Origin of the sequence: Streptomyces cinereoruber (assembly GCF_009299385.1) — a bacterium.
In the GTDB taxonomy this organism is placed as follows: domain Bacteria; phylum Actinomycetota; class Actinomycetes; order Streptomycetales; family Streptomycetaceae; genus Streptomyces; species Streptomyces bikiniensis.
Window position 1 is genome coordinate 6,190,174 of record NZ_CP023693.1, and the last position, 226,221, is coordinate 6,416,394.

A 226,221-nucleotide genomic window follows, 5' to 3' on the forward strand; every position below is an offset into this window, starting at 1 on the left:
ACCGCTACGTCATCCCGGGCGGCGTCGACGCCCACACCCACATGGAGCTGCCCTTCGGCGGCACCTTCGCCTCCGACACCTTCGAGACCGGCACCCGCGCCGCCGCCTGGGGCGGCACCACCACCATCGTCGACTTCGCCGTCCAGAGCGTGGGCCACAGCCTGCGCGAAGGACTCGACGCCTGGTACGCCAAGGCCGACGGCGTCTGCGCGGTCGACTACGCCTTCCACATGATCCTCTCCGACGTCAACGAGCACACGCTCAAGGAGATGGACAAGCTGGTCCAGGAGGGGATCTCCTCCTTCAAGCTCTTCATGGCCTACCCCGGCGTCTTCTACAGCGACGACGGCAAGATCCTGCGCGCCATGCAGCGCTCCGCCGAGAACGGCGGGCTGATCATGATGCACGCCGAGAACGGCATCGCCATCGACGTCCTGGTCGAACAGGCCCTCGCCCGGGGCGAGACCGACCCCCGCCACCACGGCGAGGTCCGCAAGGCCCTCCTGGAGGCGGAGGCCACCCACCGCGCGATCCAGCTCGCCCGAGTGGCCGGCGCCCCGCTCTACGTCGTCCACGTGTCGGCCGAGGAGGCGGTGGCGGAGCTGGCCGCCGCCCGGGACAAGGGGCTGCCCGTCTTCGGCGAGACCTGCCCCCAGTACCTCTTCCTGTCCACCGACAACCTCGCGGAGCCGGACTTCGAGGGCGCCAAGTACGTGTGCAGCACGCCCCTGCGGCCCAAGGAGCACCAGGCGGCGCTGTGGCGGGGCCTGCGCACCAACGACCTCCAGGTGGTCTCCACCGACCACTGCCCCTTCTGCTTCACCGGGCAGAAGGACCTCGGCCGGGGCGACTTCTCCAAGATCCCCAACGGCCTCCCCGGGGTGGAGAACCGCATGGACCTCCTCCACCAGGCCGTCGTGGACGGGCACATCTCCCGGCGCCGCTGGATCGAGATCGCCTGCGCCACCCCGGCCCGGATGTTCGGCCTCTACCCGCAGAAGGGCACGCTCGCGCCCGGCGCCGACGCGGACGTCGTCATCTACGACCCGCACGCCACGCAGACCCTGTCGGCCGAGACCCACCACATGAACGTCGACTACTCGGCGTACGAGGGCAGGACCGTCACCGGGCGGGTCGAGACCGTGCTGTCCCGGGGAGAGGTCGTCATCGACCGGCGCACGTACGTCGGCCGCGCCGGGCACGGGGTCTTCACCCCCCGCTCCACCTGTCAATACCTGAACTAGGAGACCGTGCCTTGGACTTCGGACTCGTCCTGCAGACCGACCCGCCCGCCTCGCAGGTCGTCGGCCTGATGCGTCGCGCGGAACGCAACGGCTTCCGCTACGGCTGGACCTTCGACTCCGCCGTGCTCTGGCAGGAACCCTTCGTCATCTACAGCCAGATCCTCGCCAACACCACCAAGCTGCACGTCGGCCCCATGGTCACCAACCCGGGGACGCGGACCTGGGAGGTGACGGCCTCCACCTTCGCCACCCTCAACGACATGTACGGCAACCGGACCGTCTGCGGCATCGGCCGCGGCGACTCCGCCATGCGCGTCGCCGGCCGCAAACCCAACACCCTGGCCCGCCTGGGCGAGGCCATCGACGTCATCCGCGACCTGGCGGAGGGCCGCGAGGCCGAGGTCGACGGCAGCCCGATCCGCATCCCCTGGATCAAGAACGGCAAGCTGCCCGTCTGGATGGCGGCGTACGGACCCAAGGCCCTCGCGCTCGCCGGGCAGAAGGCCGACGGCTTCATCCTCCAGCTCGCCGACCCCTTCCTCACCGAGTGGATGGTCAAGGCGGTGCGGGAGGCGGCCCGGGACGCGGGCCGCGACCCCGACGCCCTCACGATCTGCGTCGCCGCCCCCGCGTACGTCACCGCCGACGACTCCCCGCAGGCGCTCGCCCACGCCCGGGACCAGTGCCGCTGGTTCGGCGGCATGGTCGGCAACCACGTCGCCGACCTGGTCGCCAAGTACGGCGAGCACTCGGGCATGGTCCCCGAGGAGCTGACCGCGTACATCAAGGACCGGCACGGCTACGACTACTCCCACCACGGCCGCGCCGGGAACCCCTCCACCGACTTCGTCCCCGACGAGATCATCGACCGCTTCTGCCTCCTCGGCCCCGCCGAGGCCCACGTCGAGAAGCTCCGCCACCTGAAGGACCTCGGCGTCGACCAGTTCGCCGTCTACGCCATGCACGACGACCGCGAGGGCACCGTCGACGCCTACGGCACCGGAGTCGTCCCGGCCCTCCGCTGACGCCCGGTCGAGCCCCGGTCGAGGAACGGTCGACGGGGTGGCGCGGATGGCCGGAAAGGATTGCGTCGGAGGCGGCGCGGCGAGGATGCTCGTCGCGTGCCGCCCCGCCGGCGGGCGCCGTGCTCCTCGGCCGACCCGCCTGTTTCCGCAGGGGATTCGGTCCGCTCTCCGGAAGGCACTCAAACTGTGATACTCAAACTGTAGTATCGGCGGTGCGGTTGCCACCTGGACGGAGTGAGTGCATGGACGGGCAGGACGAGGTGCTGGACAGCTCGACGGGCTGGGTCGCCACGCACGTGCGGCGGTACCTGGCGAGCGACGGGGCCAGCGGGCACATCTGGTACGGGAAGCCGACGCTCGTGCTGACCACCCGGGGGCGCACGTCCGGGGCGCTGCGGCGGACCGGACTGATCTACGGGGAGGACGGCGGGAACTTCGTCGTCGTCGGGTCCAACGGAGGATCCGACCGGAATCCGCAGTGGTACCTGAACCTGCTCGCCGACCCGCGGGCCCGGATCCAGGTGGCGGCCGACGTGCACGAGGTCGTCGCCCGGGAGGCCGAGGGGGAGGAGCGGGACCGGCTCTGGGACGCGATGGTCGCGATCTTCCCGCAGTACAAGAGCTACCGGAAGAAGACCGAGCGGAGGATCCCCGTCGTGGTGCTGGAGCCGCGGGATTCCTGAGTTCGTGTGCGTGCGGTGACGGGAGGGCTGGGGAGCCCCCGTCGCCGAGTGGGGCGGGCCGACGCGGTGGGGGCCCTGTCTTCGGGGGGCCACCGCGTCGGTTCCCCCTGCTCGATGTCCGTACGTCGTAAGGGGAGTGCTGTGGGGAGATTCAGCCGCCGGGGGTTCCTGACCGCGGCAGCGGCGGGGGCCGCGACCGTGACCGCGACGGGGGGCGCGCAGGCGGAGACGGGCAGGCCGCCCAGGTCCACGCCGTGCGCCCCCGAGACGCGGATCACGACCGTGGGGGCGGACGACGCCCGGTACCACGAGCTGGTCGCCAGGGGGTTCAACGGACGGTTCACCGGAGCGCCCGACCAGGTGCACGTGGTGCACTCGGCCGCGCAGGTCGCCCAGGTGCTGACCGCCGCGGTGCGGGCGGGCAAGCGGGTCGGCGTCCGCAGCGGCGGGCACTGCTTCGAGAACATCGCCGACCACCGTGACGTCAAGGTGCTCATCGACACCTCGCCGATGCGCGCCGTCCACTTCGACCGGGAGCACCGGGCGTTCGCCGTCGAGCCGGCCGCCACGCTCGCCGACGTGTACCGCACCCTGTACTACGACCACGGCGTCACCCTGCCCGCCGGGGTGTGCCCGCAGGTCGGGGCCGGAGGCCACGTCGCCGGCGGCGGGTACGGCCCGCTGACCCGCCGCGACGGCACCGTCGTCGACCACCTGTACGGCGTCGAGGTCGTCGTCGTGGACGCCTCCGGGCAGGCCAAGGTCGTCACCGCCACCCGCGAACCCGACGACCCCCAAAGGGAGTTGTGGTGGGCCCACACCGGGGGCGGCGGCGGCAACTTCGGCATCGTCACCCGCTACCTGTTCCGCTCCCCGGGCGCCACGCGCAGGAGCGAACCCGAGGCGCTCCTGCCGAAGCCGCCCACCCGGCTCCGCACCACCTTCGTCACCTGGGCGTGGGCCGACCTCGACCTGGCCCGCTTCACCCGGATCGTGCGGAACTACAGCCGGTGGTTCGAGGCGCACCACGCCGATCCGCGCTACGGCAGCCTCTACAGCACCCTGCACCTCAACACCCATGCCATCGGCGCCGTCTCGATGGAGATCCGCTTCGACGGCGGCCGGCCCGACGCGGTCGATCTGATCGACCGGTTCGTCGCGGCGGTCAACGAGGGCAGCGGGCTGACGCCGGCGATCGAGTACCAGGACGACCTGTGGCTCCAGGCCACGCTGGGCGCCCGCTTCGACACCGGCGGATACGACCGGCACAAGTCGAAGAGCGCCTACCTGCGGCGCACCTGGACCGCCGAGCGGATCGCGATCGTGCACCGCCACCTGACCGACCCGTCCTTCGAGGGATGGGGGGCGGTCGACCTCTACTCGTACGGCGGCCGGGCGAACGCCGTGCCGCCCGCCGCGACCGCGCTGCCGCAGCGCGACTCGATCCTCAAGGCCTGGTTCTCCGTGACCTGGATGGACCCGGCCACCGACGACCTGCACCTGCGCTGGATCCGCGAGCTGTACCGGGACGTCTTCGGGGACACCGGCGGCGTCCCCGTGCCCAACGCCGACCACGACGGCTGCTACATCAACTACCCGGACACCGACGTCGCCGACCCGGCCTGGAACACCTCCGGCGTGCCCTGGACGACCCTCTACTACAAGGACAACTACCCCAGGCTCCAGCGGGTCAAGGCCGCCTGGGACCCGCGGGACGTCTTCCACCACCCGCTCTCCGTCCGGCTGCCCTGACGCCGCCCCGGGCACCCCACCCGAACACCGCACGACCCATTCCAACACCGCACGGAAGGAAACGCGCTCGTGGAGTCACGCCGAGCCGTCGACACGCACCTCACCCTGGGCGGAGACCTCACCGTCCGCCGCCTGGGCTTCGGCGCGCTGCGGCTGACCGGCCCCCACCACTGGGGACCCCCGGCCAGGCCGGAGAAGGCGATGGAGGTCGCGCGGGAGGCGGTCGCGCTCGGCGTGACCTTCATCGACACCGCCGACGTCTACGGGCTCGGCGCCAACGAGGAACTGCTCGCCGCGGCCCTCCACCCGTACGCCCCCGGCCTCGTCGTCTCCACCAAGGCGGGCGAGGTCCGGCCGGGGCCGCACCAGTGGCGGGCCCTCGGGAAGCCCGACTACCTGCGCCAGCAGGCCGAGTTGAGCCTGCGCCGGCTGCGCCTCGAACGCGTCGAGCTGTTCCAGCTGCACCGGGTCGACCCGCAGGTCCCGCTGGAGGACCAGGTCGGGGCGCTCAAGCAGCTCCAGGACGAGGGGAAGATCCGGCACATCGGGCTCTCCGAGGTGACCGTCGAGCAGATCGAACGGGCCCGCGCCGTCGCCCCCGTCGTCAGCGTCCAGAACAAGTACGGCCTCGGCGACCGCCGTTACGACCCCGAGCTGGCCCACTGCGAGCGGGAGGGCATCGGCTTCATCGCCTGGAAACCGCTCGCCGGGGCCGTCCGCCCGGCCGCCGGCAGCGCCCTGGCCCGGGTCGCCGCGGAGACCGGCGCGACACCGGCCCAGGTGGCGCTCGCCTGGCTGCTGGGCCGTTCGCCGGTGATGATGCCGATCCCCGGCACCTCCTCGGTCGGACACCTGAGGGCCAACATGGCCGCCGAGGGGATCGTGCTCGACGAGAAGCAGACGGCGCTGCTCGACCAGGGGTGACCGCGACGACCGGGAGGGCCCGGCGGCCACGGCCGCCGGGCCCTCCCGGCACGTCCGGTTCAGGAACGCATCTCGTCCGCCACGGCCATCACGTAGGAGCCGTACCCGGAGCGGGAGAGCCGGGCGCCCAGCCGGTGGCACGCCTCCGCGTCGATGAAGCCCATCCGCAGCGCGATCTCCTCCAGGCAGGCGATCCGCACGCCCTGCCGGTCCTCCATCGTCTGCACGTACTGGCCGGCCTGGAGCAGCGACTCCGGCGTGCCGGCGTCGAGCCAGGCGAACCCCCGCCCGAAGGACACGAGCGAGGCGCGCCCGGCGTCCAGGTAGACCCGGTTGACGTCGGTGATCTCCAGTTCGCCACGGGGCGACGGGCGCACCTGCCGGGCGATCTCCACGACGTCGTTGCTGTACAGGTAGAGGCCCGTGATGGCGAGGTTCGACCGGGGCTTCTCCGGCTTCTCGGCCAGCGACACCAGCCGCCCGTCCTCGTCGACCTCGCCGACGCCGTACCGCTCCGGATCGGTCACCGGGTAGCCGAAGAGGACACAGCCGTCGAGGTCCCGCCGGTGCGTGGCGAGCAGGTCGTAGAAGCCGTTCCCGTGGAAGATGTTGTCGCCGAGGACGAGCGCGACGTCGTCGTCCCCGATGTGCTCGGCGCCGATGAGGAACGCCTGCGCCAGCCCCTCCGGGACCGGCTGCTCCGCGTAGCTGAGGGAGAGCCCCAGGTGGCTCCCGTCCCCGAGGAGCCGTCGGATCTGGGGGATGTCGCCGGGCAGCGCGATGATCAGTACGTCGCGGACGTCGGCGAGCATGAGCGCCGAGAGCGGGTAGTAGATCAGCGGCTTGTCATTCACCGGAAGTAATTGTTTCGAAACGGCGAGGGTGATGGGATGCAAACGGCTTCCATGACCGCCTGCGAGGATAATTCCTTTCACGTCTCCTCCTATTCGGGAGTCTTCTCGAAGACCCTAGGGGGCGGCGTCGGGGCAAACAACGAAGGATTTGCCGGAGTCGACCGTCGTACTAGGTCGGGGGTGATTCGGGCGCTTCTGTCCGGCCTCTTCGAACGGTTCTCGAGTCTGCCGCTTCCGCTTCTGTGTAAGGTTCGGTGCGTGTCTGCGGCCCATTGCGAGATCGACCAGGAAGGAAGGTAGGGCGATGGCGAAGGAACTGACCGCCGAGCGACTCTTCGGGATCCTGCGCGAATGTGCGGGAGAAGAGGAATACGTCACCGGATCGGAAAGTGCGCTCGACGTGGAGTTCACCGAGCTGGGGTACGACTCCCTGGCCCTCCTGGAGACCACCGCCCGGGTCTCCCGGGAGTACCGGGTGGAGATCCCGGAGGAGGAGCTGGCGGACGTGCGGACGCCGGCCGCTTTTTTGAAGACCGTCAACCGGCTGCTGGCCGTGGCGTGACCGCCGCGCAGTCCCGCCGTGGCCGAGCCGTCCCGACCTCCGGCAGGCCCCGGCCGCGAGGTGCCGCACCGCGGCCCCTGTCCGGAAGATCCGGTTCCGCGGACCTCCGGGAACGCTCCGGGGGGCCGTCACGTTGAAGGACCTGGCAAGCACTGTCTGAAGCTGACCTCTGGGGGAACCACTGTGAAGCTAGGTGTCTTAGGGCCGTTGTCCGTGCGGGTCGGCGAGGATTCGCACACGCCGAGCGCACCCAAGATGAGAAGTGTTCTGGCGACGCTCCTCGTGCACGCCGACCAGGTCGTGCCCGTCTCGTCGCTGATCCGGGAGCTATGGGACGAGGACCCGCCCGTCAGCTGCCTGACCACCCTGCAGACGTACATCCTCAACCTGCGCAAACTCCTCGCCTCGGCCGCCGGACTGACCTCCCGGCAGGTCGCCTCCGAGATACTCGTGACCCGCTCCGGCGGTTACCTCTTCCGCACCGGCCAGGACGACCTGGACGTGCACCGCTTCCACGAGCTCGTCGCGGACGGACGCCGAGCCCTGTCCTCCGGGGACGACGTGACCGCCCTCGCCACCCTCACCAGCGCGCTCCAGATCTGGCGCGGGCCGGCCCTGGTCGACGTCGCCGCCGGCCGCATCATCGAAGGGCGCCGCCAGCAGTTCGAGGAGTCCCGGCTCGTCGTCCTCGAGTACCTCGTCGACACGCAGCTGCGGCTCGGCATGTACCGCGAGGTCCTCACGGAGCTGGCCGCGCTCACCGCGGACAACCCGTACCACGAGGGGCTGCACGCCCAGTACATGCGCGCCCTGTACCTCAACGGGCGGCGGGCCCAGGCCCTGGAGGTCTTCCAGCGGCTCCGGGTCAACTTGGTGAACCACCTCGGACTGGAGCCCGGCCTCATCGCCCAGGAACTGCACCGGTCCATCCTCAACGCGGAACCGATCGACGCCCAGGGCGGCCTGCGCCGCCCCATCGGCGACATCGTCCGCATGTCCTCCGCGGGCGCCTCGCGCGTCTACTGACACCCCGTGGGGCCCGGGTCCGCGCGGACCCGGGCCCCACGGGGTGTCCGCGGGGTACCCGCTCAGCCCCCGACGGAGGCCAGCACGAACCGCACCGGCGTCGGCAGGCGCAGCGGACCGTCCCCCCGCAGCCGGTCCAGCTCCGTGATCAGGCGCTTCCGCAGCTGCGCGCTCTCGTACGCCGGCAGGTGCCGCCAGAGCAGCCGCATGCCCTGGGTGTGCGACCAGTCCACCCACGTCGTGCCGTCCGCGGCCACCAACTGGACGTGCTCGTCGGTGATCTCGACGTCCTCGAAACCGGCCCGGAGCATCGTGCCGGTCAGCTCGTCCCCGTCCCCGAGCCAGCTGTTGAACCGGCGCTTCAGCGCCTCCGGCTGCCACTCCGCCGGCAGGTTGCGCAGCAGCCGCTCCGGGATCAGCTCGGTGAAGATCGGCGGCAGGAACGGGAAGGTGTCGTCCGTGAAGACGGGACTGGTGAAGGCGATCCGGCCGGCCGGGCGCAGCAGCGCCGCGTACCGCCCCAGCGCCTTCGGCGCGTCCGGCAGGAAGATCACGCTGTAGCTGCCCGTCACCGCGTCGAACGAGGCCGGCGGGAGATCGGGGTGCTCGCCGTCCATGACCCGCACCTCGACGTGGCGGGTGCCCAGCGCGGCCGCCCGCTCGCGGGCCGCCTCCACCATCGCGGGCGCGATGTCGATGCCGAGCACGTGCCCCGAGGGGCCGACCCGGTCGGCGGCCTCGAACAGGACCGCGCCGCGGCCGCAGCCGACGTCGAGGACCCGCTCGCCCGGGCGCGGGGCGATCCGCTCCACGAGCCGCCGCCCCATGGGCGTGAAGAACTCGACGCCCATCTGGTCGTAGGTGGCGGCGGCCTCGTTGAACGCCTCGGTCACCGTTGACTTGTACTTCGTCTCGTCCATGGGTCCTCTCCGGATGAGGTAGCCGACGCGACCACCTTCCCCACCGGTTCTGGAACGGGGGTCGACCCCCGCTCGGTGCCCGCTCGAATTCCGCTTCCCTTTCGGTCGACGAGCCCGGGAGCGGATTGTTGCGGACGTTCCGGGAAGCCAGGATGGGGCCACCGCCCCTTTTCCCGACGAGGAGGTCCGCCGTGACCGATCGCATCGACGTCGTGCGCCGCATGGTGAACGCGTACAACACCGGAGACGTCGGCGACGTGGCCGAATTCATTCACGCCGAGTATCTGAACCCCGGCGCCCTGGAGCACATGCCGACGCTCCGCGGGCCCGAGGCGTTCGGCCTCGCCGTCAAATGGCTCAAACTCACCTTCTCCGAGGAGGCGTTCCTGGAGGAGATCTCCTACGAGGAGAACGGCGACTGGGTCCGCGCCAAACTCGCCCTCTACGGCCGCCAGGTCGGCGAACTCGTCGGAATGCCGGCCACCGGCCGCCGCTTCTCCGGCGAGCAGATCCACCTCGTCCGGATCGTGGACGGCAAGATCCGCGACCACCGCGACTGGCCCGACTACCTCGGCACCTACCGCCAGCTCGGCGAGCCCTGGCCGACCGAGGAGGGCTGGCGGCCCTGACCCCGCCCGGTCTCCCCCGCGCGCCCCGCGCGCCCTCCGTACGCAGGGAAGGAACACGGTGAGCACCACGCCCTCCGCCGGCCCCGCCGGCCAGACCCGGGAGACCCCGGGCCCCGGCGGCACGGACCCGTCCGCGCCGCCGCCGGACCCCACCGACCAGGACCTGGACGTCCTGCTCAAGCAGCTCGGAAACCTGGTCACCCCGATGGCCGTCCGGGTCGCGGCCACCCTCCGGCTCGTCGACCACCTCCGGGACGGCGCCACCACCGTCGGCCCGCTGGCCGCCCGGACCGGAACCCACGCCCCGACCCTCGCCCGCCTCGTCCGCCACCTCGTCGTCACCGGCGTCCTGGAGGAAGACGACGAGGACGGCACGCTGCGGCCCACCCGGCTCGGCCTGCTCCTCGCCGACGACCACCCGGCCCGGCAGCGGGCCTGGCTCGACCTGGACGGGGCGATCGCCCGCGCCGACCTCGCCTTCGCCGGACTCCTCGACGCGGTCCGCACCGGCCGGCCCGCCTACCGGGACCGGTACGGACGCCCGTTCTGGGAGGACCTCTCCGCGGAGCCGGGGCTGGCCGACTCCTTCGACGCCCTGATGTCCTGCGACGAGGACCTCGCCTACGACGCCCCGGCCGCCGCCCTCGACTGGACCGCCACCCGGCACGTCCTCGACGTCGGCGGAGGCGACGGCGCGCTGCTCGCCGCCGTCGCGCGGACCGCTCCGGACGTCCGCGGCACCCTCGTCGAACTGCCGGGACCGGCCGCGCGGGCCCGCCGCCGGTTCGCCGGCACCGGGCTCGACGAACGGATCACCGTCGTCGACGGCAGCTTCTTCGACCCGCTGCCGGCCACCGCCGACACCGTCCTCCTCTCCTTCGTCCTCCTCAACTGGTCGGACGAGGACGCGCTCGCCGTGCTCCGCCGCTGCGCCGAGGCCCTGGAACCGGGCGGCCGGCTCGTCGTCCTGGACCGGGCCGACCGCCCCGACGACGGCGCCGACCGCTTCTTCTCGACCCTGCTCGACCTGCGGATGCTCGTCTTCATGGGCGGCCGGGTCCGCACCCGCGACGAGGTGGTCCGGCTCGCCGCCGACGCCGGGTTCGTCCTCGCCGCCGAGGGCGGCAGCGGCTCCCGCACCCTGCCCTTCGACTTCTCGATCCTCGAATTCGTCCACGCCCCCGCCCCGGCCCCCTCGGTCAAGGAGGAACACCACCATGCCTGAACGCCTCGTCCCCAGCGGCGACGTCGAACTGTGGAGCGACGACTTCGGCGACCCCGCCGACCCCGCGCTGCTGCTGGTCATGGGCGGCAACCTCTCCGCGTACGGCTGGCCCGACGAGTTCGCCCGGAGGCTCGCCGACGGCGGACTGCACGTCATCCGCTACGACCACCGGGACACCGGCCGTTCCACCACCCGCGACTTCGCCGCACACCCCTACGGCTTCGGCGAGCTGGCGGCCGACGCGGTCGCCGTGCTCGACGGCTGGGGAGTGGACCGGGCCCACGTCCTGGGGCTCTCCATGGGCGCCACGATCTGCCAGGTCATGGCCCTCGACCACCACGACCGGCTCCTCAGCCTGGCCCTGATGCTCGGCGGCGGCCTCGACATCGACTTCGACGACAACATCGAACGCGTCCTGCGCGGCGAACCCACCGCCGACGGACTGCCCGGCCCGCAGCCGCCGTTCCTGGAGGCCCTGGAGCTGATGTCCCGGCCCGCCGAGGGCCGGGCCGAGGAGATCGACAAGCGGGTCCGCAAGTGGCGGATCCTCAACGGCGACGCCGTCCCCTTCGACGACGCCGAGTACGCGCTGTGGGAGGAGCGGGCCGTCGACCACGCCGGCGGCGTCCTCACCGAGCCGTACGCGCACTACCAGCTCACCCTGCCGCCGCTCGCCCGGGCCGCCGAACTGTCCCGGGTCACCGTGCCCACCCTGGTCGTCCAGGCCGAGCGCGACCCCATCGCCCCGCCGCCGCACGGCAAGCACCTCGCCGGCCTCATCCCCTCCGCCCGGCTGGCCGAGATCCCCGGGATGGGCCACGCCCTGCCCTCCTCCGTCCACGAGCCGCTGGCCGAGGTCCTCCTCGCGCACGCCCGCGCCGCCCGGTGACCGGGCTGGGGCCGGCGGCGGAACCGGCGGGAGCGGGACACACCGTGTACGGAAGGAACCTGGCCCAGGTCTACGACCTGGTGCACAGGGAACGCGGCAAGGACTACCGCGTCGAGGCCGAAGCGGTGGCCGCCGCCGCCCGCCGGCACCGCCCCGACGCCTCCCGGCTGCTCGACGTCGCCTGCGGCACCGGCGGCCACCTGCGCCACTTCGCCGAGCTGTTCGACCACGTCGAGGGGCTGGAGCTGTCGGAGCCGATGGCCGACGTCGCCCGGGCGGCGCTGCCCGGCACGACGATCCACCCGGGCGACATGCGCGACTTCCGGCTCGGCACCGGGTTCTCGGTGATCACCTGCATGTTCGGCTCCATCGGCTACATGGAGTCGGACACCGAACTGCGCCTCGCACTGGGCACGTTCGCCCGCCACCTGGAGCCCGGCGGGGTGGTCGTCGTCGACCCCTGGTGGTTCGACGAGACCTTCCTCGACGGCCACGTCTCCGCCGACGTGGTCACCGTCGACGGCGTGACCGTCTCCCGCGTCTCGCACTCCGCGCGCCGGGGCCGCGCCTCCCACATGGACGTGCACGTCGTCGTCGCCGAACCCGGCGCCGGAGCCAGCCACTTCGTCGACCGGCACGTCATCTCCCTGTTCAGCCGCGAGGAGTACGAGGCCGCCTTCCGCGCGGCCGGCCTCCGGGTCGAGTACCTGCCCGGACAGCCCTCCGGACGGGGCCTGTTCGTCGGCGTACGGACATGAGAAGCGAACGACACGAGAGGAACGACATGAACGACCACGAGGTCGACGTCCTGGTGGTGGGCGCGGGCCTGGGCGGCCTGTCCACGGCGATGTTCCTCGCCCGGCAGGGCGTCCGGGTGCTGGTGGTGGAACGGAGGCCCGGGCTCTCGCCCTACCCCCGCGCCGCCGGGCAGAACCCGCGGACCATGGAGCTGCTGCGGATCGGCGGCGTCGCCGACGAGGTCGCCCGGGTCGACGACATCCGCGGCGAGCAGGGCGACTTCGTCATCCGGATCGGCCGGACCGTCCGCGGCGAACCCTTCCGCGTGGTGTCGGAGAGCTTCGACGACATGGTCGCCGCCACCGCCCCCTGCACCCCGGCCGGCTGGGCCATGCTCTCCCAGGACAAGCTGGAGCCGATCCTCCTCGACCAGACCGAACGGCACGGCGGCGCCGTCCGCTTCGCCACCCGGCTGACCTCCTTCCGGCAGGACGACGACGGCGTGACGGCCACCCTGGAGGGCCCCGACGGCGACTACGAGCTGCGGGCCCGCCACCTCGTCGCCGCCGACGGCAACCGCAGCGCCGTCCGCGAGTCCCTCGGCATCGGACGGTACGGGCACGGCACCCTCGCCCTCATGGTCGGCGTCATCTTCGAAGCGGACCCGACCGGCCTGCTGGAGACCGGAACCACCGGCTGGTACTACCTCCACCACCCCGAGTTCACCGGCACCTTCGGACCCACCGACCGCCCCGGCCGCTTCACCCTCTTCGTCGAGTACGACCCGGAGAAGGGAGAGGGCCCCGACGACTTCACCCCGGAGCGGTGCACCCGGCTCATCCGGCTCGCCCTGGAGGCGCCCGACCTGGAGCCGGAGATCATCGACATCCAGGGCTGGGAGATGGCCGCCCGGATCGCCGAACGGTGGCGCGACGGACGGGTCTTCCTCGTCGGCGACGCCGCCAAGGTCACCCCGCCCACCGGCGGCATGAGCGGCAACGCGGCCGTCGCCGACGGCTTCGACCTCGCCTGGAAGCTCGGCGCCGTGCTGAACGGCCAGGCGGGCCCCGGCCTCCTCGACACCTACGAGCCGGAACGGCGCACCGCCGCCGAACTCGTCGTCGCCGAGGCGCTCGCCCTCTACGCCGAGCGGATGGCCCCGCACATGGCCGACGTGTGGGACCGGTCGGTGGGCTACGCCGAGACCCTCCTCGGCTTCCGGTACCGCTCCACCGCCGTCCTCGCCGAGGACGACGACCCGGCCCGGGTGGAGGACCCGCTGGAACCGACCGGCCGCCCCGGCTTCCGCGGCCCGCACGTCCCGGTCCTCCGGAACGGCGAACCCGTCTCCACCGTCGAGCTCTTCGGCGACGGCTGGACCCTGATCGCGGGCGAGTCCGGGGACACCTGGGCACCGGCCGCCGAACGGGCCGCGGACGAACTCGGCGCGCCCGTCAGGGTGTTCAGGCTCGGGACCGACCTCGCCGACCCGGAGGACCGGGTGCCCGCGCGGTACGGCATCGGCAAGTCCGGCGCCAGCCTCGTCCGCCCCGACGGCATCGTGGCCTGGCGCACCGACGAGGCCCCCGCCGACGCCACCGCCGTCCTCGGGGACGTCCTGCGGAGCGTCCTCGGCCGGTGACGACGCACACGGCGGCCCGGGGCGGGAGGACACCCGCACCGGACCGTGGGGGAAGGGGCCGGCGGGCCGTCACACCCGCCGGCCCGCCGTTCTCAGCGCGCGCCGGACCTCCCGGCCGGCAGCCGGGACGCGGACGCCGGCACGCCGGCCGTCCGCGCGACCTGACGCACCCGCTCCACGAGCAGCGCCTGCCGCAGCGTCGCCGTCTCCTCACCGGCCGGCCGGGCCCCGCCGAGCGCGGCCCGTACGAACGCGTCCATGGCGTTGAAGACCTGGTCGTCCTCCGGCAGCGCCCGCTCCGTCACCACGTCCTGCTGCTCGACGCGCACCACCGGCCGCAGTTGCTCCGGCGGAGTGAACGCCCGCCGCACGCTCAACCGCCCCCGGTCGCCCCAGAGCGCGTACATCGACCGGTAGGAGTGCTCGAAGCCGAAGTCCAGCTGCGCCGTCACCCCCCGCTCGTCGCAGAGCAGCGCACTGCCCGCCACGTCCACCCCGGTCGCCTCGTCGACCCGCAGGAACGCGCCGAGCACCTCCAGCTCCCCGGTCAGGTGCAGCTGGGCCGCCCGCAGCGGATACACCCCCACGTCCAGCAGCGCCCCGCCGCCCAGCTCCGGGCGGTAGCGGAAGGAGCCGGGCGCCAGCGGAGGCACCGCGAACGTCCCCGTGAACTGGCGGAGCCCGCCCACGGCCCCGTCCAGCATCGCCCGTACCGCGGCGTGCTGCGAATGGTGCAGGAACATGAAGTTCTCGGCCAGCACCAGACCGAGCCGCGACGCCACCGTCAGCAGCTCCAGGGTCTTCTCGTACGCGTCCGACATCGGCTTCTCGACCAGGACGTGCTTCCCCGACCGCAGGGCCCGCATCGCCCACTCGTGGTGCATGCCGGGCGGCAGCGGGATGTAGACGGCGTCCAGGTCCTCGCGCTCGAGCAGCGCCTCGTACCCCCCGACGCCCTCGCAGCCGAAGCGGGCCCCGACCCGCGCGGCCCTGGCCCCGTCCCGGCTGGCCACCGCGACGAGGTCGACCCGGTCGTGCGCGGCGAGAACGGGCATGATCCGGCGGATCGCGATGTTCGCGGTCCCGATCACGCCCATTCTGAGCGCCCGTTGCTGACGGTGCTCTGGCATAGCGATCCTCATCACCTCGCGGGAGTCCAACGGGCTCTCCACCGTAGGGCCGGACGATCAAACGCCACTTGAGGAACGCTGGACCCGCGCACGGCCCGGACCCCCTGGAACCGGCTTCGAGCGTTCTTCTAATCCCGCCCCGTACGTTCCCCGGTAATCGGATGACGGAGGTGGCTCGGTGACAGCGGCGACCAGTGCGCTGGGGCGCGAACTGCAGCTCGTACACGCGGCACAGTGGCTCTACTCGGTGAACGGCGAACCGTTCGTCCCCGGCGACGGGGACCCGTACGCCGGCCTGGTGCGCGGTTTCGCGGAGGACACCGCGCCGCTCCACGCGGCCCTCGCGGAGCGCGGGCCGCTGTGGCGCAGCAGGCTCGGCCCCTGGGTCGCCGGCCCGGCGGCCCTGTCCGGGCGCCGGCCCGACCTGGCGGTCACCCCGGCCGTCCCCCAGGCCGAACCCTGGCTGCCCGCGCCGGAGCGGCAGCGGAGCGCCGCGGCCCGCGCACTCGCCCACCGGGGCGGCCGGGGCGCCGTCCGCGCCGCCGCCCCGGAACTGCGGCGGCTGACCGCCGAGGCGGTCGCCGGCCTCGCCCCCGGACCGGCCGACCTGATCACCGCCGTCGCGGCCCCGCTCGCCGCCACCGGCTACGCCGCCCTGCTCGGCGTGGCCGCGGACCGGCACGCGCGGTTCGCCGCCGCCGTGGCGGACACCGCGCCCGCCGTGGACGCCCTGCTCTGTCCGCAGAGCCTCGCGGCCACCGAGCGGGCCGGCGCCGGGATCCGCGCCCTGCGCGAACTCCTCGCCCCCTCGGAGCACGCCGAGGCCGGACTCGTCCTCGCCGTCGCCGGCACCCGGGCCGCCACCGACCTCCTCGGCGAGACGCTGCGGCACCTCCTCGACCGGCCCGACGCGTGGTCCCGGCTGCGCACCGACCCCGGCCACGCCGCCGAGGCCGTCCGCGCCGCCACGCCCGCGCACGGGCCCTGGCACCTCCACCCGCTGACCGCCCTCGCCCCGCTGGAAGCCGCCGGCGTCCGCGTCGAGGCCGGCGAGCAGGTCACCTTCGTGCCCGGGCCCGGCGGCACGGCGCCCGCCCCCTGGACCGGGCCGCTGGTCCCGGCCGCCCGCGCCGTCGCCGAGGAGGCGCTCCGCCTGCTCGCCGCCCGCTTCCCCCGCATCGGGCCCGACGGCGCGCCGGTCCGCGCGCGCCGGGCCCCCGTCACCCGCCGCCTGGTCCGGCTGCCCGCGCTGCTCGGCGAGGAGGAGACCCGATGAAGGTCCTGTTCACGTCCCTGGCCCACCACACCCACTACTACCCCCTGGTGCCGCTCGCCTGGGCCCTGCGCACCGCCGGCCACGAGGTCCGGATCGCCAGCCAGCCCGAGCTGACCGACGTCATCACCGGCACCGGCCTCACCGCCGTCCCGGTCGAGTGGTCGCTCGGACCGGTCGAGGAGATGGGCCTGCTCGGCACCCTCCACGACGAGGCGTCCGCCCACGTCCAGGGCTTCGACTTCGCCGCCCGCGGCGACCGCCCCTGGACCTGGGAGCAGCTCCTCGCCCTGGAGAACGTCATGGTGCCGACCCTGTACGGCGCCCTCAACAACGACGTGATGGTCGACTCGCTGGTCGCCTTCGCCCGCTCCTGGCAGCCCGACCTCGTCGTCTGGGAGACCTTCACCCTCGCCGGCGCCCTCGCCGCCCGCGCCACCGGGGCCGCCCACTGCCGGCTCGTCTCCGGCCCGGACATCAGCGTCCGCGCCCGCCAGGAGTTCCTGCGCCTCGCCGCCGAGCAGGAGCCCGAGCACCGCGAGGACCCCACCGCCGAGTGGCTGGAGCGGACCCTCGCGCGGATCGGCTCCCCGCACGGCTACACCGAGACCATGGTCACCGGCGAGTGGACGGTGAACACCACCCCGCCCAGCACCCAGCTCGACCTGGGCCTGCCCACCGTCCAGGTCCGGCACGTCGCCTACAACGGCCCCGCCGTCGTCCCCGACTGGCTGCGCGCCGCCCCGGAGCGCCCCCGCGTCTGCGTGACGCTCGGCTCCTCCGCCGCCGACACCGGCGTCGACATGCTCAAGCTCCTCGGCGCCCTCGCCGAACTCGACGCCGAGATCGTCGCCACCGTCGACGAGGAGACCGCGGCGGCGGCGGACCTCCCGGACAACGTCCGGCTCGTCGACTTCGTCCCGCTCAACGACCTGCTGCCCACCTGCGCCGCCGTCGTCCACCACGGCGGGGTCGGCACGAAGGCGACCGCGGAACTCCACGCCGTCCCGCAGCTGATCCTCGCCTTCGGCTGGGACACCGAGGTCATGGGCCGGGGTCTGGAGGAGATCGGCGCGGGCATCTGCCTGCCCAGCGCCGAACTGCTCCCGGAAGCGGTCCGCACCCAGGTCGGCCGCCTCCTCCTGGAGCCGGCGTACGCGGAAGGCGCCCGCCGGCTCCAGGAGGAGCTGCGCGCCGTGCCCAGCCCCAACGAGATCGTCCCCATCATCGAGCGGCTGGTCGCCGAACACCGCGCCGACTCCGGACCGGCGTCCCGCGACACCCACGCCGCCCACCACGCCTGAGGCGGAGATGCCAGAGATGTCGGATACCAAGGCGCAGGTCCTGAACCTGGCACGCACCTTCCACAAGGAACAGGAGGGCGGCGCCTTCGAAGCCGGGGTCACCCCGATCCTGCCCGCCGGCGCGGTCCTCGACGAGGAGGACCGGATCGCGCTCGTCGAGGCGGCGCTGGAGCTGCGCATCGCCGCCGGCGTGCGCACCCGGAAGTTCGAGAGCGCGTTCGCCCGCTACTTCCGGCGCCGCAAGGCCCACATGGTCAACTCCGGCTCGTCGGCGAACCTGCTGGCGGTCGCGGCACTGACCTCGCCCAAACTGAAGGACGTGCGGCTGCGCCCCGGCGACGAGGCCGTCACCGTCGGGGCGGGCTTCCCCACCACCATCAACCCGATCGTCCAGAACGGACTGAAGCCGGTCTTCGTCGACATCGAACTGGGCACGTACAACGCCTCGTTCGAACAGATCGAGGCGGCGATCACCCCGCGCACCCGGCTCATCATGATCGCCCACGCGCTGGGCAACCCGTTCCCCGTCGCCGAGGTCGCCGAACTCGCCGCCCGGCACGGCATCTTCCTCGTCGAGGACAACTGCGACGCGGTCGGCTCCACCTACCAGGGACGGCTCACCGGCACCTTCGGCGACCTGTCGACGGTCAGCTTCTACCCCGCCCACCACATCACCGCCGGCGAAGGCGGCTGCGTCCTCACCTCCAGCCTCGAACTCGCCAGGATCGTCGAGTCGATGCGGGACTGGGGCCGGGACTGCTGGTGCGAACCCGGCACCGACAACACCTGCCTCAAGCGGTTCGACTACCGGCTCGGCACCCTGCCGGCCGGCTACGACCACAAGTACATCTTCTCCCACCTGGGCTACAACCTGAAGGCGACCGACCTCCAAGGGGCCCTGGCGCTCAGCCAGATGCGCCACATCGACGACTTCGGCGCGGCCCGCCGGCGCAACTGGCAGCGGCTCCACGACGGCCTGGCCGACGTGCCCGGACTGCTGCTGCCCCGGGCCACCCCGGGCAGCGACCCGAGCTGGTTCGGCTTCGTCCTCACCGTGCTGCCCGACGCCGGCTTCACCCGCCGCGAACTCGTCGACTTCCTGGAGTCGCGCCGGATCGGCACCCGGCGGCTCTTCGCCGGCAACATCACCCGCCACCCCGCCTACGAGGGCGTGGACCACCGGACCGTCGGCGAGCTGACCAACTGCGACACCGTCACCGAGGACACCTTCTGGGTCGGCGTCCACCCGGCGCTCACCACCGAGATGATCGATTACGTCATCGAGTCCGTCACCGAGTTCTGCACGCGAAGGGGCTGATCACGCCATGACCGAACGTACCGGCAGGACCGCCGTCGTCACCGGCGCCACCAGCGGCATCGGCCTCGCCGTCGCCCGGCACCTGGCCGCCGGCGGCCACCGCGTCTTCCTCTGCGCCCGGGACGCCGACCGCGTCGCGCTCACCGTGAAGGAGCTGCGCGCCGAGGGCCACGAGGCCGACGGCGCCGTCTGCGACGTGCGCGACGCCGCCTCGATCGAGCGGCTGGTCGGGGCGGCCGTGGCGCGCTACGGACCGGTCGGCATCCTGGTCAACAACGCCGGCCGCAGCGGCGGCGGCGAGACGCACGCGCTCACCGACGAGCTGTGGGACGACGTCATGGCCACCAACCTCGACAGCGTCTTCCGGTTCACCCGGGCCGTGCTCACCACCGGCGGGATGCGGGAGGGCGACTGGGGCCGGATCGTCAACATCGCCTCCACCGGCGGCAAGCAGGGCGTCGTCCTCGGCGCCCCCTACTCCGCCTCCAAGCACGGCGTCGTCGGCTTCACCAAGGCGCTCGGCCTGGAGCTGGCCAAGACCGGGATCACCGTCAACGCGGTCTGCCCCGGATACGTCGAGACCCCGATGGCGTCCCGGGTCCGCCAGGGGTACGCCGCCGCCTGGGAGACCACCGAGGACGACGTCCTCACCCGCTTCCGGGCGAAGATCCCGCTCGGCCGCTACACCACCCCCGACGAGGTGGCGGGGATGGTCGGCTACCTGCTGACCGACGCGGCCGCCCCCGTCACCGCGCAGGCGATCAACGTCTGCGGCGGCCTCGGCAACTACTGAGGAGAGTCATGTCCGACGAGAACCCGCAGACGGCCGCCGCCCCCACCGTGCACGAGACCGTCCACGAGATCGAGGTGGACGCCCCGGCCGGGACGGTCTACGAGCTGGTCGCCGACGCCGCCCGCTGGCCCGTCCACTTCCCGCCCAACCTGCACGTCGAGGTCCTGGAGGGCGGCGGGGGGAAGGACGGCGTGGAACGCCTGCGCATCTGGGCGACCGCCAACGGAGCCGTCAAGAACTGGACATCGCGCCGCGAACTCGACAGCTCGGCGCTGACGGTGACGTTCCGTCAGGAGCGCTCGCAGGCGCCGGTGGCGAGCATGGGCGGCGCCTGGCACCTCGAACCACTGGGGGAGCGGCGCACCCGGGTGCGCTTCGTCCACACCTTCACCGCGGTCGGCGACGACCCCGAGAACGTGGCCTGGATCCGCCGCGCCGTCGACACCAACACGGAATCCGAACTCCGGGCGCTGCGCGCCGCCGCCGAGACGGCCTCCGACGACCTCGTCCTCACCTTCGACGACACGGTACGGATCGACGGATCGGCCAAGGACGCCTACGAGTTCGTCCGCGCCGCCGACCGGTGGACCGAACGGCTGCCGCACGTCACCAGGGTCTCGCTCACCGAGGAGGTCCCCGGCGAGCAGGTGCTGGAGATGGACACCCGCACCGCCGACGGCTCCGTCCACACCACCCGGTCCGTGCGGATCTGCTTCCCGGCCGAGCGGATCGTCTACAAGCAGACCCACACCCCCGCCCTCATGGACGCCCACACCGGCGAGTGGATCTTCGAGGAGGACGGCGACGGCTGCGTGGTCACCTCCCGGCACACCGTGCGGATCGCCCCCGGCGCGGTGCGGGACGTCCTCGGCCCGGACGCCGACGTCGCCCGCGCCCGGGAGTTCGTCCGCGAGGCCCTCGGCCGCAACAGCCGGGCCACCCTCGGCCACGCGGCGGCCCACGCCGGCGGGCTGCGCGCCGCCGGGCCCGTCGGCCACGACGTGTACGTCTCCGTGCAGCGGTTCTACGCCGAGCAGATGCGGCACCTCGACGAGGGCCGCGCGGAGGAGTGGGCCGCCACCTTCACCGAGGACGGCGTCTTCGCCCAGAACTCCGGCGCGGAGCCGGTCCGGGGCCGTGCGGCCATCGCCGCCGCCGTGCGCGCCGGCCGGGCGCGGCTCGCCGCGGACCCGCAGCGGCGCAGGCACGTCTTCGGCATGCTCACCGTGGACCCGGCGGCCGACGGAGCGGTCCGCGCCCGCTCGTACGCGCAGGTCCTGGCGACCCCGCCGGGCGGCCCGACCGTACTGCACCTGAGCGCCGTCTGCGAGGACGAGCTGGTCCCCGTCGACGGCGGCTGGGCGGTCAGGCACCGCCGGGTCGACCACGACGGCGTCTGACCCCCGGACGGGAGCGAGGACGGGGACGGGGCCGTGCCGCGGACACGCGGCACGGCCCCGAACCGTTCCCCGGGAGGCGGGGAGGTCAGACCGCCGGGACGAGGCCGTCCAGATACAGCCGCAGGTGCTCCGCCGTGTGCGAGTGCGGGGCCTTCAGGAGCTCGGCGGGCGGGCCGGTGAAGACGATCTCGCCGCCGGTGTTGCCGCCTTCGGGACCGAGGTCGATCACCCAGTCCGCCTGGGCGATGACGGCGAGGTCGTGCTCGATGACGACGACCGTGTTGCCCCGGTCCACGATCCGGTTGAGCAGGCCGAGCAGCATGTCGATGTCCGACAGGTGCAGGCCGGTGGTCGGCTCGTCCAGGATGTAGACGGTGCCCGAGCCGGAGAGCCGGTCGGCGAGCTTGAGCCGCTGGCGCTCGCCGCCGGAGAGGGTCGCGAGCGACTGCCCGAGGCCGAGGTAGCCGATGCCGGTCTCCATCAGGGCGCCGACCCGGGTGCGCAGCGGGCCCGACGGGAAGAACGAGACGGCCTCCTCCGCCGACATCTCCAGCACGTCGGCGATGTTCTTGCCGCGCACGTGGTGGCGGAGGACCGCCTCCTTGAAGCGGCGCCCCCCGCAGCTCTCGCAGTGGGTGGTGACCGGGTCCATGTAGGCGACCTCGGTGATGAGGACGCCGCGGCCCTCGCACTCCTCGCAGGCGCCCTTGGAGTTGAAGCTGAAGAGGCTTGCGTCCTCGCCGCTCGCCTTGGCGAAGAGCTTCCGGATCGGGTCCATCAGCTTGAGGTAGCTGGCCGGGGTGGAGCGGGAGGAGCGCGGGATGGACGACTGGTCGACGAAGACCGCGTTCGGGTACTGCTCGCGGAAGGCGTGGGCGATGAGGGAGCTCTTGCCGGCGCCCGCGACACCGGTGACGGCGGTGAGGACGCCGGCCGGGATCTCGGTGGAGACGTTCTTCAGGTTGTGCACGGTGGCGTCGCGGATCGGCAGGGTCCGGCCGAAGGGGCGCGGGGTCTCCTTGAGGCCGCCGGGACGCCGCAGCCCCTGCCCGGTGAGCGTGTCGGCCTCCCGCAGTTCGGCGTGGCTCCCCTCGAAGACGACCGTGCCGCCGTGCACGCCGGCCTTCGGGCCGATCTCGACGATGTGGTCGGCGACGGCCATCACGTCGGGGTCGTGCTCGACGACGAGGACGGTGTTGCCCTTGTCGCGCAGGGCCCGGATCAGTTCGTTGAGCCGGCTGACGTCGCGCGGGTGCAGCCCGACGCTGGGCTCGTCGAAGATGTAGGTGAGGCCGGTGAGTTCGCTGCCGAGGTGGTTGACGAGCTTGAGCCGCTGGCCCTCGCCGCCGGAGAGGCTGGAGGTGGAGCGGTCGAGGGTGAGGTAGCCCAGGCCGATCGACTCGATCTGCTCCAGCGTCTCGCGGATGGTGGCGACGAGCGGGGTGTCCAGGCGCTCCTGGAGCGCGGCGACGACGCCGATGAGGTCGCTGACCTGCATCTGGGTCCAGTCGGCGATGTTCCGGCCGTCGATCCGGGTGGCCAGGGCCTTCTGGTTGAGGCGGGCGCCCTCGCAGGCGGGGCAGCGGCCCTCGGTGAAGAACTCGGCCGCCGCGTCGCGGGCCGCCTTGCTCATGCCGGCCGAGTCGCGCTTGAGGTGGCGGCGGACGAAGCTGTCGACCAGCCCTTCGTACTTGAGGGCCAGGACGTTGCCGTTGGGGTAGGTGATCTCGACGGTGCCGCCGCTGCCGTGGAGGAGGGTGTGCAGCTCCTCCTCGGTGTAGTCGGCGATCTTCTTGTCGGCGTCGAGGTGCTCGTAGCGGGCGTAGAACTGCCAGCTGGTGCTGCCGACGGTGTGTCCGGGGAGCCGGATGGCGCCCTCCGCGATCGACCGCGAGCGGTCGATCATCAGCTCGGGGTTGGGGCGGCGGGCGCGGCCGAGCCCCTCGCACTCGGGGCACATGCCCTTGGGGTCGTTGAAGGAGTACAGCCAGGTCTGGCCGAGGCCGTCGTTGCCGTGGTTGGCGAAGAGGACGCGCATCACGGTGTAGACGTCGGTGACGGTGCCGACGGTCGAGCGGGCGTTGCCGCCGAGGGGGCGCTGGTCGACGACGACCGGGGTGGTGATCTTCGTGACGGCGTCGACGTGCGGACGTTCGAACTTGGGGAGGTCGTGCCGGATGTTCCAGGGGAAGGTGGCGTTGAGCTGGCGCTGGGCCTCCACGGCGACGGTGTCGAAGACCAGGGAGGACTTACCGGATCCGGAGACGCCGACGAAGACCGTGATCCGGTTCTTGGGGATGACGAGCGAGACGTTCTTGAGGTTGTTCTCCCGGGCACCGACGACCCGGATGCCCTCGTCCGGTGCGGTGGGTGGCGTCTGGTTCACGAATGGTCCTCTCTGCGGCGTGTGGCGTGGCGTCGCGGGACGGACGCCGTGCGGTACGGGCGTTGTGCGGTGCGGTACGGCGTCGGCCCTCCGGACTCAGCGCAGCTGGGCGCGGACGGCCTCCAGCAGGGCGGGGTCTGCGGGGTCGACCGTGGGCGCGAAGCGGCCCACGGGGCGGCCGGCGGCGGAGACGAGGAACTTCTCGAAGTTCCAGCGCACGTCGCCGGTGTGGCCCTCCGGGTCGGCGAGCGGTGTGAGGGCCGTGTAGAGCGGGTGCCGGCCCGCCCCGTTGACCTCGATCTTCTCCGTGTGGGGGAAGGTGATCCCGCGTACGGAGCAGTGGGCGGTGATCTCCTCGGCGGTGCCCGGCTCCTGTGCGCCGAACTGGTTGCAGGGCACGCCGACGACGACGAGGCCGTCCGCCCGGTGCTCGTGCGCGAGCGCCTCCAGGGCGGGGTACTGCCCGGCGGCGAGCGCGCACCCGGAGGCGACGTTGACGACGAGCAGGGGGCTGTCCCGGTGGCGGGCGAGGAGGTCGGGGGTTCCGTCGAGTCCGGTGACGGGGATGTCGAAGAGGGTCATGTCCGCACGCTAGGCCGGGTCGGTCAGGGGCCGGTCGACTCCGCCTCGGGGGGCTCTCGGCGCCCGCTCGACGGAGCGGTCCTCCCGGGCCCCGTCCGGGGCCCGGGAGGCGGGTGGGTGCGGACCCGTCCGGGGGTCGCGGGTCCGCACCCGGTCGGGGTCCGTTACCGGCTCAGGGCGCGGTACTTGCGGACGGCGAGGGGGAAGAACACCAGGAAGATCAGGAGCGGCCAGACGAACGACATGAGCATGGCGTTCTCGGCGATCCAGGAGGTGCCCCCGACGCCCGGGTTGCCGAAGAGTTCACGGGTGGCGTGGGCGGTGGAGGAGAGCGGGTTCCATTCGGCGATCGTGCCGAGCCAGCCCGGCATCATCTCCGGGGAGGCGAAGGTGTTGGCGACGATGCCGAGCGGGAACAGCAGCGTGTAGACGGCGGAGGCCGCCTCCGGGGAGCTGATGACGAGGCCGAGGTAGATGCCGACCCAGAGCAGTGCGAACCGGAGCAGGAGGAGCAGGGCGAAGCCGCCGAGCGCGGGGGCGAAGCCGTCGTGCCAGCCCCAGCCGGCGATGGCGCCGCACCCCATGAGGATGACGAGGACCACGGTGCTGTACAGCATGTTCACGATGGACTGGCCGAGGACGACCGATCCGGCGGACATGGGCATGGAGCGGAAGCGGTCCGTCACGCCCTTGGAGGCGTCGGCGGTGACGCCGGCCATGGTCTCGCCGATGCCGAAGGCCATCGACATGACGAACATGCCGGGCATCAGGTACTCCATGTAGTCCCCGCCGCCCTCGACCTGCATCCCGCTGCCGAAGATCCCGCCGAAGAGCAGGACCATCAGGATCGGGAAGGCGAGTCCGGCGAGGATCTGGGTGGGGTTGCGGGCCCAGTGGGAGAGCCCGCGGAGGGTGAGCGTCCAGGCGTCGGCGAGGACCCAGCCCAGTTTGGCGACGGGGTTGGTCGGCACCTCGGGGGCGATGATCGCGGTCATGAGGGGATGACCTCCTTGTCGCGCTGCTCGGCGGAGACGGCGGATCCGTTGCCCGTCAGGCTGAGGAAGACCTCGTCGAGGGTCGGGCGGCGCAGGGCGATGTCCTCCGCCTCGATGCCGTTCTCCTCGAGGGCGCGGGCGACCGAGGTGAGGGCGGCGACCCGGTTCTCGACGACGGCGCCGACGCGGCGGTTGTCCGTGTCCACGTCGGGGGCGGAGCCGACGAGGGAGCCGATGATCCGGCCGGCGGCGTCGAGCTCGTGGGGCCTGCGGAGCACGACCTCGATGCGGTCGCCGCCCAGCATGTTCTTGAGCTGGTCGGGGGTGCCGGTCTGGACGACCCGGCCGCCGTCGATCAGGGAGATCATGTCGGCGAGCTGGTCGGCCTCTTCGAGGTACTGCGTGGTGAGCAGCACGGTGCGTCCGTCGGCGACGAGCCCGCGGACGGACTCCCAGACGTCGTTGCGTCCCCGGGGGTCGAGTCCGGTGGTGGGCTCGTCGAGGAAGAGGACGCCGGGGGCGAGGATGAGGCTGGCGGCGAGGTCGAGGCGCCGCCGCATGCCTCCGGAGTACTGCTTGGCCGGCTTGTTCCCGGCCTCGGTGAGGCCGAAGCGCTCCAGCAGCTCGTCGGCGCGGAGCTGCGCGTTGCGCTTGCCGATGTGGTAGAGGCGGCCGAACATCACCAGGTTCTGACGGCCGCTCAGGTCCTCGTCGACGGCGGCGTGCTGGCCCAGGAGGCCGATCCGCTGCCGGACCTGGGCGGCCTGGGTGGAGACGTCGTAGCCGGCGACGCGGGCCGTTCCCCCGTCCGCCCTCAGCAGGGTGGACAGGACGCGGACCGCCGTCGTCTTGCCGGCGCCGTTGGGGCCGAGCAGCCCGTAGACCACCCCGCGCGGTACCTCGAGATCGAACCCGGAGAGGGCCTCCTTGTCGCCGTATTTCTTCCTCAGAGCCTCGGTCTGGATCGCCAGGTCGGCGTCAGCCATGCCCACCCCTTCTTTCAGGCGTTTGCCCTTGGGTGCTCAAATTTGGGTACCCCGCGAGCATAGGGGAGGGCGCTCGGGATATTCAAGTTTTAGCAAGGGTGGGCCGGGGCGGCTCCGGCGGGCTCCCAATGGTCGCGGTGGGAGGCGTACCAGGCCACCGTCGAGGCCAGTTCGGCCTCGAACGACCTGCGGGGCGCGTACCCCAGCTCGCGCCGGATCTTGGCGTCGTCCACCGCGTACCGGAAGTCGTGGCCCTTGCGGTCCTCGACCCGCTCCACCAGGTCCCAGCCCCGCCCGCACAGGTCCAGCAGCCGGGCGGTCATCTCACGGTTGCTGAGCGTGGTGCCGCCGCCCACGTTGTAGACCTCCCCGGGCCGGCCCCGGTCCAGCACCAGCAGCACCGCCCGGCAGTGGTCGTCGACGTGCAGCCACTCCCGGAGGTTCGACCCGTCCCCGTACAGCGGCACCGGCAGCCCGTCGAGGAGCCGGGTGACGAAGCGCGGGATCAGCTTCTCCGGGTGCTGCCCGGGACCGTAGTTGTTGGCGCACCGGGTGATCCGCACGTCGAGCCCGTGGGTACGGGCGTACGCGCGGGCGAAGAGGTCCGCGGCCGCCTTCGACGCCGCGTACGGCGAGTTGGGGAGCAGCGGCTCCTCCTCGCTCCAGCGCCCCTCCGCGATCGACCCGTACACCTCGTCCGTGGAGACCTGGACGAAGGTCCGGACGCCGTGCCGCAGCGCGGCGTCCAGCAGCGCCTGGGTGCCGAGCACATTGGTGCGGACGAACGCCTCGGCACCCTCCACCGAGCGGTCCACGTGCGACTCCGCGGCGAAGTGCACCACGGCGTCGTGCCCCGGCACCACCTCGTCCAGCAGGGCCGTGTCGCAGACGTCGCCGCGGACGAAGGCCAGCCGCGGATGCCCGAGGGGCAGGTTGTTCAGGGTGCCCGCGTAGGTGAGCCGGTCCAGCGCGGTCACCCGGTCGCCCTCGTGCCCCGGCCGGGCGCCGTCCAGCAGCGTGCGTGCGAAGTGCGAGCCGATGAAGCCGGCCGCGCCGGTCACCAGGATGTTCACGCCTGTTCCCTCCTTGTCGTACGGCGGGCGGACGGGAGCGCCGGCCCCGTCCGCCCGTCCGCCGCGTGGTCCGTCAGAGCCCGGCGGTCGCCGGACGGTGCCGTGCCGTCAGCTTCTCGAGGGCCGGCACCACCTCGTTCGGGGCCGGCGCCGTCAGCATCGACCGGCGCAGCCGCCCCGCCCCGTCCCGGAACGACGGCTCGTCCAGCACCCGGACCAGCTTGTCGCGGAGCACGTCCACGGTCAGCCCCTCCGAGTGCAGGTGCAGGCCGGCGCCCAGGTCCTCCAGACGCTGCGCCCGGTAGATGGCGTCCCACATCCAGCCGAGCGCCACCTGCGGCACGCCGTAGGCGGCGGCCGTCGCCCAGGTGCCCGCGCCGCCGTGGTGGACGATCGCCGAGCAGGTCGGCAGCAGCGCCAGCATGGCGACGTGGTCCACCACCCTGATGTTGTCCGGAACCTTCGAGACCCCGGCCAGCTCGGTTTCGCTCAGGGTGGCGACCACCTCCACGTCCAGGTCGCCGACCGAGGCCAGCACCTCGTCGAGGTCGATGGCGTTCGGGAACTCCGTGTCCCGGATCGTCAGCCCCAGGGTGAGACAGACCCGGCGCCGCTCCGGCGGCCCGTGCAGCCACTCCGGGACGACGGCCGGACCGGGGCCGTTGTACGGGACGTACCGCATGGGCAGCAGGGGCAGGCCCAGCTCCATCCGCACCCCGGCGGGCATCTGGTCGACGGACCACTGCCCGGTGACGACGTCGGGGTCGAAGGCGGCCCCGTGCCGGTCGAGGGTGTACGCGAGCCACTCCTCCATCGGGTCGTCGCGCAGCTCCGGCGGCAGCTCCGCCTGGCGGCGGCGCAGCTCCAGATGGGTGCGGGCGAACAGGTCGGGGAAGGCCAGCAGCCGGGCGTGCGCCGCCCCCGACGCCTTCGCCGCGACGGCCCCCGCGAAGGTGAACGGCTCCCACAGGACCAGGTCGGGACGCCAGAACCGGGCGAACTCCACCAGCCCGTCGATCATCGACTCGTTGTTGATCTGCGGGTAGAAGGTCGACGTCAGGATCGCGTTGGACGCCCGCAGGTAGTCGGTGCTCAACCGCTCGGGCCGGTTCTCCAGGTAGTCCCGGTCCAGGTGGTGCAGGAGCATGCCGTGCCCGACGGAGCGGATGACGTCGTCCATGCGGTGGTCCTCGCCCACCGGCACGGCGGTCAGCCCGGCCCGGGTGATCGACTCGACCGCACCGGGCTGGCTGGCGACCCGCACCTCGTGGCCGGCGGTGCGCAGCGCCCACGCCAGCGGCACGATCCCGTTGAGATGCGCGTCCTGGGCGAACGCGGTCAGCAGCACGCGCACCGCGCGCCTCCTTCCGTGGTGGGCGACGGGCGGCTCATGCGAGGGGGAAGCGCAGCACGCCGCGCAGGACGGCGGAACGGGAACGGCGCAGCACCTCGGCGCCGATCCGCAGGGCCGGCCGCTGCTCGGCGAGGACGCGGACGGCCGCCTCGGTCTGGATCCGCACCAGGTCGGCGGTGACGGCGTCGGCCGGCCCCCCGGTACGGGTCAGCGAGAGGTCCCCGGGCCGCTCCGGGTCGAAGGCGTCGGGGTCCGGGAAGACCTCCGGGTCGCGGTTGGCCGCGTCGACCAGGACGACGACCCGCCAGCCCTCCTCGACGGTCCGCCCGTCGAGCTCGACGGCCTCGCGGGCGATCCGGCTCTCGAAGCGGAGCGGCGGCGCGAGCCGCAGCGCCTCCCGGACGGCCCCGGCCGCGCGGGACGGGTCACGGGTCAGGCGCTCCCACTCCCCGGGACGGGCCAGCAGGACCTCCACCGCGTTGCAGACGGCGGTCGCGGTGGCCTCGACGCCGACGACGACGGCGAGCACGCCGATCGAGACGGCGTCCTCGGGGGACGCCCCGGGAAGCCCGGCGAGACCGGTGGCCAGGCCGGAGGAGACCAGGGAGCCCAGCTCCTCGGAGAGCGCGGTCTCGGCCTCCAGGAAGGCGCGGGCGGCGGGGAGCTGCTGCGGGCAGTGACCGGCGTCGAAGGCGGTGGCCAGTCCGGCGTGCAGCCCGGCGAGCCGCTCCCGGCCGCCGTCCGGCAGCCCGAGCAGCCCGGCGACCACGGTGAGCGCGGCGGGGACGGCGACGTCCCGGTACAGGTCGAAGCGGGCACCGGCCTCCGCGAGCGCCTCCCGGTAGGCGCGCTCCACGTCGGCGGCCCGGTCGGCCAGCGCGTCCGCGCCGAGGAGCGGGGCGGCGATCGACGCCAGCCGCTCGTAGGCGGCGGGTTCCAGGTTGAGGCGGGCGTCGTCGACGGGGACGACGTGGCAGAGCAGCGGATCGTCCCAGACGTCGACGCCCGGGTGGTGCTGCGGCCCCTCCTCCGCGTGGCGCGCGGAGAAGCGGGGATCGCCGAGGATCCGCGCGCCCAGCGCGTGGCTCGCGGTGACCCACGCGCCCGCCGCGCTCTCGTGCAGGCCCTGCTCGCGGGCGCGCTCGCCGTGGCTGAGCGGGTCGTCGTCGCCGGCGCGGAGGATCAGGGCGAAGGGGTCGCCCTGGGCGCCGAAGATGAACTGGACGCCCCGGATGGTCAGCAGGTGGCGGCCCAGCTCGCTGTTGGTCTGCTCGGTCAGCATGACACCGTCCTCGGAAGGGACCCTCGGGTCCGGTATGGGCAGGTCTGGTACGTGCGGCGCAGGCCCTGGACGTCCTGCGGTCCATGAGCCGTCCCGGTACGGAACGGCGTTCGCGCCGAGACGGCGGGAAGGTCGCTTCCGACGCTAACCACGCCACCTCCAGGGGCACTCGACTCGGGCTACACCCCCGCGGGCCCCTCCGCCCGCCCGGGCCGGAGCCGTCCGGCCGCGGCGCGCACGGCGGCGAGATCGGCCCCGGGCGGCCCGGCCGAGGCCGGCAGCAGCGGGACGGCGGCGGACCGCCCGGAGCGGACGGCCGGGTGGCGGCGGGCCAGCTGGGACAGGCCCTGCCCGGGCCCGGCCTCGACGAGGACCAGGTCCCGGCCGTCGAGGAGGGCGTCGAGGGCGGGCCGGAAGAGGACCGGGTCGAGGGGCTGCCGGGACCAGAACCCGGGCTCCTTCGCCTCGGCGGGGGTCAGGTAGCGGCCGGTGTAGCCGGACATGACGGGGATGGCGGGGTCGCCGACCGGCAGGGTGGCTATGCGGTCGTCGGCGCCCGCCATGGCCGGGGCGAGCACCGGGCTGTGGAAGGCGGTGGAGGCGGCCACCGGCCGCACCACGAAGCCGGCGGCCCGCAGGTCCCCGGTGACGGCGCGCAGCGGTCCGGCGGGTCCGGCGAGGACGGTCTGACGCGTCGCGTTGAGGGCCGCGACCACGACCTCGTCGCCGAGCAGCGGGGCGATCTCCTCCGGGGCGGCGGCGACCGCGATCATGCCGCCGGGCGGGGCGTCCGCGAGCCGGGTGACGCGGTCGTGGACGAGGGCGGCGGCGTCCCGCAGGGTGAAGACCCCGGCGAGGACGGCGGCGGCGACCTCGCCGATGCTGTGGCCGAGCAGGGCGACGGGGCGGACGCCCCAGTCGAGGACGAGCCGGCCGAGGGCGTAGTCGACGGCGAAGAGCAGCGGCTGGGAGCGGGTGACGTGGTCGACGACCGCGCTGTCCGTGCTGCCGAGCCAGTCCTCGCGCAGCCCGGGCGTCCGGCGGCCGAGCGGACCGGGGGCGGCGAGCGCGGCGAGGGCCTCCTCCACGGCGTCGGTGAAGACGGGCTCGACGCCGTGGAGTCCGGCCGCCATGCGGACGTGCTGGGAGCCCTGGCCGGGCAGCAGCAGGGCGACGGGACGGGCGTCCGGGAGGCCGGCGGGTGGCGCCGTGCGGTCGGTCATCGGTCCCTCCGGTCGGGTCGGGTGAGGATCTCGACGACGGCGCAGGACCAGCTGAAGCCGGCTCCGACGCCGAAGAGGAGACAGGTGTCGCCGGGGCCGAGAGAGCCTTCGGAGACGAGGTGGTCGAGTCCGGCGAAGGGGTCGCCCGCGCCCAGGTGCCCGACGGTGCGGCTCCAGGACCAGGTGGTGCGGTCGGGGTCGATGCCGAACTTGGCGAGGTAGGCGACCTGGAGCCGGCGGTGGCCGAGATGGGGCAGGACGAAGCGGTCGACGTCGCCGAGCCCGAGCCCGGCCTCGGCGAGCGCCTGCTTGACCACCGTCTCCTGGCCCGCGGAGACCCGGGCGACGGCCGGGGAGGTGCCGTAACGGGCGAGGAAGTCCCGCTTGTGCGCCTCCAGGTCGACGACCGGCCGGTGGCCGAGCGGAGCGGCCGCGAAGGGGTCGTCGCCGCGGTGCATGCCCTCCAGGTCGGGGGCGGAGACGGTGGCGACGGAGCGGACCCGGGCGAAGCCGGAGCGCCGGGAGACGACGAGGGCGGTGCCGCCGTCGGCGTAGAAGGTGCCCGGATCGCTGCGCCAGCGGTCGAAGCCGGGCGGGCAGAAGCGGTCGCCGGTGGTGAGCAGGGCGCCGGACCGGCCGGGGTCGGCGGCGAGGTAGGCCCAGGCCAGGTCGAGGGCGGCCATGCCGCCGTTGGAGACCTGGCGGACCTCCATCGCCGGGCAGTGGTTCCCGACGGAGTGGTGCTGGACGTACGAGGCGGGGGCCCAGATGTCGAAGCCCTGGTGGTAGAAGCTGGCGTGCAGCACCAGGTCGATGTCGGCGGGGCCGGCGCAGGCCCGGGCGAGCGCGGTGCGCGCGGCCCGGACGGCCATCTCGGGCCCTGCGTCGCCCGCGGAGACGGTGACCGACTCCATCCGGGTGGCGCGGGCGACGGCCGGATCGCAGCGGCCGTCGGCGACGGCGTCGGCCACCCGCTCGGCGGGCGGCAGCCAGACGCCGGTGCCCCGGACGTACAGCTCTCCCGTGTTCACGCGGCGGCTCCGGCGGGGACGGCGGGGCCCGCGGAGCGGACGACCAGGGCGCTGTTGAAACCGTGGTGGCCACGGGCGAGGACCAGGGCGGCGGTGCCGGTGACGGGGCGCGGCCGGTCCCGGACCAGGTCGAGGCCGTACGCGTCGGGCACCCGGTCGACGCCGGGGGTCGGCGGGGCGAGCCCGTCGCGCAGGGCGAGCAGGGCGGTGGCGACGTCGAGCGGTCCGGCGCCGGAGTAGAGGCGGCCGGTGCCCGTCTTGGGCACGGTGACGGGGACGCCGCGGGGGCCGAACACCTCGGTGAGCACGGCGGCCTCGGCGGCGTCCGGTTCGGGCAGCCCGGCGCCGTCGGCGAGGACGAGCGCGATCTCCCCGGGGTCCGTGCCGGCGTCGGCGAGGGCCTGTTCGACGGCGCGCCGCAGGGTCGGCGGACGGCCGGACCCGGGGCGGGGGTCGAAGGTGGAACCGAAGCCGGCGATCTCGCCGTACGGGCGGCGGCCGCGTTCCCGCGCGTGCTCGGCGCTCTCCAGGACGAGCATGGCGCCGCCCTCGCCGGGCAGGTGCCCGTCGGCGCGCCCGTCGAAGGGGCGGTACGCCCCGGGGCTGAGCCGGCCGCCGGCGAGCTGGGCGGCCATGCCGTACGGACAGAGCGAGCAGTCCAGGCCGCCGGCGAGCATGAGCCGGGTGCCGGAGCGGACCTGGCGGCGGGCGTGGGCGACCGCGTCGAGGCCGCCGGCCTGTTCGCCGACGTAGACGCCGGTGGGGCCGCTCAGCCCGTGCCGGATGGAGATCTGGCCGGTGTTGACGGCGTAGAACCAGGCGAAGGACATGTACGCGCTGACCTTCTTGGGGGACTCCCCCCACAGGTGCTGGAGTTCGCGCTGTCCGAAGCCGAAGCCGCCGGAGGCGCCGGCGGTGACGACGCCCCGGTCCAGCGGGGGGATGGCGTCCAGGTCGACGGCCGCGTCGGCGACGGCCCAGTCGGCGGCGGCGAGGGCGAACTGGGTCATGCGGTCGGTCTGCGGGACGAGCCGGCCGGGCAGGTGGTCGGCCGGGTCGAAGCCGGTGACCTCGCCGGCGTGCCGGGTGGGGTAGCGGTCGGGGTCGAAGGCGCGGATGCGGCGGATGCCGGACTCGCCGCGGAGGGTCGCCGCCCAGTAGCGATCGAGTCCCAGGCCGGTGGGGGCGACGACGCCCATGCCGGTGACGACGACGCTCATGCGGTGCTCCCCTCGGGGCGGCGCAGGACCATGGCGCTCTGGAAGCCGCCGAAGCCGCTGCCCACCGTGAGCGCGGTGTCCATGCGGGTCTCCCGGGCGTGCAGCGGCACGTAGTCCAGGTCGAGTTCGGGGTCCTGGTCGTGGAGGTTGGCGGTGGGCGGGATGACGCCGTGGGCGAGGGCGAGCGCGGTGGCGGCGATCTCGATGGAGCCGATGGCGCCCAGGGAGTGTCCGATCATCGACTTGATGGAGCTGACCGGGACGCGGGCGGCGTGGCTGCCGAGGGCGCGCTTGAGGGCGGCGGTCTCGTGCACGTCGTTCTGCTTGGTGGCGGTGCCGTGGGCGTTGACGTAGCCGAGGGCGTCGGCGGGGAGCCGGGCCTCGGCGAGGGCGTCGGTGACGGCGGCGGCCAGTTCCCGTCCGTCGGGGCGGAGCCCGGTCATGTGGTAGGCGTTGCCGTGGGAGGCGTAGCCGGCGATCTCGGCGTGGACGCGGGCGCCCCGTCGGCGGGCGGCGCCCAGCTCCTCCAGGACGAGGACGGCGGCGCCCTCGCCGAGGACGAAGCCGTTGCGGGTCCGGTCGAAGGGGCGGAGCGCGGTCGCCGGGTCGTCGTTGCGGGGCGAGGTGGCGCGGATGGCGTCGAAGCAGGCGACGGTGATCGGGGAGATCGGAGCGTCGGTCGCGCCGGCGATCATCACGTCGGCGGCGCCCTCGCGGATGAGGGCGGCGGCGTGCCCGACCGAGTCGAGGCCGGAGGTGCATCCCGCGGAGACGACGGTGCAGGGGCCTTCGGCGCCGACCGTCCAGGCGAGTTCGGCCGCCATGGAGCTGGGCACGAAGTGGTCGTAGAGGCGGCTGCCGGCGGCGGTGTGGTCGACCAGCCACTCCTGGCCGCCGCCGCTGAGGGCGAGGTACTCCTGCTCCAGCTTCTGGGTGCAGCCGACGGCGCTGCCGAGGCTGACGCCGGTGCGGTGCGCCCGGTCGGGGTCGACGGCGAGACCGCTGTCGGCGACCGCCTCGCGCAGCGCGGCGAGGGCGAACAAGGCGGCGCGGTCGAGCTGTTCGACGTCCTCGCCGACGAGACCGTGCTCGACCGGGTCGAAGTCGCACTCGGCCGCGATCCGGGAGCGGAAGGGGGCCGGGTCGAAGAGGCTGATGGCCCGGGTGGCGGTGCGGCCGGCGGTGACGGTGTCCCAGAACTGCTTGGTCCCGATGCCGCCGGGGGCGATCACACCGATGCCGGTGATGGCGACGCGCCGGGTCATCGGGGCTCCGCGGTGACGCTGCGGCGTTCGACGTAGAGGTTCGAGCTGCTGGTGCTGACCGCCCGCAGGGCCTGGGCGTGCGGGGCGAACCCGGCGTCGGTGACGGCGGCGCGGAAGGCGGCCGGGTCGCTCCAGCGGGCGATGTTGACGTACCGGTCGGGCTCGTCCACGTGGCGGACCAGGGTGTAGCCGAGGAAGCCGGGCCGGTCCTCCAGGAACCGGGCGGTGCGGGCGAAGATCTCCTCGAACATCTCGGGGCTGGTGCGGAGGGTGAAGCTGTTGACGAACGTGGCCGGGCCGCTCGTGGTGGGGCCGGGCTGCTCAGCTGACATGGCGGCGGTCTCCTCATCGTCCGGGAGTCCGGCGGTGACGGTGCCGGGACGGAGCTGCCACCCTCCGCGACGTGGCTCGCGGGGCCCTAGCGGAGGCCTAGAAGACGACTGGACGACGCCCCCGCGTCAACGTCCCGAGCGGCCCACGGGGAGCGGGGTGCCGAGGTCGCGGCGCCATGCCTGGCAGAGTCCGGCGACGGCGGCCAGGCCGTTCCAGCCCGCCAGGTCGGCGGAGCGGTAGTGGACGATGTCGGCGCCGGAGCGGCGGGGCAGGGCGCGGCCCGCGACGATCTCGCCGAGGGCCAGGCACCCGGAGGGGCCGGTGGCCGGGGGCCGCCCGGCGGGGGCGAGGCGGACGCCGCGGACGGCCGTGCGGGCGAGCCGCGGCGGGCGGGTGGTGTCGGTCTGGTCGATGAGGAGGGCGCCGGCGGTGAGCCAGTCTGCGCGGACCGGCGGGTGGCCGCCGGTGGCGACGACGACGTCGGCGTGCCGGGCCCCGGCGCTGGGGTCGTCGGAGGCGAGGACGGTGAGGCCGGTGTACCGGCCGGCGGCGAGCGCGAACTTCCTGGTGCGGGCCCGGTCGCGGCCGACGACGCGGACGACGGCGAGGGAGGGGAGGGCGCGGCGCAGGACGAGGAGGCAGGCCCACGCCTGCTCGCCGGCGCCGAAGAGGCCCAGGGCCTGTGGGCCGGGGGGCGCGAGGTAGCGGGCGGCGAGACCGGAGGGGACGGCGGCGCGCCAGCCGTCGAGGGCGCCGGCGTCGGCGAGGCCGAGGAGCGAGCCGTCGTCGGCGAGGACGAGCTCGACCCGGCCCGCGGCGGGGGCCACGGGCGACGAGGTGTCGATCCGGAGGGTGGAACAGCGGCCGAGGGGGCCGGGGGCGTCGGGGCGGACGGTGACCCGTAATCGGCTGGAGGGGACGTCGACGGGGGTGTCGGCGCAGGGAGCGGGGGAGCAGCCGAGGAGCAGCCGCTGGACGTCGGCGAAGCGTTCCTCCAGGAAGCCCTCGTCGTCGAAGACGTCGTCCACGTCCTGCGGGCTCAGCATGATCGGCACGGTGATGTCCTCCTGGGTCCGGCACCATGGGTGCACAAACTTGAGTACCATCTCGCGTCCGGTTGATCCACAGGCGGGGTCGCCCCCGCGGCCTCAGGAGGCCGGATTCTCTCCGTACATCACGTATGCGCCCGCCTCCAGGCGGTCGATCAGCCCCTGGGCCCACTCGACCTGACTGGCGGCGCTGTGCTCCCACAGCCCGATCAGCTCCCGCACGTGGGCGCGGTCCGGCTGCTCGCTCGCCGTCTCGTCGACCCGGTCGGCCACCCCGCCCTGCTTGGCCGAGAGCGAGGAGATCCGCTCCCTCAGCAGGGCGATCGCCTCCTCACGGCGCAGCGAGGGCAGCAGGACGACCGCCGCCCCCAGCATGTCCGGGCGGTTGTTGCCCTGCCTCAGCGCGTCGCGGAGCAGGCTGAGGAGCTCCTCCTCGCCCGCCGGCGTGATCTCGTAGTCCACCCGGCCCGGCCAGTCGGGGATGTCCGTGAAGGTCAGCAGCCCTTCCTTGGCCAGCTGGCGCAACGCGTGGTAGATCGAGCCGAACTTGATGTGGGCCCACTCGTCCGCGCCCCAGGAGAGCAACTCGGAGCGGACCAGGTAGCCGTGCGCCTTGCCGTGCATCCGCATGACCCCGAGGACCAGCAATCGTGTGGCTGACATGGTCTCCCTGCTGCATGTCCGAAGTGGTTCCGGCGCGGGACCGGAACCGGCACTCCGCTCGTGGCCGGAGTCCGCCGACCGCCTTCCACGGTAGTGCATGACCTGCTGTTCTCCATGAGGCAGGTACCGCTGGGAACCGCGCGAGGGCCCCCGGTCGAGTCCCCCTGCAACGACTCTCGACCGCCGTACGAGGCCGTGGCCCGAGGGTGGTGCGGACGTCGGACACAGACAGGTCTTCGCCGGAACAGGGGTAGGGATGCGGGTACTCTTCACCACCTTCGCCGCCAAGTCGCACATGCACGCGCAGGTCTCGCTGGCCTGGGCCCTGCGGGCCGCGGGACACGACGTCCGGATCGCGAGCCATCCGGACCTCGCCGAGGAGATCACCAAGACCGGGCTCACCGCCGTCGGCGTCGGCGAGGAGCTCCACCTCGACGAGCAGATGCAGGAGACCCAGGAGAACATCGGACAGGACGTCGACCAGCTGGAGAGCCAGGCCCAGGTCGGCCTCGACATGAGCGAGACCCGCCCGGAACGCCTCACCTGGGACTACACCCTGGGCGTGTTCACCGCCATGACCTCCGTCGTCTTCCAGAACTGCTGCTCCGACCGGATGGTCGACGAGCTGGTCGAGCACTGCCGCTCCTGGAAGCCCGACCTCGTCCTCTGGGACACCATGACCTTCGCGGGCGCCATCGCCGCGATCGCCACCGGCACTGCCCACGGCCGCGTCCTGTTCGGCATGGACCTGGCGGGCAACATGCGGCAGACCTTCCTGGAACAGCTCGCCTCCCGGCCCCCGGAGCAGCGCGACGACCCGCTCCGCGAATGGCTCACCTGGAGCCTGGAACGGCACGGCGCCTCCTTCGAGGAGGCCGCGGTCACCGGCGACTTCACCGTCTGCCCGATGCCCCGGTCGATGCGCTTCCCCGTCGACCTGGACTACGTGCCGATGCGGTACGTGCCGTACAACGGCCAGTCCACGGTCCCGCAGTGGCTCCAGGAGCCGCCCGAGCACGGCCGCCGGGTCTGCCTCACCCTCGGCGTCGCCCACCGCGAGGTGCTCGGCAGCGACCGGGCCTCCATCGGGGACCTGCTGGAGGCGGTCGCCGGCCTCGACGACGTCGAGGTCGTCGCCACTCTCAACGAGAACCAGCTCAAGGACCTCGACACGATCCCGGACAACGTCCGGGCCGTCGACTTCGTGCCGCTCGACGCGCTCCTGCCGAGCTGCGACGCGGTCATCCACCACGGCGGCGCCGGCAGCTTCGGCACCGCGATGATCCACGGCGTCCCCCAGCTCATCGTCGTCGACGGCGTCTGGGACACCATCAACAAGGCCCGCCACCTCGAAGCCCACGGCACCGGCCTCTACGTGCCGGGCAAGCTCAGCGCCAAGGGCCTGCGCGAACTCCTCGTCCGGCTCCTGGAGGAACCGGAGTTCAAGCGCAACGCCATGGCCCTCCGGCGCGAGGCGCTCGCCGCCCCGGCTCCGGCGCAGGTCGTTCCCACCCTGGAACGGCTCGCCGTCGAGCACCGCCGCCGGTGACCGGCCCCGCCGCGGACCCGGCGGCGCCCCCGGAACCCCCGACGAGCCCCACTACCCCCCGGACGGTGAACCGAACGATGCAGGTCCGAAGTCTCAAGGTCGAGGGTGCGTACGAGTTCACCCCCCGCCGATTCGCCGACCAGCGCGGCCTCTTCGTCTCCCCCTTCCAGCAGGAGGCGTTCACCGAGGCCCTGGGCCGCCCCGGCTTCCCGGTCGCCCAGACCAACCACAGCGTCTCCCGCCGCGGCACCATCCGCGGCATCCACTTCACGGCGACCCCGCCCGGCACCGCCAAGTACGTGTACTGCGCGAGCGGCCGGGCCGTCGACGTCGTGGTCGACCTGAGGGTCGGCTCGCCCACCTTCGGCCGGTGGGACGCGGTCGAGATGGACCAGGTCCACTTCCGCGCCTCGTACTTCCCGGTCGGCGTCGGACACGCCTTCGTCGCCCTGGAGGACGACACCGTGATGTCGTACATGCTCACCGGCGCCTACGTCGCCGAGCACGAACTCGCCCTCGACGTCTTCGACGAGGACCTGGGCATCGCCCTCCCCACCGGCCTCGACGTCGTCCAGTCGGACCGGGACCGGGAGGCCCTCTCCTTCGCCGAGGCCCGCGACAAGGGCATCCTCCCCGACTACGCGGCCTCCCGGGCGGTGGAGGACCGGCTCTGGTCCTCCGGCTCCGGCGCCCCGCGCTGAGCGCTCCCATGGACACCGACCTCAAGGACGGACCCGCCGGCACGGTCGCGGTGCTCGGCGCCACCGGATCCGTCGGACGCACCGTCTGCGCCGCACTCCTCCGGACCGGGCACCGGGTGCTCGCCGTCGCCCGCCGCCCCGCCCCGCACACCCGCGCCCACGCCTTCGTCCCCCTCGACGTCGCCGCCGCCGGGCCCGGCCGGCTCGCCGCGCTCCTCGACGCGCACGCGGTCACGGCGGTCGTCAACGCCACCGGCGGCTGGGGCACCACCGCCGAGAAGATGCGCAGCGCCCACGTCGACCTGCCGCGCCGGCTCGCCGCCGGCTGCGCCGCGACCGGCCGCCGGCTGCGCGTCGTCCAGATGGGCTCGATCCACGAGTACGGCCCCGTCGAGGACGGCGTCCTCATCGGCGAGGACCACGTCCCCGGCCCCCTCACCCCGTACGGCGCCACCAAGCGCGCCGGCTCCGAGCACCTGCTCGCCGAGTCGCGCGCCGGCCGGATCGACGCGCTCGTCCTGCGGGCCGTCAACGTCTGCGGACCGCACACCACCACCGCGAGCTTCCTCGGCGTCGTCGCGCAGCGGCTGCGCGCCCTCGCCCCGGGCGGGACGCTCACCCTCGACGTCGCCGCCGCCCGCCGCGACTTCGTCGACGTGCGGGACCTGGCCGGTGCGGCGGTCGCGGCGCTGACCGCGCCCGGCCGGAGCCGGGTGGTCAACATCGGACGCGGGGAGGCGGTGCCCATGGCCGACCTCGTCGACGTCCTCGTCAAGGTGTCGGGGATCGACCCCGCCGCCGTGCGGCTGCGCCCGGCGAAGGTCACCAGCAAGGGCGGAAGCTGGACCTGCGCCGACATCCGCCTGGCCGCCGACCTCCTCGGCTGGCGGCCGCTGATCCCCCTCGACGCGTCACTGCGGGCGATGTGGGAGGCGGCCGGGGCCGCCGAACCGCCGGGAGGCACCGGATGAACCGGACGCACGCGTGGAGAACCCGACGGAACGGCCCGAGGAGGCCCCGGTGAACGCCCCCCTTCCCGCCCCGCACCCCGGCGCACGGGGCTCGCGGGCGGACATCGCACGGCGGATCGACGACTCCGCCCGGCTGCGCTCCACCGGGCCCCTCGGCGACCTCTCCGACTTCCCCGACTGGTTCGCCGAGCACGCCCGGAGGGCCTACACCAAGGTCGAACGGGTCGGGCTCGACGAGCTGGACGGCTGGGTCACCGACCCGGCCACCGGCGACCTCCGGCACCACACCGGCCGCTTCTTCACCGTGCACGGAGTGGAGGTGGAGCACCCGGGCGCGCCGGTGCCCCGGTGGACGCAGCCGATCATCCTCCAGCCCGAGATCGGCATCCTCGGCCTGCTTGTGAGCAGGATCGACGGGGTGCTGCACGCCCTCGTGCAGGCCAAGGTCGAACCCGGCAACGCCAACGGGCTCCAGGTCTCCCCGACCGTGCAGGCCACCCGCAGCAACTACACGCGGGTCCACCGGGGGCGGGCCGTGCCGTACGTGGAGCACTTCCTCGACGCGCACCGGCGGCCGGGCGTCCTCGCCGACGTGCGCCAGTCGGAGCAGGGCTCGTGGTTCCACCGCAAGCGCAACCGCAACATGGTGGTGGAGCTGCCGGAGCCGGTCGAGGCCCGGGAGGGCCACCGCTGGCTGACGATCGGCCAGATCCACGAGCTGCTGGGGCGCGAGGACGTCGTCAACATGGACATGCGGACCGTACTGTCCTGCCTGCCCTTCACCGGCCCCGGAACGGACGCGGACGACGACCCGGACCCCTTCCGGCGGGCGCTCCGGCGCTCCGGCGACCCCGCCGCGGACAGCCTCCACACCATGGAGGAGATCCTCGGCTGGATCACCGACCGGCGGGCCGGCGAGGACCTGACGGTCGGCCGGATCCCCCTGGACGCCCTCACCGGCTGGACCCGCGACAAGGACCGGATACGCCACGACGACGGCGCCTTCTTCGACGTCATCGGGGTCCGGGTGGAGGCCGGCGGGCGCGAGGTGCGGCACTGGTACCAGCCGATGATCGCGCCGGCGGGCCGGGGGGTGATCGCCTTCCTGGTCCGGCGGATCGAGGGGGTGCTGCACGTCCTGGTCCACGCGCGCGTGGAGCCGGGGTTCACCGACGTGGTGGAGCTGGGACCGACCGTGCAGTGCGTGCCGGAGAGCTACGCGGGCCTCCCGGACGGCTCCCTGCCCCGGTTCCTCGACACGGTCCTGGACGCGGACCCCGGGGCCGTGCGGTACGACACGGTCCTCTCGGAGGAGGGCGGCCGGTTCCACCGGGCGCTCAACCGGTACCTCGTCGTCGAGGCCCCGGACGGCCAGGACACCGCGTCGCCCGCCCACCGGTGGGTGACCCTGCACCAGCTGTCGGAGCTGCTGCGGCACAGCCACTACGTCAACGTGCAGGCCCGCAGCCTGATCGCCTGCCTGCACAGCCTGTACCACGCCGGCTGAGCCCGGCCGCACGCGCGCGTGTCCCGGTGGGCGGGGAGCCCACCGGGACACGCGCGTTCCGGGCCCGGACGGGACCGGGGCGCCGGCTCAGAGACCGGCGACGACCTCGCGGACCGCCGCGACGACCTTCTCCTGGGTGTCCGGCGGCAGGGACGGGTACATCGGGAGCGAGAAGATCTCCTCCGCCAGCCGCTCGGTCACCGGCAGGCTGCCCTCCGCGTAGCCGAGGTGGGCGAAGCCGGTCATGCGGTGCACGGGCCACGGGTAGCTGATGTTCAGCTCGATGTCGTAGTCCTTGAGGCGTTCGACGATCCGGTCCCGCTCCGGGTGGCGGACCACGTGGACGTAGTGGACGTGATCGTTTCCCACCGCGTTCGAGGGGAGGACCAGGCCGGTGCCGGCCAGCCCCTCCGCGTAGCGGCGCGCCACGGCGCGACGGCCCTCGACGTAGGAGTCGAGCCGCCGGAGCTTGCGGCGGAGGATCTCCGCCTGGACCTCGTCGAGCCTGCTGTTGTGTCCCGGGGTGCCGACAACGTAGTACCGCTCCTCCATGCCGTAGTAGCGCAGCCGGCGCAGGGCCGCCGCCACGTCCGCGTCGCGGGTCAGGACGGCGCCCCCGTCGCCGTACGCGCCCAGCACCTTCGTCGGGTAGAAGGAGAAGGCGGCGGCGTCGCCCATGGTGCCGGCGAGCCGGCCGTGGTGCCGGGCGCCGTGGGCCTGCGCGCAGTCCTCCAGGACCTTCAGGCCGTGCCGGGCGGCGAGCTCGGTGACCGGCGCCATGTCCACGCACTGCCCGTAGAGGTGGACGGGGACGATCGCGGCGGTCCTCTCGGTGATCGCGCCGGCGAGCTGGTCGGTGCGCATGAGGTAGTCCTCCTCGCGCACGTCCACGAAGACCGGGACGGCGCCGACCGCGTCGATGGCGAGCACGGTCGGGGCCGCCGTGTTGGCGACGGTGACGACCTCGTCGCCGGGCTTCACGCCGAGGGCCTGGAGGCCGAGGACGATGGCGTTGGTGCCGTTGTCCACGCCCACGCAGTGCTCCACGCCGTGATAGGCCGCGAACTCCTCCTCGAAACCGGCGACGGAGGCGCCGAGGACGAGCCGCCCGGACTGGAAGACGGCGTCGACGGCGTCGAGGATCTCCTCGCGCTCCGCCGCGTACTCCCGAAGGTAGTCCCAGACGTACGTGGTCATCGCCCGCCCTCCTTGACGCCGACGAACAGGCCGCGGCCGGTCGGGTCGCCCGGCCGGTACGCGACGGAGCAGCCGGCGTCGCGGAAGGCCGACTCGTACTCCTCGCGCGTGAAGAGGGTCAGGACGTCGATCTCGGTGAAGGTGCGGATGCCGCCGGGCTCGCCGACGAGGAACCGCACCTCCATCCGGGTCGCCCGGCCCTGGAGCGTGGAGTGGGAGATCCGCGCGACGGTCCGGTCGCCCTCGCGCGCCAGGTCGCCGGCGACGAAGCCCTCGGAGAACTGCTCGGGGAACCACCAGGGTTCGACGACGAGCACGCCGCCCGGTTCCAGGTGCCGGCTCATCGACGCGATCGCCGAGCGCATCTCCTCGATGCTGCCGAGATAGCCGATCGCGCAGAACATGCAGGTCACGACCGAGTACGTGCGACCCAGGTCGAAGTCGCGCATGTCCCCTTCGTGGATGGTCAGTCCGGGCCTGCGGCGCAGCGCGAGCTCACGCATCGGGGCGGCGATCTCCAGCCCCTCCGCGGTCGTGAAGAGCTTGCCGAAGGGGCCCAGGTGGGCGGCGGTGCCGCAGGCCACGTCGAGCAGCGAGTCGGCGTCCGGGGCGTGTCCGCGCGCCAGGTCCGCCACCGCCTCGGCCTCCGCGGCCCAGTCCTTGCCGCGGCTGCGGTACACCATCTCGTAGACCTCGGCGAGGTCCGTGCTGTACATGCGTTTCTCCTCGGGTCGGCTGCGGTGCGCGGCGTGGGTCGGCACGCCGCCGGAGCAGGGGGTGCGGGAGGGACCGGGGGAGCCCCGGGCGGGTCAGGGGGTCTCGTCGACGAGCGCGACGGCACGGGTCCAGCCGGCGCCCGCGCCGGCCACCTTCACCGGGAAGCAGGCGATCCGGAAGCCGGTCGGGGCGGGCAGCAGACCGAGCCCGGAGAGCCGCTCGACCTGGCAGTACTCCCGGTGCCGGCCGGCGACGTGGGCGGGCCACAGCACGGCCCTGTCGCCGGTGCGCCGGTAGGTGTCGATGATGGTGCCGAACGGCGCGTCCAGGCTGAACGCGTCGGTCCCGACGACCTTCACGCCCGCGTCGAGCAGGAAGGCGATCGCGCCCGCGTCGAGGCCCACGAAGTCGGTGAAGTACCGCCGCGTCCCCGCCCAGGCGTCCGCGCCGGTGTTCAGCACCACGATGTCGCGCGGGGCGAGGACGTGCCCGATCCGGTCGAGCTCCTTGCGCAGGTCGGCCTCCCCGACGACGCCGGCCTCCCGGCCCCGCACGTCGAGGACGACCCCGGGGCCGAGGAACCAGTCCAGCGGCATCGCGTCGATGTGCCGGGGCACACCGGTGCCGTACGTGGTCCGGGAGCCGTAGTGGGAGGGCGCGTCGACGTGGGTGCCGGTGTGGGTGGTCAGACTCAGGCGGTCCAGCGAGAGGAACTCGCCGTCCGGCAGGTCGTCGGGGTCGAACTCCAGGCCGAAGTGGGTCCGCATCTCCTCGGCCATGTGCAGCGCGCCCTCGCGCGGGGTCAGCACCTCGTGGACCACGGGGTCCGGTTCGAACGAGTCGGCGTCCACCGGCGAGGACAGGTCAATGATGCGCACGGTCACCTCCTGAGCGACAGCGGCCAGCCTCGCGGCCCCCGCTCAAAAGGCATTGGAAGACGGCTCGACACGGCCGGTCGCGGCCCCGGGGTCGAGCCGGTCTCGACGGGGCTCCGCCAGACTCGGCCCCCGACGACGACCACCGCACCTGGAGGCACCGTGACCACCCCGCCCCGCACGCACGCCGACGGAACCGCGACCGGCATCGACGCCGCCGCCGTCGAACGCTTCTACGCCCGGCACATGCACCTCCTGGACGGCGGCGCCGCCACCGCCTGGGCGCGCACCTTCACCGCCGACGCGTCCTTCGCGTCCCCGTCCATGACGGAGCCGGTGCGCGGCCGGGACGGCATCGAGGCGGGCGCCCGCGCGGCCGTGGCGGGCCGGGCCGCCGCCGGGGAGGTCCACCGGCACTGGGTGACGATGACGACGGTCCGGCCGGCGGCCGACGGGGCCGAGGCGGTGTCGTACGTGGAGATCCTCGCGACCCCGCGCGGCGGGGCGCCGCGGATCGAGCTGTCCTGCGTGATGCGGGACCGGCTGGTGCGCCGGGACGGGGAGCTGCTGGTGGCGGAGCGCGTCGTCACCCGCGACGACCGGCCGCACGGCTGAGGATCGACCCCGTCTCGAGCCCGGGACCGTACGGTCGCCGCCATGACGACACGAGCAGTGATCATCACGGGTGGTGGGACCGGGATCGGCCGCGCGGCGGCCCTCCGGTTCGCGGAGCGCGGCGACCGGGTCCTCGTGGTGGGCCGCACCGCGGCCACGCTGGAGGAGACCGCCGCCGGACACGAGAACATCCGGCCCCTGGTGGCGGACGTGACCGGTCCCGGCGCCGGCGAGCGGGTGGTGGAGGCCGCGCTGCGCGCCTTCGGCCGCCTGGACGTCCTCGTGAACAACGCGGCGACCGGCTCCTTCGCGCCGCTGGCGAAGCTCGACCGGGACGCCGTGGAGCGGCAGTTCGCCACGGACCTGGTGGCGCCCGCGTTCCTCGCCCGGGCGGCGCTGGACGCGCTGGAGGAGACGGGCGGCACCATCGTCAACGTCAGCACGGCGGCCTCGCTGACCACCCAGGGCTTCCCGGACAACGCGGTCTACATGGCGGCGAAGGCGGGCCTGAACCAGTTCACGCGCGCGTGGGCGGTCGAACTGGCACCGCGCGGCATCCGCGTGGTCTCGGTGGCGCCGGGCGTCACCGACACCGGCATCGGGCAGCGCGTCGGCATGTCCGACGCCCAGTACCAGTACTTCCTCGACCAGATCCGGCAGCGCATCCCGGCCGGGCGGGTGGCGACGCCCGAGGAGGTGGCGTGGTGGATCACCACGCTGACCGAACCGGGCGGCTCGTACGCGACCGGGGCGATCGTCCCCGTCGACGGCGGCCTCACCCTCACCTGACCGGGGACGGCCGCCCTCACGAGGTGCGGGCCGGGATCCCGGTGACCCGTTCGATCCAGGTGAGGTACGACCAGACGCGGGTGTTCACGGCGGGGGTGTCGGTGGCGCAGCCCCGCCCGTAGGAGACCAGGCCCACCAGGTGGGGCCGCTGCCCCGCCGTGTGGACGAGGGGGCCGCCGGAGTCGTACTGGCAGGTGTCCCGGCCGGGGGCGTACGTGCAGAGCTGGGCGGGCGTCACCCCGGACATGCCCCGGGACGCGCACGTGCGGTTGCTCATGGTGCCGAGGGTCACCGTCCGCAGCACGTCGGAGGTGGGCCCGCCGAACGAGGTGGCGCCCCAGCCCGGGGCCTCGACCCGCGTGCTGTCGAAGGTGCCGTGCGCGTACGCGGCGGGGAGGGCGACCGGGCGCACGTCCGGGCCGGACGCGACCGGTTCGGCCAGCCGGACGAGCGCGATGTCGTTCCGCTGGGTCTCCGGGTCGTACTCCGGGTGCGTCAGGAACCGGGCCGGGGACGCGAGGAGCGCGTGCGGGCTGTCGGACCCGGTCGTCAGGTCGTGGTCCCCGAGGAGCACGCCCACCCGGGCCGTGCTGCCGTACGAGCCCGTCAGACAGTGCGCGGCGGTCAGCACGTACCGGTCGCCGATCAGCGCCCCGCCGCACATCACCCGGCGCTCCCTCAGGTCCACGAGCCCCGCCATGAACGGGTACTGGTGCGGCCGGGCCTCCTGGCCGCCGACGACCGCGTACGCCGGCGCGATCCCGAGCGGACTCGCGCCCATCACCGCGCCCGCGACCGCGGCCACGAACCTCCGCGCCCATCCCCGCGCCCGTCCCATGGAGAACTCCGAACCGTCGACACCGTCTTCTCCGGGGCCGCCGATGTGCAAAGACGTTTCCTCTGCACGCTCACCGGCCCGCGTCGGCATCAACGAACCGGACGGGCTCCGGTCACCCGGGCAGAGCGACCGGACTGGCGTTCGGGACCGGCCGCGGCACCCGGGGAAACGGTCGGTGACGGGTGCGCCGTACCGGTTGTCAGAGCGCTGTGGTTGGCTGGACACATGATCGAAGACTTCCTTGAGCACGTCCTCGGCGGCGGTACGACCGAGGTCGAGGAGGCGGTCCGCAAGGCCGCCGCCGCCGAGATCATGCCGCGCTTCCGCCAGCTCGCCACCCACGAGATCGTCGAGAAGAACGGCCCGCACGACCTGGTCACCGTCGCCGACCGGGCCGCCGAGGCCCACCTCACCGCCTCCCTCACGGCGCTGCTCCCCGGCTCCGTGGTCGTCGGCGAGGAGGCCGTCCACGCCGACCCGGCGGTCTACGACGCGCTGCGCGGCGACGCGCCCGTGTGGATCGTCGACCCCGTCGACGGCACCCGCCAGTTCGTCCACGGCGACCCCGCCTTCTGCACCCTCGTCGCCCTCGCCCGCCACGGCGAGGTCCTCGCCTCCTGGACGTACGCGCCCGCCCTGGAGCAGATGGCCGTCGCGGTGCGCGGCCGCGGCGCCACGCTGAACGGCGAGTCGCTGCGCTCCGGCTCGCCCGCCCCCGGCGAGGTCCTGGAGGTCGCCTCCTCGCACCCCGACTACACCACCCCGGAGCAGAAGCGCGCCCTGCTCGGCCTGGTCACCGACGGCGTCCGCCCCCGCCCCTGCGGCTCCGCCGGACTCGAATACCTCGCCGTGGCGCGCGGGACCCTCGCCGGCGTCGCCTTCTCCTGGGAGTACGCCTGGGACCACGCCGCCGGACTCCTCCTGGTCGCCGAGGCGGGCGGCGCGGACACCACGGTCGCCGGGGAGCCGTTCCGGATCACCGGGGACAACGCGCTGCCGTTCACCGCGGCCCGGGACGCGGCGACCGCCGAACGCATACGGACCCTCCTCGGGGGCGGGTGAGCCCGCCGCACCCGTACGGACCCCCCTCGGGAGGCGGTGGGCCCGCCGTGCCCGTACGGACCCCCCTCGGGGCGCGGTGAGACCGCCGTAACCCTCCGCCTATCCTGAGATCCACGGCCACCGGCTGACGCGAAGGAGCCCGCAGGTGACGCACAGGACGCCGATGCTCGACGCCGTCGTCGTGGGGGCGGGGCCCAACGGACTGACCGCCGCCGTCGAACTGGCCCGCCGCGGCCTCTCCGTCGCCGTCTTCGAGGCGAAGTCCACCGTCGGCGGCGGCGCCAGGACCGAGGAGCTCACCCTCCCCGGCTTCCGGCACGACCCCTGCTCCGCCGTGCACCCCCTCGGCGCCGGCTCGCCCGTCTTCAAGACCATGCCGCTCGACCGGTACGGCCTGGAGTGGCTGCACCCCGAACTGCCCATGGCCCACCCCTGGGACGACGGCACCGCCGCGGTCCTCGCCCGCTCCGTCGCCGAGACCGCCGCCTCCTTCGGCCCGCGCGACGCCGGGGCGTACCGCAGGCTCGTCGCCCCCTTCCGCGGCAAGTGGGACACCCTGGCGGCCGACTTCATGCAGCTGCCGCTCACCGCGCTGCCCCGCGACCCGGTCACCCTCGCCCGCTTCGGCCTCGCCGGACTGCCGCCCTCCACCTGGCTGATGCGCCGCTTGCGCGACGAGAAGGCCCGCGCGCTCTTCGCCGGACTCGTCGGCCACGTCATCGCCCCGCTCGACGGCTTCGCCACCGGCGCCGTCGGCCTCGTCTTCGCGCTCGCCGCCCACGCCGGCGGCTGGCCGCTGCCCCGGGGCGGCTCGCAGTCCATCTCCGACGCCCTCGCCGCGTACCTGAAGGACCTCGGCGGCGCCGTCCACACCGACTTCGAGGTCAAGCGCCTCGACGACCTGCCGCCGGCCCGCGCCTACGTCTTCGACACCTCGCCCACCGCCCTCGCCCGGATCGCCGGCCTCGGCGGCCACTACGACCACTACACGTACGGCGCCGCCGTCTTCAAGGTCGACTACGCGCTCGACGGCCCCGTCCCCTGGACCGCCGAGGAGCCCCGGCGCGCCGGCACCGTCCAGATCGGCCCCACCGCCGGGGAGATCGGCACCGCCCTGAACCAGGCCTCCTCCGGCACCGCCCCCGACGCCCCCTTCCTCATCACCGCCCAGCCCAGCCTCGTCGACCCCTCCCGCGCCCCCGAGGGCAAGCACGTCTTCTGGGCGTACGGCCACGTGCCCAACGGCTGGCGCGGCGACCTCACCGAGGCGATCGAGCGCCAGATCGAGCGCTTCGCCCCCGGCTTCCGCGACCGCGTCCTGGCCCGCGCCACCGCCGGACCGCCCGAACTCGCCGCGCACAACGCCAACTACGTCGGCGGCGACATCGCCTGCGGCGCCGCCCGCGGCCTCCAGCTCCTGCTGCGCCCCACCCTGTCGCTCCGCCCCTACGCCACGCCGCACCCCGCGGTCTTCCTCTGCTCCTCCGCCACCCCGCCCGGCCCCGGCGTGCACGGCATGTCCGGGCACAACGCGGCCAAGGCGGTCTGGCGGAGGCTGCGCGCCTCCGCCCGCGAAAATTAGACTGGCCCCCATGGCCAAGTACTTCGACGTCCACCCCGACAACCCGCAGCCGCGCACCATCTCCACGGTCGCCGACAGCATCCGGAACGGGGCGCTCGTCGCGTACCCGACCGACTCCTGCTACGCGCTCGGCACCCGCATGGGCAGCCGCGACGGCATCAGCCGCATCCGGGCGATCCGCGACCTGGACGACCGCCACCACTTCACCCTGATGTGCCGGGACTTCGCCCAGCTCGGGCAGCTCGTGCACATCGACAACGACGTCTTCCGCGCCGTCAAGGCGGCCACTCCCGGCCCGTACACCTTCATCCTGCCCGGCACCAAGGAGGTGCCGCGCCAGCTCCTCCACCCCAAGAAGAAGACGGTCGGCGTCCGCATCCCCGACCACGTCGCCACCCAGGCCCTCCTCGCCGAACTCGGCGAGCCACTGCTCTCCAGCACCCTGCTCCTGCCCGACGAGGAGGAGCCGCTGACCCAGGGCTGGGAGATCAAGGAACGGCTCGACCACCAGGTCGACGCGGTCCTCGACTCCGGCGACTGCGGCACCGAGCCCACCACCGTCGTCGACTTCTCCAGCGGCGAGCCCGAGATCGTCCGCAGGGGAGCGGGGGACACCACCCGCTTCGAGTAGCGGCCCCCCGGCCCCAGCCCCCCGGACCTGACGGCCATGTCGTTTTTCCGCCAGCCCCGGCCCCGCCCGCCCCCGATCATGGAGGCATGCACACCGACACCGAGCGCTGCGTGCGGGCGGTCCGGTCGAAGGACGCCCGCTTCGACGGCGTGTTCTTCACCGCCGTCCGCACCACCCGGATCTACTGCCGGCCGAGCTGTCCGGTCGTCCCGCCCAAGCCCGAGAACATGGAGTTCCACCCCAGCGCCGCCTCCTGCCAGCGCGCCGGCTTCCGGGCCTGCAAGCGGTGCCGGCCCGACACCAGCCCCGGCTCGCCCCAGTGGAACGTCCGGGCCGACGCCGTCGCCCGCGCGATGCGGCTCATCCAGGACGGCGTGGTCGACCGGGAGGGCGTCCCCGGGCTCGCCCGGCGGCTCGGCTGGTCCACCCGCCAGATCGAGCGCCAGCTCCTCGCCGAACTCGGCGCCGGACCCCTCGCCCTGGCCCGCGCCCAGCGCGCCCAGACCGCCCGGGTCCTCATCGAGACCACCCCCATGCCGCTGGGCGAGGTCGCCTTCGCCGCCGGCTTCTCCTCCATCCGCACCTTCAACGAGACCGTCCGCGAGGTCTTCGCCCTCACCCCCGGCGAACTGCGCGCCCGCGCCACCGGCCCGGCCTGCCGCCGGGCCCCCGCCCCCGGCGCGATCACCCTCCGGCTGCCGTTCCGCACCCCCCTCGAGCCCTCCAACCTCTTCGGCCACCTCGCGGCCACCGCCGTCCCCGGAGTCGAGGAGTGGCGGGACGGCGCCTACCGCCGCACCCTGAACCTCCCGTACGGGCACGGCGTCGTCGCCCTCGCCCCGCGCGCCGACCACATCGCCTGCCGGCTCTCCCTCACCGACCCGCGCGACCTCACCCACGCGATCAGCCGCTGCCGCCGCCTCCTCGACCTCGACGCCGACCCCGTCGCCGTGGACGAGCGGCTGCGCGCCGACCCGCTGCTCGCCCCGCTCGTGGACGCGGCCCCCGGCCGCCGGGTGCCCGGCTCCGTCGACCCCGCCGAGTTCGCCGTACGGGCCGTCCTCGGCCAGCAGGTCTCCACCGCCGCCGCCCGCACCCACGCCGCCCGGCTCGTCGCCGCCCACGGCACCCCGGTCGAGGACCCCGAGGGCGGCCTCACCCACCTCTTCCCGGAGCCCGGGGCGCTCGCCGCCCTCGACCCCGAGACCCTGGCCCTGCCCCGCAGCCGCCGCACCACCCTGCTCACCCTGGTCCGGGCCCTCGCCGACGCCACGCTGCCCCTCGGCCCCGCCGACGACCGCGAGGAGGCCCGTGCCCGGCTGCTCGCCCTGCCCGGCTTCGGCCCCTGGACCACCGAGATCATCGCCATGCGGGCCCTGGGCGACCCCGACGCCTTCCTCCCCGGCGACCTCGGCGTCCGCCGCGCCGCCGAAGGCCTCGGCCTGCCCGCCACCCCGGCCGCGCTGACCGCCCGCGCCGCGCACTGGCGCCCCTGGCGCGCCTACGCCGTCCAGTACCTCTGGGCCACCGACACGCACCCGATCAACCACCTGCCCTCCTGAGGAGGTCACCCCGTGCCCACCGTCCAGCACACCGTCGTCGACAGCCCGTACGAGCCGCTGACCCTCGTCGCCGTCGACGGGGTCCTCAGCCGCGTCCACATGACCGGCCAGCGCCACCGCCCGCCCGAGGAGACCTTCGGCGACCCCGACCCGCGCCCCTTCGGGGAGGCGGTCCGCCAGCTCGACGCCTACTTCGCCGGCGAACTCACCGCGTTCGACCTCCCCCTGCACCTGGTCGGCACCCCGTTCCAGCTGCGCGTCTGGGAGCGCCTGAGCCTCATCCCGTACGGGGAGACCCGGACGTACGGCGAACTCGCCGAGGAGCTGGGGAACCCCGGCGCCTCCCGGGCCGTCGGCCTCGCCAACGGCAAGAACCCCGTCGGCATCATCGTCCCCTGCCACCGGGTGGTCGGCGCCGGCGGCGGCCTCACCGGCTACGGCGGCGGCCTCGACCGCAAGCGGCGGCTCCTGGCCTTCGAGTCGGGTACGGCGGGGCCGGACCTCCTTTTCTGAACCCGACGCCCTTTCCCCACCGGGGTGCTAGGTTCCCGGCATGGCCAAGGTGAACATCGCGCTCGACGCCGAACTCGTCGTGGAAGTCATGGTCCTGGCGGGGATCAACAACCCCCAGGACGCCGTCGAGGCGATCGTCCGCGACTACATCGCCCGCGGCCACCGCACCGAGGCCCGGACCGCCGGCCGGGACGAACCGGTGCGCACCGGCGAGATCGTCCCGCCGGAACCGCAGCAGGGCTGAGAACACCCGCCCCGGTGGACCCCGGGAAAGGCCTCAGTCCTCCTTCTCCGGAGGCTCCGCGTCCCTGCGGGCCCGCGCCGCGCGCCGCAGCCGCGGATGGCGGTCGCCGCCCTGCTCGGTCATCGCCTCGCCGACCATGGACCGCACCGCGTCCCGCAGCCCGTGCAGGGCGTGGTGCCGGGCCGGGCCCGCCCCCGGGTCCTCCCGCAGTTCCTTCACGAGCGCCCAGCAGAGCACCAGCATCACCACCACGAACGGCAGCGCCACCAGGATCGTCGCGGTCTGGAGCGAGTCCAGACCGCCCACCACGAGCAGCGCCGCCGCCACGGCCGCCATCAGGACGCCCCAGGTCACCACCAGCCAGGTCGGCGGATGGAGCGAACCCCGGCTCGTCAGCGACCCCATCACGAGCGAGGCCGAGTCGGCGCTGGTGACGAAGTACGTCATCACCAGGACCATCGCGACGACCGAGGTGACCGTGCCCAGCGGCAGCGCCTCCAGCATCCCGAAGAGCGAGGCCTCCGCCCCGTCCTCCACGGTCGCCGCCAGGTCCGCCGCGCCCGTCGACTCCAGCCGGATCGCCGTACCGCCCATCACGCAGAACCACACCACCGTCGCCCCCGACGGCACGAGCAGCACCCCCACCAGGAACTCCCGGACCGTCCGGCCCCGCGAGATCCGGGCGATGAACGTGCCGACGAACGGCGCCCAGGACAGCCACCACGCCCAGTAGAAGATCGTCCACGTCCCCAGCCAGTCGGGGTCGGTGAACGCCCCGGTCCGGCTCGCCATCGGCAGCAGGTCGTGCAGGTAGCCGCCGAGGGCGGCCGGGATGGTGTCCAGGACGTAGACGGTCGGCCCGAGCAGGAAGACGAAGAGCATCAGACAGGCCGCGAGGACGATGTTCAGCGTGGAGAGCCACTTCACGCCCTTGTGGAGGCCGGAGAAGGCCGACAGGACGAAGGCGGCCGACAGCGACACGATGATCACCAGCTGGACGCCCGTCGTGTTCTCCACGCCCGCCGTCAGGTTCAGCCCCTCGGCGACCTGGAGCGCGCCGAGCCCCAGGCTCGTCGCCGTCCCGAACACGGTCGCGAACACCGCGAGCAGGTCGATGGCCTTGCCCTGCCAGGACTCCGCACGGCGCGCCCCCATCAACGGCACGAAGGCGGAGCTCAACCGGTTCCCCCGGCCCTTGCGGAAGCCCGCGTACGCCAGGGCGAGCCCCGTGATGCCGTAGATCGCCCACGGGGTCAGCGTCCAGTGGAAGAACGAGTACTCCATGGCGTTGAGGGCCGCCGCGCCCGTCCCCGCCGGGGCGCCGCTCGCCGGCGGCGGGTCCAGGAAGTGCTGGAGCGGCTCCCCGACCCCGTAGAACATCAGACCGATGCCCATGCCGGCGCTGAACATCATCGCGATCCACGCCAGGTTCGTGAACTCGGGCTCGTCGTCGTCCCGGCCCAGCCTGATCCGGCCGAACCGGCTCAGCGCGAGGACCACGCACAGCACCAGGAAGACGTCCGCCGCGACCACGAACAGCCAGGCGAAGTTGGAGAGGACCCAGTCCAGGGCCGTGGAGGAGGCGCTGTCGAAGGAGTCCTCGCCCAGGGCCGCCCAGGCCACGGCCGCGACGACGGCCGTGACCCCGATCCCGATGACCTTGCCGTCAGGCGCGTGCCGTTCGTCCGGGACTGCCGGAGCGCGCTCGCTCGGTTCCGTGCTCATGCGACCCCACTATGGTGCGCAATATCCGCACATCAGGGGGTGGCACGCCGTCCGGGGCTCCGGATAGGGTCGGCGACGGCGCGACTGCACGTTCGAAAGCAAGGGATGCAAGGTGACGGACGGAGCAGCAACGGTCGCTCGCGTACTCGTGGCGGCCGACAAGTTCAAGGGTTCGCTCACGGCCGTGGAGGTCGCCGAGCGGGTCACGGCAGGCCTGCGACGGGTCGTCCCCGACCTGGAAGTGGAGACGCTGCCCGTCGCGGACGGCGGCGACGGCACCGTCGCGGCGGCCGTCGCGGCCGGATTCGAGCGCCACGAGGTGACGGTGACGGGACCGGTCGGCGAGCCGGTCACCGCCGCGTTCGCGCTGCGCGACACCACCGCGGTCGTCGAGATGGCGGAGGCCTCCGGCCTCCAGCTCCTCCCGGCCGGCGTGTTCGCCCCGCTCACCGCGACCACGTACGGCTCCGGCGAGCTGCTCCGCGCCGCCCTGGACGCCGGCGCGACCACCGTCGTCTTCGGCGTCGGCGGCAGCGCCACCACCGACGGCGGCGCCGGCATGCTCGCCGCGCTCGGCGCCCGCTTCCTCGACGCGGACGGCGAGCCCGTCGGCCCCGGCGGAGCACCCCTCGCCGACCTGGCCACGGCCGACCTCACCGGCCTCGACACCCGCTTCGCCGAGGTCGACCTGATCCTCGCGAGCGACGTTGACAACCCGCTCACCGGCCCCAAGGGCGCCCCCGCCGTCTACGGCCCGCAGAAGGGCGCCACCCCGGACGACGTCCGGACCCTCGACGCGGCCCTCGCCCACTTCGCCACCGTCCTGGAGAAGGCCATCGGCCCCAAGGCGGCCGAGGCCGCCCTCGCGCCCGGCGCGGGCGGCGCCGGCGGCATCGGCTACGGCGCCCTCATCCTCGGCGCGAGCTTCCGCCCCGGCATCGAGCTGATGCTGGAGGTCCTCGGCTTCGCCCCCGCCCTGGAGCGCGCCACCCTCGTCATCACCGGCGAGGGCTCCCTCGACGAGCAGACCCTCCACGGCAAGGCCCCGGCGGGCGTCGCCGCCGCGGCCCGCGCGGCCGGCAAGGAGGTCGTCGCGGTCTGCGGCCGCCTCGCCCTCCCCGCCGAGGCCCTGGGCCGGGCCGGCATCCGCCGCGCCTACCCCCTCGCCGCCCTGGAGCCGGACCCCGCCAAGTCCATGGCGAACGCGGGCCCGCTCCTGGAAGAGGCGGCCGCGAACATCGCCCGGGACTTCCTGAAGTAGCCTCCCCCTGGAGTGTCCGGGACTTCCTGAAGCAGCTTCTCCCGGGAGTACGGGCAAAGAGCTCCCCCAGGAGTACGGGGACGGGGCCCGGTCACCCCGGCCCCGTCAGCCGGAACGCGTCCAGCGCCAGCGTCATCTCCGTGAGGTCCCGCGGCCGCGAGAGCGACCGGGACGTCAGCTGTTCGAGCCGCCGCAGCCGGTTGAAGACCGTGTTGCGGTGGCAGTACAGGCGCCCGGCCGCCCGCCCCGCCGACCCCTCGCACTCCAGCCACGCGTCCAGCGTCTCCAGGAGCACCGCCCGGTCCGCCGGATCCAGCTCCAGGAGGCCGCCCAGGACGTCCGACACCAGCAGGCTCGCCATCTCCGGCTGGCCCACCACCAGCGCCCCCGTCATCCGCCGGTCGAGCCGCACGATCCGCCGGCTGCCCGGCGGGCACGTCCGCAGCGCCAGCTCCGCGAGCCGGCGCGCCCGGCCCAGCTCGGTCAGACCCACCACCACCGGACTGATCCCGCCCGGCCCCGGGCACCGCCCGTCCAGCAGCTCCGAAAGGGCGTCCAGGCCCGTGTCACCGGCGAGCGCCACCACCCCCAGCTCGCAGTCCGCGCCCATCCGCCACAGGAACCGCACCCCCTCGCCCTGCACCTGCCGGTGGAACGCCTCCCGCTCCTCCCGCCGGTCGTAGCGCAGCACCACCACCGCATACCGCCCCTGCTCCGGCAGGTCCAGGCCCGCCGCCGCCCGCGCCACCAGCTCCGGCGAGCGCTGCCCCTGGAGCAGCGCGTCCAGGAGCGCCTGCAACTGCTCGTCCGTACGGCTGCGCAGCTCCAGCTCCGTCTCCCGGTACGCCTCCGACGCCGTGTCCGCCTGCGCGTCCACCGCCGACCACACCGTCGTCGCCGACTGCATCAGCGCTTCGAGCCGCGCCGCGTCCGACCCCGCGCCCTCGATCAGCGCGTCCCACACCAGGTGCCCGGCGTGCCGGTAGGCGTGCACGACCAGTTCGAGCGGCATGCCCTGCGCGGCCCGCCGCCGGCCCATCCCGTCGGCGTGCTCCAGGTCCCGCCGGGGCGAGTTCCGGGGCGCCGAGATCATCTCGATCCCGATCCGCATCGCCTCGTGGGCCTCCTGCCAGTGCTGGTCGTACGGAAGGATCCGCCCGTAGGCGGGCTCGTAGGCGTGGAGTTCCCTCAGATGCTCGTCCACCAGCTCCGGCACCCGCTCCAGAAGCTCCGCGCACGCCCGCGCGAGCACCTTCCAGTCGTCACCGGTCCGCCGTCTGCGCCGTCCCATGACGGGAGGATCCCCCCTCCCACCCCCCTTCGCACACCCCCTGACGCGCACTGTTGTGCGCGTGCACAGCCCGCCGCCGCGCCCGCTGGTCACCGGCAGCGATTCGGCCACCGGGCGTGGACGCGCGGTCCGCCGCGGTGCTGGGGTGAGCGCCACCGAACGGCCGGGCCGACGTGGGCGGCCCGGGAAAGGGGAGTCATGGGAGGTACCGCACCCGCCCTGGAGGTCACGGACCTGACGGCGGGATACGGACCGGTGCGCGCGCTGCGGCGGGTGTCGCTGACCGTGCCCGCGGGCGCCGTCGTCACCGTCCTCGGCGGCAACGGAGCCGGCAAGTCCACCCTGCTGCGGGCCGTCTCGCGCACCCTGCGGTTCCACGGCGGCGCCGTGGTCTCCGGCACGGTGAGCCGCGACGGGCGCCCGCTCGACGGACTGCCGCCCGACCGGGTCGTCGCCGCCGGCGTCTCCCAGGTGCCCGAGGGGCGTCAGGTCTTCGCCCGGATGACGGTCGAGGACAACCTGCGGGCCGGCGCGCTCGGCCGGCGCGGCGGCCGGGCCTCCCGGGCCACCGCCCTGCGCCGGGTCCACGAGCTCTTCCCGGTCCTCGCCGAGCGCGCCCGCCAGCCGGCCGGGCTGCTCTCCGGCGGCGAACAGCAGATGCTCGCCGTCGGCCGCGCCCTGATGGCCGCGCCCGGCCTGCTCCTCCTGGACGAGCCCTCCCTCGGCCTCGCCCCGCTGATGGCGGCCCGGATCGCGGACGCCGTCCGCGAGATCAACGCCCAGGGCACGGCGGTGCTCCTCGTGGAGCAGAACGCGGCGCTCGCGCTGCGGCTCGCCTCCCGCGCGTACGTCCTGGAGGTCGGCGAGGTCACCCTCTCCGGTCCCGCCGCCGAACTCGCCGCCTCCGACGAGGTGCGCCGCCGCTACCTGGGCGTGGTGGACGAGGACGCCGCCGCCGACGCGGCCCGCGCCGCCACCGCCCATCCGGTCCTGACCCGCTGGGAGGAGACCCGATGACATCGCAGCCACCGCAGCCCCCGCTGTCGGGACCCGGCCCGGGATCGACACCGCAGCCCCCGGAGCCCCCGCCGCCGGGACCCGCGCGGGGCCCCGCCCCCGACGTCCCCGCCCTCCACGTCCGCGACCTGACCGTCCGCTTCGCCGGGCTCACCGCCCTCGACGCCGTCGGCTTCACCGTCCGGCCCGGCACCGTCCACGCCCTCATCGGCCCCAACGGCGCCGGCAAGTCCACCTGCTTCAACGTGCTCTCCGGCGTCTACCGCGCCACCTCCGGCTCCGTACGCCTCGGGGAGCACGAGCTGACCGGCCTGCCCCCGCACCGGATCGCGGTCCTCGGCGTCGGCCGGATCTTCCAGAACCTGGCCCTGCCGCCCCGCGCCACCGTCGAGGACAGCCTGATGCTCGGCCGCCACCGGCTCACCCGCACCGGCTTCCTCGCCGCCGGGCTCCGCCTCCCCTCCGCCGTCCGCGAGGAGGCCCGGCACCGGGCCAGGGTCCGGGAGATCGCCGCCTTCGTCGGCCTGGAACGGCAGCTCGACCGGCCCGCCGGCTCCCTCCCGTACGGACAGCAGAAGCTCGCCGAACTGGCCCGCGCCCTCTGCACGGAGCCCCGGCTCCTGCTCCTGGACGAGCCCGTCGCCGGGATGACCGCCGACGAGCGGCGCCGCACCGCCTCCGTCATCGCCGGGGTCCGCGACGGACTCGGCATCTCGGTCCTCCTGGTCGAGCACGACATGGGCCTGGTGATGCGGCTCGCCGACTCCGTCACCGTCCTCGACTTCGGCCGCCGGATCGCCGACGGGGCACCCGCCGACGTGCAGAACGACCCGGCGGTCGTCCGCGCCTATCTCGGAGAGGAGTCCGCCGCGTGAGCACCTTCGCGGAGTTCCTGATCAACGGCGTCTCCCTGGGCTCGATCTACGCCCTCATCGCCCTCGGTTTCGTCGTCATCTTCCGCGCCACGGAGGTCGTCAACTTCGCCCACGCCTCCCTCCTCCTGGCCGGCGGCTACGTCACCGCCGTCCTCCACGACGACATCGGCTTCTGGCCCGCCCTGCTCGCCGGGATCGCGGGCGCGGCGGTGGTCGGCGCGGCCGTCGAGTTCCTGGTCATGCGCCGCCACCGGGGCTCCGACCACAGCGTCCTCGCCATCGTCACCATCGGCGTCGACATCCTGCTCGCCACCGAGCTGACCCGCCGGATCGGCACCGACATCCTCGCCCTCGGCGACCCGTGGGGCGACGCCGTCGTCACCGTCGGGCCGGTCACGATCGCCCAGACCCGGATCGCCGCCCTGCTCGCGGCGGCCCTCCTCATCACCGCCTTCCTGCTCGCCTTCCGGTACACCTCCTGGGGCGTCGCCATGCGGGCCGCCGCCGAGAGCCAGGAGACCGCCGCCCTCATGGGCATCCGGCTCGGCCGGGTGTCGCTCGGTGCCTGGGCGGTCGCCGGCGGCCTCGCCGCCGTCGCCGCGCTCTTCCTCACCGTCTTCCCGACCCCCGGCCTCGAGAAGTCCACCTCGCTCGCCGCCCTCAAGGCCTTCCCGGCCGCGATCCTCGGCGGCCTCGACTCCACCACGGGCGCCCTCGTCGGCGGCCTCCTCGTCGGCGTCACCGAGTCCCTGGCCACCGGCTACCAGGGGGACCTGGCGTTCCTCGGCCGGGGGATCGGCGACCTCGCCCCGTACCTCGTCATGGTCGCCGTGCTCCTGATCCGCCCGTCCGGCCTCTTCGGCACGAAGGAGCTCGCCCGTGTCTGAGATCCCGGCCCCTCCGGCGGCCCCTCCGCACGCCGCCACCCGCCCGGCGTCCCTTCCGCAGCCCGCCGCCCGCCCGGCGCCCCGAGGCATCCGGTCCGCGTCCACGGCCCCCGCCCGCCCCGGTGGCCCGAAGGAGCCCGCCCGTGTCTGAGACCCTCGCCCGCCCCGGCCTCCGGGTCCGGCCCGCCGTGTACGGAGGGGCCGCCGCCGGCCTCGTGCTGCTCGTCCTGCCCTTCTACCTGGACCGCTTCTGGCTCCAGGCCGGCCTCTTCGCCATGGCCGCCGCCCTCGGCGCCATCGGGATCAACCTGCTGACCGGCGCCACCGGCCAGCTCTCCATGGGGCACGCCTTCTTCCTCGCCGTCGGCGCCTACGGCTACTGCGCCCTCGCCGGGGACGGCACCGACGGCCTCGCCGGACTCGGCCTGCCCGGCTGGCTCGCCGCCGTCCTCGCGGTCGCCCTCGCGGGCCTGGCCGGCGGGGTGTTCAGCCCCATCGCGGGGCGGCTGCACGGCGCGTACCTCGGCATCGCCACCCTCGCGCTGATCTTCATCGGCCAGCACGTCCTCTTCAACGCCCACGACCTCACCGGCGGCTACAACGGCCGCGCCGTCCCGCCGCTCTCCCTCCTCGGCCTCACCTTCGACGACACCGAGCTGCTCGTCGCCCAGGTCCCCTTCGGCGCCGTCGAGAAGCTCTGGTACCTCGGCCTCGCGCTGCTCCTCGGCGGGGTCCTCTTCGCCCGGGGAGTCCTCCGGGGCCGCCCCGGGCGCGCGATGAACGCCATCCGGGACCACCGGATCGCCGCCGGCGTGATGGGCATCCCGGTGGCCCGCCACCGCGCCGCCGTCTTCGTCCTGTCCTCGATGTACGCGGGCCTGGCCGGCGTCCTGCTCGCCCTGGTCTTCCAGCGGACCGTCCCCGAGTACTTCGGGATGGCGCTCTCCCTGGAGTACCTGGCCATGATCGTCATCGGCGGTCTCGGCTCGGTCGCAGGGGCGGTCGCCGGAGGCGTCTTCGTCTCCCTCCTGCCCCAGCTCCTCACCCGCTACAGCGACGCCCTGCCCCTGGTCTCCGCCCCGGGAACGGGCGGGATCGCGCCGGGGGAGGCCGCCCGCTACCTGTACGGCGCCGCCGTCGTCGCGGTGGTGCTGTTCCTGCCCGGCGGCCTGGCCCGCCTCGCCGCCCGGAAGCCCGGGCCGTCCAAGCCGTCCGAAACACCCGAGACCCCCACGCCCACCGAACCCCCAGGGGAGACACGATGAACCACAGACGACAGGCCGTGCGGGGCCTGGCCGCCGCGCTCGCCGCACTGGTCGCCCTCACCGCCGCCGGATGCAGCTCCAAGGCGAAGACCGGCGACGGCAAGCAGGCCGGCGCGGGCGGGGTGAAGACAGGCAAGGGCGTCTCCGACAAGACCATCGCCCTCGGCGCGCTCACCGACATGACCGGCGTGTACGCCACCCTCGGCAAGAGCGTCACCCAGGCCCAGCAGCTGTACGTGAAGCAGGTCAACGCCGCCGGCGGGATCTGCGGCCGGCAGCTGGAGCTCACGGTCCGCGACCACGGCTACGACCCGCAGAAGGCGCTCGCCGCCTACACCGAGCTGGAGCCCGAGGTCGTCGGCTACCCCCAGTTCATCGGCTCCCCGTTCGTCGCCGCCGTCAAGCAGCGCGTCGACGCCCGGGACAAGGGCCTCGTCCTCCCGCAGGCCTGGTCGGCCTCGCTGCTCGGCTCGCCGTACATCCGCGTCCTGGGCTCCACGTACGACGTCGAGACGATCAACGCCGTCGACTTCCTCGTCACCGAGAAGGGCCTCAAGGCGGGCGACAAGCTCGGTCACGTCTACTTCGAGGGCGACTACGGCGAGAACGCCCTCAAGGGCTCGAAGTACGCGGCGGAGAAGGCCGGCCTGACCGTCGTCGAGCAGAAGATCAAGCCCACCGACAACGACATGTCCGCGCAGGTCGCGGCGCTCAAGCAGGCCGGGGTCAAGGCCGTCGTCATCAGCGCGGGCCCCCGCCAGGCCGCCTCCCTCGTCGGCGTGGCCGCCGCCACCGGCCTCAGGATCCCGGTCGTCGGCAACAACTCGGCCTTCGCCCCGCAGCTCCTCGGCACCCAGGCCGGACCCGCCCTGGAGAAGATGTACTGGTTCGCCTCCCCGAGCCTCCCCGTCGGCGCGGACACCCCGGTCGCGAAGAAGCTGGTGACCGATTATAAGGCGGCCTACCCGGGCGAGGCCCTCGACAACGGCATCGTCGCCGGCTGGACCGCCGCGAGCGTCTTCGGCGAGGCCCTGAAGAAGGCCTGCGCCGACAAGGACCTCACCCGCGAGGGCGTCGGAAAGGCCCTGCTCACCCTGACCGCCCACGACGCCGGCTTCGGCATGACCCACGACCTCGGCGACCCGAAGGCCCCGTCGTCCCGGGAGTCCGTCATCGTCCAGCCGGACAAGTCCGTCCCCGGCGGCATGCGCACGGTCCGGCAGCCCTTCGTCTCGGACGCGGCGAAGAGCTACACCCCGTAGGCGCGGCCCTCACCGGCCCTGGTCCGCGAAGCCCGTCCGCCAGGACGGGCGGGCCGGGGCCCAGCCGAGGGCACGGGCCCGGGTGTTCACCGCGCCCCGGGCCCACGGCGCCCGCCCCTCCGTCCGGCCGGGCGCCGGAACGACCAGCGCCTCGGCGAGCACCGGCAGCCAGGCGTGGCCGGGGGCGGGCTCGTCGTCCACCACGTTGTACGCGCCCGGGGGCCACCCCAGGGCCCGTACGGCCGCCTCGGCGGCATCCGCGACGTGTACGAAGGAGCCGACCGAGCCGTCGGCCGCCGTGCTCCCGAGGAACCGCGCCCCCGGGTCCCCGGCGAGCGCGGCGGCGACGGCGCCGCCCGGCGCGTACCAGGTGCCGGGCCCGTAGAGGATCCCGTACCGCAGGACCACCGCCTCCGGCAGCTCGGCCACCGCCGACTCCAGGGCGCGCACCCCGGCGACGATCCGGGACCGGGGCGGCTCCTCCGTCGGGTCGAGCGGCACGGACTCGTCGGCGGGCGCGTCCCCGGGCGCGTACGCCCAGGAGATCGACTGCGCCACGATCCGCCGGACCCCGGCCTCCCGCGCCGCGTCCACCAGGTTCCGCGTGCCCTCGACGCGGACCCGGTCGTTCGCGGCCCCGTCCGCCCCGCCCAGGTCGGTGAGCTGGTGCACCACCGCGTCCGGCGCGGCCTCGGCCACGGCCCGCCGCACCGCCTCCGCGTCGAGCACGTCCACCGGGCGCGGTCCGCGCCGGGAGATCCCCACGACCTCGTGGCCCGCCGCCTCCAGGCGCGGCACGAGCTGACGACCCACGGCGCCCGTGGCGCCCGCGACCAGTACACGCATGGGCGCCAGCCTAGAAGCCCCCGGGAAGCGCCACCCCGGAAGCCCCCCGGGAAGATCGTCACCTCCCGGAAACAAGCCGGTGTGAAGCTCGCCCCATGAAGCCGCACACCGCTCCGCTCATCGAGGAGAACCGCTCCCACCCGCACCTCGCCGGCCTGCTGGGCGCCTACCACCTTGCCAACCAGGCCGAGAAGGGGACGCCCGTGGCGACGGTCGCCGAGCTCCCGGCCGTCTACCGCGGGGAGGCCGAGGACCCGGCCGCCGCGTTCGCCGCCGACACGGTCCTGCTCGCCACCCCGCCCGGCGGGCAGCACCCGGCCGGCTGCGTCGTCCTGAAGGCTCCCCGCGCGGGGCGCGCGCCCGAGGTCAAGCGCCTCTGGGTCGCGCCGGGGGAGCGCCGGAAGGGCCTCGCGCGGGCCCTCGTGGCCGAGGCCCTGCACCGGGCCGCCGCCCTCGGGGCGCCCTCCGTGCGGCTCACGGTCTGGGACCGGCGGCGGGAGCCGCTGGCCCTCTACCGGAGCCTCGGCTTCGCGACCGTCCCCTCCTGGGACCCCCGCCCCGGCCTCCTCTGCCTGGAGAAGCCGCTCGCGGCGGACCGCGTCGAGCGCCTCACCCCCGACGCCGTACGCGCCCACGCCCCCGACGGCCTCGCCGCGCTCCTCGTGGACGCCGTGGACGACGGCGCCTCCGTCGGCTTCACGGCGCCCCTGGAAGCCGCCGAGGCGGCCTCCTGGTGGCTCCGGGCCGCCGGGGATGCCGAAGAGGGCGTACGGGACGTCTGGGCGGCCCTGGACGCCGACGGGCGCCCCACCGGGGCCGTCACCCTCGTCCGTACCGGCACCGCCAACGGCCGGCACCGGGGCGAGATCGCCCGGCTCCTGGTCCACCGGTCCGCCCGCGGCCGGGGCCTCGGGCGGCGGCTCCTCGCCGCGGCCGAGGTGCACGCCGCCGCCACCGGCCTGACCCTGCTCGTCCTGGACACGCAGACCGGCAGCCCGGCCGAGCGCCTCTACCGGGGCGCGGGCTGGACCGCCGCCGGGACGATCCCGGACTACGCGACCGACCCGGCCGGAGCCCTCCGCGCGACCACGCTCTACTACAAGCGGCTCGGCTAGGGCACGCGAAAGGGCCCCGGGAGGCTGTATCGCCTCCCGGGGCCCTCTCGTACACGTACTGTCCGCTACGGCAGCTGGGCCGCCCGCGCCTCCCGGCTCTCGCGCCGGTTGCCGCGGAAGGTGTTCACCCGGCGGGCCGTCGCGAAGAGCGGGATCACCGCGCCCATCACGACCTGGAGCGCGCAGCCGGTCTGGAGCAGGAACTGCCCGCCCGGGGCGTCGAACGCCCAGGCCGCCAGCATGCCCATCGCGCCGACGATCCAGGAGAGCATCGCCACCGCGAGCACGCCGCGCGGCTTCGGGTACTCGACCCGGCTCACCATCAGCCAGGCCACCCCGATGATCGCGAGGAGCGTCGGGATGAACGGCAGCTCCAGGAGCACGATCGAGACCACCGTCAGCGCGCCGAAGGGGCTCGGCATGCCCTGGAACATGCCGTCCTTCATGGTCACGCAGGAGAATCTCGCGAGCCTGAGGACCACGGCGAGCAGCACCACGATGGCGGCCACCGCCGAGACCTTCTGCTGCGCGTCGTCCGCGACCATCCCGTACACGAGCACGAAGTAGGCCGGGGCCAGACCGAAGCTGATCAGGTCCGACAGGTTGTCGAGCTCGGCGCCCATCGGGGAGGACCGGAGCTTGCGCGCCACGATCCCGTCGAAGAGGTCGAAGATCGCCGCGCACAGCATGAGGATCACGGCGGTGGCGGCGCTGTTGCGCGCCATGCCGGTCTCCGTGCTGCCCGTCAGGTGCGGGATGAGGATCCCGGTGGTGGTGAAGTACACCGCCATGAATCCGCACGTGGCGTTACCGAGCGTGAGGGCGTCCGCTATGGACAGCCTCAGCGACAGCGGCATCTCCTCGGCCTCTTCGGCCGCGCCGGTCTCGGCGTCGGCGGCCCAGTCGGCCGCCCGTGTGTCGGGATCAATCACGGTCAATGCGAGTCACCCCCGCTGTGGTGACCTGGCCGACCTCGACCGCGACCTCGACGCCCTCGGGGAGGTAGATGTCGACGCGCGAGCCGAAGCGGATCAGGCCGATACGGTCGCCCTGCTCCACCTTCGTCCCCTGCGGGACGTACGGCACGATGCGCCGGGCGACGGCGCCCGCGATCTGGACCATCTCGATGTCACCGAGCTCGGTGTCGAAGTGCCAGACGACGCGCTCGTTGTTCTCGCTCTCCTTGTTGAACGCCGGGACGAACCCACCGGGGACGTGCTCCACGGACGTCACCGTGCCGGCCAGCGGCGCGCGGTTGACGTGGACGTTCAGGGGGCTCATGAAGATGGCGACCCGGGTCCGCCCGTCCTTCCACGGCATGATGCTCTGCACCACGCCGTCGGCGGGGGAGATGACCCGGCCCCGAGCGATCTCGCGCTCGGGGTCGCGGAAGAACCACAGCATGCCGGCCGCGAGAGCGGTGGCCGGGACGGCGACGGCCGCGGCGCGCCGCGACCTGCGGGCACGCACGAGGCTGAGCGCCGCGGTGGCGACGGTCGGCAGGAGCCACGGCGATGCTCCGCGCGCGAGGCGTACGCCCTTGAGGCTGTCGCGGTGTGCAGAGGTTTGGCTGTGGGGCATGGATGACCTTCGTAGCGGATGATGCCGCGCAGGCAACGGGGACGGCGGCTTTCCGGCGATGCTATCGGTTGCGGGGCGCAACTGGGCAAGCCAGGAACCGAGTCGGAGGCCGGAAGACGAACACAGGGTGTGATCTTCTTCGCGGCCTTACCGGCTCAAAAGCGACAATCATCCCTGGAATCGGTACTCCTCGAGCAGCCGACGACCAATGATCATTTTCTGGATCTCGGCGGTACCTTCACCGATGAGCAGCATCGGCGCCTCGCGGTAGAGGCGCTCGATCTCGTACTCCTTCGAGAACCCGTATCCACCGTGGATGCGGAAGGCGTCCTCGACGACCTCCTTGCAGTACTCGGAGGCGAGGTACTTCGCCATCCCTGCTTCGAGGTCGTTTCGTTCCCCGGAGTCCTTTTTGCGTGCTGCGTTGACCATCATCGCATGAGCGGCCTCGACCTTGGTAGCCATTTCGGCCAGCTTGAACTGGATCGCCTGGTGCTGGGCGATCGCCTTGCCGAAGGTGTGGCGCTGCTGGGCGTACGAAACACCCAGCTCGAACGCACGCTGAGCGACGCCGCAGCCACGGGCCGCCACATTCACGCGCCCGACCTCGACGCCGTCCATCATCTGGTAGAACCCTCGACCGGTCTGCCCGCCAAGTACACGATTGGCCGGAATGCGCAGTCCGTCCATGATGAGCTCGGTCGTGTCGACGCCTTTGTAGCCCATCTTGTCGATCTTGCCGGGGATGGTGAGGCCGGGACGGACCTCTCCGAAGCCCGGCTCCTTCTCCACGAGGAAGGTCGTCATCGACTTGTGGGGAGCGGTGCCCTCGGGGTGTCCTTCGTCACTCCGGACCAGAACGGCCACCAGAGACGACGTGCCGCCGTTCGTCAGCCACATCTTCTGGCCGTTGAGGACGTACTCGTCGCCGTCCTTCACCGCCTTCGACGTGATGGCCGACACGTCCGAGCCGAGGGCCGGCTCCGACATCGAGAACGCGCCGCGCGTCTCGCCGGCCGCCATCCGCGGAAGGAAGTACTCCTTCTGCTCCTGCGTGCCGTGCTGCTTGAGCATGTACGCCACGATGAAGTGCGTGTTGATGATGCCGGAGACCGACATCCAGCCGCGGGCGATCTCCTCCACGCACAGCGCGTAGGTGAGCAGCGACTCGCCCAGGCCCCCGTACTCCTCGGGGATCATCAGACCGAAGACGCCGAGCTCCTTGAGCCCGTCCACGATCTGCTGGGGGTACTCGTCGCGGTGCTCCAGCTCCGTCGCGACCGGGATGATCTCCTTGTCGACGAAGTCCCGGACGGTGGCGAGGATCTCCTGCTGGACATCGGTCAGACCGTGGGTCTGGGCGAGTCGCGCCATGACTACTTCTCCGACTTCTTGGAGGGCTCGACGAGCGTGGGGCGGCCGGGCTGCTCGCCGCCGCGCTCCTTGATGTACGTCTCGGTGGGGACCATCACCTTGCGGCGGAAGACGCACACCAGGGTGCCGTCCTGCTTGTAGCCCTTGGTCTCGACGTAGACGATGCCGCGGTCGTTCTTCGACTTCGACGGGGTCTTGTCGAGGACCGTCGTCTCGCCGTAGATCGTGTCGCCGTGGAAGGTCGGCGCCACGTGCCGCAGCGACTCGATCTCCAGGTTGGCGATGGCCTTGCCGGAGACGTCCGGCACGGACATGCCGAGCAGCAGCGAGTAGATGTAGTTGCCGACGACGACGTTCTTGCCGAAGTCCGTCGTGTTCTCGGCGTAGTTCACATCCATGTGCAGCGGATGGTGGTTCATCGTGAGCAGACAGAAGAGGTGGTCGTCGTACTCCGTGACCGTCTTCCCGGGCCAGTGCTTGTAGACGGCACCGACCTCGAACTCCTCGTACGTGCGGCCGAACTGCATCGGACTCAGGCCTCCGGGATCTCGAACTTGCTGGTGCGCTGCATGCCGGCCGCGCGGCCCTTGCCGGAGATGACCAGGGCCATCTTGCGGGAGGCCTCGTCGATCATCTCGTCGCCGAGCATCGCGGAGCCCTTCTTCCCGCCGGCCTCGGACGTGTAGTAGTCGTACGCGTCGAGGATCAGCTCGGCGTGGTCGTAGTCCTCCTGCGAGGGCGAGAAGATCTCGTTCGCGGCGGCGACCTGGTCCGGGTGCAGCACCCACTTGCCGTCGAAGCCCAGGGCGGCGGCGCGCTGCGCCACGGCCTTGTAGCCCTCCTGGTTGCGGATCTGGAGGTAGGGGCCGTCGATCGCCTGGAGGTTGTTGGCGCGGGCGGCCATCAGGATGCTCATCAGGATGTGGTGGTACGCGTCCGCCGGGTAGCCGGGCGGCTGCTCGCCCACGACCAGCGACTTCATGTTGATGGAGGCCATGAAGTCGGCCGGGCCGAAGATGATCGTCTCGACGCGCTGGGAGGCCTGCGCGATGGCGTTGACGTTGGTCAGGCCCTGCGCGTTCTCGATCTGCGCCTCGATGCCGATCTTGCCGACCTCGAAGCCCATGGTCTTCTCGATCTGGGTGAGGAGCAGGTCGAGCGCGACGATCTGCTGCGCGTCCTGGACCTTCGGCAGCATGATGCAGTCGAGGTTCTGGCCGGCGCCCTCGACGACCGTGACGACGTCCCGGTACGTCCAGTGGGTCGTCCAGTCGTTCACGCGGACCACGCGCGTCTTGCCGGTCCAGTCGCCCTCGTTCAGGAACTTCACGATGGTGTGCCGGGCCTCGGGCTTGGCCAGCGGGGCGCAGGCGTCCTCCAGGTCCAGGAAGACCTGGTCGGCGGCGAGGCCCTGGGCCTTCTCCAGGAAGCGCGGGTTGGAGCCGGGGACCGCCAGGCAGGAACGGCGGGGGCGCAGCCGGTTCACGGGGGACGCGGGGCTGGTCATGCGGGGACCTCCAGGGGATCGAGCTTGTTCGCTTTCCGGATCTCGTCGACGATACGGCCGATGATCTCCGTGATACCGAAGTCCTTCGGTGTGAAGACGGCGGCCACACCCGCGCGCTTCAGTTCTGCGGCGTCGGCGTTCGGGATGATCCCGCCGACGATGACCGGGATGTCGGCCGCGCCCGCCTCGCGGAGGCGGTCGAGGACGTCCGGGACCAGCTCGGCGTGCGAGCCGGAGAGGATCGACAGGCCCACGCAGTGCACGTCCTCGGCCAGGGCCGCGTTGACGATCTGCTCGGGGGTCAGCCGGATCCCCTGGTAGACCACCTCGAAACCGGCGTCACGCGCGCGTACGGCGATCTGCTCGGCCCCGTTGGAGTGCCCGTCCAGGCCGGGCTTGCCGACGAGCAGCCGCAGCCGCCCGGCGTTCAGTTCCTCGGCGGTCCGCGCCACCTTCTCCCGCACGAGGGCCAGCGGCGTGCCGGCCTCGGCCGTCACCGCGACCGGGGCGGAGGAGACGCCCGTCGGGGCGCGGAACTCGCCGAAGACGTCCCGCAGCGCCCAGGCCCACTCCCCGGTGGTGACGCCCGCACGCGCGCACTCCAGGGTGGCGGCGAAGAGGTTGCCGTCGCCGGCCGCCGTCGCCTTCAGCGCCGCCAGGGTCTCCTGGGCGCGGGCCTCGTCGCGGTTGTCGCGCCACTCGTGGAGGGCGGCGACGACCCGCGCCTCGTTCGCCGGGTCCACCGTCATGATCGCGGTGTCCAGGTCGGCGGTGAGGGGGTTCTCCTCGGTCGACTGGAAGATGTTGACGCCGACGATCTTCTCCTCGCCGGCCTCGATCCGGGCGCGCCGCTCGGCGTGCGAGGAGACGAGCTGCGACTTGAGGTAGCCGGACTCGACGGCGGCCATCGCACCGCCCATCTCCTGGATCCGGTCGATCTCGGCCAGGCACTCCTCGACGAGGGCGTCCACCTTGGCCTCGACGACGTGCGAACCGGCGAAGATGTCCTCGTACTCCAGCAGGTCGGACTCGTGGGCGAGCACCTGCTGGATGCGGAGCGACCACTGCTGGTCCCAGGGCCGGGGCAGGCCCAGGGCCTCGTTCCAGGCGGGGAGCTGGACGGCCCGCGCGCGGGCGTCCTTGGAGAGGGTGACGGCCAGCATCTCCAGGACGATCCGCTGGACGTTGTTCTCCGGCTGGGCCTCGGTCAGACCGAGCGAGTTGACCTGCACGCCGTAGCGGAACCGGCGCTGCTTGGCGTTCTCGATGCCGTACCGCTCGCGGGTGACCTTGTCCCAGATGCGCCCGAAGGCACGCATCTTGCACATCTCCTCGATGAAGCGGACGCCCGCGTTCACGAAGAACGAGATGCGGGCGACCACCTCGCCGAAGCGGTCCTCGGGGACCTGGCCGGAGTCCCGGACCGCGTCGAGCACCGCGATGGCGGTGGACATCGCGTACGAGATCTCCTGGACCGGAGTGGCCCCGGCCTCCTGCAGGTGGTAGCTGCAGATGTTGATCGGGTTCCACTTCGGGATGTTGTTCACCGTGTAGGTGATCATGTCCGTCGTGAGGCGGAGGGAGGGGCCGGGCGGGAAGACGTGCGTCCCGCGCGACAGGTACTCCTTCACGATGTCGTTCTGGGTGGTGCCCTGGAGCCTGGTGACGTCCGCGCCCTGCTCCTCGGCGACCACCTGGTAGAGCGCCAGGAGCCACATCGCCGTGGCGTTGATCGTCATCGAGGTGTTCATCTGCTCCAGGGGGATGTCCTGGAACAGCCGGCGCATGTCACCGAGGTGCGAGACGGGGACCCCGACCCGGCCGACCTCGCCGCGGGCGAGGATGTGGTCGGGGTCGTATCCGGTCTGCGTCGGCAGGTCGAAGGCGACCGAGAGGCCGGTCTGACCCTTGGCGAGGTTGCGCCGGTACAGCTCGTTCGATGCCTCGGCGGTCGAGTGACCGGCGTACGTCCGCATGAGCCACGGACGGTCCTTCTGGCGCTCAGTCATCTATGGTCCCGGGCTCAGATGTTGCGGAAGCGGTTGATGGCGTCGATGTGCTGGGCCCGCAGCTCCGGGTCGCGCACGCCCAGGCCCTCCTCGGGCGAGAGGGCGAGGACGCCGACCTTGCCCTGGTGGAGGTTGCGGTGGACGTCGTAGGCGGCCTGGCCGGTCTCCTCCAGGGAGTAGACCTTCGACAGGGTGGGGTGGATCTTGCCCTTGGCGATGAGGCGGTTGGCCTCCCAGGCCTCGCGGTAGTTCGCGAAGTGCGAGCCGATGATGCGCTTGAGCGACATCCACAGGTAGCGGTTGTCGTACTGGTGCATGTAGCCGGAGGTGGAGGCGCAGGTGGTGATGGTGCCGCCCTTGCGGGTGACGTACACGGAGGCGCCGAAGGTCTCGCGGCCCGGGTGCTCGAAGACGATGTCGATGTCCTCGCCGCCGGTCAGCTCGCGGATCTTGGAGCCGAAGCGCTTCCACTCGCGCGGGTCCTGGGTGTTCTCGTCCTTCCAGAACTTGTAGCCCTCGGCGTTGCGGTCGATGACCGCCTCGGCGCCCATGGACCGGCAGATGTCGGCCTTCTCGGGGGAGGAGACGACACAGATCGGGTTGGCGCCGCCGGCCAGGGCGAACTGGGTGGCGTACGAGCCGAGGCCGCCGCTCGCGCCCCAGATCAGGACGTTGTCGCCCTGCTTCATGCCGGCGCCGTTGCGGGAGACCAGCTGGCGGTACGCGGTGGAGTTGACGAGGCCCGGGGCCGCCGCCTCCTCCCAGCTCAGGTGGTCCGGCTTCGGCATGAGCTGGTTGGACTTGACGAGGGCGATCTCGGCCAGGCCGCCGAAGTTGGTCTCGAAGCCCCAGATGCGCTGCTCGGGGTCGAGCATCGTGTCGTTGTGGCCGTCCGAGGACTCCAGCTCGACCGAGAGGCAGTGGGCGACGACCTCGTCGCCCGGCTGCCAGGCGTTGACGCCCGGGCCGGTGCGCAGGACGACGCCCGCGAGGTCGGAGCCGATGACGTGGTACGGCAGGTCGTGGCGCTTGGTGAGCTCGGAGAGGCGTCCGTAGCGCTCCAGGAAGCCGAAGGTCGAGACCGGCTCGAAGATCGAGGTCCAGACCGAGTTGTAGTTGACCGAGGAGGCCATGACGGCGACGAGCGCCTCGCCCGGGCCCAGCTCGGGCAGCGGGACGTCGTCCAGGTGGAGCGACTTGCGCGGGTCCTTGTCGCGGCTGGCGACCCCGGCGAACATCTCCGCCTCGTCCTTGTGGACGGTGACGGCGCGGTACGACTCGGGGAGCTTGATGTTCGCGAAGTCGGCGGACGTGGAGTCCGGGGACTGGATCGCGTCCAGGATTTCCTTCACGGGTTGCCTCCGGCGGTGAGCGTCCGGGGGAGGACGCCTGAGGGTTACGGCGGTGGGTGCTGCTGTGGAGGTGTGCCGTCGGTTCGGCTGGGTGGTGCGGTGGCGCGGCGCCGGTCCGGCGCGGGGTTGCCTGTGACGCAGGCGTCCGGGCGCACGAGCCGTCGGCTTGTGGGGACAGCCGGCGCACGAGGTTGGTCTCTGCGCGCCGGCCGCCCGGACACCTTCAACGTATGGCACGCCGTGTCACCTGACAAGGCACTGCGTGCCAACAATTTCACTCAGATGCAATCCGGCGGTCACGCATGAGCGATGATCGATCGAATCATGCCCGCAAACGGGCTCCGAGCTGGGCAAACACGACGAGGGCCGCCCCCGGAATCCGGGAACGGCCCTCGTGGCGGACCTCGTGCGGGTCCTCGTCGCGGGAAGGGGCTCAGGCGGCGCCGAGCGCCTTCCGGATGGTCCGCATGACCTCGTCGAGGGGCGCGTCCGTGCGGGCCACGGCGACCACCACGTCACCGGTGGTGGAGGCCCGGACGGCGGGGTCGGACGCGTCCTGCGCCTCCGGTGCGGCGGCGGTTCCGGAGACGGCTCCGGCGGTGGCTCCGGTGGCGGCGGAAGGGGCGGGGCGGCCGGCGCCTATGCCCGATCCGAAGGTCTCCCGGACGATCGCGAAGGCGTGGTCGAGCTGGGCCTCCACGTCGCCCTGCCCGCCCGCCCGCAGCCAGCGGCGCAGCACGTGGTTGTGGGCGGTGACGACCGCCGAGGCGGCCACCTCGGCGAGCAGCGGGTCGTCGTTGCCGTCGTGGTGGTCCCGCTCGTCGAAGTGCCCGAGGAGGTACCGGGTGAAGAGGCGCTCGTAGCGGGCCACCGAGGCGATCTCCCGCTCCCGCAGGGTCGGCACCTCGCGGGTGAGCCGGTAGCGGGCCACGGAGACCGCGGGGGACCCCGCGTACATCTTCATGACCTCCTTGATGCCCCGGCACACCGTGTCGAGCGGGTGCTCGTGCGGCGGGGCGGCGTTCAGGACCGCCTCCGCCCGCACCAGGGTGTCGTCGTGGTCGGGGAAGATCGCCTCTTCCTTGGACCGGAAGTGCCGGAAGAAGGTCCGCCGCGCGACCCCGGCCGTGGCCGCGATCTCGTCCACCGTGGTGGCCTCGTACCCCTTGGTCGCGAAGAGCTCCATCGCGGCGGTGGCGAGCTCCCGGCGCATCTTGAGCCGCTGAGCGGCGGCACGGGTGCCCGCCGCGCTCTCCGGAGCGTCGGACGGGGACGTGGCACGGGGTGACTTCGCGGCCTTGGGCATGGTCCGAACGTACTGCATCGGAGGGGAAGTGTGCCCAGGTGGGGGCGGGGAGACCCCCGGGGCACCGGGGGTGCCCGAGGGGCTCAGGAGCCCGCCCCAACCGGGGGTGCGGGGCTCAGCGTCGGGCATATTCGCGGAAGCCGCGACCCGTCTTGCGGCCCAGGCAGCCGGCCGCCACCAGGTGCTCCAGGAGCGGGGCCGGGGCGAGGCCGGGGTCACGGAACTCGCGGTGCAGGACCTGCTCGATCGCGAGCGAGACGTCCAGGCCGACCACGTCGAGCAGCTCGAACGGGCCCATCGGGTAGCCGCCGCCCAGCTTCATGGCGGCGTCGATGTCGTCCAGGGTCGCGTAGTGCTCCTGGACCATCTTGATCGCGTTGTTCAGGTACGGGAAGAGCAGCGCGTTCACGATGAAGCCGGCCCGGTCGCCGCAGTCCACCGGGTGCTTGCGGATCTTCGCGGTGACCTCGCGGACGGTGGCGTGGACGTCGTCGGCGGTCAGGACCGTGCGGACGATCTCCACCAGCTTCATCGCGGGCGCCGGGTTGAAGAAGTGCATCCCGATGACGTCCTGCGGGCGCGTGGTGGCCCGGGCGCAGGCCACGACCGGCAGCGAGGAGGTCGTGGTGGCGAGCACCGCGCCCGGCTTGCAGATCTTGTCGAGCCGCGCGAACAGGTCCTGCTTGATCTCCAGGTCCTCCGCGACCGCCTCGACCGCCAGGTCGACCTCGGCGAAGGCGTCGAGCGTGCCGGCCGGGGTGATCAGGGCGAGCACGGTGTCGCGGGCCTCGGCCGTCATCCGGCCCTTGGACACCGAGCGCTCCAGGGACTTGGCGATCCGGGCCTTGGCGGTGTCCGCCTTCTCCTGGGAGCGGGCCGCGAGCACGACCTCGTACCCGGCCTTGGCGAAGACCTCCGCGATGCCCGAGGCCATGGTGCCCGAGCCGGCGACGCCGACCGAGCGGACCTCGCGCCCGCCGCCGCTCTCCGCCGAGGTCAGCGGGGTCAGCGCGTCGCGCACCACCTCGTCGGAGCCCGGCGCCGCGTACGTGTAGAAGCCGCGGCCCGCCTTGCGGCCGGTCAGGCCCGCCTCGCTGAGCTGCTTGAGGATCGGGGCCGGGGCGTGCAGCCGGTCGTGCGAGGAGGCGTACATGGCCTCCAGGACCGTACGGGCCGTGTCCACGCCGATCAGGTCGAGCAGCGCGAGCGGGCCCATCGGCAGGCCGCAGCCCAGCTTCATCGCCGCGTCGATGTCCTCGCGGGAGGCGTACTTGGCCTCGTACATGGCGGCGGCCTGGTTCAGGTAGCCGAAGAGCAGCCCGTCCGCGATGAACCCGGCCCGGTCCCCGACCGCCACAGGCTCCTTGCCGAGGTCCTGGGCGAGCCGCGTGACGGCGTCGACGGCCCGCGGGTCGGTCAGCACCGACGAGACCACCTCGACCAGCTTCATGGCCTGGACCGGGGTGAAGAAGTGCAGGCCGAGGACCCGCTCGGGGTGCGCCGAGTCGGCCGCGAGCCGGGTGACGGAGAGCGCGTTGGTGCCGGTGGCCAGGATCGCGTCGGGCCGGACGATGCCGTCCAGGGCCCGGAAGACCTCCTGCTTCGCCTCGTACGACTCCGGCACGACCTCGATCACGAGATCGGCGTCGGCGGCCGCCTGGAGGTCGGAGAAGGTGCGGAAGCGGGCCAGGACGTCCTGCCGCTCCTCCTCGGTGATCCGCTCGCGGGCCACGGCGCGGGCGGTGGAGGCCTCCAGGGCGGCGACGGCCCGGGCCGCGGCGGCGTCGCTGACGTCGATGCCGATGACCTCGCGGCCGGCCCGGGCGAGGACGTCGGCGATGCCCGCGCCCATGGTGCCGAGACCGACGACGGCGATGGTGGAGAGAGGGGTGTCCATCAGGGGACTCCAGAGAGGAAGAGTGACGACTGAGGGCAGTGCGTGCGGGTGGTGCCGCTGAATTGCGAGGGCGCGCGGAGAATCGCGGAAGAACACGCGGGAAGGAGCCCGCGGAAAGGGGCGGCGCCCGGTGGAAAAGGGAGACGGGCTCTGTCCCGGAGCCGCGTCGAAACTGCCGAACCGACGTGCGCTCACCACGGCTGCGTCACCAGGCCGTTGTGAGAAGCGGGGGTTGACCCGCTCACCCGAGACTAACCGGCGGGTAACGAGCGCGCCAGTCCCGGGAAGTCGAGAAGATGTGATCTGGATCGCGGATAGGCTCGGATTCATGGAATACGCCGAGGATCCGGAATTCTGCTCGATGATCGATCGATTGCGCGACGAGATCGGGCGCGACGGGATCGGGAATGGCACCGGAGAAGTCCCGGCGGCATTCGGCAGGCTCGCCGAGACCGGCGACCCCGGGGAACTGCCCGCCGACCCCGAGGAGCTGCACCGCGTCCTCACCGCGCCCGGGCAGCCGCTCTGGGCCCGCGAGATCGCCGCCTACGCCCTCGGCGTCGCCGGAGACCCGCGCGCCTTCGAAGCCCTCGTCCTGTTCCTCAACCACCGCGACCCCGAGCGCTGCGTCACCGCCGCCCACGCCCTGGCCCGGCTCGGCGACCCGCGCACCGCCCGCGCCGCCGCGGCCCTCGCCACCAACGAACTCCGGGCCGCCTACGCCCTGCTGCCGGTCCGGCTCCTCGCCGAACTGCGCGCCCCCGAGTCCGTACCGGCCCTGATCACCGTCCTCGAACGGCGCCTCCCGGCCGCCGACCCCCACTGGCGGGTCGGCCTCGCCTGCGTCGAGGGCCTCGGCACCCTCGGCGACCCCCGGGCCCGCCCCGCCCTGGAGGCCGCCCTGCCCCACCCGCGCCTCGGCGCGGCGGCCGCGCGCTCCCTGGGACTGCTCGACCGGGAGCGCGCGGCCGACCGCGCCTGAGGGAAGGGGGGCGGCTCGCGGAGCCCGTTCTCAGCGCACGTGCCCCAGGAGGCCGTGCAGGGTGGCACCGGCCGGCTCCGCCCGCCCGGCGCCCGCGCGCGTGCCGCTCCTCTCCGAGGGCGTCGACCCGGTCGTGACGACGGGGTCGGGCTCCGGCTCGGGGAGCGCGGCGCAGACCGCGTCCGCCTCGGCGCCGTCCGCGCCGCGCGGGACCTCGCCCGTGGCCAGGTAGGCGGCCAGGTGCCCGTCGAGGCAGTCGTTCCCGGCCAGCGTCACGCCGTGGTTGCCGCCGCCCCCCTCCACGACCAGGCGGGAGCCGCGCAGCAGCCGGTGCAGCGCGACCGCCCCCTCGTACGGCGTCGCCGCGTCGTCCGTCGCCTGGAGGACCAGGACGGGCGGCAGCCGGTCGTTGGTGACGTCCGGCGGGGTCAGGGACTCCACCGGCCAGAACGCGCACGGAGCGTTGTACCAGGTGTTGTTCCAGCTGGAGAACGGCGCCTTGGCGTGCGTCTCCCACGCGTCCTTGCGCCAGACGTTCCAGTCGCGCGGCCAGCCCGCGTCCCGGCACTGCACGCTCGCGTAGACCGAGTAGCCGTTGTCGGCGGCCGCGTCGGCCTCCCCGTACCGCTCGTACGCCTCGACCAGCGGTCCGGAGTCCCCCTCGTTGACGTACGCGGAGAAGGCGCTCGCCAGCTTGGGCCAGTAGCCGTCGTAGTACCCGCCGGGCAGGAAGGTGTCCTCCAGCTCGCCCGGCCCGACCTTCCCGCCGGCCGGCTCCGCGCGCACCGCGTCGCGCATCCGGTACCAGGCGGCCTCGACCGCCGCCGGGTCGGTGCCGAGCCGGTACGTGGCGTCGTACCGCGCCACCCATGCCATGAAGTCCTTGTGCCGCGCGTCGAAGGCGAAGTTCTGTCCGAGGTTGTTCTCGTACCAGACCCCGTGCGGATCGACCACCGAGTCGAGCGCCATGCGCCGCACCCGGTCCGGGAAGAGCCGCGCGTACACGGCGCCCAGATAGGTGCCGTACGAATAACCGAGGTAGTTCAGCTTCGGCGCGCCGAGCGCGACCCGGATCGCGTCCAGGTCCTTGGCCGCGCTCACGGTGTCGATGTACGGCAGCACGTCGCCGTGCTTCTCGCCGCAGGCCTCCGCGAAGGCCCGCGCCCGGTCGGTCCCCGCCCGCTCGGCCCGCGAGCCGCGCGGCACCGAGTCGGGCCGCACCGACGCGAAGTGGCCGGGCCGGCAGTCGAGCGCGGGCTCGCTCTTCCCCACCCCGCGCGGGTCGAAGCCGATCACGTCGTACTGGGCGGCCACCTCCGGCGGCAGCGAGGCCGCCACGTACCCGGCCATGCCGCGCCCGCTGCCGCCGGGCCCGCCCGGGTTCACGAGCAGCGGCCCCTGGAAGGTCTCCGCGGTGTGCTGGACCCGGGTCAGGGCGAGCGTGATCTTCCGCCCGGCCGGGTCGTCGTGGTCCAGCGGCACCTCCAGGGAGGCGCACTGGAGCTTCGGGTACGCCTTGGTGGCGCAGTCGGTCCAGGCGAGCCGGGGGAGCGGGCGGGGGGCCGGTTCGGCGGCGTCCGCGGGGACCGCGGGCAGCGCGGTGACCGTCCCGGCCACCAGCGCTCCAGCGGCGATCAGCATTCCTGCGCGTGGGGTCATAGGGCCTTTGTGCCTCGAACGGGGCCCGGCGGGACCCGTTCCGCCCGGAGTTGACCCGAAAGGAGGGGAGCGGACGGCGTGTCAGACGGGTCGGTCCGATGATCCGCCCGGCCGCCGGGGTTTCGGAAGCCCCGCTCGGCTCAGAGGAAGGTGAGCTGCTCCGGGGCGGCCGCCGCGTCCGGCTCCTCCGGCACGACGGTCCGGCGCGTCCCGCCCCGCCCGGCGGGCCCGATGCCGAACTCGGCCGCGTACTCGTGCACCTGACGGGTGATCCGGCGCTGGTACCAGGTCGGCGCGTAGGCCCCGTCCGCGTACATCCGCTCGTACCGCCGCACCAGGCCCGGGTGGTGGCGCCCCAGCCACTCCGCGAACCACTCGCGGGCGCCCGGCCGCAGGTGCAGCACGAGCGGGGTGACCGAGCTGGCCCCGGCCTCGGCGACCGCGCGGACCGTCGCGCGCAGCTGCTCCGGCCGGTCGCTCAGGAAGGGCACCACGGGGGCCATCAGGACCCCGCAGTCGATGCCGTTCCGGACGAGCGCGCGGACGGTGTCGAGGCGGCTCTGCGGGGAGGGCGCGCCGGGCTCGACCGTGCGCCACAGCTCCCGGTCGGTGAAGCCGACGGAGACGGAGACGCCGACCTCGGTGACCCGGGCCGCCTGGGTGAGCAGCTCCAGGTCGCGCAGGATCAGGGTGCCCTTGGTGAGGATCGAGAAGGGGTTGGCGCGGTCCCGCAGGGCGGTGAGGATGCCCGGCATCAGGCCGTACCGCCCCTCGGCCCGCTGGTAGCAGTCGACGTTGGTGCCCATGGCGATGTGGGCGCCCTGCCAGCGGGCGGAGGCGAGCTGGCGGGCGAGCAGTTCGGGGGCGTTGACCTTGACGACGATCTGGGAGTCGAAGCCGAGGCCGGTGTCGAGGTCGAGGTAGGCGTGGGACCGGCGGGCGAAGCAGTACACGCACGCGTGGGTGCAGCCGCGGTAGGGGTTGACCGTCCATTCGAACGGCATCCGGGAGGCGCCGGGGACCCGGTTCAGGATCGACCGGGCCCGCACCTCGTGGAAGGTGACGCCCCGGAACTCGGGGGTGTCGAAGGTCCGCGTGGTGACCGCGTCCGCGCCGAACAGGGCGAGGTCGGCGGGGATCGAGGGATTCACGGGGTTTTCGCCCAGGTTGTCCCAGCGCATGGACGCCTCCTCGATCGCTCGGGTCCGGCCGTTCGCTCAGAATAGAACACTTGTTCCCTTGATCGCCGCAACCCGGATTTCGCGCGCCGGGACGTCCGTGGTTCGCTTGGCCCGCACCCCCCGAGGAACCACGAGCTGGAGGAAGTCAATGGCGCAGGTCGAGGCCACGACGGAACGGATCATCGCCGCGGACGCCGAGACGGTGTTCGACGCCCTCGCCGACTACAGCGGCACGCGCGCGAAGGTGCTCCCCGAGCACTTCAGCGAGTACGAGGTGCGCGAGGGCGGCGACGGCGAGGGCACCCTCGTCCACTGGAAGCTCCAGGCCACCAGCAAGCGCGTCCGTGACTGCCTCCTGGAGGTGAGCGAGCCCACCGACGGGCAGCTCGTCGAGAAGGACCGCAACTCCTCCATGGTCACCACCTGGACCGTCACCCCCGCCGGCGAGGGCAAGTCCCGCGCCGTGGTCACCACCGTCTGGAACGGCGCCGGCGGCATCGGCGGCTTCTTCGAGAAGACCTTCGCGCCCAAGGGGCTCGCCCGGATCTACGACCTCGTCCTCGCCCGGCTCGCGGCCGAGGTCGAGGCCGGGGTCGAGAAGTAGGGCCCGGGGCCCGAGAAGCAACGCCCGGAGCGTTCACCGATTCGAGTGGATCGCCCGCGCCTCCCGTGACCGCGCCCGCGCGCGCCGGGGGCGCGGGCCCTCTCGTAAACGCGCTGATGAGCGCCCCAAGTGCGCCGTTTCGTGGGGCCGTTCACCGCCCCGGGCCCCATCGGGCTCCCGCACCGCCCGACTTGCTCCCCCTTCGCGCCCAATGCGAAGAATGGCCCGGCGCAGACGCCGTGACGAGGGGAGCAGACACGTGGGTGCGGTCACCGTGGTGAAGAACGCCGAGGACGCCGCGGGCGCCGACGGTGCCGGGGGTGTCGACGGTGCCGGGGGTGTCGACGGTGCCGGGGGTGTCGACGGCGCCGGAGGTACGGAGTCGGCCGCCCCGCCCGCCGGGCCCGCGTCGGCCCCCGGCCCCGGACCGGACGCCCTCGACCCCCGCCGCGTCCGGCTCGTCTTCTTCGGCCTCATGCTCGCCCTGCTCCTCGCCGCCCTGGAGCAGATGATCGTCGCCACCGCCCTGCCGAAGATCGTCGGCGAACTCCAGGGCCTGGACCGGATGTCCTGGGCGATCACCGCCTACCTGCTGACCTCCACCATCGGCCTGCCGATCTACGGCAAGCTCGGCGACCTCCTCGGCCGCAAGGGCGTCTTCCTCTTCGCCATCGTCGTCTTCGTCATCGGCTCCGGCCTCGCCGGCTGGTCCCGGACGATGGACCAGCTCATCGCCTTCCGCGCGATCCAGGGCATCGGCGCCGGCGGCCTCATGATCGGCGTCCAGGCGATCATCGCCGACATCGTCCCGCCCCGGGAACGCGGCCGGTACATGGGCATGATCGGCGCCGCCTTCGGCCTCGCCTCCGTCGCCGGACCGCTGCTCGGCGGCTTCTTCACCGACCACGTCTCCTGGCGCTGGTGCTTCTACTTCAACGTGCCCTTCGGGCTCGTCACCCTCGCCGTCGTCGCCACCGTCCTCAAGCTCCCCAAGCCCGTCGCACGCGCGCGCTTCGACGTCCTCGGCGCCCTGCTCCTCGCCGCCGCCTCCACCTGCCTGGTCCTGCTCACCAGCTGGGGCGGCACCGAGTACGCCTGGGACTCCCGGGTGATCCTCGCCCTCGCCTGCGGCGCCGCCGGAACCACCCTGCTCTTCCTGGTCGTCGAGCACTTCGCGCCCGAACCCCTCATCCCGCTCCGGCTCTTCCGCGACTCCGTCTTCACCGTCACCGCCCTCGTCGGCGCCGTCGTCGGCATCGCGCTCTTCGGCGCCGCCAGCTACCTGCCCAGCTTCCTCCAGATGGTCGAGGGCGCCACCGCCACCGAGTCCGGCCTCCTCATGCTGCCCCTCATGGGCGGCATCGTCGTCGCCTCCGTCGTCTCGGGCCGGCTCATCAGCCGCACCGGCCGCTACAAGGCCTATCCGGTGGCCGGCGGCGCCCTCTCCGTCCTCGGCATGTGGCTGCTCTCCCACATGGACGCCGACACCCCGCGCCTCCACCACAGCCTCTGGCAGGCCGTCCTCGGCACCGGCATCGGCCTGGTCATGCCGGTGCTCGTGCTCGCCGTGCAGAACTCCGTGCGCCCCGCCGACCTCGGCACCGCCACCAGCGCCCACAACTACTTCCGCCAGATCGGCGGCAGCGTCGGCGCCGCGATCTTCGGCACCCTCTTCGCCTCCCGGCTCGACGACGCCCTCGGCGACCGGCTCGCCGGCGTCCTGCCCCAGGGCGGCCCCGCCGCGCTCCCGCCGGCCGAGTCGATCACCCCGCAGACGGTGCGCGCCCTGCCGCCCGCCCTGCGCGACGCGTACGTCCAGGCGTACGCGGACGCGATGCCGCGCATCTTCCTCTACCTCGTGCCGGTCCTCGTGCTCGGCCTCGTCCTCGCCTTCTTCCTCAAGGAGAAACCGCTGGTGTCCCACCCCACCCCCACCACCGAGGCCACCGACCCCGGCACCCGGGCGGTCCCGCACGCCCGGCACGCCGCCCCCGAGCCCGCTCCGGCCGCCGCCCCGCCGCACTCGGGGCTCCCGGTCTGCGGCACCGTCCAGCACCACGACGGCAGCCGCGTCCCCCGGGCCGCCCTCACCCTCATCGACGTCCAGGGGCGCCAGATCGGGCGCGGAGCCAGCGGCGAGGACGGCCGGTACGCGCTGAGCGTGCCCGGCGGCGGCGCCTACGTCCTGATCGCGGCGGCCGGCGGGCACCAGCCGCAGGCCGTCTCCGTCACCGTCGGCGACCGCCCGGTGGAGCTCGACGTCGTCCTCGGCGGCGCCGGGCGGCTCGCGGGCAGCGTCGTCACCGCCGACGGCACGCCCGTGCGGGACGCGGCCGTCACCCTCACCGACGTGCGCGGCGAAGTCGTCGCCTCCACCCGCAGCGGACGCGAGGGCGGGTACGTCATCACCGAACTGGTCGCGGGCGAGTACACGCTCGCCGCCAGCGCCCCCGCCTTCCGGCCCGCCGCGCTCCCGGTGAGCGTCCAGGCCTCCCGCGAGACCCGTCAGGACATCGAGCTGGCCGGCGGCGCCGTACTGCGCGGGACGGTCAGGGCGGGCGGCGGGCGCCCGGTGGAGGACGCCCGGGTCACCCTGCTCGACGCGGCCGGGAACGTGGTCGACACCCTCACCACCGGGCCCGACGGCACCTTCCGCTTCATCGACCTGTCCTCCGGCGAGTACACGGTCATCGCCGCCGGGTACCCGCCCGTCGCCACCGTCCTCCAGGTGGCCGGCGGGGGCCGCACCGAGCGCGACCTCCAGCTCGGCCACCAGGACTGAGACAGGCCCCCGCGGGTCTTTCAGGAGGCGGTCGACGCCCTGCGCAGCGCGCTGATGCAGGAGCCGATCGCCTCCTGGAGGGCTTCGAGGCGCTGGAGCATGTCGTCCTCGAAGACCTCCTCCTCCAGGACCTCGTCCAGCGTCAGCTCCTCGAAGACCTTCGTCGCCTTCTGCAGGCTGCTGTAGAACTTCGTCCGCCGCTCCTGGACCCGCAGCGCCGGGTCCTCCTCGACCGCCTTCGCGACCAGGCCCTTGACGGCGTCGTACGCCTCGCCGGCCCACTCGCCGGCCTCCTCCGAGTCGTCCAGCTCGTCGAGGAGCGACAGGTGCCGCTCGGCCTCGGCCCGCACCTCGGGCGGCGCCTCCACGGTCTGCCCGGCGGGCGTCTTGATCTGCCCCTTCTCCACGATCTGCCGCACGTACCCGATGCGGTCGGCCGCCTTGGACTCGCTCGCCACCGCCTTCTTCAGGTCGTCGGTGCGCACGAACGCGCGGGCCATCTCCGTCTGGAGGGCCGGGTCCTCCTTCATCCGGTCGAGCAGCGCGCCGCGCGCCGCCTCCGCCGTCCCGGGGTCGGCGAGGATCGCCGCCCGCAGCGCCGTCGGGTTCTCCGCCACCTCCAGGGCCTTCGTCGGCCGGATGCCCTCGGCCTCGGCCGCCGCGCTGATCGCCTGCCCGCGCACCGAGACCGCGCTGTTGCGGGAGGAGTAGTACGAGATCCAGACGTCGGCGTCGGGCAGTTCGACGTCCTCGCCGGGGACCAGGGCCTCGAACTGCGGGACCAGGCCGTCGTCGGCCGCCATGTCCCAGGCCTTGTAGTGGCGCATGACCCGCTCGGGCGAGCACCCCGCGAGCTCCGCGAACGCCTTCGCCGAGACCTTCCGGCGGGCGTCGCCCTCGGCGGCCTGGCCGCCGGGCCGCACGCTCCGCGCCACCTTGAGCGCGAAGGCCCAGCCGCCGGTACGGGCGTAGACGCCGAAGTCGCGGGCGTCACGGACGACGACGGGGTCCACCTCTTCGGGGTCCCTGTCCTCCTCCGGATCCTCCTCCCGGTCCTCGGTGTCCTCTTCGGCCCGGGGCTCCGGCGCCGAGGGCTCCCAGAACTCGGGCTCCTCCGCCATGACGGGCCCGGCGGGCTCCTCGGCGGGCCCGTGAGCCTCCTCGGCAGGTCCGGGGACGACGGACTCGGGGACGGCGGGTCCGGCCTCGGCGGGCGGGGTGTCGGACGGGGTGAAGGCGATGGTCACCGGGGCTCTCCGAGGGTCGGGTACGAGAACTGCGGCCGACAGCCTATACACACCCCTTGGTGAAGTTTCACCCGTTTCAGCGGTCCGGTGCGCGGGAGGCGACCGGAACCCGCCGGGTCGTCCCGGCTGCCGCCCGGTTCGTGCCATTGGTCCACTCCAACGGTGGTTTTCCACAGGGGTGGTACGGGTGCCGGGCGGCGCGTACGGTGCCAGGCATGAAGATCCTCATCAGCGCCGACATGGAGGGCGCGACCGGCGTGACCTGGCCCGCCGACGTGCTGCCCGGCACGCCCCAGTGGGAGCGGTGCCGCGCGATGTTCACGTCCGACGTGAACGCGGCGGTGCTCGGCTTCTTCGACGGCGGCGCCGACGAGGTCCTGATCAACGAGGCGCACTGGACCATGCGGAACCTGCTCCTGGAGGGACTGGACGAGCGGGCCGAGATGCTCACCGGCCGGCACAAGTCCCTCTCCATGGTCGAGGGCGTGCAGCACGGCGACGTCGACGGCATCGCCTTCGTCGGCTACCACACGGGCGCGGGCGCCGAGGGCGTCCTCGCCCACACCTACCTCGCCAACTCCATCACCGGCGTCCGGCTGAACGGCGAGCGGGCGAGCGAGGGCCTGCTCAACGCCCATGTGGTCGCGGAGTACGGCGTCCCCGTCGTCCTCGTCACCGGCGACGACCTGACCTGCGAGGACGCCCTCGGGTACGCCCCCGAGGCCCCCAAGGTCGCCGTCAAGGACCACGTCTCGCGGTACGCGGCGGTGTGCCGGCCCCCGGCCAGGACCGCCGCCGACATCCGGGCCGCGGCCAAGGCCGGCGCCGCGCTCGCCGTGCGGTACGAACCGGTCCGGGGCGGCCCCTTCACCGTGGAGGTCGAGTTCGACGCCGAGCACCTGGGCGCCGCCGCCACGGTGGTTCCCGGCGTGGCGCGCAGCGGGGAGCGGCGCGTCGCGTACACGAGCGGGACCATGTACGAGGCAATCCGTACGTTCAAGGCGGTCACGACCATCGTCTCCGCCGCGGTGGAGGAGCAGTATGGCTGAGGAGGTCCGGGAACCGGACGCGACGGCGCTCGACGAGGTGGTCACCTTCACCTCCGAGCTCATCCGCATCGACACCACCAACCGGGGCGGCGGCGACTGCCGCGAGCGCCCCGCCGCCGAGTACGTCGCCGAGCGGCTCGCCGCCGCCGGGATCGAGCCCACCCTCCTGGAGCGGACCACCGGCCGCACCAACGTCGTGGCGCGCATCCCCGGCACCGACCCCGCGGCCCCCGCGCTCCTCGTCCACGGACACCTGGACGTGGTGCCCGCCGACCCCGCCGAGTGGAGCGTCCACCCCTTCTCCGGCGAGGTCCGCGACGGCCTCGTGTGGGGGCGCGGCGCCGTCGACATGAAGAACATGGACGCGATGGTCCTGGCCGTCGTCCGCTCCTGGGCCCGCCGGGGCGTCCGGCCGCGCCGGGACGTCGTCCTCGCCTACACCGCCGACGAGGAGGACAGCGCCGCCGACGGCTCCGGCTTCCTCGCCGACCGGCACGCGGGACTCTTCGAGGGCTGTACGGAGGGCATCAGCGAGTCCGGGGCGTTCAGCTTCCACCCGGAGCCCGGCACCACCCTCTACCCGATCGCGGCGGGGGAGCGGGGCACCGCCTGGCTCAAGCTCACCGCCCACGGCCGCGCCGGCCACGGCTCCAAGGTGAACACGGCCAACGCCGTCACCCGCCTCGCCGCCGCCGTCGCCCGGATCGGCGCCCACGCCTGGCCGGTCCGGCTCACCACCACCGTCCGCGCCGCCCTCACCGAACTGGCCGCGCTGTACGGGATCGAGATCGACACCCGCGCCCCCGACTTCGACGCGGACCTCCTCCTCGACAAGCTCGGCCCCGCCGCCGCCCTCGTCGCGCCCACCGTCCGCAACAGCGCCAACCCGACGATGCTCGACGCCGGGTACAAGGTCAACGTCATCCCGGGCGCCGCCGTCGCGTACGTGGACGGGCGGATGCTGCCGGGCGGTGAGGAGGAGTTCACCGAGACGATGGACCGGCTCACCGGGCCGGACGTGGAGTGGGAGTTCCACCACCGCGAGGTGCCCCTGGAGGCCCCCGTCGACTCCCCGACCTTCGCCAGGCTGCGGGCCGCCGTCGAGCGCTTCGACCCGGACGGGCACGTCGTGCCGTTCACCATGTCCGGCGGCACCGACGCCAAGCAGTTCTCCCGGCTCGGCATCACCGGCTACGGCTTCTCGCCGCTGAAACTGCCCCCGGGCCTCGACTACGCCGCGCTCTTCCACGGCGTCGACGAGCGGGTCCCCGTGGACGCCCTCCACTTCGGCGTCCGGGTGCTCGACCACTATCTGAAATCCGCGTAGGACACGCGGGACGCACGAGGAAACACCGGACCCGAGGGGGGAACGGACCTGTGACAGGGGGAGCGGAGACCATGGAGACGGCCGCCCACGGCAGCTGGCCCTCGCCCGTCGGCGCGGCGCTCGCCGCCGCGCACGACGGACGGCCCGAGTATCCCGGCACCGTCGGCGACGAGCTGTGGTGGACCGCGCCGCGGCCCGCCGAGGGCGGCCGCCGGGCCCTGGTGCGGCGGCGCGCCGACGGCACGGAGGAGACCGCGCTGCCCGCCCCGTGGAACGTCCGCAGCCGGGTCGTCGAGTACGGCGGACGGCCCTGGGCGGCGGCCGACCGGCCGGAGGGCGGACCGCTCGTGGTGTTCTGCCACTTCCCCGACCAGAGGCTGTACGCCTACGAGCCCGACGCGGGCCCCGGCGCGGAGCCCCGGCCGCTCACCCCCGTCTCCCCGGTCGGCGGCGGACTGCGCTGGGTCGATCCGGTGGTCCACCCGGACCGGGGCGAGGTGTGGTGCGTCCTGGAGGAGTCCACCGGGCCCGCGCCGACCGACGTGCGCCGGGTCCCCGCCGCCGTGCCGCTCGACGGCTCGGCCGCCGGGGACCGCACCGCCGTGCGCGAACTCACCGCCGAGCGGCACCGGTTCGTCACCGGCCCCCGGCTCTCCCCGGACGGCACCCGGGCGACCTGGATCGGCTGGGACCACCCCCGGATGCCGTGGGACGGCACCGAGGTCCTGCTCGCCGAGGTCGCCCCCGACGGCACCTTCCGGGACGCCAGGACCGTCGCCGGCGGACCGGCCGAGTCGATCCCCCAGGCCGACTGGGACGCGGCCGGGCGGCTGCTCCTCGTCAGCGACCGCACCGGCTGGTGGAACCTCTACCGGGCCTCGGTCGGCGACGACGGCACCCTGTCCGAACCGGTCGCGCTCTGCCCCCGCCCCGAGGAGTTCGGCGGCCCGCTCTGGAAGATCGGACACGGCTGGTTCGCGCCCCTGGAGAACGGGCTCGTCGCCGTCGTCCACGGCGTCGGCACCACCTCCCTGGGCGTCCTCGACCCCGAGCGCGGCGACCTCGTCGACGCCGCCGGCCCCTGGACCGAGTGGGCCCCGGCCCTCGCCGTCCACGGCACCCGGGTGACCGGTGTCGCCGCCGGACCGTACAGCTCCTACGAGCTCGTGGAGCTCGACACCCGCACCGGCCGTGCCCGCGTGGTCGGCGCCGCGCACACCGACGCCGTCGACCCCGCGTACTACCCCGAGCCCCGCCTCCGCACCTTCCCCGGGCCCGGCGGCCGGGAGGTCCACGCCCAGGTGTACCCGCCCCGCCACCCCGCCTTCACCGGCCCCGCCGGGGAGCTGCCCCCGTACGTGATCCGGGTCCACGGCGGACCCACCGGGCACGCCCCGCTCGTCCTCGACCTGGAGATCGCCTACTTCACCTCGCGGGGCATCGGCGTCGCCGAGGTGAACTACGGCGGCTCCACCGGCTACGGCCGGGAGTACCGGGAGCGGCTGCGCGAGCAGTGGGGCGTCGTGGACGTGGAGGACTGCGCGGCCGTCGCGACGGCGCTCGCCGCCGAGGGCACGGCCGACCCGGCGCGGCTCGCCGTGAGCGGCGGCAGCGCCGGCGGCTGGACGGCCGCCGCCTCCCTCACCGGCACCGACGTGTACGCCTGCGGCACCATCGTCTACCCGGTCCTCGACCCCCGGGGCTGGGCCACCGGCGAGACCCACGACTTTGAATCCCGGTACCTCGACGGCCTGATCGGCCCCTTCGACCGGGTCCCCGACCGGTACGAGGAGCGCTCGCCCGTCGAGCACGTCGACCGGATCACGGCCCCGTTCCTGCTGCTCCAGGGCCTCGACGACGTCATCTGCCCGCCCTCGCAGGCCGAGCGCCTGCTCGCCCGCGCGGCCGGCCGGGGCGTCCCGCACGCCTACCTCGCCTTCGAGGGCGAGGGCCACGGCTTCCGGGGGGCCGACGCCCTGACCCGCGCCCTGGAGGCGGAACTGTCGCTGTACGTCACGGTGTTCGGCCTCGACCGCACGGACGTGCCGGACCTGGGGTACCGCACGTGACCGGGCCCGGGGCACGGGAGCCGCGCACCCCGGCCGGCTCCCTGGAGCGGCCCGCCCGGCTGCGGCCCGGGGCGCGGGTCGCCGTCGTCGCCCCCAGCGGGCCCGTCCCCGAGGAGCGGCTGCGGGCGGGGCTCGACGTGCTGCGCGGCTGGGACCTGGAGCCGGTGGTCGCCCCGCACGTCCTGGACGTGCACCCCGCCCTCGGCCACCTCGCGGGGGCGGACCGGGCGCGGGCCCGGGACCTCACCGAGGCCTGGTGCGACCCGGCGGTCTCCGCCGTGATCTGCGCGCGCGGCGGCTACGGCGCCCAGCGCATGGTGGACCTCGTCGACTGGGCGGCGGTCCGGGCGGCCGGGCCCAAGGCCTTCGTCGGCTACAGCGACGCCACCGCCCTGCACGAGGCCTTCGCCGTCCGCGCGGGCTTCGCCACCCTGCACGGGCCGATGACCGCCGCGGGCACCTTCCTGTCGGACCCGCGCACGCAAGAGTCCCTGCGGGCCACCCTGTTCGAGCCCGAGTCGGTACGGACCCTGGGCCTGGAGACCGCGCGGGCCCTGGTGCCGGGCCGCGCCCGGGGCGTGACCCTCGGCGGCTGCGCCAGCCTCCTCGCCGCCGACCTCGGCACCCCGCACGCCCGGCCCTCGGCGCGCGGCGGGCTGCTGCTCCTGGAGGACGTGGGGGAGGAGGCGTACCGCCTCGACCGGATCCTCACCCAGCTCCTGCGCTCCGGCTGGCTCGACGGGGTCGCGGGCGTCGGGCTCGGCTCCTGGGCGGAGTGCGGGCCGTACGAGGAGGTGCGGGCGGTGCTCGCCGACCGGCTCGGCGGCCTCGGGGTGCCGGTCGTGGAGGAGTTGGGCTTCGGGCACGGCGCGACCGCGCTCACCGTGCCGTTCGGCATACCGGCGGTGCTCGACGCGGACGCGGGGACGCTCACCCTCGACGTACCGGCCCTGCGCTGAGGTCTTCCGCCAAGCCCCCTTCCCCGCGCGGGTGTTCGGCACGACGACGAAACGACCCCGCGATCTTCGTGGCTTCCGCCAGTACGGCCTCCCGGGCGGCCGGGGAGAGACTTCCCGCCAGGGGCCGCGGCTGCCGGAAGGCCGACGCCACGACGAGGGGAACGGCACGATGAGCGGTCAGCTGTACGACGGGATCGGCGAGGCGTTCGAGGGGTTCAAGGGCCTCCCCCTCGCGCGCTACGGGGAGGTGCCCGGCTTCCTCGCCCTCGTCGGGGACGTGAAGGGCAGGTCGGTCCTCGACCTGGCCTCCGGAACCGGCTTCTACAGCCGGGAGCTCAAGCGCCGGGGCGCGTCCGACGTCCTCGGCGTCGACATCTCCGGCGCGATGGTCGACGCGGCCCGCGCCCTGGAGGGCGCCGAACCGCTGGGCACGCGGTACGAGGTCGGTGACGTCGCGGAACTGCGCGCCTTCGACGAGCCCTTCGACCTCGCGATCGCGGTCCAGCTGTTCAACTACGCCGACAGCGTCGCCACCATCGAGCGGATGTGCCGCAACATCCACCGCAGCCTCGCGGCCGGGGCCGATTTCTTCGTCTTCACGCAGAACCCGGACTTCCGCTTCGACGGGCCGTCCCTGGCCAAGTACGGCTTCCTCTGCGAATCGCTCGGCGAGGAGACCGAGATCGGCCCGCGCGAGCGGCTCACCGCGCTCCTCGACCCGCCGATCTCGTTCGAGGCGAACCCGCCCGGCCGCGAGGTCCTGGAGAAGAGCCTGCGGGCGGCCGGGTTCGACGGGATCACCTGGGTGCCCCTGGAGATCTCCGAGGCCGGCGTGCGCGCGTACGGCGAGGAGTTCTGGGCCGACCACGACGCCAACCCGCCGCTGACGATGCTCCGCTGCCGCGCCTGACCCCGAGCGGGTCCCGGCCGCCCTCCCGGCCCCCGGGAGAGGTGGCCCGGAACGCGAGGAACTTCACGGTCCCGGCGTACATCCCCTGAGCCCCTTCGCTCGTCTTCCGTGCGCCGGGCCCGCACGGGCCCGGAAGGCATCGACCCAAGGGCAGAGACTTTGAAGACTCCCACACTCGGAGTGCGCAGTGCCGTGACCGTCGCGTTCACGGCCTCGGCCGTCCTGGCCGGCGGCCTCTTCGCCGGCCAGGCGCACGCCGCGCCGGCCGTCCCGACGATCACCGCCCCCGGCGGCTTCGTCATGAACAACGGGACGGGCACGACGCTGTACGGGAAGGCCGCCGACACCCGGCGGGCCACCGGATCCACCACGAAGATCATGACCGCGAAGGTGGTGCTCGCCCAGAAGGGCCTCAACCTCGACGCCAAGGTCACGATCGACAAGGCCTACAGCGACTACATCGTCTCCAAGAACGCCTCGTCGGCCCGGCTCATCGTCGGCGACAAGGTGACCGTACGCCAGCTCCTCTACGGCCTCATGCTGCCGTCGGGGTGCGACGCCGCCTACGCCCTCGCCGACAAGTTCGGCACCGGCTCCACGCGCGCGGCGCGGATCAAGTCGTTCATCGGGAAGATGAACACCGAGGCCAAGAACCTCGGCATGAAGAACACCCACTTCGACTCGTTCGACGGCATAAGCAACGGGCAGAACTACTCGACCCCGCGCGACCTGACGAAGCTCGCGAGCAGCGCGATGAAGAACACCACGTTCCGCACCGTCGTCGCGACGAAGTCCACGACGCAGAAGGTGACCACGAAGTCCGGTGGCTACCGGTACATGTCGTGGACCAACACGAACAAGCTCCTGAGCACCTACAGCGGAGCGATCGGCGTGAAGACCGGTTCGGGCCCGCAGGCCAAGTACTGCCTCGTCTTCGCGGCCACCCGCAACGGCAAGACGGTCATCGGCACGGTCCTCGCCTCGTCGTCCGAGGCGAACCGGACGGCGGACGTCAAGAAGCTGCTGGACTACGGCTTCGCGAAGTAACCCGGAAAGAATCCGGAGGGGCGGACCGGCGCCGTGGCGCGCCGGTCCGCCCCTCCGGGCGTCGCTCAGAGCGCCGCGTACCCCGGGCGCACGACCTCGTCGATCAGGCGCCGGCGCTCCGGCAGCGGCAGGAACGCGGCCTCCAGGGCGGCGACCGTGAACTCCTCGAAGACCTCCGGGCCGTAGCCGAAGGCGTCCGCCACGTGCTGGAACTCCTCGCTCATGGTGGTGCCGGAGACCAGCCGGTTGTCCGTGTTGAGCGTGATCCGGAAGCCCAGGCGGCGCAGCTCGTCGATCGGGTGCGTGGCGTAGTCCTTCGCCGCGCCCGTCTGGAGGTTGGAGGTCGGGCAGACCTCCAGGGCGATCCGGTTGTCCCGGACGTACGAGGCGAGCCGGCCGAGCGTGCCGTCCTCGGCTATGTCGTCCGTGATCCGCACGCCGTGGCCGATCCGCTCGGTGCCGCAGACCTGCACGGCCTCGTGGATCGACTCCGCGCCGACGGCCTCGCCCGCGTGGATGGTGAAGTGGCAGTTCTCCCGCTTCAGGTGCTGGAAGGCGGGGAGGTGACGGGCCGGCGGGTTGCCGATCTCGCCGCCCGCGATGTCGAAGCCCGCGACGCCGTTGTCCCGGTGCGCGACCGTGAGCCGCGCGATCTCCAGGGAGCGGTCCGTGTGGCGCATTCCGGTGAGCAGGGTGCGGACGGTGATCCGGCCGCCGGAGCGGCGCTCGCCCTCCCGGAAGCCGTCGTTGACCGCCTCCACGACCTCGTCGAGGGTCAGGCCGCCCTCCAGGTGCTGCTCGGGGGCGTAGCGGACCTCGGCGTAGACGACGCCGTCCGCCGCCAGGTCCTCGGCGCACTCGGCCGCGACGCGCGTGAGCGCCTCGCGGGTCTGCATCACCGCGCAGGTGTGGGCGAAGGTCTCCAGGTACCGCTCCAGCGAACCGGAGTCGGCGGCGTCCCGGAACCAGACCGCGAGCTCGGCCGGGTCCTCGGTCGGCAGCGCGGTGTAGCCGCACTCGCGCGCCAGCTCGACGATGGTCGCGGGGCGCAGCCCGCCGTCGAGGTGGTCGTGGAGGACGGCCTTGGGGGCCCGCCGGATCCAGTCGGAGACGGGGGCGGCGGCAGGCGCGGTGAGGTTGTCAGACAAGTGCATGGCGGGGAAGTGTACGCCACGGGGCGGGGGCGCGCTGTGACGCCCCCGACAGGGGCCGGCCGGGCCGGAGCCGGGCCGCTCAGTGGGAGTGCAGCACCGGCAGCGCGGGCGCGCCCGTCGGCAGCGTGTGCTTGGCGGCCAGGACCGGGACCTCGCCGACCCGGACGACCTGCGTGACCAGGACGGCCGGGGTGTCCGCCGGGCGCCCCAGCTGGTCCCCGCGCCGCCGCCCGAGCAGCGTCGCCGTGATCCCGCTGTGCGCGCTCAGGGCCGTCTCGCGCGAGGCCCCGACCAGGACCGAGAGCATGGAGACGGCGGGCCGCCCGTCGGCGTCGGCCTCCCGAAGGGCCCGCGCGAAGTCGGGGTGCACCCGGTCGAGGAGGTCGTCGGCCGCCGCCCACTCGTGGCTCAGGGCCGCCGCCGTGCCCTCCCCGGACAGCACGGACTCCCAGAACCGCAGCTCGGCGCGGGCCGGGGTCAGCAGGTGCTGGGTGGTGAAGTCGGTCGGTTCCTCGACCGTCCGCAGGAGCGCCCGCACGCGCAGCGGGGCGCCCCCGCCGATCAGCTCCTCCAGCGGCTGGACCTGCTCGAACCCGCGCCGGGGCGGGCGGTCGTTCACGGTGCGGCCGACCCCGCGCCGCACCGTGAGGACGCCGTCCTCCTGGAGCAGCAGCAGTGCCTCGCGCAGGGCGGGCCGGCTCACGCCCAGCTCGGCGGCGAGCTTCGGCTCGGAGGGGAGCGTGGACCCCGGCGGGTAGGTGCCCTCGTGGACGGCGTCCGCGATCCGCTCGTAGAGCGCCACGACCGGTCGTCGCCGCTGTCCGCTGACCGCCACGGCCCCTCCTCTTCTCGTCGTCGGCCTCGTCCCGGCACCACCGTAGTCGGGCCGTGCTGTCTGACAAGTCACCCGTACGGCTCTCCCACCGGCACGGCGGGGTCCTGATCCCCCCATCCTGGACGGACGGCACGGCGGTACGACGGTACGGCGGATACGACGAGGAGAGGCCCTGAATCGATGAGTCCCAAGGATCCCCAGGACAGGGAGCGGACGGCGGGCGCGGGAGCGTCCCGGTCCGGCGGGGCCCGTACGCCCGCCCGGAGGCGGAAGTGAGACGGGCCGCAGCCGTCGGCGCGGGCGCGCTCCTCGCGTTCGCGGCCGTCGCCGTGACCTCGGCGGAGGAGCGCCCCGAGACCGGGACCGGGACCGGGACCGGAGCCGGGGACGACACGGAGAAACGGACGGTGCCGGACTTCCTGGGCCTGGGCCTGTGGCGGGTCTTCACCCGTCTCGACCGCCGGACCCGGCTCGACGTCCACGACGTGAGCGGCCGCGACCGGCGGGTCCTCTGGCCCTCGCGCTGGCAGGTCTGCACCCAGTACCCGGAAGCGGGCGCGGACCTCGACCGACGGACCACCGTCATGATCGGAGTCGTGCGCAGGGGCGAGACCTGCCCACCCCGCGTCCGCACGGCCCGCCGCTGAGGGGCCCGTACGTCTGGCCCGCACAACCTGGCCGCGCGCCCGACGCCGCACGCCCGACGCCCCAGGCCCGTACGCCTCCGTGTCCGCCGCGCCGGCTTCCGCCCGGAGGGGTTCCCGCCCGCCCCGCTGTTCACCGACGGTGCCTGGCGCGACCACGAGCGCCGAGCGATCACGGCAACCGAGACGGCCCCGGAATCCGCGGAAGCCCCGGAACCCGCGGCGTGAACGCGCGACGGGCCTCAGCGCTTGTAGTTGATCTTCATCGTGTCGAGGTCCGTCACGGTCGAGCGCAGCCCCTTGTACCCGTGGCCCAGCGCCTTGAGCGCCGTCTCCACCCGGTCCTCCGCGAGCGCGCCCGCCATCTCCTCGCCGTCCTCGGCGTCGGAGACGACGACCAGGCGGTACGAGAAGTGCTTCAGCGTCCGGTCGTAGGTCAGCGAGCCCTCCTCCGTGAACTGCATCGCCGCGAGGCCGTGGTCGTCGGCCTCGGCGAGCAGCCGGGACCGGCTCTCCTCCGACAGACCGTCGAACGTGCCGCGCACGATGACCCGGTAGGTGTGCTGCGTGCCCATCCCTCGTACTCCCTGTGCCTCTGGTGCCACTGCCGTCCGGCCCGCCACGGCGGCGCGCCGACCCGTCACCGTACGACGGCCGGCGCCCCCGCCGCCCGGAATATCCGCTCGGCGCCCTGCCGCGCCCCGGCCCCGGGCGACGGTCAGGTCACCCGGCACAGGATCTCGCCGTGCGGGACCATGAACCAGGCGTCCTCCCGCCCGCCCCACTCCCGCCAGCCCTCCGCGATCGCCGCCAGCTCCCCGGCGGTCGCGTGGCCGCCGGAGACGGCCAGGTCCGCGTAGCCGGAGGCGGTCGTGCGGTCCGCCCACAGGCCGCTCCACCAGGCCCGCTCCTCGGGGGTGGCGAAGCACCAGGTGCCGGCGGTCGCCGTGATGTCCGTGAAGCCGGCCCGCCGGGCCCAGGAGTACAGGCGCCGGCCCGCGTCCGGTTCGCCGCCGTTGGCGCGCGCGACCCGGTGGTACAGCTCCAGCCACCCGTCCAGGGCGGGCACTTCGGGGAACCAGGCGAAGGCCCCGTAGTCGCTGTCCCGGGCCGCGACGATCCCGCCGGGGCGGCACACCCGCCGCATCTCGCGCAGTGCGGCGACCGGGTCCCCGACGTGCTGGAGCACCTGGTGGGCGTGGACGACGTCGAAGGAGTCGTCGGGGAAGTCCAGGGCGTGCACGTCGGCCACGGCGAACCGGACGTTCTCCAGGCCGCGTTCGGCCGCGACGGCGCGGGCCTTCGTCAGGACGTCCTCGGCGGCGTCGACCCCGGTCACGCGGCCCGGCGCGACCAGCGCGGCCAGGTCGGCGGTGATGGTGCCGGGCCCGCAGCCCACGTCCAGGACGTCCAGTCCCGCCCGCAGCTCGGGCAGCAGGTGGGCCGCGGAGTTGGCGGCGGTCCGCCAGCTGTGCGAGCGCAGGACCGACTCGTGGTGGCCGTGCGTGTAGACGGCGGTCTCGTGGGCCGCGGAAGGTACGGAGGCGTGCGTCATGGAACCGACTCCCTCGGTGTGGGCGGATGTCCTCACCGTATGCGGATCGGCCGAATGATGAGATACGTGTCTTGCAATGTGGACAGCGCCTTGCTTCAACAGGTGGCGCCGGTAACGGAGTTCCTCCAGGACCCGGCCGCCCGTCTCCTCCCGGACGGATTCGCCGTCCGCCCTCCGGCCCGCCGCCCCGTAGAACCTCCGGGCCCGCGCGTTCCCCGCGAACACCCGCAGCGCCGCCGAGCGGAAACCGGCCTCCACGAGCGCCCCGGTGATCGCGGACGGGAGCGCCCGGCCGACCCCCGCGCCCCGGACCTCCGGCAGGGCGTGCAGCGCTGCCGACCCGGCCGTGGGCGCGGGCTCGAACCCCTCGCCCGGCCAGGGGTGGAAGCAGGAGAAGGCGACCGGCCCCCCGTCCCCGCCGGGTCGTGTCGCGAGCAGCACGGCGGGCCGCTCCGGGGCCGTGAGACGGGCGTGCCGGACGGCGGCGCGCTCCTCCACGTCCAGGCCCTCCGGATACGGGCGGGGGAGACAGGTCGCGGTAGGCGGCCCGCCGGGACGGCACGTGCACGGCGGCGAGGGCGGCCGCGTCCCCGGGAAGCGCTTCACGTATCGGCATGCCGTGCGTCCTGCGTCCGGCCCCCTCCCGCCGGCCTCGCATTTTCCGGCCCGCCCCGGACGGCGCCCTCGCGTCTGCCAGGCCCCGCAGGGCCTCTGTGACAGGCCTGTGAACAGGCCGTCCGAACCCGCCCCGCGCCCCTAGGATCGGCGCGCCGCCGTCCGGCCGCCCCCCTTCCCGTCCCGTCGAGGAGACCCGTGCCGTACTCGCCCGTGCCCGCCCGACGCTCCCTCCTGAAGCTGCTCGCCGCGAGCCCGGCGGTCTCCGCCCTCGGCGGGATCGCCACCGCGGCCCCCGCACACGCGGCCGCGGCCGGGCCCACCGCGCCCGGGATCGTCAAGGCGCTCCCCGCCGAGCACTTCACCGTCCGGGGCACCAACGCCGAGGCCCGGTTCGACGCCTTCGCGGACACCGGGTACCTCACCCCCGCCGACCGCTTCTTCGTCCGCAACCACACCTCCACCCCCGTCCTCGACGCCCGCGACTGGCGCCTGACGCTCTGGGGCGACGGGCTCCACGGCCGCCGGCCCGTCCACCTCACCTACGGGCAGCTGCGCGACCTGCCGTCCGTCACCCGGACGGCCCTCATCGAGTGCGCCGGCAACGGCCGCAGCTTCTACACCGGCCAGCAGGGCGAGGCCGTCAGCGGCACCGCCTGGACCCTGGGCGCCGTCGGGGCCGCCCGCTGGCGCGGCGTCCGCCTCGCCGACGTCCTCCGGCGTGCCGGACTCGCCCGCGACGCCGTCGCCGTCCAGCCGCGCGGCCTCGACGCCCCGTACGTCTCCGGCGGCGTCGACCACGGCCGGGTGCGCCGCCCGCTGCCGATCGCCAAGGCCCTGGACGACGTGATCCTCGCGTACGAGATGAACGGCGAACCCCTCCCGTACGACCACGGGCACCCGGTCCGGCTCGTCGTGCCCTCCTGGATCGGCATCGCCTCCGTCAAGTGGCTCGGCGACATCGAGGTCTCCACCCGCCCGCTGGCCTCGCCCTGGTCCACCGACTGGTACCGCCTCTTCGGCGAGGCCCACCCCGAGGGCGGCAGCGCCCCGCTCGGCCGCCAGGTCCTCAAGTCCGGCTACCAGCTCCCCTCCGGCGCCACCCTGGAGGCCGGGCGCGTCCACCGGCTCACCGGCCGCGCCTGGTCCGCCCTCGCCCCCGTGCGGAAGGTGGAGGTCTCCACCGACGGCGGCGCCCACTGGCGCCCGGCCCAGCTCCACGACGCCCCCCGGCGCGACGGCTGGGTCCGCTGGAGCGCCCCCTGGCGCCCGCACCGCGCCGGACGGGTCACCCTGCTCTCCCGCACCACCGACGCCGCCGGGAACACCCAGCCCGAGCGGGCCGTCCACAACACCCAGGGCTACCTCTTCGGCGCGGTCGTGCGCCACCCCGTCACCGTCGCCTGAGCCGCCCGGCCCCTCCCCGAGTCGATCCCAGAAGCGGCGGAAACGCACGAAAGTCCGTATAAAGGGCACGAGGGTGCCGTGCCCGGCGCCCCCGTGCGCTCAGGAGGTACGGGACATGCCGCAGAAGGCTCCGGAAGAGCGCGGCCCGGTGCGCTACGGTCCCCCCGCCCCCGACACCGGCCTGCCCCTCCCGCCCGTGCTCGCCGGCCTCCTCTCCGCCGCCGCCGGACGCACCGACCCCGAGCCGCCCGGCGGCGGCCCCGTCCTGCGCGAGGCCGCCGCCGGCCACTGGTGGCGCCGGGGCCTGCGCACCCACCCCGAGGACGTGGTCGCCGCCCCCGGCGCCCCCGCCCTCCTCCTGGCCCTCATAGCGGCCCACGGCGGCGACCTCCTGCTGCCCCGGCCCTGCCCCGCCTGGTGGGCCCCGCAGGCCCGGCTCCTCGGCCGCCCCGCGTACCACGTGCCCACCCCCGCCGAGTGCGGCGGCGTCCCCGACCCGTACGCCCTCCTGGAGACCGTCCGGCGCGTCCGCGCCGAGGGCGGCCACCCCCGCGTCCTGCTGCTCTCCGTCGCCGACGACCCCACCGGCACCGTCGCCCCGCCCGAACTCGTCCGCGAGGCCTGCGAGGCCGCCGTCGCCGAGGGGCTCCACGTCGTCAGCGACGAGACCTGGCGCGACACCCGCCACGACCCGCACGACACCGTCCTCGTCAGCCCCGCCGAGATGTGCCCCGACGACGTCACCGTCCTCAGCGACCTCGGCGGCGCGCTCACCCCCGCCGCCTGGCCCTGCGCCGTCGCCCGCTTCCCGCCCACCGACCCGTCCCGCGCCGACCGCTGGACCGACCCCCGCGCCCGCGTCCTCGACGTCCTCACCGCCCTCGGCTCCGTCGTCCCCGGCCCCCTGGCCCCCGCCCTCGCCCACGCCCTCGACGAACCCGAGGACGTCACCGCGCCGGCCCGCCGCGCCGCCGCCGTCCACGGGCGCCTCGCCCGGGCCGCCCACCACGCCGTCCTCGCCGCCGGCGCCCTCTCCCTGCCCCCGCAGGCCGGCCGCCACCTCTATGCCGACCTCGGACCGCTGCGGGACGGCCTCGCCGCCCGGGGCGTCACCGACTCCCTGGAACTGGAGGCCCTCCTCACCGAACGGCTCGGCGCCCCCGTGCCCGGCGGCCACCGCTTCGGCGACGAACTCGGCGCCCTGCGGGTCCGCTTCGGCACGCGCATGTTCCTGGGGGCCTCGGGGGAGGAGCGGACCGAGGCCCTGGGGGCCGAGGACCCCCCGGAGCTTCCCCGGGTGGCCCGGGCCCTCGCGGACTTCGGCGCGGCACTGGAGGAACTCCGGTGACCCCGACCGCCCGCCGACGTCCCACGAGCCCGTCATGAAGCGCCGAGCGGAACGGAGCCCGCAGATGACCGAACGGACGGCAGCCGCCCCGTACGAAACCGACCGTGCCACGGCCCCCGCACCCGCCCTCCAGCCCGTCGGACGGCTGCGGCACGACTGGCCCCGCACCTTCGCCGACCGGCTCACCGCCCCCCTGCCCGGCGTCCGGTCCATGGCCCGCCTCGCCCGCGAAGGAGCCGTGCGCCCCCGCCCCGAGGGCCTCCGGGACGTCCCCCTGCTCCCCTTCGAGCCCGGTCCGGTCCCGCCCGCCGGGCCCGACACCCTCGCCGTCACCTGGGCCGGACACGCCAGCTGGGTGGTGCGGATCGGCGGCCTCACCGTCCTCACCGACCCGGTCTGGTCCCGCCGCATCCTCGGCACCCCCGCCCGGCTCACCCCCGTCGGGGTCCGCTGGGAGGACCTGCCGCGCGTCGACGCCGTCGTCATCAGCCACAACCACTTCGACCACCTCGACGCCCCCACCCTGAAACGGCTGCCCCGGGACACCCCCGTCCTCGTCCCGGCCGGCCTCGGCCGCTGGTTCACCCGCCGCCGCTTCACCCGCGTCACCGAGCTCGACTGGTGGGAGGCGGTCGAACTCGGCGGCGTCCGCTTCGACTTCGTCCCCGCCCACCACTGGTCCAAGCGCACCCTCCTGGACACCTGCCGCTCCCTGTGGGGCGGCTGGGTGCTCACCGACCGCTCCGGACACCGCGTGTACTTCGCCGGGGACACCGGATACGGCCACTGGTTCGCCGAGATCGGCCGCCGTCACCCCGGCATCGACCTGGCGCTGCTCCCGATCGGCGCCTACGACCCGCGCTGGTGGCTCCGCGACGTCCACACCGACCCCGAGGAGGCCGTCCGCGCCCACCAGGACCTGGGAGCCCGGCGGATGGCGCCCATGCACTGGGCGACCTTCGTGCTCTCCTGCGAGCCCGTCCTCGAACCCCTCACCCGGGTCAGAGCCGCCTGGGAGAAGGCCGGCCTCGCCCGCGAGGACCTGTGGGACCTGCCGATCGGCGGCTCACGGGTGCTCGTGCCGTGACCCGCCCGGCGACCCGGAGGCCGGCGTTTCGGGGGCCGGCGACCCGGGGGCGGGGGCCGGCGCTCCGGAGGCAGGCGCTTCGGCGCGCGTCCCCCGCACCCGCCGCCACAGCGCCGGAACCGCGCTGATCAGCACCGTCAGGACCACCGCCGCCACGACCCCCTGCCACGGCTCCGGGAAGAGCGAACCGCCCAGGATGCCGATCAGCTGGTACGTCGCCGCCCACGCCAGACAGGCCGCCGCGTCCCCCCGGACGAAGCGGCGCAGCGGCACCTCCGCGAGCAGGCACGCCAGCATCACCGGGATCCGGCCCGCCGGCACGAGCCGGGACAGGACGAGCACCGACACCTGGTGCGCGTCGAGCCGCTCCCGTGCGTGCGCCAGCCGCTCGGGCGAGGCCCGGCCCTCCAGCGCGGCCAGCCACCGCGAGCCCTTGTCGGAGTGCACCCCGCGCCGCCCCAGCCAGTACAGCGCCGTGTCCCCGAGGAGCGCGGCGAACGCCGACACCAGGAAGACGAAGAGCAGCGACAGCGGCGAGGTCTGGTGGAAGGCCACCACCGCCGCCGAGCTGACGATCGCGCCCGTCGGCACCACCGGCACCAGCGCGCCGAGCGCCACGAGCAGGAACAGCGAGGGATAGCCGACCGCCTGCTGCGTGGACTCCGGCGGCAGCTCGCCCACGACCTCGGCGAACCGGGCGATCCCGTCGATCACCGGGCGACCTCCGGCCGCACCCGCTCGCCGTGCCCCAGCAGGTGCACCGTCACCTTCGGCGCCAGGCGCGCCGCGTGCCGCACGAACTCGTCCCCCGGGGAGTGGAACTCGTGCGGCCGGACCCCGTCGAGCCCGATCGGCCAGTACGTGCCGTAGTGCACCGGCACCGCCGCCGCCGGGGACAGCTCCGCGAGCGCCTCGGCCGCCCGGCCCGCGTCCAGATGGCCCGGCCCCAGGTACGGGCCCCAGCCGCCGACCGGGAGCAGCGCCACGTCCACCGGGCCCACCGCCTCCGCCATGCCGTCGAAGAGCCCGGTGTCCCCGGCGAAGTACGTCCGCGCCCCGCCCTCGACCACGTACCCCAGCGCGGGCGCCCGGCGCGGCCCCACGGGCAGCCGCCGCCCGTCGTGGAGCGCCGGGACGGCCCGTACCGTCAGGCCCTCCACCGTCACCTCGTCGCCCGCCGCCACCTCGGTGAGCCGCAGCCCGGCCCGCTCCAGGCGGCGCAGCCCCGGCACGGCGGCGGGGGCCCCGCGCGGCACCAGGAGCCGCGTCCCGGGCGCGAGCCGCGCGAGCGACGGCAGGTGCAGGTGGTCGGAGTGCAGGTGCGAGACGAGGACGGCGTCGGCCGTCGCGGCCTCGGGGGGCGGCGGGGCGCCGCGCCGGCGGCGCAGGTGGGCGAGCCGCCGCGCGAACAGCGGATCGGTGAGGAAGCGGACCCCGGAGTCCTCGACCGTGCAGGTCGCGTGACCCCACCAGGTGACCTCCACCGCGTGCCGCCTTCCGTCCGTTCCGTACCCCTGCCCCCTCCGTACCCCCGTCAACGAGGGTAGACGTCCGGAGCGGGCGCCGGAGGATGTTCGGCCGCAGCTTCCCGCAGTAGGGTCCCTCCATGGACGACGTTCGGGTGGCGGCGATCGCCAGCCTCACCCCGCTCGAAGAGCTCGACAGCGAACCCTTCCTCGTCGACACGCGCGGCCAGCACGCGGTGTGCGCGCGCTGGGCCGAGGACCGGGGGTACGTGATCGCCCGCCAGTTGCTGTTCTACGGCATCCGGCCCGACCACGAGGCCCTGTGGGCGGACGTGGAGGACGGCTCGGTCGACCTCTTCGTCGCGGCCAGCGAACGGGTCCTCGCCCGCGCGCTGACCTCCGTGGCCGGCTTCCGCGCCGAGTGCGAGCGGCGCGGAGTGCGCCTGGAGACGGTCTGTCCCGACGAACCGGTGTACGACGCGGCGGCCAAGGCCGGGGTGCACCGACGTCTCTCCATGCCGACCGCCGGGTACGACGGTTCCTGACCCCGCAGGGCCCCGCCCGCCTTCCTCCGGTCCCGCCGTGGGCGTTGTGACACGCTTGGGGCAGGAAACGGCTGAAAGGCGAGGCGGGCGTGGGTGACGGGCGAGGGGGCGGCGCCGACCGCGGGCGGTCCGGGGCGGGCCGGGGATCCGGGGCGGGCCGGGAGTCCGGGGCGGGGCGGCAGCCTGCGAAGGGCCGGTGGTCCGCCAAGGGCCGGCGGTCCACGAAGGGCTGGCGGTCCGCCGGAGGCGCGCTGGGACGCGTGATCGTGGTGTGGGCGGTGTCCACGCTCACCCTGCTCCTCCTCGCGGGACTGCTCCCCGCCTTCCAGCTCCAAGCCCCCGACGGGGACAGCCTCACCCGGACCGCGATCACCGCCGCCTGGGCGGCCGGCGCCTTCGGCCTGCTCGGCGCGCTCGTGTGGCCGCTCCTCGTCCGGGCCCTGCTGCTCGTCCCGGCCCTCGTCCTCGGCCTGCTCGGCTTCTTCATCAACGGCTCCCTGCTGCTCGTCGCGCTCTGGGTCACCCCCGACGGGCGCGGCGCCGCCGACCCCGAGACCGCCGTCGTGGTCGCGGCCGTCATGTCCGCCGTCGCCTCCGCCACCTCCACGGCCCTCGCCGTCCGCGACGACGACGCCTACCGGCGCCGCCTCTACCGGCTCACCGGCCGCACCCGGGCCCGCGCCCCCGGTGACCCGGCGGACGCCGCCCCCGGCACGGTCTTCCTCCAGCTCGACGGCGTCGGCCACCGCGTGCTGCGCGACGCCGTCGCCGACGGGTTGATGCCGACCGTCGCGACCTGGCTGGAGGCCGGACACCGGCTCACCCCCTGGCGCACCGACTGGTCCAGCCAGACCGGCGCCAGCCAGCTCGGCATCCTGCACGGCTCCAACGAGGACGTGCCCGCCTTCCGCTGGTACGAGAAGGACACGGGCCGGCTCATGGTGTCCAACCGCCCGGCCAGTGCCGTCGAACTCCAGCGGCGGGCGGTGCGCCGCACGGGCGACGGCGGGCTCCTCACCTTCGACGGGGCCTCCCGGGGCAACCTCTTCAGCGGCGGCGCCGAACAGGTCGCCCTCGTCCTGTCGGTGGCCGCCCGGCGCGGCCGGCGCAACCGCTCCCGGGCCGGCTACTTCGCGTACTTCTCCGACCCGGCCAACGCGGTCCGCACCGCCGGGTCGTTCGTCACCGAGTGCGTCCGCGAGGTGTGCCAGTCGACGCGGGCCCGGCTGCGCCGCGAGACCCCCAGGACCCCGCGCGGCGGCACGTACCCCTTCGTCCGCGCCTTCGCGACGGTCGTGGAGCGGGACGTGGTGGTCGCGGCCGTGATGGGGGACATGCTGGCGGGCCGGACCGCCGTCTACGCCGACCTCGTGGCGTACGACGAGGTGGCCCACCACTCCGGCCCGCACGGCCGGGACACCGACCAGGTCCTGCGCCGCCTCGACCGCGCGATCGCGCTCATCGCGGACGTCGCCGGGCACGCCCCGCGCCCGTACCGGATCGTGCTCCTCTCCGACCACGGGCAGAGCCCCGGCGAGACCTTCGAGGCGGTGTACGGCCTGACGCTCAAGGACCTGGTGAGGGCCGGGTGCGGGCTGCCCGTGCCGCGCCGGGTACGGCGCACCCCCAGCGGCTCGGAGGCGCGGGACGCGGCCAGGGACGCGCTGCGCAGCGCGCTGCACCGGCCGCTCGACGAGGGCGACGAGACGGCGCGGGAGCTGCCCGCCAAGCCCTCCGAACCGGTGGTCCTCGCCTCCGGCAACCTCGGCCTCGTCTCCTTCCCCGACGTGCCGCACCGGATGACCCGGGAGGAGATCGACCGGCGCCACCCGGCCCTGCTCCGCACCCTCGCCCACCACCCGGGCGTCGGCTTCGTCCTCGTGGCGAGCGCCGAGCACGGCTCGGTGGTCCTCGCCGGGGACGGGACCGAGGTCCCGGTCGCCGAGCTGACCGACGACGGACCGCTGGCCGTGTACGGGCCGGGCGCGGCGCGGGCCGTGCGGCGCACGGACGGCTTCCCGCACGTCGCGGACATCATGGTCAACTCCATGTACGACCCGGAGACCGGCGCCGTGCACGCCTTCGAGGAGCAGATCGGCTCGCACGGCGGCCTCGGCGGCGAGCAGTCGGAACCCTTCCTGCTCTCACCGCCGGAACTCTCCCCACCGGTGGGGGAGGGGGAGGAACTGGTCGGCGCGGAGCAGATCCACCGTGTCCTGCGCCGCTGGCTGCGGGAATCCTCGGGCCCGCAGGTGCCGGTGGAACTCCCGGTGCCGGTGGAACTCCCGGAGGTGACGGGACCGCCGGAGGCGGCGGGGCCCCCACCACTCCCGTCCCGACCGGAACCGCACCGTCCGGCGGACGGGCGGACCGGTGCCCCGGAGGGAGGCCCGGACGGTGCACCGGGCGACGGAGCAGCCGACGGGCCGGTGGGTGCCCCGGCCGGCGGTTCGGGCGGCGATCCGACCGACACGCCGACCGACGCCCCGGTCAACGGAGCAGCCCGCGGTTCGGGCGGTGCCCCGGCCGACGCCACAGTCCGCGGCTATGCCGACGGTACGGCCCGTGGCCCTGCCGACGGACCCCTCGGCGGACCCGCCGGAGCCCCCGTCGCCGGCCCCCTCCACGGGCCGCCCGTCCGTGACGAGAAGTGCTGATCCGGGTGTGACCGCCGGGGCGGTGAATCCCGGAGGCCGGGCGTAGGCCGCCCGGGCGGATCTCGGGTCCCGGGCGCCGCGCCGGGACCCGCGCGGGGCAGTACGGATCTCCGTGAGCCCCGCGCCCGAGCCGACCGCAGTGCCCGCCGCCCCGGCGGGCCGCCGGGCGCGCCCGGGCCGGCACCGCTGGGTCGTCGTCCTCCTGGTCCTCGCCGCGCTGTGCGGCGCCGGGGGCCCGGCCCTGCTCTCCGGCACCTCCCCGCTCCCCGCAGCGGCCTCGGTCCCGGCCCCCGACCCGGTCGGCGAGACCCACGACCAGGCCGCCGCCGAGACCGGGTTCCCCGGCCGTGCACGACGGCACCGCGCCGGCCTGCGCCCCGCCGGGCCCCGGCGCCGGGACCGCGCACACCGGAGGCGCCGCCGGAACCCGCTCCCCGCCCCCGTACCCGCTCCGCGCGGGGACGCCCTCCGGTGCGTGGTGATGCGCTGCTGAGGGGCCCCGCCCTCACCGCAGCCCCCCATCACCCACCCTTCGCACCGCGAGGAGCTTCGCCATGCCCGTCGATCCGTTCGCCGTCCTCCACGCCCTGATGCGGGCCGAGGCCTCCCGGGCCCGACGCGCCGACCGCGCCGCGCTCGAACCCGAACCCGGCGCCCCGACCCCGGCACCCGCCCCGACCCCCGCTCAGGAACCGCCCACGTCCCGGAGCGAATCCGTCCGCTGACCCCGGGAACGGCTCGACGCGGGCCCGGCGCCACCCGATGTGCGGCCCGCCGGACCCGCGTCCGCCCCCACCGCCGAACGCCCCGGCCGCAGCGTCAGGAACTCGCCGGGACGGCCGCACCGGCCGCCCTGGCGGCCCGCTCGATCTTCGCGAAGCGGGCCGCACGGGCTTCCTCGTCGATCTGCGTCTCGTGTCCGGGCCGCATCCCGGTTCGGCCGTCGACGTTTTCGCGCAGGATGTCGGCGTGCCCGGCATGCCGGTTGGTCTCGCCGAGAACGTGGACCATGACGGCGAACAGGTTCGTGTCGGAATGGGGCTCCGGCCACCACGGCACGTGGCCGGGGGCGTCGAGGGGAAGCGCGTCGATCGTCGCGTCCGAGTGCTCCCACGTGCGCCGGTAGAACCCGACGATCTGATCGCGCGTCTCGCCCTCGGCCGCCCACAGATCGCTGCCGTCGTGGTCCTGCCACCGGGGCAGCGGTTCCGGGGAAGGACGGTCGAAGACCTCGCCGAAGTACCTGGCCTCGACGCCGGCCACGTGTTTGACCAGGCCGAGGAGGTTGGTCCCGGTCGCCGTCAGAGGCCGGCGCGCGTCGTATTCGGACAGGCCGTCGAGCTTCCAGAGCAGCGCCGCACGATCCCGCCGCAGTCTCCCGTGCAGGTTGTCCTTCGCGAAGTCATCGATCATGCGGTACGAGCCTGCCACGGGCTGCTCGTGGCCTCAAGATCCCGTAGGCGCTCCGCAACGACCGGCGGAGCCGTGAGCCGGTCGGGGACGTGCCCCGATGTCCGCCGAACGAGGGGGGTCGCATTACCTCCCACGTCATCGACCCCCCGCCCGCCGCCCTGCATGCTCGTCCGTACCGGGACCCGGGCGGCGCACTCCGTCCGGGCTCCGGGCCCACGACCAGCACGAACGCCCGGTATGAACGTCCGGTACGAACGCCCCGGAAGGTGATCCGCCATGTCCCAGTCCCAGGTCCTGCCCGCCGGTCCCGCCCGCGCCACCCGCCCCCACACGGCGCTGCGCCGCTTCCTCGCCCTCGACGCCGTCGTCACCGGGGCCAACGGCGTCGCCTACGCCGCCGCCTCCCGCCCCCTCGGCGAACTCCTGGGGATCGACGCGGCCCTGCTGTTCGAACTCGGCCTGCTCCTGAGCGCGTACGCGGCCGGGGTCGGCTGGCTGGCGAGCCGTCCGCAGCCCCCGGCGGCCGGCGTGAAGCTCGTCGTCGACGTCAACCTCCTGTGGGCCGCCCTGAGCGTCGTCGCCCTGGTCGCCTGGCTGGAGCCGACCACCGCCGGACTGGTGTGGACACCGCTCCAGGCGGCCACCGTCGCCGGGTTCGCCGCGCTCCAGTGGACCGCCCTGCGGTCCGTCAGCCGCTAGGGCCTGACCGGCGGATCATGGCCGGTCAGGCCCTGGGAGGAGCCTCCTCCGCGAGCGACCGCAGGTACGCGGCCGTCTCCGGGTCGGCCGGGATCAGCGTCTCGATGGCCAGCTCGGCGACCGTCACGTCCAGCGGGGTGTTGAACGTCGAGATCGACGACACGAACGACAGCACCCGCCCGTCGTGCTCGATCCGCAGCGGCAGCGCGAAGTACGGATACGGCTCCGCCTCCTCCGGTTCGCCCTCCGCGCCGGCGGGCAGCGGGTACGCCGCCACCTCCTCGTACAGCTCCCGCAGCGACTCGGAGCGTGCCAGGGCGATCTGACGCTCCATCTGGGCCAGCAGATGGCCCCGCCACTCCCGCAGGTTCCGGATGCGGGGCGCCAGGCCCTCCGGGTGCAGGGCGATCCGCATCGTGTTCAGCGGCGGGGTCAGCAGGTGCTCGGGCAGGCCGTCGAGCAGCAGCCCGATGCCCCGGTTGGCCGCCACCACCGTGTACGAGCCGTCCACCACGAGCGCCGGGTACGGCTCGTACCCCCGCAGCAGCCGCTCGACGCCCTCCCGGAGCGCCTCCAGGCGCGGGGCGTCGAGCGGCGTCTCCGCGTACCTGGGGGCGTAACCGGCCGCGAGCAGAAGCGCGTTGCGCTCCCGCACCGGCACCTCCAGGTGCTCGGCGAGCCGCAGGACCATCTCCTCGCTCGGCCGGGAGCGGCCCGTCTCCACGAACGAGACGTGCCGCGCCGAGGAGCCCGCGCGCAGCGCCAGCTCCAACTGGCTCAACCGGCGCCGCTCCCGCCATCCGCGCAGCAGCGGCCCCACTCCCGTGTCGCTCACGACAGTCGTCATGGCCAGACGGTATCCCAGAGGGGGAGCCCGGGTACCTTTCCCGGGAACCCCGCGCACCCGCACCGCCCGCCACCCCACCGGAGGGAGCACCGCCGTGCCCACGGAACCGCTGTCCCAGAAGGAGATCGAGGACCGACTGAGGGAACTCCCCGGCTGGTCCGTCGAGAACGACCGCCTCACCCGCGCCTACCGGCTCGGCGACCACTTCGCGGCGACCGCCCTCGTCGTCCACGTGGCGCGGATCCAGCAGGAGCTGAACCACCACTCCGACCTGACCCTCGGCTACGACTCCGTCGCCCTCTCCGTGCACACCCACTCCGCGGGCGGCGCCCTCACGGAGAAGGACTTCGAACTCGCCGAGCGCGTCGAGCGGATCGCCCCCGGCCACGGCGCCCGCTGACCCTCCGCCGGTCCGGCGGGATCCGTAGGATCGCCGCCATGGCGGAGACCGTGCTCGACTACGAGGCCGAGGCAGCGCACTACGACCGGACCCGGGGCGGTGTGCCCCGGGCCGGGGCGGCGGCCGAGGCCGTCCTGCGGCTCGTGCCGTCCGGCGCCCGCACCCTGCTCGATCTGGCCTGCGGCACCGGCCTCGTCACCGAACGGCTCGTCCGCCCCGGCCTGCGCGTGTACGGGGCCGACGCCGCGCACGCGATGCTGCGGGTCGCCGCCGGGCGGGTGCCGGGACGGGTCGTGCGCGCCGACGCCCGGCGCCTTCCGCTGCCCGACGCCTCCCTCGACGCGGTCTGCGCCGTCTGGCTGCTCCACCTCGTCCCCTTCGCGGCGGACGTCGTCGCGGAGGCCGCCCGCGTCCTGCGGCCCGGCGGGGTCCTGATCGCCACCGTCGACAAGGACGCCGCCCACGACGTCGGCAGCGACATCGACGCGATCCTGCGCCCCCACCGCCGGGCCGGGGCGGCCTCCGACCGTTCCGACCTGATCACCCGGTACGCCGCCGCCCACGGCCTCGTTCCCGCCGCCGACACCCGCTTCACCGGGCACGGCCAGGGCCGCACCCCGCGCGACACCGTACGGAAGCTGCGCGCGGGCCACTTCGCCTCCCGGTTCCACGGCGACCCGGCCACCGCCGACACGCTCGCCGCCGCCCTGGCCGCCCTGCCGGACCAGGACCGGCGCCGCCCCGACCCCCGCTACCGACTGGCCTCCTTCGCCGGCCGGGGCTGACGCCCGCCCCCCTCTCCTCAGGCCTCCCCGCCCCACGTCCCCGACGCGAACGCGGCGAAGGAGCGCGGTTCACGGCCCAGGACCCGCTTCACCCCGTCCGTGACCGAGGAGTTGTGGCCGTCGAGGAGCGTCGCGAACAGGGCCGCGAGCCAGGCCGCCTCGTCGGCCGGGAGCCCGAAGCCGGTGAGGAGTTCCGCGTACGCGGCCTCCGACACCGGCTCGTAGACCACCGGGCGGCCCGAGGCGCGGGCGATCTCCGCCGCCACCTCCGCGAAGCCCAGCGGGCGCGGACCCGTCACCTCGTGCACCAGGCCCGCGTGACCGTCCGCCGTCAGGGCCTCCACGACGACGTCCGCCAGGTCGTCCACGTCGATGAACGGCTCGGCCGTGTCCCCGGCCGGGAAGACGACCGCGCCCTCCGCGACCCCTTCCGCGAGCAGCCCCTCGGAGAAGTTCTGCGCGAAGAACGAGGCCCGTACGAGGGTGAGTTCGGCACCCGGGCCCTCCCCGGACCCGGCGGCCGCCTTCCGGAGGGCCTCCTCCGCCGCCAGGGCCATGGGCTCCCCGCGCCCCGAGAGCAGCGTGATCCGCCGCACCCCGTTCTCCGCGGCCAGCCGGCCGAACGCCTCCATCGCCCCGACCGCGCCGGGAGCGGCCAGGTCCGGGTAGTAGGCCACGTACGCGGCGTCCGCGCCCCGCAGTGCCGGGCCCCAGGTCGCCCGGTCCTCCCAGTCGAAGCGGGTCGTGCCGGTACGGGACCCGGCGCGGACCGTCACCCCGCGCGCCGCGAGCCGCTCGGCCACGCGCCGCCCGGTCTTGCCGGACGCGCTCGTCACCAGAACCGTCCGCGTGTTCCCTGCCGGTGCGTTCCCCGCCCGCGTGCTCTGCCTGCTCTGTGCCTGCGTGTTCTGCGTGTTCTCCGTCTGCGTCGTCATGCCCCAAGGCTCCCGCCCGGCGGCCCCCGGGCCCATGCCGCGCAGTCTCACGTCCCTACGCGTGCGTCTCACGCGTCCGCGCGGGGCCCGACCCGCTGAACTCGCCCTAGGCTTGCGGACCATGGACGCACTCGCCGGACTCCTCGACGGGCCCCGCGCCAAGGGCGCCTTCCTGCTCCGCATGATCATGGAGCCGCCGTGGTCCGTGCGCGTCGAGGACGGCGCCCCGCTCTGCCTGATGTGCGTCACCGGCGGCGAGGCCTGGGTCGTCCCCGGGACCGGCGCGCCCGTCCTGCTGAAGCCCGGGGACATCGCCGTCGTCCGGGGGCCCGAGCCGTACACCGTCGCCGACGCCCCCGGCACCCCGCCCCGCGCCCTGGCCGGGCCCGGGGGCGAGTGCACCAGCCTCGACGGGGAACCGCTCGACCAGAGCATGCGGCTCGGCGTCCGCACCTGGGGGAACGCCCCCGACGGCACCGCCACCGTGCTCGTCGGCACCTACCGGATGGACGGCGAGGTCGGCCGCCGGCTCCTCGACGCCCTGCCCGGCCTCCTCCACCTGCCCGCCGACACGTGGCACTGCCCCCTCATGCCCTTCCTCGAAGAGGAGGTCTCCCGCGACGAGCCGGGCCAGAGCGCCGTCCTCGACCGGGTCCTCGACCTGCTGCTCATCTCCGCCGTCCGCGCCTGGTTCTCCCGCCCCGGCGCCGAAGCCCCCGCCTGGTACCGGGCGATGGGCGACCCGGTGGTCGGCCGGGCGCTCCGGCTGCTCCAGAACGACCCCGCCCATCCCTGGACCGTCGCCTTGCTCGCCGCGAAGACGGGCGTGTCGCGGGCCGCGCTCGCCCGCCGGTTCACCGCCCTCGTCGGGGAGCCCCCGATGGCTTACCTCACCGGCTGGCGGCTCGCGCTCGCCGCCGATCTGCTGCGCGGGACGGACGCCACCGTCGAGTCCGTCGCCCGACAGGTCGGCTACAGCGGCGCGTTCGCCCTGAGCGCCGCCTTCAAGCGGGTACGGGGCCTCAGCCCGCAGGAGCACCGCGCCGGGGCGTGAAGCGCCGGGCGCCGGCCCGGCCCACGGCCCGCACCGGGGCCGTACACCCCGGGACCGCGCGGCTCAGGACACCGGCTCCAACCGCCACCACTGGAACGGGGAGTCGGTGTCCTCCCACTGCCGCACGTCCCCGCCGTCCTCCTCCGAGCCGTCCGCGACCTCCAGGAACAGCCCGCTGACGAAGCTCACCAGGGCCACGGTGCCCGGTGACTGGAGGTCCTGCTCGATGATCCACTCCTGCGCGCCGAAGTTGTTCGCCCGCCACTGCTGGATGCGCGCGCCGTTCTCCGTGGACGCGTTCGCGACGTCGAGCCGTTTGCCGCTGGCCGCGTTGACCAGGTGGTAGAGCCCGCCGCCGTTCGGCACGGGCGCGATGTGCCAGTGCTGCCCGGGAGTTCCGCTCTCGGCGCCCTGCTGCACCTTCGCCCCGGCGCGCGAGGACCCCTCGTACACCTCCAGGACCAGCCCGCTGGCCACGTTCCGCACCCGGTAGACGCCCTTCTCCACGGGCCCCGGCGCACCGCTCACCGTACCGACTCCTCACGCTCCACCCGACTGGCCCCACCGGCCGTCACCGACCCTACGCCCGGGGTACGACAACGGGCGCCGGAGCCGTCGGAACGGCTCCGGCGCCCGTCGGCGCCCCGAGCGGGGTCAGGCCCCGACGCTGAACTCCGCCGGGTCCGGGCCGAGGCGCCGGCCCTCGTCGAGGGCGGCGATCCCCGCCAGGTCCTCGTCGTCCAGCTCGAAGCCGAAGACGTCGATGTTCTCGGCGATCCGGGAGGGGGTGACCGACTTCGGGATCACCACGTTCCCCAGCTGGAGGTGCCAGCGCAGCACCACCTGGGCCGGGGTCCGGCCGTGCTTCTGCGCGATCGCGACGATCGCCGGGACCTCCAGGAGCCCCTTGCCCTGGCCGAGCGGCGACCACGCCTCGGTCGCGATGCCGTACCGGGCGTGCGCCTCGCGCGAGGCCTGCTGGGGAAGCTGCGGGTGCAGCTCGATCTGGTTGACGGCGGGCACGACCGACGTCTCGCCGATCAGCCGCTCCAGGTGCTCCGGGAGGAAGTTCGAGACGCCGATCGCCTTCGCGCGCCCGTCCGCGAGGATCTTCTCGAACGCCCGGTACGTGTCGACGTACGCGTCCTTCGCCGGGACCGGCCAGTGGATCAGGTACAGGTCGGCGTAATCGAGGCCCAGCTTGTCGAGGGAGGCGTCGAAGGCGCGCAGCGTCTTGTCGTAGCCCTGCTCGCTGTTCCACAGCTTGGTGGTGACGAACAGGTCCTCGCGGGCGATCCCGGACGCGGCGACGGCACGCCCCGTGCCCCGCTCGTTCTCGTAGATCGCGGCGGTGTCGATCGAGCGGTAGCCGGCCTCCAGGGCGGTCGCCACGGCCTTCTCCGCCTCGTCGTCCGGCACCTGCCAGACGCCGAAGCCCAGCTGCGGCATCGGCACGCCGTTGTTCAGGGTGACCTGGGGAACCTTGCTGTCCGTGCTCACGTGAGGCGAATCCTTACGTCGTGTGGTCGTACGGGGGTACTCCCAGCGTCAACGATCACGGGCCGTCCCGCATTCCACGACGGGCGTTCCGGTTCTCCGGCCCTGCGCCCCGCCGGCCCCGCCTCAGCCGTACAGCGCCGCGACCTCCGTCGCGTACGCCCGCTCGATCGCCCTCCGCTTCAGCTTCAGGGACGGGGTGAGCAGCCCGTGCTCCTCGCTGAAGGGGTGCGCCAGGATCCGGAAGGTGCGGATCGACTCGGCCTGCGAGACCAGGGTGTTCGCCGCGACCACGCCCCGCCGGATCTCCGTCTCCAGGGCCGGGTCCCGCACCAGCTCGGCCGGGGCGAGCGGCGGCCGCCCCTGGATCGCGAGCCAGTGCTCCACCGCCTCCTGGTCGAGCGTCACCAGGGCGGCGACGTACGGGCGGTCGTTGCCGACGACGATGCACTGGGCGATCAGCGGATGCGCCCGCACCCGCTCCTCCAGGGCCCCGGGGGAGACGCTCTTGCCGCCCGACGTCACCAGGATCTCCTTCTTCCGCCCGGTGATCGTCAGGTAGCCGTCCTCGTCGAGGCTGCCGATGTCCCCGGTGGCCAGCCAGCCGTCGTTGAGGACGGCCGCGGTCGACTCGGGGTCGTTGAGGTAGCCGGAGAAGACCTGGCCGCCGTGCAGCCACACCTCCCCGTCCTCCGCGATGTGCACCGTCGTGCCCGGCACCGGCTGCCCGACCGTGCCGTACTTGATCCGCTCCGGAGGGTTCCCCGTGGCGGCCGCCGAGGTCTCGGTGAGCCCGTACCCCTCGAAGACCGTGACCCCCGCCCCCGCGAAGAAGAGGCCCAGCCTGCGGTCCATCGCCGAACCGCCCGACATCGCGTGCCGGACCCGCCCGCCCAGGGCCCCGCGCACCTTCCCGTACACCGTCTTCTCGAAGAACTGGTGCTGCACCCGCAGCGCCGCCGACGGCCCCGGCCCGCGCCCGAACGCCTTCTGCTCCAGCGCCTCGGCGTACGCCACCGCCACCTCCACGGCCTTGTCGAAGGGGCCCGCCTTCCCCTCGGCCTCCGCCCGCCGCCGGGCCGCGTGGAAGACCTTCTCGAAGACGTACGGCACCGCCAGGACGAAGCTCGGCCGGAAGGCCGCCAGGTCGGGGAGCAGCTCGGCCGCCGCCATCACGGGCTGGTGCCCCAGCTTCACCCCGCCCCGGACCGCCGCCACCTCCACCATCCGCCCGAAGACGTGCGCCAGCGGCAGGAACAGCAGCGTCGAGACCTGCTCCCCGGTCCGGGAGCGGAACACCGACTCCCAGCGGCCCGTCACCATGTCCGTCTCGAACATCAGGTGCGAGTGGGTGATCACACAGCCCTTGGGGCGGCCGGTCGTCCCCGACGTGTAGATGACCGTCGCCACCGTCTCGGGGGTCACCGCCCGCCGGTGCCGGTGCACGACCTCCTCGTCGATGCCGGCCCCCGCCGCCGTCACCTCCTCCACCGCGCCCGCGTCCAGCTGCCACAGGCGCCGCAGCAGGGGCAGCCGGTCGATCACCGAGCCGATCGTCATGGCGTGGTCCTCGTGCTCCACCACGCACGCCGTCACCTCGGCGTCGTGCAGCATCCAGAGGACCTGGTCGGCGGAGGAGGTCGGATAGATCGGCACGGGCTGCGCGCCCAGCGTCCACAGGGCGAAGTCGAAGAGCGTCCACTCGTACCGGGTGCGGGCCATGATCGCGACCCGGTCGCCGAACCGCACCCCCTCCGCGACCAGCCCCTTCGCGAGGCCCAGGACCTCGTCCCGGAACCGGGCGGCCGTCACGTCCCGCCACTCCCCGTCCGGGCCCTTGCGGCCGAAGGCGATCCGGCCGGGATCGGCCAGGGCGTGCGCGAACACGGCGTCCGCCAGACCGCCGACCTGAGGCGCCGCCTCGACGGGCGGCACGGTGAACTCGCGCACTGACCTGCTCCTCGACGGCTCGATGGCTGGAAAAGCCCGTTGGTCGCTCTCCGTACGGCGCGGGTGACGGTACCCCACCCGACTACCCGGTGGGAGGACCTTCACCAAGCCGGGACATTCACCGTTCGCACAGGTCAGAATGGGTGGGGGAGTCAAGTCGGGGGCGCGGCGGGGGGATTGCGTACCGAGCGGTACGTCCGCCGGGCGCGAATCTCCACGGAATCTGTACGGGCCGCTCACGGCGGACCCCGCACGCGGGCCCGCCCGCACGGAACCGGCGGCTCCGTCAGCCGGGGCACCGGAGCCGGGGGCCGCTCCGTCAGCCGGGGCGTCGGGAGCCGGGGGCCGCTCCGTCAGCGAGGGCGGTGCAGCCGGTCGCCGCCCGCCAGGATCGCCTCCGCGAGCGCGTCGGCCGCCTCCTGCGCCTCCCCGCCCCGGCGCCCCCGCCGCAGCACGAAGCCCACCTCGCCCAGGTCCGGCAGCCCCGCCCGGGCCGGCACGGGCACGAGCCCCGGCGGCACCAGGCCCCGGGTGTGCGCCATCACCCCGAGCCCCGCGCGGGCCGCCGCCACGTTCGCGCTCAGGCTGGAGCTCGTACAGGCGATCCGCCACGCCCGGCCCTGCGCCTCCAACGCCTCCAGGGCCCGCGCCCGGGTGATCCCCGGCGGCGGGTACAGGATGAGCGGCACCGGCCTGTCCGGTTCCAGCCGCAGCCCCGGCGACCCGATCCAGATCAGCGAGTCCTCCCAGACGAGCCGGCCCCCGCCCTCCGTGCCCCGCCGCTTGGCCAGGATCAGATCGAGCCGGCCGGCCGCGAGCCGGGCCTGGAGCGTCCCCGAGAGCCCGACCGTCAGCTCCAGGTCGACCTCGGGGTGCTCGCGCCGGAAGGACTCCAGGATCTCCGGCAGCCGGGTCGTCACGAAGTCCTCCGACGCCCCGAACCGCAGCCGCCCGCGCAGCCGCGTCCCCCCGAAGAACGCCGCCGCCCGCTCGTGCGCCTGGAGGATCGTCCGCGCGAAGCCGAGCATCGCCTCGCCGTCCTCGGTCAGCTCCACGCGGTGCGTGTCCCGGCTGAAGAGCGGCCGCCCGGTCGCCTCCTCCAGGCGCCGCACGTGCTGGCTGACGGTCGACTGGCGCACCCCGAGCCGCTCCGCGGCCCGCGTGAAGCTCAGCGTCTGGGCCACGGCGAGGAAGGTGCGCAGCTGGGTCGGCTCGTACACGGGCCGAGGCTATCGCGATCCGTGATGACAGTCAGAGCGCTGTACGGGATTCCCGATCACCGGGCCGTGGAGCAGGATGGACGCACCCGTACCCGTCCGCGTATCCGTACCCCGCCCGCCGCAGTACGACAGACAGCAGTGGAGCCCATGACCTCCCGCACCACCGGCCGCGCCCTCCGTCTCCTCTCCCGGCTCCCGGTCGACGGGTACGTCCTGGCGCTGCTCGGCACGGTCGTCCTCGCCGCGCTCCTGCCCGCCTCCGGGACCGCCGCGACCGTCGTGGAAGGGGCGTCGACCGGGGCCGTGGCCCTCCTCTTCTTCCTCTACGGGGCCCGGCTCTCCACCCGCGAGGCGCTCGACGGCCTGCGGCACTGGCGGCTCCACCTCACCGTCCTCGGCTCCACCTTCCTGCTCTTTCCGCTCCTCGGCCTCGCCGCGCGCGGCCTCGTCCCCGCCGTGCTCACGCCCCAGCTCTACGCCGGGCTCCTCTTCCTCTGCCTGGTGCCCTCCACCATCCAGTCCTCCATCGCCTTCACCTCGATCGCCCGCGGCAACGTGCCCGCCGCGATCTGCGCCGGCTCGTTCTCCTCGCTCGCCGGCATCGTCCTGACCCCGCTGCTCGCGGCGCTGCTCCTCGGGGGCGGCGCGGGCGGCCTCTCCGCCGACGGGATCCTGCGGATCGTCCTCCAGCTCCTCGTGCCGTTCCTCGCGGGCCAGTTCCTGCGCCGCTGGGTCGGCGGCTTCCTGGTCCGCCACAAGAAGGTCCTCGGCCGGGTGGACCGGGGGTCGATCCTGCTCGTCGTCTACACCGCCTTCAGCCAGGGCATGGTCGCCGGCATCTGGCACCTGGTGACCCCCGCCCGGCTCGGCCTGCTGCTGGCCGTCGAGGCCGTCCTGCTCGCGGTGATGCTGACGGCGACCTGGTACGGGGCCGGGCGCCTCGGCTTCGACCGGGCCGACCGGATCGCGATCCAGTTCGCCGGCTCGAAGAAGAGCCTGGCGGCCGGCCTCCCGATGGCCAGCGTCCTCTTCGGCGCCCAGGCCTCCCTCGCCGTCCTCCCGCTGATGCTCTTCCACCAGATGCAGCTGATGGTCTGCGCGGTCATCGCGAAACGCCGCGCCCACGAGGGGGAGACGGACGGCCCGACCGCCCCGGGGGCTCCCGCCCACGAGGGCGAGCCGACCGCCTCGGAACCCCGCGCGCACGGCGGAGGGCCGGCCGGCCCGGAGGCCCCCGCCCACGACAACGAGCCGCCCGTCCCGGAGCCCCGCGCGCACCCCCGCCCCACGGAGCGGGTCCCGTAGGCCGGATCACACCCCCGCCCCACCCCCGATGATCATCGGGGCCGCTACGGTGCTTCCATGCCCGCACTCGATCCCGGCCGCACCGCACCCGTCCCCGTCGACCTGACGGAACGCACCGTCGCGCTGCCCCCCGCCCCCCGCCCCGGCACGGTCGCCCCCCTCTCCGCGATCACCCCGGGCGGCCCGGAGTGACCCCGCCGATACGGTACGGGGCCCGGCCCTGCTCCCTCGTCGTCTGCCGGGGCTGCTGCTGCGGCGACGCCCGCAAGAACCCCGGCACCGACCACGACGCCCAGCTCGCCCGGCTCCGCGCGGCCGCCGCGGCCTCCGGCGGCCGGCTGATCGTCCGTACCAGCGACTGCCTCGGGCCCTGCGCCCAGGCCAACATCGTCGTGGTGCAGCCCTCCACCGAGGGCCGGCGGCGCGGCGGACGGGCCGCGTGGGTCGGGTTCACCCTGGACGACGACTGCCTCGACGACATCCTCGCCTGGACCGAGGCCGGCGGCCCCGGCATCGCCCCGCCCCCGGCGACCCTGGCCCTCCAGCTGGTCGACCCGCCGAAGAACTGAACCGCGCGCGGCCCGTACGGAACCCGCGGGGCACGGACCCGGGCGGAGCCCGTGCCCCCCACCGGCCCTTGTCACGGTCGGCCAAGCGGTACGGGTGAATGTTGGTGGTTTACGTCACTGGTTACCCATCAGTCGCTGGCAAGACTGGGTGGTCCTGCCGGACGAACGAACCACCTAGGGGGACCCTGAGCATGACGGGCACTCGCATTGCCGCGCTCGGGCACTACCAGCCCGCCAAGGTGCTGACCAACCACGACCTCGCCGGACTCGTCGACACCGACGACGCGTGGATCACCAGCCGGGTCGGCATCCGCACCCGGCACGTGGCGGGCCCCGACGAGCCCGTGGACGAGCTCGCCGCGCATGCCGCCGGCAAGGCCCTGGCCGCCGCCGGCCTCGCCCCCGACGACGTCGACATGGTCCTCGTCGCCACCTCCACCGCGATCGACCGCTCGCCGAACACGGCAGCCCGCGTCGCCGCCCGCCTCGGCATGACCTCGCCCGCCACCCTCGACCTCAACGTGGTCTGCGCCGGCTTCACCCACGCCCTGGCCACCGCCGACCACGCCGTCCGGGCCGGCGGGGCCCGCCGCGTCCTGGTGATCGGCGCCGACAAGATGACCGACGTGACCGACTGGACGGACCGCACCACCTGCGTCCTCGTCGGCGACGGCGCGGGCGCCGCCATCGTCGAGGCCGTCGAGGAAGGGGCCGAGGGCGCCGGGGGCATCGGCCCCGTCCTGTGGGGCTCGGTCCCCGGGATGGGCCACGCCGTCCGCATCGAGGGCACCCCGCCCCGCTTCGCCCAGGAGGGCCAGAGCGTCTACCGCTGGGCGACCCAGCAGCTCCCCGCCCTCGCCCGCAAGGCCTGCGAGCGCTCCGGCGTCGCCCCCGAGGAGCTCGCGGGCGTCGTCCTCCACCAGGCCAACCTGCGCATCATCGAGCCGCTCGCCGCGAAGATCGGCGCCGTCAACGCCGTCGTGGCCCGCGACGTCGTCGACTCCGGCAACACCTCCGCCGCCTCGATCCCGCTGGCCCTGGCCAAGCTGGTCGAGCGCGGCGAGCTGCCCTCCGGCGCCCCGGTCCTGCTCTTCGGCTTCGGCGGCAACCTCTCGTACGCCGGTCAGGTGATCCGGGTCCCGTAGGGGGATCCCCCGGTCGGGGCGCGCGGCCCCGGCGCACGGCGGCGGAGGCCGGTCCGGAGGCTCCCCGGGGCCCGTGCCCCGTTCGGCGGAGCCCGGTGGCGGCGCGCCGGGGACGGGCCTAGCTTCGAACGCGGTGAGGGTCGTCCCTTCCGGCGGCGGAACCGCTCCCCGTCCGGGCCCTCGCGCGATCGGAGGAACGCCATGCGTGCGATACGCGTCGTCGTCTCCGCCGCCCTGCTCGGCGCCGCCGCCGTGACGACGGCGGGCCCGGCGGCCCTCGCGACCGAGGACGAGGGCACCGTCACGTCGTTCGGCTTCTCCGCCACCCCGGAGACGGTCGTCCCCGGCGACACCGTCACCCTCACGTCCGAGGGCTGCGAGGCGCCGTCCGTGACGGCGGCCTCCGGCGTGTTCGACACCGTGACCCTCGAAGAGGGCCGTCCGGGCACCGCGACCGTGGACTCCGACGCCAAGCCCGGCGCCCGGTACGAGATCACCTTCGACTGCGCGGGCGAACGCGGCACCACCAGCCTGACCGTCGCGGGAGACGGCGCCCGGGAACACGGCGACGGCGTCACCGACCCCGCCGACCCCGCTGCCCCTGCCGCCCCTGTCGAACCGGCTGATCCCGCCGTTCCCGTCGAACCCGCCGACCCCACCGACGCCGGAGGCACCGGCACCGGAGGCATCGGAGGGCACGACACCGGCGCCCAGAAGGGCGTGAAGGCCGGCTACGGGACCGCCGCCTCCGGCGCGGAGTCCGACGGGCTCGGCACGGCCGAGGTGGTGACGGGCGTCCTGCTCATCGTCGGCGCGCTCGGCTCCGCCGTCGTCCTGACCCGCCGCCGCACCGCCGACGGCCGCTTCTGACGGCCGGGCCCGAGGGAACCCGAAACGGCCCCTCCGTCCCGGTGTGACGAGGTCCGGGACGGAGGGGCGCCATACGAGCACGAGACCGCGCGGGCACCCGGCGGCCGTGGAGGAGAACGGACGTGGGGCGAGCGGACAGCACGGGCCGGCACGGCGCCTGGGGCGCCGTCGCCGTCGCCCTCCTCATGGGGGTGCACCTCGTGCGCGGCGGTACGGAGGAGCTGCGGGCGGCTGGACCGCCGCAGCCCCTCGCCGCGGCGGCCCCCGCCGCCCGCGCCGACGCCGCCTTCCTCGCCCCCGCCTCCGTACCCGACCCGCTGCCCGCCTCGCTCCCGACCCGGGTCCGCGTCCCGGCCGTCCGCATCGACGCGCCCGTCACGCCGGTCGGACTCGACGCCGACGGCTGGATCGAGGCCCCGCCGCCGGAGGACGACCGGTTCGCGGGCTGGTTCACCGGCGCGGTCACCCCCGGCGAGCGCGGCACCGCCGTCGTCGTCGGCCACGTCGACACCCCGGCCGGCCCGGCCGTCTTCTACGGCCTCGGCGCCGTGGACCGGGGCAGCCGCGTCGAGGTCGCGCGCCGCGACGGGCGGACCGCCGTCTTCACCGTGTACGGGGTCGAGGTCGTCCCCAAGGAGGGCTTCCCCGCCCGGCGGGTCTACGCCGACTCCGGCCGTCCCGAACTGCGCCTGATCACCTGCGGCGGCCCGTACACGGAGGAGGGCGGCTACGAGGGCAACGTGGTGGTCTCGGCCCGCCTCACCGAGGTCCGCTGACCCCGCTCCTCCCCGTGTACGTCCCCTCTTTGTCCTGTCCCGGGAAAAAGTCGGACGGATTCGCGCACGACTTCTTCCCAACCCGTGGGGCCGCTGCTACGTTCCCCCGAAAGCCGACGGAGAACCCGGCGACACCGCGTGCGGAACGGCACGGGGGAGAGGGAGGGGCGCGTGAGACGCATGACGGCACGACCCGCCAACCGGCACCAGGCACGCCTCCTCCGGCTGCTGCGCGACGAAGGCCCCAGCTCCCGCGCGCAGTTGGGCGACCGGATCGACCTCTCGCGCTCCAGGCTCGCCGTCGAGGTCGACCGGCTCCTGGAGACCGGGCTCGTCGTCGCCGACGGCCTCGCCGCCTCCCGGGGCGGCCGCCGCTCCCACAACGTCCGCCTCGCGCCCGGACTCCGCTTCCTCGGCGTCGACATCGGCGCCACCTCGATCGACGTCGCCGTCACCAACGCCGAACTGGAGGTCCTGGGACACCTCAACCACCCCATGGACGTCCGCGAGGGGCCCGTCGCCGTCTTCGAACAGGCCCTGTCGATGGCGGCGAAGCTCCGCTCCACGGGCCTCGCGGAGGGTTTCGACGGCGCCGGAATCGGCGTCCCCGGACCCGTCCGCTTCCCCGAGGGCGTCCCCGTCGCGCCGCCGATCATGCCCGGCTGGGACGGCTTCCCCGTACGGGAGGCGCTCAGTCAGGAACTCGGCTGCCCCGTCATGGTCGACAACGACGTGAACCTCATGGCCATGGGGGAGCGGCACGCCGGAGTCGCCCGCTCCGTCGACGACTTCCTCTGCGTCAAGATCGGCACGGGCATCGGCTGCGGCATCGTCGTCGGCGGCCGGGTCCACCGGGGCGCGACGGGCAGCGCCGGCGACATCGGGCACATCCAGGTCGAGCCGGACGGCCGCCCCTGCGCCTGCGGCAACCACGGCTGCCTGGAAGCCCACTTCGGCGGCGCCGCCCTCGCCCGCGACGCCGAGGACGCGGCGCGCGACGGCCGGTCCGAGGAGCTGGCCGCCCGGCTCGCGGCGGCCGGACACCTCACCGCCGTCGACGTCGCGGCGGCCGCCGCCGCGGGCGACGCCACCTCGCTCGCCCTCATCCGCGAGGGCGGCCGGCGGGTCGGGCAGGTCATCGCCGGACTCGTCAGCTTCTTCAACCCCGGTCTGGTGGTGATCGGGGGCGGTGTCACCGGCCTCGGCCACAACCTCCTCGCCAGTGTCCGCACCCAGGTCTACCGGCAGTCCCTGCCCCTGGCCACCGGCAACCTCCCCATCGTCCTCGGCGAACTCGGCCAGACCGCCGGCGTGACCGGCGCGACCCGCCTCATCAGCGACCACCTCTTCTCCCCGGCGTAACACCCGGGCCCCGCACCGCCCGAATCGCCGCACCGCCCGCACCGCCGCACCAGAGGGCGCCGCCCGCACCCGGCCGCCCGCACCCGGCCGCCCGTACCGGACCGGCCTTGCCCGGCCCGTCCGCCCCACCCGTACGTCCGTACGCCTCGATCCGACCCGCCCCGCCTCCCGCACGCCCCCACCCCCGCACCACGCGCTCCGCGCCCGGCCGTTCCGCCCACCGGGCCGCACCCACCCGTACGCCAGCCTCACCAGTGCGCCCACCCCCCACCCGTACGCCCCGCGCCCACCCGCATCCGCCGAGGGGAACTCCGCCATGGCCCCAGACCCCCGCCCGCCCCTGCTCACCATGTCCGGCATCACCAAGTCGTTCCCCGGCGTCCGCGCCCTCGACGGCGTCGACCTGGAGGTCGCGCCCGGCGAGGTCCACTGCCTCCTCGGCCAGAACGGCGCCGGGAAGTCCACCCTGATCAAGGTCCTCGCCGGCGCCCACCAGCCCGACGGCGGCCGCGTCGTCTGGAACGGCGAGCCCGTACGGCTCCGCTCCCCGAGCGCCGCCGTCCGCCTCGGCATCGCCACCCTCCACCAGGAGCTCGACCTGGTCGAAGGACTCTCCGTCGCGGAGAACGCCTACCTCGGACACGAGCCCGCCACCGCCGGGTTCGTCCGCGCCCGGGCCGCGCGGACCGCCACCGCCGCCCTCCTGAAACGCCTCGGTCACCCCGAGATCGACCCCGCCCGGCGCGTCGGCGGACTCTCCGCCGCCCAGCGGCAGATCGTCTCCATGGCCCGCGCGCTCTCCCACGACGTCCGCCTCATCGTCATGGACGAGCCCTCCGCCGCCCTCGACCCCGACGAGGTCGACAACCTCTTCCGGATCGTCGCCGACCTCACCGCCGACGGCGTCGCCGTCCTCTACATCTCCCACCGCCTGGAGGAGATCCGCCGGATCGGCGACCGCGTCACCGTCCTCAAGGACGGCCGGGCCGTCGCCCGCGGACTGCCCGCCGCGACCACCCCGACCCGCGAGGTCGTCGCCCTGATGACCGGCCGGGACGTCCCGTACGCCTTCCCGGACCGCCCCGGCCCCGATGAGGCGCCTGCCCCCGAGCCCGTCCTCACCGTCCAAGGCCTGGCCCGGCAGGGCGAGTTCGAGGCGTTCGACCTCGCCCTGCGTCCCGGCGAGATCGTCGGCCTCGCCGGACTCGTCGGCTCCGGCCGCTCCGAGATCCTGGAGACCGTCTACGGCGCGCGGCGGCCCACCGCCGGCCGGGTCCTCGTCGACGGGCGCCCCCTGCGCCCCGGCAGCGTCCCGGCCGCCGTCCGCGCCGGACTCGGCCTCGCCCCCGAGGAGCGCAAGGCCCAGGGCCTGCTCCTCCTCGAATCCGTCACCCGCAACGTCTCCGTCTCCTCCCTCGGCCGCTTCTCCCGCGCCGGCTGGATCGACCGCGCCGCCGAACGCGCCGCCGCCCGGACCGCCACCCGGGGGCTCTCCCTCCGCCCCGACCACCCCGAGGCCCCCGTCCGCACCCTCTCAGGCGGCAACCAGCAGAAGGCCGTCCTCGCCCGCTGGCTGCTCCGCGGCTGCCGCGTCCTCCTCCTCGACGAACCCACCCGGGGCGTCGACGTCGGCGCCCGCGCCGAGCTCTACGCCGTCGTCCGGCGCCTCGCCGACGAGGGCCTGGCCGTCCTCCTGGTCTCCAGCGAGGTGCCCGAGGTCCTCGGCCTCGCCGACCGCGTCCTGGTCCTGCGCGAGGGCCGGGTCGTCCACGAGGCGCCCGCCCGCGACCTCGACGAACACCGCGTACTCGACCTCGTGATGGAAGGGAGCCCGGCGGCATGACGCTCACCACCCCCGCCGACACGCCGCCCCGGGAAGGGCGCCGGCCGGCGCTCGGCCTCCGGCCCGACGTCCGCAACCTGTCCCTGCTCGGCGTGCTCGCCGCCCTGGTCCTCGTCGGCGGCCTCACCCGGCCCGCCGAGTTCCTGGCCGCCTCCAACCTGCAACTCGTCCTGACCCAGGCCTCCGTCATCGGCGTCGTCACCGTCGGCATGACCTTCGTCATCACCGGCGGCGGCATCGACCTCTCCGTCGGCGCGGTCGTCGCCCTCGCCTCCGTCTGGGCCACCACCCTCGCCACCCAGGAGTTCGGCTTCGCCGGCATCCTCTTCACGGCGGTCGTCGTCGGCCTCGGCTGCGGCCTGGTGAACGGCCTCCTCGTCGCGTACGGCGGGATGGTCCCCTTCATCGCCACCCTCGCGATGCTCGCCTCCGCCCGCGGCCTCGCCCTCCAGATCACCGAGGGCAGGACCCAGATCGTCACCGTCCCGTCCGTCCTCGACCTGGGTCTGCCCGACTCCTACCTCCTCGGGATCCCGCCGCTCGTCCTCGTCTTCGCGGCCGTCACCGCCGCCGGCTGGCTGCTGCTCAACCGCACCACCTTCGGCCGCCGCACCGTCGCCGTCGGCGGCAACCCCGAGGCCGCCCGGCTCGCCGGCATCGACGTGCGCCGCCAGCGCCTGCTGCTCTACCTGCTCTCCGGCCTGTGCTGCGGCATCGCCGCCTTCCTCCTGATCGTGCTCTCCGGCTCCGGCCAGAACACCAACGGCAACCTGTACGAGCTCGACGCCATCGCCGCCGCCATCATCGGCGGCACCCTCCTCAGCGGCGGCCGGGGCACCGTCGCAGGCTCCGTCCTCGGCGTCCTCGTCTTCACCACGATCACCAACCTCTTCGCCCTCAACAACCTCCAGAGCGACGTCCAGCAGATCGCCAAGGGCGCGATCATCGTCGCCGCCGTCCTGGTCCAGCACCGCACCGCCCGCGACCCCCACTGAGCACCCCCGCACCACCCCCCGGACAACCGCACCCGAAGGGACCCACCGCCATGCCCGCGACCAGCCGCAGACACCTCCTCCTCGGCGGCGCCGCCGTCTCCGCCGGCGTCCTGCTCACCGCCTGCACCAGCAACGAACCCAAGGGGCAGACCCCCGCCGGGAGCGCCGCCCCCGCCGCCGACGGCAAACCCGGCACCCCCGTCACCATCGGCTTCGCCGGCCCGCAGGCCGACCACGGCTGGCTCAACGCCATCAACGAGAACGCCAAGCGGCGCGCCGCGACGTACTCCGACGTCACCCTGGAGATCACCGAGGGCTCCAACGACACCGCCGCCCAGATCGGCCAGGTCCAGACCCTCGTCAACAAGAAGGTCGACGTCCTCGTCGTCCTCCCCGCCGACGGCAAGGCCCTCACCCAGGTCGGCCTCCAGGCCATGCGGGCCGGCATCCCCGTCGTCAACCTCGACCGGATCTTCGCCTCCCCGCAGGCCTACCGCTGCTGGATCGGCGGCGACAACTACGGCATGGGCCTCAACGCCGGCCGCTTCATCGGCGAGCGGCTCAAGGACAAGCCGGACGCCACCGTCGTCGAACTCGCCGGCATGGACGGCCTCGAACTCACCAAGCAGCGCACCCAGGGCTTCGACGACGCCCTCAAGAACTATCCCAACATCCGCAAGGTCGCCCGCCAGGCCGCCGACTTCACCGTCGAGTCGGGTCAGGCCAAGATGGCCCAACTGCTCCAGGCCCAGCCGAAGTTCGACGCCCTCTGGAACCACGACGACGACCAGGGAGTGGGCGCGCTCCGCGCCATCGCCCAGGCCGGCCGCAAGGACTTCCTCATGGTCGGCGGCGCCGGGGCCAAGTCCGCCATGGACGCCATCAAGGCCGACGACGGCGTCCTCAAGGCCACCGTCCTCTACCCGCCGACCATGGCCGCCTCCGCGATCGACCTCGCCCGCGCCCTCGGCCAGAAGAAGGGGATCGGCGGCATGTCCGAACTGGAGATCCCCGCCTCGATCACCCTCTACTCGGCCGTCGTCACCAAGGAGAACGTCGACGAGTACCTGCCCACCGGCTTCCACTGACCCCGCCGGCACCGGAGCACCCGCAGCGCACACCACGAGAGGGAGGAACCGCATGGAACGGGTCACGGAGAGCGGGGCCGCGCCACCGGCCCTCGGCATCGGCATGGTCGGTTACGCGTTCATGGGCGCCGCCCACTCCCAGGGCTGGCGCACCGCGGGCCGCGTCTTCGACCTGCCGCTGCGGCCCGTCCTCGCCGCCGTCGCCGGCCGCGACGCCGACGCCGTCCGGGCCGCCGCCCGCCGGCACGGCTGGGCCGCCGCAGAGACCGACTGGCGCGCCCTGATCGCCCGCGACGACGTCCAGCTCGTCGACATCTGCACCCCGGGCGACAGCCACGCGGAGATCGCGATCGCCGCCCTGGAGGCCGGCAAGCACGTGCTGTGCGAGAAGCCGCTCGCCAACTCGGTGGCCGAGGCCGAGGCGATGACGGCCGCCGCCGAGGCCGCCGCCGCCCGGGGCCGGATCGCCATGGTCGGCTTCAACTACCGCCGGGTGCCGGCCCTCGCGTACGCCCGGGGGCTCGTCGCCGAAGGCCGGCTCGGGGCCCTGCGGCACGTCCGCGTCACGTACCTCCAGGACTGGCTGGTCGACCCGGACTTCCCGCTGACCTGGCGCCTGGAGCGCGAGCACGCCGGGTCGGGGGCGCTCGGGGACCTGGGGGCGCACGCCGTCGACCTCGCCCAGTACCTGGCGGGGGAGCCGCTGGTCGGGGTGTCGGCGCTCACCGAGACCTTCGTGCGGGAGCGCCCGCTGCTCGCGGGGGCCGCCGCGGGCCTCTCCGCGGGGCCGGCGGGGGGGACCCGCGGGCGGGTCACGGTCGACGACGCGGCCCTGTTCACCGGGCGGCTCGCCTCCGGGGCGCTCGCCTCCTTCGAGGCGACCCGGATGGCCGCCGGACGCAAGAACGCGCTGCGCCTGGAGGTCAACGGGGAGCGCGGCTCGCTCGCCTTCGACCTGGAGCGGCTCAACGAACTCTCCTTCCACGACCACACCGAGCCCGCCGTCACGGCCGGCTTCCGCCGCGTCCTCGTCACCGAGCCCGGCCACCCCTACCTGGAGGGCTGGTGGCCGCCCGGCCACGCGCTCGGCTACGAGCACACCTTCGCCCACCAGGCCCGCGACCTGGTCCACGCCGTCGCCACCGGCACCGCCCCCGCGCCCTCCTTCGCCGACGGCCTCCAGGTCCAGCGGGTCCTGGCGGCGGTGGAGGAGAGCGCCCGCAACGCCGCCGTCTACACCCCCGTACTCCCCTCACTCCCCGTGTCCCCCGTGTCCCGCTAGGAGGCCAGGACCGTGCCACGACCCTTCACCCTCTTCACCGGCCAGTGGGCCGACCTGCCCCTGGAGGAGGTCTGCCGGCTCGCCCGCGACTTCGGCTACGACGGCCTCGAACTCGCCTGCTGGGGCGACCACTTCGAGGTGGACCGGGCCCTCGCCGACCCGGCGTACGTCAAGGGCCGGCGGGAACTGCTCGACGCGTACGGCCTGAAGTGCTGGGCGGTCTCCAACCACCTGGTGGGGCAGGCCGTCTGCGACGACCCGATCGACGAGCGCCACCGGGCGATCGTGCCCGCCCGGATCTGGGGCGACGGCGACGCCGAGGGGGTGCGGCGGCGGGCGGCCCGCGAGCTCGCGGACACCGCGCGGGCCGCGGCGGCGCTCGGCGTCGACACCGTCGTCGGCTTCACCGGCTCCTCCGTCTGGCACCTGGTGGCGATGTTCCCGCCGGTCCCCGAGCACATGGTCGAGCGCGGCTTCGAGGACTTCGCGGAGCGCTGGAACCCGATCCTGGACGTCTTCGACGCCGAGGGCGTCCGCTTCGCCCACGAGGTGCACCCCAGCGAGATCGCCTACGACTACTGGACCACCCTGCGGGCCCTGGAGGCGGTCGGCCGGCGCCCCGCCTTCGGCCTGAACTTCGACCCGAGCCACTTCGTGTGGCAGGACCTCGACCCGGTCGGCTTCCTGTGGGACTTCCGCGACCGGATCTACCACGTGGACTGCAAGGAGGCCCGCAAGCGCCTCGACGGGCGCAACGGACGGCTCGGCTCCCACCTGCCCTGGGGCGACCCCCGGCGCGGCTGGGACTTCGTCTCCGCCGGCCACGGCGACGTGCCCTGGGAGGACGTCTTCCGGATGCTCCGCTCGATCGGCTACGCCGGACCGGTCTCCGTGGAGTGGGAGGACGCGGGCATGGACCGGCTCACCGGCGCCCCCGAGGCCCTCGCCTTCCTCAGGCGGTACGACTTCGACCCGCCGGCCGCCTCCTTCGACGCGGCCTTCGGCACCGAGCCCTGACCCGCCCCGATCCGACCTGACGGACTCCCCCCGAAGCATTGGCCTGGACCGCGCGCGGTCGCCAAGGTGGCTCCCACGGAGCCGGCGTCGGGGGGCGTCGGGCTCCCCCTCTTCCTCCGTTCGGCCGTCCGCCCCACGCTCCGTAAGCCGAAAAACACCCGCCGCACACATGCCCGGACAATTCGGACCGGATCAAGCTCTCCGACCCCACCGCACCCCACTGACCACGGAAAACGCTGGTGAAAGGCGCCTCGAACCCCTGGTAGAGTTATCTCTGTCGCCGCGGGGGAAACCCCGAAACGACAACAACACCTGGTCCGGGTGGCGGAATGGCAGACGCGCTAGCTTGAGGTGCTAGTGCCCTTTATCGGGCGTGGGGGTTCAAGTCCCCCCTCGGACACAAGAAGAAGTGCCGGTCGATCTCGCATCGACCGGCACTTCCCGTATGCGCCCGCACTTCCGTGATCAGGCCTTCCCGCGATCAACCCTTCCGCGCCACCACCAGCCGGCACACCGGGCTGCCGTCCTCCCGGCGGCCCAGGGGCTCGACCGGGACGAGGGTGACGTCGAAGCCGGCCGTCTCCAGGCGGGTGCGGACGTCCGCGAGGCGGAAGGTGCGGTAGTACATGACGAAGGGCGGGCGCCGGAGCGCGTTCCTGACCCGCATCACCGTGTCGAAGCCCCACAGGGTCCAGTAGGCGCGCGAGCCGACGCGGGGCGGGGCCGGGAGGGGGAAGGCGAAGGTGCCGCCCGGCCGGAGCGAGGCGTGGACCCGGGCGAAGAGGGTGCCCTGCTCGTCCGGCAGGAAGTGGCCGAAGGCGCCGAAGCTGACCGCCAGGTCGAAGACCGGGCCGAAGGGCAGGGCCAGGGCGTCGGCGCGGACCAGGTCGGCCCCGGGGTGGGCGCGGCGCGCCTCGGCCAGCATGCCCGTACTGAAGTCGACCCCCGCGACCCGGCCCGCGCAGACCGCGCGGAGGACGCCGAGCCCGGCGCCGGTGCCGCAGCAGACGTCGAGGCCCGAGTCGAAGGGGCCCAGGGGTTCCAGGGTGCGGGTCACCGCGTCCAGGAGGCGGTCGGAGGTGCGGAAGGGGGTCGCGTCGAACCTGGCCGCGAGCAGGTCGTAGCCGTGCTCGACCGAGGAGAGGGCCTGGACGGTCAGTTCGCGGAGGCTGGGGCCCTGCGGAGAGAACATGGCCCCGACCCTATGCCGTGACGGTCCGTGCGCGTCAGAGCGCGCTGCGCACCGGGGGCCCCGACCAGGACGGCGCGATGCCCGTCAGCTGGCAGGTCAGCAGGTACAGGGGGATCGGCGGCGTGTAGGGCGAGGTGCCGTCGGGGTGGTGGATCAGCCGGGGCCGGCGGTCCGGGATCTCCGCGCCGGGCGCGTAGCAGGAGGGCAGCGGCCAGGTCAGGTCCAGGTCCGAGCCGGCCGGGACGAGCCACCACCACCAGTCGGAGTCGGCGTAGACGCAGCCGTTGGCGGGGAGTCGGGAGAGGACCTTGAAGCCGAAGCGGGCGGGGAGGCCGACGGCGTCGCGACCGAGGCCGGGGTGCAGGTCGGCGGGGACGGCGAGGCGGGTGGTGGCGTCCGGCCGCCGGGAGCCGGCGGGGTCCGCCGGGCCGGGGCCGCCACGGGAGGGGGTGCCCGGGGCGCGGAGGTCGTCCCGTTCGAGGCGCAGTTCCAGGGGGCGGCCGGCGGCCGGCACCAGGCCGAGCCCGGGGCGGCGGCGGGCCCGCGGCAGCATGCGGGTCGCCATCGACCTCAGCACGGTTCCCCCGTGCCGTGGGCCAGCTCGGCCCAGACGATCTGCGACGTGCCGTGCCCGGTGCGCTCGGCGCCCCACGCGCTGCACAGCGCGTCGACGATGATCAGCCCCCGGCCGCGCTCGTCCTCGCCGCAGTCGCGGATCCGCGGCCCCGCGGGACCGCCCTCGTCCCGCACCGCTATCCGCAGCTTCTCCTCGCCCTCGCGGAGCTCGCACACGAAACGGCCGCTGGCGGTGTGCACGACGGCGTTGGTGACCAGCTCGGAGACGATCAGGGAGACGGTGTCGCGTATCTCGGGTCCGCAGCCCCAGATGATGAGCCGTTCCTCCGCGAGGCGACGGGCCCGCGCGACCGACGCGGTGAGGGCCGGGAGCTCGAAGGCGAAGCGCCGCACGGCGCCGGTATCGGTCTGGGGCTGTGGGCGCTGGGCCATGACGCGGGGACTCATGAGACCTGAAGGCTGCGCGTTACCAGAAGCCACGACCGGTTCCTCACAACAGTGGGCAGGACTTGCCGTACGGCGCCGGCGCCGGGGCGCGGAGGCGCACGACGGCAGCGTGTACTGGTTCACCGGAACACTGTCCTCCTGAGTCGGACACTTGGCAAGTGGCACTCTGAAAATTGCAGAGTGCCGTGTTCTCTCTGGCCCGGCTTCGTGGCACACTCGTCCAAAACAGCGCGTCGGGGAGGTCTGGGAGTGAGCGAGCCGCGGTCCGCCCCCACGGTGGGACAGGTCGTCCTCGGAAAGCGGTTGCAGGACCTGCGCGAGCGGGCCGGCATGAAGCGGGAGGAGGCCGCGAAGATCCTCCGGGTGGCCCCGGCCACCGTCCGGCGGATGGAGACCGCCGAGGTCGCGCTGAAGATCCCCTACGTCCAGCTCCTGCTCAAGGAGTACGGGATCACGGACTCCGAGGCCGAGGGTTTCGTCGCCCTCGCGGAGGAGGCCAACCTCCCCGGCTGGTGGCAGCGGTTCCACGACGTGCTGCCCGGCTGGTTCTCCATGTACGTCAGCCTGGAGGGGGCCGCGAGCCTCATCCGGGCGTACGAGCCCCAGTTCGTTCCCGGTCTGCTCCAGACCGCGGAGTACGCCCGCGCCATTCTGCGCAGCGGGGCGGTCGGAGGCGGCAGCGACGCCGCCGGGGAAGAGGACACCGAGCGGCATGTAGCCCTGCGGATGGAGCGCCAGTCCCTGCTGCTCAGGGACGACGCCCCCAAGTTCTGGGTGATCATGGACGAGACGGTGTTCCGCCGACCGGTCGGCGACGGGCCCGAAGTGATGCGCGACCAGCTCGACCGGCTGCTCGAAGCGTCCGAGCTGCCGAACGTCACCCTGCAGATCGCGGAGTTCGCGTCCGGCCACCACCCCGGCACCTACGGACCGTTCGTCCTCTTCCGCTTCGCCGTGCCCGAACTCCCGGACATGGTCTACAGCGAGTACCTGACCGGCGCCGTCTACCTCGACGCGCGTCCCGAGGTGGCTTCCCACCTGGAGGTCATGGACCGCATGGCGGCTCAGGCCGCGACTGCACAACGCACGAAGGAGATTCTCCGGAATCTCCGCAAGGAGCTGTGAATGGATCGCATATACAACGGCATGCCCGCCGCGGAGCTCGGTGCCGAAGGATGGCACAAGCCCTGGAGCGGCGGGAACGGGGGCAACTGCGTGGAGGCCATGAAGCTGGCCGACGGCAGGGTCGCCGTGCGACAGTCCGCAGACCCTGAAGGACCCGCGCTCATCTACACCCACGGGGAGATCGAAGCCTTCATCCGGGGAGCGAAATCCGGTCAGGCCGACTTTCTGCTCACCTGACCCTTCCGTCCCACCCCTACCGTCGCGTAACTCTTGCTGTAGCGCCACCCGTTCACCCCGACCAGGAGAGCCGATGACCCAGGACCCCGCAGCCCCGCGGACCGAGATACGCATCGACACCAGCAAGCCGCACCCGGCACGCATGTACGACTGGTTCCTGGGCGGCAAGGACAACTACCCGGTCGACGAGGCGATGGCCCGCCAGCTCCTCACCGTCGACGCCCGGGGCCGGGACATGGCCCGCGTCAACCGGGCCTTCATGCACCGCGCCATCCGCTGGCTCAGCGCCCACGGCGTCCGCCAGTACCTGGACATCGGCACCGGCATCCCCACCGAGCCCAACCTGCACCAGATCGCGCAGGAGGCCGCGCCGGAGGCCCGCATCGTCTACTGCGACAACGACCCGATCGTGCTCGCGCACGCGGCCGCCCTGCTGCGCTCGACCCCCGAGGGGGCCACCGAGTACATCCAGGCGGACGCCCGCGAGCCCGAGGTCATCCTCGAAAGGGCCGGAAAGGTCCTTGACTTCGACCAGCCCATCGCGCTGTCGATGCTCGCCCTGCTGCACTTCGTCGGGGACGAGGACGGCGCGTACGAGCTGGTCTCCAAGATCGTCGACAAGCTCGCGCCGGGCAGCTACCTCGTCCTCTCCCACGTCACCGGGGACTTCAACCCCGAGGGGGCGGCGCAGGCGGCCGCCCTGTACAAGGCGCGCGGGCTGACCCTGCGGCCCCGCTCGCGCGACGAGCTGGCCGCGTTCTTCGACGGCCTGGAGTTCGTCGAGCCGGGCGTCTCGCTCACCGCCGAATGGCACCCGGAGCTGGGCGAGCCCGTCCCGGTCCAGGGCGACGAGCCCATCCCGGGCTGGGCCGGCGTGGCCCGCAAGCCCTGACCCCGCCCCTCACGAACGGCGCGGTGAGGCCCGCGGACCGGTGACACGGTCCGCGGGCCTCCGCCGTACGACCTCCCGGCGGCTCAGCCCCGCAGGTACGCGAGCCCCGGGTGCTCCGCCGTGTACGCCGCCACGAGCCGGCGGGCCACCGCGACCGAGTCCACCAGCGGGTGCAGCGCGAAGGCCTTGACCGCCGTCTCCCGCGAACCGCTCTCCGCCGCCGCCAGCACCTCCCGCTCCACCGCCTTCACGGCCGTCACCAGACCGACGGCGTGGTACGGCAGCGGGGCCGCGGCCACCGGCCGGGCGCCGTTCGCGTCGACCAGGCAGGGCACCTCGATCACCGCGTCCGCGTCGAGCACGGAGAGCGTCGTGCCGTTGCGCACGTTCAGGATCAGGGTCGTCCGCTCGTCGCGCGCGACCGCCCGCATGAGGGCGAGCGCCACCTTCTCGTACCCGCCCGACTCCAGGTCCTCCTCGTCGCGCTCCCCGACCCCGGCGGCCTCCCGGTTGGCCGCCATGTAGGTGGCCTCCCGGTCCGCGAGCGTCCGGTGCCAGGCGGCCAGGGCGGGGGTGTCGGGCCTGCCCATCTCCGCGTAGAAGGCGCCCTGTTGGTCGCGCAGGTACGCGCCGCGCGTCCGCCCGGCGGTCCGGTAGGCGTGCACGGCCTCCCGGTTGAAGTAGTAGTAGTGCAGGTACTCGTTGGGGATCGCGCCGAGCGAGCGCAGCCATTCGGGGCCGAAGAGCCGGCCCTCCTCGAAGGAGCCGAGTGCCTTCTCGTCGGCGAGCAGCCGGGGCAGCTCGTCCCGGCCGCCGACCCGCAACCCCCGCAGCCAGCCCAGGTGGTTGAGGCCCACGTAGTCGATCCAGGCCTCGTCCGGGTCCGCGCCCAGGATCCGGGCGACCCGGCGGCCCAGGCCCACGGGGGAGTCGCAGATGCCGACGACCCGGTCGCCGAGGACCCGGGACATCGCCTCCGTGACCAGGCCCGCCGGGTTGGTGAAGTTGATGACCCAGGCGTCCGGGGCGAGTTCCGCGACCCGCCGGGCGATGTGCGTCGCGACGGGCACGGTCCGCAGGCCGTACGCGATCCCGCCCGCCCCCACCGTCTCCTGCCCGAGCACCCCTTCGGCGAGCGCGATCCGCTCGTCCGCCGCCCTGCCCTCCAGACCGCCGACCCGGATCGCCGAGAACACGAAGTCCGCCCCGCACAGCGCCTCGTCCAGGTCCGTCGTCGCCGTCACCTCCGGCGCGTCCGGCACCCCCTCGGCCTGGTCCGCGAGGACCCGCGCGACGGCGGAGAGCCGCCCCCCGTCGAGGTCGTGCAGGGTGACCCGGGTGACCCGCCCCTCGGCGTGGTCGCCGAGCAGGGCGCCGTACACCAGCGGCACCCGGAATCCGCCGCCTCCGAGAATCGTCAGTTTCATGCCCGTACGCTACTCGGGCGCCCCGCACACGGACCGGGACCGGCCGGGGGACAATGGCGCCATGTCCCGACGCAAGACCCGCCCCCGCACCGCGCCCCGCACCGCCCCGGCCCCCGCCGCCCCCTCCGTCACCCCGGAGTCGCCCTGCCCCTGCGGCCTCGACGCGGCGTACGGCGCGTGCTGCGGCCGCTTCCACACGGGCACGGGCGGCACGGCACCCACCGCCGAACTGCTCATGCGCTCCCGCTACAGCGCCTTCGTCGTCCGCGACGAGTCCCATCTGCTGCGCACCTGGGCGCCGGAGACGCGACCGGCCGAGGTCGACTTCGACCCGGGGCTGCGCTGGACCGGCCTGGAGATCGGGGCGACCACCGAGGGCACGGCCTTCCACCAGCACGGCACGGTCACCTTCACGGCCCGCTACGTCCACGGCGGCACCCCGGGCACACTGCGCGAACACAGCCGCTTCGCCCGCCACGAGGGGGCGTGGGTGTACGTGGACGGGGACGTCGCCGAGTAGCCGCTCGCCGGGGGACCGGGCCCGGCGGATCTCAGCGGGCCCCCGCCACCGCGCGCGGCTCCGAGCGCGGGAGGCCGTTCGCCAGGTCCTCCGCGACGATCTTCTTCGCGATGGCGTCCGTCGCCACGCGCAGTTCGGGGCCGCTGGGGCGGCCGCGTTCCCGTTCGACGCGGTCGGTGAGCCAGGCTCCCCAGGCACGGGTGATGACGTCGGCCTCCCGGCGGCCCGCCGGGGTGTGGGAGAACAGGTTGCCGTCGCGGGTGAGGAAGCCCTCCTCGATCATCCGGTCGAAGACCGGCAGGAGCACCTCGGGCGGCACCCGCCGTCCGGCCGCGATCAGGCCGAGGCTCGCGTGCCCGACGGTCCGGGTGTACAGCTCGACCTGCATCACCGCCCACGCGCCCGCCACGTCGAGCCGGGTGTCGGACGCGTCGACGATCCGCCGGACCGTGTGCAGGTCGGTGCGGCGCAGGATCCGCCCGACGGACAGTTCCAGGAGCTTCGCGGAGTCCCCGGAGGTGGTGGGGGACGCGAAGCCCTCGCCCATGTCGGGGGCGGCGGCGCGCACCGAGTCCCGCAGCGCCACCTGCTTGAGGAAGAGCGCCACGACGAAGCCGACGGCGGCGACGGGCACGGTCCACAGGAAGACGGTGTGCAGGGTGTCGGCGTAGGCGTTCACGATCGGTTCCGCGACCGCGTCCGGCAGGCCGTGCACCCCGGCAGGGCTCTGCGCGGCCCGCCCCACGGCGGCCGGGTCGAGCCCGAGGCCCCCGGCGACGGCCGCGACCTCCCCGACCCCGGTCGTCAGGTTGGGCCCCAGGGAGTTGGCGTAGATCGTGCCGAAGACGGCCGTGCCGAAGGAGCTGCCGAGCGTACGGAAGAAGGTGACGCCGGAGGTGGCGGTGCCCAGGTCGGCGTAGTCGACGGTGTTCTGCACGGCGATGGTCAGGACCTGCATGCACAGGCCGATGCCGACGCCGAGGACGAACATGTAGAGCGACGCCAGCCAGGTGCTCGTGCCCGGCTCCATCAGGGAGAGCAGATAGAGGCCGACGCCCATCACCAGGCAGCCGACGATGGGGAAGACCCGGTAGTGGCCGGTCTTGCTGACCACGTTGCCGCTGAAGATCGAGGCGATCAGCAGGCCGACGACCATGGGCAGGGTGCGGATGCCGGAGACCGTCGCCGAGTCCCCGTCGACGTACTGGAGGTAGGTCGGCAGGAAGGTCATCGCGCCGAGCATGGCGAAGCCGACCACGAAGCTGAGCACGGAGCAGACCGTGAAGACCGGGTTCCCGAACAGGCGCATCGGCAGCATCGGTTCGGCCGCCCGGGTCTCCACCAGGCAGAACAGGACCAGGGCGACGATCCCGCCGACGAAGAGCCCGATGATGACGCCGGAGCCCCAGGCGTACTCGTTCCCGCCCCAGCTCGTGGCCAGGATCAGGGCGCTGGAGCCGACGGCGACGAGCGCGATGCCCGCGTAGTCGATGACCGGCTTGCTCGCCGAGCGGACGGAGGGGATCGTGCGGGCGGCGGCGATCACCACCAGGATCGCGATGGGGACGTTCACGTAGAACGCCCAGCGCCAGCTCAGGTGATCGGTGAACAGGCCGCCGAGGAGCGGGCCGATGACGGTGGAGACGCCGAACACGGCCCCGATCGCGCCCTGGTACTTGCCGCGCTCGCGCAGCGGGATCACGTCCGCGATGAGCGCCATCGAGGTGACCATCAGACCGCCGGCGCCGATGCCCTGGAGGCCGCGCCAGACGATCAGCAGCGTCATGTTGGTGGCGAGTCCGCAGAGGAACGAGCCGGTGATGAAGACGACCGCGGAGATCTGGAAGATCACCTTGCGGCCGAAGAGATCGCCGAACTTGCCGACCAGGACGGTCGCGACGGTCTCGGCGAGCAGGTACGAGGTGACCACCCACGACATGTGGGCGGCGCCGCCCAGGTCCGCCACGATCGTCGGCAGGGCGGTGCCGACGATCGTCTGGTCGAGGGCGGCGAGGAGGACGCCCAGCATGATCGTGCCGAAGACGATGTTGCGGCGGCGCCTGTCGAGGACGGGCGGCTCGGTGGCGGCCGGGGGCGCGGGCGCTGCGTCGCTGGTCGTGGTCACCCTCGCAGCGTCACACCGGCCCCGGACCCACGCATGCGGGGGACGGCCGGACAGGTGTCGCCCCGTCACGGCCCGCCGGGGCCGGGGCGCGAATCCGTCAGGACCCGTCGGGCCGGGGTGCGGACCCGTCACGGCCCGCCGGGGCCCGGTCGCGAATCCGTCAGGGAGTGACCGGCAGCTCGGGGTGGTGCTTCGCGAGGATCTTGTTGGCCCGCGCGAGCGCCGCGAGGGCGTGCTCGCGGTCGGCCCGGTCCTCCGCGCAGAGCGGCCCCCGGAACCGGTAGACCTCGCGCGCCGCGCAGTCCGCGTCGACCTCGGCCTGGAGGACGTGCAGCGGCAGACAGGCGCCGATCATCGCGGCCACGCGGTCGGGGATCGGGACGGGGACGAGGCGCGAGGGCGAGGTGATCACGGGTCAGTCCTAGTGGGTCCGGGAAGCGTACGGAAGAGTCTCTCCCCCATACGTACCGGATGGCGCTACGGGTTCGGTGACGGAGTCGTCGCGGGACTGCGACGGCCCGGGGCGCCGGTGGCGGACCGGGCGGCGGGCGGGGGAGCGGACCGGCCGCGAGGGGTGATCTTCCGGGGGACGTTCCCGCAGGTGCGGGGGCCGGCGCCGGCGCCGGGTTGCGCATCCTCTCTGCGTATCGAGCGTGCGTTCGGGGAGCGCACGGCCTGCTCCGGGGTGCCGCGCGTTGATCGAATCCCGAGGGGATGTGAAGGATCTCACTCCTCGGTCCGGAGTCTTTCGGGGCGGGCGGGGTATGTGCTGGCGCTCCCGCACCTGCCCCGCATCTGCTCCTGAAAACAACACGAACGGTCGTGCTAGCATTTTTTCACGCCCAGGACACCGCCCAGGCCACTGCCCAGGTCACCGAGGAGATCCGGCATGCACCCGATGGCTCCACTCGTCCGCACCTTCCTGAACGCCGCCGTCCGCGTCGCCCCCGGCCCGGCCGGCCGCCTGGCCTTCCACGTCTTCGTCCGCCCGCTCGGCCGTGCCCGGCCGAAACCCGAGGAGCGGGCGGTCATGGCCGCCGCCCGCGTCGGACGCCTCCGCCTCCGGAGCGGGGGAGACGCCCGGGGCAAGGAGGTCGTCACCTACGAGTGGGGCGACGGCCGCCGGCCCGTCCTGCTCGTCCACGGCTGGTCCTCGCGCGCCTCCCGCCTCGGCGCCCTCGCCGAAGCGCTGCTCGCGCGCGGCTACAGCCCGGTCGCCTTCGACGCGCCCGGCCACGGCGACTCCCCGGGCCGGGCGTCGAACATCGTCGAGTACCGGGAGATCATCCGGGAGCTGCACGCCCGGCACGGCGACTTCCACGCCGTCGTCGCCCACTCCTTCGGCGTCCTTGCCGCCCTCTTCGCCCTGCGGGACGGCGTGCGCACGGCCCGCTTCGCCGGCCTCGGCGCGGTCGGCTCCTTCGCGTTCCTCACGGCGGGCTTCCGGGAGCGCCTCGGCGTGGACGAGCGGGTGGTCCGTGCCCTGCGCGCCCACGTGGAACGCCGGATCGCGCCGGACGAGCCCGGCGTCTGGCACCGCTTCGAGGCCGACCACGAGCCCGAGGCGCTCGGCGCGCCCCTCCTGCTCCTCCACGACGAGGACGACGACATGGCGCCCCCGTCCCAGTCGCGCCTGCTCGTCCGCGCCCACGGCGACCGCGCCCGGCTCGTCGCCACCCGGGGCCTCGGCCACCGCCGCATCCTGAAGGACCCGGACGCCGTCGCCCGGGTCGTGGAGTTCGTGACGGCCCCGGCGGCCGAGCCGTCGGGGGAGCGGGTCGCCGCCGGCTGAACGGCGGCCGGGGTACGGGGGAGGGGCGGGGCTACGCGGCGGCGAGGGCCTCCCGGCCCCGGTCCGTGGCGGCGGCGCGCAGCCGCGCCGCGATGCCCCGCTCGGCGCGGCCGTACGCCTCGGGGGCGCCGAACAGCACCGAGTGCGCGTTGGCCGCCTCCATCAGGGCGATCACCTCGAAGGCCAGCTGCTCCACGTCCAGGTCCGCCACGAGCTCCCCGGCGGCGCGCGCCTCCGACAGGGTCTCCTCCATGTACGCGGTCCAGTCGTGGCGGGCCCGGGCGACGGCGTCGTGGACCGGGCCCGGACGGGCGTCGAACTCGGCGGAGACCGCGTAGAAGAAGCAGCCGCCCTCGAAGACCCGCTCCGCGGAGTACGCCAGCCAGTTCCCGCACAGCTCGCGCACCCGCACGGCCCCCGGCGGCACGTCCCGCAGCGGGGCGACCACCCGGTGGGAGAAGACGGAGACGGCGGCCCTGACGGTGGCGAGCTGAAGCTCCTCCTTGGAGCCGAAGAGGGCGAAGACGCCGCTCTTGCTCAGGCTCAGCTCGGTCGCGATCCGGCCCAGGGACAGCCCTTCGAGGCCTTCGACCGAGGCGATGTCCATCGTCCGGCCGAGCACGAGCCGCCGGGTCTGGTTGCCGCGCTCGACGCGCCCGTCCGTCTTCGTCCCCGTACCGCCGGTGCCGCCGCTCATGCCCCCATCGTACTGAACGCACGACCGTGCGGGATTATCGGCGAGGAGCCTTCAGGGCCCTTCGCCGAAGCCGCGCCGCTCCGCCGGGGCGAGCAGCAGCACCTCCAGGGCGCGCGCCGTCGCCCGCGCCTGAGCCAGGTACCAGTCGAGCCGCTCGTCGGTGATCAGCGCCGGGGTCCCCCGGAGCGCGAGCGCGAACCGCGCGTGCCCCGCCCGCTCCAGGACCGGCACGGCCACGGTCCGGACCCCGTGCGCCGACTCGCCGTCGTCGAGCGCGTACCCCGCCTCCCGTACGCGCTCCAACTCGGCCGCGAGCAGCGGCGGTTCGACGATGGTCCGCTCGGTGAACGCGTACAGCGGCGGCAGCGAGCGCGGCCCGCCCTCGCCCGCCCTCGGCCACGCGAGGAGCACCTTCCCGAGCGCCGTCGAGTGCAGCGGCCTGCGCAGACCCACCTTCGGGGTCACCGAGCCGCCCGCCACGATCACGACGTGCGGGCCGCTGCGCAGCGCCAGGTCGGCCGTCGCGCCCGTCCGCTCGGCCAGGTCGGACAGCTCGGGCGCGGCCAGGTGCAGCCCCCGCTGGTGGTACGCGAGGCGGCCCAGCTCCGTCATCGCCGGACCGAGCCGGTAGCGGGCCGTCCTGGCGTCCTGTTCGAGGAACCCCGCGCCGAGCAGCGTCCGGGCGAGCCGGTGCGCCGTGGAGGTGGAGAGCCCGAGCCGCCGCGCGAGGTCGGAGGCGCTCAGGTCGGGTCCGTTGTCGTGGAAACAGTGCAGCACGTCCAGCGCGCGGCGGACCGCCTGGGCGCCCGCCGGGGGTCGGACGATGCCGGCCTCGGTCGTCATAGGGTTCGCTCCCCGTGGGTGATCGGGCTCCCACGCTCCCACGTGGCGGGAGCCGAATCAGCGGCCCGGCCAGGTCGGAAACACTCCGTTCATACGCAATCCCACGTCGTGGCAAGCGTGTTGTGGGCGGTCCGGCTTCCGTGGCAAGGTTCCGGCCGACGCACCACCGCCGCGGTCGTGCCGAGCGGGAGGGAGTCGAGCCGGTGACGGACGGACGCCGTACGGTGCGCTGCGCGCCCGCCGCCTCCCCCGTGCCGCTCGGCCTCACCCGCCGCCACATCGACCTGGCCCGCGTCGCGGGCGCCACCTGTCGCCGACGCGGACGGCGGCCGGTACCGGCCGCCCCTGACGGCCGTCGCCGTCGCCGTCACCGGAACCGGCACCTCCGCCGGTACCGGCACGCCGTTCCGGTGAGGCCCCGGGTGCCTTCCGCCCCCCTCAGCGCCTCCGCAGCCTCCGCCGCCTTCGCGCGGAGCCCGTGAGGAACGTGGCCGAAAACCCCGCACCGGCGTCCGGCGCGCGCCGGAACCGCACCCCGCCACGACCGCCCCCGGGCCGGAACCGCCACGCGCCCCTCCGCACCCCGGCGCCGACCGCGCCACCCGCTTCGCCCACGCCCTCCCCGGCCTCTTCCGCGAGGGCGGCAACGTGCCCGCGCTGTGGGCCCGTTCCCGGGGCGAGCGCACCCGGTTCGTCGGACTCACCCGGATCGAGGAGCGGCAGGCGGTCCTCGTCGCCCCCGGCTCCCCGGTGCGCGGCGCCGCCGCCCTGCGCGGGCTGCGGCTCGCCGTCCCCCGCCACTCCGTGCCCATCGACTTCTGGCGCGCGATGGCCCTGCGCGGCTTCGAGGGGGCCCTCGCCTCGGCGGGCGCACCCTCCGCATCGGCCTGCGCCTCCACCTCATCGTCCGCGACACCGAGGACGAGGCCTGGGCCGCCGCCGACCGGCTCCTCGACGTCATCAGCGAGGCGACCTACGCCCGGCAGCCCGGCGAGCGGGCCGGGGAGGACGGCGTCGGCTGGCAGCGCCAGTTCCGCCGGCACGGCGGTCGTCGGCTCCACGGCCCAGGTGGTCGAACGCCTCCAGGAGTTCCAGGACCTGGGCGTCGACACCTTCATCCTCTCCGGCAACCCCCTCCTGGAGGAGGCCTATCGGGTGGCCGAAACGGTCCTGCCGGCCCTGGGGGTCACGCGCCGAGGTCGAGGACGCCCCACTCGGTGAGGGGCTCCTCCTGGACGTAGACCCTGCTTCCCCGGGCGACGACCCGACGGCGGCCGAGAGCGCCGCCGTCGGCCCGGGTGAGCAGGGCGGCGTCGGTCGGCTCGACGGAGGCCTCGGTGAGCTCTCCGTAGGCGATCCGGTCCCGCTCCTCGGCGTATCCGCCGAAGAAGGCGACCCGCCCTCCGTGGACGGCCACCGCCTTGGCGCCCCGTACGGTGTTGGTCCGCACCCGCACGGGCTCGCCGGGCCGGATCTCCAGGAGCGGGAAGTCGGTGTACGGGCAGGCCCAGGCGCTGGTGCCGGACACGTTCAGGGCGTAGCAGTCCATGATCCACCCGGCTCCGGGAACGTCCCCGGACGCCCACCGGATCTGTCCCGTCGCGCTCCAGCTGCGGATGCCCAGCGGGTTCTCGTCGAAGTGCCCGACCCACAGGTCGCCGGCCTCGTCCACGAGCAGGTGCTCGATCGCGTCCCCGACGGGGAAGGTCCAGGTCTCGCGGCCGAGCGCGTCGAAGACCTGCACCTGGCTCTTCTCGTCGCCCCGGCGGTCGCGGGACGAGGCGACGACGAACCCGCCGTCCGGCAGCCGGTCCAGTTTGGGCCACCGAGACCGTACGGCGCTCAGCTCGGTGGTCTCGACGGCACCGCCGTCGTGGACGGAGACGACCAGCGCGTCGAAGGGGTGGAGGTCACCGCCCGGCTCCGAGGCGCGCTCGGCGAGCAGCCAGTGCGCGGCGCCGAAGGCGTCGACGGTACTGGCCAGGACGTGGCGGTCGTGGTGTGCGCGGGGCAGACGGGCGTGGGGGACGAGGGCGATCTCGTGCACGGGCTCTCCTCGGTGGGCGGTCGCGGGGTTCGGTCGGGCGCTGCGGGGAGCGGGACCGGTGGCGCGCGAGCGCGGGAGAGCGGAGCGGGGCGCCTACGCGGCATGGCCCTTTCTGGTCGTCACGCGGTGATCCTCGCCCATGCGGTGCCACCTGACAAACCCTTTCGGCGCGCCGCATTGATCGAACGTTGATGGCTCGTTTACGACGCCCCGGCACCGTGTACGGCATGCAGACCGACACGAGCGTACTGACCGCACCGGAGCCCGACATGAGCTGGCAGGAGAACGCGCTGTGCGCCCAGGCCGGGCCGGAGTTCTTCTTCCCGGCGCCCGGCTCCTCCACCCGTGAGGCGAAGCAGCTGTGCGGGGCCTGCGAGGGACGGGTCGCCTGCCTGGAGTACGCCCTCGCGCACGACGAGCGGTTCGGCGTGTGGGGCGGGCTCTCGGAGAAGGAGCGGTTCCGGCTGAAGCGCAACCGGGGCTGAGCCCGCGCGGCGGACCGTACGACCGCCGCGCGTGGCTCGGCCGCCGGGCGGGTCTCAGCCCGCCGCGCGGGCCGCCAGCCGGGCCTTGCGGGCCGCGAGCTTCTCGTCGAACTTGCTCGCCTCGCAGTCCAGACCGTTCATGTACAGGCCCAGCTCCTCCTGGGCGCGCAACCCCTCCGGCCCCAGGCCGTCGATCTGGAGGACCTTGAGGAAGCGCAGCACGGGCTGGAGCACGTCGTCGTGGTGGATGCGCATGTTGTAGATCTCGCCGATCGCCATCTGCGCCGCCGCCCGCTCGAAGCCCGGCATGCCGTGGCCGGGCATCCGGAAGTTGACCACGACGTCCCGCACGGCCTGCATGGTCAGGTCCGGGGCGATCTCGAAGGCCGCGCCCAGCAGGTTGCGGTAGAAGACCATGTGCAGGTTCTCGTCGGTGGCGATGCGGGCGAGCATCCGGTCGCAGACCGGGTCGCCTGACTGGTGGCCGGTGTTGCGGTGCGAGATGCGGGTGGCCAACTCCTGGAAGGCGACGTACGCCACGGAGTGCAGCATCGAGTGCCGGTTGTCGGACTCGAAGCCCTCGCTCATGTGCGCCATCCGGAACTGCTCCAGCTTGTCCGGGTCCACGGCCCGCGAGGCGAGCAGGTAGTCGCGCATCACGATGCCGTGCCGGCCCTCCTCCGCGGTCCAGCGGTGCACCCAGGTGCCCCAGGCGCCGTCGCGGCCGAAGAGGGTGGCGATCTCGTGGTGGTAGCTCGGCAGGTTGTCCTCGGTGAGCAGGTTGACCACGAGGGCGATCTTCCCGATCTCGGTCACCTTGGACTGCTTCGGGTCCCAGGCCTCGCCGTCCTCGAAGAAGCCCGGGAAGTTCCGGCCGTCGGACCACGGCACGTACTCGTGCGGCATCCAGTCCTTGGTGACCTTCAGGTGCCGGTTGAGCTCCTTCTCCACGACCTCTTCCAGGGCGTAGAGCAACCGCGCGTCGGTCCACTCTGCCGAGCTGCCGAGGTGGGGGGAGGTGAGCGTCAAGGGGAACTCCTGGGGACGGAGGGGACGGACGGGGACGGAAGAACGCATACGGGCGTACCTACGGCTTCGTAGGTTACGAGACCGTAGGTTAAGGCTCCGTAAGGCGTCCACCAACCCCGTCCCGGACGTTGTCCGGTTACGTTCCGTTATGCTCCCTGCTCGGACGGGCGGTCGAGACGCAGGTCACGTCCGGATCGGCTGCCGCCGGACACCCAACCGACTACACGGCGCGATCGTCCGACGGCGCCGGGTGTACGGCCCCGGGGCGCCCCGCGGCAGCGGGCCCGCGGCCGTCAGGCCCTGCCCGCGGCCGCCTCCCGGACCTCCTCGGCGGACGTCGGCCGCAGTTCGCCGTCGAGCAGCAGCCAGCGGGTGATCCCGAGCGACTCCAGGAACGCCACGTCGTGGCTCGCCACGACCAGCGCCCCCTCGTAGGCGTCGAGCGCCGCCGTCAGCTTCCGCACCGACGCCATGTCCAGGTTGTTCGTCGGCTCGTCCAGCATCAGCAGCTGCGGGGCCGGCTCCGCCAGCAGCAGTGCCGCGAGCGTCGCCCGGAACCGCTCCCCGCCCGAGAGGGTGCCCACGGCCTGGTCGGCCCGCGCGCCCCGGAACAGGAACCGCGCCAGCCGGGCCCTGATCGCGTTCGCCGTCGCCGTGGGTGCGAAACGAGCCACGTTCTCCACGATGCTCAGGCCGTCGTCCAGGACGTCGAGCCGCTGCGGCAGGAAGCGCAGCGGCACCCGCGCGTCCACCTCGCCCGCCGACGGCTCCAGCTCCCCGGCGATCGTCCGGAGCAGCGTCGTCTTCCCGGCCCCGTTCCGCCCCACGAGGGCGATCCGCTCCGGACCGCGCAGCTCGAACGCGCCCTCGACGCGCGCCCCGTACCGCAGCTCCAGGTCCCGCAGGTGCAGCACCTCGCGGCCCGGCGGCACCGAGGTGCGCGGCAGCTCGACCCGGATCTCGTCGTCGTCCCGCACCGCCTCCACCGCCGCGTCCAGCCGCTCCCGCGCCTCCGAGAGGCGCTCGGCGTGGAGCGTGCGCTGCTTGCCGGCCGTGACCTGGGCGTTGCGCTTCTGGCTGTTGGCCACCAGCTTGGAGGCGACCTTGTTCTCGAAGCTCTTCTGCCCGTACCGCTTCCGGCGCGCCGACTTCGTCTGCGTGTCGGCCAGTTCCCGCTTCTGCCGCTGCACGTCGGCCTCGGCGACCCGCACCATCCGCTCCGCCGCCTCCTGTTCGGCGGCGAGCGCCGCCTCGTAGTCCGACCAGGAACCGCCGTACCAGGCGACCTCGCCGTCCCGCAGGTCGGCGATCTGGTCGACCCGCTCCAGGAGTTCGCGGTCGTGGCTGACCACGACCAGGACCCCCGACCACTTCTCCACCGCCTCGTAGAGGCGCGCGCGGGCGTGCAGGTCCAGGTTGTTGGTCGGCTCGTCGAGCAGCAGGACGTCGGGCCGGGCGAGCAGCAGCGCGGCGAGGCGCAGCAGCACGGACTCGCCGCCCGAGACCTCGCCGACGGTCCGGTCCAGGCCGATGCCGTCGAGCCCGAGCTGGTCGAGGGTGGCCCGGGCCCGCTCCTCGACGTCCCAGTCGTCGGCGAGGGCGGCGAAGTGCTCCTCGGCCGGATCGCCCGCCTCGATGGCGTGCAGGGCGGCCCGCTTCGCGTGGATGCCGAGGATCTCGTCCACCCGGCGCGAGGTGTCCAGGACCAGGTTCTGCGGGAGGTAGCCGAGCTCGCCCGTGACCCGGACCGTGCCGGAGGAGGGCGTCAGCTCGCCCGCGAGCAGCTTGAGGAGCGTGGACTTGCCGGAGCCGTTGAGCCCGACGAGCCCGGTGCGGCCGGGGCCGACCGCGAGCCGGAAGTCGTCGAAGACCTCGGTGCCGTCGGGCCAGGAGAAGGAGAGCGAGGAACAGGTGAGGAAAGTGGGGTGATGCGCCATGAAGGCCTCCGGTTGCGCGAGCGCGGGCGTGACGGGATGCAACGCGTGGAGACACCGGGGCGCGGGCTGTGGGAGAACGGCTCGTACGCCGAGGTCGAGAACGGCACACGCGGCACAGGGGGCACGCGCGGCGCGGTGTCTCGCAACCTCAGACGAGCAACGTCCTTCTCCGATCGGGTGACGACAAGGTCGATGACGACGATACGGGCCCGACCGGAAGGGCGGCAAACGATTTACGAGCGGGTCTTCTACGGAGGCGGGGGCATGGGGTACCGGCTGCGGGCTACGGGCGCTCGCGGAGCAGCTCCGTCAGGTCCTGCTCCCAGTCCAGGTACTGGTGCTCGCGTCCCTCCGGCACCAGGTGCTGCGAGCGCTCCAGGAAGCGGCGCAGCTCCGAGGTCCGGACGTGGACCATGGCCACCCCCTCCGGGGCGTGGAACTCGACCACGGTCCGGTCGTACCCGTACGGGCGCAGCCGCACGTCCCCGACGCCGGCCGGGCGCTCGACCCCCTGGACGAGCAGCTCGCGCGCGAAGGCCCAGGAGACCTCGACGCCCTCCAGGGTCGCGGGAGGGGGAAAGGCCATGCTGACGGCGTACGGATCCTCGCGGTCGTAGCGCAGGGTGGCGGGGACGGTCTCCATCCGGGGAGCGGATGCGACCAGACGGGCCTGGACGGCCTGCTCGATGACGGCGGACAAGACCGGCTCCTCTCGCGCGGGTTTCGGATCCTGTGCGTCTCCCCGACAGTGGGGCTCCTGACACCCGGGAAGACGAGTGTGACGGCCGGAACGTGCACTCCGGTTCCACGTGAGCTGCGTCACCGGGCCCACGGGCAGGGGCGTCCGGGCAGGTCGGAGCCCCTCGGACGCCCTCCGACTCTGGCCGGAAAATTCTCCGGCCGGGCCTTCCGGATGATGGTGGCGACATCGGGCGGAACCCGGGGCGCCAAGGGCGCGGGGGGCACCGAAGCCGCCGGGCGGGCCGGGGACGCACCCTGGACGGCGGACGGCCGGGGGCACTAGCTTCCGGCGCCATGACGTCCATGGGGAAGACGAGACGAACGATGTCGGCGGGACTGGTCGGGGCGGCGCTCGCGCTGACCCTGGCCGTCCCGGCGCGGGCCGGGGAGACCCCCACGGCCGCGCCGACCGACACGCGGCCCGTACCGGCGGCCGACGTACGGACCGTGCCGGCGGCCGGCCGGCACCACGGCCCCGCCCTCGGCTGGCGGCTCACGCCCACCGGCAGCGACGCCCGCTTCCGGGGGCTCGCGGCGGTCGACCGCCGCACCGCCTGGGCCGCGGGCTCCAAGGGCACGGTGCTGCGCACCACCGACGGCGGCCGGAGCTGGCGGAACGTCTCGCCGCCCGGCGCGGAGGGGCTGGAGTTCCGCGACGTGGAGGCCTTCGACGCGCGCCGGGCCGTCGTCCTCGCCATCGGGGAGGGGGAGGCCTCGCGGGTGCTGCGCACCGAGGACGGCGGCGCCACCTGGACCGAGTCCTTCCGCAACACCGACCCGCGCGCCTTCTACGACTGCATGACCTTCTTCGACCACCGCAACGGCCTCGCCCTGAGCGACCCGGTCGACGGGAAGTACCGCATCCTCTCGACCCGTGACGGCGGCCGGTCCTGGCGGGTCCTGCCGAACCGGGGGATGCCGGACGCGCTCCCCGGCGAGGCGGGCTTCGCGGCGAGCGGCCAGTGCCTGGTGTCGGCCGGGCCCCGGGACGTGTGGCTCGCCACCGGCGGCGCGGCCACCGCGCGCGTGCTGCACTCCGCCGACCGGGGCCTGACCTGGACCGCCACCGCCTCGCCGGTCCCGGCCGGAGACCCGGCCCGGGGCGTCTTCGGGCTCGCCTTCCGCGACCGCACGCACGGCATCGCGGTCGGCGGCGACTACCGGGCGGACCGGCCGTCCCCCGAGGCCGCCGCCGTCACCGCCGACGGGGGCCGCACCTGGCGTCCCTCGGCCGCGCCGCCGCCCTCCTACCGCTCGGGCGTCGCCTGGCTCCCGTACGGCAGGACGTCCGCGCTCGCCGTCGGCCCCACGGGCACCGACCTCACCACGGACGGCGGCCGCACCTGGCGCACGGTCGACACCGGCTCGTACGACACGGTCGACTGCACCCCGGACGGCGCCTGCTGGGCCTCCGGGGAACAGGGCCGCGTCGCCCGGCTGACACACCACCGGCCGGCCGGCCGCCCGTGAGCGGAGCCGGACGGTGACGGCCGCGGACGTGCCGGAAGGCGACCTCCGCCCGGGCATGCCCTCGGAGGTCGCCTTCCGGCAGGGGGCGGGCGGTGGCACGGTGCCTGTCTTCACCGTGCCACCGCCCGCCCGGCGCGGGGGTCGCCTACGCGTTCCGGGGCACGCCCGGGATGGCGAGCACCTGCTGGATCCGCTCCTCCACGGTCCCCGTGACCGTGTGCACCGGGACGCCGAGCGAGCCGATGATCTCCAGCATGAGCTCGTCCGACAGCACCCGGAAGTGCGCGCTGATCGGGTCGTGGCCCTCCGGCAGCGGCACCTCGTTCGGCACGAAGACGATGGCGTCGTAGCCCGCGCGCGCCTGCTGCCGGGCGAGGAGGCCGAGCTGGTCCACCACCTCTTCGACGACCTGGGTGCGGGGGGTGCGGACGCCCGCCGCGAGGGTGTCGGAGGGCTCGGGGTAGCGGCCGACGGCGAGCCGGACCTTGCTGTAGACCCACTCGTGGAGGACCGAACCGTCCGAGAGGAACCCCTTGGGGCGGGCGGCCTCGTCGACGGCGCGCTCGGTGTAGCGGCGGACCGCGAGCTGGACCAGCTCGGTCTCGTTGGACTCCTCCAGGGACTTGGGGTCGGTGCCGGCCGGGTCGCGCATGGCGCTTCCGTGGACGCGCTCCAGACCGGTGATCTTCTCCAGCTCGGTGGTGAGGGTCGTCTTGCCGTTTCCGTACGCGCCGACGAATGCGATTCTCACGTCTGCGTCTCCGTTTCGGGTTCTCGTGGTGTGGAGGAGGGGGGAGGGGGATGTGCGTGGGAGCGGTGGGGGCTCAGGCGGCGACGGGCTCGGCGTCGGCCAGGCGCTCCAGCTCGTCGCGGGTGTCGATCTGGGCGTACTCCTCCTCGGCCTTGGCGATGGCCTCCTCGATCGTCATCACGGTCGGGAAGTCGAAGATCTCGACGATCTTGGCCAGGCGCTCGGGGATGGTGCCGCCGACGATGTGGACGGGGATCTCCAGCTCTTCGAGCGTGTCGAGCAGCAGCTGCTCGGCGAGCTGGCGGAACTTCTCGTTCACCGGACGGTGGCCGTCCTCGACGATCGGGAACTCGATCGGCAGGTGCACGAACGCGTCGTAGTTGGCCTTGGTGTGCTGCCGGGCCGGAATGCCGATCTGCTTCATGACCTCGGCGTAGAAGCGGACCTCGTCGGTCATCGGGACGGTGTCCAGGTCGACGGAGTCGTTCGGGTTGATGCCGACCTTCACGCGGACGTTGGCGTACGACCACTCGTGGAGGGCGGAGCCGTCCGATATGTAGCCGTTCGGCAGGTGGCTCTCGGCGACGGCCCGGCCCTGGATCCGGCGGGTGATCAGCATGATCAGCTCGGCGCCGTTGCACTCCTCCAGGGTCTTGCCCGGGAGGGAGATCGGCAGGAGCTCGCGCATCGTGGGGGCGGAGGTGCGCGGGATGCCCGTCAGGTGGGCGATCGCCATGCTGGTGATGGTCTTCCCGACGGAGTAGGTGCCGGAGATGGACAGGTTCATTGCTGCTCCTCTGAGGTGACGGGACGGGCTGATCGGAATGTCCGGAGGGGGCGGCGCGGTCTGCGCACTTCGACCCGGCACGAACGTCGTCGGCCTGCCGGGGAGTCGTCTCCGCCGGCCCGTGGAAGAAGCATGGCAAGCCTCGCCCGGGCTGCCCAGACTCCACACTCAACAGCGTCGCCGGACCCATCACCACGGACGTGATGGGTCCCACCAACAGGCTTTGACCTGCGATGACGGTCCGGAAACGAGAGAGGCGGCGGGCCATCGGCCCGCCGCCGGCGGTTCACCTCACGTGCTCCGTGCCCACTGCCCGGTCAGGAGGACCGGTTCCCCGCGATCACGCGCCTGCGCTGCCGCGGTATGAGGACGGGCCGGCGTTCCACGAGCCCGCCGATCCGGGTGCTGAAGACGGTCGCGCCGTCCTGGAGACCGGTCACGACCTGCTGGCGCCGCCCGGAGGAGGTCTCCGCCTCGCCGGCGGTGATCCGGCACGGCCGGTCGAACTCGACGTACCGCGAGAAGGTGGTGTCGAACTCGATCGGTTCGACCCGTTCGGGCGCCGCGCAGGCCCGGAAGGCCTGGTCGGCCGCTTCGAGCAGCACCATGCCGGGGACGTGGTCGTGGGGGTGGTCGAAGAGGACCGGGTGGCCGGTGTCGGTCCGTAGCGTCCAGTCGCCGCCGGCGTGCGATCCCAGGGGCGTGGTGTCCTCCGCCAGCACCACGTCGCGGGGATCGGTACGGCCGACCAGTGACGGGTGCACCGGTGGGCCGGGAGGCAGGGCGCGGGCGAACGCCGCCCGGGCGTCCGCGTGTTCGCCGCGCAGACGGTCGTAGAGCGCGGGCGGGTAGGCGGTGTACCGCACGAAGGCGGTACCGAGGGTCCTTCCGTCGCGGGTGGCCCTGATCCGCGCGGTCAGCCGGGCGAGGCCGGAACCGCGGCGCGTGAAGGGCTCGTGCCGGACGTCCAGTTCGACGGTGGCGGGGTCGGCGCCGGTCGTTAAGAGGCCCGGCGTGACGTTGGTGACCAGCCGCTCCCAGCCCATGCGGTGGCCGGCGGGGACGCCGAGCCCCAGGGCACTGGTGACGGCGAGGACCTGCCGGACGCTCTCGGTGAACAGCAGGAGGGTGTAGCGGTCGGGGGAGGGGGTGTAGAAGGCGTGGTGACGGGGCCAGAGCACCGTCGCCGTGCAGGCGAGGTCGTCCACCGGGCGCCAGTCGGTGACGAACACCTCGTCCAGGTCGACCTTCCCGGCGTAACGTCTGACGCCGGGACCGGCGTCGGACGTGGAGGTGTGCGGCGTGCATGATCCTTGCGTGGTGAGCCGGTTCATCCGGGCTTCCTCCGATTCAGGACGACGCGAAGCATGAGCCGCACGGGGATGATCCGCACGGCTGCCGGTAACATAGAGAGTATTCTTTTTCTTGTCGAGGGTGGATCGACCACCGAAGGAGGCGTCCGTGTCGGCGGAGCTCACAGGCAAACGGGAGATCAAGCAGGAACGCGCAGCTCGCACGCGGGCTCAGATCGCGCGGGCCGCGGCCGAAGTCTTCGCCGAGAACGGTTTCGCGGGAGCGAGCGTCACCAAGATCACCCAGCGGGCCGGACTGACCCTCGGGGCGATGTACTTCCACTTCGAGAGCAAGGAGGCGCTGGCCCGCGAGATCGTGCGCAGCCAGCCCGAACGCGTGGCGCCCCTGCACGAGGCGGAGGGGCTGCAGCGCGCCGTGGACATCACCTTGACCTGGGCTCACCGGTTGCTCGATGATCCCTTCCTGCTGGCGGGCGCACGGCTCGTCATGGAGCAGGAGTCCTTCATCGACCCCGAGGAGAACTCGCACCGCCAGTGGACCGAGGTGATCGCCGACTCCCTCGTGCTGGCGCAGCGCGAGCGCGAGGTCCGGGCGGGCGTCGAGGTGGAGACGGTGTCGCGGCTGATCGTCAACGCCTGTACGGGAGCGCAGATGCACGCCCATCTGGAGAGCGGCCGCCAGGACCTGCCCCAGCGAGTGAGGGAGATCTGGAACGTGCTGCTGCCCGTCATCGCCACGCCGAGCGCTCTCAAGCGGCTCAGCCTCGACTCCTCGCGCTGGAGGGCCGCGTGAGCCCCGCCGGGGCCTTATCCGGCCCGAAATCCGGCCCGAAGGTCGTCGTCACCGGTGCGACCGGGGCGGTGGGCCGCCATGTGGCCCACCGCCTCGCCGCCGGCGGTACGCCCCCGACCCTGCTCGTACGCGATCCGGCCAAGGCCGCGGCCCTCGGCCTGCCGGGCGCGGGCCCGGCCGTGCACGGCGCCGCCGCCCCCGCCACCGTCGTGCGGGGCGACTACGCGGACACCGACCGGCTCCGTGCCGTCCTCGAGGGCGCCGACGCGCTGTTCGTCGTGACGGCGAACCCCCTGCGCCCCCGGGACGACGAGAACCTGCTCGCCGCCGCCCGCGCGGCCGGCGTGCGCCACGCGGTGAAGCTCTCCTGGCTCGGCGTCGCCGATCCGGGCGCCGACGACCTCGTCGCCGACTGGAACCGGGGCGCCGAGGACCGGCTGCGGAGCAGCGGCCTGACGTGGACCGTCCTCCGCATCCGTACGCCGATGTCCAACGCCCTGGCCTGGGCGCCGTCGGTCCGCGAGCGCGGCGTGGTGCGGGCCTTCGGGGGCGCGGCCCGCACGGGCTGCGTGGACCCCCGGGACGTGGCCGAGGTCGCGGCGCGGGCGCTGACGGATCCCGCGGGGCACGCCTCCGCGACGTACGCGCTGACGGGTCCGCAGCTCCTCTCGGCGCGCGAGCAGACCGCCGTACTGTCCGAGGTGCTCGGCGTGCGGATCGGGTTCGAGGAACTGACGGCCGAAGAGGCGCGCGCGGGCTGGAGCGCCCGGTACGGCGCCCGGATCGCCGACGCGCTCCTCGCCGCCGCCCGCCGGCGGGCCGACGGAGCGGCGGGCGGGGACGACGGCACGCTGGAGCGTCTCCTCGGGCGGACGCCCGGAACCTTTGCCGGGTGGGCGGCGGACCACGCGGAGCCGTTTCGCCCCGCATGCCGCCGCGCCCCGGAGGACACCCCTCGGGTCCCGTCCGGCGCGTCGGGGCCGGACGGACCCTAGGGCCTGTCCGGTTGTCCGGTTCTTTGCGGTTCGGCGGTCCGGTCTCCGGCGGTTCGGCGGTCCGGTCTCCGGCGGTTCGGGCCGAACCTCCGCGGATCGGTCCGGTATCCGGCGGATCAGTCCGGTTTCCCGCGGTCGTCGCCGGTGATGCCGGAGAGCACCAGTCCCCATATCGCGCCCAGCTGGTCGAAGGTCTCGCCGTCGCCGTCGGGCTCGGTCGACGCGGCCAGGCCCGAGATCAGGAGGCGGGCGAGCAGGGCTACGGAGTGGGGGTTCACACCGGAGCGCAACTCTCCTTCCTTGTGCGCCAGTTCGAGGAGCTCGTGGACGCGGGGCAGCCAGGAGTCGTTCCAGTGCCCGTCCTTCAGGGTGCGGTCCCGGCTGAGCCGGGCGGCGGCCCGTACGGTGGGCTCCTCCCGCAGCAGCCGGGTCAGGCCGTCGGTGACGCCGACGACCTGGCGGAGTCGTGGCGTGTCCTTGCCGGTGAAGCCCTCGGTGCCGTCACCGCCCCGGTCGCCGTCCCGGCCCTCGCCGGCCGTGACCACGGCCGTCACCATGGTCCGGGTGAGCGCGTGCCCGTGGGCGTGCACGGCATCGGCGAGGCTCATCTTGTTGGAGAAGTGGAAGGTCAGGGCACCCATGGTGACGCCTGCGGCCCGGCACACGCGCTGGAGTGACGTGCCGTCGAATCCGTGCTGCGACAACTCCTCGGCGGCGGCTTCGAGCAGTCGGCGTCGCGTCCGTTCTGCTCGCTCCTGGCTGGCCATGTGGAACCGACCCTTCAACGAATGATAGCGATCGCTATCATTTACTGATCGACTCCCGCATCGCAAGCCCGCGCGACGGCCGGTGTGCGACGCGTGGCCGAATCGGATCGTCCGCTTCCGGTAAAAAAAAACATAACGAGCCCTCGTTTTCTTTACAAGAAAAAATAGCGTTCTCTATGATGTGTGACAGCCCCGCGTCGGTCGGGGGTGTGTTGTCCACGGAGGGGGATGGTCGCGGTGACTGGTTCTGGATCTCCGGCTCTCGGGGTCGCGTTATCGGCGAGGACGCCTGCCGCCAGGCCGGCGGACCTGAAGTTCGCGGAGCTCGGCGACTTCCTCATGGCCCGGCGGGCCGAGGTCACGCCGGAGCAGGTCGGTCTGCCCGGCGGCGGGTCGCGGAGGCTGACCGGGCTGCGCCGTGAGGAGGTGGCCATGCTGGCGGGTATCGGGGCTTCCTGGTACGCCTGGATCGAGCAGGGGAGGGCCAAGAACGTCTCCCCCGAGATCCTCGCCGCCATCGCCCACGTCCTGCGACTGGACGAGGCGCAGTGCCTGTACGTGATGCGGCTGGCGGGTCACGCCGCGCCCCGCAGGCCCCGGGTCCCGGGGGAGGGGGAGCGGCGGCTGGACGCGCGGATCGTCGACGGGTTCCTGCCGAACCCCGCGTTCTTCCTCGACCGTTACGGGGACGTCGTGGCGGCCAACCGCTCGGCCGTGCGCCTCCTCGGCGTCGAGGGCGCGCGCCCCAACTACCTGGAGATGCTCTTCCTCGACACCCGCGCCAGGGCCCGCTTCCCGTGTTGGGAGCGGGACGCGGCGGAGGCGGTGGCGCAGTTCCGCACCCAGTGCGGCGAGTTCCTGGGCGATCCCCGGCTCGCCGCGCTGATCGACTACCTGTGCGAGCACAGCCCGGCCTTCGCCGCGCTGTGGGCCGAGCACCGCGTCAGCAGCGGTTCGAGTTACGAGCAGGTGGTGCGCCACCACGGCCTGGGGCAGCTCTCGTTGACCCGGGTCGGCCTCGAACTGCCGGTCCGCCCGGGGGTGCAGTTGATCCTGCTCAGCCCCCAGGACGGCAGCACGGCGGCCCGGTTGGCCGCCTGGGACCGCGAGGAGTCCCGGACCGCCGAGGTGGTCGCCGTCCCGGCGTGACCCGCCCGCCGGCGGCGCCGGTCAGTCGGTGGCCCGGGCCAGCAGCTCGCGGAGGGTGTCCTGTTCGTTCCGGGTCAGCCTGCCGATCGGCGAGTCGACTCCCAGCTGCCGGACGACGTCCTTGCGCAGCTTCGCCCCTTCGGGGGTGAGGTGCAGCAGCTTCGCCCGGCGGTCGGTGGGGTGCGGCCGTCGCTCCAGGAGGTCCATGGCCTCCAGGCGGTCGGCGACGAAGGTCGCGTTCGACGCCTCGCAGTGCATGCGCTGGGCCAGTTCGCGCAGGGTGCGCGGCTCCGGCAGTTCGCGCAGGGCGACGGCCTGGGCCGGCGTCAGGCCGAAACGGTCGGCCACCTGCCGGGTGTGCCGGTCGATCGCCTGTGCCAGGGCGTTGACCAGGCTGCACACCTCGCTGTCCGAGGGCGGCCGGGGGAGGGCGGGGGAGGGCGACATGTCGTCATGCTACCTGCCGGTTTCCCCCTCGACCCCCTACCCATCCCTGTCAACTCGAAATATTTGAACTCGGCCTGCGCTTGCGGGGGGCGTCGGCCAGGCTCTACCGTCGTGGCAGATTCTTCGAGTTCGCAATATGTGAGTTCGGGCAAGCTGTATGGCTCCCCGTGTCCTTCCCAGCCCCAGCCCCTGCCACAGCCCCATCCCTTCCGCTTCATCAAGAGAGGTACGGAGAACCATGACTTCGTCGGGTTCCGCAAGCCGCAAGGGCCTGATCCTCGCGGCACTCGCCTTAGCTCAGCTGATCATCGCGCTGGACTACAGCATCGTGTTCGTCGCGCTGCCCGACATCGGCAGCGGCGTCGGCTTCTCGGACCAGCAGCTGCAGTGGGTCATCGGCGCCTACGCCGTCGCCTTCGGCGGCTTCCTGCTCCTCGGCGGGCGCATGGCCGACCTGCTCGGCCGTCGGCGCATGTTCCTCACCGGCCTCGCGCTGTACGCCGTCGCGTCCGTGGCGGGCGGCCTCGCCGAGACGCCGGCCGTCCTCGTCGCCGCCCGCGCGGTGCAGGGCATCGGCGGCGCCTTCCTGGCCCCGGCCACCCTGTCGCTGCTCACCACCAACTTCGAGGAGGGCAAGGAGCGCAACAAGGCCCTCGGCGTCTGGGGTGCGACCGGCAGCAGCGGCATGGTCGTCGGTTCGCTGCTCGGCGGCGTCCTGACCCAGGCGTGGGGCTGGGCCGCCACCTTCTACGTCAACGTCCCGCTGGCCCTCGGCGTCGCCCTCCTCGGGCTCCGCGCCATCCCCGCCGACCTGCCGTCCGGCCCCCGCAAGGGCTTCGACCTGCCGGGCGGCATCACCGTCACCGGCGGTGCGCTGCTGCTCGTCTTCGGCCTCGTGCAGGGCCCTGAGTCCGGTTGGGCCTCGCCCACCATCCTGATCAGCTTCGCCGTCGCGATCGCGCTCATCGTCGCGTTCGTCGTCATCGAGTCCCGCACCGAGAACCCGCTGGTGCCGCTGCGGGTGTTCTCGTACAACAGCCTGCGCCTCGGCTCCATGATCACCTTCATGTTCATGGCGACCTTCGGTGCCAGCGCCTACTTCATCACGCTCGCCCTCCAGACCGTCCGCGGCTGGAACGCGCTCTCCACCGGCCTCGCCTTCGTGGTGCCGTGCGCCTGCATCCTGGTCGGCTCCATGATCGGCGGCAAGCTCACCACGGCGTACGGCGCCCGTGGCACCCTCGTCATCGGCCTGCTCGTCGGAGCGGTCGGTACGGCCCTGTTCGCCGCGTTCCTCGGCGCCGGGGCGACGTACCTCCAGATGATCCCCGGCATCGTGGTCTTCTCCCTCGCCCAGGGCGTCATCTGGACCGCCATGTTCTCGGCCGCGACCGCGGGCGTCGAGGGCGAACTCCAGGGGCTGGCCTCCGGCCTGGCCACCAGCGGCCAGCAGGTCGGTGCCGCCGTCGGCCTCGCCGTCCTCGTCGCGGTCTCCAACGGCGTCGCGGGCCCGGACCCCGACGGGGCGCGTCTCTCGGACGGCCTCCAGGCGGCCACGTACACCTCGGCCGGCCTCATCCTGCTCACCGTCCTGATCGCCCTGGGACTGCGCAAGCAGCGTGCGGCCGAGCCCGCCGAGCCCGTCGTGGAACCGGCCGCCCCGGCCGAGACCCCGGTGGCGGGCCGGGTCTGACCCGGTCCCCCACGGATCCACCGCACCCCCCGTCACATCCGGAGGCGTGGCACCGGTCCCCGTCGGACCGGCGCCACGCCTCCGGCCGGATTCCCACCCGCCGGATCCCCACCCACCAGCGAGGACCAGGACCTCATGCCGATCACCACGACGCAGCCCGTCGACCCCTCCTCCCCGGTGCCGCCCTCCCTGCGGCTCGGGAAGCACACGCTCACCGTCATTCCCGACGGGTCCGTCCAGCTGCACCCCCGGCGCTGGCTGCCCGAGTCCACCGCCGAGGACTGGACGGGCCGCAACGCCGACCTCCTCGACGCCCACGGCTTCATCGACGCACCCATCGGCGCGCTGCTCGTCGAGTACGAGGACAGCGCCCTGCTCCTCGACACCGGCTTCGGGCCGCACGACATCTCCGCCGCCGACACCATCGACACCATCGGCGCCCTCCGCGGCGGCGCCCTCCCCGAGGCCCTGGCCCGCACCGGCCGCACGCTCGCCGACATCGACACGGTCGCCTTCACGCACCTCCACGACGACCACGTCGGCTGGGCGTTCCGGGCCGGACCCGCCGGCCGGTTCCCCTTCTCCCGGGCCACGTTCGCCGCCTCCCGCGAGGAGTGGGCCGGCTGGTCCATGCCGCCGGAGGTCTCCGTCCCCGCCCGCGCGGTGGGGCACGGGGAGGAGGTCTTCCCCGGCGTCACCGCCTGGATCACCCCGGGCCACACCCGAGGCCACACCTCGTACGTCATCGACACCGGCGAGCGGCGTCTGATCGCCTTCGGCGACGTCTTCCACACGCCCGCGCAGTTCGCCCGCCCCGACTGGCCGGTGTCGATGGACGCGCTGCCCGACCAGGCCGTCCGGACCCGGCACGCGATGCTGCCGGAGCTGCTCCGCCCGGACACGCTCGCCTTCGGCATCCACTTCGGCCCCGGACAGCTGGGCCGGCTCGTGGACGGGGACGGAACCCCCCACTGGGAAGCCGTACAGAATTCGGAATTCTGAATTCCGGAGAAATGGCGGGGTGAATGACGGGGCGAGGGCCCGGCACGGAAATCCAGTGCCGGGCCCTCGCCCCGTCGTTTCCCGACCGTGCGCATGTGTTGGTGGCGGCAACAGCATCTCTGGTGATAGCGCCGGGGAAGCCGGTGACATTGCAGTCTGGGGCGCCGCTGAATTCACTGACATGATTCCGGACATGAGCCAGAACCCCGCGCGAGCCGCCTTCTTCGATGTGGACGGCACCCTGACGACATCGGCGGGGATGTTCCGATTCCTCGCCTACTACCTGGCGGCCACGGGCCGTCCCCGGCGCGAATACGACGAACGCATGCGGGAATTCAAGGCGATGACCGCGGTCGGCTGCCCCCGCGAGGCCACCAACCGCGCCTACTTCGCCCACCTCCAGGGCCTCGACGCCGGCGTCGTCGCCGACGTGGCCCGCGCCTGGTTCGCCGCCGAACTGGCCACCGGAGCCCATTACCACCGGCCGGCCCTGACGGAACTGCGGCGCCACCAGGAGCGGGGCGACCACGTCGTCCTCGTGTCCGGCTCCTTCCCGGCCCTCCTCGCCCCGCTCGCCGCCGACCTGGGCGTCGACGACGTCCGGTGCACCCGGCCGCGGATCGACCACGGCCGCTACACCGGCGCGCTCGACGGCCCGCCGATGATCGGCGCCGCCAAGAGCGACGCCGTCATGCACGTCACCATCCGGGCCGGCATCGACCCGGCCGACTGCACCGCCTACGGGGACCACGTCTCCGACCTGCCGATGCTGAACGCGGTCGGCACGGCGTACGTGGTCGGCGGCGACGCCGGGCTGCGCTCCGCGGCACGGCTCAGGGGCTGGCGGTTCCTGCCCGGCACCCCGCCGGCGCCCGAACCGCCGCTGCCCCACCGGGGCGCCGACCGCGCGGCCGCCTTTCCGCCGCGCACCCCGTTCTTCTCCACCCCGCGCGACCGCGGTCTCACGACCGCGCACACGACTGCCCGCTACGAAACCCGGGAGGGCGCATGACCGCCTGGTTCCTCGAAAGGATGCACGGCTTCGGTTCCGCCGACGCGATCGTCTTCGACGGCAGGACCTACAGCTATGCGGAACTGCTGGAATCGACCGCACAATGGCAGGAATTCCTCGACGAGAAAGGCGTACGGGCCGGCCAGGTCGTCGCCCTGGAAGGCCCCAGTGGAATCGAATCCTGCGCCGGACTGCTCGCCCTGGTGGCGCGCGGCGCCATCGTCGTCCCGATGACTCCGCTGCCCGACGCCAAACGAACCGAATTCCACGAGATCGCCGAAGTCGAGATCGCCGTCACCGTGGGCGGCGCTCCCGGCAAAGACGGCGGGGACGGCGGAGACGGCCACCTGCTCCGGCACACCGGCCGGACCGCCGACCACGAGCTGTACGGCGAGCTGCGCACGGCCCGCACCCCCGGCCTGGTGCTGTTCAGCTCGGGCACCACGGGCCGCAGCAAGGCCACCGTGCTCGACATGACCAAGGTGCTCGGCCGGTACGGCGAGGCACGCCGCCCCCTGCGGACCCTCGGCTTCCTCAACCTCGACCACATCGGCGGCATCAACACGCTGCTGCACACCCTCAGCCAGGGCGGCACGCTCGTCACCCTCGCCGACCGCACCCCCGACACGGTCTGCGCGGCCGTCGCCGCCCACCGCATCGAGGTCCTGCCGACCACCCCCACCTTCCTCAACATGCTGCTCATCTCGGGCGCCCACCGCGAGCACGACCTGAGCTCCCTGCGACTGGTCACCTACGGCACCGAACCCATGCCGCTCGGCGTCCTCCAGCGGCTCGACGCCGCCCTGCCGGGCGTACGCCTCAAGCAGACCTACGGCCTGTCGGAGCTGGGCATCCTGCCCACCAGGTCCCGCGACAACGACAGCCTCTGGGTCAAGCTCGGCGGCGAGGGCTTCGACTACCGGATCCGCGACGGCATCCTGTGGATCCGCTCCGACATGGCGATGCTCGGCTACCTGAACGCCCCCGCTCCCTTCGACGACGAGGGGTACTTCAACACGCAGGACGCGGTCGAGACCGACGGCGACTACGTGCGCATCCTCGGCCGCAAGTCCGAGATCATCAACGTGGCGGGGGAGAAGGTCTACCCGAGCGAGGTCGAGGACGTCCTCCTGGAGATGGACCTCATCGCCGACGCCACCGTCTCCGGCCGGCACAGCCACGTCACCGGGCAGGTCGTCCAGGCCACGGTCAAGCTCACCCGCCCCGCCGACCCCCGCGAGGTGGCCCGCCGCGTCCGCGAGCACTGCGGAGCGCGCCTCCAGCCCTACAAGGTGCCGCTCCTCGTCCAGGTCTCCCAGGACGACCAGCACTCCGAGCGCTTCAAGAAGATCCGGAGCGCGGCATGACCGACCTGCCCGGCGACCGGCCCGCGCCCGTCGCCGTCGTCAGCGGCGGCAGCCGGGGCCTCGGCAGGGTCCTGACCGAACGGCTCCTCGCCGAAGGCCGGCGCGTGGCCACCTTCAGCAGGAAGCCCAACGAGTTCACCGAGGCCACCGCGGAGAAGTACGGGGACGCCTTCCACTGGGCGGCCGTCGACCTCACCGACACCACCGCCGTCCGGGACTTCGCGCGCGACGTGGGACGGCGCTTCGGCAGCGTCGACCTGCTGGTCAACAACGCGGGCGTACTGCACCAGGAGCTGTTCCTCACCACCGCCCCGAAGCGCATGGACGAACTCGTCGCCGCCAACCTCCTCGCCCCGCTCCACCTGGCCCAGGTCTGCGCCCGCCTCATGATGCGCGCGGGCGACGGCACCATCGTCAACATCTCCTCCATCAACGCCATCCGCGGCTACCGGGGCGTCGCCGCCTACGCCGCCGCCAAGGCCGGCCTCGAAGGCGCGGGCCGGGCCCTCGCCCGCGAACTCGGCCCGCTGGGCATCAGGGTCAACACCCTCACCCCCGGCTTCTTCGACAGCGACATGACGGCGGAGGTCACCTCGAGCAACCGCATGAAGATCCAGCACCGCACCCCGCTGGGACGCCTCGGCACCGTGGACGAGATCGCCGACGCGGTCCTCTTCCTCGCCTCGCCCCGGGCGCGGTTCATCACCGGACAGACACTCGTCATCGACGGAGGCATCACATGCTGAACACGACACACACGGACACCCCCGGTCTGCAGGAGGCCATCACGCGCGAGATCGACGGGGTCCTGCTCAACGACGAGGGCGGCTCCACCTACTCCCTCGACGACTCGCTGCTCACCGCGGGGCTCAACTCCCTGCTCCTCGCCCAGCTGCTGCTCCAGCTGGAGACCGAACTCGGCGTGGACCCCTTCTCCGAGGATCGGTCGATCACCGACATCCGCACCGTCCGCGAGCTCATCGCCGCCTACGACGAGGCGATACGGACCCGGAAGGCCGGGGTGTGAGCGTGCGTACCGGCCGACAGATCCTGCTCAAGACCATCGACGACTACCTGGGCCCCGGCGAGACCCGCTTCTTCTCCCGCGGCTATCAGCGTGCCGAGTACGACGTCCGCGACGTCGTCGTCACCCCCGCCGACGCCCCCGACGCCGGGGTCCGCGCCACCGTCGACGTCGGGTACCCCGCGGACTGGTCCCGCAAGAAGGACGGCACCGACCTGCGGCCCCACCTCAGCACGGTCGACGCCCTCGTCCTCGCCGTCCAGCTCGCCGAGCTGCACCTCGCGCACGGCTACGGGCTCGACGCCGCCGCCCGCACCCGGATGCGGCTGCACAAGGTCGTCCTGCGCGCCGGCGGAGCCCCCCAGGAGGAGCTGCGGGACATCCCGCTCGCGGCCCGCCTGGTGAAGACCGCGGACCGGACCGGGCACCCCGACCGGTACCTGACCGTGCACGACTGCACCGTCGGCAACCTGAGGGTCCGCACCGAGATCGAGCACGAGATCGTCACCCGTGCCGTCGAGGAGGCCCGCCACGCCGACCTGGACCGGGCGCTGGGCCCCGGCGCGCACCGGTTCTGGGGAGAGGGGTTCAAGCGCCGGCACCACGCCATCAGCGACGTGCGCGTGGACATGGACGCCCTCGTGGCCCAGGCCGACGTGCACTTCGCCCCCGAGCCCGAGCCCGCCCGCGAGGGCATCGAGGGCGCCCACCAGTCGTCGCTCTCGCTCGTCGACGTCTTCGTGGTGAACCTCCAGCTCGTCCAGATCCTCATGTACGAGCTGGACAACGTCAGCCGGGCCGAGAGCAACACCCTGTGGATGATGCAGACGGTGCTCGAAGCCGCCCCCGAACCGGTGGAACTCCCCGACCACCCGGACCGCTCGCGCCTCGCCCGCGCCGAACTCACCGGCAAGCGGCTGCTGCCGCTGCGCGGCGGGATCTGGCGCAGCGTCGAGGTCAGGGCGGAACTGGCGGGCGTGGCGCTGCGCTGCGGCTTCGCCCACGAGCTGCCCCCCGAGGCGGCCGCCGCAGCGATCTGAGCGGGGTGCGCCGCCGCGGCCGCCACGGCCGCGGCGGCGCACGCCGTCCACCCGACCGCCCCCTCCCTCCCCTCCACGCCCCTTCCAGCAAAGGTCTCACGTCCATGGATCAGGCCCTGCTCGACTGGTTCCGCACCGACCCCGCCGAGTCCGTGCCGGAACCGGCCCCGCCCACCGCCCCGGAACCCCCGGTCCTCACCCCCGCGGCGTTCGCCGCCGCACCCCCCGGGCACCGCGGGCGACTCCTCGACGACTACCTCCGCCAGGAGATCGGCCGCGTCCTGGACTGCCCGGCCGAGGCGGTCGCCCGCGACCGCACGACGGCCGACCTGGGGATCGGCTCGATGACCGGACTCGAACTGCGCACGCGGATCGAGGCGACCCTCGGCGCCGCCCCCGAACTCGCCGTGATCCTGCGGGCGCGGAGCGTCCCGGAGCTCGCCGCCCACCTGGAGGACGTGCTCGCGTGAGGCTGTCACCCCCACCCCAGAGGGGCGCCGACCTGTGGCTGCTGCGCCAGCCCGAGCTCGGCGCCTGCACCGGGGTCCTCGACCTGGACGAACTCGACGCGACCGAACGCGCCCGGGCCGGCACCTGCCGCCGGGAGACGTGCCGCCTGCTCTACAGCTCCGCCCACATCGCGCTGCGCCGCCTGCTCGGCGCCTACCTCGGCACCGGGCCGACGGCCCTCCGCTTCGGCCGCGAGCCCTGCCCCTGCTGCGGCGAGCCGCACGGCAGGCCGGTCGTGGAGGCACCCGGGACGGACCTCCACTTCTCGCTCTCGCACGGGAACGGGATGGCGCTCATCGGGGTGTCGCCGCTGCCCATCGGCGTGGACGTCGAACGGATCCCCACCGGCGAGACCACCCGGGTCTGCTTCCCGGTCCTCCACCCCGACGAGCGCGCCGAGCTCGGACACGACGCCTCCGCCGTCGACACCGTCGCCTTCGGCCGGCTGTGGACGCGCAAGGAGGCGTACCTGAAGGGGATCGGCACGGGCCTCGCCCGCGGCCTGGCCGCCGACTACCTCGGCGCCGACGTCACCCGCCGCCCCGCCGACTGGACCGTCCTCGACGTCCCCTGCGGTCCCCGGCACCTCGCCGCCGCCGCGCTGCGGGGCCCCGGGCCCCCGGAGTCGCTGCGGGCGCACTGGCTCCCCATGGACCGGCTGTTCAAGGGCGCCACCCTGAGCCTCGACAAGCAGGACCTGTTCCTCGGCGAACTGGTCGGCTGATGCCGCTGCGCGAACTGAGCCCGCCCCGCGAGCCCGCCGCCCGCCCCGCCCTCACCCTGGTGCTGCTGCACCACGCGGGCGGCTCCTCGCGGGGCTTCGGGCCCCTCCTGCCGCACCTTCCCCGCGCCTGGCGGGTCCTCGGCGTCGACCTGCCCGGCCGGTTCCTCGACCGGGACGGCGCCCGGTGCCGTACCGCCGAGGAGGCCGTGGCGCACGTCCACCGGGAAGTCCGGGACGAACTCGCCGCCCCCTACGCCGTGTTCGGCCACAGCATGGGGGCGCTGCTCGCCTACGAGCTCGTCCGGCGCCTGGAGGACGAGGGGACCGGACCCGACTGGCTCGGCGTCTCCGGCAGCCTCGCCCCCCACCTCCGCCCCGCCCGCCGGGACCGGGTGCTGCGCCACGCCCGCCTCCCGACCGCCGGCCTCCCGGACGCCCTGGCCCACCGCGCCGCCCGGGCCGTACGGGAGGACCTGCGCCTGATCGACGGCTACACCCCCGCCCCGGGCCCGCCGCTGCGTGCCCCGCTCGCGGTGTTCGGCGGCACCGACGACCCGCTGGCCCCGGCGGCCCTGCTCGACGACTGGACGGCGTACGCGCGGCCCCCGGCCTCCTACCACCTGTGGCCGGGCGGCCACTTCTTCCTCTTCGACCACGCCGAGTCGGTCTGCGCGCGCATGGCGGAGGTCCCCGCCCTCTGAAGGAGAGGACGGGGACCCGGATGATCCGGACGCCGCGCGGGAGCTACTGCCGCGTGCCGGACGCGGCGGCCCGGGCGATCCGGTCGAGCAGCCGGTGGTGCTCCACGGCGTGCGCGAAGCCGGGGACGACCGAGGTCCCCTCCTCGATGTCGGTGCGCAGCTGGGCGTACGCGTGCGCGACGGCCTCGGCCGGCCCGTCGACCCCCGGCAGGCTCCGGTACCGCTCGGGCACCGGCAGGTCCCGGAGGGCCGAGTCGTCGCCGCGGGCGCCGGCGATCCCGAACTGCCCGAACTGCAGGTGGCCGGTGTCGCCCGTGATCACCAGGTCGCCCTCGGTGCCGTTGATCTCCCACCGCAGGTTGGTGCCGCGGCTGGAGCCGCCCCGGTAGTGCAGGGAGGCCACCGCGCCGCCCTCCAGCTCGCCGGAGACGGCGATCTGGTCCTCGGCGGTCATCGTCAGGGGCTCCCCGGTCTCGGCGACCCGCACCCGGGGCCGGCGCGTCGCCGTCGTGGCGCCGAGCGAGGCGAAGCCGCCCAGGCACATCGTCAGGGCGTCCAGCGTGTGCCCGAAGGGGATGGTCAGCAGGGTGGCGCCGTTGGCCCGGTCGGCCAGGTACGCGCTGCCGGCGCCGATGACCGGCCCCCAGCCGCCGCCCGACCCGACCAGGGTGGTGGACAGGACCTCGCCCACGTACCCGTCGGCGATCAGGTCGCGCACATAGCGCACGCCCGGCGCCGAACGGGCCTGGAGGCCCACGGCGGTCCGCGCCCCGTGCCGGTCGGCGAGCGCGGCCAGTTCCTCCGCCTCGGCCAGGTCGACGGCGAGCGGCCACTCGCTGAGGACGGTCTTGCCCGACTCCAGCGCCGGCGTGATCGTCTCGCGGTGCCGGGGGACCCGCACGGAGACCACGATCAGGTCGATGTCGTCGTGGGCGGCGAGTTCGGCGGGGTCGGTGAAGGCGAGCGGGACTCCGTACTTCTCGGCTGCGCGGGCCGCCGACTCGGGCGTGGAGGCGGTGAGTCCCCGCAGCTCGAAGCCGTCGACGGCCTGCAGGGCGGGCAGGTGCCCGCGCTGCCCCCAGCCGCCGTCGGCGCTGAGGCCGACGACGCCGACGCCGAGGGGCTTGAGGGGACCGGTGTTCGTACGCGTACTGGTGCGCTGTGTCATGGACGAGGGCATGACCTCATGTTCGGAGGGGCGCCCGGCACGGACAAGTGTGTGCCGGACCTCTTGCCACCACCAACAGTCAGACCGCGCTGCATCCCCCGTCGACGGGCACCGCGCCGCCGGTCACGAAGGACGCCCGGTCGCTGAGGAGCCAGGCCGCGGCCCGCGCCACCTCGGCGGGCTCGGCGAGTCGTTTCTGCACGGCCCTGGCGACGGCGGCCCGTTCGAGCGCCGGCACGGCCTCGATGGCCTGTTCCATGAGCTCGGTGCGCGTGGAGCCCACCATCAGGGCGTTGACCCGGACGCCGAGCGCCCCGTACTCGGCCGCCGCGGCCCGGGTCAGCCCGAGCACGGCGTGCTTGGCGGCCACGTAGGGGGAGATCGCCCCGGTGGCGAAGAGCCCTGCGGTACTGGAGGTGTTGACGATCGTGCCGCCCCCCTCCTGGCGGGACATCACGGGTAACTGCGCCTTGAGGCAGTTCCAGACCCCCCGCACGTTGACGTCCATGATCCGGTCGTAGACGGCGTCGTCCACCTCGTGCAGCGGGGTGCCGAGGGTGCCCCAGCCGGCGTTGTTGAAGGCTCCGTCGAGCGACCCGAAGGCGGAGAGCGCGTGGTCGACGATCCGGGTGACGTCCGCCGGGACCGTCACGTCTCCGACGACCGCCTCGGCCCGTCCGCCCTGTGCGTGTATCTCCGCGGCGAGCTTCTCCAGCGGTTCCGCCCGGCGCGCGGTCAGCACCACCGCCGCGCCCTCGTCCGCGAAGACCCGGGCGGCGGCCGCCCCGATCCCGCTCGAAGCCCCGGTGATCAGGACGGTCCGCCCGTCGAGAATTCCAGCACTGTGCTTCACTTCAGCCCCCCCATGACCGAATCAGCCTGCGCCGGATCGTACCCCCGCGCCCCTGTCCGGGAAGGCCGGATTCGGCCATGTGCGCGGTCGCGCGAGCGGCCGGGTTTCAGGAGGGCGGTCGCTCCCGGTACGCGGCGATCCCGTCGACCGTCCTGGTCGCGTGGAACTCCGTGATCCGGTACGCGCACACCCCCTCGGCGCTGAACGGGTCGGCCGCCGCGATCCTCTCGATCTCCGCGCGGTCGACCCCGGCGGCCAGGATCACCCCGCCGTCCCGGGGGTTCTTCCGGCCGGACGCGAGGAACACGCCGGCGGCGTACTGCGCGTCGAGCCACTCGACGTGCGCGTCGAGCAGCGCGTCCACCCGCTCGACGGGGGCGGTGTAGGTCAATTCCAGTACGAACATGATCGCCAGGCTACCGGCGCCGCGACCCCGGCCGGGCGTCCGTCCCGGCCCTCGGGACGCACGCCCGGCCGGTCGTAGGCTGGCCCGCATCATGACGATCATCGAGATTCCGGCGGGCTGGCCCGCCGACGAGACCACCGCCCTCGCCGTCCAGCGGGAGCTGAGGGCGCGCCTCGTACGGGACGAGGAGGGGCCGCCGGCCGGCGAGGGGCACGTCACGGGGCTCGACGTGGCCTACGACGACGAGCGGGACCTCGTCGCCGCCGCGGCCGTCGTGCTCGACGCGCGCACCCTGGAGGTCGTGGAGGAGGCGACGGCGGTCGGCCGGATCTCGTTCCCGTACGTCCCCGGTCTCCTCGCCTTCCGGGAGATCCCGACCGTGCTCGCCGCGCTCGACTCCCTGACCGCCGACCCCGGCCTCCTGGTCTGCGACGGCTACGGCCTCGCCCACCCGCGCCGCTTCGGCCTCGCCAGCCACCTCGGCGTGCTCACCGGACGCCCGTCCGTCGGCGTCGCCAAGAACCCCTTCGCCTTCGCGTACGAGGAGCCGGGACCCGCGCGCGGCGACACGTCCCCGCTGCTCGCCGACGGGGAGGAGGTGGGGCGGGCCGTCCGCACCCGGGCCGGGGTCAAGCCGGTCTTCGTCTCCGTCGGACACCGGGTCTCCCTCGCCGGCGCCTGCGCCCACACCCTCCGCCTCACCCCGCGCTACCGCCTCCCGGAGACCACCCGCCACGCCGACTCCCTCTGCCGCCGCGCCCTGAAGGACGCGCTCGGGGAGCACGCGAGCCCGCCGGGGGCGCCCGGGGCCTTCTGAGTACGCGTACGGATACCGGATCCCCGGACCGCCCGGCAGGGTGGGGCCATGACGACTCCTCCTCCCGTTCCGCCGCGCGCCGCCCCGCGCGGCCCGAGTCCGATCCCCGCCGCCACCGGGGGCCGCGCATGATCGGGCGGCTGCGGTGCGTCGTCCTCGACTGCCCCGACGCGTACGAACTCGCCCTGTTCTACCAGCGGTTGGTCGGCGGTGTGGTCGACGCCCCCGACCCCCGGTGGACCGTCGGCGAGGGCTGTGTCGTGCTGCGCGGCGACGGCGGCCCGGTCCTGGCCTTCCAGAGCGTCCCCGGCCACCGGTCGCCCGCCTGGGGCGCGCCCGAGCAGCAGTTCCACTTCGACGTGCGGGTCGACGACCTGGCCGCCGCCGACGAGGCCGTCCTCGCGCTCGGAGCCGTACCGCTGGACGACGGGGGAGGCGACCCGGCCCGACGCGTCTACGCGGACCCGGCCGGGCATCCCTTCCGGCTCGTACGGCCCTGATCCGGTGGACCGGGGCCCGATCCGCCAAGCCCTGCCTACCCCCGGTGCGCCACCCGGAAGCGGATGCCCGCCTCGCGCAGCCGGGCGGTGAGGGCGTCGCCCATGGCGGCCGCCGTCGTCACCTGGCCCGCGGTCTTCGGCAGCGGGTCGAAGGCGAGGCAGAGGGCCGACTCGGCGAGCATCTTGGCCGTCTCGTCGTACCCCGGGTCGCCGCCCGACACCTCGGTGAAGACCCGCCGCCCGCCGCCCTCGCCCACGAACCGCACGGAGAACCAGCTGCGGGCGCGCCGCTCGGCCGACGGGCCCTCCCCGGCGCTGTAACGCCCCATCAGCCAGCTCCGTACGGGAGGGAGTTGGGCCGCCGCCACGCCCGCGCCGACGGCGGCCGCGCCGCCGAGCGCCATCGGGAGCGTCTTCACGGAGGCGTAGTGCCGGTAGCGGAAGTCCGGCCCGTACCGGTCGAGGGCCGCCGCCGAGCGCGCCACGACCTGCGGGTCGAGCGTCGGCAGCGGCAGCGCCCACGTGCCCGTCTCCCGGCTGAACCGGGGGCCGCCGAGCGGGGCGCGCGACCGGCGGCCCACCAACCGGGGCTCGTGCAGGCGCCGTTCGCGCGCGGCCCGCAGGACCTCCCGGCCCCGGCCGAGCGCGGTCAGCGCGGAGGCGAACGTGCCGCCGGAGAACGCGGCCCCGGCCCGTACGAAACCGTCCACCCGCAGCGGCACGCCCTCCGGGAGCTGCCCCACGGTGAAGTGCACGCCCAGGTCGTGCGGGATCGAGTCGAAGCCGCAGGCGTGCACGATCCGGGCGCCGGTCTCCCGGGCGCGCGCGTCGTGCCGCACGTACATCAGGTCCACGAACTCGGCCTCGCCCGTCAGGTCCAGGTAGTCCGTGCCGGCCTCCGCGCAGGCGGCGACGAGCCCCTCGCCGTACCAGACGTACGGTCCGACCGTCGTCGCCACCACCCGCGCGGATTCGGCCAGTTCGCGCAGCGAGTCCGGGTCGGCGGAGTCCGCCACGACCAGCGGGAGGCCCGCCAGGTGCGGCCGGCCCGAGGCCAGCCGGTCCCGCAGCGCCTCCAGCCTGCCGAGACTGCGTCCCCCCAGTGCCCAGCGGCACCCGGCGGGGGCGTGCTCGGCCAGGTACTCCGCGGTCAGTTCGCCCACGAACCCGGTGGCCCCGAAGAGGACCACGTCGTACGGCCTGTCCCCGCGCTCCGGGTCCGCGCCCGCCCCGTTCGCCACGCCCGCCCCTGTGTCCATGCAGCCCCTCGCTTCGGCCGGACCGCGCCGCCGTGCGCGGTCGTCGTCGGCGGAGGATAGCGGAAGACCACCTCCGGATCTCCCGGGCCCTCGGGCGAAGGCGTCTCCCCGAATTTTCCAAGCGCTTGCTCGGCCGGGGGGCTTGTGCCGAGTGGAACACGTTCCTAGCATCTCTGGTGTTACATCATTGGTGTCACACACTTCCGGGGGTTCGATGAGCACGACGCACGCCGCCCGCAACGGCCCCCTGACCGGGGTCCGCGTGGTGGAACTGGCCGGCATCGGCCCCGGCCCCTTCGCCGCCATGCTCCTCGCCGACCTCGGCGCGGACGTCGTGCGGGTCGACCGGCCCGGCGGCCCGGGGCTCGGCATCGACCCCGCCCGCGACCTCACCAACCGCAACAAACGCTCGGTCCTCGTGGACCTCAAGGCGGCCGACGGCCCCGCGACCGTCCTCGACCTGGTCGAGCGCGCGGACGTCCTGATCGAGGGCTACCGGCCCGGTGTCGCCGAGCGCCTCGGCATCGGCCCGGACGCCTGCCTCGCCCGCAACCCGCACCTGGTCTACGGCCGGATGACCGGCTGGGGCCAGGACGGACCGCTCGCCCCCACCGCCGGCCACGACATCGGCTACATCGCGATCACCGGCGCCCTCGGCATGATCGGCCCGGACCCGGAGGGTCCGCCGACGATCCCGGCCAACCTGCTCGGGGACTACGCCGGCGGCTCGCTCTACCTGGTCATCGGCGTCCTCGCCGCCCTCCAGCACGCCCGCGCCCACGGCGAGGGCCAGGTCGTGGACGCCGCGATCGTGGACGGCACCGCCCACCTCACCACCATGATCCGGGGCATGCTGGCCGCCGGGAGCTGGCAGGACCGGCGCGGCACCAACCTCCTCGACGGCGGCTGCCCCTTCTACGGGGTGTACGCGACCTCCGACGGCGGTCACATGGCGGTCGGCGCCCTGGAGGAGCGGTTCTACGCCGACTTCGTCCGCCTCCTCGGGCTCGGCGAGGAGGCCGCCGCCGGCCGCTACGACCTCGCCCGCTGGCCCGGGCTGCGCGAGGCCGTCGCCAAGGCGTTCCTGGGCCGCACCCGGCAGGAGTGGACCGAGGTCTTCGACGGCTCCGACGCCTGCGTGGCCCCCGTCCTCTCCCTGGGCGAGGCCCCGGCCCACCCGCACCTGGCCGCCCGCGGCACCTTCACCGAGCACGAGGGGCAGGTCCAGCCGGCCCCCGCACCCCGCTTCTCCGTCACCCCCGGCACCCTGCGCACGGGCCCCGCCCTGCCCGGTGCCGACACCGCCGAGGTCGCCCGCGACTGGGCCGTACCCTCCCTGCACCCCCAGGAGACTTCCGCATGAAGCGCCGCATCTACACCGAGGACCACGAAGCCTTCCGGGCGGTCGTGCGCACCTTCCTGGAGAAGGAGGTGCTGCCCCACTACGAGCAGTGGGAGAAGGACGGCATCGTCTCCCGCGAGGCCTGGCTCGCCGCCGGACGGCAGGGCCTGCTCGGCATCGCCGTGGACGAGGAGTACGGGGGCGGCGGCAACCCCGACTTCCGCTACGGCGCCGTCCTCGCCGAGGAGTTCACCCGGGCCGGCACCCCCGGCCTCGCCCTCGGCCTGCACAACGACATCATCGGCCCGTACCTCACCTCCCTCGCCACCGACGAGCAGAAGCGGCGCTGGCTGCCCGGCTTCTGCTCCGGCGAGACCATCACCGCCATCGCCATGACCGAGCCGGGCGCGGGCTCCGACCTCCAGGGCATCCGCACCACCGCCGAGGACCGCGGCGACCACTGGGTCCTCAACGGCTCCAAGACCTTCATCTCCAACGGCATCCTGGCCGACCTCGTGGTCGTCGTCGCCCGCACCACCCCCGAGGGCGGCGCCCACGGCCTCTCCCTCCTCGTCGTGGAGCGCGGCGCGGAGGGCTTCGAGCGCGGCCGGAACCTCGACAAGATCGGCCAGAAGTCCCAGGACACCGCCGAGCTGTTCTTCCACGACGTCCGCGTCCCCAAGGAGAACCTGCTCGGCGAGCTCAACGGCGCCTTCATCCACCTGATGACCAACCTGGCCCAGGAGCGGATGGCCATCGCCGTCGCCGGCATCGCCGCCGCCGAACACCTCCTGGAGATCACCACCACCTACGTCAAGGAGCGCGAGGCCTTCGGCCGCCCGCTCTCCCGGCTCCAGCACATCCGCTTCGAGATCGCGGAGATGGCCACCGAGTGCGCCGTCACCCGGGCCTTCCTGGACCGCTGCATCGAGGAGCACGCGAACGGCGCGCTGGACGCCGTGGACGCCTCGATGGCCAAGTGGTGGGCGACCGAACTCCAGAAGAAGGTCGCCGACCGCTGCCTGCAACTGCACGGCGGGTACGGCTACATGACTGAATTCCCGGTCGCCAGGGCCTACACCGACGGCCGCATCCAGACCATCTACGGCGGCACCACCGAGATCATGAAGGAGATCATCGGCCGTTCCCTCCTCGGCTGACCTCCACCCCCGCGACACCCCCGGCGGAACCCCTCCCACCCTCATCGCGAAAGGCTTCCCGTGAGCACCGAAGCGTACGTGTACGACGCGATCCGCACCCCGCGCGGTCGTGGCAAGGCCAGTGGCTCCCTGCACGGCACCAAGCCGATCGACCTGGTCGTCGGCCTGATCAAGGAGATCCAGAGCCGCAACCCCGGCCTCGACCCGGCCGCCATCGACGACATCGTCCTCGGCGTCGTCGGCCCGGTCGGTGACCAGGGCTCCGACATCGCCCGCATCTCCGCCATCGCGGCCGGACTCCCCGACACCGTCGCCGGCGTCCAGGAGAACCGCTTCTGCGCCTCCGGCCTCGAAGCGGTCAACATGGCCGCCATGAAGGTCCGCTCCGGCTGGGAGGACCTCGTCCTGGCCGGCGGCGTGGAGTCCATGTCCCGCGTGCCGATGGGCTCCGACGGCGGCGCCTGGTTCGCCGACCCGATGACCAACCTGGAGACCAACTTCGTCCCCCAGGGCATCGGCGCCGACCTCATCGCCACCATCGAGGGCTTCTCCCGCCGGGACGTGGACGAGTACGCGGCCCTCTCCCAGGAGCGCGCCGCCGCGGCCTGGAAGGACGGCCGCTTCGCCCGCTCCGTCGTCCCCGTCAAGGACCGGGCGGGCCTCACCGTCCTCGACCGCGACGAGTTCCTGCGCCCCGGCACCACCGCCGACTCCCTCGCGAAGCTCAAGCCGTCCTTCGCGGACATCGGCGAGCTGGGCGGCTTCGACGCGGTCGCGCTGCAGAAGTACCACTGGATCGAGGAGATCGACCACGTCCACCACGCGGGCAACTCCTCCGGCATCGTGGACGGCGCCGCCCTCGTCGCCGTCGGCTCCAAGGAGGTCGGCGAGCGGTACGGGCTGACGCCGCGCGCCCGGATCGTCTCGGTGGCCGTCTCCGGCTCCGAGCCGACCATCATGCTCACCGGCCCGGCCCCGGCCGCCCGCAAGGCCCTGGCCAAGGCCGGTCTGACCATGGACGACATCGACCTGGTCGAGATCAACGAGGCCTTCGCCGCCGTCGTCCTGCGCTTCGTCAAGGACATGGGCACCACGCTGGACAAGGTCAACGTCAACGGCGGCGCCATCGCGCTCGGCCACCCGCTCGGCGCCACCGGCGCGATGATCCTGGGCACCCTCGTGGACGAGCTGGAGCGCCAGGACAAGCGCTACGGCATGGCCACCCTGTGCGTGGGCGGCGGCATGGGCATCGCCACCGTCGTCGAGCGCGTCTGACCGTCCCGTCCGAACCCCTTCTTACGGAGAAGCATCAGTCATGAGCGAGAGCACCACCATCCGCTGGGAGCAGGACGAGACCGGGATCGTCACCCTCGTCCTGGACGACCCGAACCAGTCCGCCAACACCATGAACCAGGCCTTCCGGGCCTCGATCATCGCGATCGCCGACCGCGTGGAGGCCGAGAAGGACTCCATCCGGGGCATCGTCTACACCTCCGCGAAGAAGACCTTCTTCGCCGGCGGCGACCTCAAGGACATGATCCAGGCGGGCCCCGAGCACGCACAGGACATCTTCGAGGGCGCCCTGGAGATGAAGAAGGCCCTGCGCCGCATCGAGACCATCGGCAAGCCGGTCGTGGCCGCGATCAACGGCGCCGCGCTCGGCGGCGGCTACGAGATCGCCCTCGCCTCCCACCACCGGATCGCCCTCGACGCCTCCGGCTCCAAGATCGGCCTGCCCGAGGTCACCCTCGGCCTGCTGCCGGGCGGCGGCGGCGTCACCCGCACCGTGCGCCTGATGGGCATCACCGACGCCCTCCTCAAGGTGCTGCTCCAGGGCACCCAGTACAACCCCAAGCGGGCCCTGGACAACGGCCTGGTGCACGAGCTGGCCGCCACCCCCGAGGAGATGCTCGCGAAGGCCGTCGCCTTCATCGACACCCACCCCGAGTCGCACCAGCCCTGGGACCTGCCCGGCCACAAGATCCCCGGCGGCACCCCCGCGCACCCGAAGTTCGCCGCCAACCTGCCGGCCTTCCCGGCCAACCTGCGCAAGCAGCTGAACGGCGCCCCCTACCCGGCGCCCGCCGCCATCATGGCCGCCGCCGTCGAGGGCTCCCAGGTCGACTTCGAGACCGCCTCCGTCATCGAGTCCCGCTACTTCACCGAGCTGGTCACCGGCCAGACGGCGAAGAACATGATCCAGGCGTTCTTCTTCGACCTCCAGGCCGTCAACTCCGGCGCCAGCCGCCCCAAGGGCGTCGAGCCCCGCCAGGTCCGCAAGGTCGCCGTCCTCGGCGCCGGCATGATGGGCGCCGGCATCGCCTACTCCTGCGCCCGCGCCGGCATCGAGGTCGTCCTCAAGGACGTCTCCGCCGAGTCCGCCGCCAAGGGCAAGGCGTACTCCGAGAAGCTGTGCGCCAAGGCCGTCTCGCGGGGCCGCACCACCCAGGAGAAGGCCGACGCCCTCCTCGCCCGCATCACCCCCACCGCCGAGGTCGCCGACCTCGCGGGCTGCGACGCGGTCATCGAGGCCGTCTTCGAGGACACCGCCCTCAAGCACAAGGTGTTCCAGGAGATCCAGTCCGTCGTGGAGCCCGACGCGCTGCTCTGCTCCAACACCTCCACCCTGCCGATCACCGTCCTCGCCGAGGGCGTGGAGCGCCAGGCCGACTTCATCGGCCTGCACTTCTTCTCGCCCGTCGACAAGATGCCGCTCGTGGAGATCATCAAGGGCGAGCGGAGCAGCGACGAGGCCCTGGCCCGCGCCTTCGACCTGGTCCGGCAGATCAACAAGACCCCGATCGTCGTCAACGACTCGCGCGGCTTCTTCACCTCGCGGGTGATCGGCCAGTTCCTCAACGAGGGCGTCGCCATGGTCGGCGAGGGCATCGAGCCCGCCTCCATCGAGCAGGCGGCGGCGCAGGCCGGCTACCCGGCCAAGATCCTCTCCCTGATGGACGAGCTGACCCTGACCCTGCCGCGCAAGATCCGCAACGAGACCAAGCGGGCGATCGAGGAGGCCGGCGGCGTCTGGGCCACCCACCCGGGCGAGGCCGTGATCGACCGCATGGTCGACGAGTTCGAGCGCCCCGGCCGCAGCGGCGGCGCCGGCTTCTACGAGTACGACGAGAACGGCAAGCGGGGCAAGCTCTGGACCGGCCTGCGCGAGCACTTCACCAAGCCGGGGTACGAGATCCCCTTCCGCGACATGCAGGAGCGGATGCTGTTCTCCGAGGCCATCGACACCGTCCGCCTCCTGGAGGAGGGCGTCCTGACCTCGGTCGCCGACGCCAACATCGGCTCCATCATGGGCATCGGCTTCCCGGCCTGGAGCGGCGGCATCCTCCAGTACATCAACGGCTACGAGGGCGGCGTCGCCGGCTTCACGGCCCGCGCCCGCGAGCTGGCGGAGACGTACGGCGAGCGCTTCACCCCGCCGGCCCTCCTGGTGGAGAAGGCCGAGCGGGGCGAGGTCTTCACCGACGCCTGACCGGTCACGGAGTCCGTGACCGGCCATGAGAACCGACCGGTCACGGACTCCGGAACGCCGTCCTCAGCTCCTCGCTCAGCGAGCGCTGGAAGGCCGTGACGAGGGCCTGGATCACCATCGGCTGCATGTGGGCCGAGAGCGACCTCATCGCTCTCAGGTGGTCCGGGTCCTCGCCGCTCTCCCGGTACGGGTTCCACACCTCCTCCTGGAAGAGCCGGGCCAGCTCCTGGGCGGCGGCCCGCGCGTGCTCCAGGAGGACGGTCCGGGAGGCGAGGATCGTCTCGTGCTCGATGGGCACGTCCAGCATCTCCACGCCGAGCCGCAGCAGCGAGCCGTCGAGCCGGTACGTGTCGGCGTCGTCGGTCCGCTCCAGGACCCCCATCGCGGCGAGCCGGTCGACGTCCCGCCCGGTCAGCGCCCGCCCGGCCCGCCGCTCCAGCTCGCGCCGGGTGATCGACTCGGCGGACTCGGGCGCCCAGGAGGCCACCAGGGCCCGGTGTACCGCCAGGTCCCGCGCGCTGAGGTCGGGCGGCAGCTGCTCCAGGTACCGTTCGATCGCGGCGAGCGTCATGCCCTGCCGCTGGAGCTCCTCGATGAGGGCGAGCCGGGAGAGGTGCTCCGGCCCGTAGTGCCCCACCCGCCGGGCCCCGATGACGGGCGGCGGGAGGAGCCCCCGGGTCCCGTAGAACCGCACGGTCCGCACCGTGACCCCGGCCCGCGCGGCCAGCTCGTCGACGGTGTAGCGCGGTCCGCGCTCCACGTCGCTCTCGACGTCCATCCGAGCCGCCTCGCTTCCCCGACCGTCGGCCCGCGTGTCCGGACCGCTTGAACAGTATTGCTGTCTCACCACCGCTGTAAAAGACCGGCGCGATTGTCGGTGGCCACCCGTAGCGTGATCGTCATGAACGGGAGTGCGAACGGGATCGCGTACGTCCGGGGGGACGCCACCTCCCCGCAGGGCAAGGGCGTCAAGATCATCGCCCATGTCTGCAACGACCTGGGCGGCTGGGGCAAGGGCTTCGTCCTCGCCCTCTCCCGCCGCTGGCCCGAGCCGGAGGCCGCCTACCGCCGGTGGCACCGGGAGCGCGCGGGGAACGACTTCGGCCTCGGCGCGGCCGGGTTCGTCCGGGTCGAGCCGTACGTCTGGGTGGCCAACCTGGTGGGGCAGCGGGGGATCCGCACGGGGCGGAGCGGCGGCGCCCCCGTACGGTACGAGGCGATCGACACGGCCCTCGGGGCGCTGGCGGACAAGGCCGCCGAGCTGGGCGCCTCCGTGCACATGCCCCGGATCGGCTGCGGACTCGCGGGCGGCTCCTGGGACCGGGTCAAGCCCCTGGTCCTCCGGAGGCTCGTGGACCGGGGGATACCGGTCACGGTGTACGACTTCGGCGCGTAAGGGGCGCGGGGCCGGGGTGTGGTGAGGGGCCTCGGGGGCGGGGGCTAGAGTCGGCCGCCGGCGCGACGGGGACAGAGAGACAAGGGGGGATTCGATGTACGCGGAACTCAGGGACACGGCCGGGGAATTGGCCGGAATCCTGTGGCGGGAGCACACCGTCTACCGCGAGCGGGGCGGCGGGGTGGTGATCCGGGGCGAGCACGTGCGCCGCTGGATCAGCCTGGCCCCGACCGGGGGCAAGGACCGGGCGCTGCTGCGCGCCGGACGGATACTGGACGGCGGCACGACGGCGCCGGCGCGCACCGAGGTGGTCGTGGACCTGACGGCCGGGACGGCGGAGCTGGCGGCGATCTGCCGCCGTCTGCTCGCCGACGTCGCCGCGATGGACGAGCCGGCGCCCGCGCCGGACCGCGGCGGGAAAGCCGGGAAGCGCGAGAAGCCGGGGCGGAAGGCCCGTGCCCCCCGCCCCGGCCGCCGCCCCCGGAAGGAGCGGCACACCGGCGCCGGCTCGTGGTTCGTCATGCTCTGCGTCGTCGCGGTGCTCGGCGCCTGGCTCTACAGCCTCTTCGGGGGCCGCGGCTACTGAGCCACGGCCCCCGGGACGGTCGTCAGAAGCCCGTGACCGGATAGTGGTCGGAGAGGTTCGTGTACGTGTAGCTGGTGCCCCAGCTGCTGACCGTCCACGGAGCGCTCTTCTCCAGGACCACGTGGTTGGTCCAGTCGGCCGGCCGTGCGTTCCCGGCGCGGAAGAGGACGTGGTCGAGGTTCTCGCGCGGGTCGTCCGGGTAGCGCTCGGAGGCGATCGAGTTCAGGGCGGTGTCGAAGGAGTACGGGTGGCCGGTGAGGGCGTCGGCCCCCACCAGGCCCGCGTCGGCGAGCATCGTGCCGTACTCGGGCGTGTGCGAGTCGACGTTCATGTCGCCCGCGACGATCACCTGCTCGTCCGCCGGGATCCTCTTCGCGTCGAGGAAGGCGTCGATCGCCTTGAACTGGCGGCTGCGCATCTGCGCCGCCTCGCCCGCCGAGCACCCCGGGTCGGTGGACTGCGCGTGGGTGCCGAGGACGTGGACCCGGCTGCCGTTCACGTCGAGCACGGTGTACGCGAAGCCCTTGTTCGACCACCAGTCGGCGCCGCAGGCGTCCTTGTAGACGTACTGCTCCTTGTGGACGATCGGCCACTTGCTGAGGATCGTCACGCCGCCGTCCTCGGGCGTGGTCGCGGAGTAGGACCCGCCGGTGGCGTCCCAGCCGCTCTTGCTCCGGCCCACGACCGGGGTCTGGTGCGGGTACTGCCCGGCGGCGTTCGCCTTGAGGGCGTCGGAGGCGGAGTTGTCGAAGGCCTCCTGGAGGACGACGACGTCCTGCCCCTGGAAGAAGGGGGCGGCGGGGATCGCCTTCGCCCGGTGGTCCTGCCCCCAGTTCGGGTAGAGGGTCTTCGAGAAGAGGAACGCGTTGTAGGTGAGGACCTTCAGCCGAGGGGTCTCGGCGGGCGCGGCGGACGCGGCCGGGGCCGTCGCCGCCAGGGTGGCGGCGGCGAGCGCGAGGGAAAGGGCGGCGCCGGGGGCGCGGCGGAGCGCGGCGAACGTCACGTGAACTCCCGTGGAGGTGTGGGGGATTGGCCTGGCGCCGCACATACAATCAGCCGTGGTTACCTTCGGGTAGCCTCTGGATGCCGGGAATCTGGCCGGACTCGCACGGGCGTGCCAACTCTCATTCCGGTGTCGCAATTGCACCCATTTGCTCCAGGTAGAATGCGCCCATGACCCTCGCGAACTCGCAGATCTTCAACATGGACCTCGGTCCGCTCAACCCCGTCTGGGCCGAGCTCATCCTCGGCCTGGTGTTGTTCGGCATCACCTTCCTCATCCTGGCGAAGGGCGTCCTGCCGAAGATCAAGCAGACGATCGAGCAGCGCGAGGACGCCATCGAGGGCGGCACCGACCGCGCCGACGACCTGCGTGCCGAGGCCGCCCGCGTCCGCGAGCAGTACGAGGCAGAGCTCGCCGAGGCCCGCCACGAGGCCGCGCGCATCCGCTCCAAGGCCGTCGAGGAGGGCTCCGCCGCCATCGCCGCCGCCCGCGCCGAGGGCTCCGCCGAGCGCGACGCCATCCTCGCCGCCGGCACCGCGAAGATCACCGAGGAGCGCGCCGCCGCCGAGCGCGAGCTCAACGCCGACGTCGACGCCTGGGCCCACGCCCTCGCCGGCCGCATCGTCGGCGAGCCGGTCGGCGCCGACCGCGCCTGACCCGTACACCCGGAAGGGGCCGTCGCCCGGGCGACGGCCCCTTCGCCATGTCCCTCGCCGCGCACTCCGCCACGGGTGCACCCTGGAGACGACCGCAGAGGAGAAGCACCGTGGAACGCGTGAAGCAGGCCGACCCCGCGCCGCCGCCCGTCGGCGGGGTGCTGTGGAGCGTCGCCGGCGACGTCCGGTCGCTCCTCATGCTGCCCGCCGCCCTCACCATGCAGGTCGCCCACCCCGCGATCGGCGCCGGCGTCGACGAGCACTCCGTCTTCCGCACCGACCCCTGGGGCCGCGGCGAACGCTCCCTGCGCTCGGTCCAGCTCTGGGTCTACGGCGGCGAGGAGGCCGCCCGCGAGGGCCGCAGGCTCCGGGAGCTGCACCGCGCGATCCGGGGCACCGACGCCCACGGACGTCGCTACCACGCCCTCACCCCCGCCTACTACTCCTGGGTGCACGCCACCGGCTTCCCCGTCTACCGGCACGGCCTCCGCCTGCTCGCCCGCCCCCTCACCGGCGCCCAGGAACGACAGCTGTACGCCGAATGGCTCCAGGTCGGCCGGGTCCTCGGCATCCACGACCGGGACATGCCGCGGACGATCGAGGAGTTCTGGCCGTACTACCGCAAGGTCCTCGCCGAGGAGCTGGAGGCCACCGTCGTCGTACGGGAACTCCTCGACACCGACCTGCCCGTCCCCGCCCCCGACCGTGGCCCGCTGCCGCTCCGGCTCGCCCTCCGCCTCCTCTGGCCCCTCCTGCGCCGCCCCTTCCTGCGGCTGCGCGCCTTCCTCACCGCCGGCTTCATGCCCCCGGACGCCCGCGAGGCCATCGGCCTGGAGTGGACGGACGCGCAGGAGCGGACCCTGCGCCGGCTCTGCCGGGTCCTGCGGGCCGTGGTCCCCGTCCTGCCCGAGCGGCTGCGCTACCTGCCCCTGGCCAGGGAGGCGCGGAAGGCCGCCCGCCGCGCGCAGCGCTGACGGACGGCCTCCCGGGACCCGCAGTACGGCTCAGTGACCGCCGTGGCCCTTGTGCCCGGACTCGTGGTCGTGGCCGCGCTCGTGGTCGTGGACCGTGTTCGTCGCCGCGATCTTCTTCCACGACTTCGGCTGCACCGGCTTCGCGGCCTTCGCCCCGGCCTTCGCCGTCGTCCTCGGAGTCGCCGGGGCGGACGGACCCGCCGCGGCCGCCGCCGGCGCGGCCGGCTTCGACGGCTCGTACAGCCAGGTGTCGAACAGCTCGGCCAGCGGCTCGCCGGAGATCCGCTCCGCGTACCGCACGAAGTCCGCCACCCGCGCGTTGCCGTACGCGAACTGCTTCGGCCAGCCCTTCAGGATCGCGAAGAAGTCCTCGTCCCCGATCTCGTTGCGCAGCGCCTGGAGCGCCAGCGCGCCCCGGTCGTAGACGGCGCCGTGGAACTGGTTCTCCGGGCCCGGGTCGCCCGGCTTCACCGTCCAGAACGGGTCGTCGGCGCCCCGCAGGGCGTACACGTAGTCCGCCAGCTCCTGCGCCGTGCCCTCGCCCTCCTTCTCCGACCACAGCCACTGGCTGTAGCGGGCGAAGCCCTCGTTGATCCAGATGTCCTTCCAGTCCCGGACGGACACGCTGTCGCCGTACCACTGGTGCGCCAGCTCGTGGACGACCACCGACACGTTCGCGCCGTTGGCGAACTGCCGCGGGCTGTAGAACGGCCGGGTCTGCGTCTCCAGGGCGAAACCGCTGGTCACGTTGGGAACGTACCCGCCGAGCGAGTTGAACGGGTACGGCCCGAAGACCGTCTCCAGCCACTCCGCCACCTCGGTCGTGCGCTCGATCGAGGCGCGCGCCGCGCCCGCGTGGGCGCCCAGGTCCTTGCTGTACGCGTTGAGGACGGGCAGCCCGTTCGCCGTCCGGTCCGTCGTGATGTCGAACTTTCCGACGGCCAGCGTGGCCAGATACGTCGCCTGCGGCTTGTCGGAGCGCCAGTTGAAACGGGTCCGGCCCAGCGCCGTGGACTGCGACTGGAGCACGCCGTTGCTGATGGCCTGGTGGCCGGCCGGCACCGAGACCGAGACGTCGAAGGTGGCCTTGTCCAGCGGGTGGTCGTTGGACGGGAACCACCACACGGCCGAGTCCGGCTCCTGCGCGGCGACACCGCCGTCCGGGGTGCGGGCCCAGGCCGACCAGCCGTCCACCTTGAACTCGGAGGGCTTGCCCGCGTAGCGGACGACCACCGAGATCTCCCTGTTCCTCTCCAGCGGGACGGCCGGGGTGACCTCCAGCTCGTGGGCGCCGGAGGCGGCGAACTTCGCGACCCGGCCGTTCACCCGGACCTCGCTGACCTTCAGTCCGAGGTCGAGGTTGAACCGGGACAGGTTCTGCTTGGTGGTGGCGAGGATCGTCGCCGTGCCCTCCAGGAGGTCCGTGGCGGGCTCGTACTTCAGGCGCAGGTCGTAGTGGGAGACGTCGTAGCCGCCGTTGCCGCTGGCGGGGTAGTAGGAGTCGCCGATGCCCGGGGCCCCAGGGCTGAAGTCGGCCGCCGACGCCGGGATCGCCAGCGTCAGGGAGGCCGCGAGGGCGCTCGGAACGATGATTCTGCGGTGCACAGGTGCTCCCCAAGTCATAAGAAACGTAAGACGCGCGGGTGGTCGTCGGTCCTTAGCGACGACACTATTCAGCGCCCCGACGGACCGTCACGTCCAGAGGACCTCCTGTCACACGATCGCCATTCGGCCGACACGAACCCCTCCACCCACGGGATCACCCCGAAGGGACCCTGATTCCCTCCGGCGCTCTTTTGCACGGGAGTTGACCGGGGTACGTTCCCGCCCATGCCGATGCGAAAGCGGATCACCCGCGGAGCCCGAGCGCCGTACGGAACCCTCGCGGCGGCGGCCACGGCCGCGCTGCTCGCGACCCTCGTCACCCCGGCCGGCGCCCGGACCGACCCCGCCGCGCCCGGGGCCGGGGCCGGGGCCGTGCGCGAGTCGCGCCCCGTCCACTCGTACGCCGACGCCGTCCGCGAGTCCGTCTGGGTGGACACCGGACTCGACGGCGACGGGGACGGGCGCGCCGACCGGGTCGCCGTCGACATCGTCCGGCCCCGGGAACCGGCCGCGACCGGCCGGAAGATCCCGGTGATCATGGACGCCAGCCCGTACTACGCCTGCTGCGGACGCGGCAACGAGAGCCAGAGGAAGACGTACGACGCCGACGGGAAACCGGTCCGGTTCCCGCTGTACTACGACAACTACTTCGTCCCGCGCGGCTACGCCTTCGTCGCCGTCGACCTCGCCGGCACCAACCGCTCCGACGGCTGCGACGACGTCGGCGGACGCTCCGACGTGCGGTCCGCCAAGGCCGTCGTCGACTGGCTCAACGGCCGCGCCCGCGGCTACACCACCCGCACCGGCACGGCCCCGGCCCGCGCCACCGGCTGGAGCACCGGCAACGTCGGCATGATCGGCAAGAGCTGGGACGGCACCGTCGCCAACGGCGTGGCCGCCACCGGCGTCGAAGGGCTGAAAACGATCGTCCCCATCGGCGCCATCTCCTCCTGGTACGACTACTTCCACTCCCAGGGCGCCCCGCTCTACGACGCCAACCCGAGCTGGCTCTCCGACTACGTCAACAGCCCCGAGGCGCGGGCCCGCTGCGCCGCCGTCCAGGAGCGCGTCACCGCCGCCACCCCGTACAGCGGCGACTGGACCGCCGCCTGGAGCGAGCGCGACCACGTCAAGGACGCCCACAAGGTGAGGGCCAGCGTCTTCGCCGTGCACGGGCAGCAGGACCTCAACGTCCGGGCCGGGCAGTTCGGCAAGTGGTGGGACGCCCTCGCCGCCCACGGCGTCGAACGCAAGGTCTGGCTCTCGCAGACCGGGCACGTCGACCCCTTCGACTTCCGGCGCGCCGACTGGGTCCGCACCCTGCACCGCTGGTTCGACCACTACCTCCTCGGCTACGACAACGGCATCGACCGCGAGCCCGTCGCCGACATCGAACGCGCCCCGGACCGCTGGACCACCGACCGGCACTGGCCGCCGCGCGGCACCGCGACCACCGTCCTGCGCACCGCCCCCGGCGCCGCCGCCGGACCCGGTGTCCTCGGCCGCGCCCCCGCCGCCGCCGGCTCCGCCGCCGCCTTCACCGACGACCCGGCCCTAGGCGAACTGGACTGGGCGGCCCGGATCGACACCGCGACCCCCGAGAAGGCCGGGTTCGTCACCCGCCCCCTCTCCCGCGACCTGCGGATCGCCGGCTCCTCCCGGGTGACGGTCACCGCCACCCCGACCACCGCCACCGCCCACCTCTCCGCCGTCCTCGTCGACCTCGGCCCCGCCACCATCCGCGACTACGCGGCGGCGGGGGAGGGCATCACCACCCTCGCCCACCGCACCTGCTGGGGCGCGAGCACCCCCGGCGACAGCGCCTGCTTCAAGGAGACCGAGGCCCGCACCGCCGACGTCCGGCACACGGTCGTCAGCCGGGGCTGGGCCGACCTCGGCACCTGGGCCGACCCCCGGAAGGGCCGCCCGCTGACCCCCGGCAGGGCGTACACCCTCACCCTGGACCTCGCCGCCGCCGACCACGTCGTCCCGGCCGGCCACCGGCTCGCCCTGATCGTCGGCGGCACCGACCGGGACCTGCTCGACCCCCCGTCGACCACCCCGACCCTCACCCTGGACCTCGCCCGCACCCGGGCGGAGGTGCCGCTGGTCGGCGGCGCGGGCGCCTTCGCCCGAGCCACCACGGGACCGGCCCCCGCCCTCTCCACCCCGCCGAACGCACTCCGGCCGCCGGGCGTCTCCGCACCGCCGGCCGCCGTCATCGGGCCGCGCCTGCCCGGGACGGGGGCCGCCCGATGACGACCCGTAACGCGAAGACCCGCACCCCGGAGACCCCCACCGCACGGCGGAGTTCACGGCGCGCGCTCGCCCTCGCGGCGGGCGCCGCCGCCCTCGCCCTGCCGCTCGTCGCCGTCCCCGCCGAGACGGCCGGCAGCGCCCCCGCGCAGCCGCCGCGCACCGGCTTCGAGACCAGCCGGGGCGCCCGCTGGACCACCGAGGCCGAGGAGCGGGACTTCCTCGCGGCCGTCGACCGGGCGGGCGACCGGGTGTCGCTGCGCGAGATCGGCACCACCGCCCAGGGCCGCCCGCTCCGGCTCGCCGCCCTCGGCACGACCCGGCCCGGCGCCACGACCGTGCTCCTCGTGTGCAGCCAGCACGGCGACGAGCCCGCCGGCCGCGAGGCCTGTCTAAGCACGGTGCGCGACCTCGCGTTCGCCCGGGACCCGGAGACCCGCCGCCTCCTCGACCGCACCACCGTCCTGGTCGTCCCGACCGCGAACCCCGACGGCCGGGAGGCGGACACCCGGGGCAACGCCGACGGCGTCGACGTCAACCGCGACCACATCGCCCTGCGGACCGCCGAGGCGCGGGCGATCGCCGCCGTCCTCCGCGACCGGCGCCCCCACCTCGTCTACGACCTGCACGAGTACGGCGCCACCCCCCGGTACTACGAGAAGGACCTGCTCGCGCTCTGGCCCCGCACCCTCGACGCCGACCCGCACGTCCACGACGAGTCCCGGACGCTCTCCGAGAGGTACGTCCGTCCCGCCGCCGGACTCGCCGGGTACACCACCGGGATCTACGGCATCTGGACCGACCCCCTCACCGGCGAGCCCGTCCGGCAGGTCGCGGGCGACGGCCAGGAGCGGATCCTGCGCAACACGGCGGGCATCAAGCACGCGGCCGGCCTGCTCGTGGAGACCCGGGTGGACGCGCTCGACCCGGCCGAGAAGGACGACCCGGCCCGCAACCACCGGCGCCGGGTCGCCACCCAGCACGCCGCCCTGAAGGGGCTGTTCGCCCACCTCGACGAGCGGCGCGGCCCGCTGGCGGCGGCCACCGCCCGCGCCCGGCTCACCGGCCTCGCCGACCGGGGCCCGGTGTACCTCGGCGGCGCCGACAACGACCCGCCGGAGCCGGAGGAGGTCCTGACCGACCCGCCCTGCGGCTACCGCCTGGACGCCGCGCAGTACGCCGAGGCCGGTGACGAACTCGCCCTGCACGGCGTCACCGTGCGCCGGGAGGGCGCGGGCGCGTTCGTGCCGCTGCGGCAGTCGCAGCGCGCGCTCGTCCCGCTGCTGCTCGACGGGCGGGCCGCCCACCACCTCGTCAGTGGGAGTCCTGTGGAGGAGTGTTGACGACCCTGTGGGGTCCGGGGCCCATGGCGCGGCACCGATGTTTGCCGAGGTAAAGTTACTTGCTGGTACTGACCATGCCTCGAACGGGCCGTCCCAGCCCGGAAGTTGGAGAACCACCATGCGTCCCCTCAAGACCGCGCGCCGCGTCCTGCCGGCCCTGCTCGCCACCACGCTGCTGGCCGGAGGCGTGCTCGTCGGCCAGACGGTGACCGCCGAGCCCGCGGCCGCCGGCGCCATCACCTGCAACATCGGCAAGCTGAAGGCCGACGCCCGCAAGGAGCGCGACCGCGCCGCCAAGCTCAAGCGCCTCGGCGCCACGGTGGAGGCCAAGAAGGCCCTCGCCAACGCCGCGGCCCTGGAGAAGCGCGCCAAGCAGTGCGCCGACGCGGACAACAGCAGCCGCCCGCCGTTCGGCAAGTGACACCTCGCGGGGCGGTTGCCATCCGAAAGGACGGCAACCGCCCCGCGGCCGTCCCGGGCGTCCCGGCCGTCGGGCGCACGCTTCCCGGAGGCCGGTCCCCGTACCCGGATCGGGACATTTCCAGGACGGATCAGCCATGGAACGGGCCCCTCCGCGGGGAAATACTCGAAGCATGCCGTCCGCGTACACCAGCCTCGACCTCACCCCCGCGACCCGCACCACCCCCGCCGACCTCCTGGTCGACGGCAGGCCGCTGCTCCACCGGCTCGACGAGGCCGACGGCGCGGACACCGTCTCCCCCCTCGCGGCGGACCTCCCGCCCGTCCTCCGCGCCGAGCACGTCCGCCGCCTCCTCGACGCCGGCGACCACGGCCTCCCCGGCGGCCGGTACGTGCTCCACTCCTGCCCCGACTGCGACGACCCCGGCTGCGGAGCCGTCACGGCCGTCGTGGAGCGCGACGGCGACGACGTCGTCTGGCGCGACCTCGCCTGGTGGACCGGCCCCGCCGTGGACCTCGCGCGCGACGGCTACCCCGGCACCGGCCCGTACCGCTTCCACGGCGCCTCCTACCGGACCGTGCTCCTCCGCCTCCTCGACGGGACCCGGCGGGGCGCCGCCCCCGTCCCGGCGGGCGCCTCCCGCCGCTGACCGCGGAGGCCCCCGGCCCCGACCCCGCCGTCGGGTCCCCCGGTCGCCTAGGATTCCTCCCCTGATGACTGCAACCCTCGTCGCCAAGGACCTCGCCGCCGGCCACGGCGAACGCACCCTCTTCGCCGGACTCGACCTCGTCGTCGCCCCCGGCGACGTCATCGGCCTCGTCGGCGTCAACGGCGCCGGCAAGTCGACCCTGCTGCGGCTGCTCGCCGGGCTCGACGCCCCGGAGGAGGGCGAGCTGAAGCTCTCCCCGCCCACCGCCTCCGTCGGCCACCTCCCGCAGGAGCCCGAGCGGCGCGCGGACGAGACCGTGCGCGCCTTCCTCGCCCGGCGCACCGGCGTCGCCGCCGCCCAGGCCGCGATGGACGAGGCCACACAGGGCCTGGTCGACGGCACCCCCGGAGCCGACGACGCGTACGCCGTCAGTCTGGAGCGCTGGCTGGACCTCGGCGGCGCCGACCTCGACGAGCGCGCCGAGGAGGTCGCCGCCTCCCTCGGGCTCACCGTCGGCCTCGACCGGCCGATGACCTCCCTCTCCGGCGGCCAGGCCGCCCGCGCCGGACTCGCCTCCCTCCTCCTCTCCCGCTACGACGTCTTCCTCCTCGACGAGCCCACCAACGACCTGGACCTCGACGGCCTGGAGCGCCTGGAATCCTTCGTGAAGGGGCTGCGCGCCGGGACGGTCGTCGTCAGCCACGACCGCGAGTTCCTCGCCCGCACCGTCACCAAGGTCCTCGAACTCGACCTCGCCCAGCAGCAGATCACCCTGTACGGCGGCGGTTACGAGGCCTACCTGGAGGAGCGGGACACCGCCCGCCGCCACGCGCGCGAGGAGTTCGAGGAGTACGCCGGGAAGAAGGCGGCCCTCGAAGCGCGCGGCCACATGCAGCGGTCCTGGATGGACAAGGGCGTCCGGAACGCGCGCCGCAAGGCCACCGACGGCGACAAGCTCGGCCGCAACGCCCGCAGCGAGGCCAGCGAGAAGCAGGCCGCGAAGGCCCGGCAGACCCAGCGCATGATCGAGCGGCTCGACGTCGTGGAGGAGCCCCGCAAGGAGTGGGAGCTGCGCATGGAGATCGCCGCCGCCCCGCGCTCCGGCTCGGTCGTCGCCACCCTGCGCGACGCCGAGGTCGAGCGCGGCGACTTCTCCTTCGGGCCCGTCACCCTCCAGATCGACTGGGCCGACCGGGTCGCCGTCACCGGCGCGAACGGCGCCGGGAAGTCGACGCTGCTCGCCGCCCTCCTCGGCCGCCTCCCGCTGGATTCCGGCGACGCCTCGCTCGGCCCGGGCGTCGTCGTCGGCGAGGTCGACCAGGCCCGCAAGCTGTTCCACGGCACGGAGACCCTCCTGGAGGCGTTCTGCGCGGCCGTGCCCGACACCGAGCCCGCCGAGGTCAGGACCCTGCTCGCCAAGTTCGGCCTGAAGGCCGTCCACGTGCTGCGGCCCGCCACCACCCTCTCGCCGGGCGAGCGGACCCGGGCCGCGCTCGCGCTGCTCCAGGGCCGGGGCGTGAACCTGCTGGTCCTGGACGAGCCGACCAACCACCTGGACCTCCCGGCGATCGAGCAGCTGGAGTCCGCCCTCGACGCGTACACCGGCACGCTGCTGCTCGTCACCCACGACCGGCGCATGCTCGACGCCGTCCGCACCACCCGCCGCATCGAGGTGGCGGACGGCAAGGTCACCGAGCTCTGAGACACCCCGGCCCGGGACGCCCGTCTTGCACGGGCGCGACCCGGGCCGTGAACTGTACGCACAACGGCTCTCCGCGGGGCGCGGCCGGCCCCGTCCCCGCGGACGGCACTCTTCAGGAGGCACCACATGACCGACGACGGCATCACCCGGCTCCTCGCGATGCTGGACGACCTCGACGCGGACGTCGACGCGACGATCGACCTCGCCGACGAGATCGCGGCGACGGGCGGTCCGGAGCTGCTGCCGCGCCTGGAGACCGAGCTCGGCCGGGCGGTCGAGGAGCGCAACGGGTACGCCCGCGAGCTGCTCGGCGGCGTCGTCGCGGGCATCGGCGGCACCGGCAGCCTCCCGGTCCTGGTGCGGGCCTCCGCCGTCGACCTCGGCGACGACCAGGACGGCCTGGCCGCCGAGATCGTGGACCTGGTCCAGGCGGACCCGAAGAAGGCCGAGGGCCTGCTGCGGCCCCTGACGGAGGACGACGACCTCGCCGTCGCCCACCGCGCCGACTGGGCCCTGCGCTTCCTGCCGTAAGGCCGTAAGGCCGCCCGTACGGGAAGGGACCACGGGCCCCTTCCCGTACGTACACCGGCACTACCGCCGCTTGCCGCCGCCCTCGCCCAGCAGGCCCGCCTTGCGGAGGGCGTCCGCCATGGCACTGTTGGCGGGAGCGGGGGCCGCGCCGCGGTCCCGGCCGCCACCGCCCCGGCCGCCCTGGTCGCCGCGCTCGGCCCGGCGACCGCCACCGCCGCCCTGCCGCTGCTGCGGCGGCCGGCCGGAGCGCTCGCCCCGGTCACCGCGCTCGCCCCGGCCCCGGCCGCCCGCGCCGCCCGCCGCCTCCGCGCCCGGCTCGTCGTCGAGCCGCAGCGTCAGCGAGATCCGCTTGCGCGGCACGTCCACGTCCAGGACCTTCACCTTCACCACGTCGCCGGGCTTCACCACGTCGCGCGGGTCCTTCACGAAGGTCTTCGACATCGCGGACACGTGCACCAGACCGTCCTGGTGCACACCGATGTCCACGAACGCCCCGAACGCCGCCACGTTGGTGACGACCCCCTCCAGGACCATCCCGGACGCCAGGTCGCCGATCTTCTCTACGCCCTCCTTGAAGGTGGCCGTCCGGAACGCCGGACGCGGGTCGCGGCCCGGCTTCTCCAGCTCGCGCAGGATGTCCGTCACCGTCGGCAGACCGAAGGTCTCGTCCACGAAGTCGTCCGCCCGCAGCGAGCGCAGCGTGCCCGTGTCGCCGATCAGGGACGCGACCTCGCCGCCCGTCGTCTTCGCCATCCGGCGCACCACCGGGTACGCCTCCGGGTGCACGGCGGACGCGTCCAGCGGGTCGTCGCCGCCCCGGATGCGCAGGAAGCCCGCGCACTGCTCGTACGCCTTCGGGCCCAGCCGGGCCACGTCCTTGAGCGCCCGGCGGGAGCGGAAGGGGCCGTTGGCGTCCCGGTGCGCGACGATGTTCTCCGCGAGGCCGGAGCTGATGCCCGAGACGCGCGAGAGGAGCGGCGCGGAGGCGGTGTTGACGTCCACGCCGACGCCGTTCACACAGTCCTCGACCACCGCGTCGAGCGAGCGCGAGAGCTTCACCTCGGCCAGGTCGTGCTGGTACTGGCCGACGCCGATCGACTTCGGGTCGATCTTCACCAGCTCCGCCAGCGGGTCCTGGAGCCGCCTGGCGATGGAGACGGCGCCGCGCAACGACACGTCCAGGCCCGGGAGTTCCTGCGAGGCGAACGCGGAGGCCGAGTAGACCGAGGCGCCGGCCTCCGAGACCATCACCTTGGTCAGGTTCAACTCGGGGTGCTTCGCGATGAGTTCGGTCGCCAGCTTGTCGGTCTCGCGGGAGGCCGTGCCGTTGCCGATCGCGACCAGCTCGACCGCGTGCTCCTTCGCGAGCCGCGCCAGGGTCGCCAGGGACTGGTCCCACTTGTTGGCCGGGACGTGGGGGTGGATCGTGTCGGTGGCCACGACCTTGCCGGTCGCGTCCACGACGGCGACCTTCACGCCCGTACGGAAACCGGGGTCGAGGCCCAGGGTCGCCCGGGTGCCGGCCGGCGCGGCGAGCAGCAGGTCCCGCAGGTTCGCCGCGAAGACCCGTACCGCCTCGTCCTCGGCGGCCGTCCGCAGCCGCAGCCGCAGGTCGATCCCCAGGTGCACCAGGATCCGGGTCCGCCAGGCCCAGCGGACCGTGTCCTGGAGCCACTTGTCCCCGGGGCGCCCCCGGTCGGCGACGCCGAAGCGGTGCGCGACGATCCCCTCGTACGAGGAAGGGCCCTCGACGGGCTCCTCCGGCTCCAGGTCCAGGGCGAGCACGTCCTCCTTCTCGCCGCGCAGCATGGCGAGGATCCGGTGCGAGGGCAGCGCGGTGAACGGCTCCGCGAAGTCGAAGTAGTCGGCGAACTTCGACCCCGCCTCCTCCTTGCCCTCCCGGACCTTGGCGACAAGCCGCCCCCGGCCCCACATGCGCTCGCGCAGCTCGCCGATGAGGTCGGCGTCCTCGGAGAACTTCTCCGCGAGGATCGCCCGCGCGCCCTCCAGGGCCGCCGCCGCGTCCGCGACGCCCCTGTCCGCGTCCACGAAGGCCGCCGCGGCGGCCGCCGGCTCCACGGACGGGTCCGCGAGCAGCCCCTCCGCCAGCGGCTCCAGACCGGCCTCGCGGGCGATCTGCGCCTTGGTCCGGCGCTTCGGCTTGAAGGGCAGGTAGATGTCCTCCAGGCGCGCCTTGGTGTCGGCGGCCAGGATGCGGGCCTCCAGCTCCTCCGTCAGCTTGCCCTGCTCGCGCACCGAGTCGAGGACGGCCGACCGGCGGTCCTCCAGTTCGCGCAGGTAGCGCAGCCGCTCCTCCAGGGTGCGCAGCTGCGCGTCGTCGAGCATCTCGGTCGCTTCCTTGCGGTAGCGCGCGATGAACGGCACGGTCGAACCGCCGTCGAGGAGCTCGACGGCTGCCCTCACCTGTCGCTCGCGTACGCCGAGCTCCTCGGCGATCCTTGCTTCGATGGACGTCGTCACGGTGTCCCGACTCGCCTTCTCGTGCCTCAAGCTTGCGACTGCATTGTGCCGGGTCGGTCACCCGTACGCGGCAACCGACCCGTCCCGCGCGTCCTTCAGCCCTTGCCGACCAGGTCCTCCGGGAAGGCGCCCGCCGCTGCCGCCGCGAAGAGGAAGCCGCGCCCCAGCTCGGTCAGGCGCTCGACCCCGGCCGCGCCGAGGTGCTCGTACGGGGCGGAGTCCAGCCGGTCGGTGTGCTCCTCGAGCTCGGCGCGCAGGGCCGCCCCGGCCTCGGTCAGCTCGCCCCCGGCGCCGATCAGGCCCCGGTCGCGCAGCCGCGCCACCGCCCCCTCCCAGTCGGTGCGCCGCCAGCCCCGGGTGCCGAGGACCCAGCGCGGGGCCATGCCCTTGCCGGTGGCGGTGTGGGAGGCGAGGGCCTCGACCGGGTCGAGCCCGGCGGAGAGCAGGGCCGCGAGGTGCCCGTCGCCCCGGTGCTCGCGCAGCAGGGTGGTGGCGTGCCAGTAGGCGAGGTGGGGCTCCTCGGGGACCGGCAGGTCGGCGTTGGCCGAGTACAGCGGCCGGGCGTGTCGCGTACAGGCCTCGGCGGCCCGCAGCGCCAGCTCCGCCGCCTCCGCCATCTCCGGGGAGGCGACGGCGTCCTCGCCGAGCAGTCGGCGCAGGGTCGTGTCCACGGCGCGCAGCCGCGCGGCCAGGACCTCGGCGGGGGAGGCGGTCTCCCACACGGCGGGCAGGTGGCGGGCGAGCAGCTCGTGGTTGTAGTTGTAGAAGGTCGCGGCGACCGTGCCCGCGCCCACCGCGCCGAGCGGGGCGCTCCGGGCGGCGAGCCGCATCGCGCTCTGGTCCTCGAAACCGAGGGCGGAGAGCTCGCGGTCCAGGTCCGGCGAGAAGTACAGCGAGGAGTGCAGCGGGTTCAGGGCGTTGTGGCAGCGGCGTCCGGCGCGCGGCGGCAGGGTGTTCGTCATACCTCGAACGTTACCGACTGGTCGGTACGACGGGAACAGGAGCGGGCCCTCCAGGGCGGGGGTGGGCAGGTCCCCTCGGTCGGCGGGAGCAGGCGCACCACCCCCGCCGACGAGAGGCGACGGCAGGAAAGGTGGGATCCTCGTCGTTGTGGACGCGGCCACTCCCGGCCAAGGATGGGGGGCATGTCCCGACGCCCCGTCCTCGTCGTCCTCTTCGACGGCGTCCAGAGCCTCGACGTCACCGGCCCCGTCGAGGTGTTCGCCGGTGCCGGCCGGGCCGCCGGGGACCCGTCCGCCTACCCGATCCGCACCGCCTCCCCGGGCGGCGGCCCGGTCCGCACGCAGAGCGGGCTGCGCCTGCTGCCCGACACCGCGCTCGCGGACGCCGTCGCCGGCGGCGCCCCGCACACCCTGGTCGTCCCCGGGGGCGAGGGCACCCGGACGCCCGACCCGGCGCTGATCGACTGGCTGCGGGAGCACGCCCCGCGCGCCGAACGCCTGGTCTCCGTCTGCACCGGGGCGCTGCTCCTGGCCGGGGCCGGACTCCTCGACGGGCACCGGGCGACCACCCACTGGAACGCCTGCGAGCACCTCGCCCGCTGCTACCCCGAGGTCGACGTGGACCCGGACCCGATCTTCGTACGGGACGGGCGCCTCTCCACCTCGGCCGGGGTCACCGCCGGGATCGACCTGGCGCTCGCCCTGGTCGAGGAGGACCACGGCCGGGACGTCGCCCTCACCGTCGCCCGCCACCTGGTCGTGTTCCTGCGCCGCCCCGGCAACCAGGCCCAGTTCAGCGTCCAGCTCTCCGCCCAGACCGCCCGCCGGGAGCCGCTGCGCGACCTCCAGCACTGGATCACCGAGCACCCGGACGCGGACCTCTCCGTGCCGGCGCTCGCCGCCCGCGTCCGGCTCTCGCCCCGCCACTTCGCCCGCGCCTTCCACGCGGAGACCGGCACGCCGCCCGGCCGCTACGTCGACCGGGTCCGGCTCGAACACGCCCGCCGCCTCCTGGAGGACACCTCGCGCGGCGTCGAGGAGGTCGCCCGCGCCTCGGGCTACGGGACGCCGGAGGCGATGCGCCGCGCCTTCCTCAAGGCCTTGGAGACCACCCCGGCGGAGTACCGCCGCCGCTTCCACGTCCCCGCCCGCTGACCCCGTACGCCCGTACACCCGTACGCCCATGCACCGCACCCACCGAGAGGAACCAGCATGCAGATCGCCGTCCTGCTCTACGACCGCTTCACCGCCCTCGACGCCGTCGGGCCGTACGAACTGCTCTCCCGCCTCCCCGGCGCCGAGACCTTCTTCGTGGCCCGGGAGAGGGGCCCGGTCCGCAACGACCAGGACAGCCTCGCCCTCGTCGCCGACCGCACCCTCGCCGAGGTGCCGGCCCCGGACATCGTCCTCGTGCCCGGCGGTCCCGACGCCCGGGTGGCCATGGACGACCCGGAGATCCTCGACTGGCTCCGCGCCGCCGACGCCACCAGCACCTGGACCACCTCCGTCTGCACCGGCTCGCTGGTCCTCGCCGCCGCGGGCCTCCTCGACGGGCGCCGGGCGACCACCCACTGGCTCGCCTTCGACGAACTGCGGGCCCTCGGCGTCGAGCCCACCGGCGAGCGGGTGGTCTTCGACGGCAAGTACGTCACCTCCGCCGGGGTCTCCTCCGGCATCGACATGGCGCTCCACCTCCTCGGCCGGATCGCCGGGGACGAGACCGCGCAGACGGTCCAGCTCCTCACCGAGTACGACCCGCAGCCGCCGTACGACGCGGGCTCGCCGGAGAAGGCCCCGGCCGCACTCGTCGCGAAGTGGCGCGCGGAGACCGGGAAGCCGGAGACCGCCCCGGCGGGGACCGAGTAGCCCGTACGGTCCTCAGATCCCGTACGCGAAGCGGGGCGGGCGGCGCTCCAGGAAGGCGGCGACACCCTCCGCGGTGTCGCCGCTGCCGCGCGCCTGCTCCGCCCAGTGGGCGTCCCGGTCCGTGCGCCCGTCGGCGAACTCCTTGGCCGCCGCCTGGGTGAGCAGCGAACGGGAGGCGAGCACCCGGCAGAACTCCTCCACCCGCTTGTCCAGTCCGCCCACCGGGTGCAGCTCGTCCACGAGCCCCGTCCGCAGCGCCCGCTCCGCGTCGATCAACTCACCGGAGAACAGCAGGTACTTGGCGGCCGACGGGCCCACGAGGGCGGCGAGGCGGCGGGTCGACGAGGACGGGTAGACGATGCCGAGCTTCGCCGGGGTGACCCCGAAGCGGGCGCCCTCCTCGGCGAACCGCAGGTCGCAGGCGGCGGCGAGCTGGCTGCCGCCCCCGACGCAGAAGCCCCGGACGGCCGCCAGGGTCGGCTTGGGGAAGGCCGCGAGCGCCTCCTCGGCCCGTACCGCCAGGCTCTGCTGCTCGTCCCCGGGCTCCCGCAGCGCCGAGATGTCGGCCCCGGCGCAGAAGGTGTCGCCCTCGCCGGTGAGGACCAGGACCCGGACCTCCGGGTCGGCGGCGAGCCGCTCCAGGACGCCCGGCAGGGCGCGCCACATGCCGGCGCTCATCGCGTTGCGCTTGGCGGGGTTGGCTATGACGACGGTGGCGATCCCGTCCGTGACGCTGTCCTTCAGCTGCGGCTCCATGGGCCGGATGCTATCCGGCGGGCCCGAGCGTCGGGCTCTCCGGAGTCCTCAGAAAACGTGCGCGATCAGTCGAACAACTGACATCGGCATACTCACCCGATCAGAAGGCAGCCGATAAGTGTCGACTTCTGGTCAGTAGGTGGGTACGCCCCCGCGCATTGCCAAGACTCGATCCGTGGCGAGAATCGAGCACGAGGGTGGGAACCGGACGGTGGAGCCCCGCGAAGGCGGCCCCACCCGGCACCCGTCCTACGAAGGAGTCTGGCGCTTCACCGCTGCCGCGGTCGACGTCTCCGTCCCGCAGGCCCGGCACGCCGTGCGCGACCTGCTGGTCCGCCAGGGCGTCCCCCTCCACGACGAGATCATGGACGGCCTGCTGCTGATCGTCTCCGAGCTGGTCACCAACGCCGTGCGGCACGCGGCGCTGCTGTCCCCGGAGATAGCGGTCGAGGTGGCGATCGGCCCCGAGTGGATCCGGGTGTCCGTCGAGGACAACCACCCCTACCGTCCCAAGGCCCTGGAGGCCGACTGGGGGCAGACCGGCGGCCGGGGGCTGCTCCTGGTCCGCGAGATCGCCCAGGAGGCCGGCGGCACCTGCGACGTCGAGCACACCGCGAGCGGCGGCAAGATCATCTGGGCGGCCCTGCCCCTGGCCCCGATGGCACCGGGGCCGGGAGCGGTGTCGCACGAGCCGGTGGTCACCAGCCCCCGGACGGACCCGTCAGCTCCCTGACGGCCGGACGCGCCGCGTCGAGCACCGTCATGAACCAGGCGGAGAACGGCGCGGCGGCGTGCCGCTCGGCCAGCTCGGCGGGGGTCACGAAGGCGGTGTCCTCGATCTCCTCCGGGTCCGGGCGCGGCTCGGCCTGCACCAGGCCGACGAAGAGGTGGTTGAACTCCTGCTCCACCAGGCCCGAGGCCGGGTCCGGGTGGTTGTAGCGGACCGTGCCGGCCTCCGCGAGCAGCGAGGGCGAGACGCCCAGCTCCTCGAAGGTGCGCCGGGCCGCCGCCGCGAACGGCGCCTCGCCCGGGTAGGGGTGGCCGCAGCAGGTGTTCGACCAGACGCCGGGGGAGTGGTACTTGCCGAGCGCCCGCCGCTGGAGGAGCAGCCGGCCCGACTCGTCGAAGAGGAAGACGGAGAAGGCGCGGTGGAGCTGCCCCGGCGCCTGGTGGGCGGCGAGCTTCTCCGCCGTGCCGATGGTCCTTCCGTCCTCGTCGACCAGTTCGAGCATGATCGGGGCCGGGGCTCCGGACGGCTGGACACCGTTCGACGCGATCTCCGGCGAGATCTGAGCCGCGGTGGCTGGTGTGGTCGGCATACCCATCCTTCGCTTCGGTCCTCGGCCCGGTGGGGCCCCCTCAGTCTGCCGTACAAAAGCGGCTTGTCCGTACTTCGACGGCCGGACGCGCCCGCTCCCGCCGCGCCGGAGTGCGACCGGTGCGGCGGGAGCGGGAGGGGTCCGAGGGGGCACTACACCCCGAAAGGCGCGGGATAGCGCAGCGCACCCGAGGGGACGGGCACGGAGTCGTCCAGGACGAGCGCCCTCATCGCCTCGTCCGGAACCTCGAAACCTGGCCGGATTCCATACGCGGACGCCCGTTCGAACCCGAACCGGGGGTAGTACTCCGGATGCCCCAGGACGAGCACCAGGGTCTCGCCCCGCAGCCGGGCCGCGTCGAGGACCGCCCGGACGACGGCCTGCCCGGCCCCCGTCCGCTGGTGCTCGGGCGCGACCGCCACCGGGGCGAGCGCCGCCGCCGGGACGCCGTCCACGTGGCAGCGGGTGATCAGGGCGTGCGCCGCGACCGTGCCGTCCGGGGCCTCGGCCACGTACGACAGGCCCGGCAGCCAGGCGCCGGCGTCCGCCCGGAGCGCGTCGACCAGGTCGGCCTCCGCCGCCGAACCGAAGGCCGCCGCCTCGATCCGCCGGACCTCCGCCTCCTCGCCGGGCGCCTCAGGCCGGGTGCGCCAGCGCGGATCGGCGGGCCGCAGGACGAAACCGGCGTAGCCGTAGTCGGAGCCGTGCTCGCGCCGCAGCGCGATCTCGGCGCGCGCCCCGGCGACAGCCTCGGCCATGCCGGGCACGGAGGTGTCGGCCGCCTCGGCGCGGGCGGCCAGCGGACCGTAGTACTCGTCCCAGTCGCCCTCCGGCTGGATGAGGGTCCCCAGGACGTGGTAGCCGGCCGCGACGGCGGCCGCCCCGTTTTCGGTGACGGTGCGGAGCGGGTAGTGCTCCTCCCAGAAGGCGCGGGCCGCCGGGCCCGGCTCCCCGGTGGTCCACACGCACTCGGTGAGCACGAGCGTGCCGCCGGGCGCGAGGAGACGGCGCCACTCGGCGAGCGCCCGGTCGAAGCCGAGCACGAAGACGGAGCTCTCGGCCCAGACCAGGTCGAAGGAGCCGTCGGGGAAGGGCAGGGAGCCCATGTCGGCGCGGAGGGCGCGGACGGAACCGCCGTCGGGGTCCGTGCCGTCGAGTCCGCGCGCGGCGGCGGACTCCCGCAGCTCGGCGAGGAACGGCTCGTGGGTGTCGACGGCGGTCACCTCGGCGCCCGCCTCGGCGGCCAGGAGCAGCGCGGAGCGGCCCGGGCCGCAGCCCAGGTCGAGCACGCGCGGACGCTCGGGGAGCGGTCCCGCGAGCGCGAGGAGCCGACGGGTGGTGGTGTCGGAGCCCGGACCCTGGCGCGGCAGGCCGTGGTGCAGGGCGAAGAAGGAATCGTGCAGAGCGTTGTCGGACAACGTGGGAAACCTTTGGATGAGAGGGTCCCGGCCGACGACGTGACGTACCGGTGCGAGGACCGGGATCAGGTCAGCCGGAGACCCGGAGGCTGAGGGACGACCGGGCGCTGCCGCAGGCGGCAGCCTCCATCGCGACGGTCATCAACCTCAGCTCCTCTCACCACACGTGCGTACGAAAAGGCTAGCAGGCGCTCCGGCGCCCTACAGGCAGAGCCTAGCCTCGTGCTCCGCGTGGCCGACCGGCTCCAGCTGGAAGGTGCAGTGCTCCACGTCGAAGTGCGAGCCCAGGCAGCCCTGGAGCGCGTGCAGCATCTTCTCGTGCCCGACCGAGTCGAGCGCCCCCTGGTCGACGACCACGTGCGCCGAGAGGACCGGCATCCCCGAGGTGATCGTCCAGGCGTGCAGGTCGTGCACGTCCTCGACCCCCGGCAGGGCCAGTATGTGGGCCCGTACCTCCGCCATGTCGACGCCCTTGGGGGCCGCCTCCAGGAGCACGTCCAGGGTCTCGCGCAGCAGCTTGACCGTACGGGGGACGATCATCAGGCCGATCACCAGCGAGGCGATCGGGTCCGCGTACTGCCAGCCCGTGAGCAGGATGATCCCGGACGCGACGATCACCGTGACCGAGCCCAGGGCGTCCGCGAGCACCTCCAGATACGCCCCGCGCACGTTGAGGCTCTCCTTCTGGCCCCGCATGAGCAGCGTCAGCGAGATCACGTTCGCCACCAGGCCGACCGCCGCGAACGCGATGGCGAGGCCGCCCTTGGTCCCGGCCGGCTCCATGAACCGCTGGATCGCCTCGAACAGCACGTACCCGCCGACGCCGAGCAGCAGCAGACAGTTCGCGAGCGCCGCCAGGATCTCGGCCCGCGCGTAGCCGAAGGTGCGGTTGCCCGAGGGCGGCCGGTTGGCGAAGTGGATCGCCAGGAGCGCCATCGCGAGGCCGACCGCGTCGGTCGCCATGTGGGCCGCGTCCGCGATCAGCGCGAGCGAGTCCGCGACCACGCCGCCGACGATCTCGACCACCATCACGGAGAGCGTGATGCCGAGCGCGATCCGCAACCGGCTCCGGTACGCGGCCCCCGCGGTGCCCGTCGGCGGCGGGCCCCCGTGGCCGTGTCCGTGGCCGTGCCCGTGATCGTGTCCAGCCCCCATGAGATGGCCTCCCGGTCGTGTCGTCCGTGTGCCCCGGTGCGCAAGTCAACTACGGGTGGGGGGTATGCGCAACACGGTACTGAACACCGTTGTCATATGCTCTGACCTGCGGTGATGCATTCCGGACGGGGTGTGGCGAGAAGCGCTCGGGGACGGCCCGGGGGAGGGCGTACGACCGGGGTTTGTGGGACGGCCGGACGATCACCCATCATGATCCGCGACGGACCGAGCGCATCGGGGCGGACACGAGTGGGCCCGGGGGAGTCCGGCCCGCCAAGCCTCGGTGAACTCGTCCTTCTGTTCATCGGATAGCCTCAGCCGACGTGTCGCCGCCCGGTGCCGGGCCGCACCGCCGCGCCCGGGGCCGCCATGGGCCCCGCCGGCCCTCCGTCAGCTCCAAGGAGTGAGTTCGTCTGTCGACCGCCATCCTCACCGGCCCGCCGGCACCCGGATCCTCGCTCGACGGTGATCTGCGGTCGCTCGGCTTCGACGTCCGGATCGCCTCCGGCACCGAGGAGACCGGAGCCCTGCTGGCCGACGTCCCGGCGGGCGAGCGCGTCGCGCTCGTCGACCCCCGGTTCGTCGGCCATCTGCACGCGCTGCGCCTCGCCCTCACCGACCCCCGGTTCCCGGCCGCCGCGGTCCCCGGCGCGCTCACCGCGCAGGCCGAGGCCCGCCCCGCCCTGACCCGGGCCCTGGACGGCGCCTCCGCGACCGCCGGTACTCCCGTCGCCGACCTCCCCGGCGCCCTCGCCGACACCCTCGACGCCGACGGCGTCGCCGTGCACAGGCCCCAGCTCGGCACCCTCGTCGCCACCGTGCCCACCGACGCCGAGGCCCGCCACGCGGCGCGCGCCGCCGTCGAGGCCGTCGACGACGAGGCCGTACGCCTCCGCTCGGCCGTGAAGGCGCACGACGGCTTCTTCACCACCTTCTTCATCAGCCCGTACTCGCGCCACATCGCCCGCTGGTGCGCGCGCCGCGGACTGACCCCCAACCAGGTCACCACCGCCTCGCTGCTCACCGCCCTGGTCGCGGCCGGCTGCGCGGCGACCGGCGAGCGCGCCGGCTACGTCGCCGCCGGCGTCCTCCTCCTCGTCTCCTTCGTCCTGGACTGCACCGACGGGCAGCTCGCCCGCTACGCGCTGAAGTACTCGACGATGGGCGCCTGGCTCGACGCCACCTTCGACCGCGCCAAGGAGTACGCCTTCTACGCGGGCCTCGCCCTCGGCGCCGCCCGGAACGGCGACGACGTCTGGGCCCTCGCGCTCGGCGCCATGGTCCTGATGACCTGCCGCCACGTCGTCGACTTCTCCTTCAACGAGGCGAACGCCGAGAGCACCGGCGCCGCGGCCAAGACCAGCCTGGCCCTCTCCAGCAAGCTGGACGGCGTCGGCTGGACCGTCTGGGCCCGCCGCATGATCATCCTTCCGATCGGCGAGCGCTGGGCGATGATCGCCGTCCTCACCGCCGTCACCAGCCCCCGGATCGTCTTCTGGGCCCTGATCGCCGGCTGCGCCTTCGGCGCCTGCTACACCACCGCCGGCCGCGTCCTGCGCTCCCTGACCCGCAAGGGGAAGAGGAGCGACCGGGCCGCCCGGGCGCTCTTCGACCTCACCGACTCCGGCCCGCTGGCCCGGCTCGCCGCCCGGCTCTTCCGCCGCCCCGGCGACCGGAGCCTCGGGGTCGCCTTCGCCGCGATCGCGACGGCCGGCCTGCTGTCCGCCGTCCTCGCGTGGCCGTTCGGCGACCGGCAGATCGTGATCGCCGCCGTCGGCTACACGGTCTTCGCCGGGCTCGCCGTCGCCCAGCCCCTCAAGGGCGCCCTCGACTGGCTCGTACCGCCGCTCTTCCGCGCCGCCGAGTACACCACCGTCCTCGTCCTGGCCGCCCGCTCCGACTCCCCGGGGGCCCTCCCGGCGGCGTTCGGGCTGGTCGCGGCGGTCGCCTACCATCACTACGACACGGTGTACCGCATCCGCGGCGGCACCGGCGCGCCGCCCGCCTGGCTGGTGCGCGTCACCGGCGGACACGAGGGGCGCACCCTCCTGGTGACCGTCCTCGCCGCCCTCCTCGCGGGCCGCGGCGACGACTTCACCCTGGCACTGACCGTCCTCGCGGTCGCCGTCGCGCTGGTGGTGCTCGTGGAGTCCGTCCGCTTCTGGGTCTCCGCCGGAGCACCCGCCGTTCACGACGAAGGAGAAACAGCATGATCGGTCTCGTACTGGCAGCCGGTGCCGGACGGCGTCTGCGCCCCTACACCGACACCCTTCCGAAGGCCCTCGTGCCGGTCGACGGGGACACCACGATCCTCGACCTGACCCTGAAGAACTTCGCCGAGATCGGCCTCACCGAGGTCGCGATCGTCGTCGGCTACCGCAAGGAGGCCGTCTACGACCGCAAGGAGGCCCTGGAGGCGAAGTACGGGCTCACGATCACCCTCGTCGACAACGACAAGGCCGAGGAGTGGAACAACGCCTACTCCCTGTGGTGCGCCCGTGACGTCCTCAAGCGCGGTGTGATCCTCGCCAACGGCGACACCGTCCACCCCGTCTCCGTCGAGAAGACCCTGCTCGCCGCCCGCGGCGACGGTCAGAAGATCATCCTCGCCCTCGACACGGTGAAGAGCCTCGCCGACGAGGAGATGAAGGTCATCACCGCCGAGGGCAAGGGCGTCCAGCGCATCACCAAGCTCATGGACCCGGCCACCGCCACCGGCGAGTACATCGGCGTCACCCTGATCGAGGCCGAGGCCGCCGAGGAGCTGGCCGACGCCCTCAAGGCCACCTTCGAGCGCGACCCCGACCTCTACTACGAGGACGGCTACCAGGAGCTGGTCAACCGCGGCTTCACCGTCGACGTGGCCCCCATCGGCGACGTCAAGTGGGTCGAGATCGACAACCACGACGACCTCGCGAAGGGCCGTGAGATCGCGTGCCAGTACTGACCCGGCTGATCCCGTCGCCGGTCGTCGTCGACATCCGCGGAGGAGCGCTGGACGACCTGTCCGCGCTCCTCGCGGACCAGCGGATCTCCAGCAACGGCAAGATCGCGGTCGCCATCAGCGGGGGCTCCGGCCTCAAGCTGCGCGACCGGTTCGCCGCCGAGCTGCCCGGGGCCGACTGGTACCCGGTCGCCGGCGGCACCATCGACGAGGCCGTGAAGCTCGCCGACGCCATGCGCGGCAAGCGGTACGACGCGGTGGTGGCCCTCGGTGGCGGCAAGATCATCGACGTGACCAAGTACGCGGCGGCCCGGGTCGGGCTGCCGCTCGTGGCCATCGCCACCAACCTGTCCCACGACGGCATCTGCTCCCCGATCTCCACCCTGGACAACGACAACGGGCGCGGCTCCTACGGCGTCCCCACCCCGATCGCCCTGGTCGTCGACCTGGACGTGATCAGGGACGCCCCGGTCCGCTACGTCCGCTCCGGCATCGGCGACGCGATCTCCAACCTCTCCGCCATCGCGGACTGGGAGCTCTCGCACCGCGAGAACGGCGAGAAGGTCGACGGCCTCGCCGCCGCCATGGCCCGCAGCGCCGGAGAGGCCGTGCTCCGCCACCCCGGCGGCGTCGGCGACGACGACTTCCTCGTCACCCTCTCCGAGGGCCTGGTCATGTCCGGCATCGCCATGTCGATCAGCGGCGACAGCCGCCCCTCCTCGGGCGCCTGCCACGAGATCAGCCACGCCTTCGACCTGCTCTTCCCGGCCCGCGCGGCCAGCCACGGCGAGCAGTGCGGTCTCGGAGCGGCCTTCGCCATGCACCTGCGCGGCGCCCGCGAGGAGTCCGGCCTGATGGTCGAGACCCTGCGCCGGCACGGCCTGCCCGTCACGCCGCAGGAGATGGGCTTCACCGTGGACGAGTTCGTCCAGGCGGTCTCGTTCGCCCCGCAGACCCGACCGGGCCGCTTCACCATCCTCGAACACCTCGACCTGTCCGACGACGAGATCAGGGACGCGTACGCCGACTATGCACAAGCCATCGGTAGCTGAGCTCCGACCGGTCGTCCATCCCCCGGGCGTGAAGGACCGGCGGAGCGGCGAGCACTGGGGCGGCCGCCTGTACATGCGGGAGATCTCGCTGCGGATCACCCGGCAGCTGGCGAACACCCGGGTCACCCCCAACCAGCTGACCTACCTGATGACCGTCTTCGGCGTGCTCGCCGCCCCGGCGCTCCTCGTGCCGGGCATCCCGGGCGCCGTCCTCGGCGTGCTCATGGTCCAGCTCTACCTGCTGCTCGACTGCGTCGACGGCGAGCTGGCCCGCTGGAAGAAGCAGTTCTCGCTCGGCGGCGTCTACCTGGACCGGGTCGGCGCCTACCTGTGCGACGCGGCGGTCCTCGTCGGCTTCGGCCTGCGCGCCGCCGACCTGTGGGGCACCGGGCGGATCGACTGGCTGTGGGCCTTCCTGGGCACCCTCGCCGCCCTCGGCGCCATCCTCATCAAGGCCGAGACCGACCTCGTCGGCGTCGCCCGCCACCAGGGCGGCCTCCCGCCGGTCAAGGAGTCCGCCTCCGAGCCGCGCTCCTCCGGCATGGCGCTGGCCCGCCGGGCCGCCGCCGCGCTCAAGTTCCACCGGCTGATCCTCGGCATCGAGGCCTCCCTGCTCATCCTGGTCCTCGCGATCGCGGACCAGATCAGGGGCGACCTCTTCTTCTCCCGGCTCGGCGTCGCCGTCCTCGCCGGCATCGCCCTGCTCCAGACCCTGCTGCACCTGGTGTCGATCCTGGTCTCCAGCAGGCTGAAGTGAGGCCGGCCGTGAACACGCCGCTCAAGGTGGGCGCCGTCGTCATCACCATGGGCAACCGCCCCGACGACCTGCGCGCGCTGCTCGACTCGGTCGCCGCGCAGGAGGGCGACCCGGTCGAGGTCGTCGTCGTCGGCCAGGGCACCCCGGTCACCGGGGTGCCCGACGGGGTCCGCACCGTCGACCTGCCCGAGAACGTCGGCATCCCCGCCGGCCGGAACGTCGGCATCGAGGCCTTCGGCCCCGGCGGCACCGACGTCGACGTCCTGCTCTTCCTCGACGACGACGGCCTGCTCGCCCACACCGACACCGCCGAGCTGGTCCGCCAGGCCTTCACCGCGGACCCGCGCCTGGGCATCATCAGCTTCCGGATCGCCGACCCGGAGACCGGCGCCACCCAGCGCCGGCACGTGCCCCGGCTGCGCGCCTCCGACCCGATGCGCTCCTCGCGGGTGACCACCTTCCTCGGCGGCGCCAACGCCGTCCGCACCAAGGTCTTCGCGGAAGTCGGCGGCCTTCCGGACGAGTTCTTCTACGCACACGAGGAGACCGACCTCGCCTGGCGGGCGCTCGACGCCGACTGGATGATCGACTACCGTGCGGACATGGTGCTGCTGCACCCCACGACAGCACCCTCCCGGCACGCCTCCTACCACTTCAACGTGGCGCGCAACCGTGTGTGGCTGGCCCGTCGCAATCTGCCCGCGCCCCTGGTGCCGGCCTATCTCGGCGTCTGGCTGCTGCTCACTCTGGCCCGGCGGCCCTCGGTCCCCGCGCTGAAGGCGTGGTGCGGCGGATTCCGGGCCGGCTGGACCACCCCCTGCGGACCGCGCCGCCCCATGAGGTGGCGTACGGTGTGGCGGCTGACCCGGATGGGTCGCCCCCCGGTCGTCTGACATCGTGGTACCCGACGTGCCGCGCATCTTGAACACGAAAGTTTCGACTTGTGAGTGACACACACCAGGGCGGGGCGGTCGCGACGAGCGCGCCCCCGTCCGTCGACGAGGGCCTGGCCCCGGCCGACCTCGCCGCGAAGTACGGCCTCTCGGTCAGCGGCGCCCGGCCCGGGCTGTTCGAGTACGTCCGGGAGCTGTGGAGCCGCCGCCACTTCATCCTGGCCTTCTCCTCGGCCAAGCTGACCGCCCAGTACAGCCAGGCGAAGCTGGGCCAGGTGTGGCAGGTGGCGACCCCGCTCCTGAACGCCCTGGTCTACTACCTGATCTTCGGCCTGATCCTGGGCGCCGGCCGGGGCATGACCAAGGACGTCTACATCCCCTTCCTGGTCACCGGCATCTTCGTGTTCACCTTCACCCAGAGCTCGGTGATGGCCGGCGTCCGGGCGATCTCGGGCAATCTGGGCCTCGTCCGGGCCCTGCACTTCCCGCGCGCCTCGCTGCCCATCTCCTTCTCGCTCCAGCAGCTCCAGCAGCTGCTGTTCTCGATGATCGTCCTGGTGGCGATCGTCATGGCCTTCGGCAGCTACCCCTCGCTCAGCTGGCTGCTGCTGGTCCCGGCGCTGTTCCTGCAGTTCGTCTTCAACGTCGGCCTGGCGATGATCATGGCCAGGATGGGCGCCAAGACGCCCGACCTCGCACAGCTCATGCCGTTCGTCATGCGCACCTGGATGTACGCCTCCGGCGTGATGTTCTCGATCCCCGCGATGCTGGCCGACAAGCCCGCCTGGATCGCCGACGTCCTCATGTACAACCCGGCTGCGGTCTACATGGACCTGATCCGCTTCTCCCTCATCGAGGGCTACGGCGCGGAGAACCTGCCGGACCACGTCTGGATGACCGCCCTCGGCTGGGCCCTGGCCTTCGGCATCGGCGGCTTCGTCTACTTCTGGAAGGCCGAGGAGAGGTACGGCCGTGGCTGACACGAACCGGTCCAACGTTCCCACCGTCATCTGCGACGAGGTCCACATCGTCTACCGGGTCAACGCCAGCGGCGGCGGCAAGGGCAGCGCCACGGCGGCGCTCAGCCGCATCGTCGGCCGCGGCAAGGCCGAGGTCACCCGGGGCGTCCGCAAGGTCCACGCGGTCCGCGGCGTCACCTTCACCGCCTACCGGGGCGAGGCCATCGGCCTCATCGGCTCCAACGGCTCCGGCAAGTCCACGCTGCTGCGCGCCATCGCCGGCCTGCTCCCCACCGAGAGCGGCAAGGTCTACACCGACGGCCAGCCCTCGCTCCTCGGCGTCAACGCGGCCCTGATGAACGACCTCACCGGCGAGCGCAACGTGATCCTCGGCGGCCTCGCCATGGGCATGAGCCGCGAGGAGGTCCGCTCCCGCTACGAGGGCATCGTCGACTTCTCCGGCATCAACGAGAAGGGCGACTTCATCAGCCTGCCCATGCGCACGTACTCCTCCGGCATGGGCGCCCGGCTCCGCTTCGCCATCGCGGCCGCCAAGAACCACGACGTCCTCCTCATCGACGAGGCCCTCGCCACCGGCGACCGCAAGTTCCAGATCCGCTCCGAGGAGCGCATCCGCGAGCTGCGCAAGGAGGCCGGCACGGTCTTCCTGGTCAGCCACAGCAACAAGTCCATCCGGGACACCTGCGACCGGGTGCTCTGGCTGGAGAAGGGCCAGCTCCTCATGGACGGCCCCACGGACGAGGTCCTCAAGGCGTACGAGCGGGAGACCGCCCGCTGAGCCCCCTCTCGCCCGAGGCTCCCGCCCCCGTCGCAGCTCCTGCGCCGGGGGCGGCCCCGTCTCTACGCGCTGCGTGTTCGGGTGCGCGCGGAGCGTCACCTCCGCTGCTCGAAGGGCCTTCTCGCGCCCTTCCCGTGCGGCGGGGGAGTGTCGCTGCCGGGTCCGCCGTCGCCGGGACACGCGCTTCCCGCGCCTCCGTCGTACCCAATTCCCTTGATTTCCCGGCGTATTGACGGACTGCCCGGGCGAAATCCCTGGTGCGCGCCACCCCCGAATGGCGACGGTCGTCGTACAACGTAAGCTGGACCGGTCTGTTTCGCGGCAAGTAGGGCGATACCCCGCGGCCATCGGGCCCCGGGTGGCGGCCCTACGGGCAGGGGTCGGCGGCGTGTCCGAAATAGGATGGATTGGGTCAGCAGTGTAGAACGGGAGACGTGACGGCCATGACGCAGAATCTCCAGCTCCACGAGGGTGTCGCCGTCCCTCCGCCGGGCAGCGACCGGTGACGGACCCCCGGCAGGCGCACTCCGGCGCCACCTCGCGTGCCACCCTCGGCAAGGCTGCGGACGAGAACTTCCCCGTCGCCCCCTTCTTCCTGCCCCGCGCTTGGCGCGACGACCTCATGGCCGTCTACGGATACGCCCGGCTCGTGGACGACATCGGCGACGGCGACCTCGCCCCCGGCGGCGCCGACGCGCGGCACCTCGGCGTCCCCCCGGAGGCCGCCGACGACCGGCTCGCCCTCCTCGACGCCTTCGAGGCCGACCTCCGCCGCGTCTTCGACTCCACCCCGCGCCACCCCCTGCTGCGCGCCCTCCGGCCGACCGTCGAGCGGTGCGGGCTCGCCCCCGGGCCCTTCCTCGGCCTGATCGCCGCCAACCGCCAGGACCAGCTGGTCGGCCGGTACGAGACGTACGACGACCTCCTCGCGTACTGCGAGCTCTCCGCCAACCCCGTCGGCCGCCTCGTCCTCGGGATCACCGGCACCGCCACCCCCGAGCGGATCCGGCTCTCCGACGGCATCTGCACCGCCCTCCAGATCGTCGAGCACCTCCAGGACGTCGCCGAGGACCTCGCCCGCGACCGGATCTACCTGCCCGCCGAGGACCTCAAGCGGTTCCACGTCACCGAGGACGACCTCGCCCGGCCCACCGCCGGAGCCTCCGTCCGCGCCCTGATCGCCTTCGAGGCCGAGCGGGCCCGCGCCCTGCTCCACGCGGGCACCCCCCTCGTCGGCAGCGTCCACGGCCGCCTCCGCCTCCTCCTCGCCGGATTCACCGCCGGGGGACTCGCGGCCCTCGACGCGATCGCCGACGCCGGATTCGACGTACTGACCGGCCCCCCGGGGCCCACCAAGCCGAACCTGATGCGCCGGGCGGGAGAGGTCCTGCTCCGGGCGCGGAGAGAGGGGTGACCGTGACCGTGGAGGGACCGCACCAGCCGTCCGCACCGGTACAGGCCGCCTACAGCTACTGCGAGGCGGTCACCGGGCAGCAGGCCCGCAACTTCGCCTACGGCATCCGGCTGCTGCCGGCCGAGAAGCGCCAGGCGATGTCCGCCCTGTACGCCTTCTCGCGGCGCGTCGACGACATCGGCGACGGCACGCTCGCGCCCGGCGAGAAGAAGGAGCGACTGGAGGCCACCCGGGACCTGCTCGACCGGATCCGCTCCGGCAAGATCGACGAGGACGACACCGACCCGGTCGCCGTCGCCCTCGCCGACTCCGCCCGCCGCTTCCCGATCCCGCTCGACGGCCTCGACGAACTCATCGACGGCGTCCTCATGGACGTCCACGGCGCCGTCTACGAGACCTGGGACGACCTCAAGGTCTACTGCCGCTGCGTCGCCGGCGCCATCGGCCGCCTCTCCCTCGGCGTCTTCGGCACCCAGCCGGGCGCCCACGGCGCCGACCGCGCCCCCGAGTACGCCGACACCCTGGGGCTCGCGCTCCAACTCACCAACATCCTCAGGGACGTGCGCGAGGACGCGGAGAACGGGCGCACCTACCTGCCCGCCGACGACCTCGCCAAGTTCGGCTGCGGGGACGGCTTCGCCGGCCCGCTGCCCGAGGGCTCCGACTTCGCCGGGCTCGTCCACTTCGAAGTGCGGCGCGCCCGCGCCCTGTTCGCCGAGGGCTACCGGCTCCTCCCCATGCTCGACCGGCGCAGCGGCGCCTGCGTCGCCGCCATGGCCGGCATCTACCGGCGCCTGCTCGACCGGATCGAGCGCGACCCGGAGGCGGTCCTGCGCGGCCGCGTCTCGCTGCCGGGCCACGAGAAGGCGTACGTCGCGGTGCGCGGCCTCTCCGGCCTCGACACCCGCCACATCGCCCGGCGCGACGTCAGGAGGCGCCCCCGATGAGCCCGCACGCGCCCGCCGCGCCCCCGGCTGCCCCCGGCGCCGTTCCCACCCGCGCGGCGAACCGGCGGCCCGACGCCGTCCCCCGTACGGCCGCCTCCCGGGCGACCACCGCCCGTAAGAGCGCCGTCCGCGCCGCAACCCCCGGCGCCGTCCCTCGTACGACCGCCGCCCGCGCGGCCGTCCCCCGTACGGCCGCCACCGCGGCAACCCCCGGTGCCGCCCCGGCGTCCCTGATCACGGTCGTCGCGCACGGCCCGACCCCGTCGGCCCCGTCCGCGGCGGGACCGACCACGACGAACCGATCGGAGGCCGCGTGACCCGCGACGCAATCGGGCAGGACGCCCGGCAGGCCCACGCCGTCGTCGTCGGCGGCGGGCTCGCCGGGACCACCGCCGCGCTCCAGCTCGCCGACGCGGGCGTCCGCGTCACCCTCCTCGAAGGCCGCCCCCGGCTCGGCGGCCTCGCCTTCTCCTTCCGCCGCGGCGAGCTGACCGTCGACAACGGCCAGCACGTCTACCTGCGCTGCTGCACCGCCTACCGCTGGTTCCTCGACCGGATCGACGGCGCCCGCCTCGCCCCCGTGCAGGACCGCCTCGACGTGCCCGTCCTCGACGTCGGCCACCGCCGCGGTCCCCGGCTCGGCCGGATCCGCCGCGACGACCTGCCCGTCCCGTTCCACCTCGCCCGCAGCCTGGCGACCTATCCGCACCTCAGCGCCGTCGAGCGCCTGAGCGTCGGCCGCGCCGCGCTCGCCCTGAGCCGGCTCGACCCCGCCGACCCGGCCCTCGACGGCATCGACTTCGCCACCTGGCTCGGCCGCCACGGACAGTCCCCGCGCGCCGTCGAGGCCCTGTGGGACCTCGTCGGCGTCGCCACCCTCAACGCCACCGCCCCGCACGCCTCCATGGCCCTGGCCGCCATGGTCTTCAAGACCGGGCTCCTCTCCGAGCCCGGCGCCGCCGACATCGGCTGGGCCCGCGTCCCGCTCGGCGAACTCCACGACACCCTGGCCGGCAAGGCCCTCGCCGCCGCCGGGGTGCGCACCGAACTGCGCGCCAAGGCCGAGCGGATCTCCCGCACCGGCGACGGACGCTGGGCCGTGGAGGTGCCCGGCGAGACCATCGAGGCCGACGCCGTCGTCCTCGCCGTACCGCAGCACGAGACCCACGCCCTGCTGCCCGAGGGCGCCCTCGACGACCCCGACCGGCTCCTCGACATCGGCACCGCCCCCATCCTCAACCTGCACGTCGTCTACGACCGCAAGGTGTTGAGGCAGCCCTTCTTCACCGCCCTCGGCTCCCCGGTGCAGTGGGTCTTCGACCGCACCGACGCCTCCGGGCTCAAGGGCGGCGGCCAGTACCTCGCCGTCTCCCAGTCCGCCGCCCAGGACGACATCGACGCGCCCGTCGCCGTCCTGCGCGAGCGCTACCTCCCGGAGCTGGAGCGGCTGCTGCCCGCCGCCCGTGGCGCCGGGGTGCGCGACTTCTTCGTCACCAGGGAGCGGACGGCGACGTTCGACCCCGCCCCGGGCACCGGCCGGCTCCGCCCCGGCGCCCGCACCCGGGCACCGGGCCTCCACCTGGCCGGAGCCTGGACCGCCACCGGCTGGCCCGCGACCATGGAGGGGGCCGTCCGCAGTGGTTTCAGCGCCGCGGGCGCGGCGCTCTCCGCCCTCGGCCGCCGCCATGACCATCCGCTGCAGGAGGCGGTATGAGTGTGAGTACCGGAACAAGAGGAGAGACCGTGCCGACAGCGCCGCCGGGACACCCGGCCGTCGACACCGCGGACGTGTCCGCACTGCTGGAGCGGGGACGGACCCTGTCCACCCCCGTACTGCGGGCGGCCGTCGACCGCCTCGCGCCGCCCATGGACACCGTGGCCGCCTACCACTTCGGCTGGATCGACGCGCAGGGCAACCCCGCCGACGGCGACGGCGGCAAGGCCGTCCGCCCCGCGCTCGCCCTGCTGTCGGCCGAGGCCGCGGGCGCCGCGCCCGAGGTCGGCGTCCCCGGCGCCGTCGCCGTGGAGCTCGTCCACAACTTCTCGCTGCTCCACGACGACCTGATGGACGGCGACGAGCAGCGCCGCCACCGCGACACCGTGTGGAAGGTCCACGGCCCCGCGCAGGCCATCCTCGTCGGCGACGCCCTCTTCGCCCTCGCCAACGAACTGCTCCTCGAACTCGGCACCGTCGAGGCCGGGCGGGCCACCCGCCGGCTCACCACGGCCACCCGCAAGCTCATCGACGGGCAGGCCCAGGACATCTCCTACGAGCACCGCGAGCGGGTCACCGTCGAGGAGTGCCTGGAGATGGAGGGCAACAAGACCGGCGCCCTCCTCGCCTGCGCCGTCTCCATCGGCGCCGTCCTCGGCGGGGCCGACGACCGGACCGCCGACAAGCTGGAGGAGTACGGCTACCACCTCGGCCTCGCCTTCCAGGCCGTGGACGACCTGCTCGGCATCTGGGGCGACCCGGAGTCCACCGGCAAGCAGACCTGGAGCGACCTGCGCCAGCGCAAGAAGTCCCTCCCCGTCGTCGCCGCCCTCGCCGCCGGCGGACCGGCCTCCGAGCGGCTCGGCGAACTGCTCGCCGCGGACGCCAAGTCCAGCGACTTCGACTCCTTCTCCGAGGAGGAGTTCGCCTTCCGGGCCGCCCTCATCGAGGAGGCCGGGGGCCGGGAGTGGACCTCCCAGGAGGCCCGCCGCCAGCACGCCGTCGCGATCGGGGCCCTGGACGAGGTGGACATGCCCGCCCGCGTACGGGCCCAGCTCACCGCCCTGGCCGACTTCGTGGTGGTACGGAAGAGGTGAGCGCCATCACCCTGATATGAGTTCGCGGTCGCCGGCCGGTGCCACCCGGCGCCGGCCGACGGCAGACCCGCAGGAGCAGAAGGAAACAGACTGCACGAAGGGTAAGCCATGACAGCGACGACCGACGGAAGCGCCGGGGCCGTGAGCCCCCGGACGGCCGTGGACGGCGAGACGACCGACACCGCTCTCCCGGAGAGGGCCGCCCCCGCCCCGGGAAGACTCGACGAGACCGCCGCGCGGGCCGCGGCACGGGCCGCCGAGCACCTCCTCGCCCGCCAGGATCCGGCGGGCTGGTGGAAGGGCGACCTGGAGACCAACGTCACCATGGACGCCGAGGACCTGCTCCTCCGCCAGTTCCTGGGCATCCTCGACCCCGACACCGCCCGGGCCGCGGCCCTCCACGTCCGCCGCGAGCAGCGCGAGGACGGCACCTGGTCCACCTTCTACGGCGGACCCGGCGAACTCTCCACCACCGTCGAGGCCTACGTGGCCCTCCGGCTCGCCGGAGACCCGCCCGACGCCCCGCACATGGCCCGCGCCTCCGCGTGGGTCCGCGCCCACGGCGGCATCGCGGACACCCGGGTCTTCACCCGCATCTGGCTCGCCCTCTTCGGCTGGTGGCGCTGGGAGGACCTGCCCGAGCTGCCCCCGGAGATGCTCTTCCTGCCCAAGTGGTTCCCGCTCAACATCTACGACTTCGGCTGCTGGGCCCGCCAGACGATCGTGCCGCTCACCGTGGTCTCCGCCAAGCGCCCGGTCCGCCCCGCACCCTTCCCCCTGGACGAGCTGCACACCGACCCGGCCCGTCCGAACCCGCCCCGCCCGCTCGCCCCGGCGACCGGCTGGGACGGGATCTTCCAGCGGATCGACAAGGCCCTGCACCTCTACCACCGCGTGGCGCCCCGCCCGGTGCGCGAGGTGGCCGTGAACCTCGCCGCCCAGTGGATCGTCGAACGCCAGGAGAACGACGGCTGCTGGGGCGGCATCCAGCCCCCCGCCGTCTACTCGATCATCGCCCTCCACCTCCTCGGCTACGACCTCGGGCACCCCGTCATGCGGGCCGGCCTGGAGTCCCTCGACCGCTTCGCCCTCTGGCGCGAGGACGGCTCCCGGATGATCGAGGCCTGCCAGTCCCCGGTCTGGGACACCTGCCTCGCCACCATCGCCCTCGCCGACGCCGGCCTCCCGCCCGACCACCCGGCCCTGGTGAAGGCCGTCGACTGGATGCTGGACGAGGAGATCACCCGCACCGGGGACTGGGCGGTGCGCCGGCCCGGACTCCCGCCGGGCGGCTGGGCGTTCGAGTTCCACAACGACAACTACCCCGACACCGACGACACCGCCGAGGTCCTGCTCGCGCTGCGCCGGGTCCGGCACCCCGACCCCGCCCGGGTCGAGGCCGCCGCCGCCCGGGGCACGCGCTGGACGCTCGGCATGCAGTCCCGCGACGGCGCCTGGGGCGCCTTCGACGCCGACAACACCAGCGTCCTCCCCAACAAGCTGCCCTTCTGCGACTTCGGCGAGGTGGTGGACCCGCCCTCCGCCGACGTCACCGCGCACGTGGTGGAGATGCTGGCCCACGAGGGCCTGGCCGGGGACCCGCGCACCCTGCGGGGGATCGACTGGCTGCTCGCCGCCCAGGAACCGGACGGCGGCTGGTTCGGCCGCTGGGGCGTCAACCTGGTGTACGGGACGGGCTCGGTGCTCCCCGCCCTCGCCGCCGCCGGAATCCCCGCCTCCCACCCGGCGGTCCGCCGGGCCGTCGCCTGGCTCGGCTCCGTGCAGAACGAGGACGGCGGCTGGGGCGAGGACCTCCGCTCGTACCAGGACGAGCAGTGGGTCGGGCGGGGCGCCTCCACCGCCTCCCAGACCGCGTGGGCGCTGATCGCCCTGCTCGCCGCCGGTGAACGGGAGTCCGAGCCGGTCCGGCGGGGCGTCGCCTGGCTGACCGCGACCCAGCTCCCGGACGGTTCGTGGGACGAGCCGTACTTCACCGGCACGGGCTTCCCCTGGGACTTCTCGATCAACTACCACCTCTACCGCCAGGTCTTCCCCCTCACGGCGCTCGGCCGCTACGCGCACGGGGAGCCGTCGCTCCGCAAGGAGGGGTGATGGGCCGCGCGCCCGCCCCCGGCGCCGCCACCCCGCCGCTCCTGATCGCCTGCGCGCTCGGCATCGAACAGCTCGCCCTGCGCAGCGGCGACCGGAGCGGCGCCCCCGGCCCGGTCACCGTGCTGCGGACGGGCATGGGCCCCGAACGGGCCAGGGCGGCGGTCTCCCGGGCGCTGGGGGAGCGGCACCGGTGGGACGCGGCCGTGATCGCCTCCGGGTTCTGCGCGGGGCTCGCCCCGGGCATGCACCCGGGGGACCTGGTGGTCGCCGACGAGACCCGCGGACCCGACGGCACGACCGCGTGCACCGGCCCGGAGCTCCTGGTGAAGGCCCTGGTCAGGGCGGTGCCGGGGCGGTCCGTGCACGTCGGCCCGCTGTCCGGCTCCGACCACGTGGTGCGGGGCCCGGAGCGGGCCGCGCTGCGGGGCACCGGCGCGATCGCCGTCGACATGGAGTCCGCCGCGACCCTGCGTACCGCACGGGCCGCCGGAGCCTTCGGGGAGGGGCCGGGCGCGCGTCCGGTTGCGGCCGTCCGGGTGGTCGTGGACGCTCCGGAGCACGAGCTGGTCCGTATTGGCACGGTACGCGGGGGAATATCGGCGTTTCGCGTCCTTCGTGCCGTCCTTCCCGCTTTCTACGAATGGCACCGTTCTTTGCTGCTCCCCAGGAGGTGAGCGTTATGGCCATGCCGCTCCGTCAGTCCATCCGGGTCGGGACCTACCTCTTCGAACAGAAGCTCCGCAAGCGCGACAAGTTCCCGCTGATCGTCGAGCTCGAACCGCTCTTCGCCTGCAACCTCAAGTGCGAGGGCTGCGGGAAGATCCAGCACCCGGCGGGTGTCCTCAAGCAGCGCATGCCGGTCGCCCAGGCGGTCGGCGCGGTCCTGGAGTCCGGCGCCCCCATGGTGTCCATCGCGGGCGGCGAGCCCCTGATGCACCCCCAGATCCACGAGATCGTGCGCCAGCTGGTGGCCCGGCGGAAGTACGTCTTCCTCTGCACCAACGCGATGCTGCTCCGCAAGAAGCTGGAGGACTTCACCCCCTCCCCGTACTTCGCCTTCGCCGTGCACATCGACGGGCTGCGCGAGCGGCACGACGAGTCGGTGGCCAAGGAGGGCGTGTTCGACGAGGCGGTGGCGGCGATCAAGGAGGCCAAGCGGCGCGGCTTCCGGGTCACCACCAACTCGACCTTCTTCAACACCGACACCCCGCAGACCGTCATCGAGGTGCTCAACTACCTCAACGACGACCTCCAGGTCGACGAGATGATGATCTCGCCCGCCTACGCCTACGAGAAGGCCCCCGACCAGGAGCACTTCCTCGGCGTCGAGCAGACCCGGGAGCTCTTCAAGAAGGCCTTCGCCGGAGGCAACCGGCGCCGCTGGCGCCTGAACCACTCGCCGCTCTTCCTGGACTTCCTGGAGGGCAAGGCCGACTTCCCCTGCACCGCCTGGGCCATCCCGAACTACTCCCTCTTCGGCTGGCAGCGGCCCTGCTATCTGATGAGCGACGGCTACGTCCCCACGTACCGCGAGCTCGTGGAGGAGACCGACTGGGAGAAGTACGGCCGCGGCAAGGACCCGCGCTGCGCCAACTGCATGGCGCACTGCGGCTACGAGCCCACCGCCGTCCTCGCCACCATGGGCTCCCTCAAGGAGTCCCTGCGCGCGGTCCGGGAGACCGCCTCCGGGAACAGCAGGTGAGCGGGGTGAGCGGCGCGTGACCGGCGGCGGGTTCGACCTGCGGGCGCTGCTCGCCGAGCGCGGCGGCGAGCGGTACGAGCTGCACTCCCGGTACCTCAACCCCCAGCTGCCGCGCGTGCTCCGCACCATCGGCTTCGACAAGGTGTACGAGCGGGCCGAGGGCGCCCACTTCTGGGACGCCGACGGGAACGACCACCTGGACATGCTCGCCGGGTTCGGCGTGATGGGCCTCGGACGGCACCACCCCGTCGTCCGCAAGGCCCTCCACGACGTCCTGGACGCCGACCTCGCCGACCTCACCCGCTTCGACTGCCCGCCGCTGCCCGGCCTCCTCGCCGAGCGGCTGCTCGCCCACAGCCCCCACCTGGACCGGGTCTTCTTCGGCAACAGCGGCACCGAGGCCGTCGAGACCGCCCTCAAGTTCGCCCGGTACGCCACCGGGCGGCCCAGGATCGTCTACTGCGACCACGCCTTCCACGGGCTCACCACCGGCTCCCTCTCCGTCAACGGAGAGCGGGGCTTCCGGGACGGCTTCGCCCCGCTCCTTCCGGACACCGCGATCGCCCTCGGCGACCTCGACGCCCTGGAACGGGAGCTGCGGAAGGGGGACGTGGCCGGCTTCGTCGTGGAGCCGATCCAGGGCAAGGGCGTCCACGAGGCCCCGCCCGGCTTCCTGCGCGGGGCCCAGGAGCTGCTGCGCCGGCACGGCGCCCTGCTGATCGCGGACGAGGTGCAGACCGGCCTCGGCAGGACCGGCGACTTCTACGCGTACCAGCACGAGGAGGGCGTCGAACCGGACCTGGTCTGCGTCGCCAAGGCGCTCTCCGGCGGCTACGTGCCGGTCGGCGCCACCCTCGGCAAGGACTGGATCTTCAAGAAGGTCTACTCGTCCATGGACCGGGTCCTGGTCCACTCCGCGAGCTTCGGGTCGAACGCGCAGGCCATGGCCGCCGGGCTCGCCGTCCTCTCCGTGATGGAGGAGGAGGGCACGGTCGCCCGCGCCCGCCGGATCGGCGACCTGCTCTCCGGCCGCCTCAAGGAGCTGGTGCCCCGGTACGAGCTGCTGCACGAGATCCGCGGGCGCGGTCTGATGATCGGCATCGAGTTCGGCCGGCCGTCCTCGCTCGGACTGCGCGGCCGCTGGACGATGCTCCAGGCGGCCCGCAAGGGCCTCTTCGCCCAGATGGTCGTCGTGCCGCTGCTCCAGCGGCACAGGATCCTCACCCAGGTCTCCGGGGACCACCTGGAGGTGATCAAGCTGATCCCGCCGCTCGTCGTGGACGAGGCGGACGTGGACCGGTTCGTCACCGCCTTCACGGCGGTCATGGACGAGGCCCACGGCGGGGGCGGTCTGATGTGGGACTTCGGGAAGACCCTGGTCAGGCAGGCGGTCGCGCAGCGCTGACCGGAAACGACCCTCCGGATTTTGCCTCTGGGGCAAGAAACTTGCCTCAGAGGCACGATCCTGGCGGAATGGACGCATGGACCACGTCCCCGGGGAGGCCTCCCCGGACCCCGCCGCCTCCGGCGCCCTGCCCGACGTCGCCCCGCAGCTGCGGGCCCTGCGCCGCCGCCGGGGGCTCACCCTGGAGGCCGCCGCCCAGCGGGCCGGCCTCTCGCCCGCCCACCTCTCGCGCCTGGAGACGGGGAACCGGCAGCCCTCGCTGCCGATGCTGCTCGCCCTGTCCCGCATCTACGGTACGACGGTCTCCGAGCTCCTGGGGGAGGCGCCCCCCGAGCGCGACCCCGTCGTCCGGGCCGGCCGCTCCGAGCCCGTCGAGGCGGACGGCTGGATCTACCGCCAGGCGGGCGGTGCCGGGCGCGCCCTCCAGTGCCTGCGGGTCCACGTGCCGTACGCCACCCGGGCCGACATCGTGCGCGTCCACCCCGGGGAGGAGTGGATCCACGTCCTGGAGGGCCGGGTGCGGCTCGCACTCGGCGAGGTGGTCCACGTCCTCGACCCCGGGGACAGCGCGCACTTCGACTCGCTCACCCCGCACCGGATCGGCGCCGCCACGCAGGGCGGGGCCGAGCTGCTCTTCGTCCACACCCTGATGCAGAGCCCCGCCGCCGAGCTGTGCCTCGGCGACGGGACCCCGCACCGGCGCTGACCGCCGTAACGATTCTTCTGTGACGCTTCTTCAGGAAAGGGCCGACATGTCCGAGAAGTCCGCACCCGTCACCGGCGAGGAGCGCGGGGAAGGCAAGTTCCCCAAGGGGCTGGTGCTCCGCCTCTTCGCCTACCTGATCGCCGGGCACCTCTTCGCCGGCTTCCTCTACCTGCTCTTCGCGATGGGCGCGAAGTAGGGCCCGGACGAACGGGCCCTACGCCTCGGTGACCAGGCGCTCCCGCAGCCGCTCGCGGGTCTCCGGGGACAGTGCCAGGCCCGTGGCGAAGTAGGTGTCCACCGAGCCCCAGGTCGTCTCGATCGTCTCGAAGGCGGCCCGCAGGTACTCCGCCCGCGCGTCGAAGAGCGGGCTCAGCAGCTCCATCACCTCGGGCCCCATGGCGTCCGGGGCGGTGGAGCTGCGGCGCACCTTGTAGCGCCGGTGCGGCTCGTTCGACTTCACGTAGTCGGCCTCGATCGCCGACCGCTCGACCCCGACGGCGAGCAGGGTGATCGCGACGGCGAGCCCGGCCCGGTCCTTGCCCGCCGCGCAGTGCATCAGGGCCGGGACGCTCTCCTCCGCCATGGAGTGCAGGATCCGGCTGTGCTCGGCGGTCCGCTCGACCACCATCCGCCGGTACGAATCGGACATCCGGGCCGCAGCCCTGCCGTCGCCGAGGACCTCCCGCAGCTGGACGGTGTCGCCGTCGCGCACCAGCTTCCAGAACTCCTTGCCGTCGGCCGGGTCGTTGAGGGGTATGTTCACGTTCCGCACGCCGGGCAGCTCGACGTCCGGGCCCTCGATCCGCCGGTCGGCCTCGTTGCGGAAGTCGAAGACGGTGTGCAGCCCGAGGCCGGCGAGGAAGGCGGCGTCGCCCTCGGTCGCATGGGCGAGGTGGCCGCTGCGGAAGAGGCGGCCGGGACGGACCGCGCGCCCGTCCGTCGTCGGCAGACCGCCCACGTCCCGGAAGTTGCGGACCTCCGTCAGTTCGGGCTCGGCGGCGTCGATGGGCGGGACCTGCTGCTGCGTCACGGATGCTCCTGGAAGTGTCGTCGTACGGATGCCGAGGCGAAATCGGTTCCAGGGGCAATCATCCGGACCGGAGGGGTGCGGCGCACCCCCTCGGACAGGAATGGGTGATCTGTCCGAATTAAGTCATTGCGTATAACGCGCCCTGATTGCAGGCGAGATGGGATTCGGCGCGTGAGCAGCGTCATAGAAGTGACGGATCGTGGCCGGGCTTCCGGCGCGAATCCCTTGCCGGAAAGGGGAGTCGGGGAGCGTCGTCCACGGAGGGTGACCGGAATTCCGGGGGAACGATCTAGGGCGGAATCCCGGGACAAAACAGCGGCTTGTTCGCGCCGACCCCGCTCGTCTAGCGTCACGCTCAATCCGGACGGACCGCCGAATCCTGCCACCGTCCGGAATTCCACCCATCCCATGCGTGGCAGGAGCGGGGGACCCAAGGAAGTACGCCGGTCCCGCGACGCAGGACGGCTAGGGGTGAAGTCGCGCGAGAGCGCGGCCGGACATCTCCAGTCCGAACCCGACAGCTCACCTCGCAGGCGCCGGAGAGGATTCGCCATGCCCGCGAAGGGTAAGCACCGCCGTCCCAAGAACAACCCCCTCACCCGCGGATTCGCCGCCGCCGGTACGGGAGGCGCCGTCGTCGCCCTTCCGCTCCTCGGCGCCACCGGGGCCCACGCCGCCGAGCAGACCGCCCCGGCCTCCGCCTCCGTCCAGTCCGTCGTCGCCGCGCAGCCCGTCGCGGCGAAGGCCGCCGCCCCGGCGAAGGCCGCCCCCGCGAAGGCCGCGGAGAACGGCCCCCGGACGTACTCCGTCGTCCCCGGCGACTACCTGTCGAAGATCGCCGCCGACCACCGCCTCTCGGGCGGCTGGCAGCGGATCTACGAGGACAACCGCCGGACCATCGGCGCCGACCCCTCCCTCATCCTGCCCGGCATGAAGCTCACCATCGGCGCCCAGGGCTCCGTCCCCACCGGCCCGAAGAGCACCACCGCCGCCGGGAAGAACGGCGACGACGCCCCCCGCGCCTCCCGCGAGAGCCGCCGCGCCGCCGCCCCGGCCGCCACCGCCCCGAAGGCCGCGGAGAAGAGCTCCACCGGCTCCTCCTCCACCGGCTCCACCGCCTCCTCCTCCGGCTGGGTCGCCCCCGTCACCGGCGGCTTCTCCACCCCGTACCGCGCCTCCGGCTCCATGTGGTCCTCCGGCTACCACACCGGCGTCGACTTCATCGCCTCCTCCGGCACCACCGTCCGCGCCGTCGGCGCCGGCACGGTCGTCTCCGCCGGCTGGAGCGGCTCGTACGGCAACGAGGTCGTCATCCAGCACGCGGACGGCAACTACTCGCAGTACGCCCACCTCTCCTCCCTCTCGGTCTCGGCCGGGCAGAGCGTCGGCGGCGGGCAGCAGATCGGCCTCTCCGGCTCCACCGGCAACTCCACCGGCCCGCACCTGCACTTCGAGATCCGCACCACGCCGAGCTACGGCTCGGACGTCGACCCGCTGGCCTACCTGCGCCAGCACGGCGTCTCCGTCTGACCCTCCGGCGCGCACCCCTTTTCCGGCGGCCCGGCACATACGTGCCGGGCCGCCGGCCTGTTCCGACTTGGGCGAATCTTTATCGGTGGCATATATCACCCGCCGTCAACCCCTCCTTACGGTCGCGTAGGTCACAGGCGAAAGGGAAGGATGTGCCCCCGTGGCAGACGATTCGAGATCAAGAGACAAGAACGCATTCGGGTCGTACGCGGCGATCGGTGACAGCTTCACCGAGGGCGTCGGAGACCCCGGCCCCGACGGGACGTACGTCGGCTGGGCGGACCGCTTCGCGGTCCTGCTCGCCGACCAGCTGCCGGAGCACGACGCCTTCCGCTACGCCAACCTGGCCGTACGCGGACGCCTCCTCGACCAGATCGTGGCGGAACAGGTCCCCCGGGCGAAGGAACTCGCCCCCGACCTGGTGACCTTCTGCGCGGGCGGCAACGACATCATCCGCCCCGGCACCGACCCGGACGACGTGGCCGAGCGCTTCGAGCGCGCCGTCGCCGACCTGACCTCCGCCGTCGGCACCGTCATGGTCACCACCGGCTTCGACACCCGCGACGTCCCCGTGCTCCGGCACCTGCGGGGCAAGATCGCCACCTACACCGCGCACGTGAGGGCCATCGCGGACCGCTACGACTGCCCGGTCCTCGACCTGTGGTCGCTGAGGTCCGTGCAGGACCGGCGGGCCTGGGACGACGACCGGCTGCACCTCTCGCCCGAGGGACACACCCGGGTCGCCCTGCGCGCCGCCCAGGTCCTCGGCCTGCCGGTGCCCGCCGACCCCGACCAGGCGTGGCCGCCGGTCCCCCCGCGCGGCTCGCTCGAAGTGCGCCGGGACAACATCCAGTGGGCGCGGGAGTACCTCGTGCCCTGGATCGGGCGCCGGCTGCGCGGCGAGAGCTCCGGGGACCACGTCGAGGCCAAGCGTCCCGACCTGGTGCCCCTCGGGGACCTCATGCCCCTGTAGCCCGGGGGAGGAGGGGCGGGGGAACGGCGGCGGGTATCCGCTCCAGGACCCCGCCCGCGAACACGTCGTACAGCGGCAGCGTCTCCAGGTGGACGTAGCCGATGTGGCAGTCGCAGACGGCGAGGGGGCAGGCGCGGGGACGCAGGGCGGCCCGGTACGAACCGTCGTACAGGTTCCCCAGCTCGGCCTTGACGAAGTGGCAGCGCCGCACCGTCCCCCCGCCGTCCACCGAGATCACCGACTCCCCGGTGCGGCAGGGCAGCCCCGCCGAGCGGTGCGGATGCCGGCTGTACGGGAAGAGCGGGTCCAGCTCCGTCCACCCGTCTGCCTCCGCGTCGGTGTACGCGTGCCCCTCGGCCGCGTTCACCCACAGGTACACGTGCGGCGGCAGCGCGTCCCGCAGCCTCTGCGCCTCCTCCCGGTGCTCCGGGAGCCCCACCACGCCGACGCTGAACCGGACGCCCCGGTCCACCAGGTCGCGGCACTTGCCGAGGAAGCGCTCGTACGGCGTCTGCCCCGGGTGGTACGTGCACCAGAGCGCCACGCTCTCCCGGTCCGCCTCCGCCAGCCAGCCGGTCCGGCAGCTCAGATTGGTCTGGATCGCCACCCGCTCGACGTGCGGCAGCCGCGACAGCTCGACCAGCGCCCGCCGGTACCAGGAGCGCACCAGGCCCTCGCCCCACGGCGTGAACAGGATCCGCAGCCGGTCACCGGTCTGCGCGGCGGCCCACCCGGTGAACCGCTCCAGCGCCGCCCGGTCCGCGCGCAACTGCTCCCGGCTGTCCCGGCGCTTGGCGAACGGGCAGTACGGACAGTCGTAGTCGCAGGAGGACAGCGGCCCCCGGTAGAGCAGCGTCAGGTCCACGGCAGCCCCCTCACTTCGGCTCGTACGCGGCCATCGCGGCCCGCACCCCGGGCGAGAACAGCTCCGGGCCGAGCCCGTCCGAGTGCGCGAGCCCTTCCGGCGAGAGCCGCAGCAGCCCCTCCGGGGCCTCCCCGTCCAGCCAGCCCAGCGCCTCGAACCGGCCCAGCTCCTCGGGGAAGTCCGCGAACGGCGAGGACCCGAACCGCTCCTCGTACCCGGCGACCGGCATCCCCTCCGCCTGGAGCAGCGACTGCAGCAGATGGCGGCGCCGCGCCTCCCCGGCGTCCACCCACCGGCCGACCCGGGCGCGCGAGAAGTCCCCGGTCTCCGTGTAGGCGTCGATGATCGAGCGGATCTCCCGCATGTCCACGGCGTAGTCGAAGGAGTAGTGCAGGGCCGAGGTGTACGAACGGGCCCCGCAGCCCAGGCCGATCATCCCGTCCGTCTGGCACGCGTGGTCGTCGGGACCGAGCGGTGCCGCGTCGCGCCGCCGGAACATCCGCATCGACACCTGCTCGTAGCCGTGGGCCAGGAGGTGGTCCCGACCGTACCGGTAGAGCCGCAGCCGCCGCTCGTCCCACTCCCGGTCGTCCTCCGGGGGCGTCCGGCCCAGACCGGTCAGCGGCCGGACGTACAGCGGATAGAGGTACAGCTCCTCCGGACGCCAGGCCAGGGCCGCGTCGAGCGAGAGGCGCCAGGACTCCTCGGTCTGCCCGTCGATCCCGTAGATCAGGTCGATGTTGAGCACCGGGACGCCGGTGTCCCGGATGCGGCCGAGCGCCGCCTCGACGTCCGCGCGGCGCTGCGGCCGGACCGCCGCCCGAGCCTCGGCCTCCACGAAGCTCTGCACCCCGATGCTGAGCCGGGTCGCGCCCCGCCCGGCGAGCACCGCGAGCCGGTCGGCGGTCGCGGTCGCGGGCGAGGTCTCCACGGACAGCGGCACCGCCCGCAGGTCCGCGCCCATGCGCCGCTCCGCGATGTCGCAGAGCCGCTCCAGCTCGGCGGCGGTCAGGAAGGTGGGCGTGCCGCCGCCGAACGCGGCCGTCGCGAACCGCACCGGCTCCCCGTCCCCGAGCGCCTCGCGCACGGCGGTCGCCTGCCGGTCGAGCGCGTCCAGATAGCGGGTGGTCAGCTCGCCGGGGGCGCCGATCCGGGTGAAGAGGTTGCAGAAGCCGCAGCGGACCTCGCAGAACGGCACGTGCGCGTAGAGCGAGAGCGCGTCCTTCGGCTCCCCGGCCCAGAGCGCGGCGAGCTCCGGGGGATCGGCCAGCTCCCGGTACGCGGTCTTGTGCGGGTAGGCGTAGACGTAGCTGCGGTACGGGCGGGGGGCGGGGGCCCGGGTGGTCTTCACGCGGCGGCCTCCCCGTCCGGGCCCGGCAGGACGAACTGCGCGTACGGCACCGTCCACACGACCTCGTGGCCGAGCCGGTGACCGGTGAAGCCGTCCTCCCCGTACGCGGTGCCGTGGTCGGAGCAGACGATCGCGAAGCACGGGCGCCGGGAGCCCATCGCGGCGAAGAGCCGCCCGACGTGCCGGTCGACGTACTCCAGGGCCGCCGCGTGCGTCTCCCGGGAGTCGCCCGCCTCGCGGGTCGCCCCCGGCAGGTGGAACCAGTTGGGCTGGTGCAGCGCCGACACGTTGACGAAGAGGAAGAGCCGCTCCTCGCGGGGGAGCCCGGCCACGACCTCCTCGGCGCGGGCGACCTGCGACTCGAACGAGGTCGGGGACGCGACGCCGAAGGAGGGCTCCCAATGGCTCTCCTCGAAGAGCCCGGGAAGTACGGAGCCGAGCGGCGGCCGCTTGTTGAAGAACCCCACCCCGCCGACGCAGACCGTCCGGTAGCCCTCGGCCGCGAGGGCGGAGACGAAGTCCGGGGTGTCGTGGACCCAGGTGCCGCCGGCGGTCGACTCGCTCCCCGCGAACCGGGCCGCGAACAGCCGGGGATGCGGCCCCTGCGCGGCGGGCGTCGGCAGGAAGCCGGCGAAGATCGCCTGGTGGGAGGCGTAGGTGAAGCTCCCCGGCGCGTGCCGCCGCTCCCAGGCGCCGCCGGGCAGGTGCCGGGCCAGGTTCGGGATGCGGCCCCCGGCCGCCAGCTCGGCGGCCACGTCGTACCGGAGCGTGTCGAGGGTGACCAGGAGCAGATCGTGGCTGCCGACGATCGCGTTCATGTCGGGCTGGTTCACGCGGTGCTCGTTCCTGTGGTGCGGGCGGTGCTTGTGGGGCTTGAGTCGCGGGGAGTACGGGGGAACAGCGCGGCCACCTGGGCCGCGTAGGTGTCGAGGCCCTCTGCCCCGCCGCCCGGCAGGCCCGTGAGCCGGGGCAGCAGGTCGCCGAAGGCGTTGACCTCGCCCACGGCGAAGCGGCACCAGCCGGACGCGGGCAGCAGGTCGACGCCCACGCACCGGGTGCCGGGGAACGCGGCGGCGGCCCGCTCGCACACCTCCAGCGCGTCCGTCCACCGCGCGCCGGCGGCGGCGATCGCGGCCCGGGCCGCGTCCAGGTCGCCCCGGACCCCGCCCAGGTGCAGATTGGTCAGGGGGGAGCGGCTGGTGCGGAGCACCGCGTGGGTGGCCCGCCCGTCGATCACCACCACCCGCAGGTCGGCGGCCCGCCCGTCCTGGACGGCCTTCGGCAGCCACCGCTCGACGTGCAGGCCGTCGGGGGCCAGGGCGTCCACGAGCGCGGCGACCTCCCGCTCGCCCGTGTAGCGCCGTACCCGCAGGGAGTTGAAGAGCCGCCCGTCCGGAGCGCGCTCCACCGAGGTGGTGGCCTGCACCCGGCCCGCGCCGTTCGTCTCCACCGCGAGCACCCCCGAGGCCGAGGAGCCGTGCGCGGGCTTCACGAACACCCGGCGCATCCCCGCCCCGGCCGTCAGCGCCCGCACGTCCGCCCAGCCGCGCACGGCCGGCGCGGCGGCGCCGGAGGTCGGCGACGCGGGCACCGGCACGCCGGCCGCCCGCAGCCGGCCGTGGGTCAGCCGCTTGTCGAACAGGACCGGCAGCTCGGCGGGGTCGTCCACGAGGACCGCCCCCGCCTCCTCGACGCTCCGGGCGAGGTCCGCCACGGCGCCGGTGAACCGCGCGTACCAGCGGCCCGTGCCCTCGACCCGGGCCGGGTCGTCCACCCCGCGCAGCAGCCGGTCGGTCTCCGGCTCCTCGCCGGGCGAGTCCAGGCGGACGGTCTCGCCCGCCGCGAACCGGGCCCGGCCCCGCAGCACGTCCGGCCAGGACACGACCCGCGCCCCGGGCAGCCCGGCGGACCGCAGCGCCTCCTGGAAGAACGCGACGCGGCGGCCCGCCGGAACGCCGACGACCACGGGGCGCGGGCCGGAGGTCATTCGGCGACCGCGACGTACCGGTGGACCTCGCCGTCGCCGTAGTCCTCCGGCGTCTGCGCGTCGTCCAGGACCACGGTCACGCCGTGCGGGACGAGCGCGGCCTTCAGCCGCTCCCGCATCGGCTCCGACAGGTAGTGGTGCGACAGGTCGAGGTGCGACAGGTGGGTCAGGGGCTGCCCGTCGAGCAGGGCCGCCGCACCCTCGTCCGTGAGCACGCCCATGGACAGGTCGAGCCGCTCGATCCGGGCGACGACGGGCGCGCCCGCCACGGCGGCGGCGATCGCGTCCTCGATCACGCTGTTGCGCAGGCCCAGGTGGCGCAGGGCGGGGAAGGACGTGCCGGCCAGCAGCGGCGCCAGGTCCTCGGGGGTGCTGTCGCCGCCGTACTCGTCGGTGCCGAGCCAGAGTTCCAGGTTCTCCAGGGCGGGCAGGTCGCTGCCGACGATCCCGCGCACGACCTCGGCGCCCAGGCCGCCGGTCTCCACGACCAGGGTCTCCAGGGAGGTGTGCCGGACCGGCGGGAAGACCAGGCCGGTGCCGCCGCGCACGCCCAGCTCGCGCAGCGCCGGATAGGCGGCGAGCAGCGGCGTCACGTCGGACTGGACGATCCAGGAGATCTCGCAGTCCTCGAAGGTCATGTCGCCGAGGAAGAGCGCCTCCAGGCCGGTGAGCCGGTTGTTGGCGCCCATCAGGGCGGTGACGACGTCGGCGGACGAGGTCTCGTACGGCTCGTCCCAGCCGCCGACGACGAGCGCGCGCACCCGGGAGGCGTCGACCGTCTTCAGGAACCGCTCGAAGCGCGGGCCCCAGTGCTCGTCCCCGGGGTCGGAGTACGTCGGCGCGGAGATCCGCCAGGCGACCCCGGCCGCGTCGGGCAGCTCGACCGGCGAGGCGGCGTCCGGGAACTCGAAGACGGGAAGGCCGTGGAACTCCTGCAGGTGGTGGCCGATGGTCATGACGGTGCTCCAGAGAACGGACGGCGCGGGTCGCTGAACCCCTGAGTTCTACCAAGCCGCGCCGACATCCCTCCGCGCCGGGTGCCGTACGGGCGCGCGCCGGGGCGTTCCGCACGGGGCCGGGCGTGCCGGGCTCGTTCCGTACCGGGCCGGGCGCGCCGTACAGAAGCCGGGCCCGGGGCGATTGTCAGTGGCGGCCCCTAGCGTCGTTCCCGGTGTTCGGCCGACCGCGCCGGACGGGGAGGGGACAGCCATGTACCGGCAGGGAGACGTGCTGATCGCGTCCGTCGACGAGACGGCCGTTCCGGAGCGCGCGAGGACGGCGGCGGGGGAGCCGAGGGACGCCCGGGGCCGTCTCGTCCTCGCCTTCGGCGAGGTCACCGGGCACGCCCACGCGATCCCCGGCCCCGGCCGGCTCGTGCGGGAGCCGGGGCCCCTCGGCCCCTTCCTGCTCGAACTGCCCGAGGGCGGCCGGGTGGTGCACGAGGAGCACGCCCCGATACCGCTGCCGAAGGGCTGGTACCGGGTGGTGCGCCAGCGGGAGTACGTCCCCGGCGCCTACCGGATCGTCGCCGACTGACACCACCCACACATCGACCGACCGACCCAGGTCACCAGAGGAACCCGGGGGACACCGAGACATGAACCGCACCACCGCACAGGACAAGTGGCGGGCCGTCGCCGCGGCCACCGGGCCCGCCGACCGCGCCGCCGCCGAGGCCGGCGTCCGGCTCGCCTACCGCACGGCGGGCCTCCCCGAGCCGGGCCGCGTCCTCTGGGCGGACTCGCCGCTCGCCGCCGTCGCGCTCCTGGACGGCCTGGCGGACCGGGGCCGTTCGGTACGGGAGGAGGTGCGCACCCGACCGTGGGCCGAGGAGCGCCGCCGCCTCCACGACGCCCTCGGCCCGGCGGGCTGGGCCGCGCACTGGCAGGCGACGGGAGCGGCGCTCTGGGACCTCAACCGGGCCCTCGCCGACCGGATACGGGCCGCGGTGACGGAGGCCCGCGGGACGGTGGGGGAGGGCGGCGGAGGCCCGGACGGCGTCCGGCTCGTCCTGCTCGACGCCGTCCTCGGCCAGCACGACGCCGCCTGGCTCGCCGCCTTCGACGGGCACGGCGAGCGCCTGGCGGGACTCGCCGCCGTCGCCGCGCACGCGGGCTGGTGGTGGCCGTACGAGAACGTGGCCGTGGTCTGCGAGCGGCCCGTCGAGCTCCACCGCGACGAGGCAGGGCGCCTCGACCGGGGCGACGGGCCGGCGCTCGCCTACCCCGACGGGTTCGCCCTGCACGCCTGGCGGGGCATGGCGGTCCCCGCCGCCTTCCTGGCCGGCCTCCCGGACCTCACCCCCGAGCGGATCCGCGCGGAGGAGAACGCCGAACTGCGGCGGGTGATGCTGGAGCACTACGGTTACGACCGCTACCTCGCCGTCTCCGGGGCCCGGCACGAGCACCGCGACGAGACGGGCGTCCTGTGGCGGATCGGGCTGGACGACGACGAGGACGTGGCGATGGTCGAGGTCGTGAACTCCACGCCCGAACCGGACGGCACCCACCGCACGTACTGGCTGCGGGTGCCGCCCGCGACCCGGACCGCGCGGGAGGGCGTCGCCTGGACCTTCGGCCTCCGCCCCGAGGCGTACGCGCCGCTCGTCCAGACCTGAGCGGTGTGCCCCGGTGGCGGTAACCGGCTGGTACGGACAGGGGAGACGGGGACGCCGGTCAGGAGTGGCGCACGGGGCGCGGCGGCGCCGGGTGCTGGGATGTGCCCGCCGGAGCCCCGGCACCCACACCCGAAGGGACCGCCTGTGACGACCCGCCGGCCACGCGCCGCCGCCCGTACCGCCCGTCTGCTCGCCGCCACCGCCGTGCTCGGCGGCCTCCTCGCCGGCACCGCCGCCCCCGCCCTGGCCGCCGCGCCCGGCGGAACGCCCCTCCCCGCCGCCCGCGCGGCCGCGCCCGCCACGGTCACCGTCGCCGGGCACGGACGCGCGGCCGCCGCGCCCGACCTGGCGATCCTGTCCATCGGGGTCGAGGCCAGCCGCGCGACGGCGAAGGAGGCGATGGCGGCGCAGAAGACCGCGGCCGAGACCCTCCTCGCGGTGCTGCACAAGCAGGGGATCGCCGAGCGGGACATCCGCACCGACAGCCTCTCCCTCGCCCCGGTCTACACCCAGAGCACCGAGGGGGAGAGCCGGGTGACCGGCTACCAGGCCGGCCAGGCCTTCTCCGTGAAGGTCCGCGACATCGACAGGACCGGGCAGGTCGTCGGCGCCGTCAACGACGCGACCCGGGACGCGGGCCGGATCAACGGCGTCGTGTTCGACGTCGCCGACCCGTCGGCGCTGCGGGCCAAGGCACGGGAGGCCGCCTTCCGGGACGCGTACGACAAGGCGGAGCAGCACGCCCGGCTCAGCGGCCAC

Annotated in this window: 216 protein-coding genes, 1 tRNA gene, 2 pseudogenes and 1 riboswitch (2 of these 220 cut by a window edge); of the genes and pseudogenes, 133 read left to right on the forward strand and 86 right to left on the reverse strand. The window is 73.8% G+C overall.

Annotation, left to right across the window (positions count from 1 at the left end; translation table 11 throughout):
• The 5 genes from hydA to CP977_RS27925 all read left to right on the forward strand — a co-directional run.
• Window positions 1-1,244, forward strand: partial view of a dihydropyrimidinase gene (hydA, locus tag CP977_RS27905; protein WP_062751496.1) — the 3' portion only. The gene continues 160 nt to the left of window position 1, outside the view; 1,244 of the gene's 1,404 nt are visible here — the last part of the coding sequence; the start codon falls outside the window, past its left edge; its stop codon occupies window positions 1,242-1,244.
• Window positions 1,245-1,255: 11 nt separating this feature from the next.
• The gene (locus tag CP977_RS27910) at window positions 1,256-2,269 is read left to right on the forward strand and encodes a TIGR03842 family LLM class F420-dependent oxidoreductase (RefSeq protein WP_109184370.1); all 1,014 of its coding nucleotides are present in this window, start codon (window positions 1,256-1,258) and stop codon (window positions 2,267-2,269) included.
• A gap of 242 nt (window positions 2,270-2,511) precedes the next feature.
• Window positions 2,512-2,952: a nitroreductase family deazaflavin-dependent oxidoreductase gene (locus tag CP977_RS27915; RefSeq protein WP_062751494.1), complete on the forward strand. Its 441-nt coding sequence runs from the start codon at window positions 2,512-2,514 to the stop codon at window positions 2,950-2,952.
• A gap of 273 nt (window positions 2,953-3,225) precedes the next feature.
• Complete coding sequence (locus CP977_RS27920; RefSeq protein ID WP_152371655.1) at window positions 3,226-4,704, forward strand: FAD-binding oxidoreductase; 1,479 nt, start codon at window positions 3,226-3,228, stop codon at window positions 4,702-4,704.
• 69 nt (window positions 4,705-4,773) lie between these two features.
• A complete protein-coding gene (locus CP977_RS27925) occupies window positions 4,774-5,628 on the forward strand; it encodes an aldo/keto reductase (protein ID WP_109184371.1) in 855 nt (284 codons plus the stop codon).
• 59 nt (window positions 5,629-5,687) lie between these two features.
• Here CP977_RS27925 and rfbA read toward each other — a convergent pair whose 3' ends face one another.
• The gene (rfbA, locus tag CP977_RS27930) at window positions 5,688-6,563 is read right to left on the reverse strand and encodes a glucose-1-phosphate thymidylyltransferase RfbA (protein ID WP_062751492.1); all 876 of its coding nucleotides are present in this window, start codon (window positions 6,561-6,563) and stop codon (window positions 5,688-5,690) included.
• Window positions 6,564-6,786: 223 nt separating this feature from the next.
• On the opposite strand from rfbA, the gene CP977_RS27935 reads away from it, so the two are divergent.
• Together CP977_RS27935 and CP977_RS27940 are read left to right on the forward strand one after the other, a co-directional pair.
• On the forward strand, window positions 6,787-7,044 hold the full coding sequence (locus CP977_RS27935) for an acyl carrier protein (RefSeq protein ID WP_152371013.1): 258 nt from the start codon (window positions 6,787-6,789) through the stop codon (window positions 7,042-7,044).
• Window positions 7,045-7,299: 255 nt separating this feature from the next.
• Entirely contained in the window at window positions 7,300-8,070 is a 771-nt protein-coding gene (locus CP977_RS27940; protein WP_062751490.1) for an AfsR/SARP family transcriptional regulator, read from the forward strand.
• A gap of 62 nt (window positions 8,071-8,132) precedes the next feature.
• On the opposite strand, the gene CP977_RS27945 is transcribed toward CP977_RS27940, so the two are convergent.
• The gene (locus CP977_RS27945; protein WP_062751489.1) at window positions 8,133-8,990 is read right to left on the reverse strand and encodes a class I SAM-dependent methyltransferase; all 858 of its coding nucleotides are present in this window, start codon (window positions 8,988-8,990) and stop codon (window positions 8,133-8,135) included.
• Between the two features lie 191 nt (window positions 8,991-9,181).
• On the opposite strand from CP977_RS27945, the gene CP977_RS27950 reads away from it, so the two are divergent.
• The 5 genes from CP977_RS27950 to rdmE are packed head-to-tail and all read left to right on the forward strand — an operon-like array spanning window position 9,182 to window position 14,113.
• Window positions 9,182-9,619 carry an ester cyclase gene (locus tag CP977_RS27950; protein ID WP_104860362.1) on the forward strand — a complete coding sequence of 146 codons (438 nt, stop codon included), beginning with the start codon at window positions 9,182-9,184 and terminating at the stop codon, window positions 9,617-9,619.
• Window positions 9,620-9,677: 58 nt separating this feature from the next.
• Window positions 9,678-10,844: a methyltransferase gene (locus CP977_RS27955; RefSeq protein WP_079130957.1), complete on the forward strand. Its 1,167-nt coding sequence runs from the start codon at window positions 9,678-9,680 to the stop codon at window positions 10,842-10,844.
• Complete coding sequence (gene rdmC / locus CP977_RS27960) at window positions 10,837-11,733, forward strand: anthracycline biosynthesis tailoring methylesterase RdmC (RefSeq protein ID WP_152371014.1); 897 nt, start codon at window positions 10,837-10,839, stop codon at window positions 11,731-11,733. The genes CP977_RS27955 and rdmC overlap by 8 nt, the downstream gene beginning before the upstream one ends.
• Before the next feature lie 44 nt (window positions 11,734-11,777).
• On the forward strand, window positions 11,778-12,491 hold the full coding sequence (locus CP977_RS27965) for a class I SAM-dependent methyltransferase (protein WP_062751487.1): 714 nt from the start codon (window positions 11,778-11,780) through the stop codon (window positions 12,489-12,491).
• Between the two features lie 26 nt (window positions 12,492-12,517).
• Entirely contained in the window at window positions 12,518-14,113 is a 1,596-nt protein-coding gene (gene rdmE, locus CP977_RS27970) for an aklavinone 12-hydroxylase RdmE (protein WP_062751486.1), read from the forward strand.
• A gap of 92 nt (window positions 14,114-14,205) precedes the next feature.
• Here the strand turns inward: rdmE and CP977_RS27975 are convergent, their stop codons facing one another.
• A complete protein-coding gene (locus CP977_RS27975; protein WP_062751485.1) occupies window positions 14,206-15,210 on the reverse strand; it encodes a Gfo/Idh/MocA family protein in 1,005 nt (334 codons plus the stop codon).
• 211 nt (window positions 15,211-15,421) lie between these two features.
• Here CP977_RS27975 and CP977_RS27980 point away from each other — a divergent pair, with 211 nt between their 5' ends.
• From CP977_RS27980 to CP977_RS28000, 5 genes are read left to right on the forward strand one after another with little or no spacing between them, the layout of a single operon-like run.
• Window positions 15,422-16,519 carry a cytochrome P450 family protein gene (locus CP977_RS27980; protein ID WP_152371015.1) on the forward strand — a complete coding sequence of 366 codons (1,098 nt, stop codon included), beginning with the start codon at window positions 15,422-15,424 and terminating at the stop codon, window positions 16,517-16,519.
• Entirely contained in the window at window positions 16,516-17,820 is a 1,305-nt protein-coding gene (locus tag CP977_RS27985) for an activator-dependent family glycosyltransferase (protein WP_062751483.1), read from the forward strand. The genes CP977_RS27980 and CP977_RS27985 overlap by 4 nt, the downstream gene beginning before the upstream one ends.
• A 16-nt stretch (window positions 17,821-17,836) precedes the next feature.
• Window positions 17,837-19,138, forward strand: a complete 1,302-nt coding sequence (rfbH, locus tag CP977_RS27990) for a lipopolysaccharide biosynthesis protein RfbH (protein WP_062751482.1) — start codon at window positions 17,837-17,839, stop codon at window positions 19,136-19,138.
• Between the two features lie 7 nt (window positions 19,139-19,145).
• A complete protein-coding gene (locus CP977_RS27995; protein WP_062751481.1) occupies window positions 19,146-19,931 on the forward strand; it encodes an SDR family NAD(P)-dependent oxidoreductase in 786 nt (261 codons plus the stop codon).
• Window positions 19,932-19,939: 8 nt separating this feature from the next.
• On the forward strand, window positions 19,940-21,331 hold the full coding sequence (locus tag CP977_RS28000) for a nuclear transport factor 2 family protein (protein ID WP_062751480.1): 1,392 nt from the start codon (window positions 19,940-19,942) through the stop codon (window positions 21,329-21,331).
• An 85-nt stretch (window positions 21,332-21,416) separates the two neighbouring features.
• Here CP977_RS28000 and CP977_RS28005 read toward each other — a convergent pair whose 3' ends face one another.
• The 14 genes from CP977_RS28005 to CP977_RS28070 form a co-directional block, all read right to left on the reverse strand.
• The gene (locus tag CP977_RS28005; RefSeq protein WP_062751479.1) at window positions 21,417-23,717 is read right to left on the reverse strand and encodes an ATP-binding cassette domain-containing protein; all 2,301 of its coding nucleotides are present in this window, start codon (window positions 23,715-23,717) and stop codon (window positions 21,417-21,419) included.
• 96 nt (window positions 23,718-23,813) lie between these two features.
• Window positions 23,814-24,299, reverse strand: coding sequence for a glutathione peroxidase (locus CP977_RS28010; RefSeq protein ID WP_062751478.1), 486 nt, complete (start codon window positions 24,297-24,299; stop codon window positions 23,814-23,816).
• Window positions 24,300-24,463: 164 nt separating this feature from the next.
• Window positions 24,464-25,294, reverse strand: a complete 831-nt coding sequence (locus CP977_RS28015; protein WP_062751477.1) for an ABC transporter permease — start codon at window positions 25,292-25,294, stop codon at window positions 24,464-24,466.
• Window positions 25,291-26,280 (reverse strand): ATP-binding cassette domain-containing protein, encoded by a 990-nt coding sequence (locus CP977_RS28020; RefSeq protein ID WP_062751476.1) that lies wholly within the window; start codon window positions 26,278-26,280, stop codon window positions 25,291-25,293. Before CP977_RS28020 ends, CP977_RS28015 begins: the two co-directional genes overlap by 4 nt.
• 89 nt (window positions 26,281-26,369) lie before the next feature.
• Window positions 26,370-27,353: a dTDP-glucose 4,6-dehydratase gene (rfbB, locus tag CP977_RS28025; protein WP_062751475.1), complete on the reverse strand. Its 984-nt coding sequence runs from the start codon at window positions 27,351-27,353 to the stop codon at window positions 26,370-26,372.
• A 73-nt stretch (window positions 27,354-27,426) separates the two neighbouring features.
• On the reverse strand, window positions 27,427-28,707 hold the full coding sequence (locus CP977_RS28030; protein ID WP_062751474.1) for an activator-dependent family glycosyltransferase: 1,281 nt from the start codon (window positions 28,705-28,707) through the stop codon (window positions 27,427-27,429).
• 34 nt (window positions 28,708-28,741) lie between these two features.
• Window positions 28,742-29,989: a cytochrome P450 family protein gene (locus CP977_RS28035; protein WP_152371016.1), complete on the reverse strand. Its 1,248-nt coding sequence runs from the start codon at window positions 29,987-29,989 to the stop codon at window positions 28,742-28,744.
• 179 nt (window positions 29,990-30,168) lie between these two features.
• On the reverse strand, window positions 30,169-31,212 hold the full coding sequence (locus CP977_RS28040; protein WP_062751472.1) for an acyltransferase domain-containing protein: 1,044 nt from the start codon (window positions 31,210-31,212) through the stop codon (window positions 30,169-30,171).
• Window positions 31,209-32,243, reverse strand: a complete 1,035-nt coding sequence (locus CP977_RS28045; RefSeq protein ID WP_062751471.1) for a ketoacyl-ACP synthase III family protein — start codon at window positions 32,241-32,243, stop codon at window positions 31,209-31,211. Before CP977_RS28045 ends, CP977_RS28040 begins: the two co-directional genes overlap by 4 nt.
• On the reverse strand, window positions 32,240-33,463 hold the full coding sequence (locus CP977_RS28050; RefSeq protein ID WP_062751470.1) for a ketosynthase chain-length factor: 1,224 nt from the start codon (window positions 33,461-33,463) through the stop codon (window positions 32,240-32,242). Before CP977_RS28050 ends, CP977_RS28045 begins: the two co-directional genes overlap by 4 nt.
• Window positions 33,460-34,728, reverse strand: coding sequence for a beta-ketoacyl-[acyl-carrier-protein] synthase family protein (locus CP977_RS28055; protein WP_062751469.1), 1,269 nt, complete (start codon window positions 34,726-34,728; stop codon window positions 33,460-33,462). Before CP977_RS28055 ends, CP977_RS28050 begins: the two co-directional genes overlap by 4 nt.
• Window positions 34,725-35,060: an antibiotic biosynthesis monooxygenase family protein gene (locus CP977_RS28060; protein WP_062751468.1), complete on the reverse strand. Its 336-nt coding sequence runs from the start codon at window positions 35,058-35,060 to the stop codon at window positions 34,725-34,727. Before CP977_RS28060 ends, CP977_RS28055 begins: the two co-directional genes overlap by 4 nt.
• Before the next feature lie 126 nt (window positions 35,061-35,186).
• Complete coding sequence (locus CP977_RS28065; protein ID WP_229991492.1) at window positions 35,187-36,107, reverse strand: hypothetical protein; 921 nt, start codon at window positions 36,105-36,107, stop codon at window positions 35,187-35,189.
• A gap of 102 nt (window positions 36,108-36,209) precedes the next feature.
• Window positions 36,210-36,773 (reverse strand): PadR family transcriptional regulator, encoded by a 564-nt coding sequence (locus CP977_RS28070; RefSeq protein ID WP_062751465.1) that lies wholly within the window; start codon window positions 36,771-36,773, stop codon window positions 36,210-36,212.
• Between the two features lie 256 nt (window positions 36,774-37,029).
• Between CP977_RS28070 and CP977_RS28075 the strand changes: the two genes are divergently transcribed.
• The 4 genes from CP977_RS28075 (at window position 37,030) to CP977_RS28090 (ending at window position 41,501) form a co-directional block, all read left to right on the forward strand.
• Complete coding sequence (locus CP977_RS28075; RefSeq protein ID WP_062751464.1) at window positions 37,030-38,322, forward strand: activator-dependent family glycosyltransferase; 1,293 nt, start codon at window positions 37,030-37,032, stop codon at window positions 38,320-38,322.
• Window positions 38,323-38,399: 77 nt separating this feature from the next.
• Complete coding sequence (locus CP977_RS28080) at window positions 38,400-39,023, forward strand: dTDP-4-dehydrorhamnose 3,5-epimerase family protein (protein ID WP_109184378.1); 624 nt, start codon at window positions 38,400-38,402, stop codon at window positions 39,021-39,023.
• Window positions 39,024-39,031: 8 nt separating this feature from the next.
• Entirely contained in the window at window positions 39,032-39,994 is a 963-nt protein-coding gene (locus tag CP977_RS28085; RefSeq protein ID WP_152371018.1) for an NAD-dependent epimerase/dehydratase family protein, read from the forward strand.
• Window positions 39,995-40,043: 49 nt separating this feature from the next.
• Entirely contained in the window at window positions 40,044-41,501 is a 1,458-nt protein-coding gene (locus CP977_RS28090) for an NDP-hexose 2,3-dehydratase family protein (protein WP_183953246.1), read from the forward strand.
• 87 nt (window positions 41,502-41,588) lie between these two features.
• On the opposite strand, the gene CP977_RS28095 is transcribed toward CP977_RS28090, so the two are convergent.
• The 3 genes from CP977_RS28095 to CP977_RS28105 form a co-directional block, all read right to left on the reverse strand.
• Window positions 41,589-42,698, reverse strand: coding sequence for a DegT/DnrJ/EryC1/StrS family aminotransferase (locus CP977_RS28095; RefSeq protein ID WP_062751461.1), 1,110 nt, complete (start codon window positions 42,696-42,698; stop codon window positions 41,589-41,591).
• Window positions 42,695-43,414, reverse strand: coding sequence for a class I SAM-dependent methyltransferase (locus tag CP977_RS28100; protein WP_152371019.1), 720 nt, complete (start codon window positions 43,412-43,414; stop codon window positions 42,695-42,697). The genes CP977_RS28095 and CP977_RS28100 overlap by 4 nt, the downstream gene beginning before the upstream one ends.
• Before the next feature lie 93 nt (window positions 43,415-43,507).
• Window positions 43,508-44,293: a cyclase family protein gene (locus tag CP977_RS28105; protein ID WP_109184941.1), complete on the reverse strand. Its 786-nt coding sequence runs from the start codon at window positions 44,291-44,293 to the stop codon at window positions 43,508-43,510.
• A gap of 159 nt (window positions 44,294-44,452) precedes the next feature.
• Between CP977_RS28105 and CP977_RS28110 the strand changes: the two genes are divergently transcribed.
• A complete protein-coding gene (locus CP977_RS28110) occupies window positions 44,453-44,905 on the forward strand; it encodes a nuclear transport factor 2 family protein (RefSeq protein WP_269145152.1) in 453 nt (150 codons plus the stop codon).
• Between the two features lie 42 nt (window positions 44,906-44,947).
• On the forward strand, window positions 44,948-45,694 hold the full coding sequence (locus CP977_RS28115) for an SDR family NAD(P)-dependent oxidoreductase (protein ID WP_208421203.1): 747 nt from the start codon (window positions 44,948-44,950) through the stop codon (window positions 45,692-45,694).
• A gap of 16 nt (window positions 45,695-45,710) precedes the next feature.
• On the opposite strand, the gene CP977_RS28120 is transcribed toward CP977_RS28115, so the two are convergent.
• Window positions 45,711-46,499: a serine protease gene (locus tag CP977_RS28120; protein WP_062756761.1), complete on the reverse strand. Its 789-nt coding sequence runs from the start codon at window positions 46,497-46,499 to the stop codon at window positions 45,711-45,713.
• A 258-nt stretch (window positions 46,500-46,757) separates the two neighbouring features.
• On the opposite strand from CP977_RS28120, the gene CP977_RS28125 reads away from it, so the two are divergent.
• The 6 genes from CP977_RS28125 to CP977_RS28150 all read left to right on the forward strand — a co-directional run bounded on the left by CP977_RS28125 (window position 46,758) and on the right by CP977_RS28150 (window position 52,126).
• A complete protein-coding gene (locus tag CP977_RS28125) occupies window positions 46,758-47,594 on the forward strand; it encodes an inositol monophosphatase family protein (protein WP_152371020.1) in 837 nt (278 codons plus the stop codon).
• Window positions 47,595-47,757: 163 nt separating this feature from the next.
• Window positions 47,758-49,176 carry a phytoene desaturase family protein gene (locus CP977_RS28130; protein ID WP_152371658.1) on the forward strand — a complete coding sequence of 473 codons (1,419 nt, stop codon included), beginning with the start codon at window positions 47,758-47,760 and terminating at the stop codon, window positions 49,174-49,176.
• Between the two features lie 10 nt (window positions 49,177-49,186).
• Entirely contained in the window at window positions 49,187-49,807 is a 621-nt protein-coding gene (locus tag CP977_RS28135; RefSeq protein WP_062751456.1) for an L-threonylcarbamoyladenylate synthase, read from the forward strand.
• An 86-nt stretch (window positions 49,808-49,893) separates the two neighbouring features.
• The gene (locus CP977_RS28140) at window positions 49,894-51,369 is read left to right on the forward strand and encodes an AlkA N-terminal domain-containing protein (RefSeq protein ID WP_152371021.1); all 1,476 of its coding nucleotides are present in this window, start codon (window positions 49,894-49,896) and stop codon (window positions 51,367-51,369) included.
• A gap of 12 nt (window positions 51,370-51,381) precedes the next feature.
• Window positions 51,382-51,882: a methylated-DNA--[protein]-cysteine S-methyltransferase gene (locus CP977_RS28145; RefSeq protein WP_062751455.1), complete on the forward strand. Its 501-nt coding sequence runs from the start codon at window positions 51,382-51,384 to the stop codon at window positions 51,880-51,882.
• 40 nt (window positions 51,883-51,922) lie between these two features.
• Window positions 51,923-52,126, forward strand: a complete 204-nt coding sequence (locus CP977_RS28150) for a type II toxin-antitoxin system VapB family antitoxin (RefSeq protein ID WP_062751454.1) — start codon at window positions 51,923-51,925, stop codon at window positions 52,124-52,126.
• 33 nt (window positions 52,127-52,159) lie between these two features.
• Here the strand turns inward: CP977_RS28150 and CP977_RS28155 are convergent, their stop codons facing one another.
• On the reverse strand, window positions 52,160-53,851 hold the full coding sequence (locus CP977_RS28155; protein WP_109184382.1) for a BCCT family transporter: 1,692 nt from the start codon (window positions 53,849-53,851) through the stop codon (window positions 52,160-52,162).
• A 112-nt stretch (window positions 53,852-53,963) separates the two neighbouring features.
• Between CP977_RS28155 and CP977_RS28160 the strand changes: the two genes are divergently transcribed.
• Complete coding sequence (locus CP977_RS28160; protein WP_109184383.1) at window positions 53,964-55,112, forward strand: glycerate kinase; 1,149 nt, start codon at window positions 53,964-53,966, stop codon at window positions 55,110-55,112.
• A 91-nt stretch (window positions 55,113-55,203) separates the two neighbouring features.
• Here CP977_RS28160 and CP977_RS28165 read toward each other — a convergent pair whose 3' ends face one another.
• A complete protein-coding gene (locus tag CP977_RS28165) occupies window positions 55,204-56,403 on the reverse strand; it encodes a PucR family transcriptional regulator (protein ID WP_062751451.1) in 1,200 nt (399 codons plus the stop codon).
• Window positions 56,404-56,601: 198 nt separating this feature from the next.
• Between CP977_RS28165 and CP977_RS28170 the strand changes: the two genes are divergently transcribed.
• From CP977_RS28170 to CP977_RS28190, 5 genes are all read left to right on the forward strand, one after another.
• Window positions 56,602-57,420, forward strand: a complete 819-nt coding sequence (locus CP977_RS28170) for an ABC transporter ATP-binding protein (protein WP_062751450.1) — start codon at window positions 56,602-56,604, stop codon at window positions 57,418-57,420.
• Window positions 57,417-58,295 (forward strand): ABC transporter ATP-binding protein, encoded by an 879-nt coding sequence (locus CP977_RS28175; protein WP_229991473.1) that lies wholly within the window; start codon window positions 57,417-57,419, stop codon window positions 58,293-58,295. Before CP977_RS28170 ends, CP977_RS28175 begins: the two co-directional genes overlap by 4 nt.
• On the forward strand, window positions 58,292-59,182 hold the full coding sequence (locus CP977_RS28180; RefSeq protein ID WP_062751448.1) for a branched-chain amino acid ABC transporter permease: 891 nt from the start codon (window positions 58,292-58,294) through the stop codon (window positions 59,180-59,182). Before CP977_RS28175 ends, CP977_RS28180 begins: the two co-directional genes overlap by 4 nt.
• Before the next feature lie 143 nt (window positions 59,183-59,325).
• Entirely contained in the window at window positions 59,326-60,447 is a 1,122-nt protein-coding gene (locus tag CP977_RS28185; RefSeq protein WP_372460658.1) for a branched-chain amino acid ABC transporter permease, read from the forward strand.
• Complete coding sequence (locus CP977_RS28190; RefSeq protein ID WP_183953247.1) at window positions 60,444-61,709, forward strand: ABC transporter substrate-binding protein; 1,266 nt, start codon at window positions 60,444-60,446, stop codon at window positions 61,707-61,709. Before CP977_RS28185 ends, CP977_RS28190 begins: the two co-directional genes overlap by 4 nt.
• Window positions 61,710-61,718: 9 nt before the next feature.
• Here CP977_RS28190 and CP977_RS28195 read toward each other — a convergent pair whose 3' ends face one another.
• A complete protein-coding gene (locus CP977_RS28195; protein ID WP_152371022.1) occupies window positions 61,719-62,555 on the reverse strand; it encodes an NAD-dependent epimerase/dehydratase family protein in 837 nt (278 codons plus the stop codon).
• A 95-nt stretch (window positions 62,556-62,650) separates the two neighbouring features.
• Between CP977_RS28195 and CP977_RS35575 the strand changes: the two genes are divergently transcribed.
• On the forward strand, window positions 62,651-63,670 hold the full coding sequence (locus CP977_RS35575) for a GNAT family N-acetyltransferase (protein WP_152371023.1): 1,020 nt from the start codon (window positions 62,651-62,653) through the stop codon (window positions 63,668-63,670).
• A gap of 65 nt (window positions 63,671-63,735) precedes the next feature.
• Here CP977_RS35575 and pssA read toward each other — a convergent pair whose 3' ends face one another.
• The 9 genes from pssA to CP977_RS28245 form a co-directional block, all read right to left on the reverse strand.
• Complete coding sequence (gene pssA, locus CP977_RS28205; RefSeq protein WP_062751444.1) at window positions 63,736-64,602, reverse strand: CDP-diacylglycerol--serine O-phosphatidyltransferase; 867 nt, start codon at window positions 64,600-64,602, stop codon at window positions 63,736-63,738.
• On the reverse strand, window positions 64,595-65,251 hold the full coding sequence (locus CP977_RS28210; RefSeq protein ID WP_062751443.1) for a phosphatidylserine decarboxylase: 657 nt from the start codon (window positions 65,249-65,251) through the stop codon (window positions 64,595-64,597). Before CP977_RS28210 ends, pssA begins: the two co-directional genes overlap by 8 nt.
• A gap of 168 nt (window positions 65,252-65,419) precedes the next feature.
• Window positions 65,420-66,625, reverse strand: a complete 1,206-nt coding sequence (locus tag CP977_RS28215) for an acyl-CoA dehydrogenase family protein (protein WP_062751442.1) — start codon at window positions 66,623-66,625, stop codon at window positions 65,420-65,422.
• 2 nt (window positions 66,626-66,627) lie between these two features.
• A complete protein-coding gene (locus CP977_RS28220; protein WP_030218358.1) occupies window positions 66,628-67,152 on the reverse strand; it encodes a MaoC family dehydratase in 525 nt (174 codons plus the stop codon).
• 5 nt (window positions 67,153-67,157) lie between these two features.
• A complete protein-coding gene (locus tag CP977_RS28225; RefSeq protein WP_062751441.1) occupies window positions 67,158-68,132 on the reverse strand; it encodes an HpcH/HpaI aldolase/citrate lyase family protein in 975 nt (324 codons plus the stop codon).
• On the reverse strand, window positions 68,129-70,141 hold the full coding sequence (locus CP977_RS28230) for a protein meaA (RefSeq protein WP_109184386.1): 2,013 nt from the start codon (window positions 70,139-70,141) through the stop codon (window positions 68,129-68,131). The genes CP977_RS28225 and CP977_RS28230 overlap by 4 nt, the downstream gene beginning before the upstream one ends.
• A gap of 14 nt (window positions 70,142-70,155) precedes the next feature.
• Complete coding sequence (ccrA, locus tag CP977_RS28235) at window positions 70,156-71,493, reverse strand: crotonyl-CoA carboxylase/reductase (protein WP_062751439.1); 1,338 nt, start codon at window positions 71,491-71,493, stop codon at window positions 70,156-70,158.
• A 433-nt stretch (window positions 71,494-71,926) separates the two neighbouring features.
• Window positions 71,927-72,799, reverse strand: a complete 873-nt coding sequence (locus CP977_RS28240; protein WP_183953248.1) for a TetR family transcriptional regulator — start codon at window positions 72,797-72,799, stop codon at window positions 71,927-71,929.
• A 115-nt stretch (window positions 72,800-72,914) separates the two neighbouring features.
• On the reverse strand, window positions 72,915-74,696 hold the full coding sequence (locus CP977_RS28245) for a 3-hydroxyacyl-CoA dehydrogenase family protein (RefSeq protein WP_062751437.1): 1,782 nt from the start codon (window positions 74,694-74,696) through the stop codon (window positions 72,915-72,917).
• 328 nt (window positions 74,697-75,024) lie between these two features.
• On the opposite strand from CP977_RS28245, the gene CP977_RS28250 reads away from it, so the two are divergent.
• Window positions 75,025-75,678, forward strand: a complete 654-nt coding sequence (locus CP977_RS28250; RefSeq protein WP_062751436.1) for a HEAT repeat domain-containing protein — start codon at window positions 75,025-75,027, stop codon at window positions 75,676-75,678.
• 30 nt (window positions 75,679-75,708) lie between these two features.
• Here CP977_RS28250 and CP977_RS28255 read toward each other — a convergent pair whose 3' ends face one another.
• Both CP977_RS28255 and CP977_RS28260 read right to left on the reverse strand, forming a co-directional pair.
• Window positions 75,709-77,337 (reverse strand): alpha/beta hydrolase, encoded by a 1,629-nt coding sequence (locus CP977_RS28255; protein ID WP_109184387.1) that lies wholly within the window; start codon window positions 77,335-77,337, stop codon window positions 75,709-75,711.
• Window positions 77,338-77,477: 140 nt separating this feature from the next.
• The gene (locus CP977_RS28260) at window positions 77,478-78,518 is read right to left on the reverse strand and encodes an Rv2578c family radical SAM protein (RefSeq protein WP_062751432.1); all 1,041 of its coding nucleotides are present in this window, start codon (window positions 78,516-78,518) and stop codon (window positions 77,478-77,480) included.
• A gap of 148 nt (window positions 78,519-78,666) precedes the next feature.
• Between CP977_RS28260 and CP977_RS28265 the strand changes: the two genes are divergently transcribed.
• Window positions 78,667-79,122: an SRPBCC family protein gene (locus tag CP977_RS28265; protein ID WP_062751430.1), complete on the forward strand. Its 456-nt coding sequence runs from the start codon at window positions 78,667-78,669 to the stop codon at window positions 79,120-79,122.
• A 259-nt stretch (window positions 79,123-79,381) separates the two neighbouring features.
• On the forward strand, window positions 79,382-81,904 hold the full coding sequence (locus tag CP977_RS28270) for an MFS transporter (RefSeq protein WP_229991472.1): 2,523 nt from the start codon (window positions 79,382-79,384) through the stop codon (window positions 81,902-81,904).
• 20 nt (window positions 81,905-81,924) lie between these two features.
• On the opposite strand, the gene CP977_RS28275 is transcribed toward CP977_RS28270, so the two are convergent.
• The gene (locus tag CP977_RS28275) at window positions 81,925-83,151 is read right to left on the reverse strand and encodes a hypothetical protein (RefSeq protein WP_062751426.1); all 1,227 of its coding nucleotides are present in this window, start codon (window positions 83,149-83,151) and stop codon (window positions 81,925-81,927) included.
• A 215-nt stretch (window positions 83,152-83,366) separates the two neighbouring features.
• Between CP977_RS28275 and CP977_RS28280 the strand changes: the two genes are divergently transcribed.
• From CP977_RS28280 to CP977_RS28305, 6 genes are all read left to right on the forward strand, one after another.
• Window positions 83,367-84,200, forward strand: coding sequence for a M55 family metallopeptidase (locus CP977_RS28280; protein WP_062751423.1), 834 nt, complete (start codon window positions 83,367-83,369; stop codon window positions 84,198-84,200).
• Entirely contained in the window at window positions 84,193-85,527 is a 1,335-nt protein-coding gene (locus tag CP977_RS28285; protein ID WP_152371025.1) for a M20/M25/M40 family metallo-hydrolase, read from the forward strand. Before CP977_RS28280 ends, CP977_RS28285 begins: the two co-directional genes overlap by 8 nt.
• 71 nt (window positions 85,528-85,598) lie before the next feature.
• On the forward strand, window positions 85,599-87,596 hold the full coding sequence (locus tag CP977_RS28290) for a S9 family peptidase (protein WP_152371026.1): 1,998 nt from the start codon (window positions 85,599-85,601) through the stop codon (window positions 87,594-87,596).
• Window positions 87,593-88,555 (forward strand): S66 peptidase family protein, encoded by a 963-nt coding sequence (locus CP977_RS28295; protein WP_109184391.1) that lies wholly within the window; start codon window positions 87,593-87,595, stop codon window positions 88,553-88,555. Before CP977_RS28290 ends, CP977_RS28295 begins: the two co-directional genes overlap by 4 nt.
• A 169-nt stretch (window positions 88,556-88,724) precedes the next feature.
• Complete coding sequence (locus tag CP977_RS28300; protein WP_062751415.1) at window positions 88,725-89,465, forward strand: class I SAM-dependent methyltransferase; 741 nt, start codon at window positions 88,725-88,727, stop codon at window positions 89,463-89,465.
• A gap of 180 nt (window positions 89,466-89,645) precedes the next feature.
• On the forward strand, window positions 89,646-90,512 hold the full coding sequence (locus tag CP977_RS28305; protein WP_079130953.1) for a D-alanyl-D-alanine carboxypeptidase family protein: 867 nt from the start codon (window positions 89,646-89,648) through the stop codon (window positions 90,510-90,512).
• 65 nt (window positions 90,513-90,577) lie between these two features.
• Here the strand turns inward: CP977_RS28305 and CP977_RS28310 are convergent, their stop codons facing one another.
• Both CP977_RS28310 and CP977_RS28315 read right to left on the reverse strand, forming a co-directional pair.
• Window positions 90,578-91,666 (reverse strand): adenosine deaminase, encoded by a 1,089-nt coding sequence (locus CP977_RS28310; protein WP_062751410.1) that lies wholly within the window; start codon window positions 91,664-91,666, stop codon window positions 90,578-90,580.
• A gap of 79 nt (window positions 91,667-91,745) precedes the next feature.
• Window positions 91,746-92,501 (reverse strand): GntR family transcriptional regulator, encoded by a 756-nt coding sequence (locus CP977_RS28315; protein ID WP_152371027.1) that lies wholly within the window; start codon window positions 92,499-92,501, stop codon window positions 91,746-91,748.
• A 272-nt stretch (window positions 92,502-92,773) separates the two neighbouring features.
• Here CP977_RS28315 and CP977_RS28320 point away from each other — a divergent pair, with 272 nt between their 5' ends.
• Window positions 92,774-93,148, forward strand: coding sequence for a hypothetical protein (locus CP977_RS28320; protein WP_062751406.1), 375 nt, complete (start codon window positions 92,774-92,776; stop codon window positions 93,146-93,148).
• Window positions 93,149-93,387: 239 nt separating this feature from the next.
• Here CP977_RS28320 and CP977_RS28325 read toward each other — a convergent pair whose 3' ends face one another.
• The 3 genes and pseudogenes from CP977_RS28325 to CP977_RS35375 form a co-directional block, all read right to left on the reverse strand.
• Window positions 93,388-93,720, reverse strand: a complete 333-nt coding sequence (locus CP977_RS28325; protein WP_062751403.1) for a DUF6204 family protein — start codon at window positions 93,718-93,720, stop codon at window positions 93,388-93,390.
• 143 nt (window positions 93,721-93,863) lie between these two features.
• Window positions 93,864-94,700 (reverse strand): class I SAM-dependent methyltransferase, encoded by an 837-nt coding sequence (locus CP977_RS34965; RefSeq protein WP_229991489.1) that lies wholly within the window; start codon window positions 94,698-94,700, stop codon window positions 93,864-93,866.
• Between the two features lie 198 nt (window positions 94,701-94,898).
• Window positions 94,899-95,306 (reverse strand): annotated as a pseudogene (locus CP977_RS35375) (GNAT family N-acetyltransferase); the annotation flags it as partial.
• Window positions 95,307-95,513: 207 nt separating this feature from the next.
• Between CP977_RS35375 and CP977_RS28335 the strand changes: the two are divergent.
• The 3 genes from CP977_RS28335 to CP977_RS28345 all read left to right on the forward strand — a co-directional run bounded on the left by CP977_RS28335 (window position 95,514) and on the right by CP977_RS28345 (window position 99,157).
• Window positions 95,514-96,722, forward strand: a complete 1,209-nt coding sequence (locus CP977_RS28335; RefSeq protein ID WP_109184395.1) for a sulfite oxidase — start codon at window positions 95,514-95,516, stop codon at window positions 96,720-96,722.
• A 115-nt stretch (window positions 96,723-96,837) separates the two neighbouring features.
• Entirely contained in the window at window positions 96,838-98,070 is a 1,233-nt protein-coding gene (locus tag CP977_RS28340; RefSeq protein ID WP_062751401.1) for an aminotransferase class I/II-fold pyridoxal phosphate-dependent enzyme, read from the forward strand.
• 64 nt (window positions 98,071-98,134) lie between these two features.
• Window positions 98,135-99,157 carry an MBL fold metallo-hydrolase gene (locus CP977_RS28345; protein ID WP_062751399.1) on the forward strand — a complete coding sequence of 341 codons (1,023 nt, stop codon included), beginning with the start codon at window positions 98,135-98,137 and terminating at the stop codon, window positions 99,155-99,157.
• Here CP977_RS28345 and CP977_RS28350 read toward each other — a convergent pair.
• Entirely contained in the window at window positions 99,137-99,871 is a 735-nt protein-coding gene (locus CP977_RS28350; protein ID WP_229991471.1) for a DedA family protein, read from the reverse strand. The two genes, CP977_RS28345 and CP977_RS28350, sit on opposite strands and share 21 nt — an antisense overlap.
• Window positions 99,868-100,641, reverse strand: a complete 774-nt coding sequence (locus CP977_RS28355; RefSeq protein WP_152371029.1) for an MBL fold metallo-hydrolase — start codon at window positions 100,639-100,641, stop codon at window positions 99,868-99,870. Before CP977_RS28355 ends, CP977_RS28350 begins: the two co-directional genes overlap by 4 nt.
• Before the next feature lie 122 nt (window positions 100,642-100,763).
• Between CP977_RS28355 and CP977_RS28360 the strand changes: the two genes are divergently transcribed.
• The 4 genes from CP977_RS28360 (at window position 100,764) to CP977_RS34220 (ending at window position 104,550) form a co-directional block, all read left to right on the forward strand.
• Entirely contained in the window at window positions 100,764-101,168 is a 405-nt protein-coding gene (locus CP977_RS28360) for a recombinase family protein (protein ID WP_062751395.1), read from the forward strand.
• Between the two features lie 269 nt (window positions 101,169-101,437).
• Complete coding sequence (locus CP977_RS28365) at window positions 101,438-103,825, forward strand: phage holin family protein (protein ID WP_229991488.1); 2,388 nt, start codon at window positions 101,438-101,440, stop codon at window positions 103,823-103,825.
• 112 nt (window positions 103,826-103,937) lie between these two features.
• Window positions 103,938-104,318 (forward strand): hypothetical protein, encoded by a 381-nt coding sequence (locus CP977_RS28370; protein ID WP_062751393.1) that lies wholly within the window; start codon window positions 103,938-103,940, stop codon window positions 104,316-104,318.
• A gap of 61 nt (window positions 104,319-104,379) precedes the next feature.
• Window positions 104,380-104,550: a hypothetical protein gene (locus CP977_RS34220; RefSeq protein ID WP_159057741.1), complete on the forward strand. Its 171-nt coding sequence runs from the start codon at window positions 104,380-104,382 to the stop codon at window positions 104,548-104,550.
• A 94-nt stretch (window positions 104,551-104,644) separates the two neighbouring features.
• Here CP977_RS34220 and CP977_RS28375 read toward each other — a convergent pair whose 3' ends face one another.
• Complete coding sequence (locus CP977_RS28375; RefSeq protein WP_152371030.1) at window positions 104,645-105,238, reverse strand: DinB family protein; 594 nt, start codon at window positions 105,236-105,238, stop codon at window positions 104,645-104,647.
• Window positions 105,239-105,514: 276 nt separating this feature from the next.
• Here CP977_RS28375 and CP977_RS28380 point away from each other — a divergent pair, with 276 nt between their 5' ends.
• Window positions 105,515-105,937: a hypothetical protein gene (locus tag CP977_RS28380; RefSeq protein ID WP_062751391.1), complete on the forward strand. Its 423-nt coding sequence runs from the start codon at window positions 105,515-105,517 to the stop codon at window positions 105,935-105,937.
• A 25-nt stretch (window positions 105,938-105,962) separates the two neighbouring features.
• Here the strand turns inward: CP977_RS28380 and CP977_RS28385 are convergent, their stop codons facing one another.
• On the reverse strand, window positions 105,963-106,784 hold the full coding sequence (locus CP977_RS28385; RefSeq protein ID WP_062751388.1) for a helix-turn-helix domain-containing protein: 822 nt from the start codon (window positions 106,782-106,784) through the stop codon (window positions 105,963-105,965).
• Between the two features lie 94 nt (window positions 106,785-106,878).
• On the opposite strand from CP977_RS28385, the gene CP977_RS28390 reads away from it, so the two are divergent.
• Together CP977_RS28390 and CP977_RS28395 are read left to right on the forward strand one after the other, a co-directional pair.
• Entirely contained in the window at window positions 106,879-107,184 is a 306-nt protein-coding gene (locus CP977_RS28390; protein ID WP_062751386.1) for a 4a-hydroxytetrahydrobiopterin dehydratase, read from the forward strand.
• 38 nt (window positions 107,185-107,222) lie between these two features.
• Window positions 107,223-107,969, forward strand: coding sequence for a class I SAM-dependent methyltransferase (locus CP977_RS28395; RefSeq protein WP_208421197.1), 747 nt, complete (start codon window positions 107,223-107,225; stop codon window positions 107,967-107,969).
• Between the two features lie 17 nt (window positions 107,970-107,986).
• Here CP977_RS28395 and CP977_RS28400 read toward each other — a convergent pair whose 3' ends face one another.
• Window positions 107,987-108,904, reverse strand: a complete 918-nt coding sequence (locus tag CP977_RS28400) for a Rossmann-fold NAD(P)-binding domain-containing protein (RefSeq protein WP_152371031.1) — start codon at window positions 108,902-108,904, stop codon at window positions 107,987-107,989.
• Between the two features lie 121 nt (window positions 108,905-109,025).
• Here CP977_RS28400 and CP977_RS28405 point away from each other — a divergent pair, with 121 nt between their 5' ends.
• The gene (locus tag CP977_RS28405) at window positions 109,026-109,958 is read left to right on the forward strand and encodes an AraC family transcriptional regulator (protein WP_152371032.1); all 933 of its coding nucleotides are present in this window, start codon (window positions 109,026-109,028) and stop codon (window positions 109,956-109,958) included.
• A 63-nt stretch (window positions 109,959-110,021) separates the two neighbouring features.
• Here the strand turns inward: CP977_RS28405 and CP977_RS28410 are convergent, their stop codons facing one another.
• From CP977_RS28410 to CP977_RS28425, 4 genes are all read right to left on the reverse strand, one after another.
• Window positions 110,022-110,486, reverse strand: a complete 465-nt coding sequence (locus CP977_RS28410; protein ID WP_062751380.1) for an RICIN domain-containing protein — start codon at window positions 110,484-110,486, stop codon at window positions 110,022-110,024.
• Between the two features lie 126 nt (window positions 110,487-110,612).
• Window positions 110,613-111,407: an aldo/keto reductase gene (locus CP977_RS28415; protein WP_152371663.1), complete on the reverse strand. Its 795-nt coding sequence runs from the start codon at window positions 111,405-111,407 to the stop codon at window positions 110,613-110,615.
• A gap of 174 nt (window positions 111,408-111,581) precedes the next feature.
• Window positions 111,582-113,405, reverse strand: a complete 1,824-nt coding sequence (locus CP977_RS28420; RefSeq protein WP_062751378.1) for an AMP-dependent synthetase/ligase — start codon at window positions 113,403-113,405, stop codon at window positions 111,582-111,584.
• Between the two features lie 353 nt (window positions 113,406-113,758).
• Window positions 113,759-114,625: a LysR substrate-binding domain-containing protein gene (locus CP977_RS28425; protein ID WP_062751376.1), complete on the reverse strand. Its 867-nt coding sequence runs from the start codon at window positions 114,623-114,625 to the stop codon at window positions 113,759-113,761.
• Between the two features lie 147 nt (window positions 114,626-114,772).
• Between CP977_RS28425 and CP977_RS28430 the strand changes: the two genes are divergently transcribed.
• The 13 genes from CP977_RS28430 to CP977_RS28490 all read left to right on the forward strand — a co-directional run bounded on the left by CP977_RS28430 (window position 114,773) and on the right by CP977_RS28490 (window position 127,277).
• The gene (locus CP977_RS28430) at window positions 114,773-115,930 is read left to right on the forward strand and encodes a bile acid:sodium symporter family protein (RefSeq protein WP_229991470.1); all 1,158 of its coding nucleotides are present in this window, start codon (window positions 114,773-114,775) and stop codon (window positions 115,928-115,930) included.
• Between the two features lie 57 nt (window positions 115,931-115,987).
• Entirely contained in the window at window positions 115,988-116,122 is a 135-nt protein-coding gene (locus CP977_RS35260) for a hypothetical protein (RefSeq protein WP_260321779.1), read from the forward strand.
• The gene (locus CP977_RS28440) at window positions 116,119-116,499 is read left to right on the forward strand and encodes a hypothetical protein (protein WP_062751374.1); all 381 of its coding nucleotides are present in this window, start codon (window positions 116,119-116,121) and stop codon (window positions 116,497-116,499) included. Before CP977_RS35260 ends, CP977_RS28440 begins: the two co-directional genes overlap by 4 nt.
• 191 nt (window positions 116,500-116,690) lie before the next feature.
• Window positions 116,691-117,644: a beta-ketoacyl-ACP synthase III gene (locus CP977_RS28445; RefSeq protein WP_062751372.1), complete on the forward strand. Its 954-nt coding sequence runs from the start codon at window positions 116,691-116,693 to the stop codon at window positions 117,642-117,644.
• Window positions 117,645-117,845: 201 nt separating this feature from the next.
• Window positions 117,846-118,514 (forward strand): hypothetical protein, encoded by a 669-nt coding sequence (locus tag CP977_RS28450; RefSeq protein WP_152371033.1) that lies wholly within the window; start codon window positions 117,846-117,848, stop codon window positions 118,512-118,514.
• Window positions 118,515-118,636: 122 nt separating this feature from the next.
• Window positions 118,637-119,290 carry a class F sortase gene (locus CP977_RS28455; protein ID WP_062751368.1) on the forward strand — a complete coding sequence of 218 codons (654 nt, stop codon included), beginning with the start codon at window positions 118,637-118,639 and terminating at the stop codon, window positions 119,288-119,290.
• Window positions 119,291-119,470: 180 nt separating this feature from the next.
• Window positions 119,471-120,652 carry an ROK family transcriptional regulator gene (locus CP977_RS28460; RefSeq protein WP_062751366.1) on the forward strand — a complete coding sequence of 394 codons (1,182 nt, stop codon included), beginning with the start codon at window positions 119,471-119,473 and terminating at the stop codon, window positions 120,650-120,652.
• Between the two features lie 316 nt (window positions 120,653-120,968).
• Complete coding sequence (locus CP977_RS28465) at window positions 120,969-122,495, forward strand: sugar ABC transporter ATP-binding protein (RefSeq protein ID WP_062751363.1); 1,527 nt, start codon at window positions 120,969-120,971, stop codon at window positions 122,493-122,495.
• A complete protein-coding gene (locus CP977_RS28470; RefSeq protein WP_062751361.1) occupies window positions 122,492-123,490 on the forward strand; it encodes an ABC transporter permease in 999 nt (332 codons plus the stop codon). Before CP977_RS28465 ends, CP977_RS28470 begins: the two co-directional genes overlap by 4 nt.
• Before the next feature lie 50 nt (window positions 123,491-123,540).
• Window positions 123,541-124,578 carry a substrate-binding domain-containing protein gene (locus CP977_RS28475; protein WP_152371034.1) on the forward strand — a complete coding sequence of 346 codons (1,038 nt, stop codon included), beginning with the start codon at window positions 123,541-123,543 and terminating at the stop codon, window positions 124,576-124,578.
• Between the two features lie 52 nt (window positions 124,579-124,630).
• Window positions 124,631-125,860, forward strand: a complete 1,230-nt coding sequence (locus CP977_RS28480) for a Gfo/Idh/MocA family protein (RefSeq protein WP_152371035.1) — start codon at window positions 124,631-124,633, stop codon at window positions 125,858-125,860.
• A 12-nt stretch (window positions 125,861-125,872) separates the two neighbouring features.
• On the forward strand, window positions 125,873-126,877 hold the full coding sequence (locus CP977_RS28485; protein ID WP_109184406.1) for a sugar phosphate isomerase/epimerase family protein: 1,005 nt from the start codon (window positions 125,873-125,875) through the stop codon (window positions 126,875-126,877).
• Between the two features lie 315 nt (window positions 126,878-127,192).
• A tRNA-Leu gene (locus CP977_RS28490) sits at window positions 127,193-127,277 on the forward strand.
• An 81-nt stretch (window positions 127,278-127,358) separates the two neighbouring features.
• On the opposite strand, the gene CP977_RS28495 is transcribed toward CP977_RS28490, so the two are convergent.
• Genes CP977_RS28495 through CP977_RS28505 form a run of 3 tightly spaced genes read right to left on the reverse strand, consistent with a single transcriptional unit; the run spans window position 127,359 to window position 129,077 of the window.
• Window positions 127,359-128,069 (reverse strand): class I SAM-dependent methyltransferase, encoded by a 711-nt coding sequence (locus CP977_RS28495; RefSeq protein ID WP_062751353.1) that lies wholly within the window; start codon window positions 128,067-128,069, stop codon window positions 127,359-127,361.
• Between the two features lie 34 nt (window positions 128,070-128,103).
• Entirely contained in the window at window positions 128,104-128,634 is a 531-nt protein-coding gene (locus CP977_RS28500) for a hypothetical protein (RefSeq protein ID WP_104860356.1), read from the reverse strand.
• A gap of 5 nt (window positions 128,635-128,639) precedes the next feature.
• Window positions 128,640-129,077: an ATP-binding protein gene (locus CP977_RS28505; RefSeq protein WP_062751350.1), complete on the reverse strand. Its 438-nt coding sequence runs from the start codon at window positions 129,075-129,077 to the stop codon at window positions 128,640-128,642.
• 264 nt (window positions 129,078-129,341) lie between these two features.
• Between CP977_RS28505 and CP977_RS28510 the strand changes: the two genes are divergently transcribed.
• The 3 genes from CP977_RS28510 (at window position 129,342) to CP977_RS28520 (ending at window position 131,346) form a co-directional block, all read left to right on the forward strand.
• Window positions 129,342-130,217 (forward strand): helix-turn-helix domain-containing protein, encoded by an 876-nt coding sequence (locus CP977_RS28510; protein WP_062751348.1) that lies wholly within the window; start codon window positions 129,342-129,344, stop codon window positions 130,215-130,217.
• Window positions 130,218-130,454 carry a DUF397 domain-containing protein gene (locus tag CP977_RS28515; RefSeq protein WP_030215754.1) on the forward strand — a complete coding sequence of 79 codons (237 nt, stop codon included), beginning with the start codon at window positions 130,218-130,220 and terminating at the stop codon, window positions 130,452-130,454. It abuts the gene before it with no gap.
• 73 nt (window positions 130,455-130,527) lie between these two features.
• Window positions 130,528-131,346 (forward strand): SAM-dependent methyltransferase, encoded by an 819-nt coding sequence (locus tag CP977_RS28520; RefSeq protein WP_062751346.1) that lies wholly within the window; start codon window positions 130,528-130,530, stop codon window positions 131,344-131,346.
• 83 nt (window positions 131,347-131,429) lie between these two features.
• On the opposite strand, the gene CP977_RS28525 is transcribed toward CP977_RS28520, so the two are convergent.
• Window positions 131,430-132,773 carry a 6-phospho-beta-glucosidase gene (locus CP977_RS28525; protein WP_062751344.1) on the reverse strand — a complete coding sequence of 448 codons (1,344 nt, stop codon included), beginning with the start codon at window positions 132,771-132,773 and terminating at the stop codon, window positions 131,430-131,432.
• Between the two features lie 61 nt (window positions 132,774-132,834).
• Here CP977_RS28525 and CP977_RS28530 point away from each other — a divergent pair, with 61 nt between their 5' ends.
• The gene (locus CP977_RS28530; protein ID WP_104860654.1) at window positions 132,835-133,293 is read left to right on the forward strand and encodes a YchJ family protein; all 459 of its coding nucleotides are present in this window, start codon (window positions 132,835-132,837) and stop codon (window positions 133,291-133,293) included.
• A gap of 31 nt (window positions 133,294-133,324) precedes the next feature.
• On the opposite strand, the gene CP977_RS28535 is transcribed toward CP977_RS28530, so the two are convergent.
• Together CP977_RS28535 and CP977_RS28540 are read right to left on the reverse strand one after the other, a co-directional pair.
• A complete protein-coding gene (locus CP977_RS28535) occupies window positions 133,325-135,418 on the reverse strand; it encodes an MDR family MFS transporter (protein ID WP_152371036.1) in 2,094 nt (697 codons plus the stop codon).
• Window positions 135,419-135,578: 160 nt separating this feature from the next.
• Window positions 135,579-135,773: a hypothetical protein gene (locus tag CP977_RS28540; RefSeq protein ID WP_051716123.1), complete on the reverse strand. Its 195-nt coding sequence runs from the start codon at window positions 135,771-135,773 to the stop codon at window positions 135,579-135,581.
• 534 nt (window positions 135,774-136,307) lie between these two features.
• Between CP977_RS28540 and CP977_RS28545 the strand changes: the two genes are divergently transcribed.
• Window positions 136,308-137,210 (forward strand): alpha/beta fold hydrolase, encoded by a 903-nt coding sequence (locus CP977_RS28545; RefSeq protein WP_062751340.1) that lies wholly within the window; start codon window positions 136,308-136,310, stop codon window positions 137,208-137,210.
• A 31-nt stretch (window positions 137,211-137,241) separates the two neighbouring features.
• Here the strand turns inward: CP977_RS28545 and CP977_RS28550 are convergent, their stop codons facing one another.
• Both CP977_RS28550 and CP977_RS28555 read right to left on the reverse strand, forming a co-directional pair.
• Window positions 137,242-137,907 carry a TetR/AcrR family transcriptional regulator gene (locus CP977_RS28550; protein ID WP_062751338.1) on the reverse strand — a complete coding sequence of 222 codons (666 nt, stop codon included), beginning with the start codon at window positions 137,905-137,907 and terminating at the stop codon, window positions 137,242-137,244.
• A 51-nt stretch (window positions 137,908-137,958) separates the two neighbouring features.
• On the reverse strand, window positions 137,959-138,750 hold the full coding sequence (locus CP977_RS28555) for an IclR family transcriptional regulator (protein ID WP_109184409.1): 792 nt from the start codon (window positions 138,748-138,750) through the stop codon (window positions 137,959-137,961).
• A 582-nt stretch (window positions 138,751-139,332) separates the two neighbouring features.
• Between CP977_RS28555 and CP977_RS34495 the strand changes: the two are divergent.
• A pseudogene (locus CP977_RS34495) lies at window positions 139,333-139,620 on the forward strand (ABC transporter substrate-binding protein); the annotation flags it as partial.
• Between the two features lie 316 nt (window positions 139,621-139,936).
• On the opposite strand, the gene CP977_RS28575 reads toward CP977_RS34495, so the two are convergent.
• Window positions 139,937-140,797 (reverse strand): hypothetical protein, encoded by an 861-nt coding sequence (locus CP977_RS28575; protein ID WP_062751334.1) that lies wholly within the window; start codon window positions 140,795-140,797, stop codon window positions 139,937-139,939.
• A gap of 227 nt (window positions 140,798-141,024) precedes the next feature.
• On the opposite strand from CP977_RS28575, the gene CP977_RS28580 reads away from it, so the two are divergent.
• The gene (locus CP977_RS28580) at window positions 141,025-141,282 is read left to right on the forward strand and encodes a WhiB family transcriptional regulator (protein ID WP_062756753.1); all 258 of its coding nucleotides are present in this window, start codon (window positions 141,025-141,027) and stop codon (window positions 141,280-141,282) included.
• Window positions 141,283-141,336: 54 nt separating this feature from the next.
• On the opposite strand, the gene CP977_RS28585 is transcribed toward CP977_RS28580, so the two are convergent.
• From CP977_RS28585 to ssgD, 3 genes are all read right to left on the reverse strand, one after another.
• The gene (locus tag CP977_RS28585) at window positions 141,337-142,311 is read right to left on the reverse strand and encodes an acyl-ACP desaturase (RefSeq protein WP_062751331.1); all 975 of its coding nucleotides are present in this window, start codon (window positions 142,309-142,311) and stop codon (window positions 141,337-141,339) included.
• Between the two features lie 293 nt (window positions 142,312-142,604).
• Window positions 142,605-144,248, reverse strand: coding sequence for an ABC-F family ATP-binding cassette domain-containing protein (locus CP977_RS28590; RefSeq protein ID WP_062751329.1), 1,644 nt, complete (start codon window positions 144,246-144,248; stop codon window positions 142,605-142,607).
• A 283-nt stretch (window positions 144,249-144,531) separates the two neighbouring features.
• Window positions 144,532-144,948, reverse strand: a complete 417-nt coding sequence (gene ssgD, locus CP977_RS28595) for a spore wall synthesis regulator SsgD (RefSeq protein WP_062751327.1) — start codon at window positions 144,946-144,948, stop codon at window positions 144,532-144,534.
• A 335-nt stretch (window positions 144,949-145,283) separates the two neighbouring features.
• On the opposite strand from ssgD, the gene CP977_RS28600 reads away from it, so the two are divergent.
• Window positions 145,284-146,459 carry a WD40/YVTN/BNR-like repeat-containing protein gene (locus tag CP977_RS28600; protein ID WP_183953249.1) on the forward strand — a complete coding sequence of 392 codons (1,176 nt, stop codon included), beginning with the start codon at window positions 145,284-145,286 and terminating at the stop codon, window positions 146,457-146,459.
• A 145-nt stretch (window positions 146,460-146,604) separates the two neighbouring features.
• On the opposite strand, the gene CP977_RS28605 is transcribed toward CP977_RS28600, so the two are convergent.
• The 3 genes from CP977_RS28605 to CP977_RS28615 all read right to left on the reverse strand — a co-directional run bounded on the left by CP977_RS28605 (window position 146,605) and on the right by CP977_RS28615 (window position 149,331).
• A complete protein-coding gene (locus CP977_RS28605; protein WP_062751322.1) occupies window positions 146,605-147,210 on the reverse strand; it encodes an AAA family ATPase in 606 nt (201 codons plus the stop codon).
• A gap of 73 nt (window positions 147,211-147,283) precedes the next feature.
• On the reverse strand, window positions 147,284-147,997 hold the full coding sequence (locus CP977_RS28610) for an AAA family ATPase (protein ID WP_062751320.1): 714 nt from the start codon (window positions 147,995-147,997) through the stop codon (window positions 147,284-147,286).
• A 317-nt stretch (window positions 147,998-148,314) separates the two neighbouring features.
• On the reverse strand, window positions 148,315-149,331 hold the full coding sequence (locus CP977_RS28615) for a ScbA/BarX family gamma-butyrolactone biosynthesis protein (protein ID WP_062751318.1): 1,017 nt from the start codon (window positions 149,329-149,331) through the stop codon (window positions 148,315-148,317).
• Between the two features lie 157 nt (window positions 149,332-149,488).
• Here CP977_RS28615 and CP977_RS28620 point away from each other — a divergent pair, with 157 nt between their 5' ends.
• Entirely contained in the window at window positions 149,489-150,103 is a 615-nt protein-coding gene (locus tag CP977_RS28620) for a ScbR family autoregulator-binding transcription factor (RefSeq protein WP_079131265.1), read from the forward strand.
• Window positions 150,100-151,098: an NAD(P)H-binding protein gene (locus tag CP977_RS28625; protein WP_229991469.1), complete on the forward strand. Its 999-nt coding sequence runs from the start codon at window positions 150,100-150,102 to the stop codon at window positions 151,096-151,098. The genes CP977_RS28620 and CP977_RS28625 overlap by 4 nt, the downstream gene beginning before the upstream one ends.
• Window positions 151,099-151,214: 116 nt before the next feature.
• On the opposite strand, the gene CP977_RS28630 is transcribed toward CP977_RS28625, so the two are convergent.
• Window positions 151,215-151,865 (reverse strand): TetR family transcriptional regulator, encoded by a 651-nt coding sequence (locus CP977_RS28630; protein ID WP_152371039.1) that lies wholly within the window; start codon window positions 151,863-151,865, stop codon window positions 151,215-151,217.
• Window positions 151,866-152,093: 228 nt separating this feature from the next.
• Between CP977_RS28630 and CP977_RS28635 the strand changes: the two genes are divergently transcribed.
• Window positions 152,094-153,014, forward strand: a complete 921-nt coding sequence (locus CP977_RS28635; RefSeq protein WP_079130951.1) for a helix-turn-helix domain-containing protein — start codon at window positions 152,094-152,096, stop codon at window positions 153,012-153,014.
• Window positions 153,015-153,035: 21 nt separating this feature from the next.
• On the opposite strand, the gene CP977_RS28640 is transcribed toward CP977_RS28635, so the two are convergent.
• Window positions 153,036-153,461, reverse strand: coding sequence for a MarR family winged helix-turn-helix transcriptional regulator (locus CP977_RS28640; protein ID WP_062751312.1), 426 nt, complete (start codon window positions 153,459-153,461; stop codon window positions 153,036-153,038).
• A 238-nt stretch (window positions 153,462-153,699) separates the two neighbouring features.
• On the opposite strand from CP977_RS28640, the gene CP977_RS28645 reads away from it, so the two are divergent.
• The 10 genes from CP977_RS28645 to CP977_RS28690 all read left to right on the forward strand — a co-directional run bounded on the left by CP977_RS28645 (window position 153,700) and on the right by CP977_RS28690 (window position 162,534).
• Window positions 153,700-155,154, forward strand: coding sequence for an MFS transporter (locus CP977_RS28645; RefSeq protein WP_062751310.1), 1,455 nt, complete (start codon window positions 153,700-153,702; stop codon window positions 155,152-155,154).
• A 135-nt stretch (window positions 155,155-155,289) separates the two neighbouring features.
• On the forward strand, window positions 155,290-156,156 hold the full coding sequence (locus CP977_RS28650) for an MBL fold metallo-hydrolase (RefSeq protein ID WP_062751308.1): 867 nt from the start codon (window positions 155,290-155,292) through the stop codon (window positions 156,154-156,156).
• A gap of 193 nt (window positions 156,157-156,349) precedes the next feature.
• The gene (locus CP977_RS28655; RefSeq protein WP_062751306.1) at window positions 156,350-157,168 is read left to right on the forward strand and encodes an HAD family hydrolase; all 819 of its coding nucleotides are present in this window, start codon (window positions 156,350-156,352) and stop codon (window positions 157,166-157,168) included.
• Window positions 157,165-158,535, forward strand: coding sequence for a class I adenylate-forming enzyme family protein (locus CP977_RS28660; protein WP_062751304.1), 1,371 nt, complete (start codon window positions 157,165-157,167; stop codon window positions 158,533-158,535). Before CP977_RS28655 ends, CP977_RS28660 begins: the two co-directional genes overlap by 4 nt.
• A complete protein-coding gene (locus CP977_RS28665) occupies window positions 158,532-159,281 on the forward strand; it encodes an SDR family NAD(P)-dependent oxidoreductase (protein ID WP_152371040.1) in 750 nt (249 codons plus the stop codon). Before CP977_RS28660 ends, CP977_RS28665 begins: the two co-directional genes overlap by 4 nt.
• Entirely contained in the window at window positions 159,275-159,562 is a 288-nt protein-coding gene (locus tag CP977_RS28670; RefSeq protein WP_062751300.1) for a phosphopantetheine-binding protein, read from the forward strand. Before CP977_RS28665 ends, CP977_RS28670 begins: the two co-directional genes overlap by 7 nt.
• Before the next feature lie 2 nt (window positions 159,563-159,564).
• Window positions 159,565-160,599 (forward strand): AvrD family protein, encoded by a 1,035-nt coding sequence (locus tag CP977_RS28675; RefSeq protein WP_104860653.1) that lies wholly within the window; start codon window positions 159,565-159,567, stop codon window positions 160,597-160,599.
• 104 nt (window positions 160,600-160,703) lie between these two features.
• Complete coding sequence (locus CP977_RS28680; RefSeq protein ID WP_062751298.1) at window positions 160,704-161,069, forward strand: acyl carrier protein; 366 nt, start codon at window positions 160,704-160,706, stop codon at window positions 161,067-161,069.
• Entirely contained in the window at window positions 161,066-161,833 is a 768-nt protein-coding gene (locus CP977_RS28685; RefSeq protein ID WP_062751295.1) for a 4'-phosphopantetheinyl transferase family protein, read from the forward strand. Before CP977_RS28680 ends, CP977_RS28685 begins: the two co-directional genes overlap by 4 nt.
• Window positions 161,833-162,534 carry a thioesterase II family protein gene (locus CP977_RS28690; RefSeq protein WP_109184414.1) on the forward strand — a complete coding sequence of 234 codons (702 nt, stop codon included), beginning with the start codon at window positions 161,833-161,835 and terminating at the stop codon, window positions 162,532-162,534. Before CP977_RS28685 ends, CP977_RS28690 begins: the two co-directional genes overlap by 1 nt.
• Window positions 162,535-162,577: 43 nt before the next feature.
• Here the strand turns inward: CP977_RS28690 and CP977_RS28695 are convergent, their stop codons facing one another.
• The 3 genes from CP977_RS28695 to CP977_RS28705 form a co-directional block, all read right to left on the reverse strand.
• Window positions 162,578-163,714, reverse strand: a complete 1,137-nt coding sequence (locus CP977_RS28695) for a Gfo/Idh/MocA family protein (RefSeq protein WP_229991467.1) — start codon at window positions 163,712-163,714, stop codon at window positions 162,578-162,580.
• Between the two features lie 67 nt (window positions 163,715-163,781).
• Window positions 163,782-164,555 carry an SDR family NAD(P)-dependent oxidoreductase gene (locus CP977_RS28700; RefSeq protein ID WP_267891077.1) on the reverse strand — a complete coding sequence of 258 codons (774 nt, stop codon included), beginning with the start codon at window positions 164,553-164,555 and terminating at the stop codon, window positions 163,782-163,784.
• A 106-nt stretch (window positions 164,556-164,661) separates the two neighbouring features.
• Window positions 164,662-164,961 carry a YciI family protein gene (locus CP977_RS28705; protein ID WP_062751293.1) on the reverse strand — a complete coding sequence of 100 codons (300 nt, stop codon included), beginning with the start codon at window positions 164,959-164,961 and terminating at the stop codon, window positions 164,662-164,664.
• A gap of 91 nt (window positions 164,962-165,052) precedes the next feature.
• Between CP977_RS28705 and CP977_RS28710 the strand changes: the two genes are divergently transcribed.
• Together CP977_RS28710 and CP977_RS28715 are read left to right on the forward strand one after the other, a co-directional pair.
• A complete protein-coding gene (locus tag CP977_RS28710) occupies window positions 165,053-165,778 on the forward strand; it encodes an endonuclease V (RefSeq protein WP_062751290.1) in 726 nt (241 codons plus the stop codon).
• A 128-nt stretch (window positions 165,779-165,906) separates the two neighbouring features.
• Window positions 165,907-166,278 carry a VOC family protein gene (locus tag CP977_RS28715; protein ID WP_062751287.1) on the forward strand — a complete coding sequence of 124 codons (372 nt, stop codon included), beginning with the start codon at window positions 165,907-165,909 and terminating at the stop codon, window positions 166,276-166,278.
• A gap of 35 nt (window positions 166,279-166,313) precedes the next feature.
• Here CP977_RS28715 and CP977_RS28720 read toward each other — a convergent pair whose 3' ends face one another.
• Window positions 166,314-167,537, reverse strand: coding sequence for a saccharopine dehydrogenase family protein (locus CP977_RS28720; protein WP_152371041.1), 1,224 nt, complete (start codon window positions 167,535-167,537; stop codon window positions 166,314-166,316).
• A gap of 214 nt (window positions 167,538-167,751) precedes the next feature.
• Here CP977_RS28720 and CP977_RS28725 point away from each other — a divergent pair, with 214 nt between their 5' ends.
• The 4 genes from CP977_RS28725 to CP977_RS28740 are packed head-to-tail and all read left to right on the forward strand — an operon-like array spanning window position 167,752 to window position 173,529.
• Window positions 167,752-168,900: a CaiB/BaiF CoA transferase family protein gene (locus CP977_RS28725; RefSeq protein WP_109184416.1), complete on the forward strand. Its 1,149-nt coding sequence runs from the start codon at window positions 167,752-167,754 to the stop codon at window positions 168,898-168,900.
• Entirely contained in the window at window positions 168,897-170,039 is a 1,143-nt protein-coding gene (locus CP977_RS28730; RefSeq protein ID WP_062751281.1) for an acyl-CoA dehydrogenase family protein, read from the forward strand. Before CP977_RS28725 ends, CP977_RS28730 begins: the two co-directional genes overlap by 4 nt.
• 60 nt (window positions 170,040-170,099) lie before the next feature.
• Window positions 170,100-171,314 carry an acetyl-CoA C-acetyltransferase gene (locus tag CP977_RS28735; RefSeq protein ID WP_062751279.1) on the forward strand — a complete coding sequence of 405 codons (1,215 nt, stop codon included), beginning with the start codon at window positions 170,100-170,102 and terminating at the stop codon, window positions 171,312-171,314.
• A 40-nt stretch (window positions 171,315-171,354) separates the two neighbouring features.
• The gene (locus CP977_RS28740) at window positions 171,355-173,529 is read left to right on the forward strand and encodes a 3-hydroxyacyl-CoA dehydrogenase NAD-binding domain-containing protein (RefSeq protein ID WP_062751277.1); all 2,175 of its coding nucleotides are present in this window, start codon (window positions 171,355-171,357) and stop codon (window positions 173,527-173,529) included.
• Between the two features lie 40 nt (window positions 173,530-173,569).
• Here CP977_RS28740 and CP977_RS28745 read toward each other — a convergent pair whose 3' ends face one another.
• Window positions 173,570-174,307, reverse strand: coding sequence for a MerR family transcriptional regulator (locus CP977_RS28745; RefSeq protein WP_062751275.1), 738 nt, complete (start codon window positions 174,305-174,307; stop codon window positions 173,570-173,572).
• A 123-nt stretch (window positions 174,308-174,430) separates the two neighbouring features.
• Here CP977_RS28745 and CP977_RS28750 point away from each other — a divergent pair, with 123 nt between their 5' ends.
• Both CP977_RS28750 and CP977_RS28755 read left to right on the forward strand, forming a co-directional pair.
• Window positions 174,431-174,925 (forward strand): macro domain-containing protein, encoded by a 495-nt coding sequence (locus CP977_RS28750; RefSeq protein ID WP_152371042.1) that lies wholly within the window; start codon window positions 174,431-174,433, stop codon window positions 174,923-174,925.
• A 94-nt stretch (window positions 174,926-175,019) separates the two neighbouring features.
• Window positions 175,020-175,511: a hypothetical protein gene (locus CP977_RS28755; protein WP_062751272.1), complete on the forward strand. Its 492-nt coding sequence runs from the start codon at window positions 175,020-175,022 to the stop codon at window positions 175,509-175,511.
• 22 nt (window positions 175,512-175,533) lie between these two features.
• On the opposite strand, the gene sph is transcribed toward CP977_RS28755, so the two are convergent.
• Window positions 175,534-176,559 (reverse strand): sphingomyelin phosphodiesterase, encoded by a 1,026-nt coding sequence (gene sph / locus CP977_RS28760; RefSeq protein WP_062751270.1) that lies wholly within the window; start codon window positions 176,557-176,559, stop codon window positions 175,534-175,536.
• 125 nt (window positions 176,560-176,684) lie between these two features.
• Between sph and CP977_RS28765 the strand changes: the two genes are divergently transcribed.
• Window positions 176,685-177,170: a F0F1 ATP synthase subunit B family protein gene (locus CP977_RS28765; protein WP_062751268.1), complete on the forward strand. Its 486-nt coding sequence runs from the start codon at window positions 176,685-176,687 to the stop codon at window positions 177,168-177,170.
• Between the two features lie 110 nt (window positions 177,171-177,280).
• Window positions 177,281-178,144 (forward strand): oxygenase MpaB family protein, encoded by an 864-nt coding sequence (locus tag CP977_RS28770; RefSeq protein WP_062751266.1) that lies wholly within the window; start codon window positions 177,281-177,283, stop codon window positions 178,142-178,144.
• A 30-nt stretch (window positions 178,145-178,174) separates the two neighbouring features.
• Here the strand turns inward: CP977_RS28770 and CP977_RS28775 are convergent, their stop codons facing one another.
• Window positions 178,175-179,749, reverse strand: a complete 1,575-nt coding sequence (locus CP977_RS28775) for a M1 family metallopeptidase (protein WP_152371043.1) — start codon at window positions 179,747-179,749, stop codon at window positions 178,175-178,177.
• Window positions 179,750-179,974: 225 nt separating this feature from the next.
• Here CP977_RS28775 and CP977_RS28780 point away from each other — a divergent pair, with 225 nt between their 5' ends.
• The 6 genes from CP977_RS28780 to CP977_RS28800 all read left to right on the forward strand — a co-directional run bounded on the left by CP977_RS28780 (window position 179,975) and on the right by CP977_RS28800 (window position 186,651).
• A complete protein-coding gene (locus CP977_RS28780; protein ID WP_152371044.1) occupies window positions 179,975-182,008 on the forward strand; it encodes a Xaa-Pro dipeptidyl-peptidase in 2,034 nt (677 codons plus the stop codon).
• Window positions 182,005-183,348, forward strand: a complete 1,344-nt coding sequence (locus tag CP977_RS28785) for a M14 family metallopeptidase (RefSeq protein WP_152371045.1) — start codon at window positions 182,005-182,007, stop codon at window positions 183,346-183,348. Before CP977_RS28780 ends, CP977_RS28785 begins: the two co-directional genes overlap by 4 nt.
• 118 nt (window positions 183,349-183,466) lie before the next feature.
• Window positions 183,467-183,769 (forward strand): hypothetical protein, encoded by a 303-nt coding sequence (locus CP977_RS28790; RefSeq protein WP_062751260.1) that lies wholly within the window; start codon window positions 183,467-183,469, stop codon window positions 183,767-183,769.
• A gap of 172 nt (window positions 183,770-183,941) precedes the next feature.
• On the forward strand, window positions 183,942-184,418 hold the full coding sequence (locus tag CP977_RS34230) for a hypothetical protein (protein WP_162602985.1): 477 nt from the start codon (window positions 183,942-183,944) through the stop codon (window positions 184,416-184,418).
• A gap of 64 nt (window positions 184,419-184,482) precedes the next feature.
• Complete coding sequence (locus CP977_RS28795; RefSeq protein WP_062751256.1) at window positions 184,483-186,120, forward strand: ABC-F family ATP-binding cassette domain-containing protein; 1,638 nt, start codon at window positions 184,483-184,485, stop codon at window positions 186,118-186,120.
• Window positions 186,121-186,246: 126 nt separating this feature from the next.
• Window positions 186,247-186,651: a hypothetical protein gene (locus tag CP977_RS28800; RefSeq protein WP_030215623.1), complete on the forward strand. Its 405-nt coding sequence runs from the start codon at window positions 186,247-186,249 to the stop codon at window positions 186,649-186,651.
• 60 nt (window positions 186,652-186,711) lie between these two features.
• Here CP977_RS28800 and CP977_RS28805 read toward each other — a convergent pair whose 3' ends face one another.
• Entirely contained in the window at window positions 186,712-189,132 is a 2,421-nt protein-coding gene (locus CP977_RS28805; protein WP_062751254.1) for a Tex family protein, read from the reverse strand.
• A gap of 95 nt (window positions 189,133-189,227) precedes the next feature.
• The gene (locus CP977_RS28810; RefSeq protein ID WP_062751251.1) at window positions 189,228-190,094 is read right to left on the reverse strand and encodes an SCO6745 family protein; all 867 of its coding nucleotides are present in this window, start codon (window positions 190,092-190,094) and stop codon (window positions 189,228-189,230) included.
• 183 nt (window positions 190,095-190,277) lie between these two features.
• Here CP977_RS28810 and CP977_RS28815 point away from each other — a divergent pair, with 183 nt between their 5' ends.
• Window positions 190,278-191,249, forward strand: coding sequence for a GlxA family transcriptional regulator (locus CP977_RS28815; protein ID WP_152371046.1), 972 nt, complete (start codon window positions 190,278-190,280; stop codon window positions 191,247-191,249).
• Between the two features lie 57 nt (window positions 191,250-191,306).
• Window positions 191,307-191,960, forward strand: coding sequence for a DJ-1/PfpI family protein (locus tag CP977_RS28820; RefSeq protein WP_062751245.1), 654 nt, complete (start codon window positions 191,307-191,309; stop codon window positions 191,958-191,960).
• Window positions 191,961-191,972: 12 nt separating this feature from the next.
• Here the strand turns inward: CP977_RS28820 and CP977_RS28825 are convergent, their stop codons facing one another.
• Entirely contained in the window at window positions 191,973-192,716 is a 744-nt protein-coding gene (locus tag CP977_RS28825; protein WP_152371047.1) for an enoyl-CoA hydratase/isomerase family protein, read from the reverse strand.
• 184 nt (window positions 192,717-192,900) lie between these two features.
• On the opposite strand from CP977_RS28825, the gene CP977_RS28830 reads away from it, so the two are divergent.
• Complete coding sequence (locus CP977_RS28830; RefSeq protein WP_372460661.1) at window positions 192,901-193,449, forward strand: ATP-binding protein; 549 nt, start codon at window positions 192,901-192,903, stop codon at window positions 193,447-193,449.
• Here the strand turns inward: CP977_RS28830 and idi are convergent.
• From idi to CP977_RS28845, 3 genes are all read right to left on the reverse strand, one after another.
• Window positions 193,415-194,035: an isopentenyl-diphosphate Delta-isomerase gene (gene idi, locus CP977_RS28835; protein ID WP_062751239.1), complete on the reverse strand. Its 621-nt coding sequence runs from the start codon at window positions 194,033-194,035 to the stop codon at window positions 193,415-193,417. The two genes, CP977_RS28830 and idi, sit on opposite strands and share 35 nt — an antisense overlap.
• Before the next feature lie 152 nt (window positions 194,036-194,187).
• Window positions 194,188-195,453 carry a bifunctional class I SAM-dependent methyltransferase/N-acetyltransferase gene (locus CP977_RS28840; RefSeq protein WP_152371048.1) on the reverse strand — a complete coding sequence of 422 codons (1,266 nt, stop codon included), beginning with the start codon at window positions 195,451-195,453 and terminating at the stop codon, window positions 194,188-194,190.
• A 201-nt stretch (window positions 195,454-195,654) separates the two neighbouring features.
• Window positions 195,655-196,608 carry a cation diffusion facilitator family transporter gene (locus tag CP977_RS28845; RefSeq protein ID WP_062751235.1) on the reverse strand — a complete coding sequence of 318 codons (954 nt, stop codon included), beginning with the start codon at window positions 196,606-196,608 and terminating at the stop codon, window positions 195,655-195,657.
• Window positions 196,609-197,021: 413 nt separating this feature from the next.
• Between CP977_RS28845 and CP977_RS28850 the strand changes: the two genes are divergently transcribed.
• The 18 genes from CP977_RS28850 (at window position 197,022) to CP977_RS34235 (ending at window position 215,305) form a co-directional block, all read left to right on the forward strand.
• Window positions 197,022-198,821: a DUF5941 domain-containing protein gene (locus CP977_RS28850; RefSeq protein ID WP_062751232.1), complete on the forward strand. Its 1,800-nt coding sequence runs from the start codon at window positions 197,022-197,024 to the stop codon at window positions 198,819-198,821.
• A complete protein-coding gene (locus CP977_RS28855) occupies window positions 198,818-199,555 on the forward strand; it encodes a phosphocholine cytidylyltransferase family protein (protein WP_062751229.1) in 738 nt (245 codons plus the stop codon). Before CP977_RS28850 ends, CP977_RS28855 begins: the two co-directional genes overlap by 4 nt.
• A complete protein-coding gene (locus tag CP977_RS28860; protein ID WP_062751227.1) occupies window positions 199,543-200,604 on the forward strand; it encodes an iron-containing alcohol dehydrogenase family protein in 1,062 nt (353 codons plus the stop codon). The genes CP977_RS28855 and CP977_RS28860 overlap by 13 nt, the downstream gene beginning before the upstream one ends.
• Window positions 200,582-201,361 (forward strand): CDP-alcohol phosphatidyltransferase family protein, encoded by a 780-nt coding sequence (locus tag CP977_RS28865; RefSeq protein ID WP_079130948.1) that lies wholly within the window; start codon window positions 200,582-200,584, stop codon window positions 201,359-201,361. Before CP977_RS28860 ends, CP977_RS28865 begins: the two co-directional genes overlap by 23 nt.
• 47 nt (window positions 201,362-201,408) lie before the next feature.
• Window positions 201,409-202,254, forward strand: a complete 846-nt coding sequence (locus CP977_RS28870; protein ID WP_208421281.1) for a glycosyltransferase family 2 protein — start codon at window positions 201,409-201,411, stop codon at window positions 202,252-202,254.
• A gap of 50 nt (window positions 202,255-202,304) precedes the next feature.
• Window positions 202,305-203,234: an ABC transporter permease gene (locus CP977_RS28875; protein ID WP_062751220.1), complete on the forward strand. Its 930-nt coding sequence runs from the start codon at window positions 202,305-202,307 to the stop codon at window positions 203,232-203,234.
• On the forward strand, window positions 203,227-204,012 hold the full coding sequence (locus CP977_RS28880; protein WP_152371049.1) for an ABC transporter ATP-binding protein: 786 nt from the start codon (window positions 203,227-203,229) through the stop codon (window positions 204,010-204,012). The genes CP977_RS28875 and CP977_RS28880 overlap by 8 nt, the downstream gene beginning before the upstream one ends.
• A 502-nt stretch (window positions 204,013-204,514) precedes the next feature.
• Window positions 204,515-205,426, forward strand: coding sequence for a squalene synthase HpnC (gene hpnC / locus CP977_RS28885; RefSeq protein WP_152371050.1), 912 nt, complete (start codon window positions 204,515-204,517; stop codon window positions 205,424-205,426).
• Window positions 205,423-206,373: a presqualene diphosphate synthase HpnD gene (hpnD, locus tag CP977_RS28890; RefSeq protein ID WP_062751216.1), complete on the forward strand. Its 951-nt coding sequence runs from the start codon at window positions 205,423-205,425 to the stop codon at window positions 206,371-206,373. The genes hpnC and hpnD overlap by 4 nt, the downstream gene beginning before the upstream one ends.
• Window positions 206,370-206,690, forward strand: a complete 321-nt coding sequence (locus CP977_RS28895; RefSeq protein ID WP_152371051.1) for a hypothetical protein — start codon at window positions 206,370-206,372, stop codon at window positions 206,688-206,690. The genes hpnD and CP977_RS28895 overlap by 4 nt, the downstream gene beginning before the upstream one ends.
• Before the next feature lie 11 nt (window positions 206,691-206,701).
• On the forward strand, window positions 206,702-208,087 hold the full coding sequence (gene hpnE, locus CP977_RS28900; protein ID WP_104860652.1) for a hydroxysqualene dehydroxylase HpnE: 1,386 nt from the start codon (window positions 206,702-206,704) through the stop codon (window positions 208,085-208,087).
• The gene (locus CP977_RS28905; RefSeq protein WP_104860352.1) at window positions 208,084-209,184 is read left to right on the forward strand and encodes a polyprenyl synthetase family protein; all 1,101 of its coding nucleotides are present in this window, start codon (window positions 208,084-208,086) and stop codon (window positions 209,182-209,184) included. Before hpnE ends, CP977_RS28905 begins: the two co-directional genes overlap by 4 nt.
• A 108-nt stretch (window positions 209,185-209,292) precedes the next feature.
• Window positions 209,293-211,296 (forward strand): squalene--hopene cyclase, encoded by a 2,004-nt coding sequence (gene shc / locus CP977_RS28910; protein ID WP_062751212.1) that lies wholly within the window; start codon window positions 209,293-209,295, stop codon window positions 211,294-211,296.
• Entirely contained in the window at window positions 211,296-211,970 is a 675-nt protein-coding gene (locus tag CP977_RS28915) for a phosphorylase family protein (RefSeq protein ID WP_062751210.1), read from the forward strand. Before shc ends, CP977_RS28915 begins: the two co-directional genes overlap by 1 nt.
• A gap of 5 nt (window positions 211,971-211,975) precedes the next feature.
• On the forward strand, window positions 211,976-212,998 hold the full coding sequence (hpnH, locus tag CP977_RS28920; protein WP_062751208.1) for an adenosyl-hopene transferase HpnH: 1,023 nt from the start codon (window positions 211,976-211,978) through the stop codon (window positions 212,996-212,998).
• Between the two features lie 16 nt (window positions 212,999-213,014).
• Window positions 213,015-214,403 carry an aspartate aminotransferase family protein gene (locus tag CP977_RS28925; protein ID WP_152371052.1) on the forward strand — a complete coding sequence of 463 codons (1,389 nt, stop codon included), beginning with the start codon at window positions 213,015-213,017 and terminating at the stop codon, window positions 214,401-214,403.
• A 76-nt stretch (window positions 214,404-214,479) separates the two neighbouring features.
• The gene (locus CP977_RS28930) at window positions 214,480-215,109 is read left to right on the forward strand and encodes a helix-turn-helix domain-containing protein (RefSeq protein ID WP_109184435.1); all 630 of its coding nucleotides are present in this window, start codon (window positions 214,480-214,482) and stop codon (window positions 215,107-215,109) included.
• Between the two features lie 46 nt (window positions 215,110-215,155).
• Window positions 215,156-215,305, forward strand: coding sequence for a DUF6126 family protein (locus tag CP977_RS34235; protein WP_163013793.1), 150 nt, complete (start codon window positions 215,156-215,158; stop codon window positions 215,303-215,305).
• An 18-nt stretch (window positions 215,306-215,323) separates the two neighbouring features.
• Here the strand turns inward: CP977_RS34235 and CP977_RS28935 are convergent, their stop codons facing one another.
• The gene (locus tag CP977_RS28935) at window positions 215,324-216,139 is read right to left on the reverse strand and encodes a tyrosine-protein phosphatase (protein WP_079130947.1); all 816 of its coding nucleotides are present in this window, start codon (window positions 216,137-216,139) and stop codon (window positions 215,324-215,326) included.
• A gap of 388 nt (window positions 216,140-216,527) precedes the next feature.
• Window positions 216,528-216,688: riboswitch (cyclic di-AMP (ydaO/yuaA leader) on the forward strand.
• Between the two features lie 3 nt (window positions 216,689-216,691).
• On the opposite strand from CP977_RS28935, the gene CP977_RS28940 reads away from it, so the two are divergent.
• A complete protein-coding gene (locus CP977_RS28940) occupies window positions 216,692-217,669 on the forward strand; it encodes a M23 family metallopeptidase (protein WP_152371053.1) in 978 nt (325 codons plus the stop codon).
• Window positions 217,670-217,829: 160 nt separating this feature from the next.
• The gene (locus CP977_RS28945) at window positions 217,830-218,642 is read left to right on the forward strand and encodes an SGNH/GDSL hydrolase family protein (RefSeq protein ID WP_062751197.1); all 813 of its coding nucleotides are present in this window, start codon (window positions 217,830-217,832) and stop codon (window positions 218,640-218,642) included.
• On the opposite strand, the gene CP977_RS28950 is transcribed toward CP977_RS28945, so the two are convergent.
• The 5 genes from CP977_RS28950 to CP977_RS28970 are packed head-to-tail and all read right to left on the reverse strand — an operon-like array spanning window position 218,629 to window position 223,801.
• Window positions 218,629-219,507, reverse strand: a complete 879-nt coding sequence (locus CP977_RS28950; protein ID WP_152371054.1) for an STM4011 family radical SAM protein — start codon at window positions 219,505-219,507, stop codon at window positions 218,629-218,631. The genes CP977_RS28945 and CP977_RS28950 overlap by 14 nt on opposite strands.
• A gap of 10 nt (window positions 219,508-219,517) precedes the next feature.
• Window positions 219,518-220,858: an STM4012 family radical SAM protein gene (locus tag CP977_RS28955; RefSeq protein WP_104860351.1), complete on the reverse strand. Its 1,341-nt coding sequence runs from the start codon at window positions 220,856-220,858 to the stop codon at window positions 219,518-219,520.
• Window positions 220,855-221,676, reverse strand: a complete 822-nt coding sequence (locus tag CP977_RS28960) for an STM4013/SEN3800 family hydrolase (protein ID WP_152371665.1) — start codon at window positions 221,674-221,676, stop codon at window positions 220,855-220,857. The genes CP977_RS28955 and CP977_RS28960 overlap by 4 nt, the downstream gene beginning before the upstream one ends.
• A gap of 11 nt (window positions 221,677-221,687) precedes the next feature.
• Window positions 221,688-222,845, reverse strand: coding sequence for an STM4014 family protein (locus CP977_RS28965; protein WP_183953250.1), 1,158 nt, complete (start codon window positions 222,843-222,845; stop codon window positions 221,688-221,690).
• Window positions 222,842-223,801, reverse strand: a complete 960-nt coding sequence (locus tag CP977_RS28970; RefSeq protein ID WP_062751191.1) for an STM4015 family protein — start codon at window positions 223,799-223,801, stop codon at window positions 222,842-222,844. Before CP977_RS28970 ends, CP977_RS28965 begins: the two co-directional genes overlap by 4 nt.
• A gap of 253 nt (window positions 223,802-224,054) precedes the next feature.
• Between CP977_RS28970 and CP977_RS28975 the strand changes: the two genes are divergently transcribed.
• The 3 genes from CP977_RS28975 to CP977_RS28985 all read left to right on the forward strand — a co-directional run.
• Window positions 224,055-224,381, forward strand: a complete 327-nt coding sequence (locus CP977_RS28975) for a hypothetical protein (protein ID WP_062751189.1) — start codon at window positions 224,055-224,057, stop codon at window positions 224,379-224,381.
• 61 nt (window positions 224,382-224,442) lie between these two features.
• The gene (locus CP977_RS28980; RefSeq protein ID WP_062751187.1) at window positions 224,443-225,462 is read left to right on the forward strand and encodes a DUF6745 domain-containing protein; all 1,020 of its coding nucleotides are present in this window, start codon (window positions 224,443-224,445) and stop codon (window positions 225,460-225,462) included.
• A gap of 144 nt (window positions 225,463-225,606) precedes the next feature.
• A protein-coding gene (locus CP977_RS28985; protein ID WP_062751185.1) for an SIMPL domain-containing protein crosses the window boundary here: on the forward strand, window positions 225,607-226,221 show its 5' portion. Its footprint extends 159 nt past the window's final position; 615 of the gene's 774 nt are visible here — the first part of the coding sequence; its start codon is at window positions 225,607-225,609; its stop codon lies beyond the right edge, outside the window.

Coding starts and splice junctions, on each gene's coding strand:
- CP977_RS28540 (WP_051716123.1), bottom strand. CDS start 135,773: ATGATCGGCGCCTGTCTGCCGCTGCACGTCCTCCAGGCCGAGGTCGAC.
- CP977_RS27940 (WP_062751490.1), top strand. CDS start 7,300: ATGAGAAGTGTTCTGGCGACGCTCCTCGTGCACGCCGACCAGGTCGTG.
- CP977_RS28550 (WP_062751338.1), bottom strand. CDS start 137,907: ATGAGCGGCGGCACCGGCGGTACGGGGACGAAGACGGACGGGCGCGTC.
- CP977_RS28520 (WP_062751346.1), top strand. CDS start 130,528: ATGACCCAGGACCCCGCAGCCCCGCGGACCGAGATACGCATCGACACC.
- CP977_RS27935 (WP_152371013.1), top strand. CDS start 6,787: ATGGCGAAGGAACTGACCGCCGAGCGACTCTTCGGGATCCTGCGCGAA.
- CP977_RS28870 (WP_208421281.1), top strand. CDS start 201,409: ATGGGCAACCGCCCCGACGACCTGCGCGCGCTGCTCGACTCGGTCGCC.
- CP977_RS27985 (WP_062751483.1), top strand. CDS start 16,516: ATGAAGGTCCTGTTCACGTCCCTGGCCCACCACACCCACTACTACCCC.
- CP977_RS28790 (WP_062751260.1), top strand. CDS start 183,467: ATGCGTCCCCTCAAGACCGCGCGCCGCGTCCTGCCGGCCCTGCTCGCC.
- CP977_RS28525 (WP_062751344.1), bottom strand. CDS start 132,773: ATGAAACTGACGATTCTCGGAGGCGGCGGATTCCGGGTGCCGCTGGTG.
- CP977_RS28085 (WP_152371018.1), top strand. CDS start 39,032: ATGGACACCGACCTCAAGGACGGACCCGCCGGCACGGTCGCGGTGCTC.
- CP977_RS28135 (WP_062751456.1), top strand. CDS start 49,187: ATGGCCAAGTACTTCGACGTCCACCCCGACAACCCGCAGCCGCGCACC.
- CP977_RS28445 (WP_062751372.1), top strand. CDS start 116,691: ATGACGGGCACTCGCATTGCCGCGCTCGGGCACTACCAGCCCGCCAAG.
- CP977_RS28715 (WP_062751287.1), top strand. CDS start 165,907: ATGATCGGGCGGCTGCGGTGCGTCGTCCTCGACTGCCCCGACGCGTAC.
- CP977_RS28385 (WP_062751388.1), bottom strand. CDS start 106,784: ATGACGACTGTCGTGAGCGACACGGGAGTGGGGCCGCTGCTGCGCGGA.
- CP977_RS28645 (WP_062751310.1), top strand. CDS start 153,700: ATGACTTCGTCGGGTTCCGCAAGCCGCAAGGGCCTGATCCTCGCGGCA.
- CP977_RS28815 (WP_152371046.1), top strand. CDS start 190,278: ATGTCCCGACGCCCCGTCCTCGTCGTCCTCTTCGACGGCGTCCAGAGC.
- CP977_RS34965 (WP_229991489.1), bottom strand. CDS start 94,700: ATGACGCACGCCTCCGTACCTTCCGCGGCCCACGAGACCGCCGTCTAC.
- CP977_RS28290 (WP_152371026.1), top strand. CDS start 85,599: ATGGAGACGGCCGCCCACGGCAGCTGGCCCTCGCCCGTCGGCGCGGCG.
- CP977_RS28070 (WP_062751465.1), bottom strand. CDS start 36,773: ATGTCAGCCACACGATTGCTGGTCCTCGGGGTCATGCGGATGCACGGC.
- CP977_RS28825 (WP_152371047.1), bottom strand. CDS start 192,716: ATGGAGCCGCAGCTGAAGGACAGCGTCACGGACGGGATCGCCACCGTC.
- CP977_RS28095 (WP_062751461.1), bottom strand. CDS start 42,698: ATGACCACGTACGTCTGGGACTACCTTCGGGAGTACGCGGCGGAGCGC.
- CP977_RS28690 (WP_109184414.1), top strand. CDS start 161,833: ATGCCGCTGCGCGAACTGAGCCCGCCCCGCGAGCCCGCCGCCCGCCCC.
- CP977_RS28695 (WP_229991467.1), bottom strand. CDS start 163,714: ATGCCCTCGTCCATGACACAGCGCACCAGTACGCGTACGAACACCGGT.
- CP977_RS28450 (WP_152371033.1), top strand. CDS start 117,846: ATGCGTGCGATACGCGTCGTCGTCTCCGCCGCCCTGCTCGGCGCCGCC.
- CP977_RS28580 (WP_062756753.1), top strand. CDS start 141,025: ATGCAGACCGACACGAGCGTACTGACCGCACCGGAGCCCGACATGAGC.
- CP977_RS28140 (WP_152371021.1), top strand. CDS start 49,894: ATGCACACCGACACCGAGCGCTGCGTGCGGGCGGTCCGGTCGAAGGAC.
- CP977_RS28515 (WP_030215754.1), top strand. CDS start 130,218: ATGGATCGCATATACAACGGCATGCCCGCCGCGGAGCTCGGTGCCGAA.
- rdmC (WP_152371014.1), top strand. CDS start 10,837: ATGCCTGAACGCCTCGTCCCCAGCGGCGACGTCGAACTGTGGAGCGAC.
- CP977_RS28705 (WP_062751293.1), bottom strand. CDS start 164,961: ATGTTCGTACTGGAATTGACCTACACCGCCCCCGTCGAGCGGGTGGAC.
- CP977_RS28040 (WP_062751472.1), bottom strand. CDS start 31,212: ATGACCGACCGCACGGCGCCACCCGCCGGCCTCCCGGACGCCCGTCCC.
- CP977_RS28480 (WP_152371035.1), top strand. CDS start 124,631: ATGGAACGGGTCACGGAGAGCGGGGCCGCGCCACCGGCCCTCGGCATC.
- CP977_RS28795 (WP_062751256.1), top strand. CDS start 184,483: ATGACTGCAACCCTCGTCGCCAAGGACCTCGCCGCCGGCCACGGCGAA.
- CP977_RS28220 (WP_030218358.1), bottom strand. CDS start 67,152: ATGCAGTTCGGCCGCACGTACGAGGAGTTCGAGGTCGGTGCCGTCTAC.
- CP977_RS28720 (WP_152371041.1), bottom strand. CDS start 167,537: ATGGACACAGGGGCGGGCGTGGCGAACGGGGCGGGCGCGGACCCGGAG.
- CP977_RS28280 (WP_062751423.1), top strand. CDS start 83,367: ATGAAGATCCTCATCAGCGCCGACATGGAGGGCGCGACCGGCGTGACC.
- CP977_RS28035 (WP_152371016.1), bottom strand. CDS start 29,989: ATGCTGACCGAGCAGACCAACAGCGAGCTGGGCCGCCACCTGCTGACC.
- CP977_RS28465 (WP_062751363.1), top strand. CDS start 120,969: ATGGCCCCAGACCCCCGCCCGCCCCTGCTCACCATGTCCGGCATCACC.
- CP977_RS28640 (WP_062751312.1), bottom strand. CDS start 153,461: ATGTCGCCCTCCCCCGCCCTCCCCCGGCCGCCCTCGGACAGCGAGGTG.
- hpnH (WP_062751208.1), top strand. CDS start 211,976: ATGGCCATGCCGCTCCGTCAGTCCATCCGGGTCGGGACCTACCTCTTC.
- CP977_RS34230 (WP_162602985.1), top strand. CDS start 183,942: ATGCCGTCCGCGTACACCAGCCTCGACCTCACCCCCGCGACCCGCACC.
- CP977_RS28210 (WP_062751443.1), bottom strand. CDS start 65,251: ATGCCCCACAGCCAAACCTCTGCACACCGCGACAGCCTCAAGGGCGTA.
- CP977_RS28680 (WP_062751298.1), top strand. CDS start 160,704: ATGGATCAGGCCCTGCTCGACTGGTTCCGCACCGACCCCGCCGAGTCC.
- CP977_RS27975 (WP_062751485.1), bottom strand. CDS start 15,210: ATGGGCGTGATCGGGACCGCGAACATCGCGATCCGCCGGATCATGCCC.
- rdmE (WP_062751486.1), top strand. CDS start 12,518: ATGAACGACCACGAGGTCGACGTCCTGGTGGTGGGCGCGGGCCTGGGC.
- CP977_RS28115 (WP_208421203.1), top strand. CDS start 44,948: ATGACGACACGAGCAGTGATCATCACGGGTGGTGGGACCGGGATCGGC.
- CP977_RS28170 (WP_062751450.1), top strand. CDS start 56,602: ATGGGAGGTACCGCACCCGCCCTGGAGGTCACGGACCTGACGGCGGGA.
- CP977_RS28190 (WP_183953247.1), top strand. CDS start 60,444: ATGAACCACAGACGACAGGCCGTGCGGGGCCTGGCCGCCGCGCTCGCC.
- CP977_RS28460 (WP_062751366.1), top strand. CDS start 119,471: ATGACGGCACGACCCGCCAACCGGCACCAGGCACGCCTCCTCCGGCTG.
- CP977_RS28395 (WP_208421197.1), top strand. CDS start 107,223: ATGGCGGAGACCGTGCTCGACTACGAGGCCGAGGCAGCGCACTACGAC.
- CP977_RS28260 (WP_062751432.1), bottom strand. CDS start 78,518: ATGCGCTGGGACAACCTGGGCGAAAACCCCGTGAATCCCTCGATCCCC.
- CP977_RS34220 (WP_159057741.1), top strand. CDS start 104,380: ATGCCCGTCGATCCGTTCGCCGTCCTCCACGCCCTGATGCGGGCCGAG.
- CP977_RS28080 (WP_109184378.1), top strand. CDS start 38,400: ATGCAGGTCCGAAGTCTCAAGGTCGAGGGTGCGTACGAGTTCACCCCC.
- CP977_RS28615 (WP_062751318.1), bottom strand. CDS start 149,331: ATGAACCGGCTCACCACGCAAGGATCATGCACGCCGCACACCTCCACG.
- CP977_RS28975 (WP_062751189.1), top strand. CDS start 224,055: ATGTACCGGCAGGGAGACGTGCTGATCGCGTCCGTCGACGAGACGGCC.
- CP977_RS28855 (WP_062751229.1), top strand. CDS start 198,818: ATGATCGGTCTCGTACTGGCAGCCGGTGCCGGACGGCGTCTGCGCCCC.
- CP977_RS28820 (WP_062751245.1), top strand. CDS start 191,307: ATGCAGATCGCCGTCCTGCTCTACGACCGCTTCACCGCCCTCGACGCC.
- CP977_RS28415 (WP_152371663.1), bottom strand. CDS start 111,407: ATGCCGCAGCTGGGCTTCGGCGTCTGGCAGGTGCCGGACGACGAGGCG.
- CP977_RS28750 (WP_152371042.1), top strand. CDS start 174,431: ATGAACGGGAGTGCGAACGGGATCGCGTACGTCCGGGGGGACGCCACC.
- CP977_RS28555 (WP_109184409.1), bottom strand. CDS start 138,750: ATGACGACCGAGGCCGGCATCGTCCGACCCCCGGCGGGCGCCCAGGCG.
- CP977_RS27945 (WP_062751489.1), bottom strand. CDS start 8,990: ATGGACGAGACGAAGTACAAGTCAACGGTGACCGAGGCGTTCAACGAG.
- CP977_RS28310 (WP_062751410.1), bottom strand. CDS start 91,666: ATGCACTTGTCTGACAACCTCACCGCGCCTGCCGCCGCCCCCGTCTCC.
- CP977_RS28075 (WP_062751464.1), top strand. CDS start 37,030: ATGCGGGTACTCTTCACCACCTTCGCCGCCAAGTCGCACATGCACGCG.
- CP977_RS27915 (WP_062751494.1), top strand. CDS start 2,512: ATGGACGGGCAGGACGAGGTGCTGGACAGCTCGACGGGCTGGGTCGCC.
- CP977_RS28660 (WP_062751304.1), top strand. CDS start 157,165: ATGACCGCCTGGTTCCTCGAAAGGATGCACGGCTTCGGTTCCGCCGAC.
- CP977_RS28360 (WP_062751395.1), top strand. CDS start 100,764: ATGGACGACGTTCGGGTGGCGGCGATCGCCAGCCTCACCCCGCTCGAA.
- sph (WP_062751270.1), bottom strand. CDS start 176,559: ATGTGCGGCGCCAGGCCAATCCCCCACACCTCCACGGGAGTTCACGTG.
- CP977_RS28545 (WP_062751340.1), top strand. CDS start 136,308: ATGCACCCGATGGCTCCACTCGTCCGCACCTTCCTGAACGCCGCCGTC.
- CP977_RS35260 (WP_260321779.1), top strand. CDS start 115,988: ATGCCCGCACTCGATCCCGGCCGCACCGCACCCGTCCCCGTCGACCTG.
- CP977_RS28470 (WP_062751361.1), top strand. CDS start 122,492: ATGACGCTCACCACCCCCGCCGACACGCCGCCCCGGGAAGGGCGCCGG.
- CP977_RS28845 (WP_062751235.1), bottom strand. CDS start 196,608: ATGGGGGCTGGACACGATCACGGGCACGGCCACGGACACGGCCACGGG.
- CP977_RS28430 (WP_229991470.1), top strand. CDS start 114,773: ATGACCTCCCGCACCACCGGCCGCGCCCTCCGTCTCCTCTCCCGGCTC.
- CP977_RS28800 (WP_030215623.1), top strand. CDS start 186,247: ATGACCGACGACGGCATCACCCGGCTCCTCGCGATGCTGGACGACCTC.
- CP977_RS28015 (WP_062751477.1), bottom strand. CDS start 25,294: ATGACCGCGATCATCGCCCCCGAGGTGCCGACCAACCCCGTCGCCAAA.
- CP977_RS28060 (WP_062751468.1), bottom strand. CDS start 35,060: ATGTCAGCTGAGCAGCCCGGCCCCACCACGAGCGGCCCGGCCACGTTC.
- CP977_RS28895 (WP_152371051.1), top strand. CDS start 206,370: ATGAGCCCGCACGCGCCCGCCGCGCCCCCGGCTGCCCCCGGCGCCGTT.
- CP977_RS28100 (WP_152371019.1), bottom strand. CDS start 43,414: ATGTACAGCACGGACCTCGCCGAGGTCTACGAGATGGTGTACCGCAGC.
- CP977_RS28905 (WP_104860352.1), top strand. CDS start 208,084: ATGAGTGTGAGTACCGGAACAAGAGGAGAGACCGTGCCGACAGCGCCG.
- CP977_RS28495 (WP_062751353.1), bottom strand. CDS start 128,069: ATGTTCTCTCCGCAGGGCCCCAGCCTCCGCGAACTGACCGTCCAGGCC.
- CP977_RS28125 (WP_152371020.1), top strand. CDS start 46,758: ATGATCGAAGACTTCCTTGAGCACGTCCTCGGCGGCGGTACGACCGAG.
- CP977_RS28765 (WP_062751268.1), top strand. CDS start 176,685: ATGACCCTCGCGAACTCGCAGATCTTCAACATGGACCTCGGTCCGCTC.
- CP977_RS28020 (WP_062751476.1), bottom strand. CDS start 26,280: ATGGCTGACGCCGACCTGGCGATCCAGACCGAGGCTCTGAGGAAGAAA.
- CP977_RS28670 (WP_062751300.1), top strand. CDS start 159,275: ATGCTGAACACGACACACACGGACACCCCCGGTCTGCAGGAGGCCATC.
- CP977_RS28150 (WP_062751454.1), top strand. CDS start 51,923: ATGGCCAAGGTGAACATCGCGCTCGACGCCGAACTCGTCGTGGAAGTC.
- CP977_RS35575 (WP_152371023.1), top strand. CDS start 62,651: ATGAAGCCGCACACCGCTCCGCTCATCGAGGAGAACCGCTCCCACCCG.
- CP977_RS28970 (WP_062751191.1), bottom strand. CDS start 223,801: ATGACCATCGGCCACCACCTGCAGGAGTTCCACGGCCTTCCCGTCTTC.
- CP977_RS28255 (WP_109184387.1), bottom strand. CDS start 77,337: ATGACCCCACGCGCAGGAATGCTGATCGCCGCTGGAGCGCTGGTGGCC.
- CP977_RS28740 (WP_062751277.1), top strand. CDS start 171,355: ATGAGCGAGAGCACCACCATCCGCTGGGAGCAGGACGAGACCGGGATC.
- CP977_RS28325 (WP_062751403.1), bottom strand. CDS start 93,720: ATGGGCACGCAGCACACCTACCGGGTCATCGTGCGCGGCACGTTCGAC.
- CP977_RS28400 (WP_152371031.1), bottom strand. CDS start 108,904: ATGACGACGCAGACGGAGAACACGCAGAACACGCAGGCACAGAGCAGG.
- CP977_RS28930 (WP_109184435.1), top strand. CDS start 214,480: ATGGACCACGTCCCCGGGGAGGCCTCCCCGGACCCCGCCGCCTCCGGC.
- CP977_RS28915 (WP_062751210.1), top strand. CDS start 211,296: ATGGGCCGCGCGCCCGCCCCCGGCGCCGCCACCCCGCCGCTCCTGATC.
- CP977_RS28655 (WP_062751306.1), top strand. CDS start 156,350: ATGAGCCAGAACCCCGCGCGAGCCGCCTTCTTCGATGTGGACGGCACC.
- CP977_RS27995 (WP_062751481.1), top strand. CDS start 19,146: ATGACCGAACGTACCGGCAGGACCGCCGTCGTCACCGGCGCCACCAGC.
- CP977_RS28230 (WP_109184386.1), bottom strand. CDS start 70,141: ATGACTGAGCGCCAGAAGGACCGTCCGTGGCTCATGCGGACGTACGCC.
- CP977_RS28865 (WP_079130948.1), top strand. CDS start 200,582: ATGCACAAGCCATCGGTAGCTGAGCTCCGACCGGTCGTCCATCCCCCG.
- rfbH (WP_062751482.1), top strand. CDS start 17,837: ATGTCGGATACCAAGGCGCAGGTCCTGAACCTGGCACGCACCTTCCAC.
- shc (WP_062751212.1), top strand. CDS start 209,293: ATGACAGCGACGACCGACGGAAGCGCCGGGGCCGTGAGCCCCCGGACG.
- CP977_RS28810 (WP_062751251.1), bottom strand. CDS start 190,094: ATGACGAACACCCTGCCGCCGCGCGCCGGACGCCGCTGCCACAACGCC.
- CP977_RS28265 (WP_062751430.1), top strand. CDS start 78,667: ATGGCGCAGGTCGAGGCCACGACGGAACGGATCATCGCCGCGGACGCC.
- CP977_RS28665 (WP_152371040.1), top strand. CDS start 158,532: ATGACCGACCTGCCCGGCGACCGGCCCGCGCCCGTCGCCGTCGTCAGC.
- CP977_RS28725 (WP_109184416.1), top strand. CDS start 167,752: ATGAGCACGACGCACGCCGCCCGCAACGGCCCCCTGACCGGGGTCCGC.
- CP977_RS28530 (WP_104860654.1), top strand. CDS start 132,835: ATGTCCCGACGCAAGACCCGCCCCCGCACCGCGCCCCGCACCGCCCCG.
- CP977_RS34235 (WP_163013793.1), top strand. CDS start 215,156: ATGTCCGAGAAGTCCGCACCCGTCACCGGCGAGGAGCGCGGGGAAGGC.
- CP977_RS28300 (WP_062751415.1), top strand. CDS start 88,725: ATGAGCGGTCAGCTGTACGACGGGATCGGCGAGGCGTTCGAGGGGTTC.
- CP977_RS28505 (WP_062751350.1), bottom strand. CDS start 129,077: ATGGCCCAGCGCCCACAGCCCCAGACCGATACCGGCGCCGTGCGGCGC.
- CP977_RS28345 (WP_062751399.1), top strand. CDS start 98,135: ATGACCGAACGGACGGCAGCCGCCCCGTACGAAACCGACCGTGCCACG.
- CP977_RS28130 (WP_152371658.1), top strand. CDS start 47,758: ATGCTCGACGCCGTCGTCGTGGGGGCGGGGCCCAACGGACTGACCGCC.
- CP977_RS28475 (WP_152371034.1), top strand. CDS start 123,541: ATGCCCGCGACCAGCCGCAGACACCTCCTCCTCGGCGGCGCCGCCGTC.
- CP977_RS28630 (WP_152371039.1), bottom strand. CDS start 151,865: ATGGCCAGCCAGGAGCGAGCAGAACGGACGCGACGCCGACTGCTCGAA.
- CP977_RS28240 (WP_183953248.1), bottom strand. CDS start 72,799: ATGCCCAAGGCCGCGAAGTCACCCCGTGCCACGTCCCCGTCCGACGCT.
- CP977_RS28710 (WP_062751290.1), top strand. CDS start 165,053: ATGACGATCATCGAGATTCCGGCGGGCTGGCCCGCCGACGAGACCACC.
- CP977_RS28225 (WP_062751441.1), bottom strand. CDS start 68,132: ATGACCAGCCCCGCGTCCCCCGTGAACCGGCTGCGCCCCCGCCGTTCC.
- CP977_RS28785 (WP_152371045.1), top strand. CDS start 182,005: ATGACGACCCGTAACGCGAAGACCCGCACCCCGGAGACCCCCACCGCA.
- CP977_RS28250 (WP_062751436.1), top strand. CDS start 75,025: ATGGAATACGCCGAGGATCCGGAATTCTGCTCGATGATCGATCGATTG.
- CP977_RS28405 (WP_152371032.1), top strand. CDS start 109,026: ATGGACGCACTCGCCGGACTCCTCGACGGGCCCCGCGCCAAGGGCGCC.
- CP977_RS28340 (WP_062751401.1), top strand. CDS start 96,838: ATGCCGCAGAAGGCTCCGGAAGAGCGCGGCCCGGTGCGCTACGGTCCC.
- CP977_RS28780 (WP_152371044.1), top strand. CDS start 179,975: ATGCCGATGCGAAAGCGGATCACCCGCGGAGCCCGAGCGCCGTACGGA.
- CP977_RS28650 (WP_062751308.1), top strand. CDS start 155,290: ATGCCGATCACCACGACGCAGCCCGTCGACCCCTCCTCCCCGGTGCCG.
- CP977_RS28215 (WP_062751442.1), bottom strand. CDS start 66,625: ATGGCGCGACTCGCCCAGACCCACGGTCTGACCGATGTCCAGCAGGAG.
- CP977_RS28590 (WP_062751329.1), bottom strand. CDS start 144,248: ATGGCGCATCACCCCACTTTCCTCACCTGTTCCTCGCTCTCCTTCTCC.
- CP977_RS28050 (WP_062751470.1), bottom strand. CDS start 33,463: ATGAGCGTCGTCGTCACCGGCATGGGCGTCGTCGCCCCCACCGGCCTG.
- CP977_RS28940 (WP_152371053.1), top strand. CDS start 216,692: ATGCCCGCGAAGGGTAAGCACCGCCGTCCCAAGAACAACCCCCTCACC.
- CP977_RS28730 (WP_062751281.1), top strand. CDS start 168,897: ATGAAGCGCCGCATCTACACCGAGGACCACGAAGCCTTCCGGGCGGTC.
- CP977_RS28635 (WP_079130951.1), top strand. CDS start 152,094: ATGGTCGCGGTGACTGGTTCTGGATCTCCGGCTCTCGGGGTCGCGTTA.
- CP977_RS28065 (WP_229991492.1), bottom strand. CDS start 36,107: ATGCTGAGCCCGCAGGACGTGGACGACGTCTTCGACGACGAGGGCTTC.
- CP977_RS28155 (WP_109184382.1), bottom strand. CDS start 53,851: ATGAGCACGGAACCGAGCGAGCGCGCTCCGGCAGTCCCGGACGAACGG.
- CP977_RS28165 (WP_062751451.1), bottom strand. CDS start 56,403: ATGGGACGGCGCAGACGGCGGACCGGTGACGACTGGAAGGTGCTCGCG.
- CP977_RS28380 (WP_062751391.1), top strand. CDS start 105,515: ATGTCCCAGTCCCAGGTCCTGCCCGCCGGTCCCGCCCGCGCCACCCGC.
- CP977_RS28610 (WP_062751320.1), bottom strand. CDS start 147,997: ATGAACCTGTCCATCTCCGGCACCTACTCCGTCGGGAAGACCATCACC.
- CP977_RS28245 (WP_062751437.1), bottom strand. CDS start 74,696: ATGGACACCCCTCTCTCCACCATCGCCGTCGTCGGTCTCGGCACCATG.
- CP977_RS28960 (WP_152371665.1), bottom strand. CDS start 221,676: ATGAACGCGATCGTCGGCAGCCACGATCTGCTCCTGGTCACCCTCGAC.
- CP977_RS28285 (WP_152371025.1), top strand. CDS start 84,193: ATGGCTGAGGAGGTCCGGGAACCGGACGCGACGGCGCTCGACGAGGTG.
- CP977_RS28000 (WP_062751480.1), top strand. CDS start 19,940: ATGTCCGACGAGAACCCGCAGACGGCCGCCGCCCCCACCGTGCACGAG.
- CP977_RS28980 (WP_062751187.1), top strand. CDS start 224,443: ATGAACCGCACCACCGCACAGGACAAGTGGCGGGCCGTCGCCGCGGCC.
- CP977_RS28500 (WP_104860356.1), bottom strand. CDS start 128,634: ATGGCGACCCGCATGCTGCCGCGGGCCCGCCGCCGCCCCGGGCTCGGC.
- CP977_RS28055 (WP_062751469.1), bottom strand. CDS start 34,728: ATGACCCGGCGCGTCGCCATCACCGGCATCGGTGTGATCGCCCCCGGC.
- CP977_RS28010 (WP_062751478.1), bottom strand. CDS start 24,299: ATGACCCTCTTCGACATCCCCGTCACCGGACTCGACGGAACCCCCGAC.
- CP977_RS28375 (WP_152371030.1), bottom strand. CDS start 105,238: ATGATCGATGACTTCGCGAAGGACAACCTGCACGGGAGACTGCGGCGG.
- CP977_RS28745 (WP_062751275.1), bottom strand. CDS start 174,307: ATGGACGTCGAGAGCGACGTGGAGCGCGGACCGCGCTACACCGTCGAC.
- CP977_RS28175 (WP_229991473.1), top strand. CDS start 57,417: ATGACATCGCAGCCACCGCAGCCCCCGCTGTCGGGACCCGGCCCGGGA.
- CP977_RS28600 (WP_183953249.1), top strand. CDS start 145,284: ATGACGTCCATGGGGAAGACGAGACGAACGATGTCGGCGGGACTGGTC.
- CP977_RS28965 (WP_183953250.1), bottom strand. CDS start 222,845: ATGACCTCCGGCCCGCGCCCCGTGGTCGTCGGCGTTCCGGCGGGCCGC.
- CP977_RS28755 (WP_062751272.1), top strand. CDS start 175,020: ATGTACGCGGAACTCAGGGACACGGCCGGGGAATTGGCCGGAATCCTG.
- CP977_RS28195 (WP_152371022.1), bottom strand. CDS start 62,555: ATGCGTGTACTGGTCGCGGGCGCCACGGGCGCCGTGGGTCGTCAGCTC.
- idi (WP_062751239.1), bottom strand. CDS start 194,035: ATGCCGACCACACCAGCCACCGCGGCTCAGATCTCGCCGGAGATCGCG.